This window comes from Roseibium aquae (genome assembly GCF_008711285.1).
GTDB lineage: Bacteria > Pseudomonadota > Alphaproteobacteria > Rhizobiales > Stappiaceae > Roseibium > Roseibium aquae.
In genome coordinates this window covers 1-230,686 of sequence record NZ_VXDC01000007.1, presented here as the reverse complement: position 1 = coordinate 230,686, position 230,686 = coordinate 1, and the positions used below count along the sequence as shown (strand labels likewise).

Genomic DNA, 230,686 nt, shown 5'->3' with positions numbered 1-230,686 from the left:
TTCCGAAACTGGCCTTCCCCGGCGGTCTGATCATGGGGTGTTCAGCCGGGTTCGTGAATGTTCCCCGCATCAAGGGATCGCACAACGCCATGCTGTCGGGCATGCTGGCCGCCGAAGAGGTCATGGGTGCGCTCAGCCGCGGCGAGGCCTACACCCAGCTGGACAATTTCGACAAGGCCTGGCGCGAGAGCGAGATTGGCAAGGACCTCAAGAAAGTCCGCAACGTGAAGCCGCTGTGGTCGAAACTGGGCACGATCGGCGGCGTCGCTCTGGGCGGTCTCGACATGTGGACCAATGAGCTGTTCGGGTTCTCCTTCTTCGGCACCATGAAACACGGCAAGACCGACGCCCAGTCCCTCAAGCCGGCGAAGGACTGCCCCAAGATCGACTATCCCAAGCCCGATGGCGTAATTTCCTTCGACAAGCTGTCGTCCGTCTTCCTCTCGAACACCAACCACGAGGAAGACCAGCCCATTCACTTGAAGGTCAAGGACGACACCCTGCAAAAGCTCTCGGAACATGATGTGTTCGCTGGCCCCTCGAGCCGCTATTGCCCGGCCGGCGTTTACGAATGGGTGGAAGATGGCGAGGGTGCGCCGCGTTTCCAGATCAACGCACAGAACTGCGTGCACTGCAAAACCTGCGACATCAAGGATCCGAACGGAAACATCACCTGGACCGTTCCGGAAGGCGCGGGCGGTCCGAATTATCCGAACATGTAGGACACCGCCGGAGAAGAGCTTTCGGGCCTTCAGGTCCGGCACCCGTTTTGCGCAACAACAAACAGCCCCGGAACATCGTTCCGGGGCTGTTCTCTTGTGGTCGATGGAGATCTCCGGTGCCACCCCATCAGGTTGTTGCGCCGGGCGCGGTTGTCACGAAGGTACGGTTTCTCTTCGCCCCGGCCACAGTGAAGCCGAAGCGTCGCGCGCTCTTCTCGCCCGCTACCACAAGCCAATTCCCAAAGTCATTAAAAGGCGCGAGCAACCCCGTCCCGCAGGCACGGTGGTCTTCCCACGCAGGTTTGGGCCCGAGACCCAAAATGAAAGCGCTTTCGAAAGCATTCAAAGCGCTTTGACTTCCAGGCAGGAGCCTTAACCTACAGGTAAGGCCTGCGCAAGCGTTATTTGCGAGCGTCCATAACGATTTTCAAAAAATGTCACAAAGCCCTGTCCAGCCCGAGCCGAACCCGCGCGTTCGCGGGTTCCAAACTCCGGTCGATTGGACTACGCAGCCCGGTATGCGCCCGACGAGCGTTTCCGGTTCGGCCGCCGGCCCGCGTCCGGACCATTGCCCGTCGCCTTTTCCTTGCCTTGAAACTGAGGTTTCGATTGCGGCCGCGGCCCGTTGGACGAGCGGCGCGGTTTGGCTTGTTTCCGCCCGCGGCCCGGCGATTCCGCCTGGCTCATCGAAGGGACCTCGCCACTTGCAACTTCGATCGCAATCCCGGTGAGTTTCTCGACCTGGCGCAGCAGCCCGATCTCCTCGGGCGCGCACAGCGCCACGGCATCCCCCTCGGCACCGGCCCGCGCGGTCCGCCCGATCCGGTGAACATAGGCTTCCGCGACCTCGGGAAGCTCGAAATTGTAGACATGGCTGACACCGGGGATATCGATCCCGCGTGCGGCCACATCCGTGGCGACCAGAACCTTGATCGTGCCTTCGCGCAATCCCTTGATCGCCCGGTCGCGCTGATTCTGGCTTTTGTTTCCATGGATCGAACCCGCGGAAATCCCGGCGGCGACCAGCTTTTTCATCAACCGCTCGGCGCCGTGTTTGGTGCGGCAGAACACCAGCGCCGTGTCGCCCGGCCGTTTGCACATGAGATCCGTCAAAAAGTCCGTCTTGGCCTTTTGGTCCATGAAATGGACCGATTGCGCGATCTTGTCGGCGGTCCGGCCTGCGGGCGCGACCTCGACCCGGACGGGATCCGTCAGGTAGGAGCGCCCCAATTCCTCGATCTGCTTTGGCATCGTCGCGGAAAACAGAAGGGTCTGGCGATCCTTGGAGACGAGTTTCGCGATACGCCGTAGCGCGTGGATAAAGCCGAGGTCCAGCATCTGGTCGGCTTCGTCGAGCACCAGGTATGACGCAGCGTCGAGCTGGACGGCATTGCGGTCGACCAGATCCAGCAGCCGGCCTGGGGTCGCCACCAGAATATCGGCGCCCCGGGCCATCCGCTTGATTTGCGGGTTGATGGAAACACCGCCAACCACGGTGGTGACGCGGAGCGGAGATCCCTTGATGAAGGAAATCAGATTGTCGGCGATCTGTTTCACCAGTTCGCGGGTTGGCGCGAGGACGAGCGCGCGGGCGCCCTTGGCGACCGGCCGGGTGTCTTCCTCAAGCAGCCGTTGGCACAGCGGCAAACCGAAGGCGGCCGTTTTCCCGGTGCCAGTCTGCGCAAGGCCGAGGAGATCCTCGCCGCGCAAGATATGGGGAATGGCATCGCGTTGAATGGGGGTCGGCGTTTGATAGCCGGTTGCGGCAATGGCCTTCAACAGGGTGTCTGACAGGCCAAGCGTCTGAAAATCGGTCAAGTGTGTTCCTTTGCTCAAGCCGGATCCAGGAAAGCCGGACGGCTCGACGACCGCTTGCGCGGCGGCAAACGGGTGAAGTTGGAGGATGCGGAAGACGCGGGACTTCAGCCGGAGCTGAAACCATCGGTCTTCCGTCAGAACCCCGCGTGAATTGGGAACTGGAATGTGAGCTTCGGGACGTTCATGTCCCGCTTATCGGCTGTGCGTCCGCCGATGGCAAAGCCAATCGCGGGAGGGACACTCATCGTTCACGCACCGATCAGCCACAAGGAGCCGTATCGGCGCTTCCCGTCGCAAAGTCAAGGAAATTCATCGCCCAAGGGGCGAATGCATGCGCCTCACGTGCCGGGCGTGAGGCGCAAGAGCCGCCCGTCACCGCTATCGGTCAGCACATAAATGGCGCCGTCGGGCCCCTGCCGGACGTCCCGGATCCGCTCGCCAAGGGCGGCGAGCAGTTTTTCCTCTCCGGCGACCGTCGTGCCATCAAGGTCAAGACGGGCAAGATGCTGACCGGCAAGGGCGCCGACCAGCAGAGAGCCTTGCCATTGCGGGAAAAGCGGGCTCGTGACGAACGCCATCCCGGACGGCGCTATGGACGGATCCCAGTAGTGGACGGGTTGTTCCATGCCCGCCATGGATGTTCCCTCGCCGATCGTGCCGCCGGAGTAGTGCCGTCCGTAGGAAATGACGGGCCAGCCATAGTTCCTGCCCGCTTCCGGCCGGTTCACCTCGTCGCCTCCCCTCGCCCCGTGTTCGACGGTCCACAAATTGCCGGTCCCGGGATGAATGGCCGCGCTTTGGACGTTGCGGTGGCCGATGGACCACAATTCGGGCAGATAGCCGCTGCGCCCGACGAACGGATTGTCGGAAGGCACTGACCCGTCGCGGTTGATCCGCAAGACCGAGCCGGCATGATTGGACGTGTCCTGCGCGCTTGGGCGGTCGCCCCTGTCTCCGGTCGTGACAAACAAGGTGCCGTCGGGAGCAAAGGCAAGCCGCGAGCCGAAATGACGGCCGCCAAAACCGCGATTGTTGCCGGAGAAGACCGTTTCGCCGTCGCGCAGGGCAAAACCGCCGCCGTCCGCAACAAGCGTGCCCCGGAAAACGGAGGTGCCGGCCCCTTCCGGCGATCCTTCCGAAAAGCTCAGATAGACCTCGCGGGTGCTTGCGAAATCGGGAGCAATCGCAACATCCAGTAGCCCCCCCTGACCCTGGGCGAAAACCTCCGGGACACCGGCGACCGGGGTCTGGCGCCCATCGGCGGTCACATGCTTCAGCGTGCCATCGCGCTCGGTGACCAGGAAGCCCCCGTCCGGAAGAAACGCGACCGCCCATGGCGAAGACAGGCCGTCCGTGACCGTTTCAATGGCAAGGTCCGCCTGCGCGTTGGCGGCGGCGGGAAAACCAAGAGCCAGCGCGGCGACCAGGGGCAGGATTGAACGCAACTTCGACATGTCAGGGCACCTCATGTTCCGGGCACAGAAGACTGTCCATGACATAAGGGCAAAACCGGGCAAGACCAGAAGCCATTCGCTTTTTTTACAGCCTGCCGGCTCTGCCGCGTGCCAGGTCAAGATCCGCCGCCGAGACGCGCGGCGATGGTGCGCTCCTCGTAGGCAACGTTCCAGTCGATCACCGCCCGCCAGATCCTGTCGGTCTGCTCGGGTTCGAAGCCGAGCTCCGCCGCGCGGGTGCGCAGCGCGCTCAGCATGGTTTCGATCCGCTCCGGATCGAAGGCTTCTGAGGGATGCTGCTTCAGTTCCGCCATGCGGCGGACATAGCCCTGCCGCTCGGCGAACAGCTTCAGGATCACCAGGTCCAGACGGTCGATTTCGCCGCGAATGTCCTCCTTGGAGTGACAACTAGACGGCGGTTTCGAACGCTCCATGTTTCAGTCTCCCGGCACGGCCTCACCCGCCTGCGACCGGGTCTGCGCCTCGACACAGGCCAGAGCCGACATGTTCACCACCCCTCGCGAGGTGACGGACGGGGTGAGGATGTGGGCAGGCTTCGCCGTCCCCAGCAGGATCGGCCCGACATGCAGCGCGTTGGTCGCAACCTTCAGCAAATTGTGGGCGATATTCGCTGCATCCAGGTTCGGGAACAGCAGGAGGTTGGCCTCCCCCTTCAGTTTGCTGTCCGGCATCACCCGCTCGCGCAGAGCCTGCGAAAGCGCGCTGTCGCCGTGCATCTCGCCGTCCACCTCAAGCTCGGGATAGCGTGCCCAGATCAGTTCGAGTGCCTCGCGCATCTTGCGGGACGAGGGCGTGTCGCGGGACCCGAAATTGGACATGGACAGGAGCGCGATCTTCGGTTCGATCCCGAAACGCCGGATTTCCTCGGCCGCCAGCACCGCCATTTCGGAGATTTCATCCGCAGTCGGGTCTTCCGTAACGAAAGTGTCGGAGAGAAACAACGCCCCCTGGCTGTTGATGAGCAAGGACATGGCTGACAGATCGCGTGCGCTCCCGCACACGCCGATCACCTGCCGGATATCCCGCAGATGCTTGGTGAAACGGCCTTCCAAGCCGCAGATCAGCGCGTCGGCGTCCCCGCGCCGGAGCGCCAGCGCGGAAATGATCGTCGTGTTGGTGCGGACCATCGTGCGGGCGGCACCCGGCGGCACGCCTTTGCGGCCGACGCATTCCAGATACTCGTCCACATAGGCGCGGTAGCGGGGGTCGTCCTGCGGGTTGATGAACTCGAAATCGGTGTCGGGGCGGATCTTCAGCCCGAACCGCTCGCAGCGCTGCGACAGAACATCCGGACGCCCGACCAGAATGGGCGTTGCGATGCGGTCTTCGATCAGGACCTGGGCCGCGCGGAGCACCCGCTCGTCCTCGCCTTCCGCATAGATGATCCGCTTCGGTGCCTGGCTTGCCGCCTGAATGATCGGCTTCATGATCAGGCCGGAGCGGAAGACGAACCGGTTCAACCGATCGAGATAGGCGCTGAAATCCTCGATGGGCCGGGTCGCGACACCGGTTTCCATCGCGGCCCTGGCGACAGCCGGCGCGATGCGCAGGATCAGCCGCTGGTCGAACGGAGAGGGGATGAGATAGTTCGGACCGAAAGTCTCGGTCTTGCCGCCATAGGCCCGGGCGGCGACATCGGACGGCTCTTCGCGCGCCAGACCGGCAATGGCCTCGACGGCCGCCCGCTTCATCTCCTCGTTGATCGTCGTCGCTCCGACATCGAGCGCGCCGCGGAAGATATAGGGAAAGCACAGGACATTGTTGACCTGGTTGGGATAGTCCGACCGGCCGGTACACATGACAACGTCATCCCGCGCCGCCCGGGCTTCTTCGGGCATGATTTCCGGGTTCGGGTTCGCAAGCGCCAGGATCAACGGCCCGGAACCCATTTTCTTCACCATGGCAGGCTTCAGAACGCCAGCGGCCGACAAACCGAGGAACACATCGGCGCCCTCGATCACCTCGTCGAGCGTGCGCTTGTCCGTGTCCTGCGCGAAAACCGCCTTCCACTGATCCATCAGGGTTTCCCGGCCCTGATACACCACCCCCTCGATGTCGGTGACCCAGATGTTTTCCCGGCGGGCCCCGAGCGAAACGAGCATGTTCAGGCAGGCCAGAGCCGCGGCTCCGGCACCGGAGGCGACGATCTTGGCATTCGCCAGATCCTTGCCCGCCAGTTCAAGACCGTTACGCACCGCCGCACCGACGATGATCGCCGTGCCGTGCTGGTCGTCGTGAAAGACCGGAATGTTCATCCGGTCGCGCAGCGCCGCTTCGATCATGAAGCATTCCGGGGCCTTGATGTCTTCCAGATTGATGCCGCCAAAGGTCGGCTCGAGAACGGCGACCGCATCCACGAACTTGTCGACATCGGTTTCGTCGACTTCAATGTCGAAGACGTCGATCCCGGCGAACTTCTTGAACAGGACGGCCTTGCCTTCCATCACGGGCTTGGAGGCCAGCGGGCCGATGTTGCCAAGCCCGAGGACCGCCGTTCCGTTCGAGATGACACCCACGAGGTTGCCGCGGCTCGTGTAGTCGGCTGCCTTGGACGGATCGTCCGCGATCGCCAGACACGGCGCCGCCACACCGGGCGAATAGGCGAGCGCGAGGTCGCGCTGGTTGCCCAGAGGTTTGGTCGGCTGGATCTCAAGCTTTCCAGGGCGCGGATGCTGGTGAAAGAAAAGGGCCGCCTCGGTGAGATCGCTCCGACTGTCCTTCTGGTCGCTCATGTCCGCTGCCTTGCTCGTTCGTGTTGCCATGTCTTGCGATCGCCCCCGTCCGAGCGGTCAGGCGAAGCTCTTTGTTTTCAGGTCTTTGCACTCGTGTAACCGGCCCGCTGCCAAATGAGAACCCTCAGCAGCAAGAACAGGACCACAGCGTTCAGAATATGCCACAGGAAATGGGTTCCGAGGCTGATCTGATCGCACATGGGCATGTCGAGGGCGCGGAATGTGAGCGAAAGCGTGAACACGCCGCCGCTTGCCAGCACCCACAGGGCGAGCCGCCGGTTTTTCGGCAGGTAGAACGCCCCGACCACAAAAATGGCCAGCAGCGCCGGCAGATAGGAGGCCGAGCCGCCGATAATCGGAACCCAGATTTCACCCACCATGGGGCCAAGCACGAAGAAGCCGATGAGGATGGACACGCAGATCACCCAATGCAGTTCGAGAAACCGGCGCAACGCCATCAAGAGATAGAAAAGGATGAACAGCATGATCGGGATGACATCGGCCGCCCCGGCCCACCGGGTGGCGAAGGTGTGAAACAGGAACGAGCCGATGCCGATGAGAAACACCAGGCCAATCAATGCAAGTCCCGCGCGGTCATCGGGGGTCTGGCGCCGCCACAGGCCATAGGCGGCCACCGCCGCAACCAGGAAGGCCGCATTGGTCACGGCATTGACCGGCTCGGCCCAGAATGCCGGTGTCAGACGTTCGCAGTAAATGTCGACATGATCCGTCAATGCCATCGGTGCGCGTGCTCCCTTGCTGTCGTCGCCTCTTCTTAGTGCCTTGATGTGACGATCCGGGCAAGGACACATCGACATCCCGCCGGCCGGGCTGTTGGCTGGCCGGAGCAATTGAACTCAGCGCCCCATCGACACCCGGACGATTGGGCCATGCCATCCCCCTTGCCCGGACACGGGGCTCCGCACCCTCTCGCGCTGATGGTCTGGAAGTGGTCCGGCGGATCGCTTATGTCTGGCGGTGAAGGAGAACCCGATGTCCCGACTCGATGAAAGCCGTCCATTCATTCCCCTGAGCATTGCCGTGCTTACGGTGTCCGACACACGGTCTTTGGACGAAGACCGGTCCGGCGGAACGCTGGTCAAGCGCATCGAGGAAGCCGGCCATACGATCGCCGATCGCAAGATCGTGACGGACGACATTCCCGCGATCCAGGCCGCCGCCAGAATGTGGATCGACGACCCGGGCGTCGATGTCATCATCTCCACTGGCGGCACCGGGTTTACCGGGCGCGACGTGACCCCGGAAGCGATGGAGCCGCTGTTCGAGAAAAGGATGGACGGATTTTCGGAAGTCTTTCACCGCCTGTCCTACGACAAGATCGGCACTTCGACCATCCAGTCCCGCGCCACCGGCGGGGTGGCGGGGGCGACCTATATCTTCGTGCTTCCCGGATCTCCGGGCGCTTGCAAGGACGCCTGGGACGGCATCTTGAAATGGCAGCTCGACTACCGCCACATGCCCTGCAATTTCGTCGAGATCATGCCGCGGCTCGACGAACATCTGAAACGGGGGAAGCTGCGCGAAGCGTAACGTCTTTGGGGGTGTCAAAGGCTTCCGGCCGGACCGGTAGCCCCTGTGCGGACCCTTCCGGCGCTGTCAAGCGTTCAGCCGGACCGCGAGACTTGCCGGAACACGCAAGGTGCCAACGCAAAAGCGCGCGAATGACTGCCGCAGACCGCTCGAACCGTCCTCTTGCCCGGCCTGTCCGGACATGACCGCGGCCGAATTGAGAAACACCATGCGCCCGCGGCCGATCCGCTTGGCCATGTCCATGTCCTCAAGATCGGGCAAGGGGCGGTATCCGCCGAGCGAATCATAGAACGACCGGGAAATCAGAAGGCCCTGATTGCCATAGGGCATTCCCAGAAGGTTCGACCGCACGATGGCCGCCATCTCCGAGATGCGGGCAAACAGGCCGTAGTCGTCATGCCGAAGGCGGAAGGCCGCAACCGTGTTGGCGCCCCGGGCCGACCGGGACGCGCGGTCGATGAACGCCTGCACTTCATGGTGCCATCCCTGTTCGAGCAAGGTGCCGGGATGGAGAAACAGCAACCATTCGCCGCGCCGGGCATTCTTCGCGCCTTCCGCCAGGCGGATGCTGCGCGGGGCCTTGAGGGCGATCCAGGTGCATCCGGCAGCGTCGGCAACCTGCTCGGAATGGTCCGTGGATCCGCCGTCGACGACAATTACCTCGCGCACGACCCCTTCGGCGGCCGCCGTCACCAGCGATGCCAGCGCCTGGGCCAGGACCGCTTCGGAGTTCTTGGTCGGAATAATCACGCTAATCATGAGCCTCTTTCTGGCACGTTTTTTTTCAATGTGCGAGACTATGGCTTGTTTTAGGCGCGAATCCCGATCATGTTCTTGATATGTTCTCATCAAGATCCAGACCGGTGCCATGCTCCCAGTTCCACCCCTGACAACGCCCCCGGCGGCTGACCCGTCCTCGCCCCTGACCGGGTGCGCGGTTGCGCCCGACAGACGGCGCGGCCGCGGGGCGGCGACCAATGCGACTGGCCGGTTCGAGCCGGTCCAGCGGGAGAGTTTCGACGATGGGTGGGACAGTTTGGAGGACCTGCCGCCCCTGAAGACGGAAGTCCAGGCGGAACGGGCGCGCACCATCATCACCCGGAACGATTCGCCGGACCTGTCTTTCGACCGGTCGATCAATCCCTACAGGGGCTGCGAGCACGGCTGCGTTTACTGTTTTGCGCGGCCAAGCCATGCGTATATGGGCCTGTCGCCCGGCCTCGATTTCGAGACCCGGCTGTTCTACAAGCCGAACGCGGCCGAGCTTCTGGAACGCGAATTGGCGCGGCCGGGCTATGTGCCCAGGCCCATTGCGATCGGCACAAACACCGATCCCTATCAACCTTTGGAACGGCGCCACGTGCTGATGCGCGAGATCCTGGAGGTCCTCGACACCTACAACCACCCGGTCGCCATTGTCACAAAATCGGCACTCGTCGCCCGGGACAAGGACATTCTGGCCCGCATGGCCGAACGCAACCTCGCCAAGGTCGCCGTGTCGGTCACGACGCTTAACGGGCGGCTCTGCCGGGCGATGGAGCCGCGGGCCTCCGCGCCGCACAAGCGCCTTTCCGCCGTCCGGGATCTGGCCGAAGCCGGCATTCCGGCCTCCGTGATGATGGCGCCGGTCATTCCTGCCCTGACCGATAGCGAGATCGAAAGGGTGCTCGAGGCGGCCGCCGAGCACGGGGCGGAAGGCGCAGGCTTCGTCTTGTTGCGCCTGCCGCGGGAGGTCTCGCCGCTGTTCCGGGATTGGCTGGCGCGCAACGAGCCCGGCCGCTACCGCCATGTGATGAGCCTCATCCGTTCGATGCGGGGCGGGAAGGACTACGACGCGGCCTGGGGCGAGCGGATGCGCGGACGCGGCCCTTATGCCGACCAGATCGCGAAACGCTTCTCGCTGGCGGCCAAACGCTTTGGCTTGAACCTCAGGCGGCGAAAGCTCGACACGGACCGGTTCATCGCCCCTCAAAAGGGCGGGGTGCAGCTGGACCTTTTCTGACGTTGCCAGACCGGCCCCGGCGGGGCAAGAAAGGGCATGATGACCCATGCGCCTTCCCTATTCGATCTCGTTTTTCCCGATCAGGCGGACCTCCGCCTGGAACGCAAGCACGCGGCCGGCTTTGGCGGGGTCCTGGCCGGGGTAGACGAAGCCGGCCGGGGGCCGTGGGCGGGGCCGGTGGTCACCGCCGCGGTCGTGCTCGACTACGGCCGGGTCCCCGACGGCCTGACGGATTCAAAAAAACTGTCTCCAGCCCGGCGGGAGGCCCTTTTTCCGCAAATCCTCGAAACAGCGTGGGTTGGCGTTGCAACGGCCTGTCCCCGCACCATCGACCTGCGCAACATCCGGTCGGCCACGCTCGATGCCATGGTCCGGGCGGTTGCCGGCCTGCCGGTCCGGCCACGCTATGTGATTGTCGATGGCCGGGATGTGCCCGCCGGGCTCGGCATGCCGGCCCAGGCTTTGGTCAAAGGCGATAGCCGGTGCCTTGCCGTGGCCGCGGCCTCCATAGTCGCCAAGGTTCTGCGCGATGCGATGATGGTCACTCTCGAGGACCGGCTGCCGGGATACGGGTTCGCGCAACACAAGGGATATGGCGTTCCCGCCCATCAGGCCGCCCTGCAGCGGCTCGGTCCCAGCCCGCATCACCGGATGAGTTTTCAGCCGGTCCGCCGCGCCGCAGTAGAGGGCCAAAGTGTTCCCGGATAACGTGATCTCTCATCGGTCTGCTTGGTCCAAGTCTGCAACGCAGCAGATAGCACCCGGCCCCGGGCGGTAAACCAAAGCCGGTCCATACCGCCGGGTGAAACATCGGAACACAATGCAGGCTAATTGAGGTTCACTTTTCTGTTGAATTGATCATAGTCATCGCGCGTGCAATTGACGGCGCGCATGGCCGCGCGGAATTTCACAAGGTCTTTCCATTTGGTGGGAAACTGCCTTTCATCGCCCCAGGTTTCCATTACTTTTCCTTGTATCCCGTCCTGAATTCGCGCGAACATTTGATCGTACAAACCCACAAAACCTGACTCGCTTCTGCCATAATCCGGCACCTCCGCCTCCCCCCACCGTTTCAGGTCTTTGCCGACAAACCGGTTTTCGGGAATGTAGGAAACAACAAGCCCTCGGGAATCATGCGCCACTCTGGTCACCTTTTTTGTGTTGTGGTGACACAGGCTGTGGATCGACCAGACCGGATACACTTCCCGCACCACACACTTCACTTTGCGCATAGGGCCGTTGCTGTTTCTCGGATACGGAGGCGGGCAGTCTCCACCCACTTGAAAGTCCGGTATTTCCTCGCTCGTCCGGTAGGTGCGAACATACGCATGGTGCAAAACGTAACCCTCCCCCTCGCCTGAAGCAGCCGGGGCCGGATTGGACGCGGTTGGACGCGGCTGTTCGTCGGTCTTGTTAACACTCGCGGGCTGCGCGGCATCCTGTTTTTCGATCTCTTGTTCGATGTCCGCAACTTCCTCCTCGTAGGCCTTGTTGTTTCCGCCTTGACGGAAACGCTCCGGAACATCCTTGAGTTTGTCGATGTATTCGGTGAGCTTGTCGAAGTGGGCCTGGTATCGGGCCAGGCGATCGCCTGTCGTTGCAAGGCCTGCCTGTTCAGCACTGTCCAACATCGCGTTGACATCAACAGCGTACCCGAAATTTCTTTCAACCGATTCTGACAAACGGCGCAAAAGCGAAATTCGGCCCGGGATCCTTCGTTCCCTGCTGTTGTTTTCGTACCACCGAACCAGCTTCTGGCTGGAAACAGAAAAAGAGTGGACGCTCAAGGATACGGGCTCCAACCCCTGTTTCATGGCTGATTGTGCTTCTTCGGCTGAAACATAAAGGTTCGGCGCATCTTCAGTCGCAAAACTGTTCAGCAAAAACTTGTCATAATTGGGTGATCCCGCAACATTGTACGACCAGCTCTTGCCGTCTCCGTTTGCAATGGCGCCAGCGTCAATAAACATCACGTATTGCTTGTTCCCGGCCCGCACCACCAGACGCAACGTAACATTGTATATGCCCAGCTGCTTTGCTGCCTCCTCCCCAAGTTCGCTGACCGGAATGGGACGGGTTTCCAACCGGTCGCCGTCGAGGACCCGCAGTTCGACACCACTCGCCCTTGGATCAAGCAACCAGCGAAAAGACGCGGCCACGACCGGTTCGCCCAGCAGGCTTTTAACGCTCACCTTGGCTTCATAAGAGAAGGTCACATTGTTCATCGTGACGCGGGTCCCGGACGCACCTTCCCCGATGGAACCGAAGGATTCCTCAAAGGCCAAGGAAGGCTGCGTTGTCAGAAGCGGCAGGATCACCAGAAACCACTTGAGGGTGAAAAGCCTTGCAATAGACCCCACTCGCCAATTCCTCATGCGGACCGACATCAGCTTATGCCCAACCATGCATTGAAGTCCTCTTGCTGCTCCTGGCTCGGCTTTTTGAGTTCGCTTTCAACGGGAGACGTGACCGGCGTGGCGGACCGGGCCGGATCGCCTCCGCCCGCGACAGCTTCATCCAGTGGGGCATTAGAGCAATCAACGTGTTGCAAAAAGACCCAACCCCAGTTCCGGAACTGGCCATTGAAATTTCCAACGGCATATCCCCAGGGGCGTCCGTTCGCATCATCGCGGATCTCGGTTATTCTGATTATCCTGCCGTTGCGGAGCCGGTTGATCAATTCCCCATTCGGCGTGGCACGGACATTCAAAGTGGGGTCAACGGGGTCGGCAACAACGCACGATTTGCCCGCGATCTGAGAAATATCTTTCGGACCGCCACACGCAAGCGCTTCCATGAAGACCCATCCCCAATTCCGGAACCGGCCCTCATAATACCCCGTGGCATAGCCCCACGGCCTGCCTTTGGCGTCATTCTCGAACTGGGTGATTTCGACCGTTCGACCGTTCTTCAGTCTATTGATCACACGGCCATTTGGCGTTTCCCGGACATTCAAAGCGCGATCCGTCGGATCCGAGATCACACAGGATTTGGCGTCAACTCTTTCAGGCAGGATTGTTGCTAGAAGCACGAAAGGAACGGCCATGAGAGAAATCCGCATTGGACAACGAACCCCAATATATTTTGATTTTACTCACCGGCACTGCAGCATCTTGAAAAAGAGAATGCAAACAAAACCTGCCAAGGTACGAGACGTTCATAAGATATTGAGAACCAGAAAGTCGTACAGCCTGGGTGCGCCGTCGTTACGGTCAAGCAAGAGGACCGCGCTCGGCGCATTCAAGAGCCCACTTGATCGCTAAACAAAAAAAGCGGCTCGGGGGAGCCGCTTTTGTCGTTCGCTCAGGCATCTGAAAGCGTCAGTTGAGGTTGGCTTTCACCTGGTCGATGCTCTTGGCCATGATGTCGTCGGCAAGCTTGTCCTTGACATTCGATGTCAGGATTTGCTCGGCCGCTTTCACGGCAATGTCGGCGGCGCGGGCGCGGACTTCGGCAACGGCCTGGCTTTCCGCCTGCGCGATCTTGTCCTCGGCTGCCTTGGAGCGGCGGGCGATCATCTCTTCCAGCGCCCGGTTCGTTTCAAGGGTCAGCCGCTCGGCTTCGGTATTCGCCTCGGCGATGATTGCCTTGGCTTCCTCTTCGGCCTCGTGGCGCTTGCGCTGATAGTCGGACAGCAGCGCCTGCGCTTCCTCGCGAAGCCGGCGGGCTTCGTCCAGTTCGTTTTGAATGTCATCGGCGCGCTTGTCGAGGGCGCGGGTGATGAGCCCCGGGACCTTGAGATAGGTGATCAGCGCGAAGAAAAGGATCAGACCAACGAGGGCCCAAAATGACGAATCCATCGGGGTCTCCGTTAGTTCAAGGCGCTTTTCATTGCCTTGGTCAAATCGGTCTTTGTCGGCGCCTTGCCGACAAGAGCTTCAACCAGAGCAGACGTGGTGTCGCCCGCAATGTCTTCGATCTTGGCCATGGCATCGGACTTGACGCCAGCGATGTGTTGTTCGGCGGCAGCAAGCTTTTCAGCCAATTCCGCTTCGGCTTTGTCGCGCCGCGCGTTTTGTTCGGCCTTGAGCTTTTCACGGGTTTCGTGCGCGATCCCATGCGCTTTGGCACGGGCTTCGGCGAGCGCTTGCTCATAGGCTGCGATAGCGTCGTCTGTTTCCTGTTTCAGACGATTGGCCTCGCCAAGGTCGCCAGCGATGCGATCCCGGCGGTCTTCCAGGATCCCGGCGATACGCGGCACAGCCACGTTCTTCATGATCCAATAGAACACACCGAACGTGATCGCCAGCCACAGGAGCTGGGAAGCATAGGTCGAGCTGTCAAATGGCGGAAAATTCCCCGCCCCGATCTCTTCGGCCGGAATATGAAGTTGCGTATTGGTGTCGCTGGTGCCTGCCATTTCCACTCTCCAAGATCCGGTCGGGCGGCGCTACCGCCGCCCCCGGAGTCGCGTCAAACGTCTCTAACTGAACAGAGATCAGACGGCGAAGAGGAGAAGAAGTGCGATCAGCAGCGAGAAGATGCCGAGAGCTTCCGTCACGGCGAAGCCGAACACGAGGCGGCCGAACTGACCGTCAGCGGCGGTCGGGTTGCGCAGGGCGCCATTCAGGTAGTTTCCGAAGATGGTGCCGAGGGCGATGGCTGCGCCACCCATGCCCAGAGTTGCGATGCCGGCGCCGAGGTACTTTGCTGCTTCTGCTTCCATGACACGTGCTCCTACGTAGTGTTTATGCAGAGGTTGCGAGGGGGATCGCGGACCGCAACCCCCTGAACTCAGTTTTAGTGTGACGGGTGAAGGGCGTCGTTCAGATACATGCACGTCAAAACCGTGAACACGTAAGCTTGAAGGAACGACACGAGAAACTCGAGTGCGGTGATCGCCACGGTCATCAGCAAGGGCAGGATGGACCCGGCCACACCAACCGCTCCGGCGGCCGTCATGCTGACGATAAAGCCGGCAAACACCTTCAGCGTGATGTGACCCGCCAGCATGTTCGCGAACAAGCGAACCGACAGGCTGATCGGACGCGAGAGGAACGAGATCACCTCGATCGGCGCCACGATGACGAGCAGCACCGGGGGCACGCCGGACGGCGCGAACAGGTGAAAGAACTTGGTGCCATGACGCATCAGGCCATAGATCGTCACGGTTCCGATCACCAGCATGGCCAGCGCGAAGGTCACGATGATATGACTTGTGACGGTGAAGAAATACGGGAACATCCCGTAAAGGTTCGCGACGAGGACGAACATGAAGAGCGAGAACACAAAGGGGAAGAACCGCATCCCCTCGGACCCCGCCGAACTGCGCAACATGCCCGCCACGAACTCATAGGCGAGCTCGGACACCGACTGCATGCGCGATGGGACCAAACCCCGCCCGCTCGTCGTCATGATCAGGAATGCCGCCGCGGTTGCCACTGTGGCAACCATGAACAGCGAAGAGTTGGTGAAAGAGAAATCCAAGCCCCCGACTTCGATCGGGAAAAGACGCTGGATCTCAAACTGCTTGATCGGATCGTTTGCCACCGGTCAGCCTTCTTCACTTGTTCAAACCAAGCGCACTACGCGCAAATTCAGGACTTGGAACCATCGTCGTCCGGCCGCTTCCGGTCGAGACTTGCTTCAGGCTCTGCGACATACCCCGCCGAGCGCAGAATGTTCAAGACCCCAGCTGCAAATCCCAGCAGTAAAAACACAATTAACCCGAAAGGGCTGGTGCCCAACCACTGGTCCAGAAGCCAGCCGATCCCGCCACCGGTCACGATCCCGGCAATGAACTCCGACGAGTGCTTCACTGCCAGGCCGTAGCCCGATTTTTCGCTTTTCAGCCCGGCATTGGCGCGTTGCTCCGCCGCCGCCCGATCCGCAAGCGTCTGGTTCAGCCGGTCCCGCCGTTCAGACAGTCCCACCTTGGGATCTTCCCGGTCGCGGCCAGAATCGTCGCCGTTGTGTGATGAGCCGTTCATGTGCCCCTCGCACCGGTTGTCGCTTCAGTCCGGCAGCCGGTTTACCCCCGTAAGCCGCGCGCACCATAGTCGGCACCCTGTGCCCTGTCAAGAAAAGCCGAAAAGGAATTAATTCATTGATTTTATTTGTTTTTCTTATTTTTGAAATCCGAGGTAAAGCGGCAATGCAAGGCGCCGCGGCGCCGACAACACATTTGGGCACCGGCTGTCAGCCCGCATCGCGGAATCGTTCGGCGGTTTCCAGGCTCACGGAGACCAGTTGGGACACCCCGCGCTCGGCCATGGTCACGCCGAACAACCGGTTCATTCGGGCCATCGTAATCGGGTTGTGAGTGATCACCACGAACCTGGTGTCCGTCCGGCGGGCCATTTCGTCCAGAAGATCGCAATAGCGCTCGACATTGGCGTCATCGAGCGGCGCATCGACTTCGTCGAGCACGCAGATCGGCGCCGGGTTGGTCAGGAAGACCGCGAAGATCAGAGCCATTGCGGTCAACGCCTGCTCTCCGCCTGACAGAAGCGTCATGGTCTGCGGCTTTTTGCCCGGGGGGCGCGCAATGATTTCCAGGCCCGCGTCCAGCGGATCTTCCGAATCGACCAGCTGCAGTTCGGCCGTTCCGCCGCCGAACAGATGCGTGAAGAGCCGCTGAAAATGATCGTTGACCACATTGAACGACGCCAGCAGCCGTTCCCGCGCTTCCCGGTTGAGATTGGATATGCCGGTCCGCAGCCGGCGAATCGCCTCGATCAAATCGTCCCGCTCGCCTGTCAGGGTCGCTTTTTGCTGATCAATTTCCTTCAGTTCTTCGTCGGCGCGCAGGTTCACCCCGCCGAGCCGTTCCCGCTCGGACCTCAGTCTCTCAAGTTTGCGGTCCAGCGCATCGGCATCCGGCAACGGAGCCCCGTCTTTCAGTCCGGCCATCTCCGGCAGCGCGGCAACGGCCACATTCAGATCCTCCCCGATCCGCCGCTCGAGCCCAAACTTTCGTTCCCGCGCCGCCCCGAGGCGCTCCTCGACGCGGATTTTCTGTTCCCGGGCGCCCGACAGCGCTTCGAGGGCCGCCTTGGCGGCCTGATCCATATCCCGCAGATCCGCTTCCGCGCTCTGCAGTTCGTCATCACGGTCTTTCTTTTCCTGTTCCGCCCTTGCAATCGCGGAAAACAGGTCCCGGCGTTTCAGTTCGATCTCTTCGGGCGCCTCGATCAGCTCCTCGCGCTCTTCCGCCGCTTCCTCGCGCCGGGCGTTCAGCACATCGATCTGTGCGCTTGCATTGGCCGCGCGGGTCCGCCAGTTCTCATATTCGCGCGCGATCGCCGCCAACCGCCTGTCCCGCATCAGCTGCTCGCGCGTCATGCCTTCGGCGATGGCGCGGGCCTCGGTCAACGCGGTCCGCGCGCCGGCAACATCGGCCTGAAGGGCCGCGATTTCGTCCTCAAGCCCCGACAGGCCGGGCATTCCGGCGAGCTGTTCTTCCGCCTCGGCCAGCCCTTCCTGCGCTTCGGCCGCCTCAAGGCGCAGCTGGGCCAGCCGCTCCTCCGCGCTCGCCTTGCGCTCGGCAAGCTGGGTCAGCGCGCGTTCCGCCTGGGCCAGGGCCTCGCGGGCCGAAGCGACCGCCCCTTGGCCGTCCCGCACGCGCTGCCGTGCCTCCTGTTCCGCCCGGGCGGCCTCAACCACGGCGGCTGCCGCCTCTTCCAGGACAGCCTGCTTGCCGTGCACGGCCTGCCGCATGCTTTCGATCTGATCGGCAAGTTCGGACAGGCGGTTTTTCTGCGCAAGCCGCTGGGCCGCCGGCGTCGGGGCATCGGCCGCGACAACGAACCCGTCCCATCGCCACAAATCCCCGGACCGCGACACAAGACGCTGTCCGGGCTTGAGCCCCGAAACCAGCGCCGGACCATCCTTTTCATCAACCACGCCGATTTGCGCCAGCCGCCTCGCCAATTCCGCAGGGGCCTTCACGTGATCGCCCAGCGGCACCACGCCCGGCGGCAAGGCCGGGTCGTCCTCCGCCGCCGCGGTACCCGACCAGCGGACCGGCGCGCCAGCCTCTATCGGCGCTTCCAGATCCTCGCCCAAGGCCGCGCCCAGCGCGGTTTCAAAACCGGGGGCAACGTCCATCCGGTCCACCGCCGGTTGATATTCTCCCCCGGCCGAGGCGCTGAGGATCTGCTTGAGGGTTCGCGCCTCCGTCTCGTGGCTCGACAAGTCCCGCTGCGCATCGGTCAGGCCGGTTCGGGCCTCGGCCTCGGCGGCGCGCATGAGTTCGGTCCGCTCGGCCGCGCTGTCCGACAGAGCCTCGGCTTCCGCCAAAGCTTCTTCCGCCATCTCAACGGCCTCGCGCCGGCCGGCGACCCCTTTCACCGCGTCGAGTTCAGCGGTCACCGCCAGAAGCGCGGTTTCGGCCTCAGCCGCCTGGGCTTTCATCCGGCCGGCCCGCTGGCGGGCGTCCTGAACCCTGCTTTCCAACGACTGGCGCGCGGCAAGGTTCCGGGCCTGCGCGGATGTCTTTTGCGACAGCAGGGTTTCCAGCTCCTCGACCCGCGCACCGGCCTCGGCCACCTTTTCCCCGGCCGCCTCGCTTCGCTCAAGAACGGCTTCGTTTTCTTCCAGAAGTTCGGCCCGCTCCTCCGCGAGGCGTTCGAGAACCTCATCATTCTCGCTGACAAGGCGCTGTTCGCGGGCAATGTCGTCGGCAAGCTGCGCCAGGCGCCGGTCGATATCCTGCAACCGCTCCTTGATCCGCCGTTCTTCCGAATCGAGCTCGTTTCCCGCTAGCACCAGACGCTGCAGCGCGGCAGCGGCGGAAGCAGCCGCCTCGCGCAGCTGCGGCAGCTTGTGGGCCGAGATCGCCTGCAACCGGGCCGCCTCGGCCTGCAAGGCGGCGGCGTCGTTCACGGCCCGCTCAGCAACCGAAAACTGGTGTTCCGCTTGCTCGAGCGCGTCTCGGGCGGCCGTCCATCTCAGATACAGGATCCCGGCTTCGGCCGAGCGGATTTCAGAGGACAGGTTCCGGTACCGGCTCGCCTGGCGGGACTGCCGGCGCAGGCTGTCGAGCTGGCCATCGATCTGAACCAGAACGTCCTCGAGGCGGTCGAGATTGGTTTCGGCGGCCCGCAGCCGCATTTCGGCTTCCTTGCGCCGCGAATGCAGCCCTGAAATCCCGGCCGCTTCCTCAAGGATCTGCCGGCGGGCGGTCGGCTTGGCGGAAATCAACTCCCCGATCTGCCCCTGGCGAACCATGGCCGGGGACCGGGCACCGGTCGATGCGTCGGCGAACAGAAGCTGAACGTCACGGGCGCGAACGTCCTTGCCGTTGACCTTGTAGTTCGAGCCCGATTCGCGTTCGATCCGGCGGCTGACCTCCAGCATGTCCGCATCATTGAAGGCCTGCGGCGCGGTCCGGTCCGGATTTTCCAGATAGAGGATGACCTCCGCCGTGTTCCGGGCCGGCCGGTTCAAGCTGCCCGAAAAAATAACATCGTCCATGCCCGAGGCACGCATGTTCTTGTAGGAGTTTTCCCCCATCACCCATCGCAGGGCTTCCACGAGGTTGGACTTGCCGCAGCCATTAGGGCCGACAACGCCGGTCAATCCGTCGCCGATGATGAATTCCATCGGCTCGACAAAGGACTTGAACCCGACAACCCTCAGCTTGGAAAACTTCACGGGCGCGCCCTCCCCGCGGAAAGACGCGCCCTGTCAGCGTGTTTGAAACTCACGACCGAAGCGGCCGGACGGCTGTGCAGCGCGCCGGCGTCAAAGCTTCTCTTCGATGAGTTTCGACATTTCCTCAATAGACAGCGCTCCGGTGTGCTTGTCCCCGTTGATGAAGAAGGTCGGGGTCGACGTGACGCCGAACTCGGCGGACCCGCGCTCCCGCACCGCATTCACTGCGTCAAGCAGGTCCTGGTTTGTCAAGCACTGCTCGAAGGACTCCTGTGTAAATCCGATCTGCTTGGAAAAGTTCAGCAGGGCATTGTAGGGATTTTCCGTGTAGGCCCAGGCGCGCTGCTGTTCGAACATGATGTCGACGACATCGAAATATTTGTCTTCCGGTGCGCAGCGGGCGAGCATGAATGCGGCCGAAGCGACGGCATCCAGCGGGAATTCGCGGAAGATGAAGCGCACCTGTCCGCTGTCGACATAGCGCTTCTTCAGTTCCTTATAGGTCTCGTTGTGGAAATTGGCGCAGTGGCCGCAGGTCATGGACGCATATTCGACAATCGTGACCGGCGCGTTCTCGTCACCGATGCTCTTGTCTCCCAGAGGACCCGGTTTCAGAAGGTCTTCCGGGTTCACGCTCTGCGCCCGGGCATCGGTAATGCCGAACACACCGGCCGTGAGAGCCAATCCGGAAGCTGCGCTGAGAAAAGTCCTGCGAGATACGGTCACTGTATCAACATCCTGTTCACGTTTGAAATCTGGTGTCTTTCGACCGGCCAATCTGTGCCCCGCCGAGCGACGCCGGTCAACTCAACGGGTAAATTATGGCAGGAAACGGGTCAGGAAAAGGAAAGCTGGTCAAACACATGTGAAGACGCGGTGTCTCCGGATGCATGTTCAGTCATCCGATTTGGCGATGACCTGCGCCCCGAGCTTCTTCAAGGCGGCCCGCAGGCGGTCGTTGCCGACCGTGGACAGCTTGTCCTCCAGTGCGCTTTCCTCCGCCTCCGTCAGACCACGCAAGGTTTTTTTCTCGGCCGGCTTTCTGACGGTGACCGGCTTTTGCACGATCTTGATCCGTTCGACGGCCTGCCAGCCGAAAAACGCGTTGATGCGGGAGAGGATCTGTCCGGTTTCGTGGGACAGGAAGAGCGCTGTCGGGCCATCCGCATGAACCAGCAAAGTGGCCGCGCACACCGGATCTTGCTCGCCGGGCACCGGGTCCCGACCCTGCCGGGGCCAGATCAACCGGACCGGTCGCACCCGTTCGCCATAGCGGCCGCCGACAATGTCCGGCCAGGCGGACAACAGATCCAGGGACGCAAATCCGCGTTTCCGGCACGCAGGGGTCACCGCCTTGCCGACCAGGTCCGCAAGGTCATGTGTGGTCTTGCGACGCACCCCGGAACGTCCCGCATTCGCGGTCAAAGTCTTGCCTCCGCAAAAAGATCATAAAGGCAACGCGCCTTACCACCAGCACCCCACGCAGATTCGCGCGCATTTGCAACAAAAGAAAGATTTGCCTTCTCCAGTGGAAATCACGAGATGGTTTTCCCATGCTTTTCCCCAGTCTTTTCCGGCGCTGTGCTTGCAACCGGATCCGAAAACGGCAGGTGTTCCCTGATGCGCGCGACCACTTCAACCGTTGACCTTCTGAATTGGTACGACCGGCATGCCCGGTCGTTGCCCTGGCGCGTCTCTCCGCGCGACCGCCAATGCGGCATCGTGCCGGATCCCTATCAGATCTGGCTGTCGGAAGTGATGCTGCAGCAAACCACGGTGGCCGCGGTCAAGGATTACTTCGAAAAATTCGTCCGGCTTTGGCCCACCGTCCGTGATCTTGCCGCGGCGGACGACGAGGATGTCATGAAAGCCTGGGCCGGGCTTGGATATTATTCGCGCGCCCGCAACCTGAAAAAATGCGCACAGATCGTTGCGAACGACCTTGGCGGCGTTTTTCCGGACACAGAGGACGGATTGCTGGCCCTTCCCGGGATCGGCCCCTACACGGCCGCAGCGATTGCCGCCATCGCGTTTGACCGCCCCGCGCCGGTTGTGGATGGAAATGTGGAACGGGTCCTGAGCCGCTTCCATGCGATCACAACCCCCTTGCCCGCGGCCAAGCCGGAGATCCGGGCGGCAATGGCGGATCTCACGCCGGCGGACCGGCCCGGCGATTTCGCCCAGGCGGTGATGGACCTTGGCGCCACGATATGCACCCCGAAGCGGCCGGCCTGCGCGATTTGCCCCTGGACCGGCTCCTGTTCGGCGCGGGCCTCGGGCCTTGCAGAAACCCTGCCGAACAAGGCTCCCAAAAAGGACAAGCCGACACGGGAGGGCGCGGCTTTCGTCGCCATCAACAGCGCCGACGGCTCGGTCCTGCTGCGCCGGCGCCCGCCCCGGGGGCTGCTGGGAGGCATGACGGAAGTGCCGGGCTCGGAATGGCAAGAGGGTTTCGACGCCGCCGCCGCGCTGTCGCACGCGCCCCTGACGGCAGATTGGCGCCGGCACACCACACCCGTTCGGCACACGTTCACCCATTTCCATCTGATCCTGACGGTCTGGCGGGCCCAGGTTCCCGCCGCCGACCGGCCCGAGGACGGCAGCTGGTGGGCCGACCGGGGGACACTCGGCGACGAAGCCCTGCCGACCGTGATGCGCAAAGTGCTTGCGGAAGCCTTGGGGGACGAGGTGTGAGCCGGACGCCCCGGCGTTCGGGACTTTGTTCGCCGGCTGTGTTTCCCAGTTGCAATGAACCGGCCTTTAGCCCTATTGGAGCGGCCGGTTCATTTGTCTGCGGGAAAGCGGTCAAACATGTTCACCCACACCCTCTCGAAACTGTTCAATCCAGAGCAAACACGGGCGATCATCGCCTTGAGCGAAGCGTCGCGCCAGAAACAGGGCGGCCTTGTCGGCGGCGTTCGGGAGCACAACATCCGCCGGGCGGACATCTCATGGCTGGACGACCGGGGCGACGCCGGCTGGGTGATGGACAAGATCGTTGACGCTGTCGCGATCGCCAATCGGGAGCGGTTTCAGTTCGATATCACGGATTTCAAGGAACGGCTTCAGGTTGCCGCCTACCATCAAACCGATGAGGGGCATTACGACTGGCATTCCGACATCGGAGACGGCCCGCTGGCACGCCAGCGCAAACTGACCATCGTGGCCCAATTGAGTGATGCCGCCTCCTACGACGGCGGCGATCTTGAAACCTCCGTGGGTGGGTCGCCCCGCGCCGCCGACCGGGAGGAAGGGTCGGCAACCCTGTTTGCCAGCTTCGTTGCCCACCGCGTGACCCCGGTCACCCGGGGAACGCGCCACTCCCTCACCTGCTGGTGCCACGGACCACAATTCCGCTAAAGCACCGGGCGTCTTGTCAAAGACGCCCGAAGATGCCCAGCAACTGAAGAAGCGATCAGCTTCGGGTACTCAATCGATCCCGATCCGGCACCGCTGAACCCGTTCCGGCAGCAGGGGGTATCGGCCCTCCGCTGGTGGCTGGACATGGCCGCCAACCGCACCCCTTCCGTGCCTTACCGCGCGGGCGACATGGCGGGCTCCATGTGCCCGGAAGCAAAGTGCTTGGCGTTCAGCTTGAAGACCAGCACGATGGTGGCGACTTGCAGACCAATCGCAAAGGCCGTCATCGCCCAATACCCGGCGGAGAACTGTTCCACCAGCCCGACCTCCACGAGCCCCTTGTTGATGTAGAAGTGCAACAGCACGGACAGGGCGACACCCGGGCAAACCAGGGCATAGGATCCAGCGGACGTCTTCGGCCCAAAGACGTAGGATCCGAAATAGCCGATCCGTTTCAGGACGGCCGCCCCCAGAAGCGCAAACAGAAGCTGCAGGGCGAGCATCTGCGTGAGCATGGTGAAGTTGGCCGCGGCCGCCGCATGCGCGTCGAAATGGACATGCAGGCCGTGTTCCTGGCGCATCAACGCTATGGAAATCACCGTGGCGATGGGGATAGCGACCCAAAGCGTGGGAGCGGCTTCGGGGCTCGCCCCATTCTCCAGCATGGAGCGGAACCCCAGAAACAGCGCGACACTTCCCAGCACCACCGCCGAGACGATGAAGAAGGTCGAAGCGATGTAGCTCAAACCCGCGACCAGCTGGGTATCGCTCATTGCGGCCGGGGCTGCGAGCCCGACCCCGATCATGGCCAGCGCGAAAGCCGGAAGCAGCTGCGCGAAGCTGTTGTTGACCGCGCAGTCGAACCCGCCCTGCGTCAGCACACGGGCGAAGAATGCGCCAAGCAGGCGGAATGCGAACCAGCCCACCCCGAGGAAGGCAAGCAGGGCCAACGGGAACAGGTATTCAACCACGGTCCATAGCCCGGGCACAAAAACGAGGCCGAGAATGAACCCGCCATTGATGGTCATGGCCAGGGTCAGGGGGATCGCCATCAGCTGGGTTTCACCATTGCCGGAAACCAGCGTCTTGTAAGCGTTTGTCGCCCGGAAACGTGTGTATTGCCGCAGGTTCCAGACCAGCAGGCGCACATGCAGATAGGCGAAAAACAGGATGCCGGCCCAAGCGATTGCGACCGCCGCTTTCAGTGGCATCGGCCCGGCGGCCAGGGCAGCGGCGATGTCCTCGAACACGGGCACCGGCTGGCCGGGGTGCGGCACCCAGAACATGAGATACATGAAGAACGTGACCATCAAACCGCCCGCTCCGAGAGCGGCCAGGAAGTAGAGCGGCGAGTAGCGTTCGCCCAAGTTCGGAAGCGCGAGAAGCATGACTGTCTCCTTTCTTTATATTCATTTTTCTGAATATAAGAATTCGTGCCATGATCTGCATCAAACCGGTCCCGGCCAAGCTCCATCCCACCCGGGACACGGGTTCTTGCAGCCTGTTCTCCCCTTGGGCGGGAAGGTCCTTTTTTGCTTTCAGATCACAATATTAATTTTTATTAATAAGCCGCAATCGAACGATCCGCCTGTTTCCCAGCCCCGTAAGCAAGGCGCAAACCAACAAGCCAGGCACGCTTACTTATTGTTTAGTTCGCGTGGCGCTTGACCTTGCAGACTTGCAGACAATTTAATCTGGGAGACTTCAATGACATTCTTCAAGAAACTGGCTATCGCACTGTTGATGGTTGTGCCTCTTTCTGTCGCAAAGGCGGCTGAAAAGGACATCGTGGATACGGCCGTGGACGCCGGAACGTTCCAGACGCTGGTGGCAGCGGTTCAGGCCGCCGATTTGGTCGAGACCCTGAAGGGCGACGGTCCGTTCACCGTCTTCGCACCGACGGACGAGGCGTTCGCCAAGCTTCCCGAAGGCACCGTGGCAGACCTTCTGAAGCCGGAAAACAAGGATCAGCTCGTCAAGATCCTCACCTATCACGTGGTGCCGGGCAAAGTGATGTCCTCCGACATTGCCGGGAAGTCCATGGATGTCGCCACCGTCGAGGGCAGCACTATTGCCGTCAATGCCACCGACGGCGTGAAGATCAACGATGCCACGGTTGTGACCGCCGACATCGAAGCAACGAATGGCGTGATCCACGTCATCGACACGGTCATCCTGCCCGCCTCTTAAAGCCCGGGGTCACCCAGGTGGCGCGCCCTGTCGGATCGCCGCTGAAAAAGGTCCGCCGCTCCCGCGGCGGATTTTTTTTACCCACCTTTTTGCCCCATGGAGTGATCCGGGGATGGACGCGCAAAGTAGAATAGTTCTAAACTGGGCCACATATTGATCCTGGAACAACGGAGCCGGTCGCCATGAAGGGTAGTGAAAAAGTTATCGAACGCCTCAATGAGGCGCTGTTTTTGGAGCTTGGGGCAATCAACCAATACTGGTTGCACTACCGCCTCCTGTCCGATTGGGGCTACGCGCGTTTGGCGAAGAAAGAGCGTGAAGAGTCAATCGAAGAGATGCATCACGCGGACAAGATCACCGACCGGATCATTTTCCTCGAAGGCCACCCGAACATGCAGACACTTGCCCCTTTGCGCATCGGGCAGAATGTGAAGGAAGTGCTCGAGTGTGATCTGGCCGGCGAATACGACGCCCGCGCGTCCTATTCCAAGTCGCGAGAAATCTGCCGCGAGGAAGGCGACATCGTCACCATGAAGATCTTCGAAGAGCTTCTTCAGGACGAAGAAGGTCATATCGACTTTCTGGAGACCCAGCTCGAGCTACTCGAGAAGATCGGCGAAGAGCGCTATGGCCTTTTGAACGCTGCACCGGCGGACGAAGCGGAATAAGCCGGATCGCCCCAATTGACGGATCGCCCCAATTGATCTGACGGGAAACGCGGCCCCAGACGGGCCGTGTTTTTTGTTCCTGGGCCCACCTCTCATTTTGCGTGTAAATTTTTTTCTTTAAATTTGAAATTGCATACCCTAGCGGCATCATGCAAGAGTCATCCGGACGCACATTGTCAGGAGGGCAAGCCATGCCAAAGCATTTCCGAAACATCTTGATTTCGAAAGGCGTGCTGATTGCGGCCGTCCTCTTCGTATCCCCGGCCTCGGCGCAAAACTGCGATGCGATCTGCACCGATGGCGAGACCTGCATCACGGCCGCCGTCTATCCCTACGTCCCGGACATGGGCGCTTTCACGTCGGCCATCTGCGCGGCCTGGCAATCCGCGGGACAAACGGAAAAACTCTATCTGATCGCCGATGAAAACATCTGGGACGGCGGCTATGGCTCCGATCCGGTCTATACCAATGGCAGCGGCACCCAGGTTCCGATCGACGTGTTTGTCTATGACGCCATGTATCTGGAGTACTGGAAGACCCAGACCACACAGATCCCGGCCGCCCAGATCACGAACGCATCGGACTTCGTGCCCTACGCGGACGCCGCCTTGAAGCTTCCCAACAACGACATGTATGCGCTGCCGATGCTCGGATGCACGAACATCATGTTCTACCGGACCGGTGATGCGGGGATGGCCGGGGTGACAACCCTTTCGGATTTCGAAGCCGTGAACACCGACGGCATCTATATCAGCCCGGTGCCCTTCGGCATGTCCGGCGCGATGATGAACATGTCGGGCAAAACGACCATCGGCGTCAACTACATGATCAAGGGCTACCTGGACACCGGCAACTGGCCGTCAATGACCCAGCTTGACCAGTCGATCATCCAATCGCTGGCTGGAATTTCTGAAACATCCAGCTACTACAATGCGTTGACAGGCGCTGTTCCGCCTTTGCAGGGTGTGGAGGACCAATATGTCCGGGCCGGGTATTTCAGCGAGGGATATGGCCGCACCTCCATCGGGTTCTCCGAAAGCATGTCGCAAATGTCGGACACCACCCGCCAGAACCTGCAGCTCCGCGCCTTCCCCTGGACCGACAACACCAACACTCCGAACATGTTTTATGCCGATGTCGTGGGGGTGAACGACCAGTCCCCGTTCCTGGCCAACAACGGAACACTGCCGTTTGTGCTGGCGAATATCATGACGGAACAGGCCACGATGCAGAACGCCATTGCGCCGCCCACCGGGGAACTGTCCTATCTGTTCCCCGCCCGCACGAGTGTGCTCAATGCGTTGAGTTCGGTTGATCCGCTTTATGGGCAAATGTCGGATATCCTGAATGCGAAACCGACCGAGCTGGTCAGCATGCCAACCACCAACCGGGCGACCTTCCACGCGTTTGGCGGCACCGTCCAGAGCGCCGTGCTGGGCGCCTTTTCAGGCCATTGCGATCTGGCAAGCACAACCTATCCGGGGAACAATTCCCAGGCACCGGCAATCTGCACGCCCCTGTGCCAAGCCGCCGGCGGCTGGGTCGGTTCCTGGACCAATCAGTCTCCGCCCGCCTGGCCGGGATACTCGGCCTGCGGCTGCAACACGTGTGTTCAAGCTTCGCCCCTGCCGCAATCGGTGCAGGCACGAGAACCCACCACCATGGTGCAGTCCGGCCCCGCGCTCAGGCGCTACATGCGCAACTGAGCGGGATCCAGGCCCGCCCACGAAGCTGGCCATCGAAGTGGGCAGAAGAACTTTGCCACCCTGCCATCCGCTCCGCCTGCCCCCTCCGGGGCAGGCTTTTGCCCTTGGCCGCCGACACCGGCCAAACGACCTTCGTTGCTACTGGAACGCTGTTTCCGCAAAGCTTCTGAGCTTGCGCGAATGCAACCGTTCGCTCGGCATGTCGCGGAGCTTTTCCAGGGCCCGGATCCCGATCTCAAGATGCTGGGCAACCTGCCGCTTGTAGAACTCCGTCGCCATGCCGGGCAATTTCAGTTCGCCATGCAGCGGCTTGTCGGAAACGCACAACAGCGTCCCGTAGGGCACCCGGAACCGGAAACCGTTGGCCGCGATGGTAGCGGACTCCATGTCGAGCGCGATGGCGCGTGATTGCGAGAAACGCCGCACAAGACCCTTCTGATCCCAAAGCTCCCAATTGCGGTTGTCGATCGACGCCACCGTGCCCGTGCGCATGATCTGCTTGAGATCATAGCCGTCATACCCGGTGATTTCCGCCACGGCGTCCTCGAGGGCGACCTGCACCTCCGCCAGCGGGGGGATGGGCACCCATGTCGGCAGGTCCTGGTTCAGGACATTGTCTTCGCGCACATAGCCATGCGCCAGGACATAATCCCCAAGGGTCTGGCTGTTGCGCAGGCCCGCGCAGTGACCCAGCATCAGCCAGACATGCGGGCGCAGGACCGCGACATGGTCGGTGATAGTCTTGGCGTTGGAGGGCCCGACGCCGATATTGACCATGGTGATGCCGCCATGGTCCGGCCGCTTGAGGTGATAGGCCGGCATCTGGGGCAGTTTGGCCGGGGCGTTCCCTTGTGAGGGGGCGCTCTCGCCCCTTCGGGTCAGGACGTTTCCCGGCTCGACAAAAGCCTCGTAGCCGCTCCGCGGATCGGCCAGCAGGTTCCTCGCCATCTGGCAGAATTCGTCGATGTAGAACTGGTAGTTCGTGAAAAGCACATAATTTTGAAAATGTTCGGCCGCTGTCGCCGTGTAGTGCTGCAGTCGGTGGAGGGAATAGTCGACCCGTGGCGCGGTGAAGGACGCCAGCGGCAAAAGACCGTTGGCCGGTTCGTAGGTGCCATTGGCGATGGCATCATCCATCACCGACAGATCCGGCAGATCGAAAATGTCGGCCAGCGGCACGTTCAATTGGGCGGCCGCTGCTCCGCCCTCCACATGGGTTCCGTCATAAAAGGCGAAATGGAGCGGGATCGGCATGTCGCTCTCGCCAACCATCACCGGAACTTCATGGTTTCGAATCAACAGGGAAATCTGGTCGATCAGATAGCTTCGAAACAGGTCAGGCCGGGTGATCGTTGTCGCGTGCCCGCCCGGACGGGACACGAACCCGTAGGCCAGACGGCTGTCGAGACGGGCATGGCTATCGGTCACGATCTGGACCTGGGGATAGAAGGCCCGCACGCGCCCCTCGGCCCCGTCGCCGTCCAGCACATTCTGAAAGGCCGCGCGCAGAAAAGCAGTGTTGTCCTCGAAAATCTCGATCAGGCGGTCCACCGCCTTCTCCGCGTCCGAAAAGGCTTCGAGCGGCCGTTCGGGAGCATACCGGACGGGACGGGACGGCTGCGCCGGGGTTCGATAAAGGGGCTCGGACAAGGCATTCTCCTTATTGGTGTGCTTGACCGCCAGACGTCGGAACGCTGTGCGTGCAGGTCAAGGGAGGACCAGAAGACTTTGAAGAATTTTTCACGCTCCGAACAGCGTTTCATGTCTTGTGGCGGCGGCACTTGTCCACCGTTTGCGATCGCGCCTCCCCTTTCTCCCTCTGGCACGGCAGACAGAGGCACGGCCCGACCGGTTTTCGACGCGGCGATGAGCTGCGGAGCCGGAGAGGTCACGCGCAAGGGCAGCTCGCAAGCCGGCCGGACAGAAAATGCACGGCCCGCCATACCGCGCCGGTTAATGCAATTTGCAACGCCGCGCCCGGCCGGTGGCGGCAAAGCGCCAGATTTCCGCCGGTCTTTGCAAGCGCTGCGATTAACTTCCTGTAAATGTTTTACCGAAGTAAACAAACCATTGAATCCGAAGATTTTTTTACCTTCCGCTCTTAACGGCTGATTTACCAAACCCGGTAACTATGACACTCGAAATTGCGTGAGGTATTGCGTCGCAATGAGTGTACTGCGTACCGGGGTGTCCTTCGCGGCACCCCACCCCTCTTCTCAGCGGGACGCCGGGGCGTCCTGGCTGAACACGATCTTGAAGGGCGACTGCGTGGCCGCCCTGGAAAAGCTGCCGTCCAAATCCGTGGATCTGGTGTTCGCCGATCCGCCCTACAATCTGCAACTCGGCAGCGATCTCCACCGGCCCGACCAGTCCAAGGTCGATGCCTGCGATGATCATTGGGATCAGTTCGAGAGCTTCGAAGCCTATGACGCCTTCACCCGTGCCTGGCTGCTCGCCGTGCGGCGGGTGATGAAACCGGATGCGTCCCTTTACGTGATCGGGTCCTATCACAACATCTTCCGCGTCGGCGCGATGCTGCAGGATCTCGAATTCTGGATCATGAACGACATCGTGTGGCTGAAGTCCAATCCGATGCCGAATTTCCGCGGCAAACGCTTCACCAATGCGCACGAGACGATCATCTGGGCCACCAAAAGCCCACAGGCGAAACCGACCTTCAACTACGATGCGCTCAAGGCGTTCAACGACGACCTTCAGATGCGCTCAGACTGGTACCTGCCGCTGTGCACCGGATCGGAACGCCTGAAGGACGCCGGCGGCCAAAAGGTTCATCCAACGCAAAAGCCCGAGGCCCTGCTCTACCGGATCCTCACCGCCTCCTCGAACCCCGGTGATGTGGTGCTTGACCCCTTCTTCGGAACCGGCACCACCGGGGCCGTGGCCAAGAAACTGGGCCGGTCCTATGTCGGGGTCGAACGGGAGCAGGACTATATCGACGCCGCGCGCGCCCGCCTTGAGGCGATCACGCCGAACGATCCGTCCGCCCTCGAAATGCACAAGGGCAAGCGGGCGGAAAAGCGCATCCCGTTCGGCACCTTGCTGGAAACCGGCCTGCTCGAGGCCGGCACCCGGCTCACCTGCGCCAAAGGCAGGCACGAGGCGATCGTGCGGGCCGACGGATCGCTGAAAGCGGGACCGCATACCGGTTCGATCCACAAGGTCGGCGCGCTGGTGCAGGGCCAGGACGCGTGCAACGGCTGGACCTTCTGGCACACGGGGTCCGGGACGAAAAAGGCGCCGATCGACGACCTGCGCAAGGAAATCCGATCAAGGTTGCAGGCCTGAGGGGCCGGCGACCCGCACAGATAACAAGCAGAAAAAGACCTTCGCGTTCCCCGCGAACATCTGCCCCCGGCGGCTCAAGGAGTGAGCTTCCGGGGGTTTCTTTTTGAGCCTGCCGCCGGTGATTATCGCGGACCTGCAGGCAGCGCAAAGGCCGCCGCGGGCGCAGGCCCCGGCGTTTTGGGTGTTCAAAGCCCCGTTCCAGTGAACGGGATGGCAGACGCCCCGGACTTGCCGGGCGGTGTGAGATGGGGTGGGAGAGGTGGCAAGACGGCGCGTCTGCCCGGGATCCGTTTCCCAAAGCGAAGCGGGCGCGCCTGTCTCGTTTCTGCTGGGCTGCGGGTGATCCGGCCCGGGCCCTGCCGGAGATCAAGCGTCTGGAAACCTGCCGGCGCCGAACCCGCCGCAGGGACTTCCCGCCCGGGCCGCCGGATGCCGCGCGCGGCCCGTTACACCGCGCGTGCCATCCTCGAAGCCCGGTTCCTGCCACCGCGAACGGACGGTCCGGTCTCGGCCCCGTGGGACAGGAACGCCCTCAGTGTATGGCGGATTTTGCGAACGGGGATAAGATTTTCCGGCCGGGCGGCGGCAGACGCTGATACCCTGCCCCTGAGCCGCTGCCCTTGGGCTCCTGTCCTTGGGCCCCTGCCCTTGGGCCCCTGCCCCCGCATCTGTTGCCGGACCCTGTCATGCCCCAAAGCCTTGCCCACATCGCCGTTGTCGTGCGCGACTATGACGAAGCCATCGCGTTTTATGTCGAAACGCTGGGTTTCGAGCTGATCGCCGACGAGCACCAGCCAGCGCAGAACAAGCGCTGGGTGCTGGTCAAGCCGAAAGGCGCGGGAACGACGTCCCTTCTGCTCGCACGGGCCTCAACCGACCACCAGAGCCGATATGTCGGCGACCAGGCCGGCGGGCGCGTCTTCCTGTTTCTGCAAACCGACGATTTCTGGCGGGATTTCGAGGCCTATTCGGCCAAGGGTATCCGGTTCGTCCGCCCCCCGCGCACAGAAGCCTATGGCATCGTTGCCGTGTTCGAGGATCTTTACGGCAATCTTTGGGACCTGATCGAGTTCAGCGGCGCTCCCATGTGAGCGCCGCCGACCCGGAACCCGCCCTCAGCCGAACCCGACCAGCGCCTTCTTGCGTTTGCCGACAGCGACGGTCAGCCGGTCGTTGGCTTGAAGATCCCCGCTGGATATCCGCCGGCGCGCATCGTCGACGACAAAGCCATTGAGGCGCACGCCGCCGCCTTCGACAAGGCGCCGCGCCTCGCCATTGGAGTCGGCAAACCCGATGCCGACAAGCAACTCCAGAAGCCCCAGGCCATCGGCCAGGCGCGCCGCGTCAAGCCGGTGCGTGGGCTCGGTGAGTTCGGCGGTGCCCGCGAACAACGCCTCGCCTTTTTCCAGCGCGGCCCGTGCCTGATCGGCACCATGGACGATCCCGGTCACCTGGGTTGCAAGGATCTTCTTGGCCTCATTGAGGTCCGCCCCTTGAAGCGCGGACAGCCGCTCGACCTCGTTGACGGGCAGCTCGGTGAACAGCCGCAGGAACTTGCCAACATCCGCGTCCGCCGTGTTCCGCCAGAACTGCCAGAAGCCGAAGGGCGACAAATGTTCCGGATGAAGCCAGACCGCCCCCGCCGCCGTCTTGCCCATCTTCGATCCGCTCGCGGTGGTCAGCAGCGGCACAGTCAGCCCGAACAGCTTGCGCCCGTCGCCCTTGCGGCCAAGCTCGATGCCATTGACGATGTTGCCCCATTGGTCCGAGCCGCCAACCTGGAGCTCACACCCGTGGCGGCGGGCAAGCTCCAGAAAGTCGACGGCTTGCAGCATCATGTAGCAGAACTCGAGAACCGTGAGGGGCATCTGGCTGTCAAGCCGGGACTTCACGCTTTCGAAGGTCATCATGCGATTGACCGTGAACTGGCTGCCGTAATCGCGCAGGAATTCGAGGAACTTGAACTCGGTCAGCCATTCGGCGTTGTCGACCAGAAGCGCGCCATCCGCGCCGCGCATGTCCAAAAGCCGTTCGACCGAGTGGCGTATGCCGGCGAGATTGGCGTCGATCTGCCGCTGCTCCAGCAAGGGCCGGGCCTCATTGCGGAAACTGGGATCCCCGACCTGCGTGGTTCCCCCACCCAGCACAGCGATCGGCCGATGCCCGAGTTTTTGCAGCCAACGCAAGGTCATGAGCGGCATGAGGTGCCCCACGTGAAGGCTCGCCGCTGTCGCATCGAAGCCGGCGTAGACGGTGACGGCCCCGCTCGCCAGACGGCTGTCCAGACCTTCCAGATCCGTGCACTGGTTGATGAGCCCGCGTTCCAACAGAACCTGAAGGGCTTCCGATTTGAGTTCGGTGGCCGGCTTGGCGGCCTCTAGCATATGGAGTGTCATGTTTTGGTTTCCTGGCCCGGACCTGTCAGGCGCCGGTCCTTCGAAAACCAAAAAGCCGCCTGACGCGGCGGCTTTTGAAGGGATGTTAGTCAGACACGATCCTACGCAGCCGCCGATATGTCGGTGACGTAATAAAAATACGCAAAAGTGGCGGCAACGATCTGTGTCATGGCGCTACCATCCCCAGTGGCCGCCAGATGTCAAGCGGAATCATCGTCCGGGCGCGGCAACGATTGGCGGTCTTCGCGGTCCCATGAAACTCTTTTCTGATCGGCGAACCGGTCTGCGGCCGAATTTATCCGCCTGACGCCCGATTTTCTTTCATATGAACAAAAATCATTTCAGTCCGGTGGATGGCCCCGTGAATTGACCGAAGATGTCGCTGCGGAAAGTAAGTCCAACGGCCAGAGACCGAATTTTCATGTAAACACAATTTTTACGAGTGCTATATATAAAAAATACAAGCCAATCCTCAGTAATTAAAAAGTGTCAAAAAATTTATACAATTCGATGAATGCACAATTCTTTGTATACATTATGACATTCCTTTTCTCCTGCAGATCTAACGGGGTCTTGAGAATGTGCCGCTGTCTGTCCGCCGCCCTTGCGGTTGTTGTCACTCTCGGGCTGTCAGACCCGGACCTGGCGCGCGCCTGCGAACATCCGCACAAGGACACCATCAAGAGCACTGGCGATTATGTCGATGAACTGCTCAAAACAGCCTTGGCCAGGACGGAAGGTCCGGACGCTGCGGAAATACGGGCCGGCGACCCGATCCCGGTTACCCGGAACCGGCTGCTAATCGAGCTGATCGAGGGTAGGCATATCGAATACGCAACCGTCCCGGCAAAGCCGGAATGGGAGAAAAACCTCATCACGGTGCGCATCCCCCTTCGAAAGGGGCTTCAAGGCTACCGGCTGTTCTTCGTCACCGAAGAGAACAAGGACCTGCTCACGGATGTTTCGAGCCTGGCAGACTTGAAGAAAATAACGACCGGCGCCGCTGAACAGTGGTTGACAACGGACCTGCTCGAGACCGCCGGTTTCACAGTCGTCAAGGGCTCGGACAAAGACGGGCTTTTCGAGATGCTTCGCGTCAACCGCTTTGAGACCTTCGGGCGCGGCATCGACGAAATCTTCGTCGAGCACGCGCAACGAAAATCGTCGATCCCCAATCTCGCCATCGATCAGCATATCGCTGTCTATCTGCCGTATCCCACATACGTTTTCGTGACGCCGAAACGGCCCGACCTTGCCAAGCGGTTTGAGACGGGATTGAGGATGATGATCGATGACGGATCGTTCGACGAGATTTTCTGGCGGTATTTCGAAGATGATATCGCGAGGGCGAACCTCGCCGGCCGGAAGATCTTCAAGGTGGACAGACACGCGGACGGCCTTGGCATTCCGCTGGATGACCCGAGGCTTTGGCTTGACCCAAATGACCTGAAAAACCCGGGATGCCGCACAAACAAGGTGCTGGATTAGACCCTGAACACACTGGGAACCTGTACACACTGGGAAACTGAGTTTTGGAAGAAGGGACGGGCGGCAACGGTTTGCCCGATAGCCGCCCGCCGGAAGATCTTGCTTATTCGGCCGCCACTTGCGGCGTGACCTCAGCCGGTTCCGGTTCGCTCCACTTGAGCACCGGCTTGCGGGCCGCCGTGGTTTCGTCCAGACGCCGCCGGGGCGCGAGATACGGCGCGCCGGAAAAACGCTGGGTTTCCCCGCGCGTGGCGCTCATCACCAGATCCCGCATCGTCGCGATGAACAGATCCAGCGAGGCCCGGCTTTCCGATTCGGTCGGCTCGATCAGCATCGCGCCATGCACCACCAGCGGGAAATACATGGTCATCGGGTGATACCCCTCGTCGATCATCGCCTTGGCGAAGTCGAGCGTGGTCACGCCGGTATCCTTCAGGAAGCTGTCGTCGAACAGAACCTCGTGCATGCACGGATTTTCGCCAAAGGGCAGCGTCATCAGATCCTGCAGGCCGACGCGCACGTAGTTGGCATTGAGCACCGCGTCCTCGGAGGCCTGCCTCAACCCGTCGGAGCCATGACTTTGCATATAGGCCAGCGCGCGCACATACATGCCCATCTGACCGTGGAAGGCGGTCATGCGGCCGAACGGCTGCTCGCCGTCCTTGGTAGCCGCGTCCGTTTCCACCAGTTCGAGGCCGTCTTCGGTCTTGCGAATGAAGGGCAGCGGGGCGAAGGGCGCGAGCCGGTCCGACAGGACCACCGGACCGGAACCCGGACCGCCGCCGCCATGGGGCGTGGAAAAGGTCTTGTGCAGGTTGATGTGCATGGCGTCGACGCCAAGATCGCCGGGCCGCGCCTTGCCGACAATGGCGTTGAAATTGGCGCCATCGCAGTAGAAGAAGCCGCCCGCTGCGTGGATCAGATCCGCGATTTCCATGATGTCGCGCTCGAACAGTCCGCAGGTGTTCGGATTGGTCAGCATGATGCCGGCGATGTTGCCCTCGTGCTGCGCGATCGTCGCCGTCAGAGCTGCCAGATCGACGGTGCCGTCGTCCTTGGCATCGATCGCCACGACCTTGTAACCCAGCAGTGCGGCGGTCGCCGGGTTGGTGCCGTGGGCGCTTTCGGGCACCAGCACAATCTCCGGAGACCGGCCGGCCGCCGTATGCGCGGCCTTGATCGCCATCATCCCGCACAACTCGCCATGGGCGCCGGCCTTCGGGCTCATCGCGACGGCCGACGTGCCGGTGGTCACCATCAGCCAGTGGGCCAGTTCATCGATCAGTTCCAGCGCGCCGGGCACGGTCGAGACCGGTTGCAGCGGGTGGATATCGCCGAAGCCGGGAAGACGCGCCATCTTTTCGTTCAGACGCGGATTGTGCTTCATCGTGCAGGAGCCGAGCGGGTAGAGCCCGCTGTCGATCGCGTAATTGTTGCGCGACAAGCGCACGAAGTGGCGCATGGCTTCGGGCTCGGCCAAGCCCGGCAGGCCGATTTCGGCGGTGCGCTCATGTCCGCCCAGCTCGCTCTCGAACGTGTCCGGCTCATCAAGGTCGACGCCCATATTGTCCAGACGGCCGAATTCGAAAATCAACGGCTCTTCCATGTCGAGCGCGCGGTTGCCGGTGAAGGTTTTCGGGCGGAAGCTCTCGCCCGTGTCGCCCGCCGACGTCGGGCGGCCCTGGGTGTTCATGCTCATTAAAACCCTCCTAATCCGTGTGTATCCGCTTGGCTTTGGGAAGCCTCGAGAAGCAGGGAAATCACCTGTCCCACGATCATGTCTTCCGCTCCTGCGGCCCGCTCAAACCGGCCAAGACCGAGGTCCCGGATTTCGCGGCAGATATCGCTGATCTCATTTCGCAACTGGTCCGGAACGCCCGGGTCATCCAGAAAGCGCGACAGCCGGTTGGCGATCCCCGCGAGCTTGGCAGCCCGCGGCTCACCGTCTCTCGAAAGCTCTATCAGAATGTCCCGTGCCTCATGACTGATCACGTCGGCATTCATGTGGGGGACGCTCATGTCAGCACCGCCTTGAGCCCATCGGCCAAGGCCGCGCGGTCCTCATCGGTGTTGACTTCCGTGGACGCCACCACCAGCAGGTTTTTCAACTCAGGCTTGCCCGGTTCCAGCCGGGAGACCGGCACGCCAGCCAGAATGTTCTGCGCGGCCAGCGCTTCGACCACGGCAGCCGCCGGTTTGGGCAACTTCACGGTGAACTCGTTGAAATAGGCCGTGTTCAGCACCTCGACACCCGGCACGCCAGCCAGCGCCCTTTTCAGCTTCACCGCGTTGCCGTGATTGATCCGGGCCAGCTTGGTCAGGCCCTTCTCGCCGAGCAAGGACATGTGGACCGTGAAGGCGAGGCAGCACAGGCCGGAATTCGTGCAGATGTTGGAGGTCGCCTTGTCCCGGCGGATATGCTGCTCGCGGGTGGACAAGGTCAGCACGAAACCGCGCTTGCCTTCCGCATCGACGGTTTCGCCGCACAGGCGGCCCGGCATTTGCCGGACATATTTCTGGCGGGTCGCGAACAGGCCAACATAGGGTCCGCCGAAGTTCAGGCCGTTGCCGATGGATTGGCCTTCGCCCACGACGATGTCGGCGCCTTGCGTTCCCGGCGGCTCGATCAGGCCGAGCGAGACGACCTCTGTGAAGACAGCAATCAGGAGCGCCTTGTGCTGGTGCGCCTTTTCGGCGATCGGCTTCAGGTCGATCAACTGCCCGTAGAAGCTCGGGCATTGCACAACAACACACGAGGTTTCATCGTCGATCTGGGAGAGGATGTCCTCGGTGCCCGACGGGTCGGCCGGCAGGCTGACGACCTTGTCGCCGGCCATGGCCGACAGGCCCTCGACCACTTCGCGGTATTGCGGGTGCAGACCGCCGGACAATACGGCCTTGTTGCGCTTGGTGATCCGGTGGGCCATCAGCACGGCCTCGCCGGTACCGGTCGAGCCGTCATACATGGAGGCGTTGGCCACATCCATCGCCGTCAGGCGGGCAACCTGCGTCTGGAACTCGAACAGGTATTGCAGCGTGCCTTGCGTGATCTCCGGCTGATAAGGCGTGTAGGAGGTCAGGAACTCGGACCGCTGGATCAGGTGATCCACCGTGGCGGGCACATGGTGCTTGTAGGCGCCCGCCCCGACAAAAAACGGCACGGAGCCGGCCGGTGTGTTCTTGGCGGCCATGGCGGACAATTGCCGTTCGACCTGCATTTCGCTGGCCCGGCGCGGCAGGTCCAACAGGTCCTTCAATCGCGCCTTTTCGGGAATGTCGGCGAAAAGGTCGTCAATGTGGTCAACGCCGACCCTGGCCAGCATGTCCTGACGGTCGGTGTCATTGAGAGGTAAGTAGCGCATTTGTCTCAAGTCCTTTTTAGATCACTGCGCATGGCATTTAAGAGGGGAGAGAAAACAATCGGCCACTCCGGATGTACTTGTTGATCAACCGGATTTGTCTCGAGGTATTTGGTTAGTAGGCCGTCAATTTCCTCCGAACAGACCAAAAGGCAACGATTGATCCAATGACCCCCAGTAATTGAGTTTTCTTGGTTCGGGGTTGTTTCTGATTTGGAGATCGCGTTCAGAAAGCCTAAGTAGGCTTCTCTTTTTGCTTTGTACTCGCCCTCACGATTGTACTTTTTGTTCGCAAGCCAATGTTGAACCAGCGACTGGGCAATGGCACCAATTCCAATTCCGCCTGGGACAGCAGTCAACGTTGTCTCCAACATCAGAATTCAGATCCTCGTCTAGAGCTCATTTACCTCATCCTGAGGAGGCGCTACGCGCCGTCTCGAAGGATGGGCGGCAAGCTCGGATACGGACGGCCCATCCTTCGAGACGGGCCATGGGCCCTCCTCAGGATGAGGGTTCCGGTCCCACTCAATCGCATCATGGCCCAAGTGTGGCCGGACAGTTCATGGCGCGATCAGGCGAACCGGTTTCGGCTCGACCGTGATCTCGCTGGTTACGGAATTGGCAATGAAGCAACGGGCATGCGCGTCTTCATGCAAACGTGTCAATTCAGCCGGATCCGGCTCCGTCTCACCGCGCACTGCGATGTCTGGCCGCAATATCACGCGGGTGATAGCCATTTTGCCCGGGCCGATCCGCTCCATCACGGCTTCGGCCGCATCGTCGTAGCGCGCGACATTCAGCCCCTGGCGGCGGGCCAGATCCAGAAACCATAACATATGGCAGGACGAGATGGCGGCAACGAAGGCCTCCTCTGGGTCGACGGCGGCCTCGACAGAGCGAGGCAGCGGAACGACCGTCGGCGAGGCCGAAGCCGGCACCTCGATGCCACCGTCAAACGCCCAAACATGTCCCCGCGAATAGGCATTTCCGGCGAAATCGCCGTCGCATTCCCAGGACACATGCGCCGTGTAACGGTGGGTCGCCATGGGTCAGAGGGTCTCCACGTAAGCCTTGTAGGCGTCGGCATCCATCAGCTCCTTCAGCTGATCCGCGTTGCCGACCTTCATCTTCAAGAACCAGGCCGCGCCCTCCGGATCCTCGTTGACCTTGGCCGGTTCATCCACCAGCGAGTCGTTGGTTTCCAGCACCTCGCCATCGATCGGCGCATAGACCTCGCTGGCCGCCTTCACCGATTCCACAACGGCGGCTTCATCGCCCTGGGACACGGTCTTTCCGATTTCGGGCAGCTCGACATAAACCACATCGCCGAGCTGCTCCTGAGCATAGGCCGTGATGCCGACGGTGGCGGTGTCGCCCTCAACGGAAATCCACTCGTGATCTTTTGAATAGTAAGTCGTCATGGTGCAGGTCTCTTCTGGAAGGAAAATCAGGGTTGTTGTTTGCGATGGTAGCGGTGCGGAACGAAGGGCATTTCGGTCACTTCCGCCGGCAGTTCCCGTCCGCGCACGATGAGGTTGACCTCTGTCCCGGCGCCGGCGTGCCCGGAGGCGACGAAGCCCATGGCAATCGGCGCGCCGAGGGTCGGGGCAAAACCGCCGGAGGTCACGGTTCCAATCGGCGTGCCATCGAGGGCCTGGATCCCGGCGCCTTCGCGGGCCGGGGCCCGGCCCTCAAGCTTCAGGCCGACCCGTACCCGTGACGGGCCCTCGGCCAGTTCGTTCTGGATGCGCACCGCGCCGGGGAAACCGCCGTTCTCGCGCCGCCGCTTTTGCATGGCGAACGTGATGGCCCCTTCAACAGGGGAGGTGCCTTCGTCGAGATCGTGCCCGTAAAGGCAAAGGCCAGCTTCCAGGCGCAGCGAATCGCGCGCGCCCAGGCCAATCGGCTTCACCCGCTCATCGGCCAGCAATGCACGGGCAATGGCTTCCGCGGCGCCGGCCGGAACGGACATTTCAACGCCATCCTCGCCCGTGTAGCCGGACCGGGAGATGTGACAGTCAATCCCGTCGAACTCCATCGCGGCGGCTTCCATGAAGCCCAGATCGGCGGCTTGCGGCGCGTGCGCCGCGACAACGGCCACGGCTTGCGGTCCCTGCACGGCGATCAGCGCGCGGTCCTCGACAATTTCCAATCCGACATTCTCGGGAAGGCGTTCGCGCAAATGGGCATAGTCGATGATTTTCCGTGCGGCATTCACCACCAGCATCAACCGGCCGTCCTCTTCAGCCGAGAGCGGCCGGGACACCATCAGGTCGTCAATGATACCGCCCTGCTCGTTCAAAAAAACCGTGTAGCGCTGCTTGCCGGGCTTCAGCTCGACAAAATTCGAGGGGGTGAGGGCTTCCAGCGCGCGGGCGGTGGTCTCGTGATCCGGGCCGGTCAAAAACGCCTGGCCCATATGGGAGACATCGAACAGACCGGCGGCCTCACGGGTGTGCAGATGCTCGCTCATGATCCCGGACGGATACTGAACCGGCATGGAATAGCCTGCGAAAGGCACCATCTTGGCGCCCAGTTCGACATGCAGGTCGTGCAAGGGGGTTGGTAGCAGCTCGGCAGTCAGATCCGACTCGGCCATATGATGGTCCTCGGGCTTCGGGTTGCGCGCAATGCCGGGTCCGTACCGGCATTCGCCCCCTCTGTCCCAGGACCTGAGAGATTTCCCGGCAGACACGAATCTACCGGTTACTCCTTCGGTGAGCCGCCTTGCCAAGTCCGGGCAAAGAACTGCTTTCCAGAGCGTTGCCGACGGGCGGTCCTTCTGCCTGAGAGTTTCCGGGGCGGTTGCTCCTTCGGCGCCGGTATCGTTTCATCCGGCCTCTCCCGCAACGTCGTTTTCGCAGGCGTTTAACCGCCTGCAGGCTCGTCCGCTACGACCCGGGCGAGCGATGGCACTGTGTGCTGACGACATGATTTTGTCAATAACCGACAAACGGCGACGTGCTGCCGTTTGTCGCTGGACGGCGCTACCGGCGGCGGCGGGGGCCCTCGTCAAAGCCGAACCGGATGTCCGCCGCAACGTTCCGGGGGACAATGAACTTGTCCTCGATCAGTGCCCAGGTCTCGGACGGCGCCCCTTCGCCAATGGTAACTGGGATGTTGAACATCTCGGAATAATAGGGCTTCTCACCTTCGGTTTCCGACAGGACAGCCACCCGAATCGGGACGATCACCTCACCGCCCTTCCAGGCCGGACCCGGCGTCACGCCCCCGGAAACGCCGACCTTGATCCTGGTATCGGATGCGCCCTCGCCCGTGCAGGATCTCGCCCAATCCTGGATGGTCAGCTGATAGAGCAGCGCCGACGGATCGTTCTCCTTGCCGCGCTGGTACTCCCGGATGAAGGTCGTATTGCCTTGCATCCGGATGGGCGGACAGTAAACCTGCGCGGCAAACGCGCTGGCGTCCACCTGGATCGGACCCTGACCACTTGTGGTGAACCGATTGATCGCCTCGGAACTGCCGCCGCAGCCCGCAAGAAGCGTTATCCCCGCCAAAGCGCACAGGCGAGGTCCAAGTCCATTTCGTTTCCACCGCTTGACACCGGTTTTCATGGCACATCCAAGTCGTCTTTGTTACCGTTTTCGGTGTTCTTAACAGGTGGCGGAAAGCTTGGCGAGGCTTCACGGGCCGTCGGGGCAAAGGAAACCGCACTTGCCCTTGACTCTCGACCATGTTCCCCTGTTATTGCGCCGAAGAAATGCCAAGGGCCATGATGACTGCACACACACTCCCAAAACCGCCCCTGACCATCAAGCTGTGCGCCCCGCGCGGCTTTTGCGCAGGCGTCGACCGTGCCATCCAGATCGTTGAGCTTGCCCTCGAAAAATACGGGCGCCCGGTCTATGTCCGGCATGAGATCGTCCATAACAGGTATGTGGTGGATGGGCTGCGCGCGAAAGGCGCAGTGTTTGTCGAGGAACTCGACGAGATCCCGGCCGAGCATGCGGAGCGCCCCGTGATCTTCTCCGCCCACGGCGTTCCCAAGTCGGTTCCCGCCGATGCCCAGACCCGGAACATGTTCTACTTGGACGCCACCTGCCCGCTCGTCTCGAAGGTGCATAAGGAAGCCGAGATCCATCACCGCCGGGACCGGGAAATCCTGCTGATCGGTCACAAGGGCCATCCCGAGGTGATCGGCACGATGGGGCAACTGCCCGAGGGCACCGTCACCCTGATCGAGACCGAACAGGATGCCTGGGAATTCGAGCCCAAATCCGCCCGCCAACTGGCCTTCATCACACAGACGACACTGTCGGTGGACGACACCGCCGGCATCGTAAACGTCCTGCGGGAGCGGTTTCCGGACATCGTCGCCCCGCACAAGGAAGACATCTGCTACGCGACCACAAACCGCCAGGAAGCCGTCAAGGCCGTTGCTCCGCTGGTCGAGGCGATGATCGTTGTCGGTGCGCCGAATTCGTCAAACTCCCAGCGTCTGCGCGAAGTCGCGGAGCGCGAGGGTTGCCGGGTGTCCGCCCTGGTGCAACGCGCCGCCGATATCGATTGGGACGCGTTCGATGGGATCTCCTCGCTGGGCCTGACTGCCGGAGCCTCGGCGCCCGAAGCCTTGGTCGAAGAGATTATCGGCGCCTTCGCGGAGCGGTACGCGGTCACGGTCGACACGGTCCGCACGGCCGACGAAACCGTGGTCTTCAACCTTCCCCGCGAATTGCGGCAAACCGGGCACCCATCGACCCAGGCAGCCGGATAGTCGGACATGGCAGTTTACACAGACGTTGCCGATGAAGAGCTTTCCGCCTTCATCGATCAGTATCAAATTGGCCGACTGCTCTCCTTCAAAGGGATTGCCGAGGGCGTCGAGAACTCCAATTTCCTGGTGCACACCCAGACCGGCCACTTCATTCTGACGCTCTACGAGAAGCGGGTGGACCCGGCGGATCTGCCGTTTTTCCTCCATTTGCTCAATCATCTGGCCTCAAAGGACATCTCCTGCCCGGTGCCGGTTCCCGACAAGACCGGCACCCTTCTGGGAACGTTGGCGGAACGTCCGGCGGCGCTGGTAACCTTCCTCGATGGCATGTGGGTCAAGCGGCCCAAACCCGTTCATTGCGAGCAGCTTGGCCAGACGATGGCCCGGATGCATCTGGCCGCCGCCGATTTCGACATGCGGCGGGCCAACGCCTTGGACCTGGCGGGCTGGCGCCCGCTGTTTGAAAAATGCGCGGACCGGGCGGACGAAGTGCACCCGGGCCTCTCCGATCTCGTGGTGCGCGAACTGGATCACCTCGAAGCCGCCTGGCCGGACGACCTGCCGCGCGGCATCATTCACGCCGACCTTTTTCCCGACAATGTGTTCTTCCTGGGGGAAGAGCTGTCGGGATTGATCGATTTCTATTTCGCCTGCTCCGATCAGTTGGCCTACGATATCGCCATCTGCTTGAATGCGTGGTGTTTCGAGACGGATCTGTCGTTCAACATCACCAAAGCGCGCGCCCTCTTGAACGGGTACGGAAAGGTGCGGTCGTTGAGCCGCCGCGAATATGACAGCTTGCCGACGCTTGCCCGCGGCGCGGCCCTGCGTTTCCTGCTCACCCGCCTTTACGACTGGCTGAGCGTTCCCGAGGGCGCGCTTGTCACCCCGAAGGACCCGATGGAATACGTCAAGAAGCTGCGGTTTCATCAGACCGTCGGAACCGCCAGTGCCTACGGACTGTCCCCATGAGCGAGGCAACGCGCGTTGTGGTCTTCACCGATGGTGCGTGCTCCGGCAACCCCGGTCCCGGCGGCTGGGGCGTGATCATGCGCTTCGGAGAGCATGAGAAGGTGATGAACGGCGGCGCGGCGAACACCACCAACAACCGGATGGAACTGACGGCCGCAATCGAGGCGCTCAACGCGCTGAAACGCCCGTGTCCGGTCGACCTTTATACGGACAGCACCTATGTGCGCAGCGGCATCACCGACTGGATGGGCGGCTGGAAGGCCCGGGGATGGCGCACGGCGGACAAGAAACCGGTGAAGAACGCCGATCTTTGGCAGGCCCTCGATGAAGCGCGCAGCCGCCACGACGTCACCTGGCACTGGGTGAAGGGTCATGCGGGTCATCCCGACAACGAGCGGGCGGATGAACTGGCCCGTCAGGGCATGGCCCCGTTCAAGGGCCAGAGCACATCCGGGGATGTGTGATGAAAGCCGAATGGTCCAACCCGACCGGCACCGAACGGTCCGCGGCGGAAAGCGGCATGAAGCGGAACCGGCAGCGGATCCTGGTCCTGGCCAACCCGACAGCCGGCGGTTACCGGCCCAAGGTTCTTGAGGCGGTCCGGGAGAACCTGTCCCGGCTGGATGTCGATGCCGAATTCCGGCTGACAAGTCATGCCGGAGAGATCGGCGAGGTCTGCTCCGACCCGGATCTCGATGTGGATGTGCTTGTGATCGCGGGCGGCGACGGGTCCGTGAACGAGGCGATGACGGGGCTTCAGGACCATCCCAAGCCCCCCGCGCTTTGTCTTGTTCCCTTCGGCACCGCCAACGTCCTGGCGCATGAACTCAAACTGCCGGCAGATCCCGGCGCGATCAGCGATACGCTGAGCAAAGGCAAGACCCGGCCGCTCCATGCCGGTCTGGCCAATGGGCGGCCATTCGTCTTGATGGCGTCAGCCGGCTTCGATGCGGAGGTCGTTCATGCCTTGCCGCTCGCGCTCAAACGCCGCTTCGGCAAGCTGGCCTATGTGCTCTCCGCGATCAGAATCGGCTTTCGCCGGAAAACCACCGATCTGCAGGTCCACACGAACGGGCGGTCCTACAACGCCAAGATGGTGATCGCCACCAACGGCAAATACTATGGCGGTCCCTTCTGCCTGACCCGAGAGGAATCGGTCTGCCGGCCGGGGCTTCACCTGATCCTGTTGAAACACGACAGCCCGTGGTCGATGCTGCGGTTCTCCCTCGCCCTCGTTCGCGGGCGTTTGAACAAGGAGCCGGGCGCCCTTTTGATGCCGATCACCCGGGCAACGATTACATCGGTCTCTCCCGTCGCCCTTCAGATCGACGGCGATCCCTATGGCACCACGCCAGTCGAGATCGAAGCCGCCCCGGCCTGCCTGCAGATCGTGGTGCCCTGAAAACAGCCGCCGCTGACAACCCATAAGCGGGGTGGTCCGGTGCCGGCTGCTTTGGCAGCGTTCAGGAGGCCGCCGCCTCGACGGGGACCTGCCTCAGCACTTTCGTGGCCTCGTCCGCCGACATGGCATGGCCGAAGAAGTAGCCCTGGGCAAATTCGCACCCGAGCTGATACAGTTCCAGCGCATCCGCCTCATTCTCCGCGCCCTCCGCCACGATGGACATCCCAAGATCCTTGCCCATGGCCACGATGGTCCGCAACAGGATCGGCCGGGCCGACTGGCCATTCGGCTTCACGAAGGACTGGTCGATCTTGATCGTGTCAAACGGGAACCTCTGGAGATAGGACAGCGAGGAATGGCCGGTCCCGAAGTCATCCAGGGACAATCCGGCGCCAAGACCGCGAAGGCGCTCCAGCACCTTTGACGAGTATTCGGGATTGGACATCACAACCGACTCGGTCAATTCCAGCTTCAACGTTCCAGGCGCGAGCGACGAGCGGGAGAGGACGGCCTTCACGTCGTTGATCAGGTCGTGCTTGAGCAATTGCCGCGATGAAAGGTTCACCGAAACGAACAGGGGAATGGTGCGCGGCAGTTCCTTTTGCCAGAACGCCAGTTGCTGCGCCGCCTTTTCCAGCATGTAGGTGCCCAGTTCGTTGATCAATCCGGACTGCTCGGCAATCGGAATGAATTCGCTGGGCGCGATCTTCCCGCGCTTGGGATGCTGCCAGCGCGCCAGCACCTCGAAGCCGGCAATCGTCTGGTCCTCGAGACGGACGATCGGCTGGAAGAAAACGCCGAGGCTCTCCTTCTTGATCGCCTCGCGCAGGTCGCTTTCCAGATCGATCACGTTCTTGCCCAACGGGCGCAGGATCGGCCGGAAAACCTCCTGGCGGTCGCCGCCCAGGCGCTTGGCGTGGTTGAGCGCGATCTCCGCGTTGGTCACGAGATCCTCGACCGCCTGCTTCCCGCCCTCGTAAAGCGCAATACCGGCAGAACAGGTCAGAAAGATCTCGCGCTCTCCGAATGTGATCGGCGACCGGACCGCCTTGCGCAGGCTGTCCACCAAGGCGACGATCCGGTCCGGCTCGCGCTCCGACAGGATGAGGATGCCGTACTGGTCGCCATTGATGCGCGCCAGGGCGTCCTGCTGGCCGATCAGGCGGCCCAAGCGGCGGGCCACCGTCAGCAGGATGCTGTCGCCGGCCGACAGGCCGATGCTGTCATTGACCTGTTTGAAGCGGTCGACATTCAGCATCACCACGGTCGGCTTGGCGCCGCTTTCATCCGCCCGCGCCTGCGCAACCGCCGAGCGCAGGCGGTCCATGAACAATTCCCGGTTCGCAAGGCCGGTGAGATTGTCGTGGACGGCGTCATGAAGAAGGCGCTCTTCCGCCATCCGTTCCTCGGTCACGTCCAGCAAGGTCCCAACGCACCGGATCACCTCACCGTCGGCTCCCACGATAGGCCGGGCTCTGAGCCTGAACCACCGGAAGTGACCGTCTTCCGACCGCAGCCGGAATGTCTGGACAATCTTGCCGCGCCGCTGATCGATCACCGCGTCCAACGTGGCCCGGAACCTGTCCCTGTCCTGCGGGTGAAGGATTTCCAGCCAATCCCGGGCCGGACCTTCCAGGGTTCCGCGCCTGAGGTTCAACAACTCCTCGACCTCATTGCCCGTATAGATCCGGTCACGGTCGATATCCCAGTCCCAAATAATATCGCCGGCCCCTGTCAGGGCGAGCGCCCGGCGCTCCACATCCGAGATCAGGCCCTGCGCGATGGCACCGCCGGCGAAGGCGTGCTGCATGACCGTGAACCCAATGAGCAGAACGATAAGCACCAGACCGCCGCCGAGCGCGGGTTGAACGATGTCGTTGTCCAGCGCGCCCGTGATCGTCATGCCGGCCCCGACAAGCCAGGCAATGAGCAGGAACCAGGTCGGAATCAGCAGGATCGCCCGGTCGTAGCCCTGGAACGCCAGGACCAGGATGGTCACGAAGCCAAGCATGCCGATGATGCCGAGGGACAGCCGGGCGATGCCGGCGGCGATAGACGGATCCCAAACCGCGACACCGACCAATCCCAGAAGCAGCACCAGGGTCGTCAGCGCCAGATGGGAGTAGTGGATGTTCCAGCGGTTGAGATTGAGATAGGCATAGAGAAAGATGATCAGACTGGCGGCCAGCAGAACTTCGGCACCGGCGCGGTACAGCTGATCTTCTCCCTGTTCCAGATTGAACACGAGGCTCCAGAAGCCGAAATCAATACACAGATAGGCCAGAACCGCCCAGGCCAGCGCGGCGGTTGCCGGGAACATGACCGTTCCCTTGACGACGAACAAAATCGTCAGGAAAAGGGCCAGCAAGCCCGAAATGCCGAGAATGATGCCCCGGTACAGGGAGTAACCGTTGACGGTCTCCTTATACACGTCCGGTTTCCACAACCGCAGTTGCGGCAGCTCGGCGGTGGTCAATTCCGCAACGAATGTCACGACCGCGCCGGGGTCGAGCGTGATCAGGAAGACATCGGCCTCCAGGCTTTTTTCCCGAACGGGAGCAATGCCCTGGCTTGGCGTGATGGCACGGATACGGGAGGACCCGAGGTCCGGCCAGAACAGTTTCGATTCAACGAGCTGGAAGTAGGGAGCCACCAACAGGCGGTCGATCTGCTCGTCACCCGTGTTCGCCAAGGCAAACACGGCCCAGCTACGGCTGCTGCCGTCGCGCGAGGGCACTTCGATGCGGCGCACGATCCCGTCCGCCCCCGGAGCCGTGGAGACCCGCAGAAGCGGTCCGGCATCTTCGTGAATATCCACGGACTCCGTCAGATCAACAGCGTCGATATCAGCGGGAACCGGGATCGGCTCGAGGGCATTCGCAGGATCGGAATAGCTCAGCGCGCAGGTAAAAAAAGCCAGGCAAACGAATGCGGTGGCCCCGATTTTATTCAACTTTGACCAAACTCTCGACATGGGGCGAAGAACTATCGGTTTGCGGGCCATGTCACAAGAAATCTTTCAGTTTGCCCCCGGCTCCCGGCGCATGGCCGGAAACCGCCAGGGCATGGTCCTCGGCCAAACACGAAAACAGAAGATGGTCCTGCCACGCTCCATCGATCAGCAGATAGCTGCGCGCATAGCCTTCCCGGCGGAACCCGGCGTTCTCCAGAAGCCGGATCGATCGGTGATTATGCGGCAGGCAGGCAGCCTCCACCCGGTGAAGGTTCAGCACGTCAAAACAAAACGGCAAAACCAAGGACACGGCCGCCGACATGTGCCCGCGGCCCGCGTAAGGCGCGCCCATCCAATAGCCGAGCGTGACGCTCTGGCTGACGCCCCGGCGGATGTTCGACAGGGTCAGGCCGCCGAGCAGCTCGTCAGAGCGGCGGTGAAACAACAAGAAGGGATGGCTTCGGCCCTCGCGCCGTTCCCTGGCATACCGGCGCAGACGCCGCCGGAAGCCGGCCTTGGTCAAATCGTCCTTGGGCCAGATCGGCTCCCAAGGCTTCAAGAACTCCCGGCTGCCGGCCCTCAAGGCCGCCCAGGCGGGAAAGTCCGACATGACCGGCGGACGCAGATAATAAGTCTCGTTTTCAACGCGCGGATCAGCATCCATTGCCAGGGAGGCCCGAAGCAACGCCATGCGCCCCTCCGCCCCTACATGGACGCGGCACGCAAGACGGGCGTGCTCAGGTAACTGGCGATATCAGACGCGCTCATCACGTCCTCCACGGGGCCGACCACAGACAATGTCGGAACGCTGTTCAAGAACGTCTCCTGCGCCACCCGCCGGATATCGGCGCTGGTCACAGCCTCGATCCGGGCCGACACTTCGTCAAGCGTGAGCACCCGGCCGTGCACCAGGATCTGGCGCGCGATCTGACCGGCGCGGGCGGCCGGGCTTTCCAGAGCCATCATCAGACCGGCCCGGATCTGGGCCCGTGAGCGCGCCACTTCCGCGTCCGATATCGTTTCCCCGGCGGACCGCAATTCATCCAAGATCATCGGCATGAGCGCGGGCACGTCCTCGCGGCTGGTGGCCGCATGAAGGCCAAACAACCCGGTGTCCGAGAACGCCCAGTGGAAACTGTAGATCGCGTAGCATAGCCCATGCTTTTCGCGAATTTCCTGAAACAAGCGCGAAGACATACCGCCGCCAAGGACAGAGGCGAGGATCTGGACGGCATAGTAGTCCCGCGATTTGTAGGGACGCCCCTCGAACCCGATCAGGATCTGGGCTTCCATCAGGTCCTTGACGGCCCGGCGCTCTCCGCCGCGGTACCGCGCCGGGCTTTCCGTCTCGGCGGGCCCAGCTTCGATCTTGTCGAACTTTTCTTCCGCCAGCGCCACGATCTGATCATGGTCAACAGCGCCGGCCGCCGACAACACCAGGTCCGGGCCGCGGTAGCGCTGTTTCAGGTAGCTGTGCAGCGCGTCCTCCGAAAAGCTCAGCACCGTTTCGGGCGTTCCCAGGATCGGCCGTCCAATCGGCTGGTCGGGCCAGGCGGCTGCCTGGAAAAAGTCGAAAGCGAGATCTTCCGGGCTGTCCGCCGCCGCGCCGATTTCCTGAAGGATCACGTGCTGCTCGCGGCGCAGTTCCTCCTTGTCGAAGGCCGAATTCTGCAAGATATCGGCAAGCAGATCGACCGCAAGGGGCACGTCTTCCGCCAGGACCCGCGCATAGTAGTTGGTGTGCTCGATGCTGGTCGATGCGTTCAGTTCACCGCCAACCGCTTCAATCTCTTCCGCGATCCGGCGCGCCGAGCGCGACGCGGTTCCCTTGAAGGCCATATGCTCCAGCAGGTGGGTAATCCCGTTCTGATCAAGGTTTTCCGACCGGGAACCGGTCTTCACCCAAACACCGAGAGCAACGGTTTTGAGATGTGGCATCCGGTCGGTCACAACGGTGATCCCGTTGTCGAGGACGGTGGTTCTGACTTCCATTCCTAGACCCCGCTGCGCACGGCGCGCGCATGTTCTTCTATGTAGCTCTCAACCGCCGTCTGGTCGGCTGGCAGGATTTGCTGGCGCTCCTCCGCGCTCATCATCGGCTGAAGGTTTTCCGGCAGCGCCGGCCGGACGCCGCAGGCCGCTTCGACCGCGTCCGGGAACTTGGCCGGGTGGGCCGTGCCCAGAACCACCATGGGGACCTGCGGTGTCTCAAAAATCCCGGCAACTTCAACGCCGATAGCGGTGTGCGGATCCAGCAAATAGCCGGCATCCGCCAAGGTCGACTTGATCCGCGCTGCGGTCGCTTCCTCGTCGCTGCGGCCGGCATCGAAAAGGGACCTGATCTCCGCAAGCGCGGGTTCGGGAATGGCAAAGCTGCCCGACTGGCCGAGCTGCTGCATCATCCGCCGCACGGTTTGCCCGTCATGCCCGGTCGCCTCGCTCAACAGGCGCTCGAAATTCGACGAAACCTGGATGTCCATGGATGGTGACATCGTCGCGGTCACGCCCTGGGTCTCATACCGGCCGGTTTCGAGACACCGGGCCAGGATGTCGTTCCTGTTGGTCGCGATCACGAGGCGGTCGACCGGCAGACCCATCTTCCGTGCCGCGTAGCCGGCGAATATGTCACCGAAATTCCCGGTTGGCACCGTGAAGGACACGGGCCGGTGCGGAGCCCCAAGGGCGGCGGCCGAGACGAAATAATAGACGATCTGCGCCAGGATCCGCGCCCAGTTGATCGAGTTGACCCCGGACAGGGCCACGCGGTCCCGGAAGGCGAAATGATTAAACATCCCCTTCACGATGGCCTGGCAGTCATCGAAATTGCCGGTGAGCGCCAGCGCGTGCACATTCGGCTCGCTTGGCGTGGTCATTTGACGCCGCTGAACGGAAGATACTTTGCCATCGGGGAACAGAATGAAGATATCCGTTCGCTCGCGGCCCCGGAAGGCCTCGATGGCGGCCCCGCCCGTGTCGCCGGATGTGGCCCCGACGATGGTCGCGCGCATGCCGCGTTCGGCCAGGACATGGTCCATCAGCAGCCCCAGGAGCTGCATTGCCACATCCTTGAAAGCCAGCGTCGGACCGTGGAACAACTCCATCACGAACCGGTTCGGCCCCAACTGAACCAGGGGCGTCACCGCCGGGTGCCGGAAACTATCATAAGCCTGCCGGATCATGGACCGCAGGGCCGGGTCGGCAATGCTGTTTCCGACGAATGGCCGGATTACCTCATAGGCCACTTCGTGATACGGGCGGCCCGCGAAAGACGCGATGGTCTTTGCATCGAGTTGCGGCCATTCCTGTGGCAGATACAAGCCGCCGTCCCGTGCCAGTCCTTGTAACAGTACATCGGAAAAGTCGAGCGTAGGCGCATCGCCGCGGGTGCTGAAGTATTTCACCGCGCCCCTTGCCTCCAATTTGTTTGTCTTTTTGGAGCCAACGCTCCTTCAGCGGACAACACTAGCCCATGCGGCCGCCAAATCAAACCGATAGAAAGACAGGTTTTTCGCCTTTTCGCAGCAGTGTTAAACGCGGCCCCGGGCCGGCGCGGCGCGGCGCCCTCGGCTCAGGCGTGACCCGCGTCGCCGAAAAGCATCGCCGGATCGATCCCGATGGATTGAAGGGCGCGCTTCCATTTGGTTTCCGGATTCGCATCGAAAACCAGTCCTGGGTCCGCAGGTCCAGTCAGCCAGCCATTGGCCTGGATCTCCGTCTCCAGCTGCCCGGGAGCCCAGCCCGCGTAGCCGAGCGCGAGCATGGCCCGGCTCGGTCCCTCCCCGTCCGCCATGGCTCGCAGGATCTCGAGCGTCGCGGTGAGGCAGATCCCGTTGTCGATGGATACTGTCGAGCGCTCGATCTTGAAATCGTCCGTATGAAGCACGAAGCCCCGTTCGACCTCGACTGGCCCGCCCTTGTGGACATTCATCCCCCGCAGGCTGTTCGGCAGGCGGATCGCCGTTTCGTCATCCACGATATTGAGCTGGATCAGCAATTCCTCGAAGGACAGGTGCCGCGCGATCTGATTCAGGACGAGACCCATCGCGCCTTCGGAACTGTGCGAGCACAGATAGACGACGGCATGCGAAAATCGCCCATCCGTCATGTTCGGCATGGCGATCAGCATTTGTCCCTCAAGCGAGGAAATTCCCGGTTCGGTAGCCATTTCGCGCCTCCTGCGGACCAAGCACTCCGGTTCGTCCCTGCTTGAACTTAGCGCGGAAAGTCCCGAATGTTAACGGCGCCGGGGCTGCCAAGGTCCCGGTATTCACGCCAACGTCAACGGGATTGATCCGCCAAACCGCGGCGAACCCGTGACGGATCCCGCAGGGAAGAATAGAATCGGGCCATGAAAGACAGATTGTTTGCAACGATCGCCGCGGCGTGCCTGATCGCATCCGTCGAAGCGGAGGCCGGGCCTTCGCCCTGGGTTGAAGTCAAGGGCGGGGCGGTCCGGCTGATCAGCACCGGCGAACTGGAGGATGGACGGTACCGCGCCGGGCTGGAGTTTCTTCTGGACGCCGGGTGGCACACCTATTGGCGCTATCCGGGCGAAGCCGGCATCGCGCCGCAAATCACCCTTGCAGGATCGCAAAACCTCGCCTCGGCGGATGTCAGCTTCCCCGCGCCGACACGGTACGATGACGGCTTTTCCACGTCGATTGTCTATATGGAAGGTGTTGTCTTTCCGATTACGGTCATCCCGGAGGCGCCCGGCGACCCGGTCACTCTGACCGCTCGTGTGGAATTCGGGGTGTGCAAGGACGTTTGCGTGCCTGGTGAAGCCGAACTATCCCTCACCCTCAGCCCCGGAGAGACAAAAGACCGGCTCGCAGCCCGGCTCATCGACCGCGATCAGGACAGGGTCCCCAAGGTACAAACGGCCGATCCGCCACGGGTGTCCGGTATCGAGATCCTCAATCAAGGAGATAAGCCGGTGCTGGCGTTCACGGCGGACTTGAAGGAGCCGGCCTCCGAGAACATCGACCTGTTCGTGGAAGGCCCGGAGGGCTCGTATGTCGGGGTTCCAAAGCTCGCCCACAGGACCGGAAAGTCCGCCATGTGGACCCTTCCCCTGCACGGTCTTAAGGCCCTGCCCGGCCAGACGCCGGTCCGTGTCGTGATCATCGAGGACAGCACCGCCGTCGAGGCCACCCACTTTCTGGAAAGCGCTACACTGCGCCAATAAAGTGGCGATGAGGGGTCGACGCGCCCTGTCCTTGCGCCTATCTGGTGTGGCGAACCGACGCGCCCGCGGAGGTGTTTCCCGAAGGAGAGCAAGAAATGGCAATCAAGGTTGGTGACCGCCTGCCGGAGGCAACTTTTAAAATCATGACGGCCGATGGCCCGGGTGAAAAGACAACAAAAGAGCTGTTCGACGGAAAGACCGTCGTGCTTTTCGCGGTGCCTGGCGCATTCACGCCAACATGCCACATGAACCATCTTCCGGGGTTCGTTGAACATGCGGACACCATCAAGGCCAAAGGGGTCGACACCATCGCGGTCGTTGCCGTGAACGACCTGTTCGTCATGGATGCCTGGGCGAAGGCGTCCAATGCGAACGGCAAGGTCGAATTCCTGTCCGACACGGATGCCAGCTTCGTCAAGGCATTGGATCTGGGTCTCGACGCCCCGATCTTCGGGCATACCCGGGCGCAGCGTTTCGCGCTCATCGCCAAGGATGGCGAAGTCACTTTCCTTGCGGTCGAAGAAAGCCCCGGCGAAGCCACCGCAACGGGTGCTGCGGCAATCCTCGAAGCCCTTTAATATGCGAAAACCGGTCATGCGGAAGAAGCGTCCGCATGACCGTCACTGGTCTGCCGGCTCAGTCCGGGTGACCGGCATCCTTGCGGCGTCGCCAGGTGTGCGCCGCGTAGGCCATATACACCCCGGCCAAAGTGGCGGCGAGACCGAACCACGTCAAAGCATAGCCAAGGTGATCGTTCTTAAACCGGACGATGGTTTCGCCTGCCTGGGGCAAACCGGACGCAGGGGTATGCTGGACAGACAGGTCGACGCTGTAGGGGGCGAGATCCGGGCCGCCCATCTGGAGGGCTGCGGCCATCGCGTCGGTGTCGCGCGCGAACCAGGTATTGGTCTCAAGATCAGGCGCGGGCGTGGTCCAGTTTGGCTTCTCCGACAAGCGCAGCAAGCCGGTCAGATCCAACTTGCCTCCGGGCGGGGCAATGGCATCGGCACGGACTGCCTCGGGCAGGGCGTGCGGAATGAAGCCCCGATTGACCAGAACGGTCCAGCCCGCGTCGGTCACGAAGGGGCTGTAGACGAGATAGCCCGGACCATCGAATGGCCCGACCGAATTGGTGAGCGCCGTGTAATACAAGACGGCTCCCGGGACAAACTTGCCGGACAAACTTACATGCCGGTAGTCATCCGTCTCCGTCAGAGCGGACCATTCTGCCTTGTCCGGCGCCGATACGGGCGGTTTTTCGATATCGGCTTCCAGCCGCTCGATGAGAGCAGTTTTCCAGGCGAGGCGGTCGAGCTGCCAGAAGCCGAGATTGAGCAGAATGGCCAGTCCCCCGATGGCCGCAAGCGTTGGCAGAAGCAGGTGACGCCACCAGACAGGTTCCGGTTTGGGCAGCTCGCCGTTTGACCTTGCCTTAGTCGTCAAGTCTTCCCTCCTGGGCGTTGTGTTTGAACTGAAGCCCGATCATCAAGCCCTTCAGAGGGCGCAGGATCAGGCCGGCCAGAGCGATCGTGAGCGGAAACCAGAGAACCAGGTGAAGCCAGACCGGCGGCTGGTAGGAGAGTTCGACAAACAGCACGAGGCCAACAATCACGAAGCCGACGATCATGATGACGAAGACAGCCGGCCCGTCGCCGCTGTCGGCAAACTCGAAAGATTGGCCGCAGACCGAACAGGCCGGTTTGACGGTCAGAAAACCGCTGAACAGGCGACCGGAGCCGCACCGGGGGCAGTGACCGAGGAGCCCCGATTTCGCCGGATTGACCGGTTGCGCTGGTCGCTCGTCTCCCATGACGCCTTGTGCTCCTTGCCTCAAGTCAAAGCGCCCGGTCCGAGGCTCGGACCGGGCGCTGATCAGGAGCGGCTTATTGGCCGCTTCGGTGTCCGAGTGCGTCTTATGCGCCCCAAATATAGATGGCGACGAACAAGAACAACCACACCACGTCAACGAAATGCCAGTACCAGGCAGCCGCCTCGAAACCAAAGTGCTTCTGCGGCGTGAAGTGACCTGCGAGGGCCCGGCCAAGACAGACGGCCAGGAAGATGGTCCCGACGATCACGTGGAAGCCGTGAAAGCCTGTCGCCATGTAGAAGGTGGCGCCATAGATGTTGCCGCCGAAGGCGAAGGTGGCATGGGTGTACTCGTAAGCCTGGCAGATCGAGAACAGAACGCCGAGAATCACCGTCAGCGTGAGACCCCATTTCAACCCTTCCCGGTCATTGTGGAGAAGAGCGTGGTGCGCCCAGGTCACGGTCGTTCCCGACAGGAGCAGGATCAGCGTGTTCAGGAGCGGCAAATGCCAGGGATCGAACGTCTCGATGCCTTCCGGGGGCCAGACCCCGCCGGTGGCTTCCACGCGCTGGTAGTTGATCGCCTCGCCGGCGAACAGGGCAACGTCGAAATAGGCCCAGAACCAGGCGACGAAGAACATCACCTCTGAGGCGATGAAGAGGATCATGCCATAGCGCAGATGCAGGTTCACGACGCGGGTGTGATGGCCTTCCATCGATTCCTTCACAGTGTCGCGCCACCATGCGTACATCACGTACAGAACGATCGCGAGCCCGATGGCGAACAGACCCCAGCCGGTGAAATCAATACCGAACAGGTCGAAGCCGGTGTCCATGCGCATGAAGCCGATGGTCCCGATGGCGAGAATGAACGCCCCGACGGAGGCCAGGAACGGCCAGGGACTCGGGTCCACCAGATGGTAATCGTGGTTTTTGGTATGTGCCTCAGCCATAGGCTAGCTCCCCAACACAATGCCGCGCTTTTGCGCGTCTACTTCATAGATTCGTTTTAGGCTCTTCATCCGGGGCACCGGCGCGTGCCGCAAGCGGCGCGGTCGGCTCGTGGACCGGGAAGAAGGTATAGGACAACGTGATTTCCTTGACATGAGCGAGCTGCGGATCGTCGTTCATGGCAGGATCCACAAAGAACACCACCGGCATTTCCGCCGTTTCGCCCACCTCAAGGGGCTGCTCCGTGAAGCAGAAGCAATCCAGCTTGTTGAAATAGGCGCCAGCGGACAGCGGGGTGACGTTGAAGGTCGAGGTGCCGACTGTAGCGTTTTCGCCCACATTGGTCGCGAAATACAGCATCTCGCCCATCTCACCCATTTTCAGGGTGACGCTGCGTTTTTCCGGACCGAATTCCCAAGGCAGCGACCGGTTGATATTGCCGTCGAACCGGACGGTTACCATACGGTCGATCACTTCTTCGGACGCGGTTTCCGCCACTTGGGTCGTGCCGCCGAAGCCGGTGACACGGCAGAACAGGTCGTAGAGCGGGACGGCTGCATAGGCCGCCCCGATCATGAAACAGAACATGCCGGTGCAGGCGAGCGCCACCTTCAGGTTTTGCGTGTTGCCTTTCGGGCTCTGGTCGTTTTGCTCACTCATCTCGGTTCCTTACAAGGGACGGTTCAAGATGGCGGGGCCCATTTTGACAATGGTCACCGCGTAAAACAGGATCACAAGGCCGGCCAGCGTCAGCGCGATCGCGATCGAGCGCCCTTTCCGTTTCTTCTGTTGGTCCGGCGACAACCGGACCCCTTCGTCTTCTGTCGGCATCACAAGATCCTTCCGATCACGCTTTCCACGAAGAGCACGGCAAACAGCAGAAACAGGTAGTACAGCGAAAACTTGAACAACCTGATACAGGCCAGGCGTGCGGCGTCGCCCTCGCGCTTGCGCCAGACATCGAAGGACAAGGCCACGAAAGCCAGTCCCAGGCCTGCCGAGATCACGCCGTAGACCAGGCTCGCATATCCCAGAAGATAGGGCGCGACCCCGATCGGCGCCAGAAGAACAGCGTAGGCCAGAATATGATGACGGGTCACCATTTCCCCGTCGGTTACGGGAAGCATGGGAACGCCAGCGGTCTCGTAATCCCCCTTCTTGAACAGCGCGAGCGCCCAGAAATGGGGCGGCGTCCACATGAAGATGATGAGGAAGAGAACGACGCTTTCAAGGCTCACATCGCCGGTCACGGCGGCCCAGCCGATCATCGGCGGAAACGCGCCGGCCGCGCCGCCAATCACGATATTCTGCGGCGTGGAGCGCTTGAGCCACATGGTGTAGATCACGGCGTAGAAGAAGATGGTGAACGCCAGAAAGGCGCCCGCGAACCAGTTGACCAGAAGGCCAAGGGTCAGCACCGAGCCGATCGACAACGTCATCCCGAAGGCCAGTGCCTCGTCGGGCGTCACCTTGCCGGCCGGAATGGGGCGCTTGACCGTCCGGCTCATCACCCGGTCGATATCCGCGTCATACCACATGTTGAGAGCGCCGGAAGCGCCGGCCCCGACGGCGATGCACAACAGGGCAACGGCGGCGATCACGGGATGAACGGTTCCCGGCGCGAGCATCATGCCAACGAAAGCGGTAAAAATCACGAGCGACATGACGCGCGGTTTCAACAGCGCCACGTAGTCTCCAACTGAGCCGTCCCCGCCCCATTCGGAGGCGTTGATCGTCATTGTGTCCTGGCGGTCGGCAAGCGACATATCGGTCCCTAACATCGCGGTTTTCGTCTCGCGGCCTGGCGGACGTCCGCTTTTTCTTTTCGGTTTCTTTTCTTTTGGAACAACACCGCGTCGGTGTCCGACGCGGTGCCTTGCTCATTGCCCCCGGGGCGCAAAGGCCCCGGGGGTCGTCGGTCGCATCACTTGATCCGCGGCAGCGTCTCGAACTGGTGGAACGGCGGCGGCGAGGACAAGGTCCACTCCAGCGTCGTTGCCCCTTCGCCCCATGGGCTGTTGCCGGCGACCCGCTTCTTCGAGAAGGCTTCCACGATACCATACAGGAACACCAGGACCGCGAAGGCCGAGATGTAGGAACCAATCGAGGAGACGAAGTTCCAGCCGGCAAGCGCGTCCGGATAGTCCGCGTAGCGGCGCGGCATGCCGTTCAGCCCGAGGAAGTGCTGCGGGAAGAAGATCAGGTTCACGCCAATGAACGTGATCCAGAAATGCGCCTTCCCGATCGTCTCGTTGTACATGTAGCCGAACATCTTCGGGAACCAGTAGTACCAGGCCGCGAAGATCGCGAACACGGCGCCCAGCGACAGCACGTAGTGGAAGTGCGCCACAACGTAATAGGTGTCGTGGAAGGCACGGTCGAGACCCGCGTTGGCGAGCTGCACGCCGGTCACCCCGCCAACGGTGAACAGGAAGATGAAGCCGATCGCCCAGACCATCGGTGTCTTGAACTCGATGGAGCCGCCCCACATGGTCGCGATCCACGAGAAGATCTTCACCCCTGTGGGCACCGCGATCACCATCGTCGCCGCCACGAAGTAGGCCTGTGTCTCAGCCGACATGCCAACCGTGTACATGTGGTGCGCCCACACGATGAAGCCGACGACACCGATCGCGACCATGGCATAGGCCATTCCCAGGTAGCCGAAGATCGGCTTGCGCGAGAAGGTCGAGATGATGTGGCTGATGATGCCGAAGCCCGGCAGGATCAGGATGTACACTTCCGGGTGCCCGAAGAACCAGAACAGGTGTTGGAACAGGACCGGGTCGCCGCCGCCGGCCGGATCAAAGAACGTCGTTCCGAAGTTCCGGTCGGTCAGGAGCATGGTGATGGCGCCGGCCAGGACCGGCAGCGAGAGCAGCAGTAGGAACGCGGTGATCAGCACCGACCATGCGAACAGCGGCATTTTGTGCAGGGTCATGCCCGGCGCGCGCATGTTGAAGATGGTGGTGATGAAGTTGATCGCGCCGAGGATCGAGGACGCGCCCGCGATGTGCAGCGACAGGATCGCCAGATCCATTGCCGGGCCGGGCTGGCCGGACGTCGACAGCGGCGGGTAGATCGTCCAGCCGCCACCAACACCGTAACCGCCCGGAGGCCCTTCGACGAACAGCGAAAGGATGAGCAGCAGGAAGGCCGGCGGAAGAAGCCAGAACGAAATGTTGTTCATCCGCGGGAACGCCATGTCCGGGGCGCCGATCATGATCGGCACGAAGTAGTTAGCGAAGCCCCCGATCATCGCGGGCATGACCATGAAGAAGATCATGATCAGGCCGTGCGCCGTGGTGAACACGTTGTACATGTGCGGGTTTGCGAAGATCTGCATACCCGGCTCTTGCAGTTCCATGCGGATGCCGACGCTCAGTGCGCCGCCGATGATCCCGGCCACGATGGCGAAGATCAAATACATGATACCGATATCTTTGTGGTTGGTGGAATAGACCCACCGGCGCCATCCTGTCGGATGGTCATGCGCTGCATGGACGTCAGTCGCAGCCATGGCGTGCTCCCTCTTCAGTAAACATCAGGCGGGGCGCATCGCGCCGCGCCGCCAATCCAGTGCCGCAGCGGTTAGTTCGCCGCGACGTTGTTTTCGCCCGTTTCTTCCAGCGCCGCGACCTTCTTGTCCGCCGCGATGGCCGCCATCAACTGCTGGTTCGCCGCATCGACGTCCTGCGGGGCGAGCGCGGCCCACTGATCGTATTGCTCCTGGCTCACCACACGGATGGCAATCGGCATGAACGCGTGGAGGTCACCGCAGAGCTCCGAACACTGGCCGTAGTAGATGCCCTCTTCACGGGCGTGGAACCAGGTCTCGTTCAACCGCCCCGGGATGGCGTCGATCTTCAGACCCATCGCCGGCATCGCGAACGCATGGATCACGTCGGCGGCGGTGACCTGCAGGCGGACGGTGGTATCGACAGGCACCACCATATCATGCGTCACGGCTAGAAGGCGCGGCACCTCGTTGAGTGTCACGCCGCGCTCGTCGGCGAATTGCTGACGGGCTTGCGTGTCGGCGGCGGAATCGCGGGCGTCTCCGACCATGAAGGAATCGAAGTAGAGTCCGCTCATGTTTTCGTCGGTGTATTCGTAGCCCCAGTACCACTGATAGCCGATGGCCTTCACCGTCATGTCGTATTCGGGGATTTCCAGCTGCTTGTAGAGCAGGCGGAACGACGGAATGGCGATCACCACCAGGATCAAGATGGGTGCCACCGTCCAGGCGATCTCGATCATGGTGTTGTGCGAGGTCCGCGACGGCACCGGGTTCGACTTCGCATTGTAGCGCACCATGACCCAGATCAGGAGCGCAAGCACGAACAGGGTGACCAGCGTAATGATCACCAGGGTCATGTTGTTGAACCAGGTAATGTCATCCATCACCTCGGTGACGGACGATTGAAATCCAAGCTGCCAGTTATGTAGGTCAGCTTCTCCAGCCAATGCAGCTGTTGCCGCACCGGCAAATGTGACCGCGGCTGCGGCCCAACCCATGAGACGCTTGAAGACTGCCTTCACGTCTGCACTCCCTTCCTCGGCCACGCTCGGGCGCGGCGCACTCTCGACACCCGCGAAACCTTTCGGTCCCATTCCAGTTGTCCAACGGCTTCCCGACCAAAACAAGCGGGGGATCCGTGATCCGCCACCGGCGGCGCGGCACTTATAGCCGTGAAAATAAACCACAGCCAATGAACTAGCGCGATGGAGCCGAACGTTGAAGCGGCGATCTGCCGCATCAAACTCTGGACAATGTTCCGGCGCACAAAAACCACAAGAAGCGCCGGGCTGCAACGGTTATAAGTCCGTTTTCATGCGTATGCCGACAGAGGTATTAATTGATCCGTGTCAAGGACACGAGATTATCTGCGCAAAAGTACCAATCACTGTCGTTTCGAAGTCCGGCTGACTATCCGGGGCTGGCAATGGCAAGGTCCATCGGGCAATGTCGGAGCAACCAAACAGTTCGATTCGCCAATGGCTGGCTTGAGCCAGACAGACAAGAACCGCATGAAGAGTTCGGAGGATCCCTTGACGACCTCGCCGTTTCAAAACCGTTCGCCGTCCCGCGCCGAACCCGGGGACCGCAGACCAATGCACGCGTTCCAGACCCTGGGCAAAGCTGCCATGACCTTCGCATTGGTTGCAAGTCTGGGCTCACCGGCACTCGCCCAGGGTGAGGTCAAGGCAACCCATGGCGACTGGCAACTGCGGTGCGACACTCCTCCGGGGGCCAGCGGAGAGCAATGCGCGCTGATTCAAAATGTCACAGCGGAAGACCGGGAGAATGTCGGGCTCTCCGTCATTGTGTTGAAGACGGCCGACCAGCAGGCCCGGATATTGCGCGTTCTGGCACCACTCGGCGTGTTGCTGCCCTCCGGTCTCGGCTTGCGGGTCGACGATGTGGATATCGGCCGGGCCGGGTTCGTGAGGTGCCTGCCCAATGGATGCATCGCCGAAGTGATCCTCGAAGATGAGCTTCTGGGCAAATTGCGGGCGGGGGCTCAGGCAACTTTCATCATTTTCCAGACCCCTGAAGAAGGGATCGGAATTCCGATCTCCCTGAACGGCTTCTCCGCCGGGTTCGAGGCCCTGCCTTGAGCATCTCCTGACAAGATTGAAGCGCGGCGGCGGCGGAAGCCTTGCCCGAGGCGGGGCCGTTATCCCTTCAAGGGGGACTGCGCCGCGTCCGCCGGTTCGCGCGGGGTCACGCCATGCAAGCGGTCTGTGCCGGCATGGAGTCCTTCCGCAAGCTGGATTTCCAGGCGCTCGGCATCGCGGCGGCGCACATCCTTGTCGATCGCCTCGATACGATCGGACGGCGCGCCCAGTTCCGACAGCGCCGCACGGCCGAAGGCAAGACTTGATTCGAACGTTTCGCGGATCTGGAAATCGACCCCCTTCTGCGTCAGCGCCAGAGCGTGGGCCCGGTCGGTTGCGCGGCAAAACAGTTTGGCTTTCGGGAACTCTCCGCGGATCAGGTCGATGGCGTGACCCATCACCTTGTCGTTTTCAATGCACATGCCGATAAGGGCCGCCTTGCCGGCCCCCGCAGCGCCCAGGACATCCGCCCGCGTCGCGTCGCCAAAATAGACCTTGTAGCCCAGCTTGCGCGCATCGGCGATGCGGTCGGGCTGATTGTCGATCGCGGTGATTTCGATCCCGTCGCTGGTCAGCATCTGGGCCACGGTCATCCCGAACCGGCCGAACCCGATCACCAGAACGGTGGGAGCGGCCTCCTCGAAGGTTTCCACCGGCGGGTTTTCAACGCCGCGCGCCTTAAAGCGCACCGCCACGAAATCGAGGGCGAGGCAGGCGACCGGGGTCAGCAACATGCTCAGGATCACGATGGCGTTCAGGGTATTGGCCGTTCGGAAATCAAAGATTTGCGACCCGACAGCCGCCGTGAACAGAACAAAAGCGAATTCGCCGCCCTGCGGCAGGGTGACCGCGACCCGCAAGGCATCCGAGTTCGACGACCCGGTCCAGCGTGTCAGCGCCCACAGGAACGTTCCCTTGACCGCCATCAGCACGACCACGCCGCCCGCGATGAAGGCAAGGTTGTCGAGTAGGACCGTGAAATCGAGGGACATGCCGACAGCGACGAAGAACAGGCCCATCAACAAGGAACGGAACGGCTCGATATCGGCTTCCAGGGTATGGCGGAAGCTGGATTCGGCGAGCAGGACGCCGGCCAGGAAAGCCCCGAGCGCCATGGACAATCCAACGGCATGCATGATGCCCGCGCTGCCCAGCGCCACCAGCAAGGCCGCCGACAGCATCACTTCCCGCGCGCGGCTCGCCGCGAGAAAATGAAACAGCGGGGACACAAGATAGCGGCCGGCAAAGATCACCGCGGCGACCGCGGCCAGAACCGTTCCAATTTCCCTTAAGATATCGAAAAACGTGCCCCCGTCATCGGCAGGGGCCAAGATCGCCACCATCGCCAGAAGCGGGACGATCGCCATATCCTGCAGCAGCAAGATGCCGAACGCCCTTTGGCCATAGGGCGAGGACAACTGGCCCCTCTCCTGCAGGATCTGCAAGGCGAAGGCCGTGGACGACAGGGCAAGGCCCATTCCGGCCACGAGCGCGGCTTCAAAGGCAAATCCGGCCGCCCAAGCAGCGGCAAAAAGCGTCAGACCCGTCAGAACAACTTGCGCGGTGCCCAATCCGAATATGTCGCGCCGCATGCGCCAGAGCTTCTTGGGGTCCAGTTCCAGGCCGATCACGAACAGAAGGAGGACCACGCCGAGTTCGGCGACGTGAAGCACATCCTCGCCAGACCCAAGCAATGCAAAACCGAATGGACCAATCACGGCCCCGGCGGCCAGATAACCGACAACCGAACCCAGCCCGAGCCGTTTCGCAATCGGGACGGCAACCACCGTTGCAGCGAGAAAGACGATCGATTCCGCGAAGAACGGCGGTGCAGATTCCGCTGCCATGAGCTTTCCAGAACTGACGAGACACGTGAAGCTGTCAAGCGCCGGTCAAGGGGTCCTGTCCGGCGCTCGAAAAGCTACCGCGACAAGCCGCGATTCTCCTTGAGCTATCGCAAGCACCAAATGAACGTTGTCAGACCGCCGTCCCGCCCACTGTAAGGCCATTGATGCGCATGGACGGCTGGCCAACACCCACGGGCACGCCTTGCCCCTGCTTGCCGCAGGTCCCCATACCCGGGTCGAGTTTCATGTCATTGCCGATCATGCTGACGCGGGTCAAAGCGTCCGGACCGTTGCCGATCAGCATCGCGCCCTTGACCGGGGCGCCGATCTTGCCGTTCTCCACCTTGTAGGCTTCCGTGCAGGAAAACACGAACTTGCCCGATGTGATGTCGACCTGGCCGCCCCCGAACGATACCGCATAAAGCCCGTTCTTGACCGAGGACAGGATTTCCTGCGGATCCTTGTCCCCGTTCGCCATGATCGTGTTGGTCATGCGCGGCATCGGAATGTGGGCATAGGACTGGCGCCGCCCGTTGCCGGTGGGCTCCATACCCATCAGCCGGGCGTTCTGCCGGTCCTGCATGTAGCCGGTCAGAATGCCGTCTTCGATCAAAACCGTGCGGGAGGACGGCGTGCCCTCGTCATCAACGGACAGGGATCCGCGCCTGTCCGCGATCGTCCCGTCATCGACAATCGTCACGCCGGGCGCGGCAACGCGCTGGCCCATCAAGCCTGAAAACGCCGACGTCTTCTTGCGGTTGAAGTCGCCTTCAAGTCCATGGCCAACCGCTTCGTGCAGCAATATCCCGGGCCAGCCGGGTCCGAGAACCACGTCAAACGTGCCCGCGGGCGCCGGCACGGCTTCCAGATTGACCAGCGCCTGGCGCAGGGCCTCGTCCACGCCGGCCCGCCAGTTTTCGGGCGCGATATAATGATCAAAGGCCTGGCGCCCGCCGCATCCGAACGAGCCGCTTTCCTGACGGTCGCCCTCTCCCGCGACCACCGAGATGCTCAACCGGACCATCGGGCGAACATCCCGCACACGGTGGCCGTCGGCCCGCAGGATGTCGACCACCTGCCAGGACCCCGCGAGCGAGGCGCTGACCTGCCGGACACGAGGATCCTTGTCGCGCGCATAGCGATCGATGTCCTGCAGCAGCTTGACTTTCTGCTCGAAGGACGGCGACCCGAGCGGGTTCAGATCCGTGTACAAATGCGCATTGGTGCGCGCCGGGGCCGCGGCATAGCTGCCGCTGTGCCCGGCCTTCACGGCACTGACCGCCGACGCCGCCCGCATCAGCGCGGATTCGGAAATGTCCCCGGCATGGGCATAGCCCGCCGCCTCGCCCGCGACAGCGCGAAGTCCGAACCCTTGCGTCGTGTCGTAGTTCGCCGCCTTCAAACGTCCGTTGTCGAACACAAGGCCCTCGGTTTGGCGGTATTCCACGTACAACTCGCCATCGTCGGCGCCCGCCAGGGCATCCGCCGTGATCCGCAGCGCGGTTTCAAGGCCAAGGCCCGAGGTTTCGAGAAGGTCCAGGTTCGTATCGGCCATAGGTCAAGCGTGTCCTGTCTGGATCGGCGGGCGCGGAAACGGAAACGGCTTTGCCCGGCCGCCGGTCGATCTTGAGATGTGGAAGCATGATGCGCGGCTTCTGCGAACGCCCCATGCGCTATGCGCTTCAGCGCGCTCCCTTTTCGTGTAACATTGCCTTTTGGTGTAACATAAGGTGCCTTTGCGGATTTGCCCACCGGGCAGATACAGCGGGGCGGAGCACTTGAAACCTCTCCCGGTCATGCCGTATGAGGCGGTCAAGATGCTGAGACAACTCTGGTGCGGCCATGAACCGTTATGAAAATCCCCGGATGCCCAATGAAGCGCGCGTCCGTTATCTCGATGGCGACTATCAGGTCGAGTCCCCCGGCAATTTCGTGCGCTGCGCCGTCACCAACACTCCCATTCCGCTCGACGAGCTGAAGTACTGGTCCGTCAAGCACCAGGAAGCCTATGTCGATGCTTCGGCGTCCCTGAAGCGCTACACCGAGGAACGGGAACGCTCGCGCTGACGCGGCACTTGTGGCCGGGCTACCGGGTGGCGCCAGACTGAAAACTGCGGCTCCGCAAGGTCTGCCGCACGAGCCCCTTCAGCCGGGCCGGGTCGTCAACATGCATGGCCACCGCGAGGGTTTCGGTCCGGTTTTCAAGCCAGCGAAAAATTTCGGATCGCGAGGTTTCGATCCGGACCATGTCCTTTTCGGTGGTGACCAGTTGCAAGTCCTCCGATTCGGCCTGGCGCAACAGCTCCGACGCATCCTTCTCCGTAAAGGCATGGTGATCGGAAAAGCTCCGCGTTTTGCGCAGATCCAGACCGAGCCCGGTCAGGGTCGAGAAAAATTTCCCGGGCCGCCCAATCCCGGCAAAGGCGAACAAGGGCAGCCCCGCAAGATGCCCGCTTTCTCCCGCGGTCAAACCGGCCTTGAGGATCGGGACCCCCTTGCGTCCGGCATGGTGGAGGACCTTGCCGGCCCGATCCCCGTCTCCCACAATCACCAGAACGTCCGTTTGGCGCATCTGTGTTTCCAAAGGTGCCCGCAAGGGACCCGCCGGAATGCACAACCCATTTCCCACACCGGTTTGGGCGTCCACCAGAACGAGCCTGAGGTCCTTCTTGAGATCCGGGTTCTGAAAGCCGTCATCCATGACCAGGATATCGATGGCCTGCTGCTCCGCCAGATGGGCACCGGCCACACGGTCGCGGGCCACAACCGTCGGTCCCGATTGCGCCAGCAGCAGGGCCTCGTCCCCGACGTCCTGGCTCGCATGGGTTTGCGGATCCACCAAGACGGGCCCCGGCAGGCGGCCGCCATGGCCCCGCAACAAAAACCCCGGCCTGTGACCGTCCGCCGCCAACAGCTCGGCAAGCATCAGCGAAAACGGTGTCTTGCCGGCCCCGCCGGCAACGTAGTTGCCGATACAGATGACCGGCAGCCGGCTTTCGCCCCTGGGCGCGCGCATCATCCGCCGGCCGGCCACCAGCCCATACACCCAGCCGATTGGAAACAGGGCCATCGCCTTGAAGGAGAACCGTGCCGACCACCAGAAGCTGGGTGCTTGCATGGCGGCTACTCCCCGCCCACCCGCCCGGACGGCGGAAGAAACGGCCCCAACAAGGACAAACACCGGCTCAAGGCGCCACGCCCCTCCTCGACAATCTCCAAAGCCCTGGAAATCTGGGTGGCCCGGGCCGGTCCGTTCTCGAACAACGCCTGAACCGGCCGTGCGAGCATCGAGGGGCTGTCCACCTTCACAGCGGCCCCGTTGTCCCATAGGTGCTTGTAGAGGGTTCGGGCATTCGCGACTTTCGGACCTGAAACAAGCGCCGCCTTGAAACGGATGGCCTCGACGGGATTGTGCCCGCCGACCTCGGCGAAAGACCCGCCGAGAAACGCGATCGGGACAGCACTGTAGAGCGTGTTCATCTCGCCAAGCGTATCACAGAGATAAAGCCGATGGCCTGGACCGGGCAAGTCGCCGGTAGAACGCACGGCAAAAGGCAGCCCGGCGGCTTCCAATTCGCGGATAATCGTCTCCCGCCGGTCCGGATGCCGGGGTGCTAGCAGCAAAAGACTGTCGGGATGGCTTTTCAGGATTTCCCGATGCGCCGCGAGCGCAATCTCCTCCTCACCCGGATGGGTCAAGGCGGCCAGCCATACCGGACGGGTTCCAAGCGCGCGTTTCAGATCCGACAGGGCGCGGGGATCGGGAGTGGGAAGATCGGCGTCGAATTTCAGGTTTCCGGCGAAAGTCACCGTCTTGACGCCGAGGGAGGCGAAGCGGCCCTCATCGGCGCGGGACTGGGCGAGAATGAGATCAAAATGGCCAAGCAAATCCGTGGCGGCCGCGCCCAGACGCTTCCACGAGCGCACCGAGCGGACCGACAAGCGCGCGTTGACAAGGATGGTCCGGCAACGGCGGGTGCGCAAGCCGTTGAGGATCGCGGGCCAGATCTCCGATTCCACGAAAAGCGCAAGCGATGGCCGCCAGTGATCGAGAAACCGGTCAACGAAGGACGGGCTGTCGAAAGGTACGAATTGATGGCCGGCTCCCTCCGGCAGATTGCGCGCGGCAATTTCAGCGGAGGTTCTGGTGACGGTGGTCAGCAAAACGAAGTAACCGCGGTCCGTCAGCGCGCTGATCAGCGGCAGGACGGAATTGGTCTCCCCGACACTTGCCGCATGAACCCAGATCACGCTGCCGGACGGGCGCGGCTGACTGGCCCAGCCGAATTTTTCCCCGCCGCGCACCTTTTCGTCTTTGCCGCGGGACACGCGAACCTTGTGCACGATCCGGTACACCGGGGCGGCCAATCGCGCCAGCAGGAGATAAAGACGAAGCAGGATGGGCGGCCGGATCCCCATGCTACCGTCCGACGAGTTCGTAGGCTCGGCGCGTGGTGGCGTTCAAGCCCTCCTCGACCGATTGGCGGACCCTTTCCAGTTCATCATCTTCCATATCGGACCCGACATGGATCGGTTCGCCGTAGGCGATGGCACCGCGCCCAAAGGGCAGGTTTATGCTGGCCTTATCCCATGAATTCAGTTCGATGCTCCGGCTGGTTGCGACCGCCACCGGCAAAATCGGCCGGCCGGAGTGCTTGGCGAGTTGGACGATGCCGATGCCGGCGACACGGGCTGGACCCTTGGGCACGTCGGCGGTCAGGGCGACGCTGGCGCCCTCTTTGAGCGCGCGCATGGCCTCGATGAAGCCGCGCATCCCGCCGCGCTTGCGGATCTGCCGGCTCTGCTGGCTGCCCGAGGCCCGGATAAGCCCCAGACCCAGCTTTTCCGCCGCGATGGCATTGATTTCCCCATCGGCCGAACGGGAAATCATCACCTTGACCGGCCAGCCATCGGGCCGCGAGAAAGGCATCATGAAATGCTGCCCGTGCCACATGGCGACGATATATGGCAGTCCGGGCTGGATTTTCGGATACACCCCTTCCGGATCCACCGCGAACCGGTTGGTGCGGTAGACGAACTTCAGGTATCCAGCCAGGAGTGAACCGATACCCTTCAGCACGAGGGGGTGCCGGCCGACGGATTTGAGCATGTCTTTTTTGTTTCTTGGTTGGGCCCGACCCTGTCAGACCGCCGCATCGGGGTCCAGAAGGCGATGCATGTGCACGATGAAATACCGCATGTGGGCATTGTCGACGGTTGCCTGGGCTTTCGCCTTCCAGGCCGTGTACGCCTCGGCGTAGTTCGGATAAATGCCGACGATATCCAGTTCCTTGAGATCCCGGAAGGTGATGCCTTCCGGGCTTTCCAATTCGCCTCCAAACACCAGGTGGAGAAGCTGCTTCGGTGCGTCTTGATCGCTCATCGGCATGATCCTGGGAAACTCGGGTTTCGGTTCACATCACTCGACAATGCCGGATATCACGGTACGCGCGGCATCCAAGAGATTGCGCGGCCCGGCAACAAGCGCTGGGTGGCGGGTCTCCGGCTGATTGTACAGGCGCTGCCGCCCGACCAGATCGGTCAGCGCGCCGCCTGCTTCCTGCACCAAAAGGTCGGCGGCTGCAAGGTCCCAATCGCTTGGCCCGGACCGCGCGACCGCCACATCGACCCGGCCGGCCGCGACCAGGGCGAGCCGGTAGGCCAGCGAGCGGATATTGTCCGTCCGCTCAAATCCGGCCGCCGCGATCTGCTTGTTCGCCACAACGGAGTGGGGACCGCTCAACCTTGCGCCCGCGACCGAAACCTGGGAGGAGGCTTGAACGGGCACGCCATTCAATGTCGCGCCGCCGTGTTCGACCGCGCAAAACATCTCCTCCCGGACCGGACAGAACACGGCAGCCGAGACCGGCCGGCCCGCATCGACGACGGCGAGCGCGATCGTCCATTCATCGCCGCCCGCCAAAAAGGCGCGCGTTCCGTCAATGGGATCCGCCACGAAAGTCCGTCTGGCCGCGAGCCGCGACTTATCGTCAGCGGTTTCTTCCGACAGCCAGCCATAGGCGGGACGCTCAGAACGAAGGGTGCGGGCCAGCATCTGGTCCACCGCCATGTCCGCTTCCGAAACGGGCGACTTGTTGCCCTTGAACCAGGTCTTGGGATCCTGGCCGTAATAGGACATCGCCAGCTTCCCGGCCTCGCGCGCGGCCGAGACGAGCAGATCCAGATCCGCCTGATTCTCCGCCCCGGTCGCGGTTCCATCACGCACCGGCAAGAGCCATCCCTTCCACAAGGATCGAAGGGGTCGCCACCGAGTATCTTGCGTCCAAGTCGTTGCCGGGAACGAGCCGGGCGAACATTTCCTTCAAATTGCTGGCAATCGTGATCTCACTGACCGGAAAGGCGATCTCGCCGTTCTCGATCCAGAATCCGGCCGCCCCGCGCGAGTAGTCGCCGGTCACGCTGTTGACGCCCTGCCCGATCAGGTCGGTCACCAGCAAGCCGGTACCCATCTCTTTCATCATCTCCTCGAGCGACCGGCTGCCAGGTTCCAGGGTGAGGTTGGTCGATCCGGGAGACGTTCCCGATCCGCTCCGCTGGGCCCGGCCATTCGGTGTCAGGCCAAGCTCCCGGGCCGTTGCCGTGTCCAGGAACCAGTGCTTCAACACCCCGTTCTCGACCATGTTGAGAACCTCGGCCGCGGTCCCTTCCCCGTCGAAAGGCCGGGTTCCCGCCCCGCGCCGTTTGAAGGGATCGTCCACAATGCGGATGTCCGGCGAGAACACCGCCTCGCCCATCCGGTCCTTCAGGAAGCTCGTCTTGCGGGCAACCGCGGCGCCGTTGATGGCACCGGCAAAGTGGCCGACCAGACTGCGCGCGGCCCGGGACTCATAGATGACATCGACAGTTTGGGACGGCACTTTGCGGGGATTGACCCGGCGCACCGCGCGCTCCCCGGCCCGCCGCCCGATGGCTTCGGCCGGATCCATGTCTTCCAGAAACGTTCTGTAATCGTAGTCGAAGTCACGTTCCATGGCCGTGCCTTCGCCGGAAATCGCGGTCATCGACAACCCGTGGCGGGATGCCAGGTAGGATCCCGTGAAGCCGTGGCTCGTGGCCAGAACGACGCCCGCCAGCCGCCAGGACGCACCGGCCCCGCCGGATTTGGTCACCCCGGACACGGCCAGGCCCGCTTCTTCCGCCGCCCGAGCCCTGTCCGCCAGTTCCCCGGCAGTCGGCTCGACCGGATCCAGCAGTTCAAGCTCCGGCAGGGACATGAGCAGCCTGCCCTCGTCCGCGAGCCCTGCATATGGGTCTTCCGGCGCAGCCTTGGCCATGGCGACCGCCCGCTCGGCAAGCGCATCCATGTCCGAAAATGCATTGGACGAGGCCGCAGCGTAGCGTTTGCCGACAAACACCCGCAAGGTGATGTCATCGCCCTCCGCCCGGTCCGTTTCCTCGACCTTGCCATCGCGCACATCGACCGACAGCGCGGTCCCGGTGATGGCCACCACATCGCAGGCATCAGCGCCAGCGCGCTTCGCAGCCTCGACCATCGCGGCGGCTCGGGACACTAGTGCATCTTGATCAACGACATCTGACATGAGGCGAACTTTCCGGCTTGGAGAGGGTGTTGGGCAGATCTGATTTCCCGCAGAGTGTTTAAGGCCATGGGCGGGCGGCGGCAACCGCAAGCGCCGGCCAGGCGATCGCGCGATTCATCTTGGCTTCAAATGCGGGCGCTTCAATCCAATACGCATCCGGCGAAATATAGATATGAACACTTGATGAATCCAGAAGTGACACTCCAGTAACCGTCTTTCGAGGCAACGTATTCTTAACTGTAGTTTTTAAGTGCTCCATGACCCCTTTCTCATAGGGTTGGTTCCGTCGAACGGACAAAAAAACAAACAGGTCCGACGGAGAGGCAAATTGAGACGTCAAACAGTTCAGGACACACTCGAACACACCGGCCCCGGAACACAGACGCTTCCGGGGCCAGACTCCCTGCCCTTGCGTTTCGAGCGATGCGCCCCGGGATCGAATGTGCCCGGCGATATCTACCTCGATGCGGCGCAGGTCATCGTGAAGCGGCGCTCCGCAGGGGTTCCCCTCACGATTGTTGTTCCGATGTCCATGTTCGAGGGTGTGATGGTGTCGGTGGTTCCAGGCGACAGCTTCGGCACCGTGAAAGCCACCTTGAGCTTGCGCCATCGCGACCCGGCTTTGTGCATTCCGCTTGCGGAGACAACAAGTCCGGAGAGTCTTTCAACGATCTGGACGGCCTGGGCACGGCGCCTCGGGTTGCCGATGCTTGTCTGTGACCTCGGCGGCAACGTGCAGCCGATCGAAGCCTATAGTGTCAAGCGTGAAGCGCCGCCCGCGCCGCGCCGCCGTCTGCCGCTGCTGACCGGACGCCGGCCCCGTTTCCTGGTTCGCCGGATCACGGGACGCCCTGCCGAAACCATGAAGATCCACAGCCGGGAGCGGGAGATCATCGCCCGGGATTGAGCGGCGCCCGCCCTAGGCGCTTGCGATCAACGCGTCGGCGGCTAAACCGGCAAACACGATCCAGCCATACCGGGTGTTGGAGCGGAAGAGTTTCAGGCATTGGTCCGGGTCGTCGATATCCAGCACCAAGACTTGCCACAGCAGATGCGCCGCCCCGGCGGCGATCCCCACAAACGCGGCGGGGCCGGCATCGGCAAAGGCCGCCGCGAGCGCAAACAAGGCCGTCGCGCCGAGATAAAGCGCGACCAGGGCCGGTTTGGTCCGTGCGCCAAACAGGCGGGCCGTGGAGCGGACCCCGACAAGGGCGTCGTCCTCCTTGTCCTGATGGGCGTAAATCGTGTCATAGCCGATCGTCCAGCAAATCCCCCCCAGATACAGGAATACGGCTGGCCAGGCGAGGGATCCGAATTCGGCTGCCCAGCCCATCAAGGCGCCCCAGGAAAAGGCCAGACCGAGAAACAGCTGAGGCCAGTCCGTCACGCGCTTCATGAAGGGGTAGATCGCCACGACAGCAAGCGAGGCAATGCCAAGACCGATCGCGAAGCTGTTGAACTGGATCAGAACGAAAAAGCCGACCAATGCCTGGACAACCAGAAAAACCTTGGCTTGTTTGCGGCTGATCTGACCGGCCGGAATTGGGCGCGAGCGGGTCCGCTCCACCTGCCGGTCAATGTTTTCGTCCACAAGATCGTTGTAGGTGCAGCCGGCCCCGCGCATGGCGACCGCACCGATCAGGAACAGAAGCAAATGCCAAGGATTGGGCCAGGGATGCCCGGCCGCGATGGCGGCAAGGGCGGCGGACCACCAGCAGGGCCACAACAGCAACCACCATCCAATGGGCCGCTCCCACCGCGCCAACCGCGCATAGGGCCTGGCCCAGGAAGGCAAATGGGTGTCCACCCAATGTTGCTTGACCGCATCGTGGACGGGACCGGTGTCTTTCGTCGAAAACAGCATAGCGGGTGTTTAACGGTTCTCGTCTGATGTTGCGAGGGTTTTTGAACAGGCCGGCCTGCGCAAGCCCCTCTTGAAGGTGCCCATCTCCGGCGGCCGGACGCAGCGCGATCCGCAAAACCGGCGCGTTTCTCAACCAGCTTCAAACCGCATGACGACAAGAGCCTGTGAGCGGACCAGCCTTGGCTCGAAGCGCTGCCGGGTTTGTGCGCTCCGCGCGGCCATGATAAGCCACGGCTAAATCCTGTGTCGCGTCCGCCTGACTGGCGCGATCCGTTCCCCTTGCACCAGAAACTGCACAAGAAGCCTCTTTCATGAATATCCTCCTGCTTGGTTCTGGTGGCCGTGAACACGCTCTCGCCTGGGCGATTTCGGCCTCCCCCCTGCTTGGCACTCTTTATGCTGCCCCCGGCAATGCCGGGATCGCGGATCTCGCCGAGATCGTCGACCTGGATGTGTCGGACCACCCCGCCGTCGTGTCGTTCTGCAAGGACAAGGACATCGGGCTCGTGGTCGTGGGACCGGAGGCCCCGCTGGTGGCCGGCCTGGTGGATGACCTGGAAACCGCGGGCATCAAGGCTTTCGGCCCCAGCAAGGCTGCCGCGCAACTGGAAGGTTCGAAGGCCTTTACCAAGTCCATCTGCGATATCGCGAACATTCCCACGGCAAAATACGGCCGGTTCGATACCGCGGAAGCCGCGCGCGTATACGTCAAGAGGACCGGCGCGCCCATCGTGGTGAAGGCCGATGGCCTTGCAGCCGGCAAGGGTGTCGTTGTTGCCCAAACCGAAGCCGAGGCCATTGCAGCGATCGATTCCTGTTTCGACGGTCAATTCGGCGAGGCGGGAGCCCTTGTTGTGATCGAGGAGTTTCTCGAGGGCGAAGAGGCGAGCTTCTTTGTTCTGTCGGATGGCAAGAACATTCTTCCGCTGGCGACCGCGCAGGACCACAAACGGGCCTTCGACGGCGATCAAGGCCCGAACACGGGCGGCATGGGCGCCTATTCCCCGGCGGCGGTGATGACCGGGGAGCGTGTCGAGGCGGTGATCGAACAGATCATAAAGCCCACCGTTTCGGCCATGGCCGAGCGGGGGACACACTTCAAGGGCGTTCTCTACGCCGGACTGATGATCACGGAAGACGGCCCGAAACTGATCGAGTACAACACCCGCTTCGGCGATCCGGAATGCCAGGTGCTGATGATGCGTCTGAAAGACGATATCGTGACGCTCATGCTCGGCGCGGTTGACGGGACCTTGGACCGCATGTCCGTGCGCTGGCACGCGGAACCGGCCCTGACCGTGGTGATGGCGGCCAAGGGGTATCCGGGCAGCTATGGCAAGGGAACGGAGATCCAGGGCCTCGAAAGCGCCGCGCCGGGCCCGAATGTGGAAGTCTTCCATGCCGGCACCCGGCGGGACGATGGCCGGGTTGTGGCGAATGGGGGACGTGTGTTGAACGTGACCGCGCGTGGCCCTTCGCTCAAACAGGCGCGGGATCTTGCCTATGCGGCGGTCTCGAACATCACCTGGCCGGACGGGTTCTACCGAACCGACATCGGCTGGCGCGACATCGAGCGCTCATCCTGATTTGCCACAAGCGTGACGCCGTCACGGACAAATCGACAACCCGGTGACCGATGCAAAGGTGATGACGATGGATAAGGAACCGGCGGATCTCTTTCCCGGGTTCGACACCCGGCATATTGCGACGGACCTGACCGATATCCATTGCCGGATCGGCGGCAGCGGGCCGCCGATGCTGCTGCTTCACGGTTATCCGCAAACCCATGCGATGTGGCACCTTGTTGCGCCTGCCCTGGCCGAGCACTTCACGCTCGTGCTCGCCGATCTGCCGGGATACGGCAAATCCGGGATCCCGCCGCTTGGCGCGGACCATGAGGCCTATTCCAAACGGACCATGGCGGCGGCCATGGTCACGGCCATGGACCGGCTGGGTTTCGGCCGGTTTCACCTTGCCGGTCACGATCGGGGCGGACGGGTTGCCTACCGCCTGGCCCTCGATCATCCGCAGTGTGTCGAGAAGATCGCCGTCATCGACATTTTGCCAACCTATGATTACTGGGCAAGGCTCGACCGGGCGTTCGCGCTCAGGATTTATCATTGGGCGTTTTTGGCCCAGCCCGCTCCTTTTCCGGAAACCCTGATCGGCGCCTCGATGATCCCGTTCCTGGAGCACACCCTCGCAAGCTGGACAGGCGCCAAAAGCCTTACCGCCTTCGCGCCGTCGGCCCTTGATCACTACAGGACCGCCTTCCGTGCGCCCGGGAGAATTGCCGCGAGCTGCGAGGACTACCGCGCCGGGGCCGGCATCGACGTGGAGCACGATGCTCAAGATCGCGCATCCGGGAACAAGATCGAAGCTCCGTTGCGTGTCCTGTGGGGGACAACCGGCATTGCCCAATCAGGGGATACGCCTTTGTCCGCCTGGAAGAACTGGGCCTCCGATTGCAGCGGCACCGGCTTGACGGGCGGGCATTTTCTGCCCGAGGAAAATCCAAACGACGTAATTACAGACCTTCTGACCTTTTTCAGGTAAGGCCGGCGCCAGCTTCAGCCTGTGAACTGCGGATCGAACAATCGCGCGACCGCCGCTCAGCGGCAGCCCCCGGGATGGTCCGCCGGACGCGAGGCCTGGATTGCGCGGCGCGGGATAAACATCCGCCACGAACCGGAAAATACAACTCTTATGCACACCCCATTAAATACACACTCTTATTTCTGTACAAGCAACTTTCGAGGATCTATACTTTTCGTACAATGGAGCTCTATAATATTTCCTAAGTCCGTGATGCTCCATAATCTTCATTTCTTCAGAACTTCAAAACTTAATATTTCATTAACGTGAAAGTTCAAACAGAATTAACTTATGTTCGGCACTCTTGAATCTGGGATTCGTGTTCTGCAAGACCGCTGCCAACAGAATATCGGAAAAACAAAGCGGCAAGCGAACAAGTTCGGGGTCGCGAACCTTGGATCAGAAGAGATCTGAGACCCGTCTGGGAGCTCGAGTGTGCGTATGGAAGACGTAAGGGATGGTGGGCAGGAGCACGCTGGGGGGAACCGCGGCCTCGCGAATGGCCGGTTCAGCCGGCGCCTCGATTCCGTTTTCCGCGCATGGAGCGCCAATGGGCGGCAAATCGAAAAGCCGCTGAAGGTAACCTTTTTCACCTTTCTCGTGGTCATGGCCGCGGTGCTGATCATCCAGAACCTGGTGACCGAATACCGCAATTTTCAAAAACCGATTGCCGAGACCGCCGCCGTGGCCGAGGACCTGCTTCGCCAGCAACGGCTGGATGCCAAGGTGAGTCTTGAGCACGCCCTGGCGGGAATCCTGCACAACAGCGCGCTGACCGCTGCCATCGCATCGCAGTCCCGCAACGCTCTGGCCGAGGGACTGGGACCGGTTGCCGGCGAACTGAAGGCCCGGCATGGGGTCGCCGAGATCGTGGTTTTCGATCGTCAGTTGACGATGCTCCATTCCACGTCCGGGCCCGCCGCAGCCGCCGGGCCATCCACCCTGCTTCGTCTTTCAAGCCGCGTTCAACGCACGGCCAGCGGGGTCGAGTATACCGGCGACGGCCAGCTGTCCATCGCCGTTGTCCGTCCGTGGCTGGCAGACAGCCAGACCGTCGGATACGTCCAGATTTCGAAGACGTTGGACAAGCCACTCGCGGTGATCGGCCAGGTTCTCGATGCCCGTGTGGCGATGATACACCACCTGGATCGCGTTCCAACGGGGTCGCAAGCGGCGCTCGGGAGCGATGGCTGGACCCATGCCGGTGCCTTTGCATATCAAACCGAGGGGCTGGACGGTCTTCCGTCCTCCTTCGCGGCCCTTCTTGAGGAGGGCTTGACCGGACTGTCCTTTCTGGAACGTTTGAATTTCGACGATCGCCAGCTGACCTTTGCCCATGGCCTGACCCTGCCGCACGCCGACGATGAACCGGCCGCGACGGTCGTTGTGCTGCAAGACGTAACGTCAGAATTCAGGTCCTTTGTGTTCAGAACCGCCACCTTGATTGTCACGGTCGCTTTTCTCGCCCTGATTTTCTGGCTGATTTTCTCAAGACTGATCCGCGCGCTGCAGCAGTCGATCGTGGCAACCCGCCAGAAACTGGAACGGGAAGTCGACGCCAATACCAAGGAACTGGAATACAGCAAGGATCGCTTGCTCGAGGCGCAGAAAATCGCATCGGTCGGCAGTTGGGAAAGGGATCTGGTTACCGGCGAGATGCACTGGTCCGACGAGATGTATCACATCGTCGGCGTCCCGCTGGACACCGAATGCGCGGCCGCGCGGCAGGTCCTGTTCCGGCAGATCCCGCCGGCGGAACGGCCCATGCTTGAAGAGGCCATGGATCGGGCCATCAAGACCTGTTCCGACTTCGACTACGAGCACCAGCTGATCCGCCGGGACGGTGCTGTCAGACATATCCATGTCCGCGGCTATGTTCTGGCCGATGACAAGGGGAACGCGACCAAGATCTTCGGCACGTCACACGACATCACCGATTGGCACAGGGCACGCCAGCAAAGCCAGCTTCTCGCCGGGATCCTCGAAGCCTCGATGAACGAGGTGTATCTTTTCGACGCAAGCACATTCTTCTTCGAATATGCCAACACCTGCGGCCGCGAAAACCTTGGCTACACCATGGAAGAGCTGATGACCCGCGCGCCCTGGGACATCAGCCCCCAGCATACCGAAAGCACGTTCAGGCAAATGCTGGCGCCCTTGTTGCGCGGGGAGGTTGGCGTTCTCAATTTCGAAAGCGTCCAGATCCGGAAGGATGGAACCGAATATCCCGTCGATGTCCGGCTGCAACTCTACCGGGAGCGCAACCGCGACCTGTTTGTCGCAATCGCCAGCGATCAATCGGAACGCACGGCCCGCGAACACGAAACGCGGGCCGCCAAGGAAGCCGCCGAACGGATCGCCTATTTCGATCAATTGACGGGACTGGCCAATCGCGCCGCCTGTCAGCGGGATGCCGAGAGACTTTTCCGTCCCTCGAATACCGCCAAACCCTCATTCATCATCCATATGGATCTGGATAACTTCAAGCGGATCAACGACACGCTCGGCCATCCGGCCGGGGATTATTGCCTGGAAGAGGCGGGCGAGCGCCTGCGCAGATGCTGTACCGAGATCGGCACCGCCTACCGGTGGGGCGGCGATGAATTCGTAATCCTCGCCGATGGCCCGGACGCGGATCCCGAAGAATTGTGCGAGCGCGCCAATCTGGTGATGCGGGCCCCCATGGATTTTGAGGGCAACCAGATCTGGCCGTCGGTCAGCATGGGCGTTGCCCGCTGCCCGCAGGACGGGACCGATTTCGGAACCCTGCTTGTTCACGCGGATCTTGCGCTCTACCGCTCAAAGGACAATGGCAAGGACCGGTGGAGCTACTTCACAAACGACATGAAGGTCGACAGCGACGCGGAAGCCCGGATCGAAAAGGAACTCCGGGAAGCCATCCAGCGGGACGAAATTTTCCTCGTGTTCCAGCCTCAGGTCAACATCCGCACCCAAAAGGTGACCGGGGTGGAGGCCTTGGTGCGCTGGCGTCACCCCACGCGCGGCGTTCTGGGTCCGGGCGCGTTCCTTCCCGTCGTGGAAAAGACCAATCTGGCATCCATCGTCGGCAATATCGTGATCGACAAGGCGCTTCAAGCCGCGCGGGCCTGGCAAGATCAGGGCCGGGACTTTGGCCGTGTCGCGGTGAACCTTTCCCCGTCCCATCTGTTTTCGGGGAACCTTTTGAACGACTTTCACGTTGCGATGGACAAGCACGGGGTGGAGCCGAGCCTGATCACCGCGGAGGTCTTGGAGTCGGTCTTCCTCGACGATGCGAGATCCGACAATTCCAAGGTTCTCGAGGAACTTCACAGCCTGGGTGTGCACATCGAACTCGATGACTTTGGAACCGGTTATGCGTCGCTGTCCCACGTGGCCGACCTGCCGATCAACGGCTTGAAGATCGACCGGTCCTTTACCAATCAGGTCCTGGAGGACGTGAAAAAGGAAATCGTCGTCAACCAACTGATCAATCTGGCCCGGTCGCTGGATATCGGGGTCGTGTGCGAAGGCGTGGAGACCGACGCGCAGTTTGACCGGTTGCGCATGATGGGCGATTTTTCGGTCCAGGGCTACCTGATCGCCCGGCCGATGCCGTTCGAAGACATGTCGGAGTGGCTGGCGTCTTCACCGGAAGACCTGCTTTTTGTCATCTGATCGAAACGGCGGTTTGGCCAGTCCCGCGTGCTGATCCGCTGTAGCGGCGCCCTATCCGCGGTCCTGCGGATTTGCCCATCCTCCCGTTTTGACTATCCTGATGGCCCACCGCGCCGCGAAAGGCGTGGCACTCATCCCGGTGTCCGGCACTTGCGCGTCTGTCGTGTGGCCAGGACACGCCAAACCAAATCGACTTCACCCAAAGCGCCGTATGACCCTGCGGCTATTACAAGACGTGAGTTCGGGAAACGAGAAGGCGTTTGGACATGAAAATCGGCCTGGCCCTTGGCGGCGGCGGCGTGCGGGGAATGTCCCATATCCCTGTTCTTCAGGCATTCGATGAGCTTGGCCTGAAACCCCACGCCATCGCGGGGACATCGATCGGTGCCATTCTCGGCGCCGGATATGCCAGTGGATTGTCGGGCAGCGACCTGCGCAAGATCGCGCTGGACCTGTTTTCGGACCGCAACAAGACCCTCGGCCATCTTTGGAAACTGCGGCCCAAACGCCTGGCGGATTTGTGGAGCGGAGCGAATGTCGTGTTTGACCCCGTCAAGGTTCTGGAGATCTTCGTCGCCGAACACCTTCCCGATCACTTCGAAGATCTGGACATTCCCCTGACCGTTCTGGCAACGGACTTCTACGGCTGCCAGGAGGTTGATATCTCCTCGGGGCCGCTGTTGCCCGCCATCGCCGCGTCCATCGCCATTCCCGCCGTTTTCCGCCCGGTCAAGCGCCAGGAACGCATTCTGGTCGACGGCGGTGTGGTCAATCCGCTGCCCTTCGACCGCCTGCCCGAGGACTGCGATATCGTCGTTGCGGTGGACGTGGTCGGATCCCCCGTCCCAAGGCCGGATCGCCACCTGCCCTCATCCTTCGACGCCTTTTTCGGAACGTCCCAGATCCTGATGCAAACCATTACCCAGGAAAAACTGAAACGCAGAAAACCCGACATTCTGCTGCAACCCGAACACGATCTCATCCGGGTTCTCGACTTCATGAAGACCCCGGAAGTGCTGGAAAAGGCCGAACCGTTGCGGAAGGAAGCGATCCGGCAACTGGATCTGCTTCTATCGAACGAAAAATACCAATCTTCATTGTAAAATACATCGATAGAATTAGTACAGACGCACAAAAAACAATGTATTAGTAAAAATTTATCTTTTTAATCCGATCATTGTTTTGAGACGAACTGATCGGCACGAAAAAATGAAACACGGTTCCGTTGATATCGAAAACTGCCCCGTGAGCGAAGAAGTGCTGCGGCAACTGACTGCCGAGACACTTTCCCAGGCCACCGAGCAGGCGCGGCGGCTGCCCAGCCCTCAACGGAGCCAATTGGCGGTCTACTGTTACCGGCGGGCGCATCTTAGGCCCTTGGGCCTCGCGGTTGCCGCGGATTGCACCCGGGAAGGTTTGATCAAGGAAGCAGGTTACGCCGGCAACATCATCCATCAGCAAGCCGCCGAACGGCTCGGTTTGCCGGGGGCCGACGCATCGCTCCCGCGGCATGGAAAACGGCCGGTTTCGTTAAGCAGGGTTTAGAGCATCGAGCGTGTGAACACGCCGGATGCGCAAGCATATCGATATAGGTCAGCTTCCGAGCGGAAGCCGCATACGGCATGTCCTCCGCTGATCTCGCCCGTTCTCGGGTCCGTTTTTCGGGGCAGGGTCTTCCTCCCGCCTGCCTCCACTTGGCAGCTGGTCCTGGGTAACATCCCAAGGCCGGTTGCCAGTTCTTTTTTCAGCGCCCCACCGCAACAGTGTGAAAATCACTTGCCAGTTGCCGAGCCGGTTCTAACCTTAATAGTTGGCCTGTCCGGTGAGCTCTTGAGGAGGACCGTCTGATGATACGTGTAGCTTCCGTTGGAACCGTCTCTGCCCTGTCCCGGTTGTCCGGGCTGGCAGGCGCCATTCTGCTGTTCCTTGCCGGACCCGCCCTTGCGGTCTGCCAGCTGATTGCCGACGACCGGTCCTTTGAGCCGAAACGGCTGCCCGTTGCGCTTGCCCCGAACGAGGTGCAGATCAGCTATATCGGCCATTCCACGTTTGAACTCGAAACGCCCCAGGGTGTGCGGATAGCGACGGATTACAACGACCGGTACAAACCAGCCCGCCTGCCCACTGTCGTGACCATGAACGGCGCACACAGCACGCATTACACCCTCAATCCGGAGCCCGAGATCGAACATGTCCTGCTCGGGTGGAACCCGGAGGGCGGCGCAATGGATCACGATCTCATCGTTGAGGACGTCCGCATCCGCAACATTCAAACCAACACCCGCGGCTGGGACGGGGAAACCCGGCGGCTCGGGAACTCCATCTTCGTGTTTGAAGTCGCGGACCTTTGCATTGCCCATCTCGGGCATCTGCATCATCAGCTGACAGACGAAGATCTGACCCGGCTCGGGCAGATCGACATTGTGATGGCCGCCGTCGACAACTCGGCAACGATCCGCCACGACAGCCTCATGAAGGTGCTGGAGGCTGTCCAGCCCTCCTTGGTCATTCCGATGCACTTTCACTTTTTCGGCTCGCTCGACGCCTTTACCGCCCGCGCGTTGGAAGCGGGTTTCATCGTCGAGATGGCGAGCGAACCAAGGCTGATTGTCCGCCGGGATGAATTGCCGGGCGAGAAGACCGTCCTGGTGATGATGCCGGGTGGCGGTTAACAGAGCGGCCGCCCGAGGTTCGTGCTCAGGCTTGCGAAACGGAGGCTGCGTCGACCTGAAAGAAGTGCAAAGCGCTGTCGCCGGCCCGGCGCTCATCGCGTTTCGTGAAGCCGGCGGGATTGTCGATCACGGCACCGGCGCGCTCCTCGAGAACACAGACCGCACCGGGCGTCAGCCAACCGCCGGCCAAGGCCGAGGCGAGCGCTTTTTCGCCAAGCCCCAGGCCGTAGGGCGGATCCGCGAAAAGGAGATCGAAAGGCTCGATCGTGCCGGCATCGCCGAGACGCGTCGCATCCCGGCGAAAGATTTTCGCCACCCCGTTGAGCCCCAGCGTTTCCATGTTTTGGCGAATCACGCCGCGCGCGGCCGCCCCTTCCTCGATGAAGGTGCAATGGCGCGCCCCGCGGCTGAGCGCCTCCAGCCCCAAGGCGCCGCTGCCGGCGAACAGGTCCAGCACACGAAGACCGTCGAAGTCCAGCCCATGACCGTGAGCCAGGATGTTGAACAGGGTTTCCCGCAAGCGATCCGTTGTCGGCCGGGTCGCTTGCGTCTTGGGCGCCGCAATCGCGGCCCCCTTGTGACGGCCGGCGATGATCCTCACGACCGTCCCCGCGCCCCCCGCGGCCCCGACGGCCGCTTCGGCCCGCCCGGACCCGGACGTTCCCGGTTCGCACGCTGTTCACTGCGCGCATCCTGACGCTTGTCCTCCAGCAATCCGTCCTCACCCCAGATGCGGCGGCCAGCCGGTTTCCTGTCCTGACGGCCCTGCTCGCGCCTATCGTCGCGCCTGTCATCGCGGCGGTCGTCGTTCTTGCCGCCACTTTTCCCCGCAAAGGGTTTCTTGCGCGTGACCGCCTGCGCGCCCGCGCGCGCCGTCATCCAGTGGGCGTCAGCCGTCTTTTTCCCGGCGCCGTCCGGCTTGCGCCCGCCCTTGGCGGGCCCTTTGCGGACAGGGCCCTTCTTGGCTGGCTGGACCGGCACGGCCTGATTGAGGATCGGGGCCTCGAAATCGGCGCCCGCTTCCATGGCCAGCTTCTCGCCCAACTGATCCCTGAGGACCCGGCCGCGAATTTCGCGGACGGCGCCGTCTTCAAGGTCGGCGAGCTGGAAGGGTCCGAACGACACCCGGATGAGGCGGTTCACGGAAAGGCCAAGATGCTCGAGCACCCGCTTCACTTCCCGGTTCTTGCCCTCGCGAAGCCCGATCGTCAGCCAGACATTGTCCCCCTGCTCCTTGTCGAGGCTCGCCTCGATGGCCCCATAGAGAACGCCGTCAATGGCCACGCCGTCAGCCAGTCCATCGAGTTCGGCCTGGGTGATCTTTCCGAATGCCCGCACCCGGTAGCGGCGGAGCCAGCCGGTGGAGGGCAATTCCAGAACCCGCGCCAACCCGCCGTCATTGGTCAGCAGAAGCAAGCCTTCGGTGTTGATATCGAGACGTCCGACAGACAGAACGCGCGGCAGATCGGCCGGCAGCTTCTCGAACACCGTGGGCCGCCCTTCCGGATCCTTGTTTGTCGTCACCAGACCACGGGGCTTGTGGTACAGCCACAGGCGCGTGCGCTCGCGCATCGGCAGCGGCGTGCCGTCGACGACCACCTTGTCGTCCGGGCCGACCGTCACGGCCGGTGTGGGCAGGACCTTGCCGTTCACCTCGACCCGGCCGGCGGCAATCCATGTCTCCGCTTCCCGGCGGGAGCACAACCCCGCGCGCGCCATCACCTTCGCGATCCGCTCGCCGGATGACTCCACTCCGGCGACTGATGGTTTTGCGGCGTCGGCGCGCACCGGCGCTGCGCTTTTTTTCGGCGCACCGGTTTTCGGCGCACCGGTTTTCAACCCGCCGGGCTTTGCGCTCCGCGGGCCCTTCGGCGGGCCGGACTTCCTGCGGTCGTCCGCCCGCGCGTTTCCCGCACCGTGCCCGGGCCTCGACTTGTTTCGGTTGTTTTTGTAATCGCTCATAAGCGCCTCATAGCAGAGCCACCACCGTTCGGGAATCGGGAAAACACCTCCGCGCCCTCCAGGATGCCGGAAGTCCTCCCCCCTATGAAGCCGGGGAACCGGGGGATAGTCTGAAGATTATGGAAGATAGACCACAGACAAGCGCACCGCGTTTCATGGATCTAGCCCTTGAGGAAGCGGAAATGGCCGCCCGGCGCGGTGAAGTGCCCGTGGGCGCCGTTCTGGTGCGGGGGACCGAAATCTTGAGCCGCGCCGGAAATCGCACCTTGGAACTGAACGACCCGACGGCTCATGCCGAGATACTGGCGATCCGGGAAGCCTGCGCGCGGCTCAACTCCCAACGGCTCCCCGGCTGCGATTTATATGTGACGCTGGAACCCTGCCAGATGTGCGCCGGAGCCATCTCGTTCGCCCGCATTCGCCGTCTCTACTACGGCGCGGCCGATGAGAAAGGCGGAGCGGTCGACCACGGGACCCGGTTCTTTCACAGCGCGATCTGCCATCATGCGCCGGAGATTTACGGCGGATTGTCCGAAGAAGCCGCTGCCCGGCTTTTGCGGCACTTTTTCAAGAACCGCCGGTCATTCCCCTAGGTCATATTGCAATACTACGCTGTGCCTTTCCGAACACACTCCTTTCCCGTAATTGCGGCCGCAACCCAGGATCGTGCCCATGTTCAAGCAAGCGTCACACAAAACGGTCATGACTTACGGGCAGTAGGCAGGAGCTGCTTGCTGTCTCACAGGAGGCTCCCGAAATGAAACTCACTTCAGTTGTTGCCACAATTGGCCTGTGCAGCGCGACCGCTTTGAACGGCGCATATGCAGCTGATCTCCCGGTTGCACCGGAGCCGGTGGCCTACGTCCGGGTCTGCGATGCGCACGGGAACGGCTTCTTTTATCTGCCCGGGACCGAAACCTGTCTGCGGGTATCTGGGCGGGTCCGGGCCGATTACCGATTCCGCGACTTCGGTGATGCCCCGAACCGTTGGGACAGCGACACCGACATGAGCACCGAATTCCGGGCTCGGGGTTACGTGCGCCTCGACGCAAGGACACACACAGAATTCGGACTTCTGCGCACCTATGTCGGTTACTACATCACCAACACAACAGGGGGAAGCGACGATCCGACGCTCGAATATGCTTACATCCAGTTCGGCGGGCTGACCGCAGGCCGTGCCACGTCCTTTTGGGACTTCTGGACCGGCTATGCGATGGATATGCAGCTGGAAACCTATTCCGACACGGAATCAAATCTTTTTGCCTACACCTATGGCTTCGGCAACGACCTTTCCGCCAGCCTTTCGGTCGAGCATGGCACAGAACGGCGCAACAACATTGCGGGTGTCGGAACCCTGGTGTCGACCAATCTTTACGGTGGCCACAAGTGGCCGGATCTCGTCGCCAATCTGAACATCGATCAGGATTGGGGCTCCGCGCAATTGATGGGTGCGCTGCACCACGTCTATGTCAATTCCTCCACAGCCGCCGTCGCGGACAGCCCGCTTGGCTGGGCGATCGGGGGCGGCGTCGAAGTCAAGCTCGGCCAGTTCTTCGGAGGCGGCAAAACGAAGGTCGCGCTGCAAGGGGTCTATACAGACGGCGCGAGCGGCTATGCGACCACAGGCTGGGCAAACAGGATCACCGATGCCGTGGTCGTGGATGGCACCGATACGAGAACGACCAAGACCTGGAGCATCTATGGCGGTATCCACCAGCCGCTGTCCGGCACCGTAAGCTTCAACCTCGATGCCGGCTATCACAATGCCGATGCTGGCGTGTCCGCGTTCGACTTCACCCAATGGGACATTACGCCGAACGTGACCTGGGTGCCGGTGTCCGGCCTGGAGATCGGTGCCGAGATCCAATACCGTGACCTGGATTACAGCGCCGTGTCGGGCCTCGCGGACACCAACGAATTCGTCGGATCTTTCCGCATCCAGCGGTCCTTCTAGAGTATCGGGCTGTTTGTTCGAAACGCCCAAAGATGCCCGGCAACTCAAGAAAAGATCAGCGGGTGTTGAATCGATGTCGATTGAACACCCGCTGATCTAGAGCTATTGCAGGCCAAGGGTTGGGCAAGGCCCGGCAAACCGTCCGGCCGCCCAGTCAATTCTGTTGCGCCACTTCAGCCCAATAGCCTTGAACACGCTCCCATAGACCACGGCGCCACAGGTCGTTGTGATCGCCCTCCTCGATAACCTCCAGCCGTTTCGGCAAACCGGCAAGATCGTAAAGGGCACGACCGTGGGCAAACGGAATGACCCGGTCCCGCGTTCCATGAACGATCAGCAGCGGAACCTTGAGGTCCGCGATTCGCTCGCGGGTCAGGAAAGGGTCCTTGATCAGCAGATGCACCGGCAGCCAGGGATACTGTTCGGCGGCAATGTCGGCCACCCCGGTATAGGGAGCCTCAAGAACGACCATAGCGGCGGACGGACGGGCGGCGGCGACCGCCGCGGCAACACCGGTGCCAAGCGACTCCCCATACAAAATGATGGCCCGGCCGGACTGTTCAAGGCGGTCAAAAAGCTCGATCCCGTCGGCGATAAAAGCCGCTTCCGAAGGCCGGCCCTCGCTGCCGGGATAGCCACGGTAGCTGACCGCCTTGAGCCCATAGCCCTGATCGACAATCCGTTTGTAGCGGCTGGCGCGATCCGACAGATTGCCGCCCTGTCCATGAAAGTAAAGCACCGTCGGCGCCGACGGATCGGACGGTTCGGCCGTCCACACGAGAAGATGCGTGCCGTCGGCAAGCGCGACCCGCTCCGCGGTCACGCCCGAAAGCCCTGCCGCCTGCGGCGTGTCGAGAACGCCCCCCGGCCGGAAGACCAGATCTCTTTGAACGGCATACATATAACCGGCGACGGCAGCGTAGGTCGCGACCAGTACGAGGAGCGCGGCGGCAAGACCCCGCTTGATCGTGTTCGCGCGCCGGCCGGCCGTTCGTTCCGTGATCGCGTTCTTCTTGTCAATCATGCGGGTTTCCGGTTCCTTTTGATCCTGTGTGGCTGGCTCGACGGCGCGGGCCGCTGGCCTGTGCGGCGGAGAAACACCTTTGGCGAGACTTACTTGCGGCCGAACAGTTTCTCGATATCGCTGAGCTTGAGTTCAACCCAGGTCGGCCGGCCGTGATTGCATTGACCCGACATCGGCGTGGCCTCCATGTCCCGCAGCAATCGATCCATTTCCTCGACGCGCATACGCCGGCCGGAGCGGACGGACCCGTGGCAGGCCATCGTCGCCGCCACATGGTCCAGCTTTTCCCTGAGGCCATCGGCCGTGTCCCACTCCGCCAGTTCATCGGCCAGGTCCCTGACCATCCCGCGGATGTCCATATCGCCCAAAACCGCCGGGGTCTCGCGCACAACAACGGCGCCCGGCCCGAAGGCTTCCAGCACCAGACCGACCTCTGCAAGGTCGCCGGCGCGCTCGACGAGACGCGCGACATCCTCATCGGGCAGTTCCACCACTTCGGGAATGAGCAGCATTTGCCGGGCCACCGCTTTGCTGGCCAGATCGGTCTTGAGCTTTTCATAGACAAGCCGCTCGTGGGCCGCGTGCTGATCGACAATCACCACGCCATCCTCGGTCTGCGCGATGATGTAGTTTTCGTGGAGTTGGGCCCGTGCGGCCCCCAAAGGCAGAGCCGTCCGCCCCGGAGCGTGGTCCGCCTCGTTCGCCCGCGCATCGGCGCTGGGTCTGGTCACGTCCGCCAAGCCGCCTTGGATCTGTGGACCGGTAAAGAAAACCGAGTCCTCGGACATGCCGCCCCCATGGGCGGCGCCTGCCTCCAGGGGGCGGAACGAGCCCGGGTCCCACGACCGGACCGGCGATGCCGCGAAGGGAAAGGACATGCGCCTCCCACCAAGGGGCGAAGTCGTGGCCGGAGTTGGGGCCAGGGTTGAGGCCAGGGTTGAGGCCGGTTCCGTGCCCGTGCGGCCGTCAACCGCCATGCCGGCACGAATGGCCTCCATGGCCGCGGCCGCGTTCGACGTCGAGGAACGGTGCCCGGATTGAACCAGAGCCTGCTTGATCGCTCCGACCAGAAGCCCCCGCACCAGCTGACCGTCGCGGAACCGGACATCGGCCTTGGCTGGATGAACGTTCACGTCGACAAGCGCAGGCTCGAGTTCAACAAAAAGAACCACCACAGGATGCCGGTCGCGGGCCAGAACGTCGGCATAGGCGCCCCGCAAACCCGATAGAAGAAGCTTGTCCTTCACAGGGCGCCCGTTGACGAAAAAGAACTGATGCTGCGCATTGCCCCGGTGGAAGGTGGGCAGACCGGCAAAGCCGGTCAGCCGGACCCCCTCGCGTTCGGCGTCGATCACCATCGCATTGTCGACAAACTCCCGCCCCAGCACCTGCGAGATCCTGATCAACCGGCCATTGTCCGACCGCGCCGCCGGATAATTCGCCGGTTGCCGGTCGCTGCCCGCCAGGGAAAAACCCACCTGAGGGTAGGCCAGGGCGATCCGCCGGACGATTTCGGTGATCGCAGCGGATTCCGCGCGATCGGATTTCAAAAACTTCAACCGGGCGGGCGTTGCAAAGAAGAGGTCGCGAACCTCAACCTGTGTGCCTTTGGAGCGGGCCGCCGGCACAGGTCCGGTTTCCCGCCCGCCCTCGACCGAGATGGTCCAGGCGTGGGGTTCGTCGGCGTGCCGGGTTTGAATGCTCATCCGGGACACGGCCCCAATCGACGGCAACGCCTCGCCGCGGAAGCCCAGGCTTCGGATATCGAACAGATCGTTGTCGGATATCTTGGAGGTGCAATGGCGTCTGACGGCAAGCTCCAGATCGTCCCGGCGCATGCCCGCGCCATCGTCCGACACCCGCAACAGGGTCTTTCCCCCGGCCGCCGTGACGATGTCGATCGAGGAGGCGCCCGCGTCGACCGCGTTCTCGACCAGTTCCTTGACGACACTGGCCGGCCTTTCCACCACCTCGCCGGCGGCGATCTGGTTGATAACCCGCTCGCCGAGTTGCCTCACCTTCATTGCCGTTTCCTACGCTGTTCCCTGGTCAGGCCGTTTCCGATATGGTCCGCTGCGGTGCAAGACGAATCGGCGCCATCCTATCAGATCGACCCATCCGAGTGAGCCATCATGACTGTTTCCGCGCCGTTGCTTGTTCCCGGCCTCAAGACGCTCGCGCCAGACTACTCCGCCATTCTTTGCGATGTGTGGGGCGTCCTGCACAATGGCGTCACCGCCTTCGCGGCCGCTCATGACGCCCTTAGCAGGTACCGGGCCGAAACGGGCGGAAAAGTTGTTCTCATCACAAACGCGCCGCGGCCGGCGCAGGAGATCCGTCCGCAACTGGCCCGCCTGGGCGTTCCCGAGACCGCCTATGACGACATTGTCACCTCCGGCGATGTAACCCGGGAGCTTTTGTCCGCCCAGACCGGTAAAACGGTTTTGCATATCGGTCCCGACCGGGATCTTCCGATCTATGAAGGGCTTGGGCTGACCTTCGGCGAGGACGCAAGTGCCGATGTCATCAGTTGCACAGGGCTCGTGGACGATGAAACCGAGACGCCCGACGATTATCGGGCGCGGCTGCAGGAGCTTGTCGACCGCTCCGTGCCGATGATCTGCGCCAATCCCGACATCGTTGTGGAACGCGGCGACAAGCTGATTTGGTGTGCCGGGGCGCTTGCGCGCTTGCACGAGGATCTCGGCGGTGAGGTGTCAATCCTTGGAAAACCGCACGCGCCGATCTATGACGCGGCCGTCAACCGGCTCGTCCAGTTGGGCGTCGAACCTTTGGACAGATCCAGGGTTCTATGCATCGGCGATGGACTGCCGACGGATATTCGCGGCGCCGTGTCGCAAGATCTGGATGTGTTTTTTGTGACCGCCGGCATTCACGCCGCCGATTTCGGGCCCGTTGACGAGCCCGAAGAAGGCCGGATCCGGAGCCGGCTGGCGGAGGAGGGATTGACCGTCCGCGCGGCCATCCCGAGATTGTCCTGGTAGCACAAGGATCAGCCGGGTCCCAAAGCCCGCACGGGCAAGACCGCACGGACAGATGATCTTTTTTCCGTCCGCCTGAATGAAGGGCGTCAGTCGAAGAGCTTGTCGATTTCCGATTGGGAATCCGGGAACATCGCATCCACATCGTTCTGGGATACGCCTTCTCCAGTCATTTGCGGACCGTGAAGGATCAGCTCGCGCTTGCGGCGTTCCTCGGCGGTTTCCTCGACCGGGGCTTCGAAACCGTCCGGAATGCGGAGGCGCGCCACGAAGTCGGACACACGCTGGTCGATGTAGTTCAGCGTGGAAACAACTTTCGAAATGCGCTGTCCGGTAATGTCCTGGAACGTGCAGGCTTCGAAAATGGCGATCATCTTGCCGTTGACGAGTTCATGATAGGCCGCGAAATTGGTCGGGTCCGCGCTCATGATTTCCTCGGCCGCTTCCATGATGGTATTGGTCGCGTCTTCCGTCGCCTCGACGATCGCGTCGAGTTCCCGGCCGGCGTCCGGAATGCGATTGGAGGTCATGTCCTTGGCTTGAAGCTGGGCGATTTCCTGCTTCATGGAACTGATCTCGCGCGCGATCGCCGTGAGTTCCTCGGTGATCGCAGGCTGAACCTTGGACAGAAATTCGTGCATCGACCCGGACATCATTTCCGCCAGATGCATCACATCGGTCAGGGAAACATCACCGCCCTTGTTCTTGTTTTCCTCCAGGAAAGCGACGATGTTGGCCACATTGTCCTTGGTAATCTGCGTCATATTCCCCACCCCTTACATCCGTCGGCTGCTCCGCGCGCGCAACGGTACCGGATCAGCGGGCGACAAGCCGCAACCGGCCTTTTTCCGCGCGCTGATCGGAATCCAGATATGAGAGCGTCCGCCGAGCGTCGCTCATAACGCCGGCGCTCCAATCACAGGATCCATGTTCCCGAAAAGTTCCGGGTTTGCGATGGACCCGAATGCTCCGGCAACGCCGAGGAAAACGGGCGGTGGGCAGTCCCCATTGCCAACCGCCGGTATCCAAGCGCTGGTTAGTCGGAAAACACCGCTTCAATCTTGCCCTTGAGGGTCTGGGCGTTGAACGGCTTCACGATGTAGTTGTTCACGCCAGCCTTTTTCGCGGCAATGACGTTTTCGGTCTTGGATTCGGCCGTGACCATGATGAACGGCGTCTTGCTGAGGCCCGAATCGGCACGAACCTGCTTCAAAAGCTCGTATCCGGTCATCGGCTCCATGTTCCAATCGGAAATGACCAGCCCATAACGGCGCTGTTTCATCTTCTCCAGCGCCTCGGTACCGTCCGCAGCATCATCGATGTCTTCGAAACCCAGCTGCTTCAACAGGTTGCGAATAATCCGAATCATTGTCTTGTAGTCATCGACAACGAGGACCGGCATTGATAGATCAAGGGCCATTGTCTACTCCATACAGTCACTTGCGCGGCCCTTGGCCTTGGGCCGCGGAGACGCGATCTGACAGTTATAAGGAGAGAGACACTTTCGTGTTCCCGCCTCCCCACTCCTGAACGACTTTATGCTATCCCCCTGAAAAGACCGTTAATAACGGGCCGAATTTGTCCACCGAAAGCCTAATTGCCGTTTACCAGCACAATGCGTAGCTTCAACCGCAGTCGAAAAACGGGGACCGAGGGTCAATGGCCATTCTGGAGCTGCAAAAGTTATGCTTTGAAGATCTTGAAGTGGGCATGAGCGAACGCCTGGTCAAAGTGGTCAGTTCATCCGACGTGATCGGCTTCGCCGAAGTCTCCGGGGACCGCAATCCGATTCATCTTTCCGAACACTTTGCCGCACGGACCCCTTTCAAAACGCGGATCGCCCACGGGCTTTACACCGCAAGCCTCATATCTGCCGTTCTGGGCACCCGTTTGCCCGGACCGGGCGCGATCTACCTGTCGCAAACGCTCAACTTCAAGGCCCCGGTGCGGATTGGAGACGAAGTTGTCGTCACCGTCACGGTCGAAGAACTCATGGAGAAGGGCAAGCGCGCCCGCTTGTCTTGCCTGTGCCAGGTGGGCGACACGGCCGTTTTGGAAGGCGAGGCCACCGTCAAGGTTCCCGGCCGGGACGAAGACCGGTCCGGTCTTTGACCCCGCAGGACGGTCGAAGGGGCGACAAAAGGGCGCAAACACGTCCGGACCGGCAGCGCGGCCCGGCGCTGCCCTCAGATCCGTCCTTTCGCCCGTGTCCTGATCTTCCCCGTCTTGACCTTTCCCGGCGTTGACGGCAGGGTCCGGCCGTCCCGTATCTATCAGGATAAGATTGACGACTTCGGAGCGTTCGTTCGGCCGCCGCGTTCACACACCGGCCAGGACGGCGGACGCCACCGCCAAAAGGTTCGATTGAATGCCTCTTGCCCCCCTGCCCGGCTTTCAGCGCATCAAGTGCATGGCCGACTTTCCCGCCACGCTTCAACATGGGGTCGTCGCGATTGGCAATTTCGATGGCGTCCATCGCGGCCACCGCGCGGTTCTCGGTGCGGCGCTGCGCATGGGAAAGGAAAAAGGGCTTCCGGTCTTTGCCCTCACTTTCGAGCCCCATCCGCGCAGTTTCTTCAATCCGGCCGCTCCGGTTTTCCGGCTGACCCCGGCCGGTCAGAAAGCGAAGGTGTTGCACCTGTGCGGCCTCGATGGCGTGCTTGAACTGGCTTTCACCCGCGAGTTTTCAAGCATTGAAGCCGACGCGTTTGTGAAAGATATCCTGCTGTCGCAGTTGAAGATCCAGGCGGCCGTCACCGGCTATGACTTCCATTTCGGAAAAGCCCGGGGCGGGACACCGGAGTTTCTCATGCAATCGGGTAGGACACACGCATTCGACGTCGAGATTGTCGGCAGGGAAGAAGACGAGGGTCATCAGGTCGTTTCGTCCTCGCGGATCCGCGACCGGCTCGCCGCGGGCGATGTGACCGAGGCCAACGCGCTGCTCGGGTACCGCTGGTTTGTCGAAACCGAAGTGCGTCACGGCGACAAGCGGGGACGGGATCTCGGCTATCCGACCGCCAATCTCCGGCTCGCCGACAACTGCCCCCTCAAACACGGGATCTATGCCGTCAAGGTGCGGGTTGACGGGACATTGCATGACGGTGTCGCCAGCTTCGGCCGCCGCCCGACTTTCGACAATGGCGCGCCCCTCCTGGAAGTGTTCCTGTTCGATTTTTCCGGCGATCTGTACGGCAAGACCCTCACGGTGCACATCGTGACCTTCCTGCGCAGCGAGGGAAAATTCGACAGTGCGCAAGCCCTTGTCGCACAGATGGATCGCGACAGTCTCGAAGCGCGCGCCGCCCTTGGCGATCTGCGTCCGCTGTCGGATCTGGATCACGCCCTGCTGTTCGATGAAGAAGCGGTCTGCCCCTAGCGTACCTGTCTCAACCGGGCGGACGCCCGGCACACCAGGTTTTGGCCGGCCACTGTCTGACGGCCATGCACGGGACATCGGCCTTGGCGGCGGGTGCAGCGCGACAGAAGTCTTTATTCAAGCGCGAGAGCCTGCTACATCACCGCGCATGCTGGACTTTGCACCCAAAGCGACGATCTTGCGCGCTCCTGCCATTCGAATTATGAGCCCGGCCGTCGGCTGACGCCCATGCGCGCGGCGCCGAGGACCGGGATTGATTGACTGGCGGACCGCCCGCCCCTTGTATTCCACGACAGATTGTCTGATGACGCCAGCATTGGCGCATTTGCGAACGGATCCGACGAAGCGATGACCGAAACCACTTCCCGCGACTATTCCGAAACCCTGAACCTGCCAAAAACCGAATTTCCGATGCGGGCCGGCCTGCCCAAGAAGGAACCGGAAATCATGGCGGTCTGGCAGGAGATGCAGCTCTACAAGAAACTGCGCGCCCAATCCGCCGGCAGAACGAAATTTATCCTGCATGACGGCCCCCCCTATGCGAACGGCCATATCCATATCGGCCATGCACTGAACAAGACTCTGAAGGACATGGTCACCCGGTCCATGCAGATGCTGGGCTATGACAGCAACTATGTGCCCGGGTGGGACTGTCACGGGCTGCCCATCGAATGGAAGATCGAGGAGCAATATCGGGCCAAGGGCAAGAACAAGGACGAGGTGCCGATCAACGAGTTCCGCAAGGAATGCCGGGAGTTCGCCGAGCACTGGATCGATGTGCAGCGCGAGGAGTTCAAGCGGCTCGGCATCGAGGGCGACTGGGACAATCCCTATCTCACCATGCGGTTCGACAGCGAAGCGATCATCGCCAGCGAACTGATGAAGTTCGCCATGACCGGCCAGCTCTATCGCGGCTCCAAACCGGTCATGTGGTCGGTGGTGGAAAAGACGGCGCTCGCCGAGGCCGAGATCGAATATCACGACTATCAGTCCGACCAGATCTGGGTGAAGTTTCCGGTCATGGAAGCCGGTGGCACCGATGAGGCCGCGGCCGAACAGCTGCTCGATGCGTCGGTGGTCATCTGGACGACGACACCCTGGACCATTCCGGGCAACCGCGCTGTCAGCTATTCATCAAAGATCAGCTACGGTCTTTACGAAGTCACCCAGGACAGGCTTCCCGGCGACAATTGGGTGCAGAAAGGCGATCTGCTGATCCTCGCGGATGCGCTGGCCGGCGATGTTTTCAAGAACGCAAGGATCGAGGATTTCACGCTGGTTCGCCCGCTCGCACCGGAAGAACTGGCCGCCCTCACCCTCGCCCATCCCTACCGGGATCTGGATCTGGGCGGCTATCAGTTCGACGTGCCGCTGCTCGACGGCGACCATGTCACGGACGACGCCGGTACCGGATTCGTTCATACCGCGCCGGGGCACGGCGTCGACGACTTCGAAATCTGGATGGCGAACGCGCGCGATCTTGAAGCGCGCGGCATCGATACGGCCATTCCCTTCACCGTTTCCGACGACGGCTTTTATACCAAGGACGCGCCGGGCCTCGACGGCCATCAGGTCATCACCCACAAGGGGGAGAAGGGCACGGCCAACAAGGCCAATATCGAGTTTTTGAAGGACGCCGGCGCCTTGATCGGTCTCGGCCGCCTGAAGCACCAATATCCGCATTCGTGGCGCTCGAAGAAGCCGATCATCTTCCGCAACACGCCGCAGTGGTTCGTGTATATGGACAAGGAGATCGGCGGCGCGGGCGACACCTTGCGCAGCCGGGCGCTGACCGCGATCGACACAACCCGCTTCGTTCCGGGCGCCGGGCAGAACCGTCTGCGGTCGATGATTGAGAACCGGCCCGATTGGGTGCTCTCGCGCCAGCGGGCGTGGGGGGTGCCGATCACCGTTTTCGTCCACAAGGACAGTGGCGAGATCTTGAAGGACGAACAGGTCAACCGGCGGATTTTCGAGGCCTTCACCGCCGAAGGGGCCGACGCCTGGTTCGCCGGGGGCGCCAAGGAGCGGTTCCTTGGAAACGGCCACAACCCGGACGACTGGGACATGGTGACGGACATTCTCGACGTTTGGTTCGATTCGGGATCGACACATGCCTTCTGCCTGGAGCAGCGCGACGACCTCAACCCCAACCGCAAGGGCGCGGGCGGCGAGGATTATGTGCTTTATCTGGAAGGCTCGGACCAGCACCGCGGCTGGTTCCATTCCTCGCTGCTGGAAAGCTGCGGAACACGCGGACACGCGCCTTACGATGCCGTCCTGACCCACGGTTTCACGATGGCCGAGGACGGCCGCAAGATGTCCAAATCCCTGGGCAACCAGGTGTTTCCGCAAGACATAATCAAACAGTACGGCGCCGATATCCTGCGCCTTTGGGTGGCGTCCACCGACTACTGGGAAGACCAGAGGCTTGGCGCTGAAATCATCAAGACAAGCGTCGACAGCTACCGGAAGCTGCGCAACACCCTGCGCTGGATGCTGGGGTCCCTGGCCCACGCGCCGGGCGATGACGTTCCGTTCGCCGACATGCCGGAACTGGAGCGGTTGATGCTGCACCGGCTGACGGAACTCGATGCGATGGTCCGCAAGGCCTATTGGGACTACGACTACAAGCGGATCTCCCATCACCTGTTCAACTTCATGACCGTTGACCTGTCCGCCTTCTACTTCGACATCCGCAAGGACGCGCTCTACTGCGACCCGCCCTCGTCCATCCGGCGCCGTTCAGCGCTGATCGTCATCGACAAGCTGTTCAACTGTCTGGTCACCTGGCTGGCCCCGATGCTGCCCTTCACCATGGAGGAAGCGTGGTGGTCGCGTCATGGACAGGCCACATCTGTTCACTTGCAGCAATTCCCGCAAGTCCCGGCCGACTGGGCCGATCCGGAGCTGGCGGACAAATGGGAGAAGATCCGCAAGGTCCGGCGGGTCGTTCTGGGCGCGCTGGAAATCGAGCGCCGCGACAAGCGGATCGGTGCCTCCCTCGAAGCGCACCCGGTGGTGCATGTCACCGATCCCGCGCTGATGGCCGCCTTGGAAGGCCGGGACATGGCCGATATCTGCATCACCAGCCAACTGACGGTCACCGCGGACCCGGCCCCCGACAGCGCCTTCACACTCGGGGATACGGCGCATGTCGCCGTGGTTCCCGGACTGGCGGACGGCCGGAAGTGCGCGCGTTCCTGGAAAATTCTTCCGGAAGTCGGCACGGATCCGGATTACCCTGACGTGACGCTTCGCGATGCCGAAGCCTTGCGCATCTGGGATTCGGCGCACGCCGCCGCATGACACAGCGGGAGAACGACACATCGATGGAGCCAGGGCGCGAAGAGCAGGCGGACGGAAACGTCTGGCTTTGGGGTTCGTTGAGCCGGTTCGTTGCCGTCGTGGCCTTGATCGGTCTTTTGATCGATCAGGCCACCAAGCTGTGGCTTTTGCACGTCGTGGATCTGGGGATGACGGGACCCTATCGCGTGTTGCCCGTCCTCGACATCGTGCTGGTTTGGAACCGCGGCATATCCTACGGCTTGTTCCAACAGGACAGTGACCTTGGCCGCTGGCTTCTCGTTTGCGTGACGGTTGCCGCGACCCTTGCCCTTTGGGTCTGGTCCACCCGCGTTTCAGACCGGTTTGTCGCCCTGGCCCTGGCTCTGGTCATCGGCGGTGCGCTCGGCAACGGCATCGACCGCCTCGTCTATGGCGCGGTGGTTGATTTCGTTCACTTTCACGTGGGAACCTTCTCCTGGTACGTGTTCAACCTGGCCGATGTCTGGATTGTGTCCGGGGTCATCGGCCTTTTGATCGACAGCTTCAGGCCCGGTCCCAATTCCGCCGCAAAATAGCGTTTGGTTGCGATGTGTGTTACAGCCAGAGCAACATTCGGCCAGAGTTTAAGGAGTCTGCTGTGCAGCGGACAAAATCGATCGCCTCAAAAATCGTTCTTCTGACCCTCGCGGGCGGCCTTCTCGCGGCCTGCCAGGCAGCCGATGGCACCATGCAGGCGCCCGATACAGCCGCCGTCAACCGCATCATGCAAGGGCTCGGCGCCATCGATCCGAACGAAAAACCGATCGACTACAAGCCGCGCGCGCCCCTGGCCATGCCGGCTGACAAGTCGAACCTGCCCCCTCCCGAAACGCAAACGGCGGGCGCCGGCTCCGAGAATTGGCCAAATGCCGGGAAGAACCCGGAGATTGAAGAACTCAGAGCGCTCTATGCCAATGCCAACCGCAGCAATCAGCCTCTGTCGCCGGAGCAAATGCGCGGATTTACGCTGACCGGCGTGGACAGGCCGTCCGACCGTCAAACCCAACGGCAGCGTGAATTGGCCGATGGCGCCCACATGACACCCGAGGAGCTGCAGGGCCGCGGACATTCGCTGTCATCGGGCGAAGCCGAAACACCGACGGCCCGTCTGCAGCGCCGGTATCTGACTGAACCGCCCACCGCCTACAACGAGCCTTCGGCGAATGCTCCGTTTCCCACGGACGTCAAAGCAGCCGAGAAGCAGCGGATGAAGGATGCGGAAGATCCGATGTCGGGGGCCCTCATAGACATGCGTTGCCTCGAGGCCGGCCGGTCGGATTGCTGACCGGCGCGCCAACGCTGCCCTGCGCCGCGGTAAGAACTATGAGGAACCGGGTGCCCCACACCCGGTTTTTCCGTGTTTCCCGCTGCGGAACCGGTGCAAAAGTGACGAAGATTTAATGGGACGCTTTCGGCTTTCGACCTATATCAGTCACCATATGGTCTTTCCGTAAGCCAACGCTGACGCCCATACCAAAGGAGCGCTTCGTGCCAAATTTTCCTCAAACGAGAAAACAGCTGAGAGCTGCTGCGATCGGTGGCCTGCTGGCCGCCGGCCTGTTCGCCGGAACGGCAACAGCTTCCGAGACGCCCAAGCCGCCCGAATCCCTGGCAGCGTTGGAATTCGCGCCCGGCCTGTCACACCACACGCTGGACAATGGGCTTCAGATCGTTGTGATCCCGGACAGACGCGCTCCTGTGGTCACCCATATGATCTGGTACAAGGCCGGATCGGCGGATGAATTGCCCGGCCAGTCGGGCATAGCCCATTTCCTCGAACACCTGATGTTCAAGGGCACGGAAAACAATCCCGACGGGGCGTTCTCAAAAACGGTCGCGGAGATCGGCGGGCAGGAAAACGCCTTCACGAGCCTCGATTTCACGGCCTATTTCCAGCGTGTGAGCAAAGAACACCTGCCCACCATGATGGAGATGGAAGCCGACCGGATGCAAAACCTGGTGCTCAACGACGAGGTCGTCGCTCCCGAGCGCGATGTCGTTCTGGAAGAGCGGCGCCAGCGCGTGGACAGCAGCCCGTCATCGCGGCTGCACGAGATGATGAACGCGATCACCTTCGTCAATCATCCCTACGGATCGCCGGTCATCGGCTGGGAAAGCGAAATCGAGGCCCTGGGCCGCGAGGAAGCCTTTGCGTTTTATGACCGGTTCTACACGCCGAACAATGCCATCCTCGTCGTGGCCGGCGACATTGACGCAGAACAGGTCGTTGCCCTTGCCGAGCAGACCTACGGGCAAGTGCCGCGCCGGGCCGAGCCGGGAACGCGCGTTCGTCCGGCCGAACCGCCCCTGCAAGGCGTGCGCCGGGCGGAACTCGAGGATCCGCGCGTGCGGCAGGAAAGTCTCAGCATGATCTGGATCGTGCCCAGTTCGGCAACTGGGGATCCCGGAACTGCGGAAGCGCTGGACGTTGTGTCCTATGCGCTTGGGGGCAGCACCAACAGCGCGCTCTACAAGGCGCTCGTGCTCGACCAGAAACTGGCCATCAACGCCGGCAGCTACTATCAAAGCAGCGCCTTGAACGATGGGCGGTTCGGTGTTTACGCGACGCCCCGGCCAGGCGTTTCGCTCGAGACGCTCGAGGCCGCCATCGAGACGGTGTTGGCCGAATTCCTGGACACCGGCATATCGGCCGAAACACTGGCCCGCGCCCAGCGGAACATGATCGCCGATGCCGTTTACGCGCAGGATAGCCAAACCACGCTTGCCCGGATCTTCGGAAGCGCCCTGACGACCGGGTCAACGATCGAGGACGTGAAGACCTGGCCGCAGCGCATCATGGCCGTGTCCGAGGGTGACGTGCTCGATGCCGCGAACACCTATCTCGGCCCGACCAAGGTCATCGGCTACCTGCGAATGCCGAGCGACACGACCGGGGATGCCGCAGCGTCCTCTCCATCCGCGACCAGCGATGAAAGGACCTGACCATGAGGCATTTCAGTCCCATGAAGCTGAGCCGTTTCTTCTCGATCGCCTTGACCACCGGGTTCCTCGGCCTTGTCTTCCCGGCGCATGCCGTCGAGATCCAGCGTGTCGTGAGTCCCGGCGGTATCGAGGCCTGGCTCGTGGAAGACGACACCGTGCCGATCATCGCCATGAATTTCGCCTTCGAAGGCGGCACCGCCCAGGACCCGGACGGCAAGGAAGGCGTCACGCAATTCATGACCGCGATGCTCGATGAGGGCGCGGGCGAGCTCGACAGCATCGCCTACAAGACCCGTCTGGAGGATCTGGCCATAGGGATCAGCTTCTCGGCGGATCGCGATCACGTCTACGGTTCCTTGCGCACGCTGACAACAACACGCGATGAAGCGTTCGACATGCTGGCACTGGCCGTCAATTCCCCGCGCTTCGACGCCGAACCGCTGGACCGCGTCCGCGCGCAGATGGTCTCCAATGTCCGCCGTGAGGAGCAGGAACCCGATGCAGTGGCCGGCAAGGTCTTTATGGATGCAATGTTCGGGGACCACCCCTACGCCAAGCCAAGCGGCGGGACCCTGGAAACCCTGGGGAGCATGTCCGGCGAGGATCTTGAGACCCAGAAAACCCGTGTGTTCGCCACGGGCACGCTCACTGTTGGCGTGGTCGGGGCCATCGATGCGCAGACCCTTGCACCGCTTCTCGACAAGGTGTTCACGGATCTGCCCGCAGAGCCGGATCTCGCTGTCATTGCGGATGTCGACCCAAATGCGGGCGCTCAGGTTCACGTGACCCTCGACACACCGCAGACCACGGTCCTGTTTGGCCTGCCCGGTCTGAAGCGAGACGATCCCGACTACCAGGCTGCCTTCGTGATGAATCATATTCTGGGCGGTGGAAGCTTCACCTCCTGGCTCTATGAAGAAGTCCGCGAAAAGCGCGGCCTGACCTACGGGGTCTATTCTTATCTGGCCCCATACGAGCATACGGGAATGCTGTCCGGTTCCGCGTCAACGCGCGCGGACCGCGCGGGCGAAACCGTGGCGGTCATTCTGGATCAGATCCAGCGCATGGCGAGCGAAGGCCCGACAGAGGATGAACTGGCGAGTGCCAAGCGGTTTCTCACAGGCTCCTATGGCCTGCGGTTCGACACATCCGCGAAGATTGCAAGGCAACTGGTCGCCTTGAAGATCGCCGGTTTGGGCATCGACTACTTCGACCGGCGCAATGCCGAGATCGAGGCCGTCACCCTTGCCGACGTGCAAAGGGCCGCCAAACGGCTGCTGGAAGGTCAGCAACCAACGATCGTTTCCGTTGGACCTGTCGATCCGAAAACCATGGTGCAGTGAATCGGAGCCCGGGGCTGTTCAATCAGGCCATGGGACGGCAGCCCCCGGTCCCATGAGACCCTGGGGGTAAAGCCTCGCCTGACAAGATTGAATGGTGCCGCGCCCAATTCAATCAGCAAAAGCTGGTCCATCGCCTCACAAGGGCGAGTCATTTTTCCCGGTCAGGTCGAAGCCCAGCGCGTCGGCCTGACCGGGTTCGCCAACCAACCTCCGGGATGGCCGGACGGCCAGCTTACCGGGTGGCTGGCTTTGGTTGCAAGCTGACGGCAGGGGCGGCTCCGAGAATCAATCGTGCATATCCATCCGGTCCAAGACCAGGTGGCTTTTTTTCGTTTTCCCGATGGATGCCGGCTGCTACTCGGCGGCTTTCTGACGCCTGGGGGCCGGAGCCGGGGTGCCCTGCAAGACTTCGGCGCGCACGGGACGCGGCGGCGAGAACAGGTTGCCCTGCGCAAGCTTGACTTCGTAGTCCAGCAGTTCGAGAACCTGGCTCTCGGTCTCCACATGGTCGGGGATCAAGGCCACACCGTAGCGGTGCAGCAGATCCGCGAAGTCAGACGGATGGATATGCCCATGATTGGCATTCCGGCGGCCGATCAGGAAATCGGCGTGGAGCTTGGCATACTTGAAGCCCTGCTGCGCCAGTGTCTTGAAGTCCATGCGCATGTCGTCGATCGCGTCGACCGAAAACTTGAAGCCGAGCTCGGCAAGCGCGCTCAGGCTTTCCCGCTCCATCACACCCATCTCGCGAATGTCGCTCTGGCGGAATTCAAAAACCAGCGCGTCGGCCAGATTCCGGTTGTTGTTCACGAACTCCAGAAAGCCCGGGAAAAACGTTTCGTCGACGAGAGACAGAGACGAGATATTGCAGAACAGTGCCGAGTTGCGGTTGCGCGATGTCAGGCGGCGAATGACCTGGACAGACCTGAACAACAGCAGATTGTCGATGCGGGCGATCAGACCGGACCGGACGGCTTCCGGCAGGAATGTCGCCGCATCGATCAATTCGCCATCGCTGTCGCGTAACCGGGTGAACGCTTCATAATAGCGAACCTGCCGTTGAGGCAGGGAGACGATCGGCTGAAGATGCAGTTCAACCCGATTGGCATTCAAGGCGGACTTGATCAGCTCCCGCATGCTCGGGTCCGGCTTCACCGGCTCCGGGGCAAGCCGGCGGCCGGCATCCGCCATTTCGAAAAACGACTCTTCAGGCGCGCCATGCCCGCGCCTTTCGGGCGGTGCTTCGGACCCATAGTCGGACGGATAGGGCGCTTGCCGGGCATAGGGCTGGGAGGCGGCCGCTGCCGGATGCGACGGCTCCGCCGCACCATGGCCGGCGAAATGCGGCGCGACCATCGCGGGTTCAGGTGCGGAATGCTGGGGCTGATAGGCGCCGTGGCCGTGGGCCGGCTCCATCGGCATATGGCCCGGATACATGCCTTGCGCGGAAAAGGACGGCTGGGCCACCGGCTGCCCCGCAGGATGGCCGGCCTGAGATGGATAATGCGGCAGACCATGCACATGAGGAGGCGGCGGCAGCCGGTCCTGCTCTTCAACCCGCGCTTCCAGGTCGGACATCGCCTCGGCCATCTGACGCACCAGCGTGCCCAGAACCTCCACCTCGGCGAATAACGGATCGATTTCCGCACGGGTCTTTCGCGGGATCGTATGCTCGACGCCGGTCAGACGGCCTTCCAAGTTGCCGACATCCTCGTCCAGATCCGCGATCCGTTCCTCAAGGCGGTCGACAGCTTCACTGACGGCCCCCTTGTCCTGACCGCGCGCGAACAGGAGATGGATCACCACCATGGTGCACATCAATCCAAGCGACAGGGAAAGGGCTTCAGCCGGCGGTCTGCCGAATTGGAACACCAACACAGCCGCAACCGACAGGGCAATGACACCCATACATACTAGAATGAAAATTGTGGCAGCGCGGCCCATTGCCACTTCGCACCCTTACCTCGAATCAGACTGTCAAAGTTAATCATGCCTTAATAATGACCGGGTTCCGACTCCGGGAACCGAGCAGTCCCTGGATTCAAGCGTTTGTCCCCCAAAATGACGAAACCCATCCGGAGGACACGCCGAACCGCTGAGCATGATCCACACGCGCAGCACACGCGGAGCGCTGCAGCACTTTTCGCTTTCCCTCAGTGGCAGAACTGGTTAACATAAGGTTAATCTTCAACTATTCAAGTTGAAAATAAGAATAATGCAACTATGACGCTTAGCGACTCGGCGAAACGTCAGGCCCTTAAAGGAACTCATACGGCACGGCCACTGGGGGGGCTAGTCCATGAGATACATTCAGCTTGGCTCGCGGGATGACGGCACCATTCCTGCCTGCAAGACAGAGGCGTCAAAAGCGTCTGCGGATCACACGCGTTTGAGTCGGACCCCTGCCCCCGGTGTACCGGCCGGATCGCCCTCGGAAAGCCAGACGCCGGACCCGGCGCCCCCCATGCCGCGTGACACGGCGCCGCCATCCGACACCAGTGCCGATAGCCTTTCCGCTCCAACGCATTGGAACGCCAGCAAGGGCGAACGCCGGAACCTCAAGACGCGGCCCTGGGCCACTCCGGGAGGCAAAGGTCCGGCGCATGCGCTGAAGGACGGGCAAACCCCGGACGGACAGGGCGATGACCAGGACGGACACAGTGCTCTCAATCGCATCCTGTCCAGCCCGGAATTCAAACCGGTCCCGCAGCTTCGAACCTTTCTGGAATACATCGTCCTGGCGAAACTCGAAGGACGCGAGAACGAGATCAAGGGCTATTCGATTGCGGTAAACGCGCTCGGGCGGGATCCGTCCTTCGACCCTGTGAGCGACCCGATCGTCCGCGTGGAGGCCGCGCGCCTGCGCCGCCGCCTGACCGAATACTACAACGGCACCGGATGCGCGGATCCCGTTGAAATCGTTGTTCCGAAAGGCACCTACCTTCCGAAAATCCGGAAAAAGCCAATTCCCGGCGCGGCAGCGGGGGATCTGGTGTTTCTCGATCCGCTCCGTCAGGCTGCCCGCCCTTCACAAGGGCAGGAGGGCGAACGCCCGCAAGCCGCAGCGCCCGCCTCTGCGCTACCTTGGGCGACGCCGGAGACTTCGGGAAGCGGAAAGGCTGCAGTAGGTCAGGACACTACTGGACAAGGCAGTTTTCCGGACCGGTCGGCCGGGGTCAGCGGTGTTGCCCAGGCAGGGCCCATTCAAACCCTTACCCTTCGGCCCCAAGCCCTTGCGCTGATCTGCGCAGGCTGCGTTGTTCTGGGCTTTGTTCTGGGACGCTTTTAACGGTTCTCATCTCTTAGTCCGTGCGGCCTGAACGGCTTCCGCCAGCGGCTCGATCAGCAGGCGTTTAACCGGAACCGGTTTCACGCCTAAGCTGATCGCTTCTTGAGGGACCGCGCATCTGAATAAGGCCCGTCGGCCCTTACGGCCTCATTTTGCATTTCTGACAACCAATTGTTTACCCTGTTGGACCACCCTTTCTCCAAGCAAATCGCTTCGATTCATGTCAACAAGCACGAGCGATAGGAGACACCCAGAAATGGGAAGTGATGGGGGCCGGTCCCGGCCTGTAATGGTCCGCGTTCTCGACTCGTCTCTTTCAGAGGCGAACCGTACCGGGGCCGTTTGTGGAAAATTGCCTTTCACGTGCCGCGCGCCGGCACACTACAACGACACCGACACCTGTTTGAAAGATCTGACCCAACAGATCACCGATGTCCTGATTGTGGACCTTGAAACCCTGGCAAGCGATGACGGACTTGAACAATTCGCCGTTCGCTGTCCAACCGCTGTGATCATCGCCGTGTCCGCCCGCGGATCGGTCTCCCGCGCCGTGACTGCCATGCGCGCCGGTGCCCATGATTTTCTGACCAAGCCTTTTTCGCTCGACACCCTTGGTCAGAAGATCTGCGCGCAGCTCGATATGCGCCCGCTCATGCCGGCGGACGAGAATGATCCGCAAAACCCCGCCAGCGAAGCCGAGGGTCCAGCACCCCACACCGAAGCGTTTGCCACCGGCGGAATTGGCAAAACCGATCAGAGCCAAACCGGACTGGCACGCCTCATTGGCCGCTCTGCTCCCATGCAGCATATCGCAGAGCAGATCGAGCGGATGGCTCCCTCCCAAGCGCCGGTGTTCATCACCGGCGAATCTGGAACCGGCAAGGAACTGTGCGCCAACGCGATCCATGATCTTTCGGAACGGCGGAACAAGCCGTTCATCACTCTGAATTGCGCCGCCATTCCGCGCGATCTGATCGAAAGCGAAATCTTTGGCTATGTGCGCGGAGCGTTCACGGGCGCAACCGACAACCGCACGGGTGCCGCCGAACTGGCCGATGGCGGGACGCTTTTTCTCGACGAGATCGGCGAAATGGACCTCATGCTTCAATCGAAGCTCCTGCGGTTCTTGCAGACAGGCACCTTCCAACGGTTGGGCGATGCCAAGCCTGTTTCCGTCGACGCCCGGATCATCTGCGCGACCAACCGCAACCCGCTTCAGGAGATTGCCGCAGGCCGGTTCCGCGAGGACCTCTATTACCGCCTGCACGTCTTGCCGGTCCATCTGCCCCCCTTGCGCGACCGGCGCGAAGACATCATTCCGCTCGCAACAACCTTTCTCAGGACGTATGCCGGCGAAGAAGGCCGCGCCTTTTGCGGGTTCGACGCGGATGCCAAGGCTTGCCTGACCGCCTATTCATGGCCTGGCAATGTCAGGCAACTGGAAAACACCATCCGCCAGATCGTGGTGATGAATGACGGCCAATCGATCACCCTGGACATGCTGCCAATGCTCATCCGCGATCCTTCCGGCCGGACGCAAGGGATTGTGGACCTGTCCCGCGAACGGGCCAAACCCCAGGCGAACATCCGCGCCTTCGGGTCGATCGAGCCGCTGTGGGAGCAGGAGCGGCGGATCATCGAAACCGCCCTCGATGCGTTCAACGGCAACATCGCAATGGCTGCCGCCGCGCTTGAGATCAGCCCGTCGACGATCTATCGCAAGCGCCAATCCTGGACAGGCCGGACCGCATGAGCCCCCTAAACTGAAAGGCCGCGCCCTTTCGCGTGTTTACCGCAATGGGGCGTTCATCTTGTGCCGGCGCTATCTGCAGTTTATACCCGCGCAATCTTGGGGTTATCGTTGATCGACAGGTGGGGGTTCATGGGGAAACAGGCAACACGGCTGGCTTGCGGCGCAGCGCTCGGTTTCATTTTTTTCACGGCCGGTGCCGTGGCCAGCGAAACCACCGGAACCGAACCTTCCGTTCCCGCGCCATCCGCCGCCTTGCAGCAAAGCCAGGCCATGCTTGACAGCGCATGGCGCTCCTCCCCACTCGCCTTCTCGAAAGCCGTCTTCACGACCCGGCCGGCCAGCGGCTATGGCCAGTACGACCAGCGCCCCAATGCCGAGTTCGGGCAGTCCGAGGCGATCCATGTTTATGCCGAACCGGTTGCCTATGGCTTCGCCGAACGCGATGGCGAGGCGGCCTATGCGCTCACGGCCGACTATCGGCTTTTGACGCCGTCCGGACAGGTTCTGGCCGAAGAAACCGGGTTTGCCAGGTTTGCCGGGACAGCCCGGCAGCCAAGATTCGAGCTGGAAACGGTCATGAGCTTTCAGTTCGAGGGCCTGCCTGCCGGATCTTATATCCTCGAACTGACTTACCAGGACGAAGTCGACGCTGCGTCGGCCCGGATCACCCTGCCGTTTCGGACCACAGCCGGGAACTGATCCCGGTATGGGGCGCCAGTTGTTTTCAAAACCGGAATTTTTCTCCTCGGGCAGCATTGACAAGGCTGCGGGCACTTCATAAATGCGGAGCGTTGGCACTCGCCCAACGGGAGTGCTAACAAGGGCGGGGTTCCCTGCCCTTTCAAACCTAGTCATCATGCTTCGCACGCTGCCTATTGGTGTGGGGCGTGCCCATGAGAGGAAGAAGTCACATGGCATTCCGTCCGTTGCACGATCGCATCGTCGTCCGCCGCGTTGAATCTGAAGAAAAGACCGCCGGCGGCATCATCATTCCGGACACTGCAAAAGAAAAGCCGCAGGAAGGCGAAGTCATCGCCGTCGGCAATGGCGCCCGCAAGGACAGCGGCGAGCTGATCCCGCTCGACGTCAAGGCTGGCGACCGCGTGCTCTTCGGCAAATGGTCCGGCACGGAAGTGAAGATCGACGGCGAAGATCTCCTGATCATGAAGGAGTCTGACGTCATGGGTGTGATCGCCTGACCGGCGTCCCTATCCGTCGAAAACATCATTCCTCAAGACAAGTGAGATTAAGACTATGGCTGCCAAGGACGTAAAGTTCGGCTCTGACGCCCGCGAGCGCATGCTGCGCGGTGTCGACACCCTCGCAAACGCTGTAAAGGTGACCCTCGGCCCGAAAGGCCGCAACGTGGTCCTCGACAAGGCTTTCGGCGCACCTCGCATCACCAAGGACGGTGTGTCTGTCGCCAAGGAAATCGAACTTGAAGACAAGTTCGAAAACATGGGCGCGCAGATGGTGCGCGAAGTTGCCTCCAAGACCAACGACATCGCTGGTGACGGCACCACGACCGCGACTGTTCTCGCCCAGTCCATCGTCAAGGAAGGTGCCAAGGCTGTTGCCGCTGGCATGAACCCGATGGACCTGAAGCGCGGCGTTGATCTTGCCGCCGCTGAAGCCGTGAAGGCACTGGAAGCTGCTTCCAAGCCGATCACCACCTCCGCGGAAGTTGCCCAGGTCGGCACCATCTCCGCAAACGGCGACGAGCAGGTTGGCAAGGACATTGCCGAAGCCATGCAAAAGGTCGGCAACGAAGGTGTGATCACCGTCGAAGAAGCAAAGTCCCTGGAGACCGAGCTCGAAGTCGTCGAAGGCATGCAGTTCGACCGGGGTTACCTGTCTCCGTACTTCGTAACCAACGCCGAAAAGATGAATGCGGACCTCGAAAAGCCGTACATCCTTCTGCACGAGAAGAAGCTGTCCAACCTGCAGGCCATGCTGCCGATCCTGGAAGCTGTCGTACAGTCTTCCCGTCCGCTGCTCATCATCGCTGAAGATGTTGAAGGCGAAGCCCTGGCAACCCTGGTTGTCAACAAGCTGCGCGGCGGCCTGAAAATCGCAGCCGTCAAGGCACCGGGCTTCGGCGACCGCCGCAAGGCCATGCTGGAAGACATCGCGATCCTGACCGGCGGCACCGTGATCTCCGAAGATCTCGGCATCAAGCTGGAAAACGTCACCCTCGACATGCTCGGCACCGCCGAGAAGGTCACAATCACCAAGGAAAACACCACCATTGTGGATGGTGCCGGTGAGAAGGCCGACATTGAAGGCCGCGTTGCCCAGATCAAGGCGCAGATCGAGGAAACCACCTCTGACTACGACCGCGAAAAGCTGCAAGAGCGTCTGGCGAAGCTCGCCGGCGGTGTTGCCGTGATCCGCGTCGGCGGTGCGACCGAAATCGAAGTGAAAGAGAAAAAAGACCGCGTCGACGATGCCCTGAACGCGACCCGCGCCGCGGTTGAAGAAGGTATCGTCCCGGGCGGTGGTACCGCTCTTCTGCGGGCGAAAAAGGCTGTTGAGGCCCTGACCAACGACAACCCGGACATCATGGCCGGCATCAAGATCGTGCTTCGCGCTCTGGAAGCTCCGATCCGTCAGATCGCCGAGAACGCCGGTGTCGAAGGCTCCATCGTGGTCGGCAAGATCCAGGAAAACGACGACGTGTCCTTCGGCTTCAATGCTCAGACCGAAGAGTTCGTGAACATGATCGAAGCCGGGATCATCGACCCGACCAAGGTCGTGCGCACCGCTCTGCAGGACGCAGCGTCCGTCGCAGGTCTCCTGATCACCACCGAAGCAATGGTGGCAGAACTGCCAAAAAAAGACGCCCCGGCTATGCCGGGCGGTGACATGGGCGGTATGGGCGGCATGGGCTTCTAAGCCAACCACTCATAAGTCTTGCGGAAGGGGCGGCTTGCGGGCCGCCCCTTTTTGCGTTGACCGTCTATCATCGTCGGTTTGTGCCGCTATGCGGCACAGGGGACGGCATGGGCTTTCAAAAAGCCCAAAGCTCATAGGCTTTACGGAAAGGGCGGCTCCCGGGCCGGCCCAGATCGCTGACAAACCCCGTTTTCGTCATCCCGGATGCAGCGCAGCGGAAATCCGGGATCGGGGTTCATAGACTATGGGTTTCCAGAACAGAAGTTTGCGGTTCTCCGATCCCGGCTCGTACTTCGTTTGGCCGGGATGACCTCATTCATCCCTGTGCCGGCCTCTTTCTGCTCGCGCGAAGGCCCGGTTCCCGAAAATCTTCGCAACGCAATCCGGCCGGAGGCAGTCGGTTGCACCCGCAGGGCCCACCTCCTACATGGGTGTCAGATAAGCGCGGCAAACCCATTCCCTATCACCCGCACAGCCCGACCTGAGGATCGCTATCATGACCGAGGAATTGACCAGCCGTGTCGAGAAGCTCGAGATCGATCTGGCCCACGCGCAACGCGTCATCGACGATCTCAACACCATCGTGACGGAGCAAGGACGGACCATCGACAAGATGTCGAAGCACCTGCTTCTCATGACCGATCAACTTGCGGAGCTGGCGGACACGGCGGTTCCGATCCCAGCGTCAGAAAAACCGCCGCACTACTAGTGGCACTATCTGGTCAGGTTGAAGCGACCGTTCCAACCTGACCGGGAAGAACTGCCCGCACTTTTGGTGGGGTAGAGCATTTTCCAGATTCGATTGGTCGCGGGGCGATACAATCGTGTCAGGAAGGGCTCTCGCTCCGGCATGCGCCCGGTTCCCTCCCCCACAATTCCAGACATGGTGCCGGCCGGAGCCATGCGCCCCAAACTCAAGCAGGATTTCCAGACATGAAGAACACACGCCTGACCCTGAAAAGCCGTCCGACCGGACGTTTTTCACCAGATCACTTCGACACCGTGACCGAGGACCTGCCGGAGCTTGAAGACGGAAAGGCCAGGGTTCGCGTCGTGTATGTCTCGCTCGATCCGGCCATGCGCGGCTGGGTCTCTCCGGACACCCGGAGTTACGTGCCGCCGGTCCCGATCGGAGACACAATGCGTGCGCTCGGCATCGGCGTGATCGAGGAAAGCAAGACGGACGCCTACCAGATGGGCGACTGGGTCACCGGCTTCGTCGGCTGGACCGAGTACCTCGACATTGGGCCGGGTCAACTCAACCGGGTCCCCGCCTCCGTTGCCATGGAAGACTATATGGGGATCCTCGGGCTTGCCGGCGCCACCGCCTATCACGGTCTGGTAAATGAGGGACAGCCAAAATCCGGGGAAGTCCTGTGCGTGACCGGCGCGGCCGGATCCGTGGGATCGCTTGTCGGCCAGATCGGCAAGGCCCTCGGCCTCAAGGTTATCGGGATCGCCGGTACACAAGAAAAATGCGACTGGCTTGTAAAGGACCTGGGCTTCGACGTCGCGCTCAACTACCGGACCGACAACCTGCCCGCGGAACTGGAGAAACATGCCCCTGAAGGCATCGATATCCACTTCGAGAATGTCGGAGGCAAGCCGTTTGCCGCGGCCCTGCAGAACATGAAGGCGCATGGGCGGATCATCATGTGCGGCTTCATCTCGGTCTATAACGGCGAGCAGCCGGATGCTTACCCGGACATGACCGCCATTGTGCGCAAACGCCTGACGTTGAAGGGCTTCGTCATGACCGATCATTTCGACAAGTATCCCGCAATCTTCGCGGAACTCGCAAAGCTGATGCAATCCGGTCACCTGAAGTACCGGCTGGACATCGCGGAAGGGCTGCAAAATGCACCCGAGGTCATCAACCGGCTGTTCGATGGTACCAACAAGGGCAAGCTGGTCGTCAAGGTGTCGGCCCGTTAAGCATCGGGCGTTGGGAAGTCGCTCCGGGCAGAACTCCCTGCGCCGCGCAGCCAGGCATTTGATCCAGCCCAAGGCACGGCGGCATAACGCCGATAAGACTCTCTCCCGTTGCAACGGGAGAGAGCAAGTATGCGCCGCTTGGCCCTTATCGCTGTCCTTGCCGGCTTGGCGGGTGCTGCCCTGTTGGCCTGGCAGCGGCCGGTGGAGGTCACAATCGCCCATCCCTACCGGGGAGACGCGGCCGAGGTGGTCTACGCGACCGCGGTCGTGGAACCGGTCCACTGGGCCAAGGTAACACCCGTCGTGCGCGAACGCCTCGTCTCCTTGTGCGATTGCGAAGGCGAATGGGTCGAAGAGGGGCGCGAACTGGCAGTTCTGGACAGCGGTGACGCCAGGGCCACGCTGAAGGAACTGGAAGCCCGTCAGGAGCTGGCGACATCGGAGCGGGAGCGGGCCTTTGAGTTGCTGGAACGGCGCGTCATCAGCCAGCACACCTACGACCGCGCCCAGAGCCAGCTTGTGCAAATCAACGCTCTGCTCGCGGCCCAGCGGGAACGGCTGAACGACTATCGAATTCTGGCGCCCATGACGGGGATGGTTTTGCGTCAGGATGGCGCGATCGGTGAGGTTGCCGCGCCGGGCGACATTCTGTTCTGGATCGGGCAGCCCCGGCCGCTGAGATTGGTCGCCGAGGTCAATGAGGAGGACATTCCGAAGGTCTCCACGGACCAGCGGGCACTGGTCCGCGCGGATGCCTTTCCCGATCAAGAGCTCGAAGCCGCCGTGCAACGGATCACGCCGAAAGGGGATCCGGTTTTGAAAAATTACCGGGTGTATCTGAGCCTGCCGGATGAAACGCCGCTTCGGATCGGCATGACGGTTGAGCTCAACATCATCACCAGGGAAGTTCGCGACACACTCCTCATCCCGGCCGCGGCATTGGACAAGGACACCGTCCTCATCGTTGCAGAGGACGGCCGGGCCGAACGGCGGTGGCTGAAGACAGGCATTCGCGGCACACGCGCCGTGGAGGTGCTGGAGGGACTGGACGAGGACACCAAGCTTGTCACCCCCTACCGGTCGGACATTAAAGACGGACAGCGGGTTGCCGCGACAGAGGGAGCCGGTTCGTGAACCTGCTTTTCAAAATCGCGGGAACCCACGTGCGCAACCGCCTCAGGCAAACCATCGTCTCGACCCTGGGCGTTGCCTTGGGCGTCGGATTTTCCATTGCCATGGCCGCCTTGATGCAAGGCTCCCAACGCGATTTCGTCGAGTCCTTGATCAACGCCATTCCGCATGTCGAAATTCGCGACGAAAAACGCGATCCCACCCTCCAGCCAGCCAGCCGGTTCTATCAAGCGGTCGCCTTTCACGGGCTGCGGCCGCTCGACGACATCGGGGGGATCCGCAACCCAACGGAAGCCATGGCGTCCCTGCGGGATTGGGTCGACGGCAACCTTGCCCAACAGCTGAGCGGCCAGGCGGTCTTGCGCTACAGCGGGCAGGATCTGGGCATGACGCTTGTGGGCGTTGTCCCCACAGACGAACTCTCGGTGTCCACGATCAAGGATGACATGCGCCGGGGCCGGTTCGAGGACCTTGCCACAACGCCGGACAGTCTGGTGATCGGTGACAGTGCGGCCGGGCGCCTCGGAGCGGATCTGGGGGATACGGTGACAGTGACCAGCGCTTCGGGCCTCTCCAAGCGTTTCAAGATCGTCGGAATTTTTCATAAGGGCGTGAGCGCAAGCGATGAAGCTCTGGCCTATGCACCGCTTAAAGCGGTCCAGATCCTTCTGGAAAAACCCAATGTCATCAACCGGATCACGCTGCGCCTCGACACTATCGCCGAGGCTCCGGCCGTGGCGGAGCGGGCCGAACGGCAGCTTGGCTACAAGGCCGTGTCATGGGAGGAAGCCAATGAAGGGCTGATGGAGGCTTTCGCCGTCCGGAACGTGATCATGTACACGGTGGTCGGAGCAATCCTGGTGGTCGCCGGGTTCGGGATCTTCAATATCATCTCGACCATCGTGCACGAGAAGGCCCGGGACATCGCCATACTGAAATCGCTCGGATTTCCGGAACACGATATCCAGCTAATTTTTGTGCTCGAGGGCTTGGTGATCGGCATCCTCGGCGCACTGGCCGGTTGCCTGTTGGGGTACGGATTGTCCAGCTACCTCTCGACCATCCGCTTCGAGTTCTCCGTGGGCCGGGAAATGACGCATCTGCCGATCTACATGTCCGTCTGGCATTATGCCATCGCGAGCGGCATTGCCCTGATCTCGGCCGGTGTCGCCGGCTTCTTTCCCGCCCGCAGGGCGGCGCGGCTGAACCCCGTGGACATCATCCGCGGAGCCACGTAGCCATGGCTGGCGACCGGCCTCTTGTCCAAGGGACTCCCCTCCTCGAAGCCCGCGGTTTGACCCGGATCCTTCCGGGCGTGGTTCCGGTCACCCTCGTCCAGAACGTGTCGTTCACGATTGGCTGCGGGGAATTCGTCGCGATCACCGGCCCATCCGGTTCAGGCAAGTCCTCGCTTCTTTACCTGCTCGGCCTGCTCGACCGGCCAACCGCCGGCGAAGTCCTCATTCACGGCAAGGCAACCCACACCTTGCCGAAAAAGGACCTGGCCCGGATCCGGCTGGAGCAGATCGGCTTCGTCTTCCAGTTCCATTTCCTTCTTCCCGAGTTCAGCGCCCGCGACAACGTCATGATCCCCATGCAGAGACTGGGAGCATTGACCCCGAAGCAACAAAAAACCCGGGCCACTGACCTGCTCAAGAACTTTGGTCTGGCCGACTATGTGGACCGGCTGCCCGCGGAATTGTCCGGCGGCCAAAGGCAAAGGGTGGCCGTGGCCCGCGCGCTCGCCAACGCTCCCCGCCTGATCCTCGCGGACGAACCGACCGGGAGCCTCGACAGCCGCGCCACCGAACAGGTCTTCGATACCCTGCAGTCCATCGTCACGGAAACCGGCACCTCCATTGTCGCTGTCACCCATGACATGGACCTGGCCAGCAGGATGCAAAGGCGGATCCATCTGGTGGACGGGGCGATCGACACCGACCAGATCCTTCCGCCAAGCGTCAGGGACTAGCCTTGCGGACCAAAAGGAACGAAGCTTGTCAAACTGACACGGGCATGTCATAAGCCGTCCATCATCAAGAGAAGGGCTGGCGCCCTCGCCAACCTGCCGACCGGGCAAGGTGGTTTCCGCACCAGGGATGCGGTCTTTTCGTGCATCCGCGAAAAGACAACGAAGCGGTTCCGACGTCATGCGCCAGTCCTCCTCGGGCAACCGATGGAGGATTTATTTTGTCTCAAGTCACTCTCGCCATACGCTCCGGCGAACAACTCCCATCCGCCAAGACGGCCTGCTATGACGAGGCGGTCCAGTCGCTCGGCCTTGAAGCCTGGCTGGAAGCGGCGGAGAACACCGTTCTCGTGCGCTTGAAAAACCGCCGGGTTACAGCCGGCCTGGCGCGTCACTATCCGCCTTTGAGCCTTCCCGAACGCCTTCAGCGTTTCAACGAACTGTTCCGCCTGTGGAACAGCGGATGCGGCTACGCCATCGACGAACGCCTGTTTGCCGACATTCTGGCCCGCCGGCGCGCGAAAGCCTGACCCCGCCGCCGCTCTTCCCGGCGCCGCCTATGCCCCCGCGATGGGCTGTTCCTTCGGCACCGGACGCGGGCGGCCGTCTTCATCCACGGCCACCATGGTAAAGGTTGCCTGGGTCACCTTCTCGCGGTGGCCGAAGCGGTGGCGCAGTGCCCAGGCCTCCAGAATGATTTCCATGGAGGATGTCCCGACGCGGCCCACGCGGCTGTACACGCACAGGACATCGCCAACATGGACCGGACGGATGAACTTCATCTTGTCGACGGCAATTGTGACGACCCGCCCCGCTGCCCGCTGACCGGCCGCAATCCCGCCGGCGAGATCCATTTGCGACAGAACCCATCCCCCGAAGATATCGCCCGCCGCATTGGTGTCGGCCGGCATGGCCATGGTTCGCAAAGTCAGTTCGCCCTGGGGCTGCTCGTCACTCATGCGGGCACTCCTCGCAAATTTTCAAAATCGCCAATAAACCGGCTGTCCGACCCGGCTGGCATGCCTATAGCGCGGCAGCCTGCTGCAGAAAATCCGGTTTCTCAAGGCAGTAATAGCCGGAAATCCGGCTGATAATTCCACCCCGTTTCCAATCATTGAGAACCCGGCTGACATTTTCGCGGGCCGCGCCGGTCATGTTTGCAATGTCCGACTGGCTGAGCTTGTAATGGATCAGCACCCGGCCGTTGTCCAAAGGCTTGCCGAAGGTTTCGGAAAGCTGCAGCAGCGTCTGCGCGACCCGGCCCGGTAACGGCAGAAACGATCTGGCCGCCAGAACGTCATTGGAATTGCGCAAACGCTTGCCGACGATGAACAGCATGTGCCGGTAGATCGCGGGGTTATCGGTCGCGAAGCGGTCGAAGGCGGACTTTTCGATGAATGACAGGCGGGCCTCCTTCAGCGCCGTCACCGTGGCGGAGCGCGGCCGTTCGTCCAAAAGGGCCAACTCTCCGACCAGATCCCCGGGTCCGAGAACCGCCAGCAACTGCTCATCTCCTTCGAGCGAAATCAGGGCAACCTTCAAGCTGCCTTCCAGCAACGCATAGCAGCCGTTGCCGGGATCCCCGGCCTCGAACAGGACCGACCCGGCCGGCAGCGTCATTGGCCGTGAAATGCGGGACAGACCTTCCGCAAGCTCCGGGCACAATCCTTGAAGCGAGAAACTGTTTTCCAGAAACTGCTGCATCGCGGCCACTCTGCCTGTCCTCCATGTCCCCGCCTTCGCCGGAAACCCGTTTGTGACCTGTATCACGTGCAAACCGGGAAACAATCCCCATATCAACCAACGGGAACCGGAAGCCTGACCATCCTCTTCCCCGGCCTCCAGCCGAAAGACGACCCTGATCCCCGCAGGGTCGTTTTTTCTTTGCGGTCCGGAAAACCTCAGTGGAGATAGACGTCTTTTTCAACCAGGGTCTGGAAAAAGCGCTGGCTCGACAAAACCTCACGCTGGCATTCACGGATGGCAATCTTGTCCCGAGGCTCGTCCCGCCGCAGCCGGTTGTCGGCGCGGCCGGGTATAGAGGCCACGAAGCTCATGTCGGCAAGTCCGTCGAAATGGCGCTTCAACAGCAGATGAAGCCGTTCGGGGTCCGAGGTTTCGGGCAGCGAGGGACCTTTCGGCAAGACTTTCAATCCCGCCTTGGCGGCGTGTTTGACCAGCCGGTTCTGCAGCCGTGGAACGTCTGTCGGCGAGATCAGCACCGGCAGGGTTTGCCCTTCGTTGACCCGCACCGCATCGGTCACGATGCGGGCGATCGCCGGGTGGGCCAACAAACCGTCCCGAACGGCGACAAGGTCCGGCGCACGGCCCATCAGATCGGAGTAACGCCGGATCTGAGCCTCGGCCTCTTCCTTCAGCAACTCGTCGGGAAGCAGGCGCAGCATGGATCGGTGGGCCCATTTGGAGGCGGCCGGCATGACATCGCCATAGGTCGCGCGCATGCGGACACTCAAGGGCCGGACCCGGTCCCCGCTGAAGGCCAGGGTGACCCCGGTCAGGGCCCGGTGCGCCAGACCGTCGACCACCTCTTGCAAGGGCTTGAACTCGCGCGACCACAGGTCACTGGCCACCAGGCACCCGACCGCGCTCAGCCTGCCCCTTTCCAGGAGCTGCCTGAGGGTTCTATCGACACTGAAGGAGACGCCGTAATCCAGGGCGCCAAGCGTGACCCGCTTCATGGGATATTCATCCAGAAAACACTACGCCGGATTGCCTATCCCTGCGTCATGTAAGCGGTCTTTTCAAGTCCCCGGTTTGCGGTTCCTTAGTCCCGGCCGTCCGGCCCCGTCCCCCCGACCGGATCCAGAGGCATCCCGCTTGGCCGTATCAGCTCGTAAACCCGAATGTCTTCAAGGCGTTCGCCTCTGACAGTGCGGGGCAGTTCCGCAACAAGCTCAACGCTGCCAAAAAACTCCTTGAACCGCTCATGCGCGTCCCGCCGGTCCTCCGCAACGTAAAGTCCGGTCCCCGTCAGGCTGTCCGGATCCGGGTCCGGCGCCATGACGTAGCGGATCCGCTCGTTCACCTGGTAAACCGGAAGCCGGTCTTTCAAGAGAAAATCGATCTGGGCATTCAACCCGTAACCGCTCGTGAGCACATAGTCCGCACCCGTCTCGGCCGCGATCCGCTCGATCTTGCGGCCAATCTCCGGCCAGCCGCGCAACTGATGGGTCGGGTCCTTGCGGCCAAGGGCGCCGGACAGCGGGATGGCGGCGTGAAGCTGAACCACACAGGCAACCACCGCACCGAGGACGACGCCGCCAATGGCAAGGCCGCGCCAGATCCGCGCACGTTCATCGAGACGGGCCACAAACACGGCCGCAAGAAGACCCATGGCCGGAAACAGCGGGGCGGGCCAGTTGCCTTGGACCCTTGCATGTAGCGAGTGGTAGGTCAGGTAAAGCAAAAACGGCAGAAGCGTGAGAAGAACGAGCGACGCGGTTGCGTCACGCTGCCAAACGCGCGGCGCAAGCTTGGCAGCGCCCATGAAGGCAAGAACCGCGATCAGCGGATTGAGCAGGCCGACGACCGCGCCGATGAACTCGAAGATATATTTGAGCGTGTAGCCGCCATCCGAGCCGGCCCGGCCGAACTGCTTGGCAAAACTCGCCCAGTCATGGAGATGGTTCCAATAAAGGACCGGGGAAAACAGCGCCACCGCAAGGAGGCCTCCGGCCCAGAGCTGCCAACGCCCGAACCAGCGCCGCGCTTCCGGCACCCACAGGAGCCAGAGCACAATCCCCGCGCCCAGAAACAGCACCGAGTATTTCGAGAGAAGGCCAAGTCCCGCGAACAGGCCCACCACCAGCCACCAGTTGGCGTTGCGCGAGGTTTGAAGTTCGGCCAACGCCCAGAAACTCAAGCCCCAAAAGAACACGGAAGGGGCATCGGGCGTTGCCAGAATTCCGCCCACGCCGACAAGGATGGACGTGTTGAAGAACAGGACCGCCCACCCGGCGGTGCGGGCCTCGAACAACACGAAAGCGGTGCGCCACAGAACCAGGGACCCGACGGCGGACGACAGGACCACCAGCACCCGCGCGGCGAAAATGGTATCCCCGAACACCTGTTGTCCAAGGAAGATCCACCAGCCGATCATGGGCGGGTGATCATAATAGGACAGCGCGGGATTGAGGCCCCAAATCCGGTAATAGGCCTCGTCCTCCACGAAATGCGCGCCCCAGGCCGCAAGCAGTTTCGCGAGCGTCAGTGCAGCCACCAAAGCAAACAGAAAGCGCGGCTGCAGAAAGGCGGGAAGCGGCCCCGGCAACGGCCCCGGTGTGGTTGTCTTGGACACGGGACCGCCTCGTCAGGACTTGCGCCAGGTGAGCGCGGAACTGGCCGCATAATTCCACACCGCGCCCATGATCGCCCCGGCGGCACCGGCGAACCACCAGTAGCTCGGATCGAGATAGATCAGGTTGGCGACCCCGACATTGGCGAGAACGCCGACCGAGCACACCGCATAGAAGGTCAGCAGACCGATCAACGCGTTCAAGCCATGCAGCCGCCGGTCGCGGTAGGTGAGCTGATTGTTGAGGAAGAAGTTCGAGGTCATGGCGACGAAGGAGGCGCCGGTTTGCGCGAGATTGAACTCCAGCCCGCCAACAACCAGGAACAGCCGCAGGGCGATCAGATGCACCACCAGGCCGCTGGCACCCACGAGCCCGAACATCAAAAAGCGGACCGAAACAATGTTGCCGAAATATTTGGCCAGCAGGAGGCCGAAATAGTCCAGCGTGACCAGCGTGTCGAGCTTGCTTTCCCCGTGCAGCCGTTCCTTGAAGGTGAAGGGGAGTTCCTTGATCCTCAGCGCCCCCTTGGCGCTGGAGACAAGATCGAGAAGGATCTTGAATCCTTGCGCGGAGAGTTTGGGCGCCAGTTCCTCCGCCTTTTCGCGGCGGACCATGAAAAACCCGCTCATCGGATCGGTCAGATCCACATGCAGCAGTTTCTTCGCCAGAGTGTTGGCGATGCCCGAGCCCCAGGCCCGGATGCTTGACAGGCCGGTCCCCGAGGACCCGCCCTCGACGTTGCGGCTGGCGACGACCAGATCGGTTTGCCCGGTGCGCAGCTCCGCCAGCATTTTCGGCAGCAGCGTTTCGTCATGCTGCAGGTCGGCGTCCATCACGGCCACGAAAGGTGCCGAGCTGGACAGCATGCCCTCGATACAGGCCCCGGACAGTCCCCGCCGGCCGACACGCCGGATCACCCGCACAGTGGGATGGTTCGCGGCGATCGCCCGGGCCACTTCCGTGGTCCCGTCAGGGGAATTGTCGTCCACGATCACGGCTTCCCAGGCAACGGCGTCGAGTGCCACGGCCAGCCGCTCCAGCACCACGGGGATATTCCGGGCCTCGTTGAAGGTCGGCAGGATGACCGTGAGTTCGGCGGCACGGGCCTCGACGGGCAGGCCGGGAACCGATCCGGTCTCTTCGTAGGTGGGGATCAGCGGAGCGGCCTGGTCCATTGTCTGTTCGTTCACGTGGTTGTGGTCCGGGCGCAGGAGCGCGGTACTGGCAGGCACCGGACCGGCTTGCGGGGCGCCTCGTGTCTCAAAGTGCGCGGACCATAGCCGTCTTTGAGGCAATTGCAAGGCAAGGCGCGCCTTGCCCTCCCCAGAGCTTTCGTCTAGGACAGCGCGAACAGAATAAAGGACCGTTTACCAGCATTTTGGTCTGGATGCGGCACCGCAACGATCTCGCCGGGACACTCGAACCTCATGGCCAAAAAACCGAGCAAACTGAAGGCCCGCCTGCCGCGCGGCTTCGTGGACCGCAGCGCCGACGACATTCGCGCGACCGATGAAATGCTCCTCAAGATCCGCAAGGTCTATGAGCAGTACGGTTTCGACCCGGTCGAGACGCCCGCGTTCGAATACACCGACTGCCTCGGCAAGTTCCTGCCCGACACGGACCGGCCAAACGCCGGGGTGTTCTCGGTGCAGGACGACGACGAGCAGTGGATGAGCCTGCGCTACGACCTCACCGCGCCGCTTGCCCGCCATGTGTCGGAAAACATCAACGAGATCCAGCTTCCCTACCGCACCTACCGCGCCGGCTGGGTGTTCCGGAACGAGAAGCCGGGTCCGGGCCGATTCCGCCAGTTCATGCAGTTCGATGCCGATACCGTCGGCGCGCCGGGCGTTCAGGCGGATGCGGAAATGTGCATGATGATGGCCGATACGATGGAAGCCCTCGGCATCCCGCGCGGCCAGTATGTCATCCGGGTCAACAACCGCAAGGTTTTGGACGGCGTGATGGAGGCCATCGGCCTTGGCGGCGAAGAGAATGCAGAACGCCGCCTGACGGTTCTCAGAGCCATCGACAAGCTGGACAAGTTCGGTATTGAGGGCGTGAAGCTTCTGCTTGGTGAGGGCCGCAAGGATGAGAGCGGCGACTTCACGAAGGGAGCGGGTTTAGGCGCAATTCAGATAGACATGATTGCAAAGCTGATAGACACGAAAAGTATTGAAACTGGTCCAAAGTCTTTCAACGAGCACCTCGACTATATTTTTGACGAACACCCGAATATTTCCTACGCAGGCGCAGACCTTGGGGATCTGGTAAACTTGGTTCAGTCATGCGGTTATGGAACGGATAGGATCATCGCCGACCCGTCCGTTGTCCGCGGTCTCGAATACTACACCGGCATGGTCTACGAGGCCGAGCTTCTCTTCGACGTGACCAATGAGAAGGGCGAGGTCGTCCAGTTCGGTTCCGTCGGCGGTGGCGGACGCTATGATGGTCTGGTCAAACGCTTCACCGGCCGCGATGTTCCGGCGACCGGCTTTTCCATCGGGGTGTCCCGGTTGATGACGGCGCTCAAAAACCTTGGCAAGCTGAACACAGTCGATGTGGTCGCGCCGGTTCTGGTCACCGTCATGGACGGCGACACCGACGCGCTTGGCCGCTACCAGCAAATGGTTCAGGAACTGCGGCACGCGGGCATCCGCGCCGAGATGTATCAGGGCAACTGGAAGAAATTCGGCAACCAGTTGAAATATGCCGACCGGCGCAACTGCCCGATCGCCATCATTCAGGGCTCGGACGAATTCGCGGCCGGAGACATCCAGATCAAGGACCTGATCGAGGGCAAGCGGCTGTCGGAGGAGATCGCCGACAACGTGACCTGGCGCGAGAGCCGTCCGGCGCAGATGACCGTCAAACGCGGCGAGCTTGTCGCCAAGGTCAGCGAGCTTCTGGGCCAGCAGGCCGAAGACCGGCGCAAAGCGGCGGAGGCTTGATCCATGGCCGGCAGCGCGCAGACCATGAAAGCTCCCGAGGCCGGCCAGATCGACGCCGCGCTCGCGCTTTTCCGGAAGGCTGGCCACACCCTGGCCGATCCGCCGATCCTGCAACCGGCCGATCTCTTTCTCGACCTGACCGGCGAGGATATCCGCCGCCGCCTTTATCTCACCAGCGGCGCGAATGGTGTCGACCTGTGCCTGCGGCCCGACTTCACCATTCCGGTGTGCCGGGCGCATCTGGACGCCTTCGGCGCCAGCAAACCCGCCGCCTATTGCTATCACGGCCCGGTGTTCCGCCAGCGCGCGGAGGGACTGGGCGAAATTCCGCAAATCGGCGCCGAGAGCTTCGGCGATCCCCATATCAACGCGGCCGACGCGGCAATGCTCGCCCTGAGCGTCAAGGCGATCCACGGCTTCAACATTGCCGAACCGCAAATCCGGATCGGCGATGAGGGTCTGTTTGTTGCGGTCTTGAGTGCGCTTGGCCTGCCGAATGTCTGGCAGCGCCGGTTGCGCGATCTGTTCGGCGAAGGGGCGAAGCTCGATGCCGCGCTGGACCGGATGGCGGGGACCGCGGGCGATCAGATGGACGCCGACAATCGCTCCGGACTTCTGGCGGCGCTCCATGGTTCAGATCCGGACGCGGCGCAAACCATCGTCGAGGATTTGCTGTCCATTGCCGGGATCTCGACCGTCAGCGGCCGCAGCGCTTCGGAAATCGCCCAAAGGTTTCTGGAACAGGCCGCGCTGACAAGCGGGACGGCGGACCTTGCGTCGGCCGCCAGGATCCTAAAGGACTATCTCGCGCTTCAGGCCCCTTGCGACCGGGCCGGCGACCTGCTGACGGCGTTCGCGAACTCCCATGGGATGGACCTGTCCGCCGCCATCGACACGTTCGAGGCTCGTGTCGCGGCCTTCGCCGGGAAATCCCTGGAACCGTCCGACATGACCTTCCATGCCGGATTCGGCCGCCGGCTCGACTACTACACCGGCTTTATTTTCGAGATCTACGGACCCGCCGGAAATCAGGGCGGGCCGCTGGTCGGCGGCGGCCGGTATGACAGGCTGTTGAACCTTCTTGGCGCGGGTGAGGACATTCCCGCCATCGGCTTTTCCATCTGGCTCGACCGGGTGGCCGCAGCACAGGAGATGTGCGCATGAGCAAGCTTATCATCGCCATTCCCTCCAAGGGCCGCCTTCAGGAAAACACTCATGACTTCTTTGCCCGCGCGGGCCTGAAGGTGGTGCAGCCCGGCGGGGCCCGGAATTATCGCGGTGCGATCAAAGGCCTGGGCGATGTCGAGATCGCGTTCCTTTCGGCCTCGGAAATTGCCCGCGAACTTGCCGAGGGCAGCGTTCACTTCGGCATCACCGGGCTGGATCTGGTTCATGAAAGCATCACCGATCCCGAGACCAGCATTCATCTGGTGACGCCGCTCGGCTTCGGGCCAGCGGATGTCGTGGTCGCCGTGCCGAAGGCCTGGATCGATGTCGACACCATGGCCGACCTTGGAGACGTCGCCTCGGACTTCCGGGCGCGGCACGGACGGCGCCTCAGGGTGGCCACCAAATACGTGACGCTGACCCGCGCGCATTTCGCCGAGCATGGCATTGCCGACTACCGGATCGTGGAAAGCGCGGGCGCGACCGAAGGCGCGCCGGCGGCTGGCTCCGCCGAACTGATTGTCGACATCACGACAACCGGTTCGACGCTCGAGGCCAACAACCTGAAAATCCTCTCGGACGGTGTGATCCTGAAAAGCCAGGCCCATCTCGTGGCGTCCATGTCGGCGGATTGGTCGGATCAAGCGCTGTCCGGGGCCCGCGTGGTCTTGAACCGGGTGGCGGCCGAGGAAACGGCCCGCACGTCGCGCCGGATCCGGGCCAGAGTGGCGGACAAAGAGGCGGCCTGGACGGCGGTTGAAGCGCTTGGGGCGACCCTGCCCTATGCGGCCCGTCACTCCGAGGACATCGAAATTCTGTGCCCGCAAAAAGCGGTCGCCGGGTGCGCGCAGACGCTGATCGATCACGGAGCCGAGACCGTCACTGTCGAGCAACTGGAATATGTCTTTACCCGGGAAAACCGGTTCTATTCCCCGCTCGCCGAGCGCGTTGCCGAACGGGCCGGGAAGGCTTGGGCGAACACAGGGGAATGACCGGCCTGCAGGCCGGTCAGCCGGGGCGTTTCAGGCTTGACCGTTCGACTTCAATCGGCTCCCGGCAGCAGCAGCCCTCCAGATGGTCGTTCACCAGCCCCATGGCCTGCATGAAGGCGTAAACAGTTGTCGGGCCAACGAAACTCCAGCCGCGCTTTTTCAGGTCCCTGGACAGGGCCACACTTTCCGGCGACGTCGCCAGGGTCCGGGCCGTCGGGAAATCCATCCGGTCCGGGCGTGAGGCGGGATCGGGCTCAAACCGCCAGAAATACGCGGCCAGCGATCCGAACTCCGCTTTCAGTTCGATCGCTCTCTTGGCGTTGTTGATCGTGGATTCGATTTTCTTCCGGTGGCGGACGATCCCGGCATCCACCAGACACCGCTCGATGTCCTTGTCCGAAAATTCTGCGACCGCCTCGCATTCGAAATTGGCAAAGGCCGCCCGGAACCCGTCCCGCTTGCGCAGGATCGTCAGCCAGGACAGACCGGACTGAAACCCCTCCAGGCAAATCTTTTCGAAAAGCCGCCGATCGTCCGTGACCGGATATCCCCACTCCGTATCGTGGTAGAGCCGGTAATCTTCGAGATCCTGATGCCACCAGCACCTTGCTTTCCCGTCCGCGCCCAAAATCAGGCCGGTCGTTTCATCATGAGCGCGGCGCTCTGAATTGGGCATGAGAGTGTCTCCGGCGTCGGGATATTCACGTTTTGTTCGGCGCCAGTCTACCAAACCAACCCAAAAAGAAAACCGGCCAATCGGCCGGTTTCGCCAAATCCGAACCGCCGTGCGCGCTCAGGCGAACAGGGCGTCGATATCGTCCTGGGTCGCCACGTCCATATCGGTTTCAAGGGCCGGGCCGTTGAGCAGCGCCGCATCGCCCTCGGCGGCGGCTTTCTTGTCGATCTCGATATCCTTGAAGCTCTCGATTCCGCCCCAGATGTCCATCATCTGGATGATCCGGTCCTCGATGAAACGGAGGGTCGACACCACCTTGGTGATGCGCTGTCCCGTCAGGTCCTGGAAGTTACAGGCTTCGAAAATCTGGATTACACGTTCCTGGATATCGTTGGCCAGTTCCGCATCCTGGCCGTCGATCCGGGCCGAAAGGGTGTTGGCGGTCTCATCGATAAACTCGGCCGCAGCCAGAATCTGTTCGGTGGCGCCCTCCGTCCCCGAGACGACGGCGTCCAGTTCATTGGTCACGCGCGCCATGTCGTCACCATCCGTACCGGTCGTATGGTGCAGGGTCGCGATTTCGCGCTTTGTCTGGGCGATCGCTTCGTAGATCGCGTCCAGTTCCACCTTCAGCTTGGCCGCTTCGGACATTTCCTTCCGAAACTCTTCCATGAACTTCTCGCCCATGGCTTGCGGATCCAACGTCTGTTGTTGCCCAGCCGTGGTCACGATCAGGTTTTTGACGGCAGCCAGCTCTCCCAACAGTTCCTGGTGGCGACGTTCTTCGGTAAAGGCGGGATCGTCATTGATGCCCGCCTGAAGTTTCATCAAGCTCTCTGCTCGGAAGGATCTTTTGACCGCGGCCATGCCTTCTCCTGTCTTGTGCCCTGTCACATGCCTGGCGGCTTACCGTTGCCCTCTATTTCCCACGGAGAATTAAAGATTTCGTTTCGCAGATGCCACTCAAGCCAAGGAAACCTGTTCCGGGCCTGCTTCTTTTCACTTTCTAAGGCGTTTCGGTCTGGATATTGTCGTGTCACCGGCCTCATTTCCGAACAGATTTGGGGTCTCCCCCCATGTGGGCGTCTTTCGCCCGTGACCCGTCCGGCTTGGAATGCGCGCCGCCCTAATCACCGCTCTCATGATCTTTCTCAGCACGACAGGGAAGCCGGCAGAGGCCAGCAGCTTCACGACCCGCGAGCTGCTGGACGGCTTTCACAAGACGGTTTTCGGACTGGAGTACCGCGCCTGGAGCTGGCGAGCCTATCTGGTGAAGAAATTCACGGTTCCCGTGCGCTTTTATGTTCACGGGCTGTCGAGAAAAGACCGCCGCGAGGTCGTGGAACGGTTCATCGCCGAAATCGGCACCAAGATCGCCGGCCTTGAGGCAAGCCTCGTGCGGGATCCGGGACAGGCGAATTTCGAGATCTTCGTGGTGGACAGATCGCAATATCCCGAGGTCGTGCGGCGCGACGTCTACAAGGACCTGCGGGCCGACGCGCCGGGCCGCTGCCTGGTCCGAGTGGTATCGGGACGCAACGGGATCAAGCGCTCAGCCGCCGTCATAGTCTCGGATGAAGGCGAATTCCTGTTCCGCCGCTGCCTTGTCGAAGAGGTCCTACAGGGCCTCGGACCGATGAACGACGACGACCGGCTGACGCATTCGGTGTTCAACGACCAATCCCGCCACAGCCGCTTCACCGTGTTCGACCAGATCATTTTGAACATGCTGTACGACCCCCGGATTGAGCCTGGCATGTCGGCCGAACAGGTCGAAACCGTCTTGCCGCTGGTCGCGCGGGATGCGAAACGGCGCGTAAATTAACCAAGAAAACCTGATTCTTCCATATTTAACACACAATGCGCCTGACGAAATCGCGCCAGACCATCAAGATTCAGCTTTCGATAATGATGTTTTGAAACCGGTTGCTAACCACATATTGAAGTCTTTGACTTGGTTACTCCAAGATTTACCGGGTAATCGCAATTTTAATTCATCGTCGGCCCCGTTGAACTTTATCCACTCCGAATTGGAACGGGAGGTGATTGGTTATGGGTCCATCCCCGCGCAAGAAATTTTTGCCGGCGTCAATCGGGCCAACATGTGCGCTCGTCTGCCTGGCCCTTGGCTTGGCCGGGCTCTCAAGCGGACCGGCGGCGCATGCAGGGCAAGTGGCCCCTCCGCCGCTCATGTTGAGCCCCAATCTCACGGAGCCCTGGATGAACCAGTTGCGGCAACCGGGGCGGACGTCGGTGCGCTACGGCCAGCCGCGCGGAATCCAGGTCAACCGGCCATGGCTGAGACCGCAACCCGCCAACATGCGCACCCCGGCCCGCGTGCAGAATCCGGCGGCCCAGCGAAGCCGCCAGATCGCGCCGCAGTTCCTGCCGACAATCGTGGCCTATTCCGGCCCGCACAAGCCGGGCACAATCGTGATCGATACCAACGAGCGGTTTCTCTACCTGGTGCAACGTGACGGGACTGCACGCCGTTACGGGGTCGGGGTCGGCAAACCGGGCTTCGAATGGGCCGGAACGCATAAAATCACCCGCAAGGCCGAATGGCCGGACTGGCGCCCGCCGGCCGCCATGCGCAAGCGCCGGCCCGACCTGCCAGTGTTCATGGCGGGCGGGCCGGAAAACCCGCTGGGGGCAAGAGCGCTTTATCTCGGTTCCACCTTGTACCGTATTCACGGTTCGAACGAGCCATGGACGATTGGCCAGGCCGTATCGTCCGGCTGTATTCGAATGCGGAACGAAGATGTCGAGGACCTTTACGAACGGGTCGGGGTCGGCACGACGGTTTACGTGATTTAAGCGGCGACCAGAGCCCCCACTCCCGGGCAACAGGCCGGAGACAGCGTCCCTCCCGGAACGCCTCCGGCTTTGCCTTGCTCCGGCAACTTCTGACAGGACAGAAAATACGTCGCGATCGGTTCTCACCGTCAGACCCAAGCGCGCCACGTCAACCTGACCGAGGCTTGCTTTCAGCCCGCCCTTCGGGATTCGACCGGCTCCAGGTCCTCCGGTACCGGTCCCCCATAAACCCAGTCCAACAGTTCAGCCGTGTGGATGATCGGGATATCGGTTCCCAGTCCGATCTGGGTCATGCAGCCGATATTGCCTGTCGCAATGAGATCGGGTTTGGTTTTCTCGATATTGGCGACTTTGCGCTCGCGCAACCGGGCCGCGATCTGCGGCTGGAGAATGTTGTAGGTGCCCGCCGATCCGCAACACAAATGCCCCTCGGGCACATCCTTGACGGCAAACCCGGCTAATTTCAGCAGGTCCTTCGGCTGGCGGGTGATTTTTTGGCCGTGCTGCATGGAACAAGCCGAATGATAGGCCACGGTCAGATCCGCCGACCGCTGCGGGGTGCCCAGATCCACCGAGACGAGGAACTCGGTGATGTCCTTTGCAAGTTCGGAGACGCGCGCGGCCTTTTCCGCATATTGAGGATCGTCCCGCAGCATGAAGCCGTAGTCCTTGATGGTCGTGCCGCACCCCGAAGCGGTAATCAGCACCGCGTCGAGGCCGCCGCCATCGAGCTCCCGCGTCCAGGCATCCACATTCCGCCGGGCATTTTCCAAAGCCGCTTCTTCCTTGCCCATGTGGTGGACGAGCGCGCCGCAGCATCCCTCCCCCTTCGGCAAGACGACCTCATATCCGGCGCGATTCAGAAGCCGGATTGTCGCCGCGTTGATGGACGGCTTCAGAACCGGTTGCGCGCATCCGGTCAGAAGCGCAACACGCCCCATTCGGCCCCCGACGGCCGGGAAGACGCCAGGTGTGTCGGTCTTGGTGCGCACCGGTGCCTTGGCCGGCGCCAGTTCCAGCATGGCGCCCATCTTGGCCATGGGGCCGCCCAGCCGCTGGAGAAGACCGGCAAAAGGGCGTGCAAAGAACGCACCGACCAGAGCCAGCCGGAAACGGGACGGATAGGGCAGGATCAGGGCCAGCGTGTTCCGCAGCAAGCGGTCGACCAGGGGACGCTTGTAGGTTTTTTCGATGTGGATCCGGGCGTGGTCGACCAGATGCATGTAGTTCACGCCTGAGGGGCAGGTTGTCATGCAGGACAGGCACGACAAGCAGCGGTCGATGTGTTTGACCACTTTGGCATCGGCCGGCTTGTCATTCTCCAGCATGTCCTTGATCAGGTAAATCCGCCCTCTGGGACTGTCGAGTTCATCACCCAACAGCGCGAAGGTGGGGCATGTGGCCGTACAAAACCCGCAATGCACGCATTTGCGGAGGATCTTCTCCGATTCCGCGGTGTGGCTGTCGAGGAGTTGCTCTTCGGTGAAATTGGTCTGCACAGCGCGCCCTGTCCGCCCTTGATCCGCATGACAGCGGAAATGTTCCGTTGTTGGGGGATCGTACGGCTGGCAATCCGGCCGGACAAGACCGGTTTGTGGCAAAGTGTCTTTGCCGTCGTTTCAAAAGACGCCAAAGCTGAGCCGCGAAGATGAACGGGAGATAAACGGGGCCCTCAGGCTGGGTTAAACTGGGTCTGACTATGGTCGGCATCAGAAGGCGAGGTTGCCTTGAAACCGGAGGAAATGACGATGAGACATACCCTTGCAAAAACCGCCATCCTGACCGCCGTCCTTGGTTGTGTCACCACAAGTGTCATGGCGAAGGACTGGATCGAGACTGTCGAAGTCAAGCGTGACGGCATCGATACCATCCCGATCGAAGTGTCCGCAAATGCCACCAAGTACACGGGCATCAAAAGCGGTTCGCACAAGTTTCTGCTCCGCCTCCATGCCAGGGCGACCAGCGGTGAGCGGATCGTGGCCATGAAGGTCGGCTCTTTCAAAGGCGTGCGCTATTTCGAGGCCGACGGCAATCACTGGAGCAAAAGCTTCGCCAATCGCGAAATCGGGGGCGGTTCCAAACGGACCGTGTCTGTTTCCTTCGCGCCCACCATCCCGGTGAATAAGATCCGCTGGCAGGGCTGGGATCCCCGGGAGGCTTGCGCGCTCAATCTCGACAAGAAAATCAAATCGGGGATGTCGAGGAGCGAAGCCCTGTCGAAGACATGGACTGTCTCCGCCAAAGCCTATTTCGAGCTCGACGCTGTGGCGGCCCGCAAGAACAAGGCGGCTCCGGGCCAGTGGAACATGAAGAGCACCACGACCCAGCGCGCGGGCAACACCTACGATGTCGCCGTCAAGTGCCTGCCGGCGCCCCGTTAAAGGTCACGACACGCGGACCGCGGCGATGGCAAGCCTCACAGCTTCCATCGCCGCTTCCGCACCATCTACACGCCAGCGACCATCCGTCCCGGATTCAAAACGCCCTTGGGATCGAATTGGTCTTTCAACCGGCGTGACAAGGCCGCCAGCGGCGAAGGCTGCGGCTCGAATACCGGCACAGAAACCCGTGTCGCCCCATCGGCGCGCACGAGCGTGGCATGTCCACCTCCGGTCTCCGAAAGCGCGCGGCGGATCTGCGTGTCATGGCTGAGACCATCCTCGCATGACAGCCAGACCAGCCCCCCGCTCCAGTCCAAGATCACATCGATATCCATACTTTCGCGCAGCTTGCGCACGAAGGCGGGACTTGCGGCGGGAGCAACGGAAACACGCCAGACCGGCGTTGTGCGGCCTGAGAAAGGCAGGACATCGCGGATCGCGAGCCACGTCGTTCCCGAGGCATCCGTATCGAGCCGGCCGGGCTTGCCGTAGGACGACAAGAGGCTCTCCAAGGTCTTGAAACGGTAGTCCACCGAGGTTCCAAAGCCCTCGAGCCGGATCAGGGTCTGGGACGGCCCTCCCTCCAAACCGCGCGGCAAATGCGCCGCGCCGGAGACTTCGGCCGAAGACCCCATGGCCTTGCAAAGCGCCTCGACGCCTTGCTCCTCACTGAGGCCTTCCAGAACAAAGGTCGCCGTCGCCTCCGGACGCGGATTGACCTTGATCGTCATGGAGAGAGCGACCCCAAGCGTTCCCCAGGACCCGCACAAAGCGCGCGGCAGGTCATACCCGGTCACATTCTTTACCACGCGCCCGCCCGAGTTGAAGATCTCGCCCCGACCGGAAACAGCCTCAAGACCCAGAACATGGTCACGAAACGCGCCCGCCTTTATCCGCCGCGGGCCCGAAAGATTGGTGGCAAAGGCCCCACCGATTGTGCCCCGTCCGGCCTCCCGCCCGAGCAACGGACCATAGTCCATCGGTTCGAAGCTCAGTTCCTGCCCCTGGTCGGCGACCAGCTTCTCCACCTCGCTCAGGGGCGTGCCGGCCTTGAGCGTCAGCACCAGTTCGGCCGGTTCATAGACATCGACGCCGGCCAGATCCGACAGATCAAGGATGTGGGCGGTTTGAACCGGCCGACCAAGATCTCTTTTGGAGCCTTGTCCTACGATTTCCAGCGGCGTGTCTTCGGCGGCCGCCCAGGCAATGGCATCGCGCGTTTCGATCGCGGTGCGCGGTTTTAAAATCGAATCCATCGGATCTCCTGATCGTGTTTGCTTGCCTTGCGGACCCTCTCAAGGCCAGTTCGTTCAAAACCGCGGAATGTCAGGAAACGGCAATTGCCCCTTGTGGACGTGCATCTTGCCCAGTTCGGCGCAGCGATGCAGGACGGGAAACACCTTTCCCGGATTGAGCAGATGCTTTTCGTCAAAGGCGCATTTCACGCGCTGCTGCTGCTTCAAATCGTCTTCGGTGAACATCTCGGGCATGAGATCGCGCTTTTCTATTCCGACCCCGTGCTCGCCGGTGAGCACACCGCCCACCTCGACACACAGGCGCAGGATATCCGCGCCGAAGGCCTCGGCGGCGTCCAGTTGGCCGGGCTGGTTCGCGTCATACAGAATGAGCGGGTGAAGATTGCCATCCCCGGCGTGGAAGACATTGGCCACCTGGAGCCCGTGTTTCTCAGAGAGCTCACGCATGCCGGCCAGCACCTTGGGCAGTTCGCGCCGCGGGATGGTTCCGTCCATGCACAGATAGTCGGGAGAGATCCTGCCCACAGCGGGAAAGGCGGCCTTGCGACCAGCCCAGAAGGTCATGCGCTCTTCTTCACTTTCCGAGATGCGAATGTGGCTGGCCTTGTTGGCCTTGGCAATCTCTTCGACCCGTCCGATCAGGTAGTCGACTTCCGCCTCGGGACCGTCGAGCTCGATGATCAGCAATGCTTCCACATCGAGCGGATAATCGGCATGCACGAAGTCCTCCGCCGCGTGAATGGCAAGCTTGTCCATCATTTCCATGCCGCCTGGAATGATCCCGGCGCCAATAATGTCCGCGACGCACCGCCCGCCATCCTCGCTCGTTGGAAACCCGACAAGCAGGGCGCGCGCCGTCTCCGGCTTCTGGAGAATGCGGACGGTCACTTCCGTGACGACCCCCAGCAACCCCTCGGACCCGGTCATCAGCCCAAGAAGATCATAGCCCTCACTGTCCAGGTGCTTGCCCCCCAGGCGAATAACCTCGCCGGTCATCAGCACCATTTCGAGGCCGAGGACATTGTTGGTTGTAAGTCCGTATTTCAGGCAGTGAACGCCACCGGAGTTTTCCGCGATGTTCCCGCCGATGGAACAGGCAATCTGGGACGAGGGGTCCGGCGCGTAGTAAAACCCCTCGTGTTCGACCGCGCGGGTGATCCCGAGATTCGTGACACCGGGCTGAACGACCACCGCGCGGTTGGCGAAGTCGATATCGAGCACCCGATTGAATTTCATCATCGACACCAGCACACCGTCCGCAAGAGGCAGTGCCCCGCCCGACAAGGATGTGCCAGCGCCGCGCGGAACGACCTTCACATCGTTCTCGTGGCAGTATTTCATGATCCGGGAGACTTGCTCGACCGTCTCCGGCAACACAACGATCAAGGGCATCTGACGATAGGCGGTCAAGGCGTCGGTTTCGTAGGGCCGCATTTCCGTCTCGTCGTGGATCACGCCTTCGCCGGGCACAATCGCCTGCAGGGCCTTCACGATCTCCATTCGGCGAGCCAGCACAGCTTCGTCTGGTTTCGGCATTGCGATGGCTGTCATGGCACCAATCCTCCCATGCATTGGCGTTTGATCCAAACCCGAGAACCTACCGTATCTTATCGGGCTCAGGTTTGCGCTGTATCGTTCACTGTGGTGATTCTGCCAAAGAAACACAGATCGCGATATGCCGCATCAGACATAAAATCAGTTCCGGACGGTAAAAAATGAGCAATCTAACTGACATGGAGATTTTTGCGCGCGTGGTCAGCGCAGGCAGCATGTCGGCCGCCGGGCGGGAGATGAACCTTTCGCCCGCCGTGATCTCGAAAAGGATCCGCCGGCTGGAAGACAAGCTGGGCACGCGTCTGCTGCAACGCACGACACGCCAGATCGCCATGACCGAGTCCGGACTTGGCTTTTATGAACGTGTCGTAGCGATCCTCGCCTCGGTCGAAGAAGCTGAAGCCTTCGTGTCCCGCGGGTCAGCCCAGGCCCGTGGTACGCTGAAGGTGGCCGCCCCGACCTCGTTTGGCCGCCTTCACATCGCACCGCACCTGGGGGATTTCCTGTCACAGAACCCGGACCTGAGCGTCAGCCTGGATCTCGACGACGGCTTCGTAGACATTGTCGGGGAGGGATACGATTTGGCGATCCGGATCGCGGAACTGTCGGATTCGAGCCTCGTCGCCCGCAAATTGGCGCCGGTGCACCGCATTCTTGTCGCGTCGCCCGCGTATATCGCCAAGTTCGGCGTGCCGGCTTCCATCGAGGATATGGCGGAAAACCACGTCTGTCTTGCCGCCGCCAATCAGGACCCCTGGCGTCTGATGGGACCCGAGGGTGTTGTGACCGTCCGCACGGGCGCACCGGTCAAGACAAATTCAAGCGAAGTCGTCCGGGAATGTCTGCTTGCCGGGGTCGGCATCGCGCTGCGCTCCACATGGGACATTGGCCCGGAACTGCGCGATGGCCGCCTTCGTTTGATCTTGCCCCAATATCGGGCCTCCAAGGATGTCGGGCTTCACGCCGTTTATCCGAGCCGGAGGTTCCTGCCGGCAAAGGTGCGCGTGTTCATTGACTATTTCGCCGGCCTCTATGGCGCCTCCCCTTACTGGGATACGGGTTTGGAGACCTGGCTCGGGCCAGTGGAAGAGGCACGGGCGAGTTGATTGCCACTGCGGGAAGCTGCCCTAGGTGGAGGTAAGCAGGTCAACAGCGCGAAAAGCGGTATGCAGGGAGAAAGCAGCGTATGCGGCATGTTGGCCGGGATGCCTTTTTTTTGCGCGTTCCACCACTTCCATGCCTTGTATCTCGGCTTTGTTTCTTGTTGTCTAGAACAGACGTGTCCCTTGGGACGCTCAAAATGAGGGAGAATGGAATGCAGCGACTGCTGACAATTGCCAGTGCAGCCTTTATCGGACTGGCGGCTCAGGCCTACGCCCAAGATGCCGGTGATCCGGCCGCAGGCGAGAGCGTTTTCCGGAAATGCCAAGCTTGCCACGCCATTGGCGAAGGCGCCCGCAACAAGGTGGGACCGCAGCTCAATGGGATCGTTGGCCGGGAAGCGGCCAGCGTTGAGGGCTACAAGTACTCAAAGCCGGCCGTTGAACATGCCAGTGTGACCGGCCCCTGGGACGAAGCCGAGATTGTCGAGTATCTTGCCGATCCTTCGGCCTTCATTGGCGGCCGCTCGAAAATGGCTTTCAAACTGCCGAATGAAAAAGAGCGCGCCGATGTGGTCGCCTATCTCGCGACCTTCAACGAAGACGGCACAACCAAGTAACGGTTGGCATACACCAATTCGTGATCAAAAAGGCCGGTTTTCCGGCCTTTTTTCGTTGAAGGGCCCCGCCGGTAGCGGGCTCTACATGTCCGGCCCGTCGTCGCTTTCCTTGTGCCGTTTGCGGATCTTGCGAACGGTCAGCCAAATACCGGCAACAACCACAGGAACAGCCAGACCTGTCGTGATGCCGGGGTTTGGAACCGGCAAGCCGGTCTCCTGGGCGGCCTTGGCCAGATAGGAGAAAAGGCCCACGACGTAATAGCTGACGGCGGCGACCGACAAACCTTCAACCGTTTGCTGGAGGCGCAACTGAAGGCGCGCCCGCCGGTTCATCGACTGCAGCAAGGACCGGTTCTGCTGTTCCAGATCAACGTCCACACGGGTCCTCAACAATGTGGTGGCCCGGGCCAGCTTGCGGGACAGCATCGCCTGCCTGTCCTCGATCGCCTGACAGGTCCGCATGGCTGGCGCCAGCCGCCGGCCCAAGAAGGCGGACATGCTCAGATCACCGGACAAGGAGCCCTCGTCAAGACTGCGCAGGCGCGCATTCACGATCTCGTAGTACGCCCGGCTCGCACCGAACCGGAAGGAACTCGCCGCCGCGCTAGCTTCGGATGACGCGGCAAGGCGGGAAAGCTGATCCAGCAGTTCCCGGTTGGCATCCAGACCTTCATTGTTCTGCATCCGCACGGTGAGCTCGGCCAGTTCCCGTTCATAGGCACCCATTTCAGGTTGCAACCTTGTGGCTTCGAAAAAGCCGAGCAAGGCCAGACTACGATAGGTCTCGATTTCCAGCAGTCTTTGAACCGCGGCGCCGCACTGGATCGGCGACATGCTGTCGTTGAGCACAAGATAGCGCGTCATCCCGTCGCCGTCGGGCCGGAAGTCCGTCGCCGCCAAGGCGGCCCCCTGCTGGATCTTGAAGACTGTCAGGCTCGCCGGATCGTAGTGCCGGCGCCAGTCGTCCTTGATGTTCGAACTCAGCAGTTCCAGCCGGGATCCCACCAGCATTTTACCAGGTGCCCGGAAGGCTTTTCCAAACGGATGGTTCGTGGGCAAGGGGCCAAAAGGTTCCTCGCTTTCGGACCGGCCGTCCCACAGGTACGTTATGAACTCCGCATGGCGCTCCCAACTGAGCGTCCCGCCGGCGAAGGCAAGCGTGTGATAGCGCGCCGACGGACGCGGGCCGGGCGCGCCCTGGCTGGCGCAGAACTCGGTGAACCAGTCGAAGTCCTCCGCCGCCTCCTCCGAGTTTGTCGTGAATGCATAAAGCAAAAGAATTCTGGGTGCGGTCAGGGGACGGAACGGACGGGCATGAACCTCACCGAGCACCGCTTCGCGCATGGGATGGGTCTTGAAGCTCGGTAATCCCAAAGTGGTGTCCTGCTGTACAACCTGCTCCATCACCGCTCCCCTCTTGCCGGCCCGATCCGAGCGCAAGCCTGTCTCATCAGCGTGCCCATCGAAAGGGCGAAGCGCAAGGGCCTTGCCCGCGACAAACCGGACCGGGTCCCAATTCCTTGAAAACCACCCACCCCCAATCCGCCCGAATATTGGAAAAAAAGATTGACCAATTTTGGATCTTCTTGAAAAGTGATACCGACCGAAAATGAAAGTGGGCCCGGTGTTCAAAACGATTTCCCATGCGCGGACCGCAGATGCGGTGATTCACCAGGTGGAGGAATACATCCTGAACGGCGTCCTTCGCCCCGCCGACCGGTTGCCCGCCGAACGCGACCTATCGGAACAAATGAATGTGTCGCGTCCGGTGGTCCGGGACGCCCTCAAGGCACTGGAACAGCGCGGTCTCATCGTGAGCCGGCAGGGTGGCGGCACCTATGTGGCGGACGTCATCGGCCCGATCTTTTCCGATCCGATCGTGGCCTTGATCGAACGCCATCCCGCCGCCACCGCCGACTATCTGGAATTCCGCAGGGATATCGAGGGAATAGCGGCGGCGCACGCGGCCGAACGGGCGACCGAGGCCGACCGTTCAACGCTGACATCGCTCACGGCGGCAATGACCCAGGCCTATGCTCAGGACGATCCCCACCGGGAAGCGGAGCTCGATGTGGAGTTCCACCATGCGGTCGGGGAAGCCGCGCATAACGTCATCCTTCTGCACGCCCTGCGATCCTGCTACCGGCTTCTGGAAAACGGCGTTTTCTACAATCGGAAACGCCTTTATTCCCACCCATTCGCGCGCGAACGGGTTTTGGAGCAGCACCGGTCGATCGCCGACCACATTGTCCAGGGCCGCCCAGCCGAAGCGAAACGCGCATCGGAAGAGCATATCGACTTCGTCGCGTCCGCATTGGCCGATGTCGCCCGCCTGGAGGACAGACGAGCGGTTGCGGATCTGCGCCAGAACCAGCGCCGCCGCGCATCCGCCTCAACGAAATGAGCACCAACCACCGAGGACCGCCATGCCGATAGTCACAGATGTCGCCGACCTGCAGGCGCTTGCCCGCCGCCGGATTCCGAAAATGTTCTATGAATATGCGGATACCGGATCATGGACGCAAAGCACCTACCGCGACAACGAAGCCGCCTTTCAACGGCAAAAACTGCGTCAACGCGTGGCGGTCAATATCGACAATCGCAGCGTGAAGACAACAATGGTCGGCGAAGGCGTCTCCATGCCCGTCGCGCTGGCCCCCGTCGGCATGACGGGCATGATGCATGCGGACGGGGAAATTCTGGCGGCGCAGGCCGCCGAGGAGTTCGGCGTGCCCTACACGCTCACGACCATGAGCGTTTGCTCGATCGAAGACGTCGCCGAATACACGAAAAAGCCTTTCTGGTTTCAGCTTTATGTCATGAGAGACCGCGGCTTTTCCGAATCCTTGATGAAACGCGCCCATGACGCGGGGTGCTCGGCCCTGGTTTTGACCCTCGACCTTCAGGTGCTGGGTCAACGGCACCGGGACATCAAGAACGGCCTCAGCACGCCCCCCAAACCGAAGCCGCATGTGCTGCTGGATCTCGCGTTCAAACCCCGCTGGTGCTGGAACATGCTGCAGACCAAGCGCCGTCAGTTCGGCAACATCGTCGGACATGTCTCGGGCGTCGGCGACATGGGGTCGCTTGCCGAGTGGACCGCAAGCCAGTTCGATCCCACCTTGGACTGGTCGTCCGTCGAATGGGTCAAGAAGCATTGGGACCGCAAACTGATCCTGAAGGGGATCAACGATGTGGAAGATGCGAAGATCGCCGCCGATCTGGGCGCGGATGCCATCGTGGTCTCCAACCATGGCGGCCGCCAGCTCGATGGCGCGCTGGCGAGCTTCGACATTCTCGGCGATATCGTGGACGCCGTCGGGGACCGGGTCGAGATCCACGTGGACGGCGGGATCCGCTCCGGTCAGGACATCTTCAAGGCGGTGGCCATGGGAGCCAGGAGCACCTTTATCGGCCGCGCCTATATCTACGGGCTGGGCGCGATGGGCAAGGCCGGTGTGACGCGAACCCTTGAGATCCTGCACAAGGAACTGGACGTGACGATGGGGCTGTGCGGTGAAACCAACATCGCGAATGTCGGGCGGCACAATCTGATCCTTGACACGGCCGGCGCCCGGCGGAACATCTGAGGCCGGACCGCACGGGAGGGGAAGGCACGATGGGTGGGTGTCCCCTCCAGAACCGGGTCACACCGTCCGGAGAGATCATTTCGGATCCCGCACGCGGATTGTTCATGGGCAATCGCGGCGGACGCCTGCATGACCCCGCGACCAAGACGCTCTCGGCCCGCCGATGGGTGTCTCGGCGATGGATCTGTTGTGTGACGCGGTTCGGTGGCCGGCGCCGGGAGGTGATGGGAGACAGCTACACCGAGTTGTTCTTTCTCGACGAGGTGACGGCTCTTGCGGCCGGCCACCGCCCCTGCTTCGAGTGCCGGCGGGCATGTGCCGGGATGTTCGCCAAAGCCTTTGCGCAGGCACACGGCCTGGGCTCTCCTCCAACGGCCAACGAGATGGACCTGCTGCTTCACCAGAACCGGCTCGACGGCCGAACAAAGCGAACCTTCAAAGCGCTCCTTTCCGATCTCCCCGATGGCGCGATGGTGCGATGGGCCGGTCAGCCCCATGGCAAAAAGGACGGGCGATTGTGGAAATGGACGCCCGGCGGTTACAGTTGCGGCCCTGACCGGGACACCATCCCGGACGTGGTGGATGTTCTGACCCCGCGCACGATCTGCAAGGTTCTGGATGCCGGCTACACTCCGGCTTGGCATGCAAGCGCGGCCGAATAAGCTTCTTCCGGGAAAACTCATTCAGAATATGAATGAAAAAATCAATAACTACAATTTGTCGTGATGCCCAAAAAAGGCCAGTCTGGGCCTCTCATCATTGACAGGCTCCCAGCATGGCTCCTTCCGACACATTCGACCGCCGTTCCTCGACGCGGCTTGAAACCCACGACCTCGGCCTTTATGCCGCGACCGTGTTTGCCTGGGGCTTCAGCTGGATCGCCATGAAGGGCCAGGTAGGACCCATTCCTCCTGAAATCTCCGTGTTCTGGAGGTTCGTCCTCGCCGCGGCGGTCATGGTCGTGTGGAGCCTGATCCGCGGTGTCCGGCTGACGTTTCCGTTGAAAACCCATCTGCGGTTCGCGGCCCTGGGCGCGTTGATCTTCTCGACCAATTTCACGCTGTTTTACTATGGAGCCGCCTATCTGGCATCCGGCATGCTGGCGGTGGTTTTTTCCACCGCATCTGTTTTCAATCTGGTTCTCGGTTTTGTGTTTCTGGGCCAGCGGATCAAACCGCTCACTCTCATTGCCGGCCTGCTGGGCTTCGGCGGAATTGCCTTGATTTTCTGGCCAAAGATCATGGGCACAACGCTTGACCTGGAGGTCGCCACCGGCCTGGCCCTGTGCATTGCCGGCACATTGTCCTTTTGCCTTGGTAACATCGTCTCCGCCTCCACCCAGACATCGGGTGTCGGCGTCACGCCTGCGACCACTTGGGGAATGATCTATGGCGCGGTCTTGCTGGGATTGTTTTCGCTGATGAAGGGGCATTCCTTCGCCGTCGAGATGACTGCCGAATACATCGGGACACTTGTCTACCTGGCGATCGTGGCCTCGGTTGTCGCGTTCGGCGCTTATCTGACTTTGCTCGGGCGGATCGGATCCGCGCGTGCTGGATATGCGACCGTACTGTTTCCGCTGGTCGCCCTGACCGTTTCAACCCTGTTCGAAGGCTATACGTGGTCGGCCTCCGCCTTGCTTGGCGTGGTGTGTGTCATCGCGGGCAATGTGTTGATGCTGCGCCGATAGGTCTGGAACTCCCATAAATGGCGCTGAGGATCTTTGACTGTCTGAAATACTACTCCGCCGCCTGCCATTGACCGCCAACATTGCCGATCGCGGCGATGATATGTCCGCAGAAGGCATCATGCATCGGCTGTCTGGCCTGTTCGGACCGCAAGATCGTGATGTCGCAAAAGGGAAGCGGCGGAAACCCGTCTTTTTCCTCCAGTATCCGCATTCCTTCCCGGATCGCGCTTTCCGGAAACACCGTCACCGCAAGACCGGCCTGCACGGCCCCAACCAGAGCGGAGGCGCTCGCGCTTGTATAGCCGACCTTGTAGGCCCGCCCGACGCGGTCGAGAGCCTCCAAGGCCATCCGCCGCCAGGAACAGGATTGCGATCCGAGGGCCAGCCGCACGATATCCGTCGTATGGGCCGCATGGCGGCTTGAGCCGACCCAGTACAGGGGCTCCCGGCGAATGACCTCACCGTGCAGATCACCCGCTTCCGACGAGGTGATGACCGCAACATCGATCTGACCGGCCCGCACACGTTCCCGCAAAGTGGCGCTCGACGTGCACTCGACCTGCACTTCGATGGACGGATTTAGCCGGTTAAAGGCCGCAAGCACCTGCGGAAGCAACCGGTCGGCGTAGTCGTCCGGCATCCCGAATTCGATGTGCCGGATTTCATCGCGTTCGTTGAATGCCGATATGGTCTCGTCATTGAGAATGATCATCCGCCGGGCGAATTCGACAAGCCGCTGGCCGTCTTCCGTCAAACGGGACTGCCGGCCGTCCTTCGCAAAGAGCGGGATCCCGACACGCTCTTCCAAACGGCGCATCTGCATCGACACCGCGGACTGGGTCTTGTGAACAGCCTCCCCCGCCTTGGTGAAGCTGCCAAGCTCGGCAATCGCAAGGAACGTTCTCAACTGGTCTATATCAAGGGCATGACGCATGACGTCCCATCCGGCCAATTATAGCTCGACATTCACATGAAACACTCCAATGGATTGTTTTTGAATACATGAACGCATTCGAGTTTTCAAATGAGTATCCAGAAAATCACCAAGCTGACCAGTCAATACTCGAGCTGATTGACGCTGTCAGGCTTCCCGCGGGACCGACAGATTGTCCAGCGACGAAACAATATGTTCGACCAGCGCCTCACGCACCCGCGTGGTCTGGCGCCACGAGCGCATCAGTCCGATTTCACAATCGGGCAAGCGTGGAAATCCGTCCGCCTCCTGAAGAACGCGCATGCCCGGCCGCAACGCCGATTCGGGCAAAACGGAAACGGCCAGCCCGGCGAGCACGGCGGCCCCAACCGCGGTTGAATTCCAACTGGAGTAAAGAAGGCGGCTTTTCTTGCCGGTTTCATTCAGCGCGGCGGTGGCCGCCTTGCGCCAATCACAGGTCGGCCGGCCCAGCGCCAGGGGCAAGGGATCTTCCAACTCGGCGCAGTGCCGGGTGGATGCGACCCACAAAAGCGGCTCCCGGCGAACAACCTCAACATCCTTCCACCCGCGTTTTCGCACATGGGTGATGATCGACACATCCAGCTCTCCCTCCGCCATCAGTTCAACGAGGTTGGGGGTCGGGGCGCACACGACGCTGACCTCGGCCTTTGGGTTGGAGCGGGAGAACCGCGCCAGGATCTCCGGCAGGAAACGGTTCGCATAGTCGTCCGGCGTTCCCAACCGCACCAAGCCTTCCAGCTCGGTTTCGTCAAAGGCTGCGAGGGTTTCATCGTTCAGCTGGACCAGCCGGCGGGCATATTGCAAAAGCCGTTCCCCGTGCTCCGTCAGACGGGAATTGCGGCCATCGCGCATGAAAATCTGCCGCCCAATCCGTTCCTCGAGCCGCCGCATCTGCATCGAAACGGCGGACTGGGTCTTGTGAACGGCGCCGGCCGCCTTGGTGAAGCTGCCACTTTCAGCAATCGCCACAAATGTCCGAAGCTGATCCAAATCCAGCATGCATGTCCTGTTCTGTTTGAGATCCATCTCCGCCAGCAGACTGGCCCGATCCGCGACAGGCGGCACGGTCCAACGTTGTCAGCCGATGCGCCCGATGACAGCACATTTATCACGGATAGCGATCAATTCCATAACAAACATTCGTTTGTATAATGAACCCACATCCCTCACCTTGAGAACCGTTCCAAACACATTCCGCCGCCAGTGTCGGCGCAAGCCGGGCCGGGGATGCCGGTCCGGACAACAGGAGACCTATGCCATGACGTGCGATCGGACTTCCCGGCTCCACCCGAGTGTTCCAGGCTTTGTTGCCCGGGCCTGGGCAGCGGTCGTCAATCGCCGCCAGACACGCCGTCTTTATGAGCTCACCGACCGGCAACTGCTCGACATCGGTCTGACCCGGCGCGATGTGCAGGTGGCGCGGAACGCCGGCTACCTCTCGGATCCTGCTCCGCTGCTGAGGCACTGTGCAATGGAAAAATTCAGCGTGTCTCCGCTGCCGGAGAGCCCAAAGGTGACCCCTGCCGTAGCGGGAGGACGTCCGGCAGCCGAGCCGGTCCGCATTCCGCGCGACGCGCAACCGGACACGCACAAAGCCGCCGCCTGACCCGGTTTGTTTCTTGCAGCCCCTGTCGGCCTCGTGCTGACATCAACTGGCCCGTCTCACAGACGGGCTTTTTTTTCGCTCACGTTTCCTCGGAGCCATCCAGCTTCCGCGCGGCGCTTTCAAACAATCCGTCGAACGCTTTGAACTGGGCTGTTTGCAAATCCCTGTTCGTCGTCATCCAGTCGTTGAAAAACTGTTCGAACTCCGTCGGCACCTGTGCCTGCGGGGCCGTTTCCGGCTGGTTGGAAACATCCTCCACTGAAGCCCCACCCGCCGGGTCGAGCCCGGCCGGGTCAAGGTTCGCGGTGTCGGTTCCGCCGTGGCCGTAAGACTCCGTTTGTTTGCCGGCATCGGTCTGCGAAGGCTTGAAGAATGCCGACCAGAAGGCGCCAACGGCCTGTTGATATTCCTGGATGTAGTCGGCCGGTGTCGGCCGGGGCTTGGGCCGCCCGCGCACAAAGCCGCGCAGGAATGCATCCAGTAGCCCTTGTCCGGACTCGTTCAGGTAGGGCCGCATCATGGTCCCCGCCGCAAGAGTGGCGGCGACAGGCATCATGGTCCCGATCGCCTCACGCTGAAGCCCGGTGGCCCTGGCGATATGGTCGACCACCATGGTGCGCACCGGTTCGGGTCCGTAGAAGCTCCGCAACGGGTCCTGTGGCCAGGCAAACGGGTTCGCTCCCGAAACCGGCGGAAAAAAGGGATTGCCAAGGCCGCCGATCCCGCTACCAGGCTGCGGGCCAGTCCCGAACGCGCCGGCGTTCCCGAAATGCTGGAAACCGGCGACCGCCGCCGGAAGCAGCTGCATCATCGCCGCGGACAGGTCTTCCCCCTGCCAGCCGTAGCGGCGATGCATGTCTTCTACGATTGCCGAAAAATCGAATGGAAGACCGCTTCCTGTTTGATCGGACATGTACCGCCCCGTTCACTGGTAGGGTTGATCTGGCATGGCCCATGATCAACCGTCGGAGGCGGCAGGTCAAATCGCAAATAAGCGTAAGCATTTGCCCTCAATAGGCATAATCCTGGAAGACCTTGGTCAGGTCACCGTTCCAAGCGCCATGGTAGCGCTGCAGCAGGACATCCGCCGGACACATGCCCGCTGCCAGTCCCTCTTCGATGGGCGCCAGGTGCACACGCTCGTCGAGATCGCCATCGCTCAGCCGGTTGCGCCGCTTCAGCCCCTCTTGGGCCAGGCTCAATGCCTCCTTGGCGACATCCAGAACGCGGCCGGACCGGAATGGGGTCTCCAAGGCCGTTTCCGGAACGCCCGCCCGCAGCAAGGCCCGCTCCTCCTGGGTCCAATCCCGAACAAGCTGCCATGCCTGATCCAGAATGCCATCGTCATAAAGGAGCCCAACCCAGAAGGCCGGCAATGCACAGATACGCCGCCACGGCCCGCCATCGGCACCGCGCATCTCGATGTATTTCTTCAAACGGACATCCGGGAACAATGTCGACAGGTGATTGTTCCAATCGCCAATGGTCGGCCGCGCATCCGGAATTTGGCCATCCAGCGCACCATTCATGAACGCCCGGAACGTGGTGCCGGTGACATCATGATAAACGTCGCCGCGCTTGACGAAATACATGGGCACGTCGACCGCCCACTCCACATAGCGCTCGAACCCGAAGCTGTCATCGAACGCGAACGGCATGTCGCCGGTCCGGTCCTTGTCCGTGTCGGTCCAGATCTGGGCCCGGAATGACTTGAAGCCGTTGGGTTTGCCCTCGGTGAACGGCGAATTGGCGAAAATCGCCGTCGCGATGGGCTGCAAGGCAAGCCCGACCCGCATTTTCGTCACCATGTCGGCTTCGGACGTAAAGTCGAGATTCACCTGGATGGTCGAGGTCCGGTACATCATGTCCAGTCCCAGGCTGCCAACCTTGGGCATGTAGCGGGTCATGATGCCGTACCGGGACTTCGGCATGACAGGCATCTCGGCGCGCGACCAGGTCGGGGCCATCCCGATCCCCAGGAACCCCACACCCATCGGCTTGCAAACCTGCTGCACATGGGCCAAATGCTGGTTCGCTTCGCGGCAGGTCTGATGGAGATTGTCCAGCGGCGCGCCGGACAACTCGAATTGCCCGCCCGGTTCGATGGAAATCGCGCCGCCTCCGGCGGGATCGGCAAGGCCGATGATCTTGCCCTGATCCTCGATCCGCTCCCATCCGAGAATGGCTTCCATTCCGTTCAAGACAGCTTCAACCCCATCCGGTCCTTCGTAACCGATCGGGGTGAGGTCGCGGGTCCGGAAACCAAACTTTTCGTGCTCCGTCCCGATCCGGAAGTCCTCCGCCGGCTTGCATCCGGCATTGAGGGTTTCGGCAAGCGTGGAGATATCTTCAATCGGCGTGGAGTCGACCGTATCACGGGCCATGTGAAGCGTCCTTGATTTCTAAAACGGCGCGCACCCTACAAAGCCTGTCCGGGCCGCACAACGCTGTCGTCTTGCAAAGCGGCTTCACGTTCGGTCATGCCGCACCGCCATTTAGGACTGTACAGTCCGAATTACCAGCCTGAAAATTCGCCTGTCCAAACCGGTGCCGCATCGCACCAGTCGAACACACCGCGAAACGGCATCGGGACGCATCCTCTTGCGGCCGATGGCCCGTTTCGGCTGTCCGGAGGCGTCAGGCCAACGGCCCGCGGGGCGCCGCCTGACCAACTGAGCGGGCGTGATGGCGAGGCCTAAACCCAATCGCCGAGCGTAGCCTGGATCACGGCCAAAGCGGCGACGGCGGCGGTGTCGGCACGCAAGATCCTCGGCCCGAGCGGGATCGGTGTCACGAAATCGCAGGCGTTCAACAGATCCCGCTCTTCTTCTGAAAATCCGCCTTCGGGGCCGATCAGCAGTGCCAGTGGTTGCCTGGGGCCCTCTGCCAGGTCGGCCAGCGGCGCCAGCGGATTGCTGGTCTCCGCGCCTTCATCGCAAAAGAGAAGATGGCGGCCCGCGTGTTCGCGGGGCCAGGCTTCGAGAACGGATTTCAAAGGCGCTGTTTCAACGACCTTTGGCACGGCAAGAACACCGCATTGCTCGGCTGCCTCGATGGCATTGGCTTCCATGCGCTCCAGGTTGACCCGGCTGGACTGGGTGTGCTGCGTGATCACCGGCTGCAAGCTACCGACCCCCATCTCCACGGCCTTTTGCACCATGTAGTCGAGCCGGGCGTGCTTGAGCGGCGCAAACATGTAGAGCAGGTCGTTGGCCTGCGTTTGCGGGCGGGTTTGCCGCACCAGATCAAGTGTGCAGGCCTTTCGGCCGGTTGCCCGGATATGGGCGAGCCACTCCCCGTCACTGCCGTTAAAGACCAGAACCTGATCGCCGTCCTTCAACCTGAGAACATTGAGCAGATAGTTCGCCTGTCCCCGATCCGCATCGATGCGGGCACCATCGGCGAGGATGTGGCGGAGATGAAGACGCTGCATTTTGAAATCGTAGTGGGGCATGCGGGAAGTTAGGCGGGTTTGATGAGGCAATTCAATGGCAATGGGTTGTCCGCGCGCCATGTTTTGGTGGACGAACCGCTCTGCGGCCCGTGTCTTGACCCGGCTCCCCGGTCCGGTCACCTTTCCACGTCACAAAGGGAATCACGCCGTGTCCGACACACCGTCCAATATCGCCGAATTCTCCGTTTCGGAAATCTCGTTCTCGATCAAACGCACGATGGAAGATGCGTTCGGATATGTCCGTGTGCGGGGTGAACTGGGCCGGATTTCGAGGCCTGGTTCCGGTCATGTCTACCTCGACCTCAAGGACGACCGGTCGGTCCTGTCCGCGGTGATCTGGCGGGGTGCCGCCTCAAAGCTGCGGATCCAGCCGGAACAGGGCCTGGAGGTCATCGCGACCGGCAAGATCACAACGTTCCCGGGCCAGTCCAAATATCAGATGGTGATCGACGCGCTGGAACCGGCGGGGGCCGGCGCCCTGATGGCCCTGCTGGAGGAACGCAAGAAGAAGCTGGCAGCCGAAGGCTTGTTCGCCGAGGAGCGAAAGAAACCATTGCCGGTCATGCCGCGCGTGATCGGCGTCGTCACCTCGCCGTCCGGAGCGGTGATCCGGGACATCCTGCACCGGATTAGCGACCGCTTCCCGTTGCATGTCCTGGTCTGGCCGGTCCGGGTCCAGGGCGAAACATGCGGCGCGGAAGTGGCGAACGGCATTCGCGGTTTCAATAGCCTGACGCCTGACGGAGCGATCCCGAGGCCGGATCTTGTTATCGTCGCGCGTGGCGGCGGGAGTATCGAGGACCTTTGGGGGTTCAACGAAGAAGGTGTCGTCCGCGCGGCCGCGGAAAGCGAGATCCCTCTGATCTCGGCGGTCGGACACGAAACCGATTGGACCCTGATTGATCTGGCCGCCGATCTGCGCGCGCCGACCCCCACCGGGGCGGCGGAAATCGCGGTTCCGGTCAAGGCCGACCTGATGGCGAACATCGACGATCTGTCCCGCAGGCTTTTCTCTGGTCTGAGCCGCCTGCTGTCGAACCGCCGGACGGAACTGCGCGCCGCGGGCGCCGCCCTGCCTGCCCCGCGCGATTTGCTGGCCCTGCCGCGCCAACGCTTCGATACAGCCGCCGCAAGCCTGGAGCGCGGTCTCATCGTCAACACCCGCCACCATCGCAGTTCGTTCGACGGGGTTTCGTCGCGCCTGTCGCCCTATCTTCTGACCCGTGGCACGGCGGAGGCACGGCGGAAACTCGATGATATGGAGGCGCGCCAGACGCGGGCGCTCACGGTCGCCATCCAGCACAAGCGTCAGGCATTCGCGGGCATTGCCAGCCGGCTGACACCGGATCGTCTGTTGCAAATGGCCGCCCTGGGGACCGAGCGCCTGGACGCCTTGACCGGCCGGCTGGACCGGGCCTTCCAGACCCGGATCGCCCAGCAGCGCGCGCAGCTTGACGGCCTGGACAAGCTTCTGACCTCCCTTTCCTACAAGGACGTCCTCGCGCGCGGCTACGCGGTCCTCCGGGACGGGACGGGCCAGCCGGTCCGGTCCGCAACGTCGGTCGCACAAGGCGCTACGCTTGCGATCGAATTGGCTGACGGCACGGTCGACGCGGTGGCCACATCCGGCGGTCCGCAGCTGAAAAAGGCAAAACCAAAGCCGAAACAGGCCGAGCCGTCAAAGCCGGCCAGCGCGGGTCAGGGAAGTCTGTTTTAGCCGGGCAGCCGCAACGCGGCCTCCCCACTTGATGGGATCTTGCCGCAATGGACAGGATGATTGTGCGGCGCTACCTTGCGCGCAATTCAATCTGGGAGTGAGCTTGGAACCGCCATGGATTTCTTTGCGACGGAAGAGCATCTGATGATTCAAGAGACCGCGCGACGGCTGTCGGCGGATCTTCTGGAGCCGAATGCCGAAGCGCTGGATCGCGGAGAGGGGCGCGATATTCTGCTCGGCAATCTGAAGACATTGGCGGAAAACGGCTTCATGGGGCTGAACGTTTCCGGAGAGTACGGCGGAACCGAAGCAGGCACCTTGAGCTTTGCCCTTGCGATCGAAGCCCTGGCTCAAGGATGCGCCTCGACCACCGTCACGGTCTCCGTCTCCAACATGGTCGCGGAAGTGATCCAGGCGGTCGGCTCCCAGGAGCAAAAGACCGCCTATATCCCCCGCCTGACAGACGGGACCTATCCGGCCGGCGCCTTCTGCCTCACCGAATCCAGTGCCGGGTCCGATCCATCGGCGATGCGCACCCGTGCGGTCAAGGATGGCAACCACTACGTCATCAATGGCTCCAAGCTCTATATCTCCTCGGCGGAATATGCCGGCATTTTCGTGGTCTGGGCCGTGACCGATCCGGACGCCCCCCAGGGAAAAGGTATATCCTGCTTTCTCGTGGAAGCCGGCACGCCTGGTCTTGTGATTGGCAAGGCGGAAAAGAAGATGGGGCAGACGGGATCGGCCACCAACGAGGTGCTGTTCCAGGACTGCCGGGTACCGGCAACCGCCATGATGGGCGCGGAGAACGACGGCTTCCGGGTCGCGGTCGCCGAACTCGCCGGCGGACGGATCGGGGTCGCATCCCTGGCCCTTGGTATTGCCCGCAAGGCCATGGACACCGCAAAGGCTTTCGTGAAGGAGCGCCAGCAGTTTGGCAAGGCCCTGGCCGACATGCAGGGCATTCAATGGATGATCGCCGACCGGGAAACCGATCTGGAAGCGGCGCGTCTGCTGATTTTGCAGGCGGCAGCCCTGAAGGACCAGGGCAAGCCATTCGCCAAGGAGGCGTCGATGGCCAAGCTTTTCGCATCGGAAGCGGCCCAGCGCGCAACCTATACGGCGCTTCAGCTCCATGGCGGTGCCGGCTATTGCCAGGATTATCCGCTGGAACGGTACGCCCGCGACGCCCGGATCACCACGATTTATGAGGGAACCTCGGAGATCCAGCGCCTGATCATCGCCCGCGAGGTGATGAGGACCGTATAGGTCCTTTCCGATTCCCCTTCCGGTCTGACGCGCGGCGTTCGGACCCGGAAATTGATTGCCATCAAGGCAAAGGCCGGGAGCGGCCCTTATCGTGCGGACGTTTCCTAGGGAAGAGTGCTGGCCCGAAAGGCCAGCCCAAGCGGAGGAAGGCGCATGCCTATCAAGGATATTTTAACGATTGTCGATCTCGCCGGGTCCCAGCCCGCACCGAAATACGCGCTTGAACTGGCTCGTCAATACGATGCCCACGTGACGGGATTGGCGATCGCGTTCGAACCTGTCGTGCCCGCATTTGCCGCCGCACCGATGCCGGTCGATTACCTGCAGGCGGCCCATGAACAGTCTGTCAGCGCGGCGAACCAGGCAAAGAAGGAATTTGACGAAATGGCGCGCATGGCCGCCGTCAAGTCCGAGAGCCGCACCGCCGAAGTGCTTACCGGCGGACCGCTGGAGAGCGTTCTGGACCATTGCCGAGTGACCGACCTAGTCGTGATCGGACAAGCCAATCCGGATGCACCGGAGCCCATGCGCGAACTGCTGATCGAAACCGTTCTGTTCGAAAGCGGAAGCCCGGTCCTGCTGGTGCCGTATATCGGGACCAAGCATTTCAAACCGAAAAACGTGCTGATCGGCTGGGACGGCAGCTCCACCGCCGCCCGGGCGATCCATGCGGCACTGCCGATCCTCGAACATGCCGACAAGATCACCGTTCTGGCGATCCAGAAGCGCAATCGCGCCGATCAGCAGTTGGGCTCCGACATCGCGACCTATCTTGCGCGGCACAACATGGATGTCACGGTCGACGTGATCACCAATCCGCAGACCGGGATCGCCGATACGGTTCTCAACTATGTTTCCGACCACGGCAACGACCTGATCGTGATGGGGGGCTATGGCCACAGCCGGATGCGGGAATTCCTGTTTGGCGGAGCGACGCGGGAAATCCTTAGCTCGATGACCGTGCCGGTGTTCATGACCCACTGAATCATCGGGCGTTTCGTTGGAAACGCCCAAAGATGCTCGGCCACTCAAGACGCGATCAGCGGCAGGCGAGACACCGGCTTTGGCCAATCGTCCGCCGCTTATCCGTGCAAGTGACTTTGCGCTCCGTTCTGTTTCCCAACGGGCCCGGACCAGGCGCGGCAATCGTCAAGGTGCGCGGACACGGGTTCATACCCCGGTTACGCTTTTTGTTTCTTATGGGCGTGCCGTCCTCATCCGGGGGCGTTTCCGGAGAGCGTTCCTGTCCGGGTATCTTGAATGATTGTAGTGAGGCTTGGTGTGACCGTTCAGAACCTGGAAGGTTTATTCGATCCAAAGTCCGTTGCGGTCATCGGGCCGTCACGTCATGAACCCGGCTACACCGCCTATCTTCTGGCGAAGCTGAAAGCCGCGCTGGACCGGCGCATGGTACAGCTTGTCGATGTCCTGACGGATGACGACGAATGGCAATCTCACACCCGGGAAACGGTCTCCGCCCTGTCGCCCGTTCCGGACCTGGCGATTTATCTCGGCCCGGCACAAACGGCACCGAAGATCATCGGGCAGTTGGCCCAGGGCGGGATAAAAGCCGTTCTGATCCCTTCCCCCGGTTTCGAGAACTGGCCAGAGGCCCTCATGCAGCAGTGCCGCGAGGCGGCGCAAAAGGCGCGGCTGCGCCTCATCGGTCCCGGCAGCCTCGGCCTGGCCGTGCCGTCCCTAGGCCTTGATCTTCTGGCCAGCGCCTCCGGCGCCGCCAAAGGGGATATCGCGCTGATCGCAAGGTCCGGCGCCGTACTCAACGCCACACTGTCCTGGGCGCAAACCAACCGGACCGGATTTTCCGCCGTGGTCTCGCTTGGCGCGCGCATGGACGTAGATATCGGCGATCTGATCGACTACTTCGCGCAGGACTTCCACACCCGTTCGATCCTTTTGCATATCGAAGGCATCTCAGCGCCGCAAAAATTCCTGTCCGCCGCGCGGGCGGCCGCGCGAAGCAAGCCGGTTATCGTGATCCGGTCGGGGCGGAGCAGGGATCTTGTGGGAACCGGGCGAAGTCACGCCGGACGTCTTGCGACACCGGACCTGGTGTACGAGGCCGTGTTCCGCCGTACCGGCCTCATGCGGGTCAACGATCTGGACGAAATGTTCGAGGCGGTCGAAACCCTGTCCCGGATCCGCATTCCCAAATGCGAGACGTTCTGCATCGTTTCCAACGGCCGCAGCCTTGCAAGCCTGGCGGCCGACCGGCTCCAGGATGCCGGCGGGACGCTCGGCCGGCTTTCGGATGAGACCCTTGGCGAAATTTCACCCTTTTGCCGGACGGGCAATGCCTCCGGCGCGGATCACCCCGAGCCCGTTGTGGTGAATGAGGACCTGTCGAATGTTGCGCTCAATGAGGTTTTGAAGACGATTTTGCGGGACCCCGCCATCGACGGTGTGCTGGCGCTGCATGCGGGAACGGCCTTCACTTCGCTGAAGTCAATTGGGGCAACAATCGCCGAGACCGCGAAAGCGGACCGCCGGCGGACAGGACGGAAGAAAGCCATCGTCGCCGGTCTGGTCGGGGGCAATGCCGAAGACCGGGCAGCGCTCGATGAGGCCAGCGTTCCCTGTTACACAAGCCCGGCGGAGGCAGTGCGCGCCATCACCTATCTGACCCGGGACGCGACATCGCGGGACTTCCTGATGGCGGCTCCGCCCAGCCTTCCCGAGGATTTCCTGCCCGACACCGCCGGCGCGCGCGCGATCGTCGACAGCGCGATGGCCCGTGGGGAAAGCTGGCTGTCACCCGAGGAGGTCTGCGCCATCCTGGCGGCCTATCAGATCCCGATGATCGGGACACGGCTTGCCGGAACGCCTGATGAGGCCGGAGCGCTTTCCGAAACGTTTTTCAAGACGGCCCGGCACTGCGTTGCCAAGGTGATTTCCCCGGATTTGCCGTTCAAATCCCGGATCGACGGCGTCCGGCTTGGCCTTGAAAGCCCCCGGGCGGTCACCGAAGCGGCCCGGGATCTGATAAGCAAGACAAAGGCGGCCTTTCCGGACGCCCGGATTTCCGGTGTCAGCGTTCACCCGATGCTGGAGGACCGGCACGGGCTGGAACTTTATATGGGGCTTGCCGACACGCCGGTGTTCGGACCCGTTCTCGTGTTCGGCCATGGCGGCACGGCGGTGGAGGACAGCCGCGACATTTCCATGGAATTGCCGCCGCTGGACCTGAACCTGGCTCAGGCGCTCATTGGCCGCACGCGGGTCGTTACCCTGCTTGAAGGCGGGGCTTCCCGGCCCCGGCTCGACCGCGAGGCGGTTGCCCATACCCTGGTCAAGCTGTCCCAGATCACGATCGACATTCCCGAAATCCTCGAGCTCGACATCAACCCGATCGTGGTGCGCAAGGAGGGGTTGGTGGGCCTCGATGCGCGCATGAGCCTTGGACAACCCGAACGCCATCCCGGCAGGCGTGGCAAATCACGTCTGGCCATCGCGCCCTATCCGAAGGAATGGGAACAGACCCTCACGCTCAAAACCGGCGAAGCCATATTCGTGCGCCCCGTGAAGCCGGAAGACGAGGACCTCTTCCGAACGTTTTTCGAAGCCATCACACCGGAGGACCTGCGGCTGCGGTTCTTTGCGCCGGTGCGGGACTTCAGCCACCGGTTCCTGGCCCGCCTGACGCAACTCGACTACGCCAGGGCGATGGCATTTGCGGCCCTGGAGCCGGAAACAGGCAACCTTCTGGGTGTCGTGCGCCTGCATGCCGATCCCGATCACCGGACCGGCGAGTATGCGGTCATGGTGCGGTCCGACCTCAAGGGGCATGGCCTCGGCTGGACCTTGATGAAGCTGATCATCCGCTACGCAAAAGCCGACGGCATTCAAACCATCAAGGGGGAGGTCTTGAAGGAAAACACGTCCATGCTGGGCATGTGTCAAGCGCTCGGATTTTCCGTCAAGACCTCGGCTGACGACCCTGGTGTCGCGGTGGTCACCCTGCCTGTGACCGACATCGATCCCGGGTCGTGACCTATCTGCCGGCTTCGGCCGCCGCGCGGATTTGGGTCAGGGATGCCATCGGCGTGATCGCCTCGGGATCGATCTTTAAATGCAGCAGGGCCGGTTTCCCGGCGGCCAGGGCCCGTGTCATGGCGGGTCCGAAATCGTCCGTCCTTTCGACCGTTTCGGCAAAGGCGCCATAGGCCCGGGCAAAGGCGGCGAAATCCGGGTTTTCCAGTTTCGTTGCGGACACGCGGGCCGGATAGTGCTTTTCCTGGTGCATCCGGATCGTCCCGTACATGCCATTGTCGACGACGAGCACGACGATATTCGCGCCGTCCTGGCAGGCGGTGCCGAATTCCTGCATGGTCATCTGCAGGCAACCATCGCCCGCGAAACAAATGACCGGGCGATCCGGGAAGGCCAGCTTCGCGGCAATCGCCGCCGGCAACCCGTATCCCATGGACCCCGAGGTCGGCGCGGCTTGGGAGCCGAAGGACCGGAACCGGTGGAAGCGATGCAGCCATGTCGCGTAGTTGCCGGCGCCGTTGGTGAAGATTGTGTCCGTGGGGACGTTGTTCTCGATCCAGTCCATGACACCGGCCATTTGCAAAGCACCGGGTGTCTGCGGCCGGGCCCCCGACCAGGCAAGAAAATCCGCATGCGCGGCTTCGGCATGACCCGAATTGCGCACAACCGCCGGCGGCTGCAACCCCTCCACCGCCTTGCAAAAAGCCGTCGGAGAGGCGTGGATGGCCAGGCTGGCGCGGTAGACCCGCCCGAGTTCCCCGGCATCGGGATGCACATGAACGAGCTGTTGGCTGGGCTGCGGGATATCCAGCAGCGTGTAGGACTGGCTCGGCATTTCGGACAGGCGCCCACCGACAAGAAGAATGAGGTCCGAGCTCTTGATCCGGTCGGTGAGTTTGGGATTGATGCCGATGCCCACATCGCCGGCATAGTTGGGATGCAGATTGTCAAACAGCATCTGGCGGCGGAAAGAGCAGGCGACGGGCAGGGAGAACCGTTCCGCGAACCGCGTGAACCCGGCGACCGCCTCCACCGACCAGCGGCTTCCGCCGAGAATCGCGATCGGGCGCTCTGCGGCCCAAAGCCGTTTTTGCAGATCCGCCATCTGCCCAAGACCTGGATGGGTCTCCAGCTGTGTCCACGCCTCCGGCTGGGCCACTTGCGCCTGGTCTACCAGCATGTCCTCCGGCAAGGCAAGCACCACCGGCCCCGGCCGCCCCGAGGTCGCAACGTGATAGGCCCGTGACAGGAATTCCGGCACACGGTGGGCATGATCGATTTCGGCGACCCACTTCGCCACGCCGCCAAACATCTGGCGGTAGTCCACCTCCTGAAAGGCTTCGCGCTCCCGCATCCCACGCTCAATCTGCCCGATGAAAAGGATGAGCGGGGTGGAATCCTGCGCCGCGACATGCACGCCGGACGCGGCGTTGGTTGCACCGGGCCCCCGGGTAACCATGCAGATCCCGGGCTTGCCGGTCAGCTTGCCATGGGCTTCCGCCATCATCGCCGCACCACCTTCCTGGCGGCAGACCGTGACCGGAATGGAGGCATCGTGAAGAGCGTCGAGCACAGCCAGATAGCTTTCCCCGGGCACGCAGTACACGCGGTCCGCGCCGTGCCGTTCCAACGCATCCACGAGGAGCTGGCCTCCGGTCTTCATTTGTGCGGTCATTCCACCCTCTCGCCTTGTTTGCCGATGATCTCGATGTTTGCCCGTTTCTATACCGCACAAACGCGGACAGTGGGACAGCCGACGCCACACCAATTGGCAATGACTTCATCACCAGAAGGAATAGAAAATGCCGCGGCCAGAACCGCGGCATCATCAGCAAGTCTTGAAAACCGGAGCGCTCAGCCCTTCTTGCGCAACTCGATTTTGCGCGGAGAGGCGGACGCCTCGTCCGGCCGCGGAACGACCACGGTCAAAACTCCGTTTTCCATATGGGCCTCGATCTGTCCGTGCTCCGGCACATAGGGCAGCGCCATCACGCGCCGGAACGGCCCGTAGCTGCGTTCACTGATCTGCCGGTCCTTCTCACTGACCGTCTTGGACGCCTTTTTTTCGCCCTTGATGGTCAGGGTTCGGTCCGTCAGGAAAGCATCCACATCTTCCTTGGCGACACCGGGGAGTTCAGCGGTAATTTCCAGACCCGCGTCGGTTTCATGAACGTCCATCGCCGGAAAGCCCGCCGGGAAAGCCCCCGCCGGACCCGGCCTTTTCCGGGAAATCCTGAAATAGCCGATCCATCTCCCGCTGCAGCGAGAGCATGGGATTGTCAGGGCGTCCCCATAGAGAAGGGATCAAAGAAACCATGGTTCAGTCCTCCTTCTGTGCGGCCGCCCGGTTCGCGGCCTTCGCCAAATGCCGGTTCTATACCGGCTGAACGGTGACGACCTGAAATGTGTGGAGGTCGCCATCCTCATCCTTGATGGAAACATATTCACCAGGAAGGAACGCGTGGGACGCGAAGCGGTATCCGGCTTCATCGTCATCGTCGCCCTCGATGTCATAATGAAATGCCCAGGACCCGCCCGGTCTGTGAATCAGATGCCCCAGCTCTTCTTGTTCGCCGCCCCAGAACCGGCGCACCCGGCAATGATCGCGTTCTTTCTTCCAGAGGCCGGCATCAATATGGCCAGTGGCATCGAGCGGCGCCGTGAATTCATAGCCATGATGCGCAGAACCGTTGGGATGATCCTTGGTCCGGGCCAGGTTCAGGCGGATTTTTTTCAGGCCGTGATGCTCGCTCATGGCGCGTCTCCTCATGGTGTTTTTCGACGATACACTGCCAGAACAAACGCGCGCCTCATTGAGCGAGATCAAGTGGTCGTGCGATGAAGCATGCGAGCGAAGGCGAACCGAATTTGGGAGGGGTATCATGACCGGTAACCAAAGCACGGACAAAGAGACACAAGCGGAGGTGTTCGGCTTTTTGGCCGGGCTTTCCGGCGAGGTCGAAGGCGCGGAGCGTTCCGAGCGGATCGACACGCACGCCAATACCGTCTTCCTGGTCGGGGACAAGGCCTACAAGGTGAAGCGGGCCGTCAAATTTCCATTCCTCGATTACTCGACGCTGGCCCTGCGCGAAGAAGCCTGCAAGCGGGAAATCGCCTACAACAAAACCCACGCGCCGCAGATTTACCGGACAGCGCGCACCATCCGCCGCGGCCCGGACGGCAAGCCCGGTTTTCACGACGCGGGCGACGTCGTGGAATGGGTTGTCGAAATGAACCGTTTCGACGGCCATCGGCAACTCGACAGGATCTGCGAGCAGGGGCCGCTTTCCGATGATCTTGCAGATCGCCTGGCGCAAATGATGGGAACGGCCCATGCCAGGGCGGAGACGCGCGAGGGCGCACCGTTCTTCGCGGAGCTTCAGACATACCTTTCTCAAAACGCGGAGGCTTTCCGCGCGCACCCCGAGCTTTTCGAGAGCCGGGAAGTCGCCCATCTGGAGCGTCAGGCGGACGCGCGCCTGGCCTCCATCAAAGCCATGATCCTGCGGCGGGGGGACGCCGGCCTTGTACGGTTGTGCCATGGCGATGCCCACACACGAAACATCGTCCTGATCGACGGCGAACCGGTGCTGTTCGACGCGATCGAATTCTCCGATGCCATCGCAACGAACGACGTTCTCTACGATCTGGCGTTCCTGTTGATGGATCTGTGGGAGCGGGACCAAAGACCCGCCGCGAACCGGGTTTTCAACCGGTATATGGACCATTGCCACCGGGACCTGGACGCGTCCGGTCTCGCGGTCCTGCCCTTCTACATGATGATGCGTGCAGCCATCCGGGCCAAGATCGCAGCCAGCGCCGCCGTGAACCAGACAGACAGCGACGCGCGCGCCCGCGAATTCGAGGCGGCCAGGACCTATTTCCAACTGGCCCAGGACTTTTTGGAGCCGTCCGACCCCACCCTTGTCGGTCTTGGCGGGTTTTCCGGAACCGGCAAGACCACCCTCGCCTACGCTCTGGCCCCCGACCTTGGCCGGGCACCCGGCGCCCGGGTGCTGCGCACCGATGTCAAACGGAAGACCCGGCTCGGGCTTGCGGAAACGGAACGGGCGCCTTTGAGCGCTTACACCAAGCAGATGAGCGACGCGGTCTATGCTTCCCTGGACGACGAGGCGAAAGCTTTGCTCGCGGCAGGCCACTGCGTCATTTTCGATGCCGTCTTTTCAGATGAGGCCGAGCGGGCCCGGAGCGAAGCTCAAGCTGGGGCGGTGGGCGCGGGGTTTTGCGGGCTGTGGCTGGACGCGCCCGGTGAAGTCCTGAAAGACCGGGCGGCAGCGCGCGCCAAGAGCGGAACCGATGCCTCGGATGCGGATGCCGGTGTGATCGACCGTCAATTGACCTACGATCTGGGCAGGATGACCTGGAGCAGGATCGATGCATCCGGCGCGCCGGCCACCACACTGGCCAATGCCCGGCAGGCGCTAGCGGGTTGCGGGTTCGCTCAAAGCCCATAGGCCCGGCACAGGGCCGCGGTGGCCGCCGCCAGCGTGACGGCGACAATATCCTTCCGCCAGAGCGCCATGACACCTGCGGCAACGGCAAGAGCAACCATCGCCGACAGCCCGCCCTTCAGGGCGATGGGCAGGATCGTCGAGACGATGATGGCTCCGGGCAAGGATTCCAGTGCCCTGCGCACGCGCGGGGTCAGGGGCACGCGGCCCATCACCCAATATCCCCCGGCCCGCATCGAATAGGTCACGGCGGTCATACCGAGCACCGCCAGAACGAACATGCCGTCCGCGGACCAAATGGCGTCATTCATCGACATAGGCTCCGACCAGCGCCCCGGTGACCGCACCGGTCAGGATTCCCCAATAGCCGCCCAAAAAGTACCAGGATGCAAGAGCCACCGCTCCGGCGGCAAACCAGCTGAGCGTCTGGCGGCGCCCCTTCCAGAGCGGCACCAGCAGCGCCACGAAATAGGCCGGCAGAATGACGTCCAGTCCCCACTTCGCCGGATCGGTCACCTGGCTGCCAGCGAGGTATCCCGGCACGACGGCGCAGGACCAGATCACCCAGACAAACAGGCCGCTGCCGAGATAGATGCCCCAATCCCGCTCGCCCCTGTCATATTCGCGCAAGGAAATCAGCCAGTTGATATCGGTGAGAAAATACAGCGCCGGATAGGTCTGACGCCCCGGGACATGCCCCAGCCAGGGGCGCAAACTGGCGCCGATCAGAAGCATCCGCATGTTGACGGCAGCCACCACCCCGATCATCGCCACCACGATGCCGAATGTAAGCTGTGCCTGGTAGAGTTCCATGGCCACGAACTGGGAGGCGCCGGCGAAAACCAGGCTGTTGATCAGGACCGTTTCAAGCAGGGACAATCCCTTTTGGGCACAAACGGTGCCGAAAACCGCGCCAAACGCGATGGTGCCCGGCATGATCGGCAAGCAGAGCCGCGCGCCGCGCACGCATCCATCCAGGGTCAGGGTTACCGGTTTTTCGCTCATGGTTCTTTCCGCTGGGAGATGGCCGGTCCGGCCAGGTGGCTCGCGCGCTTGGGACGCGTCCCCTCACGGGATGCGTACCCTCTGGGGCTGCGTCCCGCCGGACCGCAAATCTCTGGCTGCGTACCCGAGGGTACAGATAGCCATAGGCTATGCCCCAGTGGGGCAGCAAAATCCAATCAGCATTCGTGATGCGACCGATCAGGCCGGCTTCTGGATCGCATTACAGAAGCACGTCATAAAGCATGCGCAGGCCGGTGAACCCAAGGAACAGGGCGAAGACGAGCTTGAGGCTTGACGGATTGATCGTGTGCGCGATCTTCGCGCCCAGCGGGGCGAAAAGGGTCGATGTCGGAATGATCAGAGCGACACCGAGCAAATCCACATAGCCGAGCGCATAGGGCTGGGGCTTGTACTGGTTCCAGCCAAAATAGATGGACATCAATGTGCCCGGCACGGCGATGATCAGCCCGATGGCGGCCGCGGTCCCCACCGCCTTGCGGATGGGATAGTTGAACAGCGTGAGCGTGGGCACGCCCAGCGTCCCGCCGCCAATGCCCATCATCACCGAAATGCCGCCAATCAGCCCCCCCAGAACCTGTTTCAACGGCGCGCCGGGCAGCTTGTCGGCCAATGCCGCCCCATCCTTGCGGAACATCATGTTCGCCGCGACGCCAAGGGCCACGACACCGAAGACCGCCGTCAAGGCCCCGCCCGAAATGTTGCCCGCAAGCGTTCCGCCCGCCAGCACTCCGAGGGCGATCGCCCACCACCAGCTCTTGAGAAGATCCAGATCGACGCTACCGCGTTTCCAGTGCGACAGGGTGGAGGAGAGGCCGGTTGCCAGAATGGTGGCCAGCGAGGTGCCGACCGCCACATGCATCAAGACGGCCTCGTCGACCCCGAGCAGCGTGAACATGTAATAGAGCACCGGAACAATGACGATACCGCCGCCAACGCCGAGCAAACCGGCAATCACGCCGGCGATTGCCCCGGTCGACAGCAAGGCGCCGGCAAACATCAGGAATGTTCCAACGCTCGCTCCTTCAAGATCCATGCAGTTTCTCCACGTCCTTCAATCGGCGCGCACCATAGGCCTCTCGAGACCGGATGGCCAGAGCGCAACACTGTTGCGGTTTGGGAACAGGCCGGCCCGAATCCAACGGCAAGATCCGGTCCCGGTTGCCTTCGCCTTGCATCTCTTGAAGTGTGGCTTCACCGCGCACGACCAAGCTTGATCGGGTTGCCCCATGAGCGACTTTCACCTTGCCGCCTACACCTTCAACCGCTTTTTGGACCGCTACCAGAGCGACCGTGTGAAAGGCTTCCGGGAGGCCGAACCGGCGGCCTTTGCGGCGATGGATGCAGCCGATGGCCTGGTTGGAAGGTCCGGCTACGACGGCGAACCGGGACCGGCAAGCTGGGGCCCGCAAGTCTTTCCCAAATACTGGGAAGACAACGGCGACGGCTTCGCGCCATCGACCTTGTCGCTTTGGCGGTCGATCGAAGCCCTGATGGCGGCCACCTACCATGGCCCGCACGGCCAGGCCTTCCGGCAGGGTGCGCGGTGGCATGTCCGGCCGACGCCCTTTCCCGCCTATGTGTTGTGGTGGACTCCCTACGGGCACAGGCCCGATTGGCGGGACGCCGTTTCACGGCTCGAACGTTTGGGAGACCAAGGCCCCACCCCGGCCACCTTCACATTCAAGACCGCCTACAGCCCGGACGGCACGGTTTATCATCCCGATGTTGAGCTGATAAAAAACCTCGCGCGGCTCAACGCGGCCCGCGTGAATGCAAGACGGGTCCGACCGCAGACCTTCTTCGGACCCTTGCTGTAGCAGTTCGCTGTAGCAGTGGTCGCAAGAGTGTCTTGCATTTCAATAAGTTACTGATTTCAAAGGGGTGACTTAGCAAATGGTACAGACGGGTGGATTCGAACCACCGACCTTCGGAGCCACAATCCGACGCTCTAACCTACTGAGCTACGTCTGCCGATATCGATGTGGCGCGGACCCCATGGGCGGCGCCGGCCGATTGCAAGGGCGTCTTCTAACGTGGTTTGCACAGGCCCACAAGACCCAAAATTCAACCCGGCCCAACTTGTGGATCACCCGGCCGGTCCAGGGTTTTCCAACAAAAACGCCCCGCCGTCCGGCGGGGCGCAAAGAAGGTCAGCAGCAGGTGCTGCCGCAAGAAACCCTTAGTTGGGCTTCATTTCCTTAAAGGTCTTTTCCATCGCTTCCTTGACCGGAGCGGAAACGTCGGTGCCCAGCTTGGTGGCCAGTTCCTGCATTTCCTTGGTCTGGGCGCTCAGGGCATCGAACTGCTGGCGTGCGAATGTGGATTGCAGTTCGATCGCCTCGGCAAGCGTCTTCACGCTCATCATGTCCTTCATGAAGCCGAAAGCGGCGTCGGCATTCGCACGGGCCGCATCGACGGCCTTGTGGTTGAACTCGACCATGCCCTGGCGGGAGGTTTCGAACGTGTCTTCCATCAGGTCGGTCGCGCCTTCGGCAGCGGACTTCACCTTTGCATAGGTGTCACGCGCCTGTTCGATGCCTTTTTCGGTTGCCTCGCGAAAGGCGGCCGGCACTTCCATTTTCGGCATGGCGAACGCTTCGAAATCCGGGAAACCGGCGGGCGTTACCTTGGATGTCTTGGTTGTGCGTGCCTTGGGGGCAGGTTTGGCAGTGCTTGTTGTCTCAGTCATGATCTCATCTCCTTCATGTCCGGATGCGATCATTTGGATCTATAAACCGCCCTCTTCGGACGGGCATTGTCGTCATCCGCAAACCCAATGTAGGTGCCTCTGTGCTGCAATGCAACATATTTTTGCACTGCACAACAACTTATTCGTTCCCGGCAACGGACCGATGGGCAGAAACGGCCCCGGCCTGCGCCGCCCAAACCCGCGGTTTTGCCGAAACCGCAGTGGTCCCAAACCGCATGGCCGGACTTGGACTGTCGGCACGGCCGCGAAGCGCCCGCGCCTTTTCTTCAACTTTCCCGGCGGATCACGGCTTGACCGCTTTGCCCGCCTCCTGGGCTGCCTTGGCCGCTGTATCCGACAAGTCCCGCGCCTGCTCTCCGAGCGCTTCCATCTGCCCGCGAAGGAAGTCCTGTTGCAACCTCATCATTTCCTCGACATCCTTGGCCTTGACCATGGACTGCGCGAATTTGAAGGCTGCGTCCACATGCTCTTCCGCGAAACTCAGGCTCTTTTTTTGAACATCGGCCGCGCCGGACTGAACCGCGGTCGCGCTCTCTTCGGCACTGGAAATGGCCTTCTGGGTCACAGACATGAAATCATCGAAAGCCTTGCGGGCCTGATCCACGCTTTTCTCTGCGAAATCGCGCATTTGTTCCGGAACTTCAAACGGTGCTTTATCCGTAGCCATGGAAACTCCCCTGTGTCCTCCGCCTCGCCGGCGGTCTCGTATTCCCAAGGTCGACCGCGACCTCGCCGATAGTCGTACCATGCGAGCGCACGCAACGCCAAACGATCCGAGGCCGGTTAACCACGCCTTCATTCAAGACGGATAGGTCCGGGCGCCTGCATGGACGCAAGGCGCCAATCCTTGTATTAACGTGATGTTTACCACACGGGTGGCGCCTTCGGCATGCGCTTGGTCGGATCACCTTCAAACAGCCTTGTGGAGCTGACGCATGGACCCTGTAATTTCCACCTTCGTGGAACTCGGCGCCCGGCCGGACATCGCGGTGCTGGCCGAGGACAGGCGAGCGGCTTGGGTGTTCTCTGCCGATGGGGCAAGGGTGTTGTGGAGCAATGCTGCGGGGGCCGCTTTTATGGGAATTCGGGACGCCGCCGATCTCGCCAGTTTGACCGGCCTGCTGAAATCTCCCGCCCGCCCGCACATCTCGCGAATTGCCGAAACCGGTAGCACCGACCGCATGAGCAACGATCGGCTCCGGTTCTACCGGGGTTTGCGCGTCATCCTGCTGACCTGCCACTGCCAGAAACTGGAACTGGCCGAAGGCCGATCGGCCGCCTTGATCATCAGTGCCGACAAAGGCCTCATGACGGCGGGCGATCCGTTGACGGGCTATCTCAAGCTGCTGGCCGGCCGCGCCCGCAGCGTTTTCCTGTCGCCCGCCGGCGGCAAGGCGTCCCTGATCGAAGGGCAGGCGGAAGAATGGCCCGATATCGCGGACATCGAGCTTGAGGGCAAAACCGCGCGCCTCGCACTCGATATCGGCAGCCAACGGCACCCTGCGATCGTGGCCCAGATCGACACCGGCGAACGGCTTGCGGTTTGGGAGAACACGCCTCTTCCCGCCTCACAGGACGAGCCTGAAGCGGGCCAGAACGACGGCCTTGTGACAGATAGTCTGACGTTGCCGGACCCGGAACACGGCACCGCGGAGGAAACACCAGACGTCCCGGACGGGCCGCTGCCGGCCGGAGTGGACACTGCAGACGACTGCCCGGGACCGGACACCGCCTCCGATATGCCAGCAGGTCGTGAGCCGTTTCGGTTCAAGGCGGGAAAACGGCCGATCCGCTTTGCCTGGAAGATGGACATCGATCAGCGGTTCACATTCGTTTCCGACGAGTTCGCGCAAACGCTCGGCCCCGCCGCGGCGGCAATCGTGGGAAAAACCTGGCAAGAGGTCCGGGACGCGTTTGGCGTGGACGGCCGCGGCGTGATTGCCCATGCCTTGAACCGGCGCGACACCTGGTCCGGCAAGACGGTCTACTGGCCGGTGACCGATCATGCCCTGCGGATCCCTGTCGACATGGCCGCCCTGCCGGCCTTCGACCGGGAACGCAGATTTGAAGGTTATCGCGGCTTCGGCGTTTGCCGCACGGCCGACGCGAAGGAAGATCCGGACGGCCCGTTTTTCCTGGAGGAGGAGACCCAGCCAGTCCCGGCGGCGGGCGAACCGGCCGGTGAGACTTCAGCGGCATCCGGACCCGGCAAGAGCGGGGCATGTCCCGACGAACTCGCCGCCGAGGGCCAAGCCGAAACGCCTGAAGCAGCGCCAGAACCGGCTCAAGTGACGGTCCCACCGGGGGAAAACCCCGATCCATCCCTGCTCGAAACGCAGAGCGGTGAGGACACACGGGAAGCCGACGAACCAGGATTGATATCCGAAGGGCAGCAACCGCCGGCGGGAGACGAAGCTGTCGACCGGGACGAGCCGGCCGATCGTCCAGATCGTGAAGTCTGGGACGACGGTCCGGAACAGACAGGCCTAGAGGCTGAGGCTGCAGTTGAGGTGGGGGCTGAGGACACAAAGGCCGACGCTGAGGACCCAGAGGACGCAGCGGCTGAAATCCCAGAAACCGGAATGCCACAGACAGTAGGCCCGGACCCGGCAGATCCGGAAACCGGGACCACCGGACAGCAGACCGAACCGGCCCCTCCGGTGCCGGGGCATGCACTGATCCCGGACAATCCGGAACGAACGGCCTATAGCGACAAGACAGCCATTGGAGCCCGTGCCGCTGCCCTTCTGGAAAGCTTGACGCCGGATCGGGCGCCCGTGCGCTGGCCGCATCTGGCCCAGACCCAGACCCCGGCCCAGATGCTGCTGTCCGAAGCCGCTTCAGACGCAGAGATACCCAACGCCAATGCGGACGGAACAGATCAGGCGGACGGCTCCAGGATTGCAGACGAGCCCCCGGCAGGCGACCTGTTCGAGACGCCGGACACGGGACCGGGCAACACGGCACAGGACGGCACGGTCGGGGAACTGGAAGCCGGCAGCGGACCGGGAGGGGAAAGCCCGCCGGTGGTGGACAAGTCACCTGACGCCGCGCCGGAACCCGATCAAGACATGTCCCCGGACGACGAAACCCTGGAAGATGAAGACGACGCGGGCGGGATCGACGAGGCCGGCGCCACTGCGGCCGATCCATCGACCGAACCGGCGCAACAAAGCGATACCGGACAGGGCATCGCCAGTTCAGCCGCTCTGGGACCAAAGGACATCGAAACGGCCGTCCGTTCCCTCGCCAAATCCTTCGAGGTCCGGCGCCGGTCTCCTTCCGGCCTTTTCGACGATCCCCAGGACAAGGAGGAGCATCCACCGCTTGCCGAAGCGCAAGGCGTTGGCGACCCCATAGACCAGACCGCCACGGCGCTCGACGAGACGGCTGAAGACGAGGCCCTGCCACCGGCTGAGACAGTCGATGGGCTGGACGGCCCCGACCCCGCGCAGGACGCACCCTCACCCGAGACCGTCATTCTTGATGACGACGGCGGAAAAATTGTCCCTATTTCCGGTGGAGCCCCGCGTCTCGTCCCGGTGGATACGTCCGCGCTGTCGCGTCCCGACCTTGCCGCGTTCAAGAAGATCGCCGAAGCCCTCGGCGCGCGCTTCGAGGGTGACCTGTCGGATTTCCAGATGATGGAAGAGGATCTGGAGCTGGAGTATGTCGACCCGGCGCCGCAGCCGTCCGGTCCGATCGATCCGGTTCTGCTTGATCGCTTGCCGATCGGGATCGCGATTGCCCGGGATCGCGAGATCCTCTACGCCAATGAAACGCTTCTCGAGTTCCTCGGATATCCATCACTTGCCGCCCTCAGCGAAGCCGGCGGGCTCGAAGCCATATTCGCCGAGGAAGACGAGACCGCGTTGCCGGATATGGAAGGCTTCGACGACACAATCGACGGCTGCTTGAAGGCGCGGCTGGCCGATGGACGGCTGAAGGCCGTTGATGCCCGCATGCATTCCGTGCCCTGGAATGGCGGGCGCGGGTTGATGTTCTCCTTGATCGAAAGGCCGCAAGCGGAACCGGTCCTCCCGCAGAAGGGAAAAGACGACCTGGAAAGCGCCCGCCGGTTGATCGCCCAGATGGACACCATTTTGGAGACGGCAACGGACGGCGTTCTGGTTCTCAGCCCGGACGGTGTGATCTTGAAGGTGAACCGGTCCGCCGAAGCGCTTTTCAACGCAAGCCGGGCCGACATGGTGGGGGAATCCCTGCTGAGCTTTCTCGCTCCCGAAAGCCATCGCGCAGCCTCCGACTATCTGGATGGATTGGCGCATAGCGGCGTGGCAAGCATTTTGAACGATGGCCGGGAAGTGCTCGGGCAGGTGGCGAAAGGGGGCCTGGTACCGCTGTTCATGACAATCGGCCGGGTCGAAAGCGATGGGGGCGACAAGAAACTCTGCGCTGTCCTGCGTGACATAACGCAATGGAAAACCGCCGAGGAAGAACTGACGGAAGCCAAGCACCAGGCCGAGAACGCCAGTTCGCAGAAGTCAGATTTTCTGGCCAAGATCAGCCACGAGATCCGGACCCCGCTGAACGCGATCATCGGCTTTTCCGAAGTGATGATGGACGAGCGGTTCGGGCCGATCAACAACGACCGCTACAAGGAGTACCTGAAGGATATCCGCACTTCCGGTGCCCATATCATGAGCCTGATCAACGATTTGCTCGATCTGTCCAAGATCGAGGCCGGCAAGATGGATCTCCGCTACACAGCGGTGTCCCTGAACGATGTGGTCCGGGAATGCGTGGCTTTGATGCAGCCGCAGGCGAACCGGGAGCGGGTCATCATTCGTGCAAGCCTGCCGGATGCGGTGCCGAATGTGGTGGCGGATGCCCGCTCGGTGCGGCAAATCCTGCTCAACCTGCTGTCGAACGCGATCAAGTTCAATAAATCCGGCGGGCAAGCGATCGTCTCCACGGCGCTTGACGATACGGGCGAAGTCGTTCTTCGGGTGCGGGACACAGGCGCGGGCATGAGCGCCAGTGACCTGGCCGCGGCGCTGGAGCCGTTCCGGCAGCTTCACACCTCCCGACTGGAAAGCGGATCCGGCCTCGGGCTTCCGCTGACCAAGGCTCTTGTGGAAGCCAACCGGGCCGAATTTCGGATCGAATCCACGCCGGATCACGGAACGATGGTGGAGATCAAGTTCCCTATACAGCGGGTGCTGTCGGAGTAGGACAAAGATGGGGACCGCTGTCAGGGACCGCCGGGGGTGGGGGAACACCATCCGCCCACCTGTCGGCCACAAGAGCCGGTGACGGAACCATCCCCGGTGCACGGATCAAGCAAGCACAGCCAAAAAAAGCGGAGACGCAAAGCATCCCCGCTCATGTTTTCCCAAGAACCCCGGCGCTCAGCTTCCGTGCCGGAGTTTGTGCTGGGCGATTTTCAGCCAGCGGGCGTGAGGGCTCCCAAATTATGCAACCAAGGTTGCCTGCGTGGCGTCTTTCACGTCGCTTTCGCTAACCCCGTTGGCGAGTTCGACAATCTTCAGGCCGCCCTCAACCACGTCGAACACACCCAGATTGGTGATGATCCGGTCAACGCAGCCCACGCCGGTCAAAGGCAGGGTGCATTCCTTCAACAGTTTCGGATCCCCTGCCTTGGACTGGTGGTCCATGATCACGACGACCTTCTTGACACCGGCGACCAGATCCATGGCACCGCCCATGCCTTTGACCATCTTGCCGGGAATCATCCAGTTGGCCAGATCGCCTTTCTCGGAGACTTCCATCGCCCCCAGAATTGACAGGTCGATATGCCCGCCCCGGATCATGGCGAAGCTGTCCGCTGAGGAAAAATAGCTGGTCTGCGGCAGTTCGGTGATTGTCTGCTTGCCCGCGTTGATCAGGTCCGCATCCACTTCATCCTCAGTGGGGAACGGACCCATTCCGAGCATTCCGTTTTCGGACTGCAGCGTCACGTGCACGCCCTCGGGAATGTAGTTCGACACCAGGGTCGGGATGCCAATGCCCAGATTCACGTAGAAGCCGTCCTGGAGCTCTTTTGCGGCCCGCTGGGCCATTTCATCGCGTGTCCATGCCATTTTCTGTTTCCCGTCCTCAGGCTGCCCGTGTGGTTCGTTTTTCGATCCGTTTTTCAAACGATCCAACCACGATCCGGTCGACAAAAATGCCAGGCGTGTGGATTTGATCCGCGTCGATCTCGCCAACCTCAACCAGTTCTTCGACTTCGACCACGGTGGTTTTGCCGGCGGTGGCCATCATGGGGTTAAAGTTTCTCGCGGTCTTGCGGTAGATCAGGTTGCCTTCCTTGTCGGCTTTCCAAGCCTTGACAAGCGACAAGTCCGCCACGAGGCCGGTTTCAAGGATGTAGGTTTCGCCGTTGAAATCCTTGTGTTCCTTGCCTTCGGCGATCAGCGTGCCGACGCCCGTTTTGGTGTAGAAGCCGGGTATGCCAGCGCCACCCGCGCGGATGCGCTCGGCCAGAGTTCCTTGCGGGTTGAACTCGAGCTCCAGTTCACCGTTCAGATATTGCTTTTCGAACGTCGCATTCTCCCCGACATAGGAAGACACCATCTTCTTGATCTGACGGGTCTGAAGCAGCAAGCCCAGACCGAAATCATCCACGCCGGCATTGTTTGAAATCGCCGTGATGTCCTTCGCGCCCGTCTCGCGCAGCGCGACGATCAGGTTTTCCGGGATACCGCACAATCCAAAGCCCCCGGCCATGACCGTCATGCCGTCAAACGCCAAACCTTCCAACGCGGATGTCGCATCCGCATATATCTTGTTCATTCTGTTCTCCCGAAAAGCTACCTCGGCTGGTTGCGCCGCAAAATGACCGGCGGCAACACCGGCGTCAAGTCCGCGCAGACTGCCGATCCATGAAATGAGGCAGGGAGAATGAAAGGCGTTGACCGAAAGAGAGTTGCCGGCGGTTGGCCTCCCGGAGCGGGGGTCAAGACCGTGAGAACACCGGCAGGGTTGCTTCCAGGTCCTTGCGAATTTGCTTCAATCGCCGGAGATAAAGATACAACTCGCCAGCGGATGTGAGCGGCACAACAAGATCGCTCATCGGGAAGGCTGTGCCGCCGAAGCGGTATTTGTAGTCCTGCAGCCCAGTCCCGAAAATGAACCACCGTTTTCCGCGGGCTTCCGCGTGGCGAATGGCTTGCCCCATCAAAACGATGCCGGGTGAATAACGCTGCCAGTTCTCCGCGCCGATAGAAATCAGCACGGGATTGACCATGTCGCCATGCTCGAGAAGCAGAAGCCCGGCGACCGTTTCATCGCCGCAACGAAGCGCAAAGCCGCGGGTCGGATTGTCCGGCTCAGCCAGTTCCGTCAAGGCACGATAGAAGGCCTGGCGTTCCGGCAACTGACAGGTATCAAACCGGCCAAGGGCCTGGAACCGGCGTTGACGCAATTGGAGGATGTCATCGATCAGGTCGCGCTGCTCTGACGCCGTTCGGCACTCGGCGAACTCGACCCCGGAGCCGCGCAGCATCTTCCATTTGCTGCGGATCTGCTTGAAGACGCGTTTGCGCCGCCAGGCCGACGCATCGCCCTTGCCTTGCAGATCCAGCGCCAGATTTGAAATCACCGGCCTCGCCAGGGGGTGCGCAGCCAACGGGTTCTGCATCCCCCCGATAGCGCCCGGCATGTTCCGGATCTCTAAGAGATCCGTGTCCGGCAGGCGTGAAAGGATCGCCTCCAGGAACTCCTCGCCAGACATGGAGAGGGCTTCGCCCGCCCTTGCGATCGCGGGGCCGCATTGATCGGCAACGCCGAGATCCGGAAACGTCGCGATCCGAAAAGGACCGCGGCGGCGGCGGAGCACGGGGACGAGGAGCAAGGGATCGGACGACCCTTCCCGGCGTACCTCAAGAACGGACAGATGCCCGCGAACCGCGGGGACCATGGCTAGCTGAAAGCAGTTGAGGAAACCAGGAGACTGAAACGGGGACCAGGCCGCCCCGGTTCCAAGGGTTTCCCAAAGATGGCGCATCGTGTCCGGGGACGGCTTGTCATGCGGCACAATGTGAAGCCCAGTTCCACTGGACAGCGCCTCGGGACCGTTGCTTTCTTCAGCGCCCGGGGACATGATATGCGACTTTAGGGAGGCCAATCCGCAGCAGACCCCTCGCAGATGCAAAACGCAGAATACTGCCCCCAGTGTAACACTGTTTTGAGGCGGGCAAGGACGCGCTCATGAGCGAATGCGGGTTGAGGGCGGACGGCCTGCCCGCTCAATCACGCTGACACAGCCTGCCATCGGTCCACCGACTTCCAGGCGTTGCGCCCGCTGCCTGCCGCTCTGCCGTAAATGACTTGAAAAATCGAGGAAATGCCGCGCGGCTTCATCACCTACATCAGACCAGAAAGACCCAAACAAAATCAACCTCAGCTAAGTTTCGCAACCAAAGCGCTTATAGCCTGAAAACTCCTAACGATGTACGAAAGGTTGCGGCCTGCGCTGACTGCATCTGTCAAGCCCAGATGGGGCGCACCCTTTTTAGGCAGCCAATCCTCGATCAGGTTGAAGCGGCATGCTCCAATCTCGCCGGGAACATTGCTCTCCGTTTCAAGATGTTCGAGCACCTTTTCCTGCTGCGGTTGATCACGAGGATCCAGGCTCGTCGACAGATGCAACTAGTCTGCATTGGCGATCGCCGCGCGCTCGTCCCTTTCCCTCTGCAAATGCTGGCGCTTTGTGGCGAGGCTCGCAGCGATCACGCCGATCGTGACAAAGCCCACCAGGACCGTGCATACGGCATTGATTTCAGGCGTCACACCAAGTCTGACCTGCGAGTAGATCTTCATCGGCAGCGTCGTGGCACCGGGTCCGGTGGTGAAGCTGGCAATCACCAGATCGTCGAGGGAGAGCGTGAAGGCGAGCATCCAGCCGGCAATCACCCCGGGCAGGATGATCGGCAGGGTCACCAGAAAGAAGGTTCGCACCGGCGGGCATCCCAAATCTTCGGCGGCTTCCTCGATGCTTTTGTCGAAGCCGACGAGACGGGACTGCACAACAACCGCGACATAGCACATGGCAAAGGTCGTATGCGCCAGCATCACCGTCCAGAAACCCCTCGCCTGGTCCATGGAGACAAACAACAAGAGCAAGGACAGACCCAGGATCACTTCAGGCATGACGAGCGGGGCGAAGATCATCCCGGAAAACAGGGACCGTCCGGCAAATCGGCCCGAGCGGACAAGCACGAGGGCCGCCATTGTGCCCAGCACCGTTGCCACCGAGGCCGACAGGAACGCCACCTTGATCGTGACCCAGAACGCGTCGATCAGCTGATCGTTGCGCAACATCTCCACATACCACTTCGTGGAAAACCCGCCCCAAACCGTCACGAGGCGGGATTCGTTGAAGGAGAAGATCACGAGCAGCACGATCGGCAGATAGAGAAATGCAAATCCAAGAACCAGCGATGTGACATTGAACCAGGTGGGCCCGTTCCTCATTGCTGTTTCTCCGCGATTTTCTGCTGGTGGTTCTGAAAGAGCACGATGGGGATCACCAGGATCAACAGAAGGATCACGGCCACGGCCGAAGACACCGGCCAATCGCGGTTTGCGAAGAATTCGACCCAAAGCGTCTTGCCGATCATCAAGGTATCCGAGCCGCCGAGAAGATCGGGGATCACGAATTCGCCCACGGCGGGGATAAAGACCAAAAAGCAGCCGGCAATGACACCGGGCATGGACAGCGGAAGCGTGATTTTCCAGAAAGCCTGCCAAGGCGGGCATCCAAGGTCCTCCGCCGCTTCCAGAAGGCTTTCGTCCAGCTTCTCCAGGCTCGCATAGAGCGGCAGGACCAGAAACGGCAGGTAAGAGTAGACGATACCGATATAGACGGCGATGTTGGTGTTGAGGATCGTGAGCGGCTCATTGATCACGCCCAGCATCAGCAGAAACTGGTTCAAGAGGCCCTCGTTCTTCAAGATGCCGATCCATGCGTAAACCCGGATCAGGAAACTCGTCCAAAACGGCAGGATGATCAGCATCAAGAGCGTCGGCCGCCAAGCTCTTGGACTGCGCGCCATTGCGTAGGCGATGGGGTAGCCGATCAAAAGGGTGATAATCGTTGAAATGCCGGCGATGGTCACGCTGGAGAGGTAGGATTTCCAATAAAGATCGTCCTGGGTCAGCCAGACATAATTTTCAAATGACAGAAGGGCGATGTTCTCCCAGAAGGCGTCCCAGCCTTCGGCGAGATCAAAAGTCGGGAAATACGGGGGGATCGCAACCGCGATCTGGGACAGCGAGATCTTAAAGACGATAAAGAAAGGGGTCAGGAAGAAAAGGAACAGCCAGAAATAGGGGACCGCAATCAGTGCCCATCCGCCCAGACTGCGTTTCGTTTTTTTCGACGCAGGTGCCTCGTTCAAGCCCGCCTCCTATTTCGTCAGGATGACACCGGCATCCTGGTCCCAGCTCAAGATCACCCGGTCGTCCCAGGTAATCGGCCGCTCCACCAGCCGCGTCGCGTTCGTCACGGTCGAGCGCAGGACGTCGGTCTCGTTGATCCGCGCGTTGAAAATCGAGACATCACCAAGATAGGCAATGTCCCAAACGACGGCGGCGGCGGCGTTGATGTTCGACGGCGATGTGTCACCGGCGACAAGCCGGACCTTTTCCGGCCGGATCGCGTACCATACCGTGTCGCCCGGCCGTGCCGTCGTTTCGCTGGTCGTCTGAATGACGAAATCAGCGCTTGCCGCTTGAAGGCGCGTGCCGTCTTCGGAGGTCTCGATGACCTTCGCCTCGATCATGTTCACATCGCCGATAAAGTCGGCCACGAACCGGGAATTGGGAGCTTCGTAAATCTCCGGGGGCGTTGCCACCTGAACGATCTCCCCAGCATCCATGACCGCGATCCGATCGGCCATTGTCATGGCCTCCTCCTGGTCGTGGGTCACCACGAGAAAGGTCATCTTCAGCTCTTCCTGAAGATCCATGAGTTCGAACTGAGTCTCTTCGCGCAGTTTGCGGTCGAGTGCGCCCAGAGGCTCATCCAGAAGCAGGACCTTCGGCCGCTTGGCCAATGACCGGGCCAAGGCCACACGCTGGCGCTGGCCACCGGACAATTGATGCGGTTTTCGCTTGGCAAAGGGTTCGAGTTTGGTCAGACGGAGCATTTCAGCCACCCGTGCCTCGATATCCGCCTTGCCCATCTTGTCCTGCTTCAAGCCAAAGGCAATGTTGGCTTCAACACTCATATGCGGGAACAAGGCATAGGACTGGAACATCATGTTCACGGGCCGCCGGTAGGGCGGCACACCGGAAAGGTCCTGCCCCGCAAGCAGCACCTGGCCCTGGGTCGGCGTTTCGAAGCCGGCGAGCATGCGCATCATCGTCGTCTTGCCGCAGCCCGACCCCCCGAGCAAAGCGAAAAACTCCCGCTCAAAGATCTTGAGGCTCAGGTTGTTGACCGCTGTGAAATCCCCAAAACGCTTGGTGACGTTGCGAAACTCTATGAAGGGCACCGCGGACGGGTCTTCCCACGGTGCAAAACTCCGGCGTACCGGCCCAATCGCTTTTTTGGCCAAGGCCTTGCCCTCGTCCGCTCGACTTGACAATGGAATGGCCCCGCGTTGCGCGCGGGGCCAGGCAAGGGATTACTGGCCGCTCTTCACCGCGGTCCATGTCCGGGTCACCACACGCTGGATACGCGGATCGTAGGCGGTTACCGTGAAAAGATTGGCAACGGTCTCGTCCGACGGATAAATCGCCGGGTCGCCGATCACGTCGTCATTCAGGAACTCTTTCGAGGCCGCATTCCCGTTCGCGTAGTAGACGTAGTTTGAGGCTTTCGCCATCACCTCGGGACGCATGATGTAGTTCAGGAACTCGTGTGCCTCTTCCTTGTTTCGTGCATCGGCCGGGATCGCCATCTGGTCGAACCACATCTGTGCTCCCTCTTTGGGAATGATGTACTCAACAGTTACCCCGTTGTCGGCTTCCGCCGCACGGTCACGGGCCTGCAAGATGTCACCGGACCAGCCGACGGCAAGGCAGATGTCCCCATTCGCAAGGGCGTTGATATACTCGGACGAATGGAATTTCTGGATATAGGGCCGCACGCTTTTCAGAAGTTCACCGGCCTTCTCGATATCAGCGACGTCCTTGCTGTTCGGATCAAGACCGAGATAGTTCAAGGCTGCCGGGATCATCTCCGCCGGCGCGTCCAGCATGTGAACGCCGCATCCCTGAAGCTTCTGCAACTGCTCGGGATCAAACACGATGTCCCACGTATCCAGCGGGGCGTCCGCGCCGAGCGCTTCCTTCACCTTTTCCACATTGATCCCGATGCCGGTCGTGCCCCACATGTAGTTGATGGAATAGGCATTGCCGGGATCGTATTTCTCGACACGCTCCTCAATGTCGGGCCACATGTTCGAAAGATTGGGAAGCTTGGACTTGTCCAGCGGCATGAAGACGCCCGCCTGGATCTGCCGTGACAGGAAGGTCCCGGTCGGAACGACGACGTCGTAACCCGTGCCGCCGGCAAGCAGTTTCGTCTCAAGAATCTCGTTGCTGTCAAACACATCGTAGACAACATCGATCCCGGTCTCGGCCGTGAAGTCCGTGAGGATCGATTCGTCGATGTAGTCGGACCAATTGTAGACGTTGACCTTCCGGTCCTGCGCGTGCGCCATGCCTGCCATCAAAGCGAAGGCGGCAACTCCAGTCATCAAACCCTTGATCATTCCTGTCACTCCATTCGAGAAGGTTTGGCGGTCGTTCTTGGTCTTTTCCTTCTGGCCCGCCGCATTTTTTCAGGCGCTATTCCTGCTGTCTTTACCCTGCCACCGTCGGCCCCTTCCGGTCAAACGGGTAATGATCGAATATGCAGCGTTCTACCATCTGTTTTCGCTGAAAATTCAGGCAGCTAAAGATATGTCTGACGCTCCAGGGCCGAAATTTCACGCCCGAATTCGTTCAATTCCTCTTTCTTGATCTCGCCCAGAACCTTGTGCATGTCGGCACCGACGGCGCGCTTCATCCGTTCGGAATCCACAAACGCGTCGATCGCCTCATCCATCCAGGGCGTCAAGCGCTTGTGCTTCTTCTCGTAAGCATTGCCGATCACCGGAGCCGGCGGATCCACTTTGGCCGTCAGGCCCTCAAGCATGCCGGCCAGAATTCCGGTCAGAACCAGATAAGGATTGGCGTCAGCACCCGCGATGCGGTGTTCGATCCGCGCCGCTTCCGGGCTGCTGGCCGGAACCCGCAAGGCGACGGACCGGTTGTCGTATCCCCAGCAAATCGAAGTGGGCGCATAGGAGCCCGGCTGCATCCGGCGGAAGCCGTTGAATGTGGATGTGAAGAGCAACAAGGCTTCGGGCATCGTCTCCAGCAATCCGTTGATTGCGTGCCCCAGGCGTTCGCGCCCTTTATCACCTTCGGCGAAGATGTTCTTGCCGCCTTTTTCCATCGACACATGGACATGCATGCCGTTGCCCGGCCATTCCACATAGGGCTTGGCCATGAACGAGGCCTTGAGTTGGTGGCGCCGGGCCACGCCCGCCACGAGCCGCCGGAGCATGACCACGTCATCCGCCGCCAGCAGGGGATTCCGCCTGTGATGAAGGTTGAGTTCGAACTGTCCCGGCGCCGCTTCGGACACCGCGGCATCGGCGGGAATCCCCTGGATCTCGCAGGCGGCGCGCAAATCATCGACGACTGGAAGCAGGGCCTCCAGATCGGACAGTGCGTACATGTTTTGCCGCGCCGGACCAAGATGGGTGGAAAAAAGCGGTTTTGGCTGCTCCGTCCAATCGCCATCGCTTTCTTCGAAGAAATAAAACTCCAGCTCGAACGCGCAGGTGGCCGTGACCCCCAGTTCATCCGAAATCCGCGAGATCATGCGCTCCAGGACATGGCGTGGATCGATGAAAAACGGCGCACCGTCCCGGTGGTACATCGACAAGAGGACCTGAGCCGTTTTCCGGTCGACCCACGGAACGAGCTTCAAGGTTTCGGGGATCGGCCAGCACAGGCCATCCTTGTCCCCGGTTTCGATATGGAGTTCGGTTGCCTCGACCTCGCGCCCCCAAACATCCAGCCCGAAAAGCGAGAAGGGAAACGCGACCCCCTGCTCAAACACCTTTCTCAGCGCCGATCCCGGCAACCATTTTCCCCGCAAAACGCCGTTTGTATCCGGCAAGATGACTTCAAGCGTATCGAGGTCGGGATGCTCGGACATGAAGGCTTCAAAACCGAGCTGCCAACCCGGCTTGGCCGGGTGCTCGACATCATGGTGCGGGAGGTCAGCCGTCGACACGTTGTGCGCTCCTCATGATCTGGCGCGATCCTTCTGTTTGTCTGGCCGTGTTTATCTGGCCGGCAGGCCGGCCGCATCGACCGTGACCGTTCGGCAAACACCGGCTCGAAAAAGCGGCAATTGAACTCGAGATAAAATTGTGATCACTTTCTGAAAAGCGTGTCAAGCATACGTGCCGGTTGATCCGCGAAGGGCAAGGCCGGTCAAGGCGTCCACACGGCAAGACAGCTGCAAGGTGAAAAAGGGCATGTCAGATCGTGATGGGGAGCTTCATCCTGCAGCAATGTCCGCCGATCCGCGTCCGCGGACAAGCACCCGCCTTCAAGTGGAACAGGCGGTGCGGACCGCGCTCCTCACAGGCCGTTTCATCCCCGGCAAAGCCGTGACCCTTCGCGGCCTTGCCAAGGACCTCGGCGTCAGTCCGATGCCGGTGCGCGAGGTCATCCAACGCCTCGCGGCGGAGAACGCCCTTGAGATCCGGCTGAATGGCCGGGTGCAAGTTCCGGAAATGACAGCCCCGCGCTTCTCGGAAATCCTGAAGGCCCGCCTTCTTCTGGAACCGGAACTCGCGGAAATGGCGTTGCCGAAACTTGGAAAGACGGAAGCCTCGCGCCTGAAGGAACTCGACGACGCCCTGGATGCCAGCCTGGGAAGCGGGGACACGGAAGGCTACATGTTTCTCAACCACGCCTTCCATTTCGAGATCTACAAGGCAGCCCGGTCTCAAATCCTTTTGCCGCTCACGGAAAGCCTCTGGCTGCAATTCGCGCCTTACATGCGGACGGTTTACGGACGTGTTGGCACCTCAAGCCTGGTTGACTGGCACAAGGAAGCCATTAAAGCGGTCCATGACAGGGATGCCGGGGCCTTGCGCGGCGCCATCGCGGCGGACATCACCGAAGGGATGGGTATGCTCGGCCGGCGGGGGCTCGAAGCGATCAACCCTTGAAAATTTTGTGATCACAAACTACGAAGAAAAGCAGAGACGCAGACGCGCATTCCGATTTGTTCTCCCCGCCTTCAGGCCTTGCCGACCGTCATCTGCAAACCTGGTGTAGAACGAAATCGCCCTGCCCCTGCTGAACCGGAGCCAATCCAGTGACCGACAGTACGCCCCCTGCCACAAGTTCAACAACGGACAATCTTCTGGGCGTCCCCGACGGGGAGGCTGCCTTCGCCTGGTTGCGCGCCCGGAACATTCAAGACATCGAATGCATCGTGCCCGATCTGGCCGGGGTGGCGCGCGGCAAGATGATGCCGACGGAAAAATTCTTTTCCGGTCCGGTGATGACCATGCCGGCCTCGATCTTCGCCCAGACCATCTCCGGGGAATATCCGGAAGACGACGAGCGGTTCCAGCACAACCCGATCGACGGCGACCTTTATTTCCGGCCCGACTATTCGACCCTGACCTCCGTGCCGTGGGAAACGGATCCCACCGCCCAACTGATCCATGACGCCTTCAACCGGGAGGGCAAGCCGGTTGAGACCGCACCGCGCAACGTCCTGCGGCGGATCTTGAAGCTCTATGAGGAAAAAGGCTGGCAACCGGTCGTCGCCCCGGAGATCGAGTTCTATCTCGTCAAACCGAACACGGACCCGGACTACCCGCTTGAGCCGCCCACAGGCCGGTCGGGCCGCCCGGAGGTCGGACGCCAGTCCTACTCGATCTCCGCGCTGAACGAATTCGACGACCTCATCGACGACATCTACGACCTTTCGGAGCGGCAGGGCCTCGAGATCGACACCATGATCCACGAGGAAGGGGCCGCGCAGATGGAAATAAATCTGCGGCACGGCGAACCTCTCGCGCTCGCCGACCAGGTTTTCCTATTCAAACGAACCATCCGGGAAGCCGCCCTGCGGCACGACATGTATGCGACATTCATGTCCAAGCCCATGTCCAACCAGCCCGGATCTGCGATGCATGTTCATCAGTCGGTCCTTGATTCCACAACCGGCATGAACATCTTCTCCGAGCCGGACGGGGCGGAAACGCCCGAATTCCTCTCCTTCATCGCCGGCCATCAGGCGTATCTGCCATTCGTCACATGCATCATGGCCCCGTTCGTGAACTCCTACAGGCGCTTTGCGCGCAACTCGACCTCGCCGGTCAACGTGTATTGGGGCTACGACAACCGGACGGTCGGGCTCCGGGTCCCGTTTTCCGATCCCCAGTCCCGAAGACTGGAAAACCGGGTTCCCGGCTCCGATTGCAATCCTTATCTGGCCATCGCCGCGTCCCTTGCCTGCGGCTATTTGGGCATGGTCAAGGGCCTGACACCGGATACTCCGAAGAGTGACGACTGCAGCGGATTGGCAAAGTCCTTGCCGCGCGGCTTGCCGGAAGCCGTCAGCCTTTTCGAAAAGAACGAGGACATTCTCGACATCTTCGGCGAGAAGTTCGTCGCCACCTACCGGGCGATCAAATACGAGGAATTCGAGACCTTCATGTCCGTCATCAGCCCCTGGGAACGCGAATACCTGCTGCTCAACGTTTAACCCCGCATTGTCCGCGGCTTCGCGCGGACAGGAGACTTTGCCATGACGGTGCAATCCAACATCTATCCGACCAAGGCGCTGCAAGAGATGGACGCGGCACACCATCTGCATCCGTTCTCGGACATGAAGGCGCTGAACCAGGAAGGCAGCCGGATCATCACGAGCGCGACCGGGGTCTGGCTGACCGATTCGGATGGAAACAGGATCATGGACGGCATGGCCGGCCTGTGGTGCGTGCAGGTTGGGCACGGCCGGACCGAGATCGCCGATGCCGTTCACAAGCAAATGGTTGAACTGTCCTACTACAACACATTCTTCAAGACGACCCACCCGCCGGCGATCGAACTCTCAAGGAAGCTCGCAGAACTGGCGCCCCCGCATATCAACAGGGTTTTCTACTGCTCGTCCGGGTCCGAGGCCAATGACACCGTGTTCCGCATGGTGCGTTACTACTGGGACCAGATGGGCAAGCCGGACAAGAAGGTGATCATCAGCCGCTGGAACGGATATCACGGCTCGACCCTCGCCGGCACCAGCCTCGGCGGGATGAAAGCCATGCACGCCCAAGGCGACCTGCCGGTCCCCGGGGTCCACCATATCAACCAGCCCTACTGGTTTGGCGAAGGCGGAGACATGAGTCCGGACGAGTTCGGACTTCATGCGGCCAGGGAATTGGAGAAGGCCATCGACGAAATTGGCGAGAACAAGGTCGCCGCATTCATCGCCGAGCCGATCCAGGGCGCCGGAGGCGTCATCATCCCGCCGGACACATACTGGCCGGAAGTCCAGCGGATCTTGAAGGAGCGCGATATCCTTTTTGTCGCCGACGAGGTCATTTGCGGCTTTGGGCGGCTCGGGCGCTGGTTCGGTTCGGACTATTACGGGATTGAACCGGATTTGATGCCGATCGCGAAGGGTCTTACCTCTGGTTATCTGCCCATGGGCGGTGTTCTGGTCTCAGACCGGGTTGCGGAGGGCGTTGTCGGAAAGGGCGGTGATTTCAATCACGGCTATACCTATTCCGGCCATCCCGCCTGCGCGGCCGCAGCCCTTGCGAACCTTGCGATCATCGAGCGCGAGGGACTGGTCGAGCGCGTTGCGAACGACATCGGCCCCTATCTGAAGGAACGCTGGCTGAAACTGGCTGACCACCCGCTGGTGGGAGAAGCGCGCATGACCGGCCTCGTGGGCGCGCTGGAACTCGTTCCTGACAAGGCCGACCGCCACAAACGCTTCAAGGATGTCGGCGTCCCGGGGCTGCTTTGCCGGGATATCTCGTTCGAGAACGGGCTGGTCATGCGCGCGGTGCGCGACAGCATGATCATTTCGCCGCCGCTGGTCCTTTCCCATGAAGAGGCCGATTTCCTCGTCGCCACGGCCGAAAAGACCTTGAACGACACCTACCGGATCCTGAAGCGCGATGGTTGGATGGGATAAGCCCCCTCGCGCGCGGTATTTTCCCGGCAGTCATAAAACCATCACTTTGTTGCCTCCGGCTCCTCTGGCAGACTTCCCGCATGACGGGAGGAAAGCGCGATGGACACGCTGAAAATTGCATTCTGGAACCTGCAGAACCTGTTCGATACAACAGAAAGCGAGATTGCAGCGGATCTCGAATTCACGCCCGCCGCCGGTTGGACGCCGGAAGCTGTCGACGCCAAGTTCGAGAACCTGATCGAGGTGCTGGCCGGGCTGTTCGACGGCACAGGGCCGGACCTGTTGGGCGTGTGCGAAATCGAGAATGAGGCCCTGCTGCAGAGGCTGGCCGACGGACTCAATGCCGCGCTGAACCGGACAGACCTGGTCATTGCCTCGGACGAAAGCGCGGACATTCGCGGGATCGACTGCGGTCTCATCTATTCCGCGAACCAGTTCGATCTGAACGGCGACCCGGTCGGGCATCTCGTGCATTTCCGCTATCCGACGCGCGATATCTTCGAAGTCCCGCTTCGTGTAAAATCAAACGGCGCGGAGCTTGTCGTCTATGTCACCCACTGGCCATCCCGGCGCGGCAACGCGGAAGGCAGCGAGGCGTTCCGGATCGCGGTCGCCTCGCATCTGGGCCGGCTTGTCGATGCGCAGTTGAAGCTCGACCTTGAGACCCTCCTGTCCGAAGAGAACCTTGAACCGCTGTTCGACGACATGAAGGCGCGTTGGAACCGGAACATCCTGATCATGGGCGATCTGAACGACGACCCGTTCAACCGCTCCGTCATGGCGGAGCTGCGAGCCTCCAATTCGCTCGACGGTATCGAGGAGGAGATGAAGCTGCCCCAGGACGACCGGCTGAACCCGGATCCCCAAAAGCGGAAAAAATCGGACGTCGCACGCTATGTCGGCCAGGAGGCAGACCTTTACAATCTGTCCTGGGGCCCTCTTGGGGTGTCCGGCGCGGGAACCATCTTTTTTTCACCGCGCGATCACAAACGGTCCAAGCAGATGTTCGATCAGATGATCGTTTCCCGCGGCCTGGCGCTTGGCCTGTCCGGATTGCAGATGGTCGAGGATGACTTTGCCATCGCCGCACCGAAGGTCATGTGGACCAACTCGAGCCTGCCCGGCGATGCGCCCCGCCACCGTGTCCGGCCGAAAGCCTTCGACCCGGCATCAGGAAAGGGCTATTCCGACCATTTTCCGGTGACGGGTAGCCTTCGTGTGGAGAGCGGCCAGGACGGTTAGGACGTCCCCTCGAAACGGGCCCGGCGCCCTTTCACTCGGCAGCGTCCCGGAACTCCCGTGCCGACCGGCGTGCCCAGGGACGGGTGCCTTCTGGAATTTCCTCGACCGTTTCGACCGGCTGGAGATATTTGGTAACTTCCGGCCACTCCCCGGCCCTCAAGGCCTTCAGGACTTCCGGCTTGGTGATCTCGAAACTGGTCACCCCGCAGCGGCGCGCGAGCGGCATCTGATCGAGGATGTAAGCGCCCACTGCCCGGATATCCCCTTCATACCCCATCTGCTCGCGCAGGATACGCGCCGCCGAAAATCCGCGGCCATCCGAAAAGCTCGGAAAAACCACGGCCACGAGAGGGATGCGGCCCAAGTAGGGCGCAAGGTGCTCGACCTTGTCGGCGGGTTCGATCAGAACGCCGAACGGCTCGGTCCGCTCGGTCAAGGCTGACGGATCCTCCAGGAACCGCCCAAGCGGCACCAGAACGGTCCCGGAGACCGGCAGGGCCGCTTCAATTTCAAGCCGTTGCCAGTCTTCCTGGAAAAAGCTGCCGTCCTTGTAGATCGTTGTCATCGGATCGCGTCCCTTCACTCCTGAATACCACTGCCACCGGGTTCATCTTCCGAAGCCGGGCGGTGAATGCCGCACTCTGTCTTGTCTTGTCCGCGCCAGCGCCCGGCGCGCGGGTCCTCGCCGGGCGCGACCTTGCTCGTGCAGGGCAAACACCCGATGGACGGGTAGCCCTGCGCGACCAAGGGATGCGGCGGCAGGTCATGGGTCTTGGCATAGGACAACACGTCGTCAGCGGACCATGCCGCCAGCGGGTTGACCTTGATGCGCCCGCCTTCGGCCTCAAAAACATCCAGCACGGCCCGCGTGTTGCTTTGGTGGCGCTTCCGGCCCGAGATCCAGGCGGAGAACCCGCCCAAGACCCTCTCCAAAGGCAGAACCTTACGGATATGACAGCAGGCATCCGTATCGCTCATCCAGAGCATTCCACCAGGATCTTTTTCCGACAGATCAGCCTCGGCCGGAAGTTCGGAACGCACGTCCGTCAGTCCAAGTCGGCTGATCATGCGGTCCCGGTAGCGCAGTGTCTCTGGAAACAGCTTGCCGGTGTCTATGAACACCACCGGAGTCGCCGGATCGATTTGCGACACCATGTGCAACAGCACCGAGGAATCGGCCCCAAAGCTCGAAATCAGGGCAATTTCTCCGCTGAAATGTTCGCGGATTGCTGCCTTCAGGATGTCCGTCGCATCGGCCCCTTCGAACCTGGCGTTGAGCAATCGGGCTTCTGCGCCAAGACCAAGGTCCGGGTCGTGGGCCGCGGTCAGACTAGGCATCAACACCATAGAGAGCCTCCTTGAACGGCGCTTCACCGACCCGGCGATAGGCTTCCAGGAAAGTTTCTTCGTTCGTCTGGCGCAGACCCAGATAGGTGTCGACCAGCTTCTCGATGGCATCGACAACCTCTTCCGACGAGAAGCCGCGACCAATAATCTCGCCAATGGAGGCGTTCTCGTTGGCCGAGCCGCCAAGCGTGACCTGATAGAATTCCTCCCCCTTCTTCTCCAGGCCGAGAATGCCAATGTGCCCCACATGGTGGTGACCACAGGCGTTGATGCAGCCGGAAATCTTGATCTTCAGTTCGCCGATCTCCGCCTGGCGCTCGGGCGTTCCGAACCGCTCCGATATCCGCTGGGCAACCGGGATGGAGCGAGCCGTGGCCAACGCGCAATAGTCCATGCCGGGGCACGCAATGATGTCGGTTATGAGACCGGCATTGCCTTCCGCGATGCCGGCCGCGACAAGCCGGTCAAACAGGGCCGGCAGATCGTCCAGCTTCACATGCGGCAAGATCACGTTCTGCTCATGGGAGATGCGGATTTCATCATGGCCAAACTGTTCAGCCAGATCCGCGATCACGTCCATCTGTGCGTCCGACGCATCGCCCGGGATGCCGCCGATCGGCTTCATCGAGAGCGTCACGGACGTATAGCCCGGCACCCGGTGGGGATTGAGATTGTGCGCGACAAACTGCGCGAAAGCCGCATCGCTCTTGCGGCGCGCATCCACGGCGGCGGACGTTTCGGCCCGGACTTCCAACGGCGGCGGGGCGAAATAGGCCTCGATGCGCCGGACTTCCTCTTCGGGCAAGAGCAAAACACCGAAGCGGATTTTTTCGAATTCCGCCTCGATATCTGCCTTCAGGTCTTCCAGACCGGTTTCGTGAACAAGGATCTTGATGCGCGCCTTGTACTTGTTGTCCCGGCGGCCGTAACGGTTGTAAACGCGCAGGATCGCCTCGGAATAAGCCAACAGATCTTCTTCCGGCAGGAATTCACGCACTTTACGGCCGATCATCGGGGTGCGGCCGAGGCCACCACCCACGAAGACCTCAAAGCCGATCTCACCGGCCTCGTTGCGGGTCAGTTGCAGGCCAATATCATGAACCTGAACCGCAGCGCGGTCGTGCGGCGCGCCGGTGATCGCGATCTTGAACTTGCGCGGCAGGAACGAGAATTCCGGGTGGAGCGACGACCACTGGCGCAGAATCTCGGCATAGGGACGCGGATCGGCGATCTCGTCGGCGGCCGCGCCCGCGAAATGGTCTGCGGTCACATTCCGGATGCAGTTGCCGGAGGTCTGGATCGCGTGCATCTCCACTTCCGCCAGCTCCTCGAGGATCTTCGGGGTATCCTCCAGCTTCGGCCAATTGAACTGGATGTTCTGCCGGGTCGTGAAGTGACCGTAGCCCTTGTCATAGGTCCGCGCGATATGCGCCAGCTTGCGCATCTGGCGGCCATTGAGCGTGCCATAGGGAATGGCAACCCGCAGCATGTAGGCGTGAAGCTGAAGGTACAGGCCGTTCATGAGACGCAGCGGCTTGAACTCATCTTCAGACAGTTCGCCGGCCAGACGGCGGCGGACCTGATCCTTGAACTGTTCGGTGCGCTGGGTGACGAAACTGGCGTCAAATTCGTCGTAGCGGTACATTTTTGCGTCTCCTTCGGGCGCTGCCGGTGCCCGGCGCTGCCATGTCTTCAAACGGATGGATCAGGCAGAAACGGCCTGTGCTTGCTTGCCCAAATTCGGGTGCGTGGTCGGTCCGGCCGCTCGGATTTTCTCCCGCAGGCGCTTTGGTGTGATGACGCCGTTTTCAAGCGTGACGTCCGTATCGTAGACCCCAACGACTTCCTGGTTTTTTTCCGCAGCCGCACCGGTCGCCAAGGCGCCTGCAACGGCGTCCTTGCCCTCAAAAACCTCGGCCATGGTGATCCGCTCCACCCAGGCGTTGCCCGCGCCAAGCCAGACGACGTCGCCATCCAGAAGTCGATTGGCGGTAATCACTTTCATTTCTCTCTCCTTAAGCCGCCGCAACAGCAGCCATAGGCGCGAGACCCAAAGGCTCGGCTTGTTCCAGGGCGGCGTGGCCGACGGCCTCGCCAATGACAATCAGGACGGGTCCGTCGATTTCCGCGCGGTTCGAAAGCGCCGAGAGATCGGACAGCGTGCCGGCAAACTGCCGTTCGTCCGGGTGCGCGGCGTTCTCAATCACCGCCACCGGCGTCTCGGGGCGAAGACCTGCGCCGATCATCTTGTCGGCAACGGCGGCAGCAACAGTCCGGCCCATGTAAACGGCAACGGTCGCACCTTTCAGCGCCAGCCCCGCCCAATCCGGCAGGGTTTCGGATTTGGCGTTGTGCCCGGTGGCAAAAACAAGATTGGACGCAACACCGCGCAAGGTCAGCGGGATCTGCGCGGACGCCGCTGCCGCAAAGGCAGCCGTAACGCCGGGGACGATTTCAAAGCCGATCCCACCGGCGCGAAGCGCCTCCATTTCTTCCGCCGCGCGCCCGAAGATCATCGGGTCCCCTGCCTTCAGGCGCACCACCTTCTTGCCATCCCGGCCAAGTTCAACCAGCAGCTCCGAAATCTCGGATTGCGGCACGGAATGCGCGCCCTTGCGCTTGCCGACAGAAACGCGCTCCGCATCCCGGCGGCCCATGGCGACCACGCCGGCGGGCACAAGGGCGTCATGCACGATGACATCCGCCTCCTGCAGCAAACGCTGCGCGCGCAGCGTCAAGAGATCCTCGGCACCCGGCCCGGCACCGACCAGCCAGACGAAACCAGGCTCATCGGCCATCCCGTTCAACAGCCGCTGGGCTTCCGAGCGCGCGACATCGGGCTTGCCCGCAAACACATTCGTGGCGACAGAGCCGGAAAAGAACCGCGCCCAGAAGTTCCGGCGCAGGTTTCCGTCCGTGATGACTTTCGCCGCCGCATCCCGGAAGCTTTCCGCCAGCCGGGCAAGCTGCCCCGTGGAGCGCGGCAGCATGGCTTCGATCCGGGCCCGGATATGGCGGGCTAGCACGGGGCCGACGCCGGTTGACGTGATGGCAACGGCGATCGGCGCCCGGTTCACCAGCGCGCCAGTGTAAAAATCGCAGAGCTCGGGTTTGTCGACCGCGTTGACAGGAACGCCCAGGATCCGGGCTGCATCGACGACCGCCTTGTCGAGGGCCCAGTCCTCCCGCGCCGAGAACACCATGGCAGCGCCGGTCAGATGCCTTGGCAGAAAATCGCTGTCGACATGTTCGGCCTCGAAAAGATCAACAGCCTCTTGCAGGTCGGGCTCGATATCCTTGCCAATCACCACGATATGCGCATTGGTTTCGCCCAGCAGGCGCACCTTCGCCGCTGCCTCGCCGCCATGACCGACAACGAGGACACGCTTGCCCGCCACCTTCATGAAGGCGGGAAAAACATCCAGACGGTGTTCCGACGGCTTGCGCGACTTTTCAGTGTTTCCGCGGCGTGCAGCCATGGCGGCTCTCCATTCCCCAAACATATCTGCAAACGTAAGCAGGTCGGGCAGGATCCGCCGGGCACGGGTTTCCAAAGCCGCATGCAAAAGCGAAATTTTTTTCGAAGGATCGGATTGCGTCCAAAACGCTGCGCGGTTCGCATGCAAACCACCACGCCCGGAAGGTTGAGCAATCCGGTCTTTGCCGGTGGAGCCGCACGAGAGGGAAAACTTGTTTCCCGGCAGCAACACCGTTACCAAGGGCCACAACTTGGTCACCGGAGATGCGGTAACCGTTCCCCTTCCCTGCAGACGGTCGTGACTGCCACATGCGCGTTATATTTCAGACTGCCCTACTGTCGAGCGTCCTTTTTTCAGCCATGGCTTCGTTCCCGGCCTATGGCCAGGAGACCTCCCAAAACGATGTCTTCTGGGAAACCAGCTGTAACGGCGCGGTCCGCGAGACGTCAAATCTGACCTGCCAGGCGACACAACGGGTGGTGACAACGCAAGGTGGACAGCTTGTTTTCAAGATCGACGTGATTTACCCGCAGCAGGGCCAGCAGCCGGTATTGGCTATACAAGCACCGCTCGGCTTCTATCTTCCGGGCAAGCTTGGACTTGCCGTTGATGGCACCCGTTTGCGGGACCTGGATGTCGCCACTTGCGACAATCGCGGATGCTTCCTTCAGGTTGCGGCGGAAGACGACCTGATTTCCGCGATGAAGGCGGGCGGAAAGCTCCAGATTGACTTTGCGACAACCGCGGGGAATCGCCAAACGCTGGAACTGCCTTTGACAGGCTTCACCAAGGCCATTGACTCTATCGACTGAAAGATGTGGCGAGCGGAAGACCGTCCGCCCAGCCACTTCCTTTGCGCCTATCTCAAGGCCTGCAAAATAGAGACGTAGTTGGCCACGGCGGCCCCGCCCATGTTGAAGATGCCGCCGAGCTCCGCGTTCCTCACCTGGATATCGCCGGCTTCTCCGGAAAGCTGCATGGCCGTCATGACATGCATGGAGACGCCGGTTGCCCCGATGGGGTGACCCTTTGCCTTCAATCCGCCGGACGGGTTGACCGGCAGCCTTCCGTCCATCTGGGTCCAGCCCTCGTTGATGGCCCGCGCGCCCTCGCCTTCCGCTGTCAGACCCATCGCTTCATATTCGATGAGTTCGGCGATGGTGAAGCAGTCGTGGGTTTCCACGAATGAAAGGTCCTCAAGCGCAAGGCCTGCGTCGCCGAGGGCCTGGCCCCAGGCTTTTGAACATCCCTCGAACTTCAGAATGTCGCGCTTCGACATCGGCAGGAAATCCTGCACGTGGGCCAGCGAACGGAAAGCGACAGCCTTGTTCATGCCCAGCGCCGTGGCCGTATCGGTCAGCACCATGGCGGCCGCGCCGTCGGAGACGAGAGAACAATCGGTCCGCTTCAAGGGACCCGCGACAAACGGGTTTTTCTCGCTTTCGGCGCGACAGAAGTCAAAACCGAGGTCCTTGCGCATCTGGGCGTAGGGATTTCCGACACCGTTCTTGTGGTTCTTCGCGGCGATCCCCGCCAAGGCATCGGATTGGTCGCCATATCTTTGGAAATAGGCATCGGCGATCTTTCCGAACACGCCGGCAAAGCCGGCAGGCATGTCGCCGTCTTCTTTCAGGTAGGACGCCTTCAACAGGTTCTTGCCGATTTCCGGGCCCGGCGTTGTCGTCATCTGCTCGACGCCAACGACCAGGACGACCCGGGCCGCGCCGCTTCGGATCGCGCGCACACCTTGATGAACAGCCGCCGAACCTGTGGCACAGGCGTTTTCAACTCGCGTCGCGGGCTTGAACCGGAGCGCGTCGTCGGCCTGCAACACGAGCGACGCCGTGAAGTCCTGGGCCGAGAAACCGGCGTTGAAGTGACCCAGATAGATTTCGTCCACATCCTCGGGCGAGATGCCCGCGTCGGAGATCGCATCCGTCGCAACCTTGACGACCAGGCTTTCAACCGTTTCGTCCGCGTGCTTTCCAAACGGCAAGTGCGCCCAGCCAACCATTGCAGCAGTCATGTGTTGCTCCTCTCGCTCGCCCGGCACAGCGTGCCGCAGCCACTGAAGGTTCTTTTTCCCGAAGGATCTTCAAGATTTCCCGGCGACAAGATTTCACTTGGCCTTGGGTTTGACAAGGATATTTTGACCAAAACGTAATTTAATCTATATTTCTTTATATATTACATATACTTGATCCTTTATTCCAAGCTAAAGAACGGCCGGTCCGGTCGAATAATATCCCGCGATCACACGGTTTCATAAGGGTGTCATTGTCCGACGGTATTCGACCAGTGTTTTCATCAGATCTATTTTTGATCGTTTCAATCGAGTTGGCCGGTCCCTCCAAGGGCCGGCCTTTTCGCGTGCGCGGTGCGACAGCCGAGACCGCGTCCTCCGGCATTGGCGATTCTTCCGCCGTGTTGTCCGCCGATGGTCAACCCGGCCCTGAACGACAGGTCTTCCACATGCTGTCCCCTTTTCCAAATGCCGCCCCCGTTGACATAGTGAGCCGGGCGGCGCGCGCCTCGGGCGTTTTGTTTGAAACGCCCAAAGATGCGCGGCCACTCAAGACGCGATCAGCCTAGGGCGTGAAATCGGTTCCGAATAAACACCCGGTGATTTAGACAGTCGTCAAGGTTCCGGCCAGCCGCAGACATACCAGAGGATATCCATGACCGATCGATTGCCGCTTTCCGCATTCATCATCGCCAGGAACGAAGCGGACCGGATACCGCGCGCGATCGCCAGTGTTTCGGGTTGGGTTGACGAAGTTGTTGTCATCGACAGCGGATCGGAGGACAAAACGGTGGAGCGGGCCCGGCAGGCCGGTGCCCGTGTCATCACCAATCCGTGGCCCGGATATGGACCGCAGAAACGCTTTGGCGAAGACCAGTGCCGCAACGACTGGCTGCTGAACCTCGATGCGGATGAGGAAGTGACCCCGGAACTGGCGGCGGAAATCCAAACGGCGTTCAAGACTGGAACCCACAAATCCGCCGATCACTGGCGGATCATGATCCGCGATGTCTATGCCCATGAAGACAAACCCGCTCCCTGGGCCTACGGCTATCATCAAATCCGGCTTTACGACCGCACCAAAGGGCGCTTTTCCCATTCGACGGTCCACGACACCGTGCGCCCCGACGAAGGCACGCGGGTGAAATCGCTGTCCGGCATCATGGCGCACCGGTCCATCCGCTCGCTGACGTTTCAGGTCGACAAATACAACCGCTATTCAGACATGCAAGTTGCGGATCTGACGGCCCGCGGACGCACGCTCCCGCGCTGGAGATTGCTGACGGAATTTCCTGCTGCTTTCCTGAAGGCGTATTTTGTCCGCAGATATCTCAGATACGGATGGTGGGGCCTGATCCTGAGCGTGAACTATGCCCATGCACGGTTTCTGCGCGTGGCCAAGGTTCACGAAAAACGGCTGGCTGGGGACAAGGGTCTGAACGGTCCCGCGCAATCTCAGTAAGCCTCAGGCGGGCACATCCTGCTCGACCGGCTTGGGTTGTTTCCTCAAGACCCGGATAGGCTGCCGGATTCCGGACACACGATTGTACTGTTCCAGGCGCCTGATTGTCGTTTCCGTCAGTTGGTGACCGCCGGCAAGAACCAGTTCGTGCGAGATTTCCGTGCGGACGTCATCGGACAAAATGTCCCCGACACGCAAGGCCCGAAGATAACACAGGACAGCGACCCGTCCCTCGACCGAGTCTGCCTGTTCCAGAAACAATTCCTTGGCCAGCTTGAGAAGCTTGGGGTCATACCTGTGACCGTTGATCCTCAGCGCCCCGAAGGCGGCCGCGTCGACGCCCGTCTCAGGACTGGCATACCAAAGGTCGGTGAGGAGCTTGATGATCCGCGCCGCGATCGGGATATCTTCCCCCTTGGGACCGCCCTTTGGAAAACCCGATCCGTCATAGCCACGGTTCGACAGGTAAAGGACCTCGGCCACACGCTCCATTTGGGGGATATTCTTCAACAGATCGCGGGTCTGGTTTGGCGCGCGCGCCAGGATGTCACGTTCCTGCTCCGACAAACTCTTGGCCGCGCGGTAGCGCGTGAGAATGTCTTTGGGAAGGAGGGCCTCGCCAAGGGGCGACAGCATCACGGCCATCTGAAGTTCCCAGGTTTTTTCGAGCCCCAAGGCCCTGGCCATCCGCAGAGCCTGCTGGCGCATCGGGCCCGTCCGGCGAAATGCATCGCCGTGAAACAAGGTCAGAACCTCGATCAACATCTTGACCGAGCCCGCGAGCGTCCGCTCGAGCAGAGCGCGATCATGGATCATCTGCTTGTGGTGGGCGACCGCGCCACGAACCGCCGCAAGAAACTGCGGTGCCGGACATGGCTTGGTCAGATACATGAAAAGGTGCCCCTCATTCACCGCGCGCAGCACAAGGTCGAGGGATTGCTCCTTGGTCAGCATGATCCGGGCCGTATACGGCGCCAGGCTTTCACAGGTCTTGTGAAACTCGACCCCGCCGCGGCCGGGCAGATTGAAACTGCTCACCACAACCGCAATGCCGGTGTTCTGCTTGAGCCACTTCAGGGCCTCTTCAGAATCGAAGAAAGAAACGACAACATACTCGTCAGCAACCAGCTGACGAAACATCTTGTGCACCTCGGGGTCGCCATCGGCGACCATAATGGTGGATCTATCCTGCAATTCTCGAGCTCCAGCTCACAAACCGCACACCAACCCGCTGCACCGGGACCGAATCTCCGAATCAGCCAAATACGCAGCCTAGCCGCGAAGTCTTACCCAAGTCCTTCAGTCCCACCGAAGATTGTCATTCTTTCGTTTACAGCTCACTGGCGTATAAGGGCTCCATGATCGACGTTCTCATCATCGGGGCCGGCCCTGCTGGCCTGTATGCCGCGGATCAATTGTCTTCGCGCGGTTACTCCGTCCAGGTTGTCGAGCGAAAACGTTCGCCGGCGCGCAAATTCCTGCTGGCCGGCCGGGGCGGCCTCAACCTGACCCATAGCGAACCGCTGGGCGATTTCACGCATCGATACCGCGAAGCGTCGGGGTTCATGGCGCCTTTGCTCGAGCGTTTTCCCCCGGATGCGTTGCGGGCCTGGTGCCATGCTCTGGGACAGGACACGTTCATCGGCAGCAGCGGCCGGATTTTTCCCAAGGCGATGAAAGCAAGCCCTCTTGTTCGCGCCCTGTTGAACCGGCTTTCGGTCCAGAACGTCACGATGCGGTTCGGCGTCAGCTGGGAGGGCTTTGACGAGAACGGCCGGTCCCTCCTGCGCGAGACGGCCGATACAGTAACACCGGCAACCGTCGCCCCAACAACAGTCACTCCAACACAGGCACGCAGCGTTCTCCTGGCGCTTGGGGGCGCGAGTTGGCCGCATCTGGGAGCGGATGGCAGCTGGCAGCAAGCCTTGCGCCAGCACGGTGTTCAGGTTCAGCGCTTTGAGCCGGCCAATTGCGGCTTTCTCATTCCCTGGTCGGATCATCTGGTGAGCAAATGCGCGGGCGCTCCGTTGAAACGGGTTCGTTTGTCGGTTGGCCCGCATTCAAGCCTTGGAGAGGCCATGATCTCCGCCTCGGGCCTGGAAGGGGGCGTCGTCTATGCGCTGTCCGCCGAGATCCGGAATGCGATCAACCAGAGTGGTCATGCCGATCTGACACTCGATCTCAGGCCGGATCTGGACAGGGCCCGACTTTCATCGCGGCTCGGTGCGCAGCGGGAGAAGCAGTCCATATCGACGGTGTTGCGGAAAGCGGCCGGTCTATCGGGACCGGCACAATCCGTGCTTCGAGAAGCCGGGCCCTTGCCCAGGGAAGCGGAGGCGCTGGCCACGCTGATCAAATCGGTGCCACTCACCGCGACCGCTCCTTACGCGATTGACCGTGCCATTTCGTCCGCAGGCGGTATCGCCCTCGATGAAGTGGACAGGCACATGATGCTCACAAGGATGCCGGGCGTTTTTGTTGCCGGCGAAATGCTGGATTGGGAGGCGCCGACTGGCGGATATCTGCTCCAGGGGTGTTTTGCGACCGCCCATGCAGCATCGGCGGGCATCCAGGACTATCTGGCCGAAACAAACATCCGGGAGAATGCCGGATGACCATTCTATATGTCGACGCCGATGCCTGCCCGGTGAAGGAAGAGGCCGCCCGGGTCGCCGACCGCCACCGGGTGCGCGTGATCTTCGTCTCGAACAGCTGGATGCGTCTTCCGGACCTTCCTTGCGTGGAGCGGCGCATCGTCCCGGAAGGCCCTGATGCCGCGGATGACTGGATTGCCGATCATGCGGCTAAGGGAGACGTGGTTGTCACCGCGGATGTTCCGCTTGCTTCGCGCTGTGTCGACAAGGGCGCGCTTGTCATCACGCCCGGGGGCAAGCCCTTCCGGGAAAGCGCCATGGGCATGCGGCTGGCGATGCGGGACCTGTCCACGCATCTGAGGGAGATCGGCGCGATCAGCGAAAGCGGTCCAGCCTTTTCCAAAGCCGATCGGTCTCGGTTCTTGAACCAGATCGAGTCTCTCATGCGCCAGGCAAGCCGCCTGTCAGGCCTGAAATGAGACGAAGGACCGTATGTGCCCGACCGGTGTTGCCAGTGCCGATCCGGCATTTTCCTAGCGGTGGCGCGGCCCCGGAAGGGGTCGCCGTTCTTCTAAAATTACTATATATATCAAATTTTTGATTGGACTTTCCCCGGAAGAAGAGCCGACCTTTCGGAAATCTGCGTCTTGCGGACGGGTCCCATGTTCCCTACCTTGTCTCCTGTTGGCTACGGCCAATCGGGCCAAGCACTAGACCCGGCAAAGATTGACTTCGGTGGGGCGTCCAAACCCTGCTATGAAATACCAAGCTTTTCCGTTTCTACATGACTGCTCGCTGTCGCGCGTCATTGGATAACGATCAGGGCGCGCACCCAACATACGGAAAGGCTACTCTCCATGCGTGAGACAGGCACAATCAAGTTCTTCAATTACGACCGGGGCTTCGGGTTCATAACGCCGGAAAACGGCGGTAAGGACGTGTTCGTTCACATCACCGCTTTTGAACAGGCGGGACTGGCGGCACCGGAAGAAGGCGCCAAAGTGTCGTTCGTTGCCGAGGATGATCGCCGAGGCCGCGGCAAACAGGCGGCTCAACTCGAAGCCGCTTGAGCGGATCACCGAAACGTCAGATCGCAACGCCGGCCAAGCGCCGGCGTTTTTGCACCCAAGCGGCAAGACAACACGCCTCGAAAAGAACGTACCATAGGTGAGGATGCCGCCCTAAATGTCCGGCGTACCTCTTCGGCTTTTTGAAATCGGATCACGATCGTTCCTCAAGCCCTCAAGGGCTTTCATGCGTGCATGGCTGCGGTCGGGATTGTGCTGGGTCACCCCCGCGATCAGCACCTCCGACAGTGCCAGCAGCGCCGTTGCCGAATCCCAGGGGGATGGGACCGCGATGCGGGCGGGCAGAACGTGATCGGCGACCTTGACGATCGGCGACATCCAGGTGTCCGTCACAAGCACGATGGTCGCCCCTTGCGCGGCCGCTGATCTGGCAAACTCAATGAGTTCCGACTGATAGCGGCGAATATCGAAGATGATGACCACGTCCTTGCTTCCCATGCCAATCAACTGGTCCAACCAGTTGCCTTCCTGTCCGGCGACATGGTTCACATTTGGACGCACGATCCGCAAATGCGCCGCCATATAGCGGGCCAAAGCGTCCGTGAAGCGCCCGCCGATTAGGTGGATCACGCGCCGTTCATCAGCCAGCAGACGGACAAGGGAATCCAGTTCCCCTTTCGGCAAGCCCGCGAAGGTTTCCCGCACATTCTCGACAATCCGCTCCACGAGCGGGTCGCCGGCGGTCTGGTTCGGCAAGTGCGAGCTCCGGTCCAACGGCGACCTGAGCTGGGTTTCAAGTTCCTGGCGCAGGCGCGTCTGGAAGTCCGAAAAACCGGGAAACCCCAAGCGGGCCACAAACCTCAGGATCGTCGGCGAACTGACACCCGCTGCATCGGCAAACTGGGCCACGGTCCCAAGGCCGAGGATGGGATAGTTCGAGAGCAGCGCATGCGCGGCCTTGCGCTCCGTCACGGTGAAATCCTCCATCCGGTCGAGAACGGCCTCTTTCAGCAGACAGTCCATGTCGCAAACCTCCGCGCACCCTGAAATTTTCCCGTTGACTTCGCAACCGCGCTTGTATCAAATCATACAGAATAAAGAAAACTGCGCAATTCTGTAATAAAAAGTACAGACTTGCGGCCAGGGCGCAAGGCGCAAAAAAGGGGCAGACCGAAGATGACAGCCGGCGCTGTGACGCATGGCGGAGAACCCGCGGTCCTGATTGAGAACCCGGACGGACAGGGGCAGATTGTTTTGGTCTGTGACCATGCCAGCAATCGGATGCCACGGCCCTTTGAAACGGATCTTGGCGTCACCGAAGAAGACAAGACCGCTCACATCGCCTGGGATCCCGGAGCGCTCGGCGTCTCTCGCGCCCTATCCCGGCTTCTGGACGCTCCGCTGATCCACTCGACGGTCTCGCGGCTGATCATCGACTGCAACCGATCCGAACATGCCCCGGATCTGATCCCCATTCGCAGCGAGCGCACGCCAATCCCGGGCAATGAAGACTTGAGTGAACACCAGCGGTCCGAGCGATTGAACCTGTTTCACCGCCCCTTTCATGCCGCGATCGAAACCGTGCTGAAAGAACGGGCGGACAACAGGATCCCGACCGCCGTGGTGTCCGTACACAGCTACACCCCGGTGTATAATGGCATCGCCCGCCCTTGGGAAATCGGCCTGATCAGCGGTCCGGACCGACGGCTGATCGACCCGGTTTTGGCCCGGTTGCAAGCTGAAACGGCGCTGAACGTGGGCGACAACGAGCCCTACTCTCCAGCGGACGGGGTTTACTACACCCTGCACAGGCACGCGGAAACTGCCGGACGCCCCGCATTGATGATCGAAATCCGCAACGACGAAGTCCGCACGGCGCACGACGAGCAACGCTGGGCGGATCTGCTTGCGCCCATGCTCAGGACCGCGTCCCGGACCGTTCTGGCCGGCGTGGATGGAGTTCTTCATGCCTAAGGCGGCCCGCTACTTCGTTCACGGTGTGGACTGGTTCAACCGGACGCTTGGCCGGGTCATCATGTACGGCATATTCGTGATGGCCGCGATCTTGTTGTGGTCTTCCATTTCAAAGACCTTCTTCAACCCGTCGCTCTGGACCCTCGAAGTTGCACAGTTCGCGATGGTCACCTACTACATTCTCGGCGGTCCCTATGCCATGCAGATGGGGGCCAACGTGCGCATGGACCTGTTCTACGCCGACTGGTCCATCCGGAAGAAAGCGTGGTTCGACGCCTTCACCGTCCTTCTGCTGATATTTTTTCTGGGTGTCCTGCTCTATGGCGGCCTGACATCGACGGCTTATTCCCTCGGCTATTTCGGCATGGAGCCTTTCGCCTTCTATTGGGACCTGATCGTGGCCTTCGTCACCGGCGGCCCGGCAGCGGCAAGCGAAGTCATCGGCTTCATCGAACGCAGTCCGACGGCGTGGCGGCCTGTGTTGTGGCCGATCAAGGTCATCATGTGTTTCGGCTTTTTTCTGATGTTGCTGCAGAGCGTGTCTGAGCTGATCAAGGACATCGCAACCCTGCGCGGGGAGACCCTGTGATGTCCTATGAGATGATCGCGCTCTTCATGTTCTCCTCGATGATGCTGATGCTGCTGACCGGCCAACGGGTATTCGGCGCGATCGGCGGCGTGGCGGCCATCGCGGCACTTGCCCTGTGGGGCACGGGCGGATCGGATATTCCGTTCGCGTCGGCCATGAAACTGATGAAATGGTATCCGCTCCTGACGTTGCCGATGTTCATTTTCATGGGGTATGTCTTGTCGGAGTCGCGGATTGCCGACGATCTTTACAAGATGTTCCATGTGTGGATGGGACCGGTCAGCGGCGGACTTGCCATCGGCACAATACTTCTGATGGTGCTGGTCTCCGCCATGAACGGCTTGTCCGTTGCCGGCATGGCCATCGGCGCGACAATCGCCCTTCCCGAGCTTTTGCGCCGCGGCTATGACAAACGGATGGTGACGGGGGTGATCCAGGCCGGGTCGTCGCTCGGCATCCTGGTTCCGCCTTCGGTCGTCCTTGTGCTCTACGCGATGATCGCCCGGCAGCCTGTCGGCCAGCTCTGGCTCGCAGGCGTGCTGCCCGGCCTGATGATGGCGGGCATGTTCATTCTCTACATCGCGATCCGCTGCCGTCTCCAGCCAGAACTCGGTCCTCCCTTGAAACCCGAAGAGCGCAATGTCACGCGCGGCGAAAAGTACCGTCTGCTGCTGTCCGGTTTGCTGCCCCTGGTGATTTTCGCGGCGATGATGGTACCGTTCGTCAATGGCTGGACCAGCCTCGTCGAAAGCTCCGCGATCGGGGCCCTCACAGCCTTCCTCGCCGCCATCGTCAAGCGGCGGATGACCTGGAGCGTGTTTCAGACCTGCGTGCGCAATACGCTCGGCATCTCCTGCATGTTCATGTGGATCATTCTGGCCGCGCTTGGCTTCGGGGCGATTTTCGACGGGCTTGGCGCCGTCAAGGCGATCGACAACCTGTTCACGGGCCAGCTCGGGCTGAGCCCCTGGATGATCCTGATCCTCATGCAGTTGTCGTTTCTCATCATGGGGACCTTTCTCGACGATACGGCCATGCTGGTGATTGTCGCCCCGCTTTATGTGCCGCTGGTCGCCGCCCTGGGCTTCGATCTCGTCTGGTACGGGGTGCTTTACACCATCACGACCCAGATCGCCTACATGACGCCGCCCTTCGGCTACAATCTCTTCCTGATGCGTGCCATGGCCCCTCCCGGCATTACCATGCGGGATATCTATGGCTCGATCACTCCATTTGTGCTGGTCATGATTTGCGCGCTGGCGCTTGTGATGATCTTCCCACAAATCGCGCTCTGGCTGCCGGACTATGTTTACGGACGATAGGAGAGCGCGGACAAAACGACACGAGAATCCGGGCGAACCGGGACGGGAGACGGCGACGGCCAGAAGATCGAACCACGATCCAGCTTGCCGCCGGAAATGAAGACCCACCAATCCAGTAAAGGGGAACACCGACATGACGAATAGACGTGAGTTCATCAAGAAGGCTGGGATCGGCACCGTTGCGGCCGCCGGGGCATCAACTCTGGCCGCCCCCGCGGTGCTCGGCCAGGCGCCGATCAAGTGGCGGATGCAGACTTATGCTGGCCCCGCGCTCGCCGAACACGTGATCAAGCCGCATATCGACATGTTCAATCAGGCCGCGCAGGGCCAGATGGAAATCGAGCTTTTCTTCGCGGACCAGCTGGTCCCGACCGGTGAGCTTTTCCGTGCCATGCAGCGCGGGACCATCGATGCGGTGCAGTCCGACGACGATTCCATGGCGTCGCCCACCGAAGTCACCGTTTTCGGAGGATACTTTCCGTTCGCGTCCCGCTACTCGCTGGATGTGCCGGTTCTCTTCAACCAGTATGGCCTGAAGGAAATCTGGGAAGAGGAATACGCCAAGGTCGGCGTGAAGCACATTTCCGCCGGAGCCTGGGATCCCTGCCACTTCGCGACAAAGGATCCGATCCGCTCTCTGGAAGACCTCAAGGGCAAGCGTGTCTTCACGTTCCCGACCGCGGGGCGTTTCATGAGCCAGTTTGGCGTTGTTCCGGTCACCCTGCCCTGGGAAGATATCGAGGTTGCCATGCAGACCGGGGAACTCGACGGGATCGCCTGGTCCGGAATTACCGAGGACTACACCGTTGGCTGGGCGGACGTGACCAACTACTTCCTGACCAATAACATCTCCGGAGCCTGGGCCGGATCGTTCTTTGCGAACATGGACCGGTGGAACGAGCTGCCAGATCACCTCAAGGTGATGCTGCAGCTCGCGATGGATGCCTCGCATTACTATCGCCAGTGGTGGTATTGGGGCGGCGAAGCCGATCTGCGCGTCAATGGAACGAAACTCGAGCTCACGAGCATTCCGGACGAGGAATGGCAGCAAGTGGAAGACGCGGCGATGGTCTTCTGGGACGAGATCGCGGCGGAATCCCCGACCAAGGCAAAGGTCGTGGAGATCATCAAGAAGTACAACAGCAACATGCAGAAGGCCGGGCGCCCGTACCGCTACACCTGAGCCCCTGTCCAAACCGGCCGGCCCCTCCCCGGGGCCGGCCCCTTTTTCGCGACATTGACAACGATCTGAAACGGAACATCCAAAATGGCTGGTAGCTTGAGCTTCGACGGGCTGAAAGAGGCGGTCGCCCAGGGCGATATCGACACGGTTCTCGTCTGCATTGTCGACATGCAAGGCCGGCTGATGGGAAAACGCTTTCACGCACAGCACTTTGTCGACACGGCTTGGCACGAGACGCATTGCTGCAACTATCTGCTGGCGACCGATCTGGAGATGTACACGGTCGAGGGCTATGCCGCGACCAGCTGGACCAAGGGATACGGCGACTACGTGATGAAGCCGGACCTGACAACACTGCGCCCGGTCCCCTGGCTGGAGGGAACCGCCCTTGTGCTCTGCGATGTGCTGGATCACCACACCCATGAGGAAGTCCCGCACTCTCCGCGCGCCATGCTCAAGAAGCAGATCGCGCGGCTGAAAGAACTCGGATTTACCGCCAAGGCTGCGACCGAACTCGAATTCTTCCTGTTCGAGCAATCGTTCGACGAGATGCGCAACTCCGGCTTCCGGGACCTGCGGCCCATTTCCGGCTATAACGAAGACTACCACATCCTGCAGACCACGAAGGAAGAGGACGTTTTGCGCCCGGTGCGCAATCACCTCTATGCGGCAGGCATACCCGTCGAGAACACCAAGGGCGAAGCCGAAACAGGCCAGGAAGAGCTCAACATCAAATATTGCGAAGCGCTCAACTGCGCCGATTACCACACGATTTCCAAGCATGCGGTGAAAGAGATCGCATGGGCCAAGGGACGGTCCGTGTCTTTTCTCGCAAAATGGCGCAGAGACAAGGTTGGCTCCTCGTCCCACATCCATCAATCGATCTGGAACGAGAAGGGCGAGAACGCCTTTTGCAATGATGCCGGTGAATACGGCATGTCGGACGTGATGCGCCATTACCTGGCCGGCTTGATCAAGTATGCGCCCGACTACACCTATTTCCTCGCCCCCTATATCAACAGCTACAAGCGCTTCCAAAAAGGCACCTTCGCCCCGACAAAGACGGTCTGGTCGATCGACAACCGCACCGCCGGGTTCCGGATGTGCGGCGAAGGCACGAAGGCGCTGCGGATCGAATGCCGGATCGGCGGCTCGGATCTGAACCCCTATCTGGCATTGGCCGCGCAGCTCGCCGCCGGTATGAAAGGGCTGGAGGAAAAGCTGCCGCTCGATCCACCTGCCAGCGGTGACGTCTACGAAGCGCGCAAGGCAAAGGAAATCCCGCACACCTTGCGGGATGCCCGGGAAACCCTGCGCAAGTCAAAGATGCTCCGCGCGGCGTTTGGAGACAATGTCATTGACCATTATTCGCGCGCGGCCGAATGGGAAATCGAGGAGTTCGACCGCGCCGTCACAGACTATGAAGTGGCCCGCGGGTTCGAACGCGCCTGATCGAACCGGCCAGATCCAGACAGCGTGCGGCGCTTCCTCGAAACGAGGCAGGGCCATTGTAAACACCGAGCTCCCGCACATGGATGGTGCGGACAAAATGAGGAAGACCATGTCAGACGTGATCAAGCTGATCTCTCCGGTCGACGGCTCCGTCTATGCCGAGCGCCCGGCGTTGGACGAGAGCGCCTTGAACCGGGTGGTGACGGCCGCCCGCTCTGCGCAGGCCGATTGGGCCGCGGCGCCGCTTGCCGAGCGCGTTGCCTGTTGCCTGAAGGCGCTGGACGCGCTCAAGGCCATGAACGACGAAGTCGTTCCTGAACTTGCATGGCAAATGGGGCGGCCGGTCCGCTATGGCGGCGAGCTGGGCGGCACTGTAGAGCGCACGGAGTATTGCGCGAACACCGCGGCCGAAGCGCTGGCCGATATCGAGCGCACGGACAAGCCAGGCTTCAAACGCTATCTGAAACGCGTCCCGCTCGGCATCGTGATGGTGATCGCCCCGTGGAACTACCCCTTCATGACCGCGATCAACACCATCATGCCGGCCCTGATGGCCGGCAATGTGGTGATCTTGAAACACGCCGCGCAAACCCTCCTGGTCGGCGAAAGGCTCGCAAGGGCTTTCGAGATCGCGGGACTGCCGAAAGGGGTCTTTCAGAACATCGTCCTCACGCACGCGGGTACGGAAAAGCTGCTCGGCTCCGGCGTGATCGACCATGTCAACTTCACCGGTTCCGTCGGTGGCGGGCGCGCGATTGAAAAGGCGCTGTCCGGCACCTTTGCGACCCTCGGCCTTGAACTGGGCGGCAAGGACCCGGCCTATGTTCGGGCAGATGCCGATCTCAACTATGCGGTCGAGAACCTGGTGGACGGCGCGTTTTACAATTCCGGCCAATGCTGCTGCGGGATCGAACGGATCTACGTACACGAGAGCCGGTACGACAAGTTCGTCGAGGGTTTCGTCGATTTGACCAGTCAGTACAAACTGGGCAATCCCCTGGACGAGGCGACGACGCTTGGCCCGATGGCTCAGACGCGGTTCGCGTCCTGGGTTCGCGAGCAGACCCAGGAAGCCCTGCGCAAGGGGGCCAAGGCGCATATCGACACAACCAGCTTCGCAATGGACAAGGATGGCACGCCCTATCTGGCGCCCCAGGTTCTGACCGAGGTCAATCACCAGATGTCGGTTATGCGCGAGGAAAGCTTCGGTCCGGTGGTCGGTATCATGAAAGTGAAGGACGATGCCGAGGCGCTTCAGTTCATGAATGACAGCCCCTACGGCTTGACGGCCTCCATCTGGACCGAGGATGTCGATGCCGCCGCAGAGATCGGCGACAAGATCGAAACGGGCACCGTCTTCATGAACCGGTGCGATTATCTCGACCCGGCGCTTGTTTGGACCGGCGTGAAGGACACCGGAAAGGGCGCGGCGCTGTCCGAGATCGGCTTCCACAATCTGACCCGGCCGAAATCGTTCCACTTCCGTGTCGACCACTGACTTGGAAGGTGGGGCACGCATGACCCAGAGCAACGCCTGAAAGGCCCCCACCCCTAGCCCCTCCCCTCTGGGGGGAGGGGGAAAAGCGTGCTCCAAGGTCGTCCCGCCTCCCCTTGCAGTGAGGGACCGAGGGCGGGGCGGCGGGGTCCCGGGTCTTCAAGTTCATTACATCACTCTGCTACGTTTCCCACTCAGCTCAAAGAGACCGTCATGAGTACACTTCCTTCCGTCAACTGGTCCTACCCGACATCCGTGCGTTTCGGCGTTGGCCGCATCATCGAACTGCCCGAGGCGGTCAAGGCAGCTGGGATGACCAATCCGCTGCTCGTGACCGATCCGGGCCTGGCCAGCTTGCCCATGGTCGCCGGGGCCATCGAGAGCCTGCAGGCCGCCGGTTTGCAAGCCGCCGTTTTCTTCGACGTGAAGCCGAACCCGGTCGACAGCAACATCACAGCCGGCGTCAACGCCTTCAAGGCGGGCGGTCATGACGGTGTGATCGCCTTTGGCGGTGGCTCGGGTCTCGACGCCGGAAAGCTGATCGCCTTCATGTCCGGCCAGACGCGGCCGATCTGGGACTTCGAAGATATCGGAGACTGGTGGACCCGCGCCGATCCGAAGGGCATTGCCCCGATCGTTGCGGTTCCGACCACCGCCGGCACCGGCTCGGAGGTTGGCCGCGCCGGCGTGGTCACCAACGAGAAGACCCATACGAAAAAGGTGATCTTCCACCCGAAGATGCTGCCGGCGACCGTGATCTGCGATCCGGCCCTGACGGCGGGCATGCCGCGCGTCATCACCATCGGCACCGGCATGGACGCCCTTGCCCACTGCCTGGAGGCCTATTCGGCCCCCATGTATCACCCGATGTCGGAAGGCATCGCTCTGGAAGGCATCCGGCTGGTTCTGGAAAACTTGCCACGGGTCGCCGATAACCCCAACGACCTGACCGCGCGCGGCCATATGATGAGCGCGGCCGCCATGGGCGCTGTGGGCTTCCAGAAAGGATTGGGCGCCATCCACTCGCTGTCTCATCCGGTCGGTGCGTTGTACGACACCCATCACGGCATGACCAACGCAGTTTTCATGCCCTATGTCCTGCAGTTCAACAAACCGGCCATCGAGCAGAAATTCGAACGGCTGGCGGGGTTCCTCGGGATTTCCGGCGGCTATCAGGGTGTGCTTGACGCGATCTTGAAACTGCGCGCCGATCTTGAGGTACCCCACACGCTGGCGGGCCTGAATGTCGGTGATGAAAAGCGCGACCTGATCGCGGACATGGCAATCGTCGATCCGACCGCCGGCGGAAACCCGATCGAATTGACACGGGACGGCGCGCTGGAGATCTTCGACAAGGCGCTGGCCGGAACGATCTGATTGGATCAGCAGCCCTCAAACGAAGAACGGCGCGGGTGCCCCGCGCCGGGACCCTTTTCCGTCGCCCCGGACGCAGCGTGAGCTGCAATCCGGGACCGGGAAGCCCCGTCCATCGCTCATTATTGCCGTGGCTTCGGGCGCACCGATCCCGGCTCGCACGTTGTTTGGCCGGGATGACTCTCATCAAGGTGCAGGTTCGGGAGCGGGTTAGACAGCGCGGAAACCCCGCGCCGTTCTTATTGCGTGATCCGTGTTACAAACAATCAAACAACTGCCGTTCCCCCACCTGCCCGATCAGGGTTCCGTTCCGCTCGACAAGCACCGGATGAGGGGAGTTTTTCTTGATCGAAATTACCTCGCGGAGCGGGGTGTCCGGCGCGCAGCGGGGCGCCTGCGTCAAACCTCCGGGCTGCACAGGCACCATGATGTCCCTGGCCCGCAGCACGTTGAGCGGGTTCATGTGACCGACAAAGTCCGCCACATAGTCATTGGCGGGCGCCTTGACGATCTCTTGCGGCGTTCCGAGCTGGATCACCCGCCCGCCTTCCATGATTGCGATCCGCGAGCCGATCTTGGCGGCTTCATCCAGGTCGTGGCTGACGAAAATGATCGTCCGGTTCAGCTCTTTCTGCAGATCGAGAAGCTCGTCCTGCAGCCGATCCCGGATCAACGGGTCCAGCGCCGAGAACGGCTCGTCCATCAGCAGGATAGGCGCATCGGTGGCGAATGCCCGCGCAAGGCCGACCCGCTGCTGCATGCCGCCCGAAAGCTCATGGACGTATTTCTCGCCCCAACCGTCGAGACCGACGAGCTTGAGCTGCTGGGCGACCTTGGCAGCCCGGTCCTTTGCCGCCATGCCCGACAGCTCCAGGCCAAACCCGACATTGTCCGCAACCGTCCGCCAGGGCAGAAGCCCAAATTGTTGAAAAACCATGGCAATTCGGTGCCGGCGGAGGTTGCGAAGCTCTTCCGGGCTGCATTTCGCCGGATTGAGCGCATGATCGCCGTCATACACTTCGACATCGCCCCGAATGACAGGGTTCAGCCCGTTGACGGCGCGCAGCAGCGTAGACTTGCCGGAGCCCGACAAGCCCATCAACACGATGACTTCACCTTCGACGATGTCGAAATTGGCCCCGGCGACACCCAGAATCTGACCGGTCTCGGCCTGTATCTCCTGGCGGGTCTTACCGGCGTCGATCAGCGGCAAGGCCGTTTGGGGCTTTTCGCCGAAAACGATATCAACATTCTTGAAAGAAACCACGGATCTGCTCATTTGGGACCCCTTGCCGCAGGTTCGTGACGGAAAAAGCGGTCGAGCACGATGGCGATCAGCACGATGGCGACCCCGACTTCAAAACCTTGCGCGATGTTGACGGTGTTCAGCGCCCGCAAAGTGGGCACACCCAAGCCATCTGCGCCCACAAGAGCCGCAATCACGACCATGGAAAGCGATAGCATGATGGTTTGGGTTAGACCCGCCATGATCTGGGGCAGCGCGTAGGGCAGCTCGATCTTCCACAGCAGTTGGGACTTGGTGGCACCAAACGCCTGCCCGGCCTCGAGCAACGGCTTTGGTGTCGACGACACGCCCAGTTGTGTCAGTCGGATCGGGGCCGGAATTGCGAAAATCACGGTCGCGATCAAGCCCGGGACCATCCCGAGACCGAACAGGATCAGAGCCGGAATCAGATAAACGAAGGTCGGGATCGTTTGCATGAGGTCGAGGATCGGGCGAATGACCGAGAACAGGCGGGGCCGATGCGCCGCTGCGACACCCACAGGCACGCCGATGGCCATGCACACGATCGAAGCGGCCATTACCAGGGCCAGCGTCTCGGTCGTCTCCTCCCAATAGCCCTGATTGATGATCAGAAGAAGCGCGAAAGCCACGAAGACCGCGAATGAAATCCGCCGGTGGATGGCATAAGCCAAGCCAACAGCCGCGACAACGATCACGAGGGGGTGTGGTCCCTGCAATAGCCACAGGATGCCGGCAATCATCTGTTCCAGTGCGATCGATATCCCATCGAATACCCAGTAGGCATTGTTCGTCAGCCAATCGACGAAACTTTTTGCCCAAGGCCCGATCGGCAATTTGTGTTCGGTCAGCCAGTCCACTTCAACCCCCGTTCTTGTGGCTTCTTGCAAAAAGGCCGGTGAGAAGATCACCGGCCTTTCGGGTTTCAGGATTACAGGCCAAGTCCGGCCTTCACAGCGGCGACCGCGTCCCCGCCGTCAACGGTTGTGACACCGTCGAGCCAGGCTTCGAAGGCCGCCGGATTTGCCTTCAGCCAGGCAGCGGCCGCATCATCTGGCTGCTTGCCGTCATTCAGGATCGCACCCATGATCTCGTTCTCCATCGCAAGGGAAAACTCGAGATTTTCAAGCAGTTTGCCGACATTCGGGCATTCGGCGACATAGCCAGCGCGCACGTTGGTATAGACGGTCGCGCCGCCATAGTTCGGACCGAAAACGTCATCGCCGCCATCGAGATAGGCCATATCGTGGTTGGCGTTCATCGGATGCGGTTCCCAGCCGAGGAAGACGATATCCTCCTGGCGGCGCTCCGAGCGTGCCACCTGCGCCAGCATACCCTGTTCGGAGGATTCGACGATCTCGAAACTGCCGAGGCCGAACTGGTCCGCCTCGATCATGCCGATGATCAGGCGATTGCCGTCATTTCCCGGCTCGATACCGTAAATCTTGCCATCCAGATCAGCCGCGAACTTGGCAATGTCGGCGAAGCTCTTCAGGCCCTTCTCGTAAGTGTACCGGGGAACGGCGAGGGTGTATTTCGCCCCTTCCAGATTGGCCCGCACTGTCTCAACGGATCCATCTTCGCGGTAAGGCGCAATGTCGCCCTCCATTGTCGGCATCCAGTTGCCAAGGAAAATATCGATGTCCTTGTTCTTCAGCGAGGCATAGGTGACCGGCACCGACAGGATCTTGGTTTCTGTCTCATAGCCGAGCGCCCGCAGAACTGTTGACGTTGCGGCGGTTGTCGCGGTGATGTCGGTCCAGCCCACATCGGAGAAGCGGACGGTCTTGCAGCTCTCCGGCTCGGCGGCATAAGCAGCGCCCGAAAGAAACGCGCCCATGGCGATCGTTCCGAACAGCGTTTTGACGGTTTTCATAGATGGTCCCTCCTTCTGGGTGACGAAAGTCAGAGTGTTGAACGGTTGGCAGCGTCAAAACAACAGCGGCAACGGGAGATTATATCTCCCGAACGTGTTGGGATGACCGGCTGACCCTCTGTTTTTTCTTCAAGGAAGCACCTCTTGTTCAAATTTGCAAGTTTTCATTGATTGGTTGATCAATTAAAAATACAAGGACAGCAATCTGAAAGGCACGACATGCCGAAGATCGGAATGGAACAAGAGCGGCGGCGCACGCTGATCACTGCAACGATCGACGCGATCCACGAGCGCGGTTACTGCGACATAACCATGGCGCAGATAGCAAAGCGCGCCGGGGTATCCGGCGGGCTGGTGCATCACTACTTCGGCTCCAAGGACCAGTTGCTGGCCGCCACCATGCGGTACTTGCTGAAGGATCTGGGCGAAGGCATCCGGGACCGGCTGGCGCGGGCCAGGACGCCGCGCGAACGGATTTCCGCGATCATTGAAGGCAATTTCGCCGTTGGCCAGTTCCGGCCATCGGTGATCGCAGCATGGCTCGCCTTCTACGTCCAGTCCCGGACCACGCAAAGCAATGCCAGGCTTTTGCAGATCTATTCGGCCCGCCTTGCGTCCAATCTCACCTTCAATCTGCGCTTCTTTCTCCCGCCTTCGGAGGCTTCGCGGGTGGCCGAAGGCACGGCCTCCATGATTGACGGCGTTTGGATCCGCCAAGCCCTCAGGCACACACCGGTCGACCGCCAGTCAGCCATCGCGCTTGTGGAGGACTATGTCGAGGCGCAGCTCCACCGTCACAAGGCCCGCCCTTCCCTTCCCGACGCCCCTGATCGGAAAGTGTCATCATGAATCAACAGTTCGATTTCATCATCATCGGCGCCGGCTCGGCCGGATGTGCCATGGCTTACCGGCTTTCGGAGGATCCGAAAAACCGCGTTCTCGTCCTGGAGTTCGGGGGCACGGACGCCGGCCCCTTCATCCAGATGCCCGCCGCCCTGTCCTATCCGATGAACATGAGAACCTATGATTGGGGCTATGAAAGCGAACCAGAACCGCATCTGGGCGGCCGCCGCCTTGCCACACCGCGCGGAAAGGTCATCGGCGGTTCCTCCTCCATCAACGGCATGGTCTATGTCCGCGGTCATGCCTGCGATTTCGACAACTGGGAGGAAATGGGCGCGAGCGGCTGGGGATACAGGCATGTGCTGCCCTATTTCATGCGCCAGGAAACGAGCCATGGCGGGCAGGATGGATGGCGCGGCCTCAACGGCCCCTTGCATGTGAGGCGCGGCACCAAATGGAACCCGCTTTTCGCGGCCTTCAAGGAAGCGGGCGAACAGGCGGGATACGGCGTGACCCAGGACTACAACGGGCAGCGCCAGGAAGGCTTCGCCGACATGGAGATGACGGTCCACAACGGCCGCCGCTGGTCGGCCGCGAACGCCTATCTGAAACCGGCCCTGAAGCGCCCCAACGTGGAACTGATCAAGGGCGCGCTGGCCCGCAGGATCCTGATCGAGAACAAGCGCGCAACCGGAGTGGAATACGAGCTTGGCGGCGAAATCATTGAGGCCAAAGCGGCCCGCGAGGTCATCCTCGCCGCCTCCTCCATTAACTCGCCGAAGATCCTGATGCAGTCCGGCATCGGGCCGGCCGATCATCTGGCCGAGCACGGCATTGACGTCGTCGCCGACCGGCCGGGCGTCGGCCGGAACCTTCAGGATCATCTGGAGCTCTACATCCAGCAGGCCTGCTCCCAGCCAATCACCCTCTACAAGCACTGGAACCCGATCTCCAAGGCCCTGATCGGCGCGCAGTGGCTGTTCTTCAAAACCGGCCTTGGCGCTTCGAACCAGTTCGAAAGCTGTGCGTTCATCCGCTCGAAGGCAGGCGTCAAATACCCCGATATCCAGTACCACTTCCTGCCCTTTGCCGTGCGCTATGATGGCAAGGCCGCCGTGGAAGGCCATGGCTTTCAGGCCCATGTCGGACCGATGCGCTCCAAATCCCGCGGCCGCATTCATCTGACGTCCTCAGATCCGCGCTCCAAACCGTCCATCCTGTTCAACTACATGTCTGAAGAGGAAGACTGGGCGGACTTCCGCACGGCGATCCGCCTGACCCGGGAAATCTTCGGCCAGGACGCTTTCGCGCCTTATCGGGGCAAGGAAATCCAGCCCGGCGAAGCGCTGCAATCCGACGATCAACTGAACGGGTTCATCAAGGAGCACGTGGAAAGCGCCTACCACCCTTGCGGAAGCTGCAAGATGGGCGCAGCCGACGATCCGATGGCCGTTGTCGATCCGACCTGCAGAGTGATCGGTGTCGATGGCTTGCGGGTGGCGGACAGTTCGATCTTCCCCCTCATCACCAACGGCAATCTGAACGCCCCTTCGATCATGGTCGGGGAAAAGGCATCTGATCACATTCTTGGCCGCGATCCCTTGCCGGCCTCAAATCAAGAACCCTGGATCCATCCGAATTGGGAAACCGCACAGCGCTGATTTCCAACGATCCGCACCACGAACACGAGGTTTTTCCATGCGCGCACAACCCCAAGCCTCCCACTATGTCGGTGGTCAATACGTTGAAAGCACGAACGGCGCCGACCTGGTGTCCCTTTATCCGGCCACCTGCGAGGTGATTGCCCATCTGAAAGCAGCCGATGATCAAGTCCTGGCCTCGGCGATTGCCACGGCGAAGGCAGGCCAGAAAATCTGGGCGGCGACATCCCTGGCCGAACGCGGTCGCGTGCTTCGCAAGGCGGCCGAAATCCTTCGCAGGGACAATCGGGACCTGTCGGTCCTCGAGACGCTGGATACCGGCAAGCCCTTGCAGGAAACGCTTGTTGCCGATGCAGCCTCCGGTGCCGATTGCCTGGAGTATTTCGGGAATCTCGCTCCGACGCTCACAGGCGAATACATCGATCTCGGCGGGTCCTTTGCCTATACCAAGCGTGAGCCGCTCGGGGTTTGCGTGGGGATTGGAGCCTGGAACTATCCGATCCAGATCGCCTGCTGGAAAGCCGCGCCTGCGCTTGCCTGTGGCAATGCCATGGTGTTCAAGCCGTCCGAAGTGACGCCGTTGACAGCCCTGAAGCTTGCCGAAGCCCTGAGCGAGGCGGGGCTTCCGGACGGGGTGTTCAATGTCATCCAGGGGTTTGGCGATCTGGGCGCGAAACTCGTCTCCCACCCGGACATTGCCAAGGTCTCCCTCACAGGTTCCGTGCAGACCGGGCAAAAGGTCGCCGCTCTGGCTGGCGAAAGCCTGACCAAAACCACGCTCGAACTGGGCGGGAAGTCCCCGCTTATCATCTTCGAAGACGCCGATATAGAGAACGCTGTGTCCGCGGCCATCAACGCGAACTTTTATTCCACCGGCCAGATCTGCTCCAACGGCACGCGGGTCTTCGTCCACAAGGACATTCGGGACGCGTTCCTTGCGCGCCTTGCCAAACGGACACAAGCTGCGGTTTTGGGCGATCCTCTGGACGAGGCGACGCATATCGGTCCGCTGGTTTCCAAGCCGCAGTTCGACAAGGTGCTGTCCTACATGGAGCTCGGTCAGAACGAGGGGGCCCGTCTGGTTTGCGGCGGTGGCGAAGCCAGGGTTGCCGGTCTGGAGGGGGGATATTTCGTGGAACCCACGGTGTTTGCCGAGGTGCGCGACGAAATGCGGATTGCCCGGGAGGAAATCTTCGGTCCGGTGATGTGCGTCCTCGACTTCACCGGCGAGGAGGACGTGATCGCACGGGCGAATGACACGGAATTCGGGCTGGCTGCGGGCGTGTTCACCAAAGACATCCAGCGCGGCCACCGGGTGATCGACCAACTGGAAGCCGGCACCTGCTGGCTCAACACGTACAATCTCACACCAGTCGAAATGCCGTTTGGCGGCCACAAGAAGTCGGGCATCGGCCGGGAAAACGGCCACGCGGCAATTGACCACTACAGCCAGATCAAAAGCGTCTATGTGGAGATGAACGGCGTCGAAGCCGCCTTTTGAGACTGGCGGGATCTGGACCTCCGCCAAATAGACCATGGCGGCGATTGAGGCGCGCGACACGGCGCCCCTTCGCTTTTTGGCGGTACCTGAGTATAAGCCCGAGGCATGACAGATATTGATGTTCTCGTCCTGGGCGCCGGAGCCGCCGGGTTCATGTGCGCGATCGAGGCGGCCAAGCGCGGCCGGCGGGTGCTTGTGCTCGATCACTCTGACAAACCCGCCGAAAAAATCCGCATTTCCGGCGGCGGGCGCTGCAACTTCACCAATCTTCACTGCAGCCCGGCAAATTTCCTGTCCCAAAATCCGCGCTTCGCCATCTCGGCCCTGAAACGCTACACTCAGCACGATTTCCTGGGTCTGGTCGAGAAACACCGCATCCCCTGGCACGAAAAAACGCTCGGCCAGCTTTTTTGCGACAACAGCGCGAAGGACATCATCCGTCTGCTTCTGCAAGAGCTCGAGGCCGCGGGCGCCAAGCTGCAGCTTGGCACCACGATCTCCGACGTTAGCAGACCAGATGACCGGTTTTCGATCGCAACCTCAAAAGGCGCCTACCGGGCCCGGTCGCTGGTGGTGGCAACCGGCGGATTGTCGATCCCGAAGCTGGGCGCCACCTCTTTTGGCTACGACATTGCGCGAAAATTCGGACTATCGATGGTCCCGCCGCGCGCCGCGCTCGTGCCCCTCACCTTTTCCGACGCCAATCGCGATCTGTGCAAGAAGCTGGCGGGCGTGTCGGTGGATGCGATCGTTTCTTTTTCAAAGACCGCCTTCCAGGAGGGCCTCCTTTTCACCCATCGCGGACTGTCGGGTCCATCGATCCTCCAGATTTCGTCATACTGGCAGGAAGGCAAACCCGTCACGGTGAATCTGGCGCCGGGTCTTGATGTTTTCGGCACGCTTGCCGAAGGACGTCGGAACGCCCCCAAACAGGACCTGCGGACAGCGATGGGCCAAATCCTGCCCAAACGGCTGGCCGAGGAAATGGCCGTGGAAAACCGCTTTTCCGGACGGCTCGCGGATCAGTCCGACACGGTTCTGCGGCGGGTCGGCGACCGGATCAATCGCTGGCAGCTCACGCCGGTCGGCACGGAAGGATACCGGACAGCGGAAGTCACACTGGGCGGTGTCGACACGAATGAATTGTCCTCCAGAACCATGGAAACCAAATCCGTTCCGGGCCTCTTCTTCATCGGCGAAGTGGTGGACGTCACCGGCCATCTCGGTGGTTTCAATTTTCAATGGGCGTGGTCCTCAGGCCACGCTGCGGGTCAGGTGGCATGAGGCTGGTGCGCGCGGCACTTTTCGTGTTGCGACGCAGCATAAACAGATGACCGCCTCTCAGAAGCCGTTATACTATCCGGTCAAAAGGAGACTTCATGCGCCGGATCACCATTCACGATGTCGCTGAAAAGGCGGGCGTGAGCCTTGCGACCGTCGACAGGGTCCTGAATGGACGGCCGGGTGTGCGCCCGGCGACCATCGAAAAGGTCCAGGAAGCCGTTGCAAGCCTGAATTATGCACCGGACATCTTCGCCGCCCGGCTTGCCAAGGGCGGCAGTTACAGATTCCATTTTCTCCTTCCGAACGGCCCGAATGCCTTTATGGAAGACCTGGTCCGCGAAGCAAAATTGTTTGCCCGGGCCCTCGAGCGCGAACGGATTTCGCTTCATGTCGAACCGATCGACGCGTTTGACGGGCACCGGGTGGCCGGAACGCTCGCCCTTCTCGACAAAACCGTGTGTGACGGGGCCGCCGTGGTTGCGCCGTCCTTTCCGGAAGTTCGCGCGGCCATCGACCGTCTGCAGGATCGCGGCGTCCCGGTGGTGACCCTCGTTTCGGATCACCCCGCCTCCAAGCGGCGCCATTTCGTCGGCGTGGACAACAAGGCCGCAGGGCGCACCGCCGGGCGGATTCTAGGCCGTTTTCTGCCCAAGGAACCTGCCCAGATCGGCGTCATCGCGGGGTCCCTGGGTTTGCGCGACCATGCGGACCGGTATTCCGGCTTCACCGAGCTGCTGGACACCCAGTTTCCTCATTTGGAAATCCTGAAGGTCCGCGAGGGGCGCGATGACAACAACAGAACCCATGATCTCGTCAGCCGATTGCTCGCCGAAACGCCGTCCCTCGCCGGCCTCTACAATATCGGCGCCGGCAACCGCGGGGCGATTGCGGCCATCGAAACCGCCGGCCGGTCAAGTGATCTGGTTTTTGTCGGGCATGAACTGACCCCGTACACCCGAGAGGCGCTGACTAGCGGTACCATGGATGCCCTGATCGCCCAGGATCCCGGCCATGAGGTTCGCAGCGCGGTTCGTGTTCTGAAGGCGCTGGTGGACAGGACCCCGATCGTACGCGGACAGGAACTGATCGGGATCGATATTTTTTTCAAGGACAACCTGCCCCCATCGGATGATGATCACGCGCCATGACCGATTCGATTGTTATATCTGCGCAAATCGCTAGCGTTTTCCTGAAAGTCGAAAGTGACATTCAGATATAGTCATTGACCTTTGCTGGCTGCCACCGCATATCTAAACTTATGCGACTGACCCAACAGACCAATTACGCGGTTCGCGCTCTCATGTATTGCGCGGTCAACCCGGACAAACCAAGCAAGGTAGCGGATATCGCCGCCAGCTTCGACATGTCCGAAACGCACCTCTTTAAAATCATGAAGGTTTTGGTCGATGCAAATCTGATCCGAACCATACGAGGCCGGAATGGCGGCGTCATGCTCGCCCGACCACCCGAACAAATCTCCGTTGGCGAAGTCGTGCGCGCGGCCGAGGAGAGTTTCCTGTTGGCGGAGTGTTTTGATTCTGGCCGGAAGGATTGCCCGCTGATCCTGTCGTGCGGTTTCAACGGTCTGCTTCATGAAGCCCTCGAGGCGTTCATGGAAGTGCTCGAATCGAAATCGATTGCGGACTTGTCCGAGGACCGCTTCGGTATTCGGGAGGCATTGCGGATCGACGTGCCCCTGCCGGTCACCGCCCAAGCCTGAAAACAATCTGCTTTCACCGACAAAGAAGCCCGCTTTCCGGCGGGCTTTTTTGTCGGTTTTGTCAATCGCCCGAGCGGAATGGAAAACTGCCTGGCTGGCTGACCGCTGAGGGAGAGGAGAGGGCGGTTGGCTTGCCGGGCGTTTCGCACTTGGCCAGAGCGTGCCGTGAACGGATCACCGAAGGACGCGATTTCCGGGTAACCGTCGTTAGGCATTGCCTTCCTACGAAATCTTGAGTATCTGTGTCAAGTAATCCTGAGTAAAAAACTCAAGATTAGAACAGTTCAATTTCCCAGCTTGAAACGGTGTGCCACATGATGCGCTCGAAAATCCGTCAAGATCGTCTTTCCCTGTCCACAGGCGCGCCTCCGAAAGCCGTCGGTGCCGCTTCGCCCGTCCGGCAAGAGCCCCAAAAGGTATTTTCCGGTTCGCTCTTCCAGGGCGGCCGGGAACTGCATATCCATCACAATGAAGAGGTTTACCGTCTCACGATCACCAAATTGGGAAAACTGATCCTGACAAAGTAGTCCGGGTCACGGTGTCCGGGACCTCCCGCACTCCGCTGGCGCATAGATCTGGATAGGTTTCTCAACGCCCCGAAGCTTGTGAGCCCCGATCAACATCACATCCGCCCGGGTTTCGGATTCAAGCGCGGAATAGACCGGCTCGGTCAGCAGCAAGGCCCTCTGCAGTTCTTTGCAAAGGGCCTCCACCCGGCTGGTTTCATTGACAGCCCGGCCAATGACGGTGAAGTCGAGACGGGTTTGCGCGCCGACATTCCCGAAGAACACCTCGCCCTCATGCAGGGCGATTCCGGCCCTCAAGGGTCGCCAGCCGTCAATCCGCGCGATCGCATCGGGCGGTTCCCGGTTCAGCGTTTCTAGAACCTTGAGGGCTTCGCGGGCCGCCTCAAAGGCGCAGGTCGCCGCCGCGGACCGGCCCAGCACATCGTGCGGGAACACCGCAAGAATGCCGTCGCCGATGAACTTCAAGACGTCACCGCCCCTCGACAAAACAGCATTCGCGACTGTCTCAAAGTAGGTGTTCAGAACGGCGCTCACTTCCGGTCCAGACAGGCGATCGGTCAGGCCCGTGAAATCCCGAAGGTCCGACAGAAACACCACCGCCTTGATGGCCTCACCATCCCCACGGCGGATTTCCCCGCGCAACACGCGCGCCCCGGCACTCGGGCCCAGATAGGTTTCGACCACATTCTGGGCGATCCGCTGGAAGATGTGCCGTTCCACATGCAGAGCGAAAACATCGAGGAGCGGCCCGGCCTTCGCCTTGATCTCCGCCGAGAACCCGCCCGGCTCCTTGGTCGCGAAGGTGATTGCGTTCTGCCGATCACCGGCCGCGGAAAGCGGCATGGCGACATATTCCGTGTACCCGTTCTGCGCCAGTTCCTCCATCAGCGGCGAGGAGGCCGCGCCTTCCTCCGTGGTCAGTTGGACCTCGATCACCTCGCCCTCCGCGATCACGCGGAACAGGGGATTTCGGGTGTAGGCCGCGCTGCCGCGCGCTTCCATGGTCGCGGCCAGTTCGTCGCACAAACCATCATCCGTGTTCCAGGACCAGGAGAAACCGATCATACGCGGATGCAGCGTTCCAACATGCAAAGTGGACCTGTCGACCGGTATACCGGCCGCCCGGCATCGCCACATGTATTCCTCGAACAGCAAAAGCACATCCGCGATTCCGGTCGCCTCTCGCACCAGCCATTGCTTCACGTCTTCGAGGGATTGGTTTTCAGGCACGCAGGACGCCCCGCGGTTCGACCGCCTGGTCAAGATCACGAATGACGGATAGCTGCGCGGGGCCGGATCTAGGGCAAGTGGCGTCATGAGGTCTTCCCGTTGCGGCCTGACCGGCATCGCATGTTCCGGGCCGGTTACCAGCGAAGTATAGCGGCAACACTTCCGATGGCGACCCGGCGACACGAAAAAGGCGGCGGCCCGCAGGAGCCGCCGCCGTCAGGATCGCACAAATCCAGTTTGCGCCTTTACTTCATCTGCGTGACGACTTCAAATCCGTCGTTGCCAACCTTGAAGAAGGCAAAAGTTCCCGGGACATCGCCGTTTTCATCAAAGTTGTGGTCACCGGCAGCGCCCTTGTAGTCGATTGCGGTGCCGGCGGCGATCAATTCCTTCGCCTTGGCCCACTCACCTGGCAGGATCGGCTCACCTTCACCGTTGGAGATCTCGCGCAGAGCCGCCGAAACGCCTTCCTTGTCCCCACCAGCCTTTTCAAGGGCCAGCGCCAGCATGAAAGCAGCGTCATAGGCCGTCGTCACGAAGATCGCGTCCGGGTCCCCGCCTGCCTCGGTGAAGGCCGCGTTGAAGGTCTCCAGAGAGTTCGAGGCTTCGCCGACCGGTGCGGATGCAAAGAAGGTGGACAGGTTTTCCGCACCCAACTCGTTGATTGGCGCATTGGACTTCATGCCATCGCCACCGATGAAGGTTTCGAAGAAGCCGTTTTCCAAAGCCTGGCGGAGCATGGTCAGGCCAGTGCCATCGCCGTAGTCGAAGAGCACAAGGGTGTTGGCCCCACCGGACGCCAGATCGGCCAGGTTCGAGCGGTAAGACGCCTTGCCTTCTTCATGCGCGGCGAATCCGGCGATCTCACCGCCTTGGGCCTCGAACTCGGCCCGGAACGCCTGAGCAAGGCCGGTGCCGTAGTCATTGTTGATGTAGGCGACGGCAACTTTGCCGTATCCCTGCTCGATCAGGGTACGGGCAAGCGCACGGCCCTGATAGTCGTCGGATGGAACGGTCCGGAAAACCAGGTCATTGTCTTCAATGTTGGTGATTTCCGGAGATGTCCCGGACGGGGTCACCATGACAATGCCGGCCGGTACCGTGACCGATGCCGACGCTGCCAGCACGGCGCCGGAACAATGCGGCCCGACCATGCCCACGACACCCTCGATGTTCACGGCTTTGGTTGCCGCATCAGTCCCGCCTTGCGGGTTGCACTGACTGTCGCCGACGACGCCAACGAGCTGTTCGCCGTCCATCATCCCGCCCTGGGCATTGACTTGCGATATTGCGAGTTCGGCGGCACTGATCATGGCAGGCGCCATGGCCGCGATCGGACCGGAAACGCCGCCGATCAGACCGATTTTGACGTCGGCCTTGGCCGGGACGCTGGCCAGCGCGGTTGCTGCCAAAAGACCTGCGGTAAGTGCCAAGATCTTGGACTTCATCAAACTAACCTCCACTTTATGGCCCGGGTACTCCGGGTTGGTTTCAGCACTAGACCCGTGCCGATGACTTTGGTTCCCGACGGGATGCGCCCTGGTCGCCACGCAGTGGCTCAGGCAACAACCCCTCCGGCCGGAACCGCAACACAAGCTGCAGCAAAAGGCCGATCAGAAACAGGCGGATGTACTTCGCCTTGACCGCATATTCATGCGGAAGCTGATCGGTTGCAATCTCGGACACAGACCAAATGATCCAGACAACCGCCGCACCAAGGATCGCCCCGCGGTTGTTTCCCGCGCCGCCCAGGATCAGCATGATCCAGACGAGAAATGTGGCGACCATGGGGTCGATGGCTTCCGGTGTGATGGAACGGTTGAAATGGGCGAACAGCGCGCCGCCAAGGCCCATCAGCGCTGCTCCGAAGATAAACGCCTGCAGACGCCGGTACTCCACATCCTTGCCCATGGCGCGTGCGGCCAGCTCATTGTCCCGGATCGCCCGCATCATCCGGCCCCAGGGCGAGTTGAACTGCCGCTCGACCAGAAGATAGGCGACGAACAGGATCGCGATCATCAGGAGCAGGAAGGCTGCCTGCGATTCGACATAAGGGAGATCCCCGAACGGCCGCGGGAGCCCGGTGATGCCCCTCGCACTGTTGGTCAGGGCTTCCTCGGACTTGATCACCAGCCGGATAATCTCCGCCACTCCGATCGTGGCAATCGCCAGATAGTCGGAGCGGAACCGCAGACAGATCTTTCCAATTGGCCACGCGATCAAGCCAGCGGCGACCATCGCGCCGGCCCAGCCGACAAGAAACGGCAGCTCGAAGCCGCCAATGCGCCCATCGGCGGCCGCGCTTGTGATGATTGCCGAGGTATAGGCGCCAACCGCGAAGAAGCCTGCGATCCCAGCATTGAACAGGCCGGCGAAGCCCCATTGGATATTCAGTCCCAAGGCCAGCAAGGCATAGATCGCGATGAAGATGCCCATGAAAAGGGCGTAGTTGACAAGGCCGATGAATTCCATGTCTTTCCCCCCTTAAAGAACTTTGCCGCGCAGGATGCCTGTCGGGCGGACCAGCAGCATGAACAGCAGGATCACAAAGGCGGTCGCCGCCTTGTATTCGCTGGGCAGGATCAGAACGGACAGTTCCTCCGCCAAGCCGACAATCAAACCTCCGAGCACCGCGCCCTCGACCCGTCCAACGCCGCCCAGGATCGCGGCGGCGAACATGGGAAGCAGCATCTGCCAGCCCATCATGGATTTGAGCTCGGTGTTGATGCCCAAGAAGACCCCCGCCGCGGCGCACAGGCCACCCGCGATGACCCAGGTCAGGACAATCACCGTCTTGTTGTCGATCCCGGACAGCAAGGCGAGGTTCGGATTGTCGGACATGGCGCGCATGGCCTTGCCCCATTTGGAGCGGCTGAGGAAAACGTACAAGGCTCCGACCAAGGCAAGCATCGCCAGGACCGTGTAGATCTCGCGATCCCGGATTCTCAGGCCGAAATAGACGTCGGGCCGGGAAATGCCCCGGACATAGCTTTCGGAATCGACGCCCCAAATTACTTGCACCACAGCCCGCACCATCAGCGCGATGCCCAGCGAGGCGATGACGGTAATGATCTTGGGACGTTCCCGCAGGTGTTCGTAAAACACCTTGTCTATGCCGACCGCAACAAGGGCGGTCGCCACGATGGCCACCGGCAAGGCCGCATAGGGTGACACGCCGATCCCGGTGACGACCGCAAACGCGACGAACGCGCCCAGCGTCGCCAAGTCCCCATGGGCCAGGTGCGCATAGCGCAAGATGGCGAAAATCAGCGTGATGCCGACAGCACCGAGGGCATAGATCGAGCCGAGCACAATGCCCGGGATAATGTAGAAGTTTACGAGTTCAAGAAATCCCATGACGCGCCCTACCCACCCAGGAACATTTCTGCGATCTCGCGATTGGCGAGCAAGTCGGCGCCTGTGCCTTCGTGCCGGTTCTGTCCGGCCGCCAGGACGTAGCCGCGGTCGGCAAAAGCCAACGCCTGTTTCGCGTGCTGTTCGACAAGCAGAATCGCAACGCCAGTGTCCCGGACATCCCGGCTGATCTGGAAGATCTGCTCCATGTACCTGGGGGACAAACCAGCGGTGGGTTCATCGAGGAGAAGCAGCTTGGGATCGAGCATCAAGGCCCGGCCCATCGCCACCATCTGGCGTTGGCCGCCGGAAAGACTGCCCGCCAGTGTTCGCCGCCGCTCCTTCAAGTCGGGGAAAAGCTCATAGACCCGATCATAGGCCGCACTCAGATCGCCCTTTTTCAGGAAGGCACCCATCTCCAGGTTTTCCTGGATGGACATCTCACGGAAGATGTTATCGACCTGCGGAACGTAGCAAATCCCGCGCTGCACAATCTTGTTGGGCGACCATCCGGTGATGTCGTCGCCATCAAAGACGGTCCGTCCACCGCGCACTTTCAACAGCCCGAAAACGGCTTTCATCGCCGTGGACTTGCCAGCCCCGTTTGGCCCGACAATCACGACAATTTCCCGGTCATCAACATGGAGAGAAACAGAGCGCAGAATATCCGCCTCACCATAGCCGCCGGTGAGATCCTCCATCGACAGCAGCGTGCTCATGCTTCGGCCCCCACCGTTTCGCCGAGATACGCCTCGAGCACCTGCGGGTCCGACCGGACGGTCTGGAAGGAGCCTTCGATCAGCACGCGGCCTTCAGCCATGCACACCACGGGATCGCAGAGCTTCTCGATCATTTCCATGTCGTGCTCGATGAGGATGAAGGTGTAGCCGCGTTCCTTGTTCAGGATCTCGATCTTCTCCTCAAGCTTGCGCAAAAGCGTCCGGTTGACCCCGGCAGCCGGCTCGTCGAGCAACACCAGCTTCGCGTCGGTCATCATGGTGCGGCCGAGTTCGAGCAGCTTTTTCTGCCCCCCCGAGAGATTGCCGGCACGCTCATGAGCAACTTGGGTTAGCCCCAGAAATTCAAGGGTTTCTTCCGCCTTCGCTTCGACGTCCTTTTCAACGGCCTTTACCCGCCCCCAACTCAACCAGTTGGACAAAAGCGCCTCGCCGGGCTGGTTCGGCGCAACCATCATCAGATTCTCAAGGGCTGTCAGACGGTGAAATTCATGCGGGATCTGGAAGGTCCGGACCAGTCCCTTGGAAAACAGCTCGTTGCTTGGCAGGCCCGTGATATCCCCGCCTTGAAAGGTTATCGTTCCGCTTGTCGGTTTCAGTGCCCCCGCGATCATATTGAACAACGTGGTTTTGCCCGCGCCGTTCGGTCCGATCAGCGCGGTGATCGTTCCTTCATCCACCTTGAAGGAACAGCCATTCACCGCCCGGAAACCACTGAAGTCCATAACGAGCTGGTTCAATTCCAGCATGTCGGCTCCTCGCCGCCATCCCCAGGCGGTCTTTTGTCGTTGCTATTCGCCGGCACTCCAATGCCGTTTTTCTTGAAAGATCGCCCTCCCCGGCGGTCTCACTCCCGTTCTTCTATCCACCTGATCGCCGCAATCAACAAAAAACCTCAGTTAAACTACGCAGTGAGTAAGATTCGTTCTCAAACCGCCTCATATCGCTATCAATACTGCGCCAGCGCAGGAAAACCGTATCCATCAACAGCCATTTTCCGCTGATCCGCGAACCCGGAATCGCCGGCACCTCATCTCAACGGGCCCTTTTGCGGCAGCCGGACGGGGCCACCGATCCGGTCAGGAGTTGCCGCCGAACCGGTATCGGACGACCCCGGGTCGTTTTCAGAATGACGGCGGACGCAAAGCTCGCCATTTTAAGGGCAATCCCATAAAACGTGTCGCCCGTGTACTTATCAGGAATAGCCGCTTCAATGTTCATCAGCGTCTTCGACATCTTCAAGATCGGCGTGGGACCCTCAAGCTCTCATACGATGGGCCCGATGGTCGCCGCCTCGCGCTACTATGACCGCTTGCGGGACCTGCCCGGAGTGGAGACTGGAGCGCACATCACAGTCACACTTCACGGCTCGCTGGCCTTCACCGGAAAGGGGCACGCAACGGACCGGGCGGTTTGCCTCGGCTTGCTCGGAGCGCGGCCGGAAACGCTGGATCCGGACGCGGTGGACGGCATGATCGATACGCTCCGGTCCCGAAAAAGCCTGACACCGGACGGGCTTCCCGCCCTTTCCTTCGATCCGGATGCGGATGTGATCTTCGACTATGGCCCTGCCCTGCCATTGCATGCCAATGGCATGACCTTCAAGGTTGTCAGCCCCTCCGGCTATCTGGTGGACGAGTTCGTCTATTACTCAATCGGCGGCGGTTTCGTGGTCACGGAAGCGGAAATGCGCAACACGCGCAATGACGAAAGCCCGATCCCGCATGAAGCGCCGGTGCCGTTCCCCTTTGCCAGCGCGAAGCAAATGCTGGAAATGGGCGCGGCCAAGCCGTGCAGCATTGCCGAGATGAAGCTGAAGAACGAGTGCAGCTTCATGGCCGAAGAGGATGTGAAGGCCGGTCTGGACCGGATATGGTCCGCGATGGACGCCTGCATCAATCGCGGGATCAAGCAGACTGGTGTCCTTCCAGGTGGCCTCAAGGTCAAGCGGCGGGCTTCGGACATCTACCAGAAGCTGATCCGCGAAGGCCGGACGAACCGGCCGTTTGAGCATACGGTGGTCGATTGGCTCGGCGTTTACGCCATGGCCGTGAACGAGGAAAACGCCGCCGGCGGCAAGGTGGTCACCGCGCCGACAAATGGTGCTGCGGGCGTCGTCCCGGCGGTGATGCGGTATTATCTGGACCATTGCCCAGGCGCCGATCAGGACGGGATCCGCACCTTTCTCCTGACCGCATCGGCCATCGGCGGGATCATCAAGGCCAATGCCTCGATCTCCGGCGCGGAGGTGGGCTGCCAGGGTGAGGTCGGATCCGCGTCGTCAATGGCGGCCGCAGGCCTTTGCGCGGCCCTTGGCGGAACGAATGAGCAGATCGAAAATGCCGCGGAAATTGCGCTGGAGCATCACCTCGGCATGACCTGCGACCCGATCGGCGGTCTTGTGCAAGTGCCCTGTATCGAGCGGAACGCCCTTGGCGCGGTCAAGGCCGTGACCGCCGCCTCGCTGGCCCTTCGCGGCGACGGGACCCATTTCGTTCCGCTGGATGGCTGCATCGAAACCATGCGCCAAACCGGCATGGATATGATGGAGCAGTACAAGGAGACCTCCAAAGGCGGGCTGGCCGTGAACATCGTCGAGTGTTGACCAGGCGCTTGACTTTCGGCCGCGACAAGCGGTTCCATCGGAGCGTTTCTGCCGTTCTGCCGTGTTTTGGAGACACACATGCCGTTCGTAACGCCCATTGTCGCCGGATTGCTGGCCCTGCTTTATCTCTTCTTGAGCGTTCGGGTGATCCGGCTGCGCGGGCAGGAGCGGATCTCTTTGAGCGACGCAGGAAATGCCGAGATGCAGCGCCGTATCCGCGTGCACGGCAATTTCGCCGAATACACGCCTTTTGCCTTGGTCTTGCTGCTCCTTCTGGAACTCCAAGGCGCGCCGTGGTGGTATCTGGCGGTCCTCGGCCTCATGCTTCTCGCAGGCCGGAGCCTTCATGCCTATGGGGTCAGCCAAAACCCGGAACCGCTTCAACTCCGAATCGCAGGCATGGCGATGACCTTTGCAGTGTTGGCGCTCGGCGGGCTGTCTTGCATTATTCTGGCCTTGATGAACCGGCCAGTGCTCACCTGATCAAATCTGCTGCAGCCGCGTCTTGTGCGCATGAGCGATGTGAAGCCTCGCCGCCTTTTCGGCGGCCGCGCCGTTGCCGGCGGCAATCGCCTCCACGATCGCGGCGTGCTCTTCCACGGCTGTCTCACGCCGCTCGGGCGTGTCGAGTGTCGTCCCGGCCATCAGGATCAGGGACAGGCGCAGGTTGTCGATCTGATCGACCAGGTATCGGTTGTGCGAAGCGAGGCAAAGACGCCTGTGAAACTCACGGTTCGAACGAACCAGGCTGTCCTTGTCGGAAACCCGCTTACGGTCAGCCGCGACGAGGTCCTGCAGGATCTCGATCTCCGGTTTGGACGCATGCTTAGCCGCCAGGCCCGCGGCAGTTCCCTCCAGAACCTCGCGCATGAAATAGACTTCATTGATCTGATTGTGATCGAGGGTCGGGATCACCATGCCGCGGTTCGGCTCGTGAATCGCGAGCCCTTGCGCTTCCAGCCGTTTCAAACCTTCCCGGATCGGCGTGCGGCTCACGCCGAACCGTTCGGCCAGATCGGCTTCGCGCAACCGGTCACCGGGTTTCAGCACCCGTTCCTCAATCGAGGCAATGAGACGCTGGTAGATTTCTGAACCGTTCATGACAAAGCAGATAGCCTGTCATGCCGGACCAGCGCAAGCCACCCGATTTCCGGCCACCCGGCTGCGTTGCCGTCGTGGTCCGAAGCCCGGGCCATAAGCTCCGGTCCCCGGATCGAAGCCGGAACCGGCCCTAATGCAGCCGCACGCCCTGGCGCCTCAGTTCCGCCTGCAGCATTGGGATATCCATGGCATCAAGATCGATGCCGTGCTTGACGGATATGGCCGCCGCCACCCCCGCCCCCTGCCCGGTGACCGTGCAGCACATCATGTTGCGGGTCGCCGCATGGCTGACCTTGTCCCCGCCGGTTGCCCGCCCTGCGACAAGCAGATTTCTGACCCCCTTGGGCAGTATGGTGCGGTAGGGCACCTGAAAATACCGGCCGGTCGTCGGCAGGATCAAAATGCCGTATCCGTCGATGAATTCGGGAAAAATGCCGATGCTGTCTTCAAACCGGCCCTGCTCTCGCACATCGTGACCGGTCATGTCATATGCCGCGTGGATCTTGCGGGTATCCCGGATCCCGATCGTCATGCCGAAGTTGCGGAGCTTTGCCGCCTCACAGCCGGGTTGATACCGCTTCAGCGCCTCAACCGCCATCATCGCCTGACGACGGCCCTCGATCTCGTTCCAGGTCATGGAATCGGGATCCGTCCCGTCACACTCCGGCAGATGAACCAGGTTCAGATAGGTCAGGTCACCGCTGTCATAGACCGCCCCCCAGGTTCCCGAGATAGTCTGTAGATGGGCTGGAATGATCCCGGCCTGCACAGCCTGTTTGAAAGGCTTTTTCAGGAAAGGCGAGAACATCTTGTCTTCCTTGCCGGTGGTCTCGACGGTCCACTCGCCGCTTTCCCAGTCCTTGTAAGTGTGCGGATCGGCTTTCACCGCGTCCATGAACTTCTTCTTGTCGACACCGTTCATGGAAAACATCACGGACGCCGCCTGCATCTCCTCGACAGGTGTTTTGTGGGTTCGGGCTCCGGCGCGGTAGGCAACATCCGCGTCACCGGTCGCGTCGATGACACGCTTGGCGAGGATCGCCTCGCGGCCCGCCTTGCTCTCGGTGATGATCCCGACAATGGTCCCCTCCTCGACAATCGGCATCGCGAAGGCGCGATGCATCATGGGGCGAATGCCCGCTTCTTCGACCAGATTGTCAGCGACAAGCTTGAACCCCTCGGCATCGATCGCATGGCTGTCGGATTGTGGCTCCGGGGTTGCCGCGCCGGCCTTCCGTGCCCGGTCTTCGAACTCCCGGCCGACGCCTTCGGTATCGACCGTCTTTTCGTGGCGGTACCAGGCAAACCCCTCAACACCCACCACCGTGAGGTTCCCGCCGAGGCAGCCGAACCGCTCGACCAGGGCAACCTCCACCCCGGCCCGGGCCGCGCCGAGCGCCGCCGCCAGTCCTCCGGGCCCGGAGCCGACCACCAGGACGTCGGTTTCGTGGATCACGTCAATCCGGCGGGCCGGTTCGGTAATCTGCTTCACGGAGTTCCTCCGAAAGATGTGTCGTGCGATCGTTCACGGTCCCGGGCGATACAGTGTGCCTCCGATCACCGGCAACCGCGCGCCAGTGGTGCCGGGGTAACTGGTTGGCAATCCCGCCTGATGCCGCGCGCCCAGATAGGCCATAGCCTGTGCCTCAAGGGCGTCGCCATCGATCTGAAGGCGCTCCGACGGGTCGACCCGTCCTCGAAGCTGGTGCGCCAAATGCCCGAGGATGGTCGGGTTCTTGCGGCCACCTCCGCACACGAACCAATGAGCGGGTTCGCGCGGAAGAAACGCCGCCGATGCCGTGATGGCCCGGGCCGTGAAGGCGGCGAGGGTCGCCGCCCCGTCCTCCAGATCCAAACCAGACAGAAAATCCAAAGAGAAGGCGTTGCGGTCGAGCGACTTCGGTGGCTGTTTTTGGAAAAAGCCATGGGACAACGCCGCGGCGAGCCGGTCTTCATGGATCCGGCCTGCCCCCGAGAACCGTCCGTCCCGGTCGAAATCGTCCGCACCACTCGCCCGGACCCAGTCATCCAGCAATGCGTTTCCAGGACCGATGTCGAATGCCAGCAGCGTGTCTCCGTCCACGTAGGTCAGGTTGGAGACGCCGCCGATGTTCAAGAAACACACCGGCTCGGTCAAGGCGCCCGACTGCCGGCGGACAAGGGCGCGGTGATAGACCGGGACCAGGGGCGCCCCTTCGCCGCCGGCTGCCATGTCGGCCAGACGAAGATCGCTAATCACCGGCAATTGCAGAGCCTGGGCAATCACCTGCGGGTCGCCGAGTTGAACGGTTTCTCCCCGGTCCGGATCGTGCCACACGGTTTGGCCATGCACCGCAATGAAATCCGGCTTAAGGCCGTGTTCGGATAAAAAGCCGCGAAGGGCCGCGATGTGATCCTGTGTGATGTCATCGGACAACGCCGGCCAGCCCGACCTGTCTTCCGGCCCGCTTTCGATGGCGCGCAGCACGGCTTGACGGGTGCTTTCCCGGTAGCCCGCGACGGCCGACGGACCGATCCGGGCAACCGTCTGTCCGTCGGTCCCGATCTCGGCAATGTCGATCCCGTCGGCGGAAGTCCCGCTGATGCAACCAACGACGGACCACTCGGTCATGGCGCGCTCGCCACGGCGTCGAGACCGCGCTCCGCCAGATCGAACATATCGTGGATCTGACGTTCCGTGATGATGAGCGGCGGACAAAACGCCATGGCGTCCAGCATGTTGCGCGAAATCAGCCCTTGGTCCAGAAATGCCGCATTGACCTTCAGGCCCAATGCGCCCGGGGTTTTGGACAATTCCGGATGATAAACTTCGGCAGCACCGATCAGGCCGACCCCCCGGGTCTCGATAACCATCGGCCGTTCAGACAGTTGCGCCAGCCTTGTTTGAAAGACCGGACTGACCTCCTTGACGTGAGCGACCAGCTCCCGCTCCTCGATGATCTTCAGATTCTCGAGCGCGACAGCCGCCGCCACCGGGTGGCCGCTGCCCGTGAATCCGTGACCGAAAACGCCGATATGATGGGATTCGTCGGCGATCGGCTGGTAGACCTTGTCGTTGATCAGCAGAGCCGAGATCGGCAGGTAGGACGAGGACAGGGCTTTGGACAGCGTTATCATGTCCGGCTGCAGCCCGTATTTGGTCGTCCCGAACATCTCCCCCGTGCGCCCGAAGCCACAAATGACCTCGTCCGCGACAAACAGGATATCGTACTTCCTGAGAACCGGCTGGACAGCGTCCCAATAGCCCTCGGGCGGCACGATCACGCCACCGGCGCCCATGACGGGTTCTGCAAAAAACGCGGCGATGGTTTCGGGGCCTTCCTGCAAAATCAGGTCTTCCAGATCCTGGGCACACCGGCGCGCAAAGGCCGCCTCGTCCTCGCCATCCCTGTGCATGGTCCGGTAATGCGGTGAGGTTGTATGCAAGACTTGCGGGATCGGAAGGTCGAAGGAGCGGTGGTTGTTCGGCAGGCCGGTCAGGCTCGCTGATGCGATGGTCACACCGTGGTATCCGCGCGCACGCGAAATGATCTTCTTGCGCTGGGGCAAGCCCAAGGCATTGGACCTGTACCAGATCAGCTTGATCGCGGTGTCGTTGGCCTCGGAACCGGAATTCGTGAAATACACCTTGGACATGGGCACCGGCGCCATGGAGATCAGCTTCTCGGCCAGATCGACGGATGGTCCATGCGTGCGGTAGCTGAAAGTGTGATAGTAAGGCAGCTTTTCCATCTGCCGGGCAGCTGCATCGACCAGACGCTTTTCACCGAAACCGACAGCCACGCTCCAAAGGCCGGCCATTCCTTCAATGTAGCGTTTGCCGTTCAGATCCTCGACGTAGATCCCCTCGCCTTTTTCAACCACCATCGGGCCGACGTCCTCGTGACGGCGGGCATCCGCGTAGGAGTGAAGCTGAAAGGCGATATCGCGCGCTTCGACTGAATTGGGGCGATGAGTCATGGATGGCCTCTGAGAAAGACGTTCGGTTCGTTCTCAAGACTTATCACTCACAAGAGCGCTCGGCCACACCGGGACCATCCGTCTCAGCGCTTATGCCGCAATCCACACAGTCCGCGGCGACTTCGATCCGGCTTGCCGGTCAACTGTCCGGCTTGCGATCGGCCGCTTCCTGAAAACTGCGCACCGTCAGCTTGAAAACATCCGCGCTCAACCAGACGGTTTGCGGCAAGAACCAGGACACCAGAAGATAGACCGGATCGTAACTTACCCCGTAGGTCGATACGCCGAACCAGGTCACGACGGCCGTGAGAAGCGCCGAGGCCGCGTGGATCTCGCCGAGACCCCGCAAAGTTCTGGCCCGATCCTGCGCGATCTTGAGCAGCAAACGGCTAAAGGCATAGGTGAACGCCAATCCAACGATGAATATCCAAGCCAAAACAGTATCCCTTTCCCTTCCGCGCGGTGGACCTCGGTCTCCCGCGTCATCCCATGCTCATCAGATCGAAGAATGACTCCCGTCACAGACGGGATTGGTCTTTGTGTGCTTGCATCCGCAAAAAAAGACCTTCCCGGATGTATCGGCCTTGAAGCGAACCGGCGCGAACTCGGTGCCCTGGTGGCTGCCGTCACAAAAAGGCTGGGACTTGGAAAGGCCACAGGCGCACCAGAAATAGCTCTTCCCCTCTTCCACCGTGACCGGAAAGGGTGCGCGCTGCGCAATTGTCGGTGATGTCATCGCATTTCCCCTGGCAGATGATAACCGCCTTCCATCTAGGTCACGGTCTTGATCGGTCTAGGCAACGGATAGGAGAATAATACGAAGATGAGCCACCCTTCCGCTTCAGGAGCGATTATTTCGACGCGATCATTTCTTTTTCTGCCTCCAGAGCTAACGTAGGGAATCATCGAAAACTTGCCTGGAAACGGACACCACTCCGATGCCTTTGAAATCAGCCATGCTTAAATGCGCCGTCGTATTGGCAATGCTTTACATCGGAAGCTGGTCCGCCAACGCACAAGCCGTGACGTCTGTACGTCTGGGCCTACTGAGTGCCGGAGTGGAAGTCTACAGCTATGAAATATCCGTTTTGAAGCTCGCGCTAGCGCATGCTGACGGCGACTATGACCTGACGATCGAAACGCTCGATATTCCACAGGAACGCGCTTTGGTCGAGTTGGAGGCTGGGCGGGCGAGCTTCAATCTGTTTTTCACAGGGTTCAATGCGGACCGGGAGGACCGTTTTCGCCAGATCGATATTCCGCTCAGCCGCGGTCTCTTGGGGCACCGGGTCTTCGTAACATCCAAAGACCAGCTTCAAGTCTTTGCGGCTGCGCGGACCCTTGAAGATCTTAGGTCACGGCTGGTCGTTGCTTCGGGTATCGGTTGGCCAGATACAGATATTTTCAAAGCGGCCGGCTTTTCGGTGGTCACCGATGACTACGAGATCCTATGGAATTTGGCCGGTGCGAAACGGGTTAACGCGATCAATCGGGGGGTTCACGAAGCTTTTGTCGAGATCCGTGAGCGCGAAAGAACGTTCCCGGATCTGGTCGTGGATCCTCATGTGATGGTTCGATATCCTTTCGACTACCTGTTTTACCTACGCAAGGAAGACGAGCAACTCGCGCGGGCAATCGAAACCGGGCTTCTCCGGGCCTACGAAACCGGCGCGTTTATGAACAACTTTCGTTCCCACCCGATGATCCAGGCGGTCATTGGCGCCGCGCAGCCGTCCGCTCGAAGACTGTTCGAGATAGACAATCCGTTCATGAGCGATCGGCAAAGGGCCATTCCGGAGGTCTACTGGCACCGCTTCTGAGGCCAGTGTTTGCGCAAAGCCATGTTTATGGCGATCCTTGATGTGTGCCTTCTGGGTTCTTGAATTCCCGGTTCGCGATGCACATAAGCAGCAGTGATTTTGACCTGCCACCGGGAAGAACCAATCATGAGCGAGACTGCAGCAACCAAAGAGACCTATGTTTTTCAAACCGAAGTCGGCCGTTTGCTCGAGATCGTCACGGATTCGCTTTACTCCAATCGCGAAGTCTTTCTGCGGGAGTTGATCTCCAACGCGTCCGACGCATGCGACAAACTGCGCCACAGCGCCTTGACCGCTCCCTCCCTGGTCACGGACGATCCGGAGTTTCGGATCGTCTTGGAAGCCGATGCCGAAGGCGGCACACTCACCTTGTCCGACAACGGCATCGGGATGAACCATGACGACCTGATGGAGACCCTTGGAACCATCGCGAAATCGGGCGTTGGCGCCTTCCTCGACAAGCTGGAAGATGGCGAGAAAGCCAGGATGAACCTGATCGGCCAGTTCGGCGTCGGTTTTTATTCGGCCTTCATGGTGGCAAGCCGGGTCGACGTCCTGACCCGCAAGGCCGGAGAGGAGGAAAGCTGGCTCTGGTCCTCGGAGGGCAAGGGCGAGTACAGCATCGAGCCCGCGGAGCGCGATGGGCGGGGAACAACGGTGAAACTCCACTTGAAGGAGGACGCAAGGGAGTTTCTGGAATCACCGCGCCTGCGGCATGTGGTCAAAACCTATTCGGACCACATCGCCTTTCCGATCAGACTTGGAGACGACACGCTGAACGATGCCTCGGCGTTGTGGCTCCGGCCCGCGAAAGACATCACGCCAGAGCAATACAAGGAATTCTACCGCCATACCGCGCATGCGTTCGACGATCCCTGGCTGACCGTGCACAATCAGGTGGAGGGAATCGTCAGCTACGCCAATCTCCTCTTCGTGCCGTCCATGCGGCCGTTCGACCTGTTCGATCCAGAGCGCAAGTCGCATGTGAAGCTGTTTGTGAACCGTGTCTTCATCACCGAAGAAACCGACGGCCTCATGCCGGCCTATCTGCGCTTCCTGCGCGGGGTCGTTGACTCGCAAGATCTGTCGCTCAATGTGTCCCGTGAAATGCTGCAGACCGATCCGAAACTGGCGAAGATCCGGTCGGGCCTGACCAAGAGAATCCTGACCGAGTTGAAGAAAAAGGCGGAGGCCGATACCGAAGGTTTCGCGACGTTCTGGTCGAATTTCGGTGCCGTTCTCAAGGAAGGTCTGGTAGAGGACACCGGTCTTCGGGACAAGATCCTCGAGATCTGCCGGTTCAGTTCCACAAATGCCCACGGGCTCACCAGCTTGGCCGGCTACCTGGAGCGGATGAAGGACGGGCAGGAGGCGATATACTACATCGCCGGAACAGACGCCGAGAAACTCGCGCATTCGCCCCATCTGGAAGGCTTCAAGGCCAAGGGCATCGAGGTCTTGTACTTCACGGATCCCGTGGATGAGTTCTGGCTGCGTCACATCACCGACTTCGAAGGCAAGACCTTCAAATCTGTTACGCATGGAGCGGCAGATCTGGATGGCATTGCATCCGGGGGCGAGGCCGAGACGGAACCCTCGAAAACGGATGCGCCCGATATCGCCGCCCTGCTGGTGATCATGAAAACGGCGCTCGGGGACAAGGTCAAGGATGTCCGCGCCTCGAAGCGTTTGACGGAAAGCCCGGTTTGCCTGATCGCGGACGAGGGGGACATGGACGTCAACCTGGAACGCATCCTGCGCCAGACTGGCCAGCTCAAAACCGCTTCGGCCCGTGTGCTCGAACTCAATCCCGACCATGCGATTGTCCGCAAAATGTTTGAACGGGCTCAAAAGCCCGAAGCCGGCAATGACGCTCTCTTGCAGGATGCCGCGCACCTTCTGCTCGATCAGGCCCGGATCGCAGACGGCGAGGAACCGGTTGATCCGGCGGCGTTCGCTCGGCGGATGGCCACGGTGATGACCTATGCGCTATAGGTTGAGGCATGGCGGCCAGTGTTGACCCCAAACGGGGCCTCGCAGCCCGCTGGCGGTTGTCATCCGGTGCCGCCCATGCCGATCAAGCAAGCGCGAACCGGCCGCGGTTGCACAGACTGCGCAAGCACCATATTTGACCCTCCTGTGCATCGGGCGCCTCGCCTGGGGCAAAACCGGACGCGGGCGCACGAAGACGTGGGGATTTGGAATGACAGAACGTGCAGAACGCAGGCAACTGCTGAAACGGGAGCTTCAGCGCATCGACGGTAAAAGCCCGGAAGCGCCAACACCGTTGACCAAACACGTCAAGATGGCGGCCTCCCCGTTCCACGTCCTGCGAGGAACCGCGCAGGTTTTTTATGCAGACCTCGCCAGTGGACAATTGCCCCTGCCCGCTCCGATGCTGGAAGCGCCTCTGACACGCATCGTGGGCGATTGCCACTTGTCGAATTTCGGCTTCTTCACCGAAGATGGCAGCTATGGCGACCGGGTGATCTGGGGGCCGAACGACTATGATGATGCGGCCGAAGGCCACGCCGCCTTCGACCTCAGCCGCTTTTGCGTGTCTCTGTTCCTTGCATCCGATTACCTTGAAGGCCTTATCGAGGGCCGCTACACTAGCGCGGAACAGTTTAACGGGACCAACGCGCCGTCCCGAAATGATGCTGCCAAGGCTGCCAAGGCCTTTCTCAAGGCCTACCGGAAGGCATGCGAGCATGTCATCGACCAGCCCGAAACCCGCGACTGGGCCGTTGACGACTTCGGCAAGTCCCACTTTCTGGCCGCGCCGCTGAAAAGAGCGATCTCACGCGCGCCGGGGGGCCAGAACTTTTATGAGAAATCGTCCGTCGGCAAACTGACCGTTGCAACGGATACCGGATTCAGGTTCAAGAAGGCGCAAGGGAAACTCGCCGCCGTCGAGCCGGACATGGCGGCGGAACTACGTTTCGTCTTCCGCCCCTACCTTGACGACACCATCCTCGACGTTGCCCAGCGTCTGGGGGCCGGAACCGGTTCCTTGAACGTTGAAAGATACTATTTCCTTGTCGGCCCCGATGCGGGACCCAGTGAAGCCGCGTTCCGGGAAACCCATATCGTGGAAGTCAAGCAACAGCGCCCCGCTGCCATCATCGAACACTTCCCCGATCTGTCACCGGTCAACCGCATGGATCCGGCTCATCTGACCATCGACTGCCAGCGGCGCATGATGCGCCGCCCGGATCTGGTCCTCGACGAGGTCAACTGGAAGGGCCTGCATTGGCTGGTCCGATCACGCCATCATGCCCGGGTGACGGTGGATCCGGAGGAACTGCTCGAAGCCGGCGCGCCCGGCAAGGCCCTGAAAGACTATGCCAAGGCCTGCGGCACTGCGCTTGCCCGAACCCACGGCCGGGTCGACCGCCGCTCTGTGCGCTTCGAAAGCGCGATGGCGGAAGCCCTCGAGGATTTTGACAAGGAATTGATCGAAGTGGCCCGCGAATATGCGCAGGTCGTCCGCACCGATCATCGGATCTTGAAGGAGATGCTGGGCCAAGACGGGAAGAGCAATGCCGCCTGACATTGGCATTCCCGCCGTTCTCGCCGGACCCATCCTTCGCAAGATCACGCCTGAGCGCGTGGTCATCTGGCTCGCCACGCGCGCGCCGGCCAAGGTCCGGCTGGACCTAATGCCCGATGGCGAGGAACCGAGATCCTTCGAATTGGCGCCCGGCAATCCTGACCTGCCGGTTCTGTCAGCCGGAACGCATCTGCATTATCAGCTGATCGACTTGGCGCTCACCCGGCCGCTTCCGGAAGACACGTTCGTCTCCTATCGGCTCAGCCTCCTGGCGGAAGATGATCCCCAGACTGGTTGGCAGGACCATTATGCCGATGCCCGGATTATGCCGATGTAGGTCTGTAAGTCTTTGTTTCCGGAGGGGACCGCTGTGTCGGGGTCGGCATAATCAGAGGGCTTCGAGGAAGGCGAGGAGTTTGTCTGTCGGCCGG

The 230,686-nt window shown here is 61.4% G+C and carries 208 protein-coding genes, 1 tRNA gene and 2 riboswitches (1 of these 211 cut by a window edge); of the genes, 96 read left to right on the top strand and 113 right to left on the bottom strand.

Going from position 1 to position 230,686, the window contains the following annotated elements:
• Positions 1-722 carry the 3' end of an electron transfer flavoprotein-ubiquinone oxidoreductase gene (locus tag F0184_RS13040; RefSeq protein ID WP_150496624.1) on the top strand. It extends 955 nt beyond the left edge of the window, so the window shows 722 of its 1,677 coding nt (coding positions 956-1,677); its start codon lies off the left edge, out of view; the stop codon is at positions 720-722.
• Between the two features lie 504 nt (positions 723-1,226).
• Here the strand turns inward: F0184_RS13040 and F0184_RS13035 are convergent.
• From F0184_RS13035 to F0184_RS13015, 5 genes are all read right to left on the bottom strand, one after another.
• Positions 1,227-2,540 (bottom strand): DEAD/DEAH box helicase, encoded by a 1,314-nt coding sequence (locus tag F0184_RS13035; RefSeq protein WP_150496623.1) that lies wholly within the window; start codon positions 2,538-2,540, stop codon positions 1,227-1,229.
• A gap of 338 nt (positions 2,541-2,878) precedes the next feature.
• A complete protein-coding gene (locus tag F0184_RS13030) occupies positions 2,879-3,994 on the bottom strand; it encodes a PQQ-dependent sugar dehydrogenase (RefSeq protein ID WP_150496622.1) in 1,116 nt (371 codons plus the stop codon).
• 116 nt (positions 3,995-4,110) lie between these two features.
• Positions 4,111-4,428, bottom strand: coding sequence for a chorismate mutase (locus F0184_RS13025; RefSeq protein WP_150496621.1), 318 nt, complete (start codon positions 4,426-4,428; stop codon positions 4,111-4,113).
• Positions 4,429-4,431: 3 nt separating this feature from the next.
• Complete coding sequence (locus F0184_RS13020) at positions 4,432-6,747, bottom strand: NADP-dependent malic enzyme (protein WP_150496620.1); 2,316 nt, start codon at positions 6,745-6,747, stop codon at positions 4,432-4,434.
• Between the two features lie 77 nt (positions 6,748-6,824).
• Entirely contained in the window at positions 6,825-7,487 is a 663-nt protein-coding gene (locus F0184_RS13015) for a ceramidase domain-containing protein (protein ID WP_150496619.1), read from the bottom strand.
• A gap of 253 nt (positions 7,488-7,740) precedes the next feature.
• On the opposite strand from F0184_RS13015, the gene moaB reads away from it, so the two are divergent.
• The gene (moaB, locus tag F0184_RS13010) at positions 7,741-8,298 is read left to right on the top strand and encodes a molybdenum cofactor biosynthesis protein B (RefSeq protein WP_150496618.1); all 558 of its coding nucleotides are present in this window, start codon (positions 7,741-7,743) and stop codon (positions 8,296-8,298) included.
• A 66-nt stretch (positions 8,299-8,364) separates the two neighbouring features.
• Here the strand turns inward: moaB and F0184_RS13005 are convergent, their stop codons facing one another.
• The gene (locus F0184_RS13005) at positions 8,365-9,057 is read right to left on the bottom strand and encodes a glycosyltransferase (protein WP_150496617.1); all 693 of its coding nucleotides are present in this window, start codon (positions 9,055-9,057) and stop codon (positions 8,365-8,367) included.
• Positions 9,058-9,166: 109 nt separating this feature from the next.
• Between F0184_RS13005 and F0184_RS13000 the strand changes: the two genes are divergently transcribed.
• Positions 9,167-10,300, top strand: a complete 1,134-nt coding sequence (locus F0184_RS13000; RefSeq protein ID WP_150496616.1) for a PA0069 family radical SAM protein — start codon at positions 9,167-9,169, stop codon at positions 10,298-10,300.
• 39 nt (positions 10,301-10,339) lie between these two features.
• Positions 10,340-11,008 carry a ribonuclease HII gene (locus F0184_RS12995; RefSeq protein ID WP_172972109.1) on the top strand — a complete coding sequence of 223 codons (669 nt, stop codon included), beginning with the start codon at positions 10,340-10,342 and terminating at the stop codon, positions 11,006-11,008.
• 119 nt (positions 11,009-11,127) lie between these two features.
• Here F0184_RS12995 and F0184_RS12990 read toward each other — a convergent pair whose 3' ends face one another.
• The 10 genes from F0184_RS12990 to F0184_RS12945 all read right to left on the bottom strand — a co-directional run bounded on the left by F0184_RS12990 (position 11,128) and on the right by F0184_RS12945 (position 21,322).
• Positions 11,128-12,660: a hypothetical protein gene (locus tag F0184_RS12990; RefSeq protein ID WP_150496614.1), complete on the bottom strand. Its 1,533-nt coding sequence runs from the start codon at positions 12,658-12,660 to the stop codon at positions 11,128-11,130.
• Between the two features lie 26 nt (positions 12,661-12,686).
• Positions 12,687-13,346, bottom strand: coding sequence for an SH3 domain-containing protein (locus tag F0184_RS12985; RefSeq protein WP_150496613.1), 660 nt, complete (start codon positions 13,344-13,346; stop codon positions 12,687-12,689).
• Between the two features lie 274 nt (positions 13,347-13,620).
• Complete coding sequence (locus F0184_RS12980) at positions 13,621-14,100, bottom strand: F0F1 ATP synthase subunit B family protein (RefSeq protein WP_150496612.1); 480 nt, start codon at positions 14,098-14,100, stop codon at positions 13,621-13,623.
• An 11-nt stretch (positions 14,101-14,111) separates the two neighbouring features.
• Positions 14,112-14,660 carry a F0F1 ATP synthase subunit B gene (locus F0184_RS12975; protein ID WP_150496611.1) on the bottom strand — a complete coding sequence of 183 codons (549 nt, stop codon included), beginning with the start codon at positions 14,658-14,660 and terminating at the stop codon, positions 14,112-14,114.
• Between the two features lie 78 nt (positions 14,661-14,738).
• Positions 14,739-14,966: a F0F1 ATP synthase subunit C gene (locus tag F0184_RS12970; RefSeq protein ID WP_150496610.1), complete on the bottom strand. Its 228-nt coding sequence runs from the start codon at positions 14,964-14,966 to the stop codon at positions 14,739-14,741.
• Between the two features lie 74 nt (positions 14,967-15,040).
• On the bottom strand, positions 15,041-15,790 hold the full coding sequence (locus F0184_RS12965) for a F0F1 ATP synthase subunit A (protein WP_150496609.1): 750 nt from the start codon (positions 15,788-15,790) through the stop codon (positions 15,041-15,043).
• Positions 15,791-15,837: 47 nt separating this feature from the next.
• Positions 15,838-16,230 (bottom strand): AtpZ/AtpI family protein, encoded by a 393-nt coding sequence (locus F0184_RS12960; RefSeq protein WP_150496608.1) that lies wholly within the window; start codon positions 16,228-16,230, stop codon positions 15,838-15,840.
• A gap of 208 nt (positions 16,231-16,438) precedes the next feature.
• Entirely contained in the window at positions 16,439-19,897 is a 3,459-nt protein-coding gene (gene smc / locus F0184_RS12955) for a chromosome segregation protein SMC (protein ID WP_150496607.1), read from the bottom strand.
• A gap of 90 nt (positions 19,898-19,987) precedes the next feature.
• On the bottom strand, positions 19,988-20,623 hold the full coding sequence (locus F0184_RS12950) for a DsbA family protein (RefSeq protein WP_150496606.1): 636 nt from the start codon (positions 20,621-20,623) through the stop codon (positions 19,988-19,990).
• 168 nt (positions 20,624-20,791) lie between these two features.
• The gene (locus F0184_RS12945) at positions 20,792-21,322 is read right to left on the bottom strand and encodes a DUF721 domain-containing protein (protein ID WP_150496605.1); all 531 of its coding nucleotides are present in this window, start codon (positions 21,320-21,322) and stop codon (positions 20,792-20,794) included.
• Positions 21,323-21,517: 195 nt separating this feature from the next.
• Between F0184_RS12945 and mutY the strand changes: the two genes are divergently transcribed.
• Together mutY and F0184_RS12935 are read left to right on the top strand one after the other, a co-directional pair.
• The gene (gene mutY, locus F0184_RS12940) at positions 21,518-22,591 is read left to right on the top strand and encodes an A/G-specific adenine glycosylase (RefSeq protein WP_150496604.1); all 1,074 of its coding nucleotides are present in this window, start codon (positions 21,518-21,520) and stop codon (positions 22,589-22,591) included.
• Between the two features lie 117 nt (positions 22,592-22,708).
• Complete coding sequence (locus F0184_RS12935) at positions 22,709-23,257, top strand: 2OG-Fe(II) oxygenase (protein ID WP_150496603.1); 549 nt, start codon at positions 22,709-22,711, stop codon at positions 23,255-23,257.
• A gap of 173 nt (positions 23,258-23,430) precedes the next feature.
• Here F0184_RS12935 and F0184_RS12930 read toward each other — a convergent pair whose 3' ends face one another.
• Positions 23,431-24,645 (bottom strand): TsoY family (seleno)protein, encoded by a 1,215-nt coding sequence (locus F0184_RS12930; RefSeq protein ID WP_150496602.1) that lies wholly within the window; start codon positions 24,643-24,645, stop codon positions 23,431-23,433.
• Between the two features lie 319 nt (positions 24,646-24,964).
• Here F0184_RS12930 and F0184_RS12925 point away from each other — a divergent pair, with 319 nt between their 5' ends.
• From F0184_RS12925 to bcmE, 3 genes are all read left to right on the top strand, one after another.
• The gene (locus tag F0184_RS12925) at positions 24,965-25,447 is read left to right on the top strand and encodes a fasciclin domain-containing protein (RefSeq protein ID WP_150496601.1); all 483 of its coding nucleotides are present in this window, start codon (positions 24,965-24,967) and stop codon (positions 25,445-25,447) included.
• A 182-nt stretch (positions 25,448-25,629) separates the two neighbouring features.
• The gene (gene bfr, locus F0184_RS12920; RefSeq protein ID WP_150496600.1) at positions 25,630-26,115 is read left to right on the top strand and encodes a bacterioferritin; all 486 of its coding nucleotides are present in this window, start codon (positions 25,630-25,632) and stop codon (positions 26,113-26,115) included.
• A gap of 191 nt (positions 26,116-26,306) precedes the next feature.
• Positions 26,307-27,821 carry a thiamine pyridinylase gene (gene bcmE / locus F0184_RS12915; RefSeq protein ID WP_172972103.1) on the top strand — a complete coding sequence of 505 codons (1,515 nt, stop codon included), beginning with the start codon at positions 26,307-26,309 and terminating at the stop codon, positions 27,819-27,821.
• A 138-nt stretch (positions 27,822-27,959) separates the two neighbouring features.
• Here the strand turns inward: bcmE and F0184_RS12910 are convergent, their stop codons facing one another.
• Positions 27,960-29,471: an AMP nucleosidase gene (locus F0184_RS12910; protein WP_150496598.1), complete on the bottom strand. Its 1,512-nt coding sequence runs from the start codon at positions 29,469-29,471 to the stop codon at positions 27,960-27,962.
• Between the two features lie 516 nt (positions 29,472-29,987).
• Here F0184_RS12910 and F0184_RS12905 point away from each other — a divergent pair.
• Positions 29,988-31,127, top strand: coding sequence for a site-specific DNA-methyltransferase (locus tag F0184_RS12905; RefSeq protein ID WP_150496597.1), 1,140 nt, complete (start codon positions 29,988-29,990; stop codon positions 31,125-31,127).
• 686 nt (positions 31,128-31,813) lie between these two features.
• Positions 31,814-32,218 carry a VOC family protein gene (locus tag F0184_RS12900; RefSeq protein ID WP_150496596.1) on the top strand — a complete coding sequence of 135 codons (405 nt, stop codon included), beginning with the start codon at positions 31,814-31,816 and terminating at the stop codon, positions 32,216-32,218.
• A gap of 24 nt (positions 32,219-32,242) precedes the next feature.
• On the opposite strand, the gene tyrS is transcribed toward F0184_RS12900, so the two are convergent.
• Positions 32,243-33,523: a tyrosine--tRNA ligase gene (gene tyrS, locus F0184_RS12895; protein WP_150496595.1), complete on the bottom strand. Its 1,281-nt coding sequence runs from the start codon at positions 33,521-33,523 to the stop codon at positions 32,243-32,245.
• 579 nt (positions 33,524-34,102) lie between these two features.
• Between tyrS and F0184_RS12890 the strand changes: the two genes are divergently transcribed.
• Entirely contained in the window at positions 34,103-35,011 is a 909-nt protein-coding gene (locus F0184_RS12890) for a type 2 periplasmic-binding domain-containing protein (protein ID WP_172972102.1), read from the top strand.
• A 103-nt stretch (positions 35,012-35,114) separates the two neighbouring features.
• On the opposite strand, the gene gcvPB is transcribed toward F0184_RS12890, so the two are convergent.
• The 8 genes from gcvPB to F0184_RS12850 all read right to left on the bottom strand — a co-directional run bounded on the left by gcvPB (position 35,115) and on the right by F0184_RS12850 (position 41,945).
• The gene (gcvPB, locus tag F0184_RS12885) at positions 35,115-36,710 is read right to left on the bottom strand and encodes an aminomethyl-transferring glycine dehydrogenase subunit GcvPB (RefSeq protein WP_150496593.1); all 1,596 of its coding nucleotides are present in this window, start codon (positions 36,708-36,710) and stop codon (positions 35,115-35,117) included.
• On the bottom strand, positions 36,710-37,030 hold the full coding sequence (locus F0184_RS12880) for a hypothetical protein (protein WP_150496592.1): 321 nt from the start codon (positions 37,028-37,030) through the stop codon (positions 36,710-36,712). Before F0184_RS12880 ends, gcvPB begins: the two co-directional genes overlap by 1 nt.
• Positions 37,027-38,373, bottom strand: coding sequence for an aminomethyl-transferring glycine dehydrogenase subunit GcvPA (gene gcvPA, locus F0184_RS12875; RefSeq protein ID WP_150496591.1), 1,347 nt, complete (start codon positions 38,371-38,373; stop codon positions 37,027-37,029). The genes F0184_RS12880 and gcvPA overlap by 4 nt, the downstream gene beginning before the upstream one ends.
• Before the next feature lie 5 nt (positions 38,374-38,378).
• Positions 38,379-38,744, bottom strand: coding sequence for a hypothetical protein (locus F0184_RS12870; RefSeq protein WP_150496590.1), 366 nt, complete (start codon positions 38,742-38,744; stop codon positions 38,379-38,381).
• A 186-nt stretch (positions 38,745-38,930) separates the two neighbouring features.
• The gene (locus F0184_RS12865) at positions 38,931-39,416 is read right to left on the bottom strand and encodes an OsmC family protein (RefSeq protein ID WP_150496589.1); all 486 of its coding nucleotides are present in this window, start codon (positions 39,414-39,416) and stop codon (positions 38,931-38,933) included.
• Positions 39,417-39,419: 3 nt separating this feature from the next.
• A complete protein-coding gene (gcvH, locus tag F0184_RS12860; RefSeq protein WP_150496588.1) occupies positions 39,420-39,791 on the bottom strand; it encodes a glycine cleavage system protein GcvH in 372 nt (123 codons plus the stop codon).
• 26 nt (positions 39,792-39,817) lie between these two features.
• Positions 39,818-40,969 (bottom strand): glycine cleavage system aminomethyltransferase GcvT, encoded by a 1,152-nt coding sequence (gcvT, locus tag F0184_RS12855; RefSeq protein ID WP_150496587.1) that lies wholly within the window; start codon positions 40,967-40,969, stop codon positions 39,818-39,820.
• 165 nt (positions 40,970-41,134) lie between these two features.
• Positions 41,135-41,228, bottom strand: a riboswitch (glycine riboswitch).
• 129 nt (positions 41,229-41,357) lie between these two features.
• Entirely contained in the window at positions 41,358-41,945 is a 588-nt protein-coding gene (locus F0184_RS12850) for a hypothetical protein (RefSeq protein WP_150496586.1), read from the bottom strand.
• A 158-nt stretch (positions 41,946-42,103) separates the two neighbouring features.
• On the opposite strand from F0184_RS12850, the gene ispH reads away from it, so the two are divergent.
• The 4 genes from ispH to F0184_RS12830 are packed head-to-tail and all read left to right on the top strand — an operon-like array spanning position 42,104 to position 45,479.
• Positions 42,104-43,105 carry a 4-hydroxy-3-methylbut-2-enyl diphosphate reductase gene (ispH, locus tag F0184_RS12845; RefSeq protein WP_371871129.1) on the top strand — a complete coding sequence of 334 codons (1,002 nt, stop codon included), beginning with the start codon at positions 42,104-42,106 and terminating at the stop codon, positions 43,103-43,105.
• A gap of 6 nt (positions 43,106-43,111) precedes the next feature.
• Positions 43,112-44,077, top strand: a complete 966-nt coding sequence (locus tag F0184_RS12840; RefSeq protein WP_150496585.1) for a homoserine kinase — start codon at positions 43,112-43,114, stop codon at positions 44,075-44,077.
• Complete coding sequence (rnhA, locus tag F0184_RS12835) at positions 44,074-44,541, top strand: ribonuclease HI (RefSeq protein ID WP_150496584.1); 468 nt, start codon at positions 44,074-44,076, stop codon at positions 44,539-44,541. The genes F0184_RS12840 and rnhA overlap by 4 nt, the downstream gene beginning before the upstream one ends.
• Entirely contained in the window at positions 44,541-45,479 is a 939-nt protein-coding gene (locus tag F0184_RS12830) for a diacylglycerol/lipid kinase family protein (RefSeq protein WP_208998464.1), read from the top strand. The genes rnhA and F0184_RS12830 overlap by 1 nt, the downstream gene beginning before the upstream one ends.
• Positions 45,480-45,540: 61 nt before the next feature.
• Here F0184_RS12830 and F0184_RS12825 read toward each other — a convergent pair whose 3' ends face one another.
• The 5 genes from F0184_RS12825 to F0184_RS12805 all read right to left on the bottom strand — a co-directional run bounded on the left by F0184_RS12825 (position 45,541) and on the right by F0184_RS12805 (position 52,597).
• Complete coding sequence (locus F0184_RS12825; protein WP_208998463.1) at positions 45,541-48,453, bottom strand: EAL domain-containing protein; 2,913 nt, start codon at positions 48,451-48,453, stop codon at positions 45,541-45,543.
• A gap of 31 nt (positions 48,454-48,484) precedes the next feature.
• On the bottom strand, positions 48,485-49,123 hold the full coding sequence (locus F0184_RS12820; RefSeq protein WP_150496582.1) for a GNAT family N-acetyltransferase: 639 nt from the start codon (positions 49,121-49,123) through the stop codon (positions 48,485-48,487).
• 14 nt (positions 49,124-49,137) lie between these two features.
• The gene (locus F0184_RS12815; RefSeq protein WP_150496581.1) at positions 49,138-50,424 is read right to left on the bottom strand and encodes a M16 family metallopeptidase; all 1,287 of its coding nucleotides are present in this window, start codon (positions 50,422-50,424) and stop codon (positions 49,138-49,140) included.
• A 2-nt stretch (positions 50,425-50,426) separates the two neighbouring features.
• Positions 50,427-51,833 (bottom strand): threonine synthase, encoded by a 1,407-nt coding sequence (gene thrC / locus F0184_RS12810; RefSeq protein ID WP_150496580.1) that lies wholly within the window; start codon positions 51,831-51,833, stop codon positions 50,427-50,429.
• A 167-nt stretch (positions 51,834-52,000) separates the two neighbouring features.
• On the bottom strand, positions 52,001-52,597 hold the full coding sequence (locus F0184_RS12805; RefSeq protein ID WP_150496579.1) for a YqgE/AlgH family protein: 597 nt from the start codon (positions 52,595-52,597) through the stop codon (positions 52,001-52,003).
• Between the two features lie 183 nt (positions 52,598-52,780).
• On the opposite strand from F0184_RS12805, the gene F0184_RS12800 reads away from it, so the two are divergent.
• Both F0184_RS12800 and F0184_RS12795 read left to right on the top strand, forming a co-directional pair.
• Complete coding sequence (locus F0184_RS12800; protein ID WP_150496578.1) at positions 52,781-53,620, top strand: protein-disulfide reductase DsbD domain-containing protein; 840 nt, start codon at positions 52,781-52,783, stop codon at positions 53,618-53,620.
• A gap of 95 nt (positions 53,621-53,715) precedes the next feature.
• Positions 53,716-54,198: a peroxiredoxin gene (locus tag F0184_RS12795; protein WP_150496577.1), complete on the top strand. Its 483-nt coding sequence runs from the start codon at positions 53,716-53,718 to the stop codon at positions 54,196-54,198.
• A gap of 58 nt (positions 54,199-54,256) precedes the next feature.
• Here the strand turns inward: F0184_RS12795 and F0184_RS12790 are convergent, their stop codons facing one another.
• From F0184_RS12790 to coxB, 8 genes are all read right to left on the bottom strand, one after another.
• A complete protein-coding gene (locus F0184_RS12790) occupies positions 54,257-55,063 on the bottom strand; it encodes an SURF1 family protein (RefSeq protein WP_208998462.1) in 807 nt (268 codons plus the stop codon).
• Complete coding sequence (locus F0184_RS12785; RefSeq protein ID WP_150496576.1) at positions 55,053-55,430, bottom strand: DUF983 domain-containing protein; 378 nt, start codon at positions 55,428-55,430, stop codon at positions 55,053-55,055. The genes F0184_RS12790 and F0184_RS12785 overlap by 11 nt, the downstream gene beginning before the upstream one ends.
• A gap of 103 nt (positions 55,431-55,533) precedes the next feature.
• On the bottom strand, positions 55,534-56,382 hold the full coding sequence (locus tag F0184_RS12780) for a cytochrome c oxidase subunit 3 (RefSeq protein WP_150496575.1): 849 nt from the start codon (positions 56,380-56,382) through the stop codon (positions 55,534-55,536).
• 43 nt (positions 56,383-56,425) lie between these two features.
• On the bottom strand, positions 56,426-57,040 hold the full coding sequence (locus F0184_RS12775; RefSeq protein WP_150496574.1) for a cytochrome c oxidase assembly protein: 615 nt from the start codon (positions 57,038-57,040) through the stop codon (positions 56,426-56,428).
• 9 nt (positions 57,041-57,049) lie between these two features.
• A complete protein-coding gene (locus tag F0184_RS20560; RefSeq protein WP_172972101.1) occupies positions 57,050-57,211 on the bottom strand; it encodes a hypothetical protein in 162 nt (53 codons plus the stop codon).
• Complete coding sequence (cyoE, locus tag F0184_RS12770; protein WP_150496726.1) at positions 57,211-58,146, bottom strand: heme o synthase; 936 nt, start codon at positions 58,144-58,146, stop codon at positions 57,211-57,213. Before cyoE ends, F0184_RS20560 begins: the two co-directional genes overlap by 1 nt.
• 158 nt (positions 58,147-58,304) lie before the next feature.
• Entirely contained in the window at positions 58,305-59,900 is a 1,596-nt protein-coding gene (gene ctaD, locus F0184_RS12765; RefSeq protein ID WP_150496573.1) for a cytochrome c oxidase subunit I, read from the bottom strand.
• A gap of 71 nt (positions 59,901-59,971) precedes the next feature.
• The gene (gene coxB / locus F0184_RS12760; protein ID WP_150496725.1) at positions 59,972-60,898 is read right to left on the bottom strand and encodes a cytochrome c oxidase subunit II; all 927 of its coding nucleotides are present in this window, start codon (positions 60,896-60,898) and stop codon (positions 59,972-59,974) included.
• A 630-nt stretch (positions 60,899-61,528) separates the two neighbouring features.
• Between coxB and F0184_RS12755 the strand changes: the two genes are divergently transcribed.
• On the top strand, positions 61,529-62,002 hold the full coding sequence (locus F0184_RS12755) for an invasion associated locus B family protein (RefSeq protein ID WP_244299182.1): 474 nt from the start codon (positions 61,529-61,531) through the stop codon (positions 62,000-62,002).
• A 59-nt stretch (positions 62,003-62,061) separates the two neighbouring features.
• Here the strand turns inward: F0184_RS12755 and F0184_RS12750 are convergent, their stop codons facing one another.
• Both F0184_RS12750 and tldD read right to left on the bottom strand, forming a co-directional pair.
• Positions 62,062-63,849, bottom strand: coding sequence for a monovalent cation:proton antiporter-2 (CPA2) family protein (locus F0184_RS12750; RefSeq protein WP_150496572.1), 1,788 nt, complete (start codon positions 63,847-63,849; stop codon positions 62,062-62,064).
• Positions 63,850-63,979: 130 nt separating this feature from the next.
• Entirely contained in the window at positions 63,980-65,404 is a 1,425-nt protein-coding gene (gene tldD, locus F0184_RS12745) for a metalloprotease TldD (RefSeq protein ID WP_150496571.1), read from the bottom strand.
• Between the two features lie 287 nt (positions 65,405-65,691).
• Between tldD and F0184_RS12740 the strand changes: the two genes are divergently transcribed.
• Positions 65,692-65,916, top strand: a complete 225-nt coding sequence (locus F0184_RS12740; RefSeq protein ID WP_150496570.1) for a DUF2093 domain-containing protein — start codon at positions 65,692-65,694, stop codon at positions 65,914-65,916.
• 19 nt (positions 65,917-65,935) lie between these two features.
• Here the strand turns inward: F0184_RS12740 and lpxK are convergent, their stop codons facing one another.
• From lpxK to F0184_RS12710, 6 genes are read right to left on the bottom strand one after another with little or no spacing between them, the layout of a single operon-like run.
• On the bottom strand, positions 65,936-66,967 hold the full coding sequence (gene lpxK, locus F0184_RS12735; RefSeq protein ID WP_150496569.1) for a tetraacyldisaccharide 4'-kinase: 1,032 nt from the start codon (positions 66,965-66,967) through the stop codon (positions 65,936-65,938).
• Positions 66,968-66,972: 5 nt separating this feature from the next.
• Positions 66,973-68,268: a 3-deoxy-D-manno-octulosonic acid transferase gene (locus tag F0184_RS12730; protein WP_150496568.1), complete on the bottom strand. Its 1,296-nt coding sequence runs from the start codon at positions 68,266-68,268 to the stop codon at positions 66,973-66,975.
• 1 nt (position 68,269) lies between these two features.
• Positions 68,270-68,959: a lysophospholipid acyltransferase family protein gene (locus F0184_RS12725; RefSeq protein WP_150496567.1), complete on the bottom strand. Its 690-nt coding sequence runs from the start codon at positions 68,957-68,959 to the stop codon at positions 68,270-68,272.
• Positions 68,960-68,992: 33 nt separating this feature from the next.
• On the bottom strand, positions 68,993-69,232 hold the full coding sequence (locus F0184_RS12720) for a DUF4170 domain-containing protein (protein ID WP_150496566.1): 240 nt from the start codon (positions 69,230-69,232) through the stop codon (positions 68,993-68,995).
• Between the two features lie 36 nt (positions 69,233-69,268).
• Positions 69,269-70,075 carry a 3'(2'),5'-bisphosphate nucleotidase CysQ gene (locus F0184_RS12715; RefSeq protein WP_244299162.1) on the bottom strand — a complete coding sequence of 269 codons (807 nt, stop codon included), beginning with the start codon at positions 70,073-70,075 and terminating at the stop codon, positions 69,269-69,271.
• A complete protein-coding gene (locus F0184_RS12710) occupies positions 70,068-71,411 on the bottom strand; it encodes a TldD/PmbA family protein (protein WP_150496565.1) in 1,344 nt (447 codons plus the stop codon). The genes F0184_RS12715 and F0184_RS12710 overlap by 8 nt, the downstream gene beginning before the upstream one ends.
• Positions 71,412-71,739: 328 nt before the next feature.
• Here F0184_RS12710 and F0184_RS12705 point away from each other — a divergent pair, with 328 nt between their 5' ends.
• Positions 71,740-72,318, top strand: a complete 579-nt coding sequence (locus F0184_RS12705; RefSeq protein ID WP_150496564.1) for a DUF6101 family protein — start codon at positions 71,740-71,742, stop codon at positions 72,316-72,318.
• A gap of 12 nt (positions 72,319-72,330) precedes the next feature.
• Here the strand turns inward: F0184_RS12705 and ubiA are convergent, their stop codons facing one another.
• Positions 72,331-73,275: a 4-hydroxybenzoate octaprenyltransferase gene (gene ubiA / locus F0184_RS12700; RefSeq protein ID WP_150496563.1), complete on the bottom strand. Its 945-nt coding sequence runs from the start codon at positions 73,273-73,275 to the stop codon at positions 72,331-72,333.
• A 311-nt stretch (positions 73,276-73,586) separates the two neighbouring features.
• Between ubiA and purD the strand changes: the two genes are divergently transcribed.
• The 4 genes from purD (at position 73,587) to F0184_RS12680 (ending at position 80,630) form a co-directional block, all read left to right on the top strand.
• The gene (purD, locus tag F0184_RS12695; RefSeq protein ID WP_150496562.1) at positions 73,587-74,861 is read left to right on the top strand and encodes a phosphoribosylamine--glycine ligase; all 1,275 of its coding nucleotides are present in this window, start codon (positions 73,587-73,589) and stop codon (positions 74,859-74,861) included.
• 67 nt (positions 74,862-74,928) lie between these two features.
• Positions 74,929-75,831 (top strand): alpha/beta fold hydrolase, encoded by a 903-nt coding sequence (locus F0184_RS12690; RefSeq protein WP_208998461.1) that lies wholly within the window; start codon positions 74,929-74,931, stop codon positions 75,829-75,831.
• Positions 75,832-76,311: 480 nt separating this feature from the next.
• The gene (locus F0184_RS12685) at positions 76,312-79,527 is read left to right on the top strand and encodes a bifunctional diguanylate cyclase/phosphodiesterase (RefSeq protein WP_150496561.1); all 3,216 of its coding nucleotides are present in this window, start codon (positions 76,312-76,314) and stop codon (positions 79,525-79,527) included.
• 266 nt (positions 79,528-79,793) lie between these two features.
• Positions 79,794-80,630 (top strand): patatin-like phospholipase family protein, encoded by an 837-nt coding sequence (locus F0184_RS12680; protein WP_150496560.1) that lies wholly within the window; start codon positions 79,794-79,796, stop codon positions 80,628-80,630.
• A gap of 43 nt (positions 80,631-80,673) precedes the next feature.
• On the opposite strand, the gene F0184_RS20555 is transcribed toward F0184_RS12680, so the two are convergent.
• On the bottom strand, positions 80,674-80,982 hold the full coding sequence (locus F0184_RS20555; protein WP_172972100.1) for a hypothetical protein: 309 nt from the start codon (positions 80,980-80,982) through the stop codon (positions 80,674-80,676).
• A gap of 392 nt (positions 80,983-81,374) precedes the next feature.
• Between F0184_RS20555 and F0184_RS12670 the strand changes: the two genes are divergently transcribed.
• On the top strand, positions 81,375-82,199 hold the full coding sequence (locus tag F0184_RS12670) for an MBL fold metallo-hydrolase (protein WP_150496559.1): 825 nt from the start codon (positions 81,375-81,377) through the stop codon (positions 82,197-82,199).
• A gap of 25 nt (positions 82,200-82,224) precedes the next feature.
• On the opposite strand, the gene rsmD is transcribed toward F0184_RS12670, so the two are convergent.
• Both rsmD and F0184_RS12660 read right to left on the bottom strand, forming a co-directional pair.
• On the bottom strand, positions 82,225-82,800 hold the full coding sequence (gene rsmD / locus F0184_RS12665) for a 16S rRNA (guanine(966)-N(2))-methyltransferase RsmD (RefSeq protein ID WP_150496558.1): 576 nt from the start codon (positions 82,798-82,800) through the stop codon (positions 82,225-82,227).
• Complete coding sequence (locus F0184_RS12660) at positions 82,797-84,161, bottom strand: pseudouridine synthase (protein WP_150496557.1); 1,365 nt, start codon at positions 84,159-84,161, stop codon at positions 82,797-82,799. The genes rsmD and F0184_RS12660 overlap by 4 nt, the downstream gene beginning before the upstream one ends.
• Before the next feature lie 119 nt (positions 84,162-84,280).
• On the opposite strand from F0184_RS12660, the gene F0184_RS12655 reads away from it, so the two are divergent.
• Both F0184_RS12655 and F0184_RS12650 read left to right on the top strand, forming a co-directional pair.
• Positions 84,281-84,754: a nucleoside deaminase gene (locus tag F0184_RS12655; protein WP_244299160.1), complete on the top strand. Its 474-nt coding sequence runs from the start codon at positions 84,281-84,283 to the stop codon at positions 84,752-84,754.
• Positions 84,755-84,918: 164 nt separating this feature from the next.
• Positions 84,919-86,118 carry a porin gene (locus F0184_RS12650; RefSeq protein ID WP_150496556.1) on the top strand — a complete coding sequence of 400 codons (1,200 nt, stop codon included), beginning with the start codon at positions 84,919-84,921 and terminating at the stop codon, positions 86,116-86,118.
• A 154-nt stretch (positions 86,119-86,272) separates the two neighbouring features.
• Here F0184_RS12650 and F0184_RS12645 read toward each other — a convergent pair whose 3' ends face one another.
• Both F0184_RS12645 and mutL read right to left on the bottom strand, forming a co-directional pair.
• Positions 86,273-87,142, bottom strand: coding sequence for an alpha/beta hydrolase (locus F0184_RS12645; protein ID WP_150496555.1), 870 nt, complete (start codon positions 87,140-87,142; stop codon positions 86,273-86,275).
• An 89-nt stretch (positions 87,143-87,231) separates the two neighbouring features.
• Entirely contained in the window at positions 87,232-89,166 is a 1,935-nt protein-coding gene (gene mutL / locus F0184_RS12640; protein WP_150496554.1) for a DNA mismatch repair endonuclease MutL, read from the bottom strand.
• Positions 89,167-89,274: 108 nt separating this feature from the next.
• Here mutL and F0184_RS12635 point away from each other — a divergent pair, with 108 nt between their 5' ends.
• A complete protein-coding gene (locus tag F0184_RS12635; protein WP_150496553.1) occupies positions 89,275-90,147 on the top strand; it encodes a TIGR01459 family HAD-type hydrolase in 873 nt (290 codons plus the stop codon).
• 86 nt (positions 90,148-90,233) lie between these two features.
• On the opposite strand, the gene F0184_RS12630 is transcribed toward F0184_RS12635, so the two are convergent.
• Positions 90,234-90,908, bottom strand: coding sequence for a protein phosphatase CheZ (locus F0184_RS12630; RefSeq protein ID WP_172972099.1), 675 nt, complete (start codon positions 90,906-90,908; stop codon positions 90,234-90,236).
• 272 nt (positions 90,909-91,180) lie between these two features.
• Positions 91,181-91,564, bottom strand: coding sequence for a response regulator (locus tag F0184_RS12625; RefSeq protein WP_150496552.1), 384 nt, complete (start codon positions 91,562-91,564; stop codon positions 91,181-91,183).
• A 239-nt stretch (positions 91,565-91,803) separates the two neighbouring features.
• Between F0184_RS12625 and F0184_RS12620 the strand changes: the two genes are divergently transcribed.
• The 7 genes from F0184_RS12620 to F0184_RS12590 all read left to right on the top strand — a co-directional run bounded on the left by F0184_RS12620 (position 91,804) and on the right by F0184_RS12590 (position 101,136).
• Complete coding sequence (locus F0184_RS12620; RefSeq protein ID WP_150496551.1) at positions 91,804-92,256, top strand: MaoC family dehydratase; 453 nt, start codon at positions 91,804-91,806, stop codon at positions 92,254-92,256.
• 256 nt (positions 92,257-92,512) lie between these two features.
• A complete protein-coding gene (locus tag F0184_RS12615) occupies positions 92,513-93,523 on the top strand; it encodes a bifunctional riboflavin kinase/FAD synthetase (RefSeq protein WP_150496550.1) in 1,011 nt (336 codons plus the stop codon).
• A gap of 348 nt (positions 93,524-93,871) precedes the next feature.
• Entirely contained in the window at positions 93,872-96,832 is a 2,961-nt protein-coding gene (gene ileS, locus F0184_RS12610; RefSeq protein ID WP_150496549.1) for an isoleucine--tRNA ligase, read from the top strand.
• Positions 96,829-97,386 (top strand): signal peptidase II, encoded by a 558-nt coding sequence (gene lspA / locus F0184_RS12605; RefSeq protein ID WP_371871131.1) that lies wholly within the window; start codon positions 96,829-96,831, stop codon positions 97,384-97,386. Before ileS ends, lspA begins: the two co-directional genes overlap by 4 nt.
• Before the next feature lie 62 nt (positions 97,387-97,448).
• Positions 97,449-98,135, top strand: a complete 687-nt coding sequence (locus tag F0184_RS12600) for a hypothetical protein (protein WP_150496548.1) — start codon at positions 97,449-97,451, stop codon at positions 98,133-98,135.
• 203 nt (positions 98,136-98,338) lie between these two features.
• A complete protein-coding gene (locus F0184_RS12595) occupies positions 98,339-99,793 on the top strand; it encodes a M16 family metallopeptidase (RefSeq protein WP_172972098.1) in 1,455 nt (484 codons plus the stop codon).
• A 2-nt stretch (positions 99,794-99,795) separates the two neighbouring features.
• Complete coding sequence (locus F0184_RS12590; protein WP_244299157.1) at positions 99,796-101,136, top strand: M16 family metallopeptidase; 1,341 nt, start codon at positions 99,796-99,798, stop codon at positions 101,134-101,136.
• 354 nt (positions 101,137-101,490) lie between these two features.
• Here F0184_RS12590 and F0184_RS12585 read toward each other — a convergent pair whose 3' ends face one another.
• Positions 101,491-103,044, bottom strand: coding sequence for an EAL domain-containing protein (locus F0184_RS12585; RefSeq protein ID WP_208998459.1), 1,554 nt, complete (start codon positions 103,042-103,044; stop codon positions 101,491-101,493).
• A gap of 556 nt (positions 103,045-103,600) precedes the next feature.
• On the opposite strand from F0184_RS12585, the gene F0184_RS12580 reads away from it, so the two are divergent.
• From F0184_RS12580 to F0184_RS12530, 11 genes are all read left to right on the top strand, one after another.
• Positions 103,601-104,425, top strand: a complete 825-nt coding sequence (locus F0184_RS12580) for a hypothetical protein (RefSeq protein ID WP_150496546.1) — start codon at positions 103,601-103,603, stop codon at positions 104,423-104,425.
• Between the two features lie 256 nt (positions 104,426-104,681).
• The gene (locus F0184_RS12575) at positions 104,682-106,178 is read left to right on the top strand and encodes a sigma-54 dependent transcriptional regulator (RefSeq protein ID WP_150496545.1); all 1,497 of its coding nucleotides are present in this window, start codon (positions 104,682-104,684) and stop codon (positions 106,176-106,178) included.
• Between the two features lie 129 nt (positions 106,179-106,307).
• A complete protein-coding gene (locus F0184_RS12570; RefSeq protein WP_150496544.1) occupies positions 106,308-106,877 on the top strand; it encodes a hypothetical protein in 570 nt (189 codons plus the stop codon).
• 212 nt (positions 106,878-107,089) lie between these two features.
• A complete protein-coding gene (gene groES, locus F0184_RS12565) occupies positions 107,090-107,377 on the top strand; it encodes a co-chaperone GroES (RefSeq protein ID WP_150496543.1) in 288 nt (95 codons plus the stop codon).
• A 55-nt stretch (positions 107,378-107,432) separates the two neighbouring features.
• A complete protein-coding gene (gene groL / locus F0184_RS12560) occupies positions 107,433-109,073 on the top strand; it encodes a chaperonin GroEL (RefSeq protein WP_150496542.1) in 1,641 nt (546 codons plus the stop codon).
• Between the two features lie 496 nt (positions 109,074-109,569).
• Positions 109,570-109,782, top strand: coding sequence for a SlyX family protein (locus tag F0184_RS12555; RefSeq protein ID WP_150496541.1), 213 nt, complete (start codon positions 109,570-109,572; stop codon positions 109,780-109,782).
• A gap of 224 nt (positions 109,783-110,006) precedes the next feature.
• Positions 110,007-111,008, top strand: a complete 1,002-nt coding sequence (locus F0184_RS12550; protein ID WP_150496540.1) for an NADP-dependent oxidoreductase — start codon at positions 110,007-110,009, stop codon at positions 111,006-111,008.
• A gap of 129 nt (positions 111,009-111,137) precedes the next feature.
• Positions 111,138-112,142: an efflux RND transporter periplasmic adaptor subunit gene (locus F0184_RS12545; protein ID WP_150496539.1), complete on the top strand. Its 1,005-nt coding sequence runs from the start codon at positions 111,138-111,140 to the stop codon at positions 112,140-112,142.
• Positions 112,139-113,377, top strand: coding sequence for an ABC transporter permease (locus F0184_RS12540; protein ID WP_150496538.1), 1,239 nt, complete (start codon positions 112,139-112,141; stop codon positions 113,375-113,377). Before F0184_RS12545 ends, F0184_RS12540 begins: the two co-directional genes overlap by 4 nt.
• A gap of 2 nt (positions 113,378-113,379) precedes the next feature.
• Positions 113,380-114,111, top strand: a complete 732-nt coding sequence (locus tag F0184_RS12535) for an ABC transporter ATP-binding protein (protein WP_150496537.1) — start codon at positions 113,380-113,382, stop codon at positions 114,109-114,111.
• Between the two features lie 56 nt (positions 114,112-114,167).
• Positions 114,168-114,285: riboswitch (SAM-I-IV-variant riboswitch) on the top strand.
• Positions 114,286-114,329: 44 nt separating this feature from the next.
• A complete protein-coding gene (locus F0184_RS12530; RefSeq protein ID WP_150496536.1) occupies positions 114,330-114,638 on the top strand; it encodes a hypothetical protein in 309 nt (102 codons plus the stop codon).
• A gap of 27 nt (positions 114,639-114,665) precedes the next feature.
• Here F0184_RS12530 and F0184_RS12525 read toward each other — a convergent pair whose 3' ends face one another.
• From F0184_RS12525 to F0184_RS12505, 5 genes are all read right to left on the bottom strand, one after another.
• Positions 114,666-115,067, bottom strand: coding sequence for an acyl-CoA thioesterase (locus F0184_RS12525; RefSeq protein WP_150496535.1), 402 nt, complete (start codon positions 115,065-115,067; stop codon positions 114,666-114,668).
• A 64-nt stretch (positions 115,068-115,131) separates the two neighbouring features.
• Complete coding sequence (locus F0184_RS12520) at positions 115,132-115,812, bottom strand: Crp/Fnr family transcriptional regulator (RefSeq protein WP_208998478.1); 681 nt, start codon at positions 115,810-115,812, stop codon at positions 115,132-115,134.
• 197 nt (positions 115,813-116,009) lie between these two features.
• Positions 116,010-116,807, bottom strand: coding sequence for a ChbG/HpnK family deacetylase (locus F0184_RS12515; protein WP_150496533.1), 798 nt, complete (start codon positions 116,805-116,807; stop codon positions 116,010-116,012).
• An 86-nt stretch (positions 116,808-116,893) separates the two neighbouring features.
• A complete protein-coding gene (locus tag F0184_RS12510) occupies positions 116,894-118,426 on the bottom strand; it encodes an ArnT family glycosyltransferase (RefSeq protein WP_208998458.1) in 1,533 nt (510 codons plus the stop codon).
• 12 nt (positions 118,427-118,438) lie between these two features.
• Positions 118,439-119,599, bottom strand: a complete 1,161-nt coding sequence (locus tag F0184_RS12505; protein ID WP_150496714.1) for a glycosyltransferase family 2 protein — start codon at positions 119,597-119,599, stop codon at positions 118,439-118,441.
• A 252-nt stretch (positions 119,600-119,851) separates the two neighbouring features.
• Here F0184_RS12505 and hisS point away from each other — a divergent pair, with 252 nt between their 5' ends.
• From hisS to hisG, 3 genes are read left to right on the top strand one after another with little or no spacing between them, the layout of a single operon-like run.
• Entirely contained in the window at positions 119,852-121,375 is a 1,524-nt protein-coding gene (gene hisS / locus F0184_RS12500) for a histidine--tRNA ligase (RefSeq protein ID WP_150496532.1), read from the top strand.
• Between the two features lie 3 nt (positions 121,376-121,378).
• Entirely contained in the window at positions 121,379-122,539 is a 1,161-nt protein-coding gene (locus F0184_RS12495; protein ID WP_150496531.1) for an ATP phosphoribosyltransferase regulatory subunit, read from the top strand.
• Positions 122,536-123,534, top strand: a complete 999-nt coding sequence (hisG, locus tag F0184_RS12490) for an ATP phosphoribosyltransferase (protein ID WP_150496530.1) — start codon at positions 122,536-122,538, stop codon at positions 123,532-123,534. Before F0184_RS12495 ends, hisG begins: the two co-directional genes overlap by 4 nt.
• 16 nt (positions 123,535-123,550) lie before the next feature.
• Here the strand turns inward: hisG and F0184_RS12485 are convergent, their stop codons facing one another.
• Positions 123,551-124,210, bottom strand: coding sequence for a DNA-3-methyladenine glycosylase I (locus F0184_RS12485; RefSeq protein WP_150496529.1), 660 nt, complete (start codon positions 124,208-124,210; stop codon positions 123,551-123,553).
• Positions 124,211-124,327: 117 nt separating this feature from the next.
• Positions 124,328-125,038 (bottom strand): protein phosphatase CheZ, encoded by a 711-nt coding sequence (locus F0184_RS12480; protein WP_208998457.1) that lies wholly within the window; start codon positions 125,036-125,038, stop codon positions 124,328-124,330.
• 286 nt (positions 125,039-125,324) lie between these two features.
• Here F0184_RS12480 and F0184_RS12475 point away from each other — a divergent pair, with 286 nt between their 5' ends.
• Entirely contained in the window at positions 125,325-126,035 is a 711-nt protein-coding gene (locus F0184_RS12475; RefSeq protein ID WP_150496527.1) for a DUF2927 domain-containing protein, read from the top strand.
• A gap of 227 nt (positions 126,036-126,262) precedes the next feature.
• Positions 126,263-127,027 (top strand): L,D-transpeptidase, encoded by a 765-nt coding sequence (locus F0184_RS12470; protein ID WP_150496526.1) that lies wholly within the window; start codon positions 126,263-126,265, stop codon positions 127,025-127,027.
• 170 nt (positions 127,028-127,197) lie between these two features.
• Here the strand turns inward: F0184_RS12470 and glcF are convergent, their stop codons facing one another.
• Complete coding sequence (gene glcF, locus F0184_RS12465) at positions 127,198-128,526, bottom strand: glycolate oxidase subunit GlcF (protein WP_150496525.1); 1,329 nt, start codon at positions 128,524-128,526, stop codon at positions 127,198-127,200.
• A gap of 249 nt (positions 128,527-128,775) precedes the next feature.
• Between glcF and F0184_RS12460 the strand changes: the two genes are divergently transcribed.
• Positions 128,776-129,408 (top strand): hypothetical protein, encoded by a 633-nt coding sequence (locus tag F0184_RS12460; RefSeq protein WP_150496524.1) that lies wholly within the window; start codon positions 128,776-128,778, stop codon positions 129,406-129,408.
• A gap of 65 nt (positions 129,409-129,473) precedes the next feature.
• Here F0184_RS12460 and glcE read toward each other — a convergent pair whose 3' ends face one another.
• Both glcE and F0184_RS12450 read right to left on the bottom strand, forming a co-directional pair.
• The gene (glcE, locus tag F0184_RS12455; RefSeq protein WP_150496523.1) at positions 129,474-130,664 is read right to left on the bottom strand and encodes a glycolate oxidase subunit GlcE; all 1,191 of its coding nucleotides are present in this window, start codon (positions 130,662-130,664) and stop codon (positions 129,474-129,476) included.
• 54 nt (positions 130,665-130,718) lie between these two features.
• A complete protein-coding gene (locus F0184_RS12450; RefSeq protein ID WP_150496522.1) occupies positions 130,719-132,215 on the bottom strand; it encodes an FAD-linked oxidase C-terminal domain-containing protein in 1,497 nt (498 codons plus the stop codon).
• Between the two features lie 164 nt (positions 132,216-132,379).
• Here F0184_RS12450 and F0184_RS12445 point away from each other — a divergent pair, with 164 nt between their 5' ends.
• On the top strand, positions 132,380-133,324 hold the full coding sequence (locus tag F0184_RS12445; RefSeq protein WP_150496521.1) for a LysR family transcriptional regulator: 945 nt from the start codon (positions 132,380-132,382) through the stop codon (positions 133,322-133,324).
• 209 nt (positions 133,325-133,533) lie between these two features.
• Positions 133,534-133,938 carry a c-type cytochrome gene (locus tag F0184_RS12440; protein ID WP_150496520.1) on the top strand — a complete coding sequence of 135 codons (405 nt, stop codon included), beginning with the start codon at positions 133,534-133,536 and terminating at the stop codon, positions 133,936-133,938.
• 81 nt (positions 133,939-134,019) lie between these two features.
• Here the strand turns inward: F0184_RS12440 and F0184_RS12435 are convergent, their stop codons facing one another.
• On the bottom strand, positions 134,020-135,342 hold the full coding sequence (locus F0184_RS12435; protein ID WP_150496519.1) for a DUF3422 family protein: 1,323 nt from the start codon (positions 135,340-135,342) through the stop codon (positions 134,020-134,022).
• A 205-nt stretch (positions 135,343-135,547) separates the two neighbouring features.
• Here F0184_RS12435 and F0184_RS12430 point away from each other — a divergent pair, with 205 nt between their 5' ends.
• From F0184_RS12430 to F0184_RS12415, 4 genes are all read left to right on the top strand, one after another.
• Complete coding sequence (locus tag F0184_RS12430; RefSeq protein ID WP_150496518.1) at positions 135,548-136,342, top strand: FCD domain-containing protein; 795 nt, start codon at positions 135,548-135,550, stop codon at positions 136,340-136,342.
• 22 nt (positions 136,343-136,364) lie between these two features.
• The gene (locus F0184_RS12425; protein ID WP_150496517.1) at positions 136,365-137,528 is read left to right on the top strand and encodes an alpha-hydroxy acid oxidase; all 1,164 of its coding nucleotides are present in this window, start codon (positions 136,365-136,367) and stop codon (positions 137,526-137,528) included.
• Between the two features lie 29 nt (positions 137,529-137,557).
• Positions 137,558-138,190 carry a hypothetical protein gene (locus tag F0184_RS12420; protein WP_150496516.1) on the top strand — a complete coding sequence of 211 codons (633 nt, stop codon included), beginning with the start codon at positions 137,558-137,560 and terminating at the stop codon, positions 138,188-138,190.
• A gap of 113 nt (positions 138,191-138,303) precedes the next feature.
• Positions 138,304-139,218, top strand: a complete 915-nt coding sequence (locus tag F0184_RS12415; RefSeq protein ID WP_150496515.1) for a DMT family transporter — start codon at positions 138,304-138,306, stop codon at positions 139,216-139,218.
• Positions 139,219-139,267: 49 nt separating this feature from the next.
• Here the strand turns inward: F0184_RS12415 and F0184_RS12410 are convergent, their stop codons facing one another.
• Positions 139,268-140,152: a LysR substrate-binding domain-containing protein gene (locus F0184_RS12410; RefSeq protein WP_150496514.1), complete on the bottom strand. Its 885-nt coding sequence runs from the start codon at positions 140,150-140,152 to the stop codon at positions 139,268-139,270.
• 147 nt (positions 140,153-140,299) lie between these two features.
• Positions 140,300-141,172, bottom strand: coding sequence for a LysR substrate-binding domain-containing protein (locus tag F0184_RS12405; protein ID WP_150496513.1), 873 nt, complete (start codon positions 141,170-141,172; stop codon positions 140,300-140,302).
• A 259-nt stretch (positions 141,173-141,431) separates the two neighbouring features.
• On the opposite strand from F0184_RS12405, the gene F0184_RS12400 reads away from it, so the two are divergent.
• On the top strand, positions 141,432-141,779 hold the full coding sequence (locus F0184_RS12400; protein ID WP_150496512.1) for a DUF1127 domain-containing protein: 348 nt from the start codon (positions 141,432-141,434) through the stop codon (positions 141,777-141,779).
• Positions 141,780-141,858: 79 nt separating this feature from the next.
• Here the strand turns inward: F0184_RS12400 and F0184_RS12395 are convergent, their stop codons facing one another.
• The 3 genes from F0184_RS12395 to F0184_RS12385 form a co-directional block, all read right to left on the bottom strand.
• Complete coding sequence (locus F0184_RS12395) at positions 141,859-142,692, bottom strand: hypothetical protein (protein ID WP_150496511.1); 834 nt, start codon at positions 142,690-142,692, stop codon at positions 141,859-141,861.
• A 97-nt stretch (positions 142,693-142,789) separates the two neighbouring features.
• Positions 142,790-144,163, bottom strand: coding sequence for a glutamate--cysteine ligase (locus F0184_RS12390; protein ID WP_150496510.1), 1,374 nt, complete (start codon positions 144,161-144,163; stop codon positions 142,790-142,792).
• 311 nt (positions 144,164-144,474) lie between these two features.
• Positions 144,475-145,233, bottom strand: a complete 759-nt coding sequence (locus F0184_RS12385; RefSeq protein ID WP_150496509.1) for a 16S rRNA (uracil(1498)-N(3))-methyltransferase — start codon at positions 145,231-145,233, stop codon at positions 144,475-144,477.
• A gap of 148 nt (positions 145,234-145,381) precedes the next feature.
• On the opposite strand from F0184_RS12385, the gene xseA reads away from it, so the two are divergent.
• The 4 genes from xseA to F0184_RS12365 all read left to right on the top strand — a co-directional run bounded on the left by xseA (position 145,382) and on the right by F0184_RS12365 (position 152,227).
• Complete coding sequence (gene xseA / locus F0184_RS12380) at positions 145,382-146,950, top strand: exodeoxyribonuclease VII large subunit (protein WP_244299153.1); 1,569 nt, start codon at positions 145,382-145,384, stop codon at positions 146,948-146,950.
• Between the two features lie 114 nt (positions 146,951-147,064).
• Positions 147,065-148,219: an acyl-CoA dehydrogenase family protein gene (locus F0184_RS12375; protein WP_150496507.1), complete on the top strand. Its 1,155-nt coding sequence runs from the start codon at positions 147,065-147,067 to the stop codon at positions 148,217-148,219.
• A gap of 153 nt (positions 148,220-148,372) precedes the next feature.
• Positions 148,373-149,203, top strand: a complete 831-nt coding sequence (locus F0184_RS12370) for a universal stress protein (protein ID WP_150496506.1) — start codon at positions 148,373-148,375, stop codon at positions 149,201-149,203.
• A gap of 276 nt (positions 149,204-149,479) precedes the next feature.
• Positions 149,480-152,227: a bifunctional acetate--CoA ligase family protein/GNAT family N-acetyltransferase gene (locus F0184_RS12365; RefSeq protein ID WP_208998456.1), complete on the top strand. Its 2,748-nt coding sequence runs from the start codon at positions 149,480-149,482 to the stop codon at positions 152,225-152,227.
• Between the two features lies 1 nt (position 152,228).
• On the opposite strand, the gene F0184_RS12360 is transcribed toward F0184_RS12365, so the two are convergent.
• The 3 genes from F0184_RS12360 to F0184_RS12350 form a co-directional block, all read right to left on the bottom strand.
• Complete coding sequence (locus F0184_RS12360; RefSeq protein ID WP_150496505.1) at positions 152,229-153,902, bottom strand: thiamine pyrophosphate-binding protein; 1,674 nt, start codon at positions 153,900-153,902, stop codon at positions 152,229-152,231.
• A 179-nt stretch (positions 153,903-154,081) separates the two neighbouring features.
• Entirely contained in the window at positions 154,082-154,405 is a 324-nt protein-coding gene (locus tag F0184_RS12355; protein ID WP_150496504.1) for an Hsp20/alpha crystallin family protein, read from the bottom strand.
• A gap of 196 nt (positions 154,406-154,601) precedes the next feature.
• Positions 154,602-154,982, bottom strand: coding sequence for a hypothetical protein (locus F0184_RS12350; RefSeq protein WP_150496503.1), 381 nt, complete (start codon positions 154,980-154,982; stop codon positions 154,602-154,604).
• A gap of 127 nt (positions 154,983-155,109) precedes the next feature.
• Between F0184_RS12350 and F0184_RS12345 the strand changes: the two genes are divergently transcribed.
• On the top strand, positions 155,110-156,702 hold the full coding sequence (locus tag F0184_RS12345; protein WP_150496502.1) for a bifunctional aminoglycoside phosphotransferase/ATP-binding protein: 1,593 nt from the start codon (positions 155,110-155,112) through the stop codon (positions 156,700-156,702).
• On the opposite strand, the gene F0184_RS12340 is transcribed toward F0184_RS12345, so the two are convergent.
• The 3 genes from F0184_RS12340 to F0184_RS12330 form a co-directional block, all read right to left on the bottom strand.
• Positions 156,690-157,010 carry an AzlD family protein gene (locus tag F0184_RS12340; protein ID WP_150496501.1) on the bottom strand — a complete coding sequence of 107 codons (321 nt, stop codon included), beginning with the start codon at positions 157,008-157,010 and terminating at the stop codon, positions 156,690-156,692. The two genes, F0184_RS12345 and F0184_RS12340, sit on opposite strands and share 13 nt — an antisense overlap.
• A complete protein-coding gene (locus tag F0184_RS12335) occupies positions 157,003-157,704 on the bottom strand; it encodes an AzlC family ABC transporter permease (RefSeq protein WP_150496500.1) in 702 nt (233 codons plus the stop codon). The genes F0184_RS12340 and F0184_RS12335 overlap by 8 nt, the downstream gene beginning before the upstream one ends.
• Before the next feature lie 220 nt (positions 157,705-157,924).
• Entirely contained in the window at positions 157,925-158,758 is an 834-nt protein-coding gene (locus F0184_RS12330) for a sulfite exporter TauE/SafE family protein (protein ID WP_150496499.1), read from the bottom strand.
• Between the two features lie 193 nt (positions 158,759-158,951).
• Here F0184_RS12330 and F0184_RS12325 point away from each other — a divergent pair, with 193 nt between their 5' ends.
• On the top strand, positions 158,952-159,542 hold the full coding sequence (locus tag F0184_RS12325; RefSeq protein ID WP_150496498.1) for a DUF3291 domain-containing protein: 591 nt from the start codon (positions 158,952-158,954) through the stop codon (positions 159,540-159,542).
• Positions 159,543-159,619: 77 nt separating this feature from the next.
• Here the strand turns inward: F0184_RS12325 and F0184_RS12320 are convergent.
• The 3 genes from F0184_RS12320 to F0184_RS12310 all read right to left on the bottom strand — a co-directional run bounded on the left by F0184_RS12320 (position 159,620) and on the right by F0184_RS12310 (position 161,102).
• A tRNA-His gene (locus tag F0184_RS12320) sits at positions 159,620-159,696 on the bottom strand.
• Positions 159,697-159,904: 208 nt separating this feature from the next.
• Positions 159,905-160,414, bottom strand: a complete 510-nt coding sequence (locus tag F0184_RS12315; protein WP_150496497.1) for a phasin — start codon at positions 160,412-160,414, stop codon at positions 159,905-159,907.
• A gap of 304 nt (positions 160,415-160,718) precedes the next feature.
• Positions 160,719-161,102 carry a phasin gene (locus F0184_RS12310; RefSeq protein ID WP_150496496.1) on the bottom strand — a complete coding sequence of 128 codons (384 nt, stop codon included), beginning with the start codon at positions 161,100-161,102 and terminating at the stop codon, positions 160,719-160,721.
• Between the two features lie 268 nt (positions 161,103-161,370).
• Between F0184_RS12310 and F0184_RS20900 the strand changes: the two genes are divergently transcribed.
• Positions 161,371-165,627 carry an ATP-binding protein gene (locus F0184_RS20900; RefSeq protein WP_244299151.1) on the top strand — a complete coding sequence of 1,419 codons (4,257 nt, stop codon included), beginning with the start codon at positions 161,371-161,373 and terminating at the stop codon, positions 165,625-165,627.
• 240 nt (positions 165,628-165,867) lie between these two features.
• On the opposite strand, the gene F0184_RS12300 is transcribed toward F0184_RS20900, so the two are convergent.
• The 8 genes from F0184_RS12300 to F0184_RS12265 all read right to left on the bottom strand — a co-directional run bounded on the left by F0184_RS12300 (position 165,868) and on the right by F0184_RS12265 (position 174,716).
• A complete protein-coding gene (locus F0184_RS12300; protein WP_150496495.1) occupies positions 165,868-166,497 on the bottom strand; it encodes a CoA transferase subunit B in 630 nt (209 codons plus the stop codon).
• Positions 166,498-166,513: 16 nt separating this feature from the next.
• Positions 166,514-167,209: a CoA transferase subunit A gene (locus F0184_RS12295; RefSeq protein ID WP_150496494.1), complete on the bottom strand. Its 696-nt coding sequence runs from the start codon at positions 167,207-167,209 to the stop codon at positions 166,514-166,516.
• 163 nt (positions 167,210-167,372) lie between these two features.
• The gene (locus tag F0184_RS12290) at positions 167,373-168,518 is read right to left on the bottom strand and encodes a GNAT family N-acetyltransferase (protein WP_150496493.1); all 1,146 of its coding nucleotides are present in this window, start codon (positions 168,516-168,518) and stop codon (positions 167,373-167,375) included.
• Between the two features lie 548 nt (positions 168,519-169,066).
• On the bottom strand, positions 169,067-169,891 hold the full coding sequence (locus F0184_RS12285) for an ABC transporter permease (protein ID WP_150496492.1): 825 nt from the start codon (positions 169,889-169,891) through the stop codon (positions 169,067-169,069).
• Complete coding sequence (locus F0184_RS12280; RefSeq protein ID WP_150496491.1) at positions 169,888-170,817, bottom strand: ABC transporter permease subunit; 930 nt, start codon at positions 170,815-170,817, stop codon at positions 169,888-169,890. The genes F0184_RS12285 and F0184_RS12280 overlap by 4 nt, the downstream gene beginning before the upstream one ends.
• 9 nt (positions 170,818-170,826) lie before the next feature.
• Positions 170,827-171,978 (bottom strand): ABC transporter ATP-binding protein, encoded by a 1,152-nt coding sequence (locus tag F0184_RS12275; RefSeq protein WP_150496490.1) that lies wholly within the window; start codon positions 171,976-171,978, stop codon positions 170,827-170,829.
• Positions 171,979-172,047: 69 nt separating this feature from the next.
• Positions 172,048-173,139, bottom strand: coding sequence for a polyamine ABC transporter substrate-binding protein (locus F0184_RS12270; protein ID WP_150496489.1), 1,092 nt, complete (start codon positions 173,137-173,139; stop codon positions 172,048-172,050).
• Positions 173,140-173,321: 182 nt separating this feature from the next.
• Complete coding sequence (locus F0184_RS12265; RefSeq protein ID WP_244299149.1) at positions 173,322-174,716, bottom strand: glutamine synthetase family protein; 1,395 nt, start codon at positions 174,714-174,716, stop codon at positions 173,322-173,324.
• A gap of 247 nt (positions 174,717-174,963) precedes the next feature.
• On the opposite strand from F0184_RS12265, the gene F0184_RS12260 reads away from it, so the two are divergent.
• From F0184_RS12260 to F0184_RS12245, 4 genes are all read left to right on the top strand, one after another.
• Positions 174,964-175,665 (top strand): GntR family transcriptional regulator, encoded by a 702-nt coding sequence (locus F0184_RS12260; RefSeq protein ID WP_208998454.1) that lies wholly within the window; start codon positions 174,964-174,966, stop codon positions 175,663-175,665.
• 149 nt (positions 175,666-175,814) lie between these two features.
• Positions 175,815-177,218 (top strand): glutamine synthetase family protein, encoded by a 1,404-nt coding sequence (locus F0184_RS12255; protein WP_150496488.1) that lies wholly within the window; start codon positions 175,815-175,817, stop codon positions 177,216-177,218.
• A 42-nt stretch (positions 177,219-177,260) separates the two neighbouring features.
• The gene (locus tag F0184_RS12250; protein ID WP_150496487.1) at positions 177,261-178,655 is read left to right on the top strand and encodes an aspartate aminotransferase family protein; all 1,395 of its coding nucleotides are present in this window, start codon (positions 177,261-177,263) and stop codon (positions 178,653-178,655) included.
• A gap of 99 nt (positions 178,656-178,754) precedes the next feature.
• Positions 178,755-179,897 (top strand): endonuclease/exonuclease/phosphatase family protein, encoded by a 1,143-nt coding sequence (locus F0184_RS12245; protein ID WP_150496486.1) that lies wholly within the window; start codon positions 178,755-178,757, stop codon positions 179,895-179,897.
• Between the two features lie 31 nt (positions 179,898-179,928).
• Here F0184_RS12245 and F0184_RS12240 read toward each other — a convergent pair whose 3' ends face one another.
• From F0184_RS12240 to cysG, 5 genes are read right to left on the bottom strand one after another with little or no spacing between them, the layout of a single operon-like run.
• The gene (locus F0184_RS12240; protein WP_150496485.1) at positions 179,929-180,462 is read right to left on the bottom strand and encodes a DUF934 domain-containing protein; all 534 of its coding nucleotides are present in this window, start codon (positions 180,460-180,462) and stop codon (positions 179,929-179,931) included.
• Between the two features lie 14 nt (positions 180,463-180,476).
• Positions 180,477-181,244 carry a phosphoadenylyl-sulfate reductase gene (locus F0184_RS12235; protein WP_150496484.1) on the bottom strand — a complete coding sequence of 256 codons (768 nt, stop codon included), beginning with the start codon at positions 181,242-181,244 and terminating at the stop codon, positions 180,477-180,479.
• Complete coding sequence (locus tag F0184_RS12230) at positions 181,228-182,889, bottom strand: nitrite/sulfite reductase (protein WP_150496483.1); 1,662 nt, start codon at positions 182,887-182,889, stop codon at positions 181,228-181,230. The genes F0184_RS12235 and F0184_RS12230 overlap by 17 nt, the downstream gene beginning before the upstream one ends.
• A 60-nt stretch (positions 182,890-182,949) precedes the next feature.
• Positions 182,950-183,249 carry a DUF2849 domain-containing protein gene (locus F0184_RS12225; protein WP_150496482.1) on the bottom strand — a complete coding sequence of 100 codons (300 nt, stop codon included), beginning with the start codon at positions 183,247-183,249 and terminating at the stop codon, positions 182,950-182,952.
• Positions 183,250-183,259: 10 nt separating this feature from the next.
• Complete coding sequence (cysG, locus tag F0184_RS12220) at positions 183,260-184,723, bottom strand: siroheme synthase CysG (protein WP_150496481.1); 1,464 nt, start codon at positions 184,721-184,723, stop codon at positions 183,260-183,262.
• Positions 184,724-185,031: 308 nt separating this feature from the next.
• On the opposite strand from cysG, the gene F0184_RS12215 reads away from it, so the two are divergent.
• On the top strand, positions 185,032-185,535 hold the full coding sequence (locus F0184_RS12215) for an invasion associated locus B family protein (RefSeq protein WP_150496480.1): 504 nt from the start codon (positions 185,032-185,034) through the stop codon (positions 185,533-185,535).
• A gap of 47 nt (positions 185,536-185,582) precedes the next feature.
• Here F0184_RS12215 and F0184_RS12210 read toward each other — a convergent pair whose 3' ends face one another.
• Entirely contained in the window at positions 185,583-186,749 is a 1,167-nt protein-coding gene (locus F0184_RS12210; RefSeq protein ID WP_150496479.1) for an acetyl-CoA acetyltransferase, read from the bottom strand.
• Positions 186,750-187,401: 652 nt separating this feature from the next.
• On the opposite strand from F0184_RS12210, the gene F0184_RS12205 reads away from it, so the two are divergent.
• A complete protein-coding gene (locus tag F0184_RS12205) occupies positions 187,402-188,208 on the top strand; it encodes a glycosyltransferase family 2 protein (RefSeq protein ID WP_150496478.1) in 807 nt (268 codons plus the stop codon).
• A gap of 3 nt (positions 188,209-188,211) precedes the next feature.
• Here the strand turns inward: F0184_RS12205 and F0184_RS12200 are convergent, their stop codons facing one another.
• Entirely contained in the window at positions 188,212-189,402 is a 1,191-nt protein-coding gene (locus tag F0184_RS12200) for an HD domain-containing phosphohydrolase (protein WP_208998453.1), read from the bottom strand.
• A gap of 164 nt (positions 189,403-189,566) precedes the next feature.
• Here F0184_RS12200 and F0184_RS12195 point away from each other — a divergent pair, with 164 nt between their 5' ends.
• The 3 genes from F0184_RS12195 to F0184_RS12185 all read left to right on the top strand — a co-directional run bounded on the left by F0184_RS12195 (position 189,567) and on the right by F0184_RS12185 (position 191,872).
• A complete protein-coding gene (locus tag F0184_RS12195) occupies positions 189,567-190,823 on the top strand; it encodes a BaiN/RdsA family NAD(P)/FAD-dependent oxidoreductase (protein WP_150496477.1) in 1,257 nt (418 codons plus the stop codon).
• Entirely contained in the window at positions 190,820-191,281 is a 462-nt protein-coding gene (locus tag F0184_RS12190; protein WP_150496476.1) for a YaiI/YqxD family protein, read from the top strand. Before F0184_RS12195 ends, F0184_RS12190 begins: the two co-directional genes overlap by 4 nt.
• Positions 191,282-191,659: 378 nt before the next feature.
• Positions 191,660-191,872 (top strand): cold-shock protein, encoded by a 213-nt coding sequence (locus F0184_RS12185; protein WP_150496475.1) that lies wholly within the window; start codon positions 191,660-191,662, stop codon positions 191,870-191,872.
• Between the two features lie 111 nt (positions 191,873-191,983).
• On the opposite strand, the gene F0184_RS12180 is transcribed toward F0184_RS12185, so the two are convergent.
• Positions 191,984-192,853 (bottom strand): MurR/RpiR family transcriptional regulator, encoded by an 870-nt coding sequence (locus F0184_RS12180; RefSeq protein ID WP_150496474.1) that lies wholly within the window; start codon positions 192,851-192,853, stop codon positions 191,984-191,986.
• A gap of 153 nt (positions 192,854-193,006) precedes the next feature.
• On the opposite strand from F0184_RS12180, the gene F0184_RS12175 reads away from it, so the two are divergent.
• From F0184_RS12175 to F0184_RS12145, 7 genes are all read left to right on the top strand, one after another.
• Positions 193,007-193,804, top strand: a complete 798-nt coding sequence (locus F0184_RS12175) for an N-formylglutamate amidohydrolase (protein WP_150496473.1) — start codon at positions 193,007-193,009, stop codon at positions 193,802-193,804.
• Positions 193,797-194,393 carry a TRAP transporter small permease subunit gene (locus F0184_RS12170; protein ID WP_150496472.1) on the top strand — a complete coding sequence of 199 codons (597 nt, stop codon included), beginning with the start codon at positions 193,797-193,799 and terminating at the stop codon, positions 194,391-194,393. Before F0184_RS12175 ends, F0184_RS12170 begins: the two co-directional genes overlap by 8 nt.
• A complete protein-coding gene (locus F0184_RS12165; protein WP_150496471.1) occupies positions 194,393-195,715 on the top strand; it encodes a TRAP transporter large permease in 1,323 nt (440 codons plus the stop codon). Before F0184_RS12170 ends, F0184_RS12165 begins: the two co-directional genes overlap by 1 nt.
• 133 nt (positions 195,716-195,848) lie before the next feature.
• A complete protein-coding gene (locus F0184_RS12160; RefSeq protein WP_150496470.1) occupies positions 195,849-196,898 on the top strand; it encodes a TRAP transporter substrate-binding protein in 1,050 nt (349 codons plus the stop codon).
• An 84-nt stretch (positions 196,899-196,982) separates the two neighbouring features.
• Complete coding sequence (locus F0184_RS12155) at positions 196,983-198,350, top strand: glutamine synthetase family protein (protein WP_150496469.1); 1,368 nt, start codon at positions 196,983-196,985, stop codon at positions 198,348-198,350.
• Positions 198,351-198,459: 109 nt separating this feature from the next.
• Positions 198,460-199,848, top strand: coding sequence for an aldehyde dehydrogenase family protein (locus F0184_RS12150; RefSeq protein ID WP_150496468.1), 1,389 nt, complete (start codon positions 198,460-198,462; stop codon positions 199,846-199,848).
• A 210-nt stretch (positions 199,849-200,058) separates the two neighbouring features.
• Positions 200,059-201,222: an iron-containing alcohol dehydrogenase gene (locus tag F0184_RS12145; RefSeq protein ID WP_150496467.1), complete on the top strand. Its 1,164-nt coding sequence runs from the start codon at positions 200,059-200,061 to the stop codon at positions 201,220-201,222.
• Between the two features lie 253 nt (positions 201,223-201,475).
• Here F0184_RS12145 and choV read toward each other — a convergent pair whose 3' ends face one another.
• The 3 genes from choV to F0184_RS12130 all read right to left on the bottom strand — a co-directional run bounded on the left by choV (position 201,476) and on the right by F0184_RS12130 (position 204,359).
• Positions 201,476-202,498: a choline ABC transporter ATP-binding protein gene (choV, locus tag F0184_RS12140; protein ID WP_150496466.1), complete on the bottom strand. Its 1,023-nt coding sequence runs from the start codon at positions 202,496-202,498 to the stop codon at positions 201,476-201,478.
• The gene (gene choW, locus F0184_RS12135; protein WP_150496465.1) at positions 202,495-203,343 is read right to left on the bottom strand and encodes a choline ABC transporter permease subunit; all 849 of its coding nucleotides are present in this window, start codon (positions 203,341-203,343) and stop codon (positions 202,495-202,497) included. The genes choV and choW overlap by 4 nt, the downstream gene beginning before the upstream one ends.
• A gap of 71 nt (positions 203,344-203,414) precedes the next feature.
• Positions 203,415-204,359 (bottom strand): choline ABC transporter substrate-binding protein, encoded by a 945-nt coding sequence (locus F0184_RS12130; RefSeq protein ID WP_150496464.1) that lies wholly within the window; start codon positions 204,357-204,359, stop codon positions 203,415-203,417.
• 219 nt (positions 204,360-204,578) lie between these two features.
• On the opposite strand from F0184_RS12130, the gene betI reads away from it, so the two are divergent.
• The 7 genes from betI to hemP all read left to right on the top strand — a co-directional run bounded on the left by betI (position 204,579) and on the right by hemP (position 211,895).
• Positions 204,579-205,208 (top strand): transcriptional regulator BetI, encoded by a 630-nt coding sequence (betI, locus tag F0184_RS12125; protein WP_150496463.1) that lies wholly within the window; start codon positions 204,579-204,581, stop codon positions 205,206-205,208.
• Positions 205,205-206,863, top strand: coding sequence for a choline dehydrogenase (gene betA / locus F0184_RS12120; RefSeq protein ID WP_150496462.1), 1,659 nt, complete (start codon positions 205,205-205,207; stop codon positions 206,861-206,863). Before betI ends, betA begins: the two co-directional genes overlap by 4 nt.
• A gap of 37 nt (positions 206,864-206,900) precedes the next feature.
• Positions 206,901-208,364: a betaine-aldehyde dehydrogenase gene (gene betB / locus F0184_RS12115; protein ID WP_150496461.1), complete on the top strand. Its 1,464-nt coding sequence runs from the start codon at positions 206,901-206,903 to the stop codon at positions 208,362-208,364.
• A gap of 105 nt (positions 208,365-208,469) precedes the next feature.
• Positions 208,470-209,648, top strand: a complete 1,179-nt coding sequence (locus F0184_RS12110; protein WP_150496460.1) for a BaiN/RdsA family NAD(P)/FAD-dependent oxidoreductase — start codon at positions 208,470-208,472, stop codon at positions 209,646-209,648.
• A gap of 95 nt (positions 209,649-209,743) precedes the next feature.
• The gene (locus F0184_RS12105; protein ID WP_150496459.1) at positions 209,744-210,796 is read left to right on the top strand and encodes a LacI family DNA-binding transcriptional regulator; all 1,053 of its coding nucleotides are present in this window, start codon (positions 209,744-209,746) and stop codon (positions 210,794-210,796) included.
• A 110-nt stretch (positions 210,797-210,906) separates the two neighbouring features.
• Positions 210,907-211,368, top strand: coding sequence for an Rrf2 family transcriptional regulator (locus F0184_RS12100; protein ID WP_150496458.1), 462 nt, complete (start codon positions 210,907-210,909; stop codon positions 211,366-211,368).
• Between the two features lie 314 nt (positions 211,369-211,682).
• Complete coding sequence (hemP, locus tag F0184_RS12095) at positions 211,683-211,895, top strand: hemin uptake protein HemP (protein ID WP_208998452.1); 213 nt, start codon at positions 211,683-211,685, stop codon at positions 211,893-211,895.
• Positions 211,896-211,901: 6 nt separating this feature from the next.
• Here hemP and F0184_RS12090 read toward each other — a convergent pair whose 3' ends face one another.
• The 6 genes from F0184_RS12090 to F0184_RS12065 all read right to left on the bottom strand — a co-directional run bounded on the left by F0184_RS12090 (position 211,902) and on the right by F0184_RS12065 (position 217,965).
• Positions 211,902-213,212 (bottom strand): adenylate/guanylate cyclase domain-containing protein, encoded by a 1,311-nt coding sequence (locus tag F0184_RS12090; RefSeq protein WP_150496457.1) that lies wholly within the window; start codon positions 213,210-213,212, stop codon positions 211,902-211,904.
• A gap of 158 nt (positions 213,213-213,370) precedes the next feature.
• Positions 213,371-214,573 carry an ABC transporter substrate-binding protein gene (locus tag F0184_RS12085; protein ID WP_150496456.1) on the bottom strand — a complete coding sequence of 401 codons (1,203 nt, stop codon included), beginning with the start codon at positions 214,571-214,573 and terminating at the stop codon, positions 213,371-213,373.
• A gap of 49 nt (positions 214,574-214,622) precedes the next feature.
• Positions 214,623-215,597 (bottom strand): branched-chain amino acid ABC transporter permease, encoded by a 975-nt coding sequence (locus F0184_RS12080; protein ID WP_150496455.1) that lies wholly within the window; start codon positions 215,595-215,597, stop codon positions 214,623-214,625.
• 12 nt (positions 215,598-215,609) lie between these two features.
• Complete coding sequence (locus F0184_RS12075; RefSeq protein ID WP_150496454.1) at positions 215,610-216,482, bottom strand: branched-chain amino acid ABC transporter permease; 873 nt, start codon at positions 216,480-216,482, stop codon at positions 215,610-215,612.
• Positions 216,483-216,490: 8 nt separating this feature from the next.
• The gene (locus tag F0184_RS12070; protein ID WP_150496453.1) at positions 216,491-217,198 is read right to left on the bottom strand and encodes an ABC transporter ATP-binding protein; all 708 of its coding nucleotides are present in this window, start codon (positions 217,196-217,198) and stop codon (positions 216,491-216,493) included.
• Complete coding sequence (locus F0184_RS12065) at positions 217,195-217,965, bottom strand: ABC transporter ATP-binding protein (protein ID WP_150496452.1); 771 nt, start codon at positions 217,963-217,965, stop codon at positions 217,195-217,197. Before F0184_RS12065 ends, F0184_RS12070 begins: the two co-directional genes overlap by 4 nt.
• A 464-nt stretch (positions 217,966-218,429) precedes the next feature.
• Here F0184_RS12065 and F0184_RS12060 point away from each other — a divergent pair, with 464 nt between their 5' ends.
• A complete protein-coding gene (locus F0184_RS12060; RefSeq protein WP_150496451.1) occupies positions 218,430-219,821 on the top strand; it encodes an L-serine ammonia-lyase in 1,392 nt (463 codons plus the stop codon).
• A gap of 78 nt (positions 219,822-219,899) precedes the next feature.
• Positions 219,900-220,304, top strand: a complete 405-nt coding sequence (locus F0184_RS12055) for an MAPEG family protein (protein ID WP_150496450.1) — start codon at positions 219,900-219,902, stop codon at positions 220,302-220,304.
• On the opposite strand, the gene F0184_RS12050 is transcribed toward F0184_RS12055, so the two are convergent.
• From F0184_RS12050 to F0184_RS12025, 6 genes are all read right to left on the bottom strand, one after another.
• Entirely contained in the window at positions 220,305-220,922 is a 618-nt protein-coding gene (locus F0184_RS12050) for a GntR family transcriptional regulator (RefSeq protein WP_150496449.1), read from the bottom strand. It abuts the gene before it with no gap.
• A gap of 130 nt (positions 220,923-221,052) precedes the next feature.
• Positions 221,053-222,414, bottom strand: a complete 1,362-nt coding sequence (locus F0184_RS12045; RefSeq protein ID WP_150496448.1) for an FAD-dependent oxidoreductase — start codon at positions 222,412-222,414, stop codon at positions 221,053-221,055.
• A 33-nt stretch (positions 222,415-222,447) separates the two neighbouring features.
• The gene (locus tag F0184_RS12040; RefSeq protein WP_150496447.1) at positions 222,448-223,533 is read right to left on the bottom strand and encodes an anhydro-N-acetylmuramic acid kinase; all 1,086 of its coding nucleotides are present in this window, start codon (positions 223,531-223,533) and stop codon (positions 222,448-222,450) included.
• Positions 223,530-224,882: an aspartate aminotransferase family protein gene (locus tag F0184_RS12035; RefSeq protein ID WP_150496446.1), complete on the bottom strand. Its 1,353-nt coding sequence runs from the start codon at positions 224,880-224,882 to the stop codon at positions 223,530-223,532. The genes F0184_RS12040 and F0184_RS12035 overlap by 4 nt, the downstream gene beginning before the upstream one ends.
• Positions 224,883-225,021: 139 nt before the next feature.
• On the bottom strand, positions 225,022-225,318 hold the full coding sequence (locus F0184_RS12030) for a hypothetical protein (RefSeq protein ID WP_150496445.1): 297 nt from the start codon (positions 225,316-225,318) through the stop codon (positions 225,022-225,024).
• Positions 225,319-225,378: 60 nt separating this feature from the next.
• Positions 225,379-225,618: a CDGSH iron-sulfur domain-containing protein gene (locus tag F0184_RS12025; RefSeq protein WP_150496444.1), complete on the bottom strand. Its 240-nt coding sequence runs from the start codon at positions 225,616-225,618 to the stop codon at positions 225,379-225,381.
• 202 nt (positions 225,619-225,820) lie between these two features.
• On the opposite strand from F0184_RS12025, the gene F0184_RS12020 reads away from it, so the two are divergent.
• The 4 genes from F0184_RS12020 to F0184_RS12005 all read left to right on the top strand — a co-directional run bounded on the left by F0184_RS12020 (position 225,821) and on the right by F0184_RS12005 (position 230,592).
• Positions 225,821-226,702, top strand: a complete 882-nt coding sequence (locus F0184_RS12020) for a hypothetical protein (protein WP_150496443.1) — start codon at positions 225,821-225,823, stop codon at positions 226,700-226,702.
• A 126-nt stretch (positions 226,703-226,828) separates the two neighbouring features.
• Positions 226,829-228,697 carry a molecular chaperone HtpG gene (gene htpG / locus F0184_RS12015; protein WP_150496442.1) on the top strand — a complete coding sequence of 623 codons (1,869 nt, stop codon included), beginning with the start codon at positions 226,829-226,831 and terminating at the stop codon, positions 228,695-228,697.
• 208 nt (positions 228,698-228,905) lie between these two features.
• Complete coding sequence (locus F0184_RS12010; protein WP_150496441.1) at positions 228,906-230,255, top strand: DUF2252 family protein; 1,350 nt, start codon at positions 228,906-228,908, stop codon at positions 230,253-230,255.
• Entirely contained in the window at positions 230,245-230,592 is a 348-nt protein-coding gene (locus F0184_RS12005; RefSeq protein WP_150496440.1) for a hypothetical protein, read from the top strand. Before F0184_RS12010 ends, F0184_RS12005 begins: the two co-directional genes overlap by 11 nt.
• Positions 230,593-230,686 lie beyond the last annotated feature (94 nt).

Bases quoted from the DNA above. Each gene is read 5' to 3' on its own strand.
- F0184_RS13030 (WP_150496622.1), bottom strand. From the start codon at position 3,994: ATGTCGAAGTTGCGTTCAATCCTGCCCCTGGTCGCCGCGCTGGCTCTT.
- F0184_RS13025 (WP_150496621.1), bottom strand. From the start codon at position 4,428: ATGGAGCGTTCGAAACCGCCGTCTAGTTGTCACTCCAAGGAGGACATT.
- F0184_RS13020 (WP_150496620.1), bottom strand. From the start codon at position 6,747: ATGAGCGACCAGAAGGACAGTCGGAGCGATCTCACCGAGGCGGCCCTT.
- F0184_RS13015 (WP_150496619.1), bottom strand. From the start codon at position 7,487: ATGGCATTGACGGATCATGTCGACATTTACTGCGAACGTCTGACACCG.
- moaB (WP_150496618.1), top strand. From the start codon at position 7,741: ATGTCCCGACTCGATGAAAGCCGTCCATTCATTCCCCTGAGCATTGCC.
- F0184_RS13005 (WP_150496617.1), bottom strand. From the start codon at position 9,057: ATGATTAGCGTGATTATTCCGACCAAGAACTCCGAAGCGGTCCTGGCC.
- F0184_RS13000 (WP_150496616.1), top strand. From the start codon at position 9,167: ATGCTCCCAGTTCCACCCCTGACAACGCCCCCGGCGGCTGACCCGTCC.
- F0184_RS12995 (WP_172972109.1), top strand. From the start codon at position 10,340: ATGACCCATGCGCCTTCCCTATTCGATCTCGTTTTTCCCGATCAGGCG.
- F0184_RS12985 (WP_150496613.1), bottom strand. From the start codon at position 13,346: ATGGCCGTTCCTTTCGTGCTTCTAGCAACAATCCTGCCTGAAAGAGTT.
- F0184_RS12980 (WP_150496612.1), bottom strand. From the start codon at position 14,100: ATGGATTCGTCATTTTGGGCCCTCGTTGGTCTGATCCTTTTCTTCGCG.
- F0184_RS12975 (WP_150496611.1), bottom strand. From the start codon at position 14,660: ATGGCAGGCACCAGCGACACCAATACGCAACTTCATATTCCGGCCGAA.
- F0184_RS12970 (WP_150496610.1), bottom strand. From the start codon at position 14,966: ATGGAAGCAGAAGCAGCAAAGTACCTCGGCGCCGGCATCGCAACTCTG.
- F0184_RS12960 (WP_150496608.1), bottom strand. From the start codon at position 16,230: ATGAACGGCTCATCACACAACGGCGACGATTCTGGCCGCGACCGGGAA.
- mutY (WP_150496604.1), top strand. From the start codon at position 21,518: ATGCGCGCGACCACTTCAACCGTTGACCTTCTGAATTGGTACGACCGG.
- F0184_RS12935 (WP_150496603.1), top strand. From the start codon at position 22,709: ATGTTCACCCACACCCTCTCGAAACTGTTCAATCCAGAGCAAACACGG.
- F0184_RS12930 (WP_150496602.1), bottom strand. From the start codon at position 24,645: ATGCTTCTCGCGCTTCCGAACTTGGGCGAACGCTACTCGCCGCTCTAC.
- F0184_RS12925 (WP_150496601.1), top strand. From the start codon at position 24,965: ATGACATTCTTCAAGAAACTGGCTATCGCACTGTTGATGGTTGTGCCT.
- bfr (WP_150496600.1), top strand. From the start codon at position 25,630: ATGAAGGGTAGTGAAAAAGTTATCGAACGCCTCAATGAGGCGCTGTTT.
- bcmE (WP_172972103.1), top strand. From the start codon at position 26,307: ATGCCAAAGCATTTCCGAAACATCTTGATTTCGAAAGGCGTGCTGATT.
- F0184_RS12905 (WP_150496597.1), top strand. From the start codon at position 29,988: ATGAGTGTACTGCGTACCGGGGTGTCCTTCGCGGCACCCCACCCCTCT.
- F0184_RS12900 (WP_150496596.1), top strand. From the start codon at position 31,814: ATGCCCCAAAGCCTTGCCCACATCGCCGTTGTCGTGCGCGACTATGAC.
- tyrS (WP_150496595.1), bottom strand. From the start codon at position 33,523: ATGACACTCCATATGCTAGAGGCCGCCAAGCCGGCCACCGAACTCAAA.
- F0184_RS12890 (WP_172972102.1), top strand. From the start codon at position 34,103: ATGTGCCGCTGTCTGTCCGCCGCCCTTGCGGTTGTTGTCACTCTCGGG.
- gcvPB (WP_150496593.1), bottom strand. From the start codon at position 36,710: ATGAGCATGAACACCCAGGGCCGCCCGACGTCGGCGGGCGACACGGGC.
- F0184_RS12880 (WP_150496592.1), bottom strand. From the start codon at position 37,030: ATGAGCGTCCCCCACATGAATGCCGACGTGATCAGTCATGAGGCACGG.
- gcvPA (WP_150496591.1), bottom strand. From the start codon at position 38,373: ATGCGCTACTTACCTCTCAATGACACCGACCGTCAGGACATGCTGGCC.
- F0184_RS12870 (WP_150496590.1), bottom strand. From the start codon at position 38,744: ATGTTGGAGACAACGTTGACTGCTGTCCCAGGCGGAATTGGAATTGGT.
- F0184_RS12865 (WP_150496589.1), bottom strand. From the start codon at position 39,416: ATGGCGACCCACCGTTACACGGCGCATGTGTCCTGGGAATGCGACGGC.
- gcvH (WP_150496588.1), bottom strand. From the start codon at position 39,791: ATGACGACTTACTATTCAAAAGATCACGAGTGGATTTCCGTTGAGGGC.
- gcvT (WP_150496587.1), bottom strand. From the start codon at position 40,969: ATGGCCGAGTCGGATCTGACTGCCGAGCTGCTACCAACCCCCTTGCAC.
- F0184_RS12850 (WP_150496586.1), bottom strand. From the start codon at position 41,945: ATGAAAACCGGTGTCAAGCGGTGGAAACGAAATGGACTTGGACCTCGC.
- ispH (WP_371871129.1), top strand. From the start codon at position 42,104: ATGATGACTGCACACACACTCCCAAAACCGCCCCTGACCATCAAGCTG.
- F0184_RS12840 (WP_150496585.1), top strand. From the start codon at position 43,112: ATGGCAGTTTACACAGACGTTGCCGATGAAGAGCTTTCCGCCTTCATC.
- rnhA (WP_150496584.1), top strand. From the start codon at position 44,074: ATGAGCGAGGCAACGCGCGTTGTGGTCTTCACCGATGGTGCGTGCTCC.
- F0184_RS12830 (WP_208998464.1), top strand. From the start codon at position 44,541: ATGAAAGCCGAATGGTCCAACCCGACCGGCACCGAACGGTCCGCGGCG.
- F0184_RS12825 (WP_208998463.1), bottom strand. From the start codon at position 48,453: ATGTCGAGAGTTTGGTCAAAGTTGAATAAAATCGGGGCCACCGCATTC.
- F0184_RS12820 (WP_150496582.1), bottom strand. From the start codon at position 49,123: ATGGCGTTGCTTCGGGCCTCCCTGGCAATGGATGCTGATCCGCGCGTT.
- F0184_RS12815 (WP_150496581.1), bottom strand. From the start codon at position 50,424: ATGGAAGTCAGAACCACCGTCCTCGACAACGGGATCACCGTTGTGACC.
- F0184_RS12805 (WP_150496579.1), bottom strand. From the start codon at position 52,597: ATGGCTACCGAACCGGGAATTTCCTCGCTTGAGGGACAAATGCTGATC.
- F0184_RS12800 (WP_150496578.1), top strand. From the start codon at position 52,781: ATGAAAGACAGATTGTTTGCAACGATCGCCGCGGCGTGCCTGATCGCA.
- F0184_RS12795 (WP_150496577.1), top strand. From the start codon at position 53,716: ATGGCAATCAAGGTTGGTGACCGCCTGCCGGAGGCAACTTTTAAAATC.
- F0184_RS12785 (WP_150496576.1), bottom strand. From the start codon at position 55,430: ATGGGAGACGAGCGACCAGCGCAACCGGTCAATCCGGCGAAATCGGGG.
- F0184_RS12780 (WP_150496575.1), bottom strand. From the start codon at position 56,382: ATGGCTGAGGCACATACCAAAAACCACGATTACCATCTGGTGGACCCG.
- F0184_RS12775 (WP_150496574.1), bottom strand. From the start codon at position 57,040: ATGAGTGAGCAAAACGACCAGAGCCCGAAAGGCAACACGCAAAACCTG.
- F0184_RS20560 (WP_172972101.1), bottom strand. From the start codon at position 57,211: ATGCCGACAGAAGACGAAGGGGTCCGGTTGTCGCCGGACCAACAGAAG.
- cyoE (WP_150496726.1), bottom strand. From the start codon at position 58,146: ATGTCGCTTGCCGACCGCCAGGACACAATGACGATCAACGCCTCCGAA.
- ctaD (WP_150496573.1), bottom strand. From the start codon at position 59,900: ATGGCTGCGACTGACGTCCATGCAGCGCATGACCATCCGACAGGATGG.
- coxB (WP_150496725.1), bottom strand. From the start codon at position 60,898: ATGGGTTGGGCCGCAGCCGCGGTCACATTTGCCGGTGCGGCAACAGCT.
- F0184_RS12755 (WP_244299182.1), top strand. From the start codon at position 61,529: ATGACCTTCGCATTGGTTGCAAGTCTGGGCTCACCGGCACTCGCCCAG.
- F0184_RS12750 (WP_150496572.1), bottom strand. From the start codon at position 63,849: ATGGCAGCGGAATCTGCACCGCCGTTCTTCGCGGAATCGATCGTCTTT.
- tldD (WP_150496571.1), bottom strand. From the start codon at position 65,404: ATGGCCGATACGAACCTGGACCTTCTCGAAACCTCGGGCCTTGGCCTT.
- F0184_RS12740 (WP_150496570.1), top strand. From the start codon at position 65,692: ATGAACCGTTATGAAAATCCCCGGATGCCCAATGAAGCGCGCGTCCGT.
- lpxK (WP_150496569.1), bottom strand. From the start codon at position 66,967: ATGCAAGCACCCAGCTTCTGGTGGTCGGCACGGTTCTCCTTCAAGGCG.
- F0184_RS12730 (WP_150496568.1), bottom strand. From the start codon at position 68,268: ATGGGGATCCGGCCGCCCATCCTGCTTCGTCTTTATCTCCTGCTGGCG.
- F0184_RS12725 (WP_150496567.1), bottom strand. From the start codon at position 68,959: ATGCTCAAATCCGTCGGCCGGCACCCCCTCGTGCTGAAGGGTATCGGT.
- F0184_RS12720 (WP_150496566.1), bottom strand. From the start codon at position 69,232: ATGAGCGATCAAGACGCACCGAAGCAGCTTCTCCACCTGGTGTTTGGA.
- F0184_RS12710 (WP_150496565.1), bottom strand. From the start codon at position 71,411: ATGTCAGATGTCGTTGATCAAGATGCACTAGTGTCCCGAGCCGCCGCG.
- ubiA (WP_150496563.1), bottom strand. From the start codon at position 73,275: ATGCTGTTTTCGACGAAAGACACCGGTCCCGTCCACGATGCGGTCAAG.
- purD (WP_150496562.1), top strand. From the start codon at position 73,587: ATGAATATCCTCCTGCTTGGTTCTGGTGGCCGTGAACACGCTCTCGCC.
- F0184_RS12690 (WP_208998461.1), top strand. From the start codon at position 74,929: ATGGATAAGGAACCGGCGGATCTCTTTCCCGGGTTCGACACCCGGCAT.
- F0184_RS12685 (WP_150496561.1), top strand. From the start codon at position 76,312: ATGGAAGACGTAAGGGATGGTGGGCAGGAGCACGCTGGGGGGAACCGC.
- F0184_RS12680 (WP_150496560.1), top strand. From the start codon at position 79,794: ATGAAAATCGGCCTGGCCCTTGGCGGCGGCGGCGTGCGGGGAATGTCC.
- F0184_RS20555 (WP_172972100.1), bottom strand. From the start codon at position 80,982: ATGGATGATGTTGCCGGCGTAACCTGCTTCCTTGATCAAACCTTCCCG.
- F0184_RS12670 (WP_150496559.1), top strand. From the start codon at position 81,375: ATGATACGTGTAGCTTCCGTTGGAACCGTCTCTGCCCTGTCCCGGTTG.
- F0184_RS12660 (WP_150496557.1), bottom strand. From the start codon at position 84,161: ATGAGCGATTACAAAAACAACCGAAACAAGTCGAGGCCCGGGCACGGT.
- F0184_RS12655 (WP_244299160.1), top strand. From the start codon at position 84,281: ATGGAAGATAGACCACAGACAAGCGCACCGCGTTTCATGGATCTAGCC.
- F0184_RS12650 (WP_150496556.1), top strand. From the start codon at position 84,919: ATGAAACTCACTTCAGTTGTTGCCACAATTGGCCTGTGCAGCGCGACC.
- F0184_RS12645 (WP_150496555.1), bottom strand. From the start codon at position 87,142: ATGATTGACAAGAAGAACGCGATCACGGAACGAACGGCCGGCCGGCGC.
- mutL (WP_150496554.1), bottom strand. From the start codon at position 89,166: ATGAAGGTGAGGCAACTCGGCGAGCGGGTTATCAACCAGATCGCCGCC.
- F0184_RS12635 (WP_150496553.1), top strand. From the start codon at position 89,275: ATGACTGTTTCCGCGCCGTTGCTTGTTCCCGGCCTCAAGACGCTCGCG.
- F0184_RS12630 (WP_172972099.1), bottom strand. From the start codon at position 90,908: ATGACGCAGATTACCAAGGACAATGTGGCCAACATCGTCGCTTTCCTG.
- F0184_RS12625 (WP_150496552.1), bottom strand. From the start codon at position 91,564: ATGGCCCTTGATCTATCAATGCCGGTCCTCGTTGTCGATGACTACAAG.
- F0184_RS12620 (WP_150496551.1), top strand. From the start codon at position 91,804: ATGGCCATTCTGGAGCTGCAAAAGTTATGCTTTGAAGATCTTGAAGTG.
- F0184_RS12615 (WP_150496550.1), top strand. From the start codon at position 92,513: ATGCCTCTTGCCCCCCTGCCCGGCTTTCAGCGCATCAAGTGCATGGCC.
- ileS (WP_150496549.1), top strand. From the start codon at position 93,872: ATGACCGAAACCACTTCCCGCGACTATTCCGAAACCCTGAACCTGCCA.
- lspA (WP_371871131.1), top strand. From the start codon at position 96,829: ATGACACAGCGGGAGAACGACACATCGATGGAGCCAGGGCGCGAAGAG.
- F0184_RS12590 (WP_244299157.1), top strand. From the start codon at position 99,796: ATGAGGCATTTCAGTCCCATGAAGCTGAGCCGTTTCTTCTCGATCGCC.
- F0184_RS12585 (WP_208998459.1), bottom strand. From the start codon at position 103,044: ATGGGTGTCATTGCCCTGTCGGTTGCGGCTGTGTTGGTGTTCCAATTC.
- F0184_RS12580 (WP_150496546.1), top strand. From the start codon at position 103,601: ATGCCGCGTGACACGGCGCCGCCATCCGACACCAGTGCCGATAGCCTT.
- F0184_RS12575 (WP_150496545.1), top strand. From the start codon at position 104,682: ATGGGAAGTGATGGGGGCCGGTCCCGGCCTGTAATGGTCCGCGTTCTC.
- F0184_RS12570 (WP_150496544.1), top strand. From the start codon at position 106,308: ATGGGGAAACAGGCAACACGGCTGGCTTGCGGCGCAGCGCTCGGTTTC.
- groES (WP_150496543.1), top strand. From the start codon at position 107,090: ATGGCATTCCGTCCGTTGCACGATCGCATCGTCGTCCGCCGCGTTGAA.
- groL (WP_150496542.1), top strand. From the start codon at position 107,433: ATGGCTGCCAAGGACGTAAAGTTCGGCTCTGACGCCCGCGAGCGCATG.
- F0184_RS12555 (WP_150496541.1), top strand. From the start codon at position 109,570: ATGACCGAGGAATTGACCAGCCGTGTCGAGAAGCTCGAGATCGATCTG.
- F0184_RS12550 (WP_150496540.1), top strand. From the start codon at position 110,007: ATGAAGAACACACGCCTGACCCTGAAAAGCCGTCCGACCGGACGTTTT.
- F0184_RS12545 (WP_150496539.1), top strand. From the start codon at position 111,138: ATGCGCCGCTTGGCCCTTATCGCTGTCCTTGCCGGCTTGGCGGGTGCT.
- F0184_RS12535 (WP_150496537.1), top strand. From the start codon at position 113,380: ATGGCTGGCGACCGGCCTCTTGTCCAAGGGACTCCCCTCCTCGAAGCC.
- F0184_RS12525 (WP_150496535.1), bottom strand. From the start codon at position 115,067: ATGAGTGACGAGCAGCCCCAGGGCGAACTGACTTTGCGAACCATGGCC.
- F0184_RS12520 (WP_208998478.1), bottom strand. From the start codon at position 115,812: ATGCAGCAGTTTCTGGAAAACAGTTTCTCGCTTCAAGGATTGTGCCCG.
- F0184_RS12515 (WP_150496533.1), bottom strand. From the start codon at position 116,807: ATGAAGCGGGTCACGCTTGGCGCCCTGGATTACGGCGTCTCCTTCAGT.
- F0184_RS12505 (WP_150496714.1), bottom strand. From the start codon at position 119,599: ATGGACCAGGCCGCTCCGCTGATCCCCACCTACGAAGAGACCGGATCG.
- hisS (WP_150496532.1), top strand. From the start codon at position 119,852: ATGGCCAAAAAACCGAGCAAACTGAAGGCCCGCCTGCCGCGCGGCTTC.
- F0184_RS12495 (WP_150496531.1), top strand. From the start codon at position 121,379: ATGGCCGGCAGCGCGCAGACCATGAAAGCTCCCGAGGCCGGCCAGATC.
- hisG (WP_150496530.1), top strand. From the start codon at position 122,536: ATGAGCAAGCTTATCATCGCCATTCCCTCCAAGGGCCGCCTTCAGGAA.
- F0184_RS12485 (WP_150496529.1), bottom strand. From the start codon at position 124,210: ATGCCCAATTCAGAGCGCCGCGCTCATGATGAAACGACCGGCCTGATT.
- F0184_RS12480 (WP_208998457.1), bottom strand. From the start codon at position 125,038: ATGAAACTTCAGGCGGGCATCAATGACGATCCCGCCTTTACCGAAGAA.
- F0184_RS12475 (WP_150496527.1), top strand. From the start codon at position 125,325: ATGCGCGCCGCCCTAATCACCGCTCTCATGATCTTTCTCAGCACGACA.
- F0184_RS12470 (WP_150496526.1), top strand. From the start codon at position 126,263: ATGGGTCCATCCCCGCGCAAGAAATTTTTGCCGGCGTCAATCGGGCCA.
- F0184_RS12460 (WP_150496524.1), top strand. From the start codon at position 128,776: ATGAGACATACCCTTGCAAAAACCGCCATCCTGACCGCCGTCCTTGGT.
- glcE (WP_150496523.1), bottom strand. From the start codon at position 130,664: ATGGATTCGATTTTAAAACCGCGCACCGCGATCGAAACGCGCGATGCC.
- F0184_RS12450 (WP_150496522.1), bottom strand. From the start codon at position 132,215: ATGACAGCCATCGCAATGCCGAAACCAGACGAAGCTGTGCTGGCTCGC.
- F0184_RS12445 (WP_150496521.1), top strand. From the start codon at position 132,380: ATGAGCAATCTAACTGACATGGAGATTTTTGCGCGCGTGGTCAGCGCA.
- F0184_RS12440 (WP_150496520.1), top strand. From the start codon at position 133,534: ATGCAGCGACTGCTGACAATTGCCAGTGCAGCCTTTATCGGACTGGCG.
- F0184_RS12435 (WP_150496519.1), bottom strand. From the start codon at position 135,342: ATGGAGCAGGTTGTACAGCAGGACACCACTTTGGGATTACCGAGCTTC.
- F0184_RS12430 (WP_150496518.1), top strand. From the start codon at position 135,548: ATGAAAGTGGGCCCGGTGTTCAAAACGATTTCCCATGCGCGGACCGCA.
- F0184_RS12425 (WP_150496517.1), top strand. From the start codon at position 136,365: ATGCCGATAGTCACAGATGTCGCCGACCTGCAGGCGCTTGCCCGCCGC.
- F0184_RS12420 (WP_150496516.1), top strand. From the start codon at position 137,558: ATGGGTGGGTGTCCCCTCCAGAACCGGGTCACACCGTCCGGAGAGATC.
- F0184_RS12415 (WP_150496515.1), top strand. From the start codon at position 138,304: ATGGCTCCTTCCGACACATTCGACCGCCGTTCCTCGACGCGGCTTGAA.
- F0184_RS12410 (WP_150496514.1), bottom strand. From the start codon at position 140,152: ATGCGTCATGCCCTTGATATAGACCAGTTGAGAACGTTCCTTGCGATT.
- F0184_RS12405 (WP_150496513.1), bottom strand. From the start codon at position 141,172: ATGCTGGATTTGGATCAGCTTCGGACATTTGTGGCGATTGCTGAAAGT.
- F0184_RS12400 (WP_150496512.1), top strand. From the start codon at position 141,432: ATGACGTGCGATCGGACTTCCCGGCTCCACCCGAGTGTTCCAGGCTTT.
- F0184_RS12395 (WP_150496511.1), bottom strand. From the start codon at position 142,692: ATGTCCGATCAAACAGGAAGCGGTCTTCCATTCGATTTTTCGGCAATC.
- F0184_RS12390 (WP_150496510.1), bottom strand. From the start codon at position 144,163: ATGGCCCGTGATACGGTCGACTCCACGCCGATTGAAGATATCTCCACG.
- F0184_RS12385 (WP_150496509.1), bottom strand. From the start codon at position 145,233: ATGCCCCACTACGATTTCAAAATGCAGCGTCTTCATCTCCGCCACATC.
- F0184_RS12375 (WP_150496507.1), top strand. From the start codon at position 147,065: ATGGATTTCTTTGCGACGGAAGAGCATCTGATGATTCAAGAGACCGCG.
- F0184_RS12370 (WP_150496506.1), top strand. From the start codon at position 148,373: ATGCCTATCAAGGATATTTTAACGATTGTCGATCTCGCCGGGTCCCAG.
- F0184_RS12365 (WP_208998456.1), top strand. From the start codon at position 149,480: ATGATTGTAGTGAGGCTTGGTGTGACCGTTCAGAACCTGGAAGGTTTA.
- F0184_RS12360 (WP_150496505.1), bottom strand. From the start codon at position 153,902: ATGACCGCACAAATGAAGACCGGAGGCCAGCTCCTCGTGGATGCGTTG.
- F0184_RS12355 (WP_150496504.1), bottom strand. From the start codon at position 154,405: ATGGACGTTCATGAAACCGACGCGGGTCTGGAAATTACCGCTGAACTC.
- F0184_RS12350 (WP_150496503.1), bottom strand. From the start codon at position 154,982: ATGAGCGAGCATCACGGCCTGAAAAAAATCCGCCTGAACCTGGCCCGG.
- F0184_RS12345 (WP_150496502.1), top strand. From the start codon at position 155,110: ATGACCGGTAACCAAAGCACGGACAAAGAGACACAAGCGGAGGTGTTC.
- F0184_RS12340 (WP_150496501.1), bottom strand. From the start codon at position 157,010: ATGAATGACGCCATTTGGTCCGCGGACGGCATGTTCGTTCTGGCGGTG.
- F0184_RS12335 (WP_150496500.1), bottom strand. From the start codon at position 157,704: ATGAGCGAAAAACCGGTAACCCTGACCCTGGATGGATGCGTGCGCGGC.
- F0184_RS12330 (WP_150496499.1), bottom strand. From the start codon at position 158,758: ATGGATCTTGAAGGAGCGAGCGTTGGAACATTCCTGATGTTTGCCGGC.
- F0184_RS12325 (WP_150496498.1), top strand. From the start codon at position 158,952: ATGAGCGACTTTCACCTTGCCGCCTACACCTTCAACCGCTTTTTGGAC.
- F0184_RS12315 (WP_150496497.1), bottom strand. From the start codon at position 160,414: ATGACTGAGACAACAAGCACTGCCAAACCTGCCCCCAAGGCACGCACA.
- F0184_RS12310 (WP_150496496.1), bottom strand. From the start codon at position 161,102: ATGGCTACGGATAAAGCACCGTTTGAAGTTCCGGAACAAATGCGCGAT.
- F0184_RS20900 (WP_244299151.1), top strand. From the start codon at position 161,371: ATGGACCCTGTAATTTCCACCTTCGTGGAACTCGGCGCCCGGCCGGAC.
- F0184_RS12300 (WP_150496495.1), bottom strand. From the start codon at position 166,497: ATGGCATGGACACGCGATGAAATGGCCCAGCGGGCCGCAAAAGAGCTC.
- F0184_RS12295 (WP_150496494.1), bottom strand. From the start codon at position 167,209: ATGAACAAGATATATGCGGATGCGACATCCGCGTTGGAAGGTTTGGCG.
- F0184_RS12290 (WP_150496493.1), bottom strand. From the start codon at position 168,518: ATGTCCCCGGGCGCTGAAGAAAGCAACGGTCCCGAGGCGCTGTCCAGT.
- F0184_RS12285 (WP_150496492.1), bottom strand. From the start codon at position 169,891: ATGAGGAACGGGCCCACCTGGTTCAATGTCACATCGCTGGTTCTTGGA.
- F0184_RS12270 (WP_150496489.1), bottom strand. From the start codon at position 173,139: ATGATCAAGGGTTTGATGACTGGAGTTGCCGCCTTCGCTTTGATGGCA.
- F0184_RS12260 (WP_208998454.1), top strand. From the start codon at position 174,964: ATGTCAGATCGTGATGGGGAGCTTCATCCTGCAGCAATGTCCGCCGAT.
- F0184_RS12250 (WP_150496487.1), top strand. From the start codon at position 177,261: ATGACGGTGCAATCCAACATCTATCCGACCAAGGCGCTGCAAGAGATG.
- F0184_RS12245 (WP_150496486.1), top strand. From the start codon at position 178,755: ATGGACACGCTGAAAATTGCATTCTGGAACCTGCAGAACCTGTTCGAT.
- F0184_RS12240 (WP_150496485.1), bottom strand. From the start codon at position 180,462: ATGACAACGATCTACAAGGACGGCAGCTTTTTCCAGGAAGACTGGCAA.
- F0184_RS12235 (WP_150496484.1), bottom strand. From the start codon at position 181,244: ATGGTGTTGATGCCTAGTCTGACCGCGGCCCACGACCCGGACCTTGGT.
- F0184_RS12230 (WP_150496483.1), bottom strand. From the start codon at position 182,889: ATGTACCGCTACGACGAATTTGACGCCAGTTTCGTCACCCAGCGCACC.
- F0184_RS12225 (WP_150496482.1), bottom strand. From the start codon at position 183,249: ATGAAAGTGATTACCGCCAATCGACTTCTGGATGGCGACGTCGTCTGG.
- cysG (WP_150496481.1), bottom strand. From the start codon at position 184,723: ATGGCTGCACGCCGCGGAAACACTGAAAAGTCGCGCAAGCCGTCGGAA.
- F0184_RS12215 (WP_150496480.1), top strand. From the start codon at position 185,032: ATGCGCGTTATATTTCAGACTGCCCTACTGTCGAGCGTCCTTTTTTCA.
- F0184_RS12210 (WP_150496479.1), bottom strand. From the start codon at position 186,749: ATGACTGCTGCAATGGTTGGCTGGGCGCACTTGCCGTTTGGAAAGCAC.
- F0184_RS12205 (WP_150496478.1), top strand. From the start codon at position 187,402: ATGACCGATCGATTGCCGCTTTCCGCATTCATCATCGCCAGGAACGAA.
- F0184_RS12195 (WP_150496477.1), top strand. From the start codon at position 189,567: ATGATCGACGTTCTCATCATCGGGGCCGGCCCTGCTGGCCTGTATGCC.
- F0184_RS12190 (WP_150496476.1), top strand. From the start codon at position 190,820: ATGACCATTCTATATGTCGACGCCGATGCCTGCCCGGTGAAGGAAGAG.
- F0184_RS12185 (WP_150496475.1), top strand. From the start codon at position 191,660: ATGCGTGAGACAGGCACAATCAAGTTCTTCAATTACGACCGGGGCTTC.
- F0184_RS12180 (WP_150496474.1), bottom strand. From the start codon at position 192,853: ATGGACTGTCTGCTGAAAGAGGCCGTTCTCGACCGGATGGAGGATTTC.
- F0184_RS12175 (WP_150496473.1), top strand. From the start codon at position 193,007: ATGACAGCCGGCGCTGTGACGCATGGCGGAGAACCCGCGGTCCTGATT.
- F0184_RS12170 (WP_150496472.1), top strand. From the start codon at position 193,797: ATGCCTAAGGCGGCCCGCTACTTCGTTCACGGTGTGGACTGGTTCAAC.
- F0184_RS12165 (WP_150496471.1), top strand. From the start codon at position 194,393: ATGTCCTATGAGATGATCGCGCTCTTCATGTTCTCCTCGATGATGCTG.
- F0184_RS12160 (WP_150496470.1), top strand. From the start codon at position 195,849: ATGACGAATAGACGTGAGTTCATCAAGAAGGCTGGGATCGGCACCGTT.
- F0184_RS12155 (WP_150496469.1), top strand. From the start codon at position 196,983: ATGGCTGGTAGCTTGAGCTTCGACGGGCTGAAAGAGGCGGTCGCCCAG.
- F0184_RS12150 (WP_150496468.1), top strand. From the start codon at position 198,460: ATGTCAGACGTGATCAAGCTGATCTCTCCGGTCGACGGCTCCGTCTAT.
- F0184_RS12145 (WP_150496467.1), top strand. From the start codon at position 200,059: ATGAGTACACTTCCTTCCGTCAACTGGTCCTACCCGACATCCGTGCGT.
- choV (WP_150496466.1), bottom strand. From the start codon at position 202,498: ATGAGCAGATCCGTGGTTTCTTTCAAGAATGTTGATATCGTTTTCGGC.
- F0184_RS12130 (WP_150496464.1), bottom strand. From the start codon at position 204,359: ATGAAAACCGTCAAAACGCTGTTCGGAACGATCGCCATGGGCGCGTTT.
- betI (WP_150496463.1), top strand. From the start codon at position 204,579: ATGCCGAAGATCGGAATGGAACAAGAGCGGCGGCGCACGCTGATCACT.
- betA (WP_150496462.1), top strand. From the start codon at position 205,205: ATGAATCAACAGTTCGATTTCATCATCATCGGCGCCGGCTCGGCCGGA.
- betB (WP_150496461.1), top strand. From the start codon at position 206,901: ATGCGCGCACAACCCCAAGCCTCCCACTATGTCGGTGGTCAATACGTT.
- F0184_RS12110 (WP_150496460.1), top strand. From the start codon at position 208,470: ATGACAGATATTGATGTTCTCGTCCTGGGCGCCGGAGCCGCCGGGTTC.
- F0184_RS12105 (WP_150496459.1), top strand. From the start codon at position 209,744: ATGCGCCGGATCACCATTCACGATGTCGCTGAAAAGGCGGGCGTGAGC.
- F0184_RS12100 (WP_150496458.1), top strand. From the start codon at position 210,907: ATGCGACTGACCCAACAGACCAATTACGCGGTTCGCGCTCTCATGTAT.
- hemP (WP_208998452.1), top strand. From the start codon at position 211,683: ATGATGCGCTCGAAAATCCGTCAAGATCGTCTTTCCCTGTCCACAGGC.
- F0184_RS12090 (WP_150496457.1), bottom strand. From the start codon at position 213,212: ATGACGCCACTTGCCCTAGATCCGGCCCCGCGCAGCTATCCGTCATTC.
- F0184_RS12085 (WP_150496456.1), bottom strand. From the start codon at position 214,573: ATGAAGTCCAAGATCTTGGCACTTACCGCAGGTCTTTTGGCAGCAACC.
- F0184_RS12080 (WP_150496455.1), bottom strand. From the start codon at position 215,597: ATGGAATTCATCGGCCTTGTCAACTACGCCCTTTTCATGGGCATCTTC.
- F0184_RS12075 (WP_150496454.1), bottom strand. From the start codon at position 216,482: ATGGGATTTCTTGAACTCGTAAACTTCTACATTATCCCGGGCATTGTG.
- F0184_RS12070 (WP_150496453.1), bottom strand. From the start codon at position 217,198: ATGAGCACGCTGCTGTCGATGGAGGATCTCACCGGCGGCTATGGTGAG.
- F0184_RS12065 (WP_150496452.1), bottom strand. From the start codon at position 217,965: ATGCTGGAATTGAACCAGCTCGTTATGGACTTCAGTGGTTTCCGGGCG.
- F0184_RS12060 (WP_150496451.1), top strand. From the start codon at position 218,430: ATGTTCATCAGCGTCTTCGACATCTTCAAGATCGGCGTGGGACCCTCA.
- F0184_RS12055 (WP_150496450.1), top strand. From the start codon at position 219,900: ATGCCGTTCGTAACGCCCATTGTCGCCGGATTGCTGGCCCTGCTTTAT.
- F0184_RS12050 (WP_150496449.1), bottom strand. From the start codon at position 220,922: ATGAACGGTTCAGAAATCTACCAGCGTCTCATTGCCTCGATTGAGGAA.
- F0184_RS12040 (WP_150496447.1), bottom strand. From the start codon at position 223,533: ATGACCGAGTGGTCCGTCGTTGGTTGCATCAGCGGGACTTCCGCCGAC.
- F0184_RS12035 (WP_150496446.1), bottom strand. From the start codon at position 224,882: ATGACTCATCGCCCCAATTCAGTCGAAGCGCGCGATATCGCCTTTCAG.
- F0184_RS12025 (WP_150496444.1), bottom strand. From the start codon at position 225,618: ATGACATCACCGACAATTGCGCAGCGCGCACCCTTTCCGGTCACGGTG.
- F0184_RS12020 (WP_150496443.1), top strand. From the start codon at position 225,821: ATGCCTTTGAAATCAGCCATGCTTAAATGCGCCGTCGTATTGGCAATG.
- htpG (WP_150496442.1), top strand. From the start codon at position 226,829: ATGAGCGAGACTGCAGCAACCAAAGAGACCTATGTTTTTCAAACCGAA.
- F0184_RS12010 (WP_150496441.1), top strand. From the start codon at position 228,906: ATGACAGAACGTGCAGAACGCAGGCAACTGCTGAAACGGGAGCTTCAG.
- F0184_RS12005 (WP_150496440.1), top strand. From the start codon at position 230,245: ATGCCGCCTGACATTGGCATTCCCGCCGTTCTCGCCGGACCCATCCTT.